Raw genomic sequence first — 226311 nt, 5'->3', positions numbered from 1 at the left:
ACCTGCCACCCGGGGGGGCGCCGCCATATGTTCCCCCACAAAAAAGCCCCGGGAATGGCCGATTCCCGGGGCTTTTTTGTGGAGTGCTGCGAAACAGAGCTTTCCCTCCGCGTGGTCATGGCTCGTCAACATTTGGCCAGGCACAGGGGACGCTGTGCCCTGGGTCGTCGCCACCGGCTTGAGGTGGCGTATCGATCAGTGTGCTGCACAGCGCAGGGCACACAGCAGGCCGGTTTCAGAACTTGGTCTGCAGCCCCATCCGCAGCGTACGTCCGGGTGCGGGCATGAAGCTCTGCGCCAAGGGGTCCAGGTAATAGCGATCGGTGAGGTTTTGCAGCGAAAGGTTGAACTGGGTGTGCTCCTGCAATTTGTAGTTGAGGAACAGGTCCACCAGCGCCACTTCGCGATAGTTCACCTGCGGCGTGGTAGCACCGGTCTGCCAGGGCTTGTCGACGGTGACAGTGGGACCGGAGGTGTAGGTGATACGTGTACCGAGGGTCAGGCTCTGGTCGAAAAAGCGCAGGCCCGTGGTCAGGTTTCCGGCAAACCGCGGCGGGTTCTGGGTGTTGGTGTAAGAGCCCATGAAACTGCCCGGGGTGCAGTCCGGAGTGCCGCTCAAGTCCTTGTACGGATTGCTGGCAGCCCTCAGCGTCGCGGCAAACGCTGCGTCACAGGTTTCGGTCTTCAGGTAGTAGGTGGACGACAAGTCGGCAAACATCCGTCCGGCGTCATAACGGGTTTGCAGCTCCAGGCCGCTGGTCTTGTAGCTGTCGGTGTTGCTGAAGCGCATCAGGCCCCACAGGCCCGGGGTCGGGTCGTAGTAGCGGGTGATGTAGTTCTTGATGGTGTTGTTGAAGTAGGCCACCTTGAGCGCCGCGGTGTCGTTATCCAGCAGCAGGCCCTTTTGCAGGGTGCTGGCACCGATTTCCCAGTTGCTCGAACGCTCGGGCTTCAAACCCTTGCCCGGGGTGGTCTGCTGCACACCGTGGCCGGTTTCGAACAGCGAGGGCATGCGAAAGCCTCGGGTGTAGGAGGCGTAGAGGAAGGTGTCGGGCAATACCTCGAGATTGATGCCGAAGGCCGGGGCAAAAGCGCCTCCGCTGTTGCTCTCCTTGCCGGAATAGTCAAAGCCGGTGACCACCCTGCCGAATTGCGGAGAGTCAACGTCGGTACTGGTCGCGCCGTATTGGTCATAGGGCGTGCCCTCGAACGGGTAGTTGGTGTTGGTGAAGACAATACCGTTGTTCAACCGAGGGTCGGTGGCGTCGGTGTACAGCCCGTTCTGGTCCGGAAACCACATCAGGTATCCATAGTCCCCCGGCTTCGACACTGTCACGTAGCGGTGTTCTCGCTCCTCTCGCCGCGCCGTTGCGTGGGCCACCTGGTCCTTGCTGCGAAAGTGGGTATACCGGCCACCGCCCCATAGCGTCAGGCTGTCCACCGGCTGGTATTCCAGCTTGCCGTTGAAGCTGAACTCCTGCCGCGAGCCCTCCCGCAGGCTGCGGTTGGCGTTGATGTCGTCCTGGGTGGTAACCACTCCTTTTTGCGGGCGCAACTCCTCCAACTGGAAGGAGCCGCCCAGGTCCAGCTTCAGGTCGCCGTAATCGGTCTCGAACCGCGAGGTATTGGCCAGGCCGCCCCCGGTGCGGCGGTTGGCCTGTCGGCTCCAGGAGCGGTCCGTGCGGTAGGCCTGGGAGGCCGGTGCCGACCAGGCGGACAGCTGGCTGGTTTGTGCATCGGTCAGCCACAGGTCGGCGGTCAGGTCCACCAGCGGGTTGCCCGCCGGCAGGTAGTTGTAGCGTGCGGTGTAGGTATCGATCTTGGTGTGGCCCAGGGGGTACTGATAGATGCCTCCGGTGCCGAAACGGAAGATGTCCGAGGGCATGATCTCGCCAATACGTCCGTCATAACGGCGATAGCCCAAGTCGAAGGTGTGGCCGTCCGCCGGACGCAGGGTGGTCTTGAGCAGGAACGAGTCGGTCTCCGACGACGAGTTCAACACCTCCTCACCGGCGTTGTAGGTGGTGGCCACACTGGTCTCTTCATCGCCCCAACGGTCATAGGTGCGGTAGCGGTCCTGGCCCTTCTTGCCGGAAAAGTAGTTGCCCTGGTTGCGGTGGGCATAGGCTGCCACCACGTCGAACAGCTCATGGGAATAGGCAAACGCGGCACTGCCGGCCTCCGCCTCCGAGCCAAACAGGCCGCCACGGCTCTGGTGCGGTTCGGAGTACAGGTCCTCGGTCCTGGAGTGCGGGTCACGCGAGGCGGGTGCGACCCCGTTGTTCCACAGATCGCCCTTCAAGCGCAGGCCAATGTTCTGACCGTCCTTCAGGATGTCCTCGACACCGATGGTGCGCATCTTCACCGTGCCGCCAATGGCACTGGAGGTCAGGCTTGGGCCCTTGTCGATGACGATGTCGCTGATCATGTCCGGATCGACGTAGCTGCGTTGCTGAGTGCCCGCATAACCGCGATACACATCCAGCGCCTGCTGCGAACCATCCACCGTCACCGCCACTCGGCTCTGGCCCTGGATACCGCGGATGTTGACGTCCAGGCCCCCGCCATTACGGCTGTCACCCACCTGGACCCCGGGCTGGCCTTTCAATACGTCGCCGACCGAGACCACGCCAAAGCGCTGCATGTCTTCGCCGGAGATGTACACCGACGAGCGCGGCGCCCGATATACGTCTTCCTGCTCGAGGTTTTCGCCCTTGACCTTCTGGATTGGCAAAGCCACCGCTTCCAGCCCCTGGCGCAATAGATAGCTGCCGTCTGCCTGGCGCTGAAAGGTCAGCCCGGTTCCCAGCAGCAGCCGCGCCAGACCGGCTTCCGGGCTGAAGTCGCCATGCAATCCCTGGCTGCTCTTGCCCGCCGTGAGGCTTGCATTGCCCGCCATGCTGATTCCGGCCAGGACGCCAAAACGCGACAGCGTCTGGTCCAGCGGTCCGGCATCGATGCTGAAGTGCTGCGCCGCCGCAGCGGCGAACACCGACAGGCCGCACAGAGGCTGCAGACTCAGGAAAATCAGGCCAAGGGTGCGGGCGCGCAAGGCGCGGGCAGGGTCAATCATGCAAGGCTCCTAGAGGTCGAGGCCCGTCTCTTGCGGCGGGCTGTTCCTGTAGGCCAATCGAGTGTTGAAAAACTATCGCGCACAGAAGAAAAAAATTTCAGGCCGGCACCACAGTCACCCAGTAACGGGTTCGCCGCTCGATACGCACGGGTAGCGTACGGGCCACCAAGGCCAGGGCGGCATCGGTATCGTCCAACTGGAAGCTGCCCGTCAGGCGCAACGCAGCAACCTGCTCACTGCAATGCAGAACGCCGGGGCGATAGCGTGACAGCTCGGCGAGCAAGGCATCCAGGCGCATGCGCTCCGCAGGCAGGATGCCGCGCAGCCAGGCCTGGGCCATGAACCGGTCGACACGGCTTGCCTGACCGATACCTCGCCCATCCACCCGGACCTGCCAACCGGCCTCCAGCGGCAAGGAGGCCTGGCCGTATCGTGAATGCAGTTGCACCAGCCCCTCCAGTACCGTGACCCGGGTACCCTGCCGATCATGGCGCAGCAGCAGATGAGCACCACGACTGTGCAACACCGCATCAGCAGTGAGCACCTGCAGCCCCCTGGACTCGGTTGCAGCCTCCAGGGCCAGTTCCCCCTCGACCAACTGCAGGTTGCGCGAATCCGCGGTCAGATCCAGGTTCACCGCACTGGCGGTGTTCAGCCACAGCGAGCTGCCATCGGCCAGGGTCCACTGGCGACGCTCGCCAGTACCGGTACGGTAGGTCGCCAGGGCCGAACGCACGAAGGCGGAGCCAGCGCCCTGCCAGGAAATACCCCCCAGCAGGCCGAGAGCGCACAGGCACTTGAGCACATGGCGACGACGCTGCTGATTCGGCCCGGCAGCCTCCAGCGCCCTGCGGGCCGTCACGTCGGCCAGCAGGTGGGCGCCGGGCTGCTGCAACAGCGGCAAGCTGAGCACCCGTTGCCAGGCCTGTTCGTTGGTGGCGCTCGCCTGGCGCCAGGTCTGCAGCGCCTGGTGGTCGGCTGCACTCATGATTCCCGACTGCAAGCGCACCATCCAGTCGATGGCCGCGTCCCGCACCCGTGGGTCGACAGCGGCGCTGTTCATTCAAAACGGCTTGCGTAGCAGACGCTGAAGGCCTTGCCCATCGCCCGCTGCACCTGGGCCACGCTCAAGTTCAGTTGCGCAGCGATCTGCGGATAGGTCAAACCATCGAGCTGGGACAGGAAGAAAATCTGCCGCACCTGCACCGAAAGCCCCACCAGCAGCGAGTCGAGCTGCAACAGGGTTTCGATCATCAAGTGCCGCTCTTCCGGCGAGGGCTCCACGGCCTCGGACCGCGCGGCCAGCGCTTCGAGATAGGCCCGCTCGATTTCCTGGCGCCGCCAGCGGTTGATCAGCAAGCCATTGGCAATGGTGGCGAGGAACGCCATGGGCTGGCGCAATTCCCGTACATCCTGGTTGGAGCGCAACACGCGGATAAAAGTGTCGTGAGCCAAATCCTCGGCATCGGCACTGTGCCCGAGCCGCCGATGCAACCAGCCCCGCAGCCAGCCGTGATGATTCGCATACAACTGTTCGACGGGCGAGACGAGGCTGTCTTGATACATAGTGGCTTCAACTAATGAGAATGATTGCTTTTCGCATATTACTAGCGGTGTCCAGGGCTTGTACAGCGTTACCCACGCCCCGGTTCATCGTTGCAGCGAAACCCAAGGCACTCGCCTGAAGCGCGCCCGAGCGGTAGCGGGCGCAGGTTCTGAAGGCCACGGCACACCCGGCCCGGCATGCAAGTGACCGGGAGGCGGAGAAATCGAGGAAGGGGCGACACTGGAAATCTGCGTACGGACATTGCGTGCGACGCAAAACAAAAAACCCCTGAAACCAGAGGTTTCAGGGGTTTTCATAGGTATGGCGGAGAGATAGGGATTCGAACCCTAGGTACCGGTGAAGGTACAACGGATTTCGAATCCGTCCCATTCGGCCACTCTGGCATCTCTCCAACGGCGCGCATCATAACAGCACATTGACTTGAAGCGAAGCCCCAAAGCGAAATTTTTCCGTGCTATCAGATGCTTGCGTCGATTACAGCGGTACGCCGAGGCGCTGGGCAACTTCTTCGTAGGCTTCGATCACATCACCGAGGCCCTGACGGAAGCGGTCCTTGTCCATCTTCTTCATGGTGGCCTTGTCCCACAGACGGCAGCCGTCCGGGCTGAACTCGTCGCCCAGGACGATGGAGCCGTCGCTGAACACGCCAAATTCAAGCTTGAAGTCCACCAGCAGCAGGCCGGCGTCGTCGAACAGCTGGCTCAGGACTTCGTTGACCTTGAGCGACAGTTCTTTCATCCGCACCAGTTGCTCGGCAGTGCCCCAGCCGAATGCCACGACGTGGGATTCGTTGATGAACGGGTCGCCCTTGGCGTCGTCCTTGAGGAACAGTTCGAAGGTGTAGGGGTTGAGCTTCATGCCCTCTTCCACACCCAGGCGCTTGACCAGGCTGCCGGCTGCGTAGTTGCGCACCACGCACTCCACTGGAATCATGTCGAGCTTCTTCACCAGGCACTCGTTGTCGCCCAGCAGCTTGTCGAACTGAGTCGGCACGCCGGCAGCTTCGAGCTTCTGCATGATGAAGGCGTTGAACTTGTTGTTCACCATGCCCTTGCGATCGAGCTGTTCGATGCGCTTGCCGTCGAACGCCGAAGTGTCGTTGCGAAACAGCAGGATCAAGCGGTCAGCGTCGTCGGTCTTGTAAACCGACTTGGCTTTGCCGCGGTAGAGTTCTTCACGTTTTTCCATGATGGGCTCCGCTTGCTAAGTAGATGGGCTAGGCGATGTGGCGCCAGTCGAGCCCTGAATCTTGATCGGCCAGTTGCAGCCAGTCCGGGTCGCACCCGAGGGTGTCGACAAAACATTGCCGGGCCAGCTGCGGCAGGTTGTTCTTGCTGCTCAGATGAGCCAGGACCAGATGCTGCAGGTCCTGCCATCCCAATTCGGCCACCAGGCGCGCGGCCTGGTGGTTGTTCAAATGTCCTTCGTCGCCGCCTACCCGCTGCTTGAGAAAGTACGGGTAATAACCACGGGCCAGCAGGTCCCGGCAATGGTTGGCCTCGATCATCAGGGCATCCAGCCCGCGATAACCTTCCAGCACGCCTGCACAATAGGAGCCAAGGTCGGTCAACAGGCCGAAACGCCGCTGGCCGTCACTGAAAACGAACTGCGTCGGTTCCTGGGCATCATGAGCCACGGCAATCACGTCGATGCGCAAGGCACCGACCTGCAACGACTCGCCACCCCTGACGAATCCCGCCACCTCCACCGGCTTGCGCATCCCGCGCAAAGTGCCCTGGCTGAGGTAGACCGGTAGATTGTAGCGCCGAGACAGCAAACCCACGCCATGCACGTGGTCGGCATGTTCGTGGGTCACCAGGATGGCGCTCAACTGCGCGGGATCGACTCCCAGGCGCAGCAGGCGCCGCTCGGTTTCCCGCAGGGAGAAACCACAATCCACCAGGATGCAGGTGTCAGCACTGGCGATCAGCGTGCCATTCCCTTGGCTACCACTGCCGAGAACGGCAAAACGCATTCGATCAGCCCAGGTTGTCCTGAATCACGCCCAACACTTTGCGCGCTACCTCGGCAGGCGCGACGGTGTTGATGTTCTTCTCGACGGTGACCTGTACGTTCTCACCCACCTTGCTCAGGCGCACCTGATAGCGCTCGGCACGGGCTTCGATCTCTTCCTTGGCCGGCTTGCTGCCGAACAACTTGCCGAAGAAGCCTGGCTCGTCGTTCTTCTTCTCGGCTTTTTCCGCCAGGTTGATGTAGTACAGGCCCAGGCTGCGGTTGATGTCCTCAACCCGCCATTCGCCCTGCTCCAGGGCACGGCCCACGCTGGACCAGGCACGATCAAGGTCCGCGCCCAGGTTCAGCACCGGGTTGCCGCTGCCGTCTTCGCTGAGGCTGACCCGGCTCGGGGTATCGAAATCACGCGCTGCCAGCAGCGACACCGAACCGCCCTTCTCGGAGATACGGCTCATGCTCGCCAGCATGTCGTCCACCAGCGATGCGTCCAGGCCGACATTGACCGAACGGTTGGTGAAGTCCACATCCGCGGTGCTGCCGGCAGGACGCTCGGCGCTGACCACGTAGATTTCACTGGTATTGCGCTGTACACCCGGCTCGATGCGTACCCGCACGCGGGTTTCGCTGTCGGCGGCAACACCGGCACTGCTCAGGCGCCTGGCCACCGCTGTGGAAAGCTCATCGGAACGCTGCCAGGTGGTGGTGAACTCACCGGTTTGCGGACGCTGCTGATCCAGGTGGAAGCCGTTGTCCTGGAAGAACTGTACCGCCACAGGCCAGACTTCCGCTGGCGGACGCTGGGCCATGATCCAGCGGGAATCGCCACTCTTCTGCAGGCTGTAGTCGCTGGCATCGGCAATCGCCGACAGCGGCTGCGGACGAGGCACTTCGTACTCGCCCTTGACGCTGTCGTCGGCCACGTTGCGCGGAATCGGCAGCAGGGGGTCCAGACGCTTGGCGGTCTGTACATCCGGCGGCAATTGCATGGGTGCTGTTTGTTGCGCTTGCAGGTAATCGCTACCCCGGTCACGGAAGTAGCCTTCCGGGCCCCAGATCCAACCGCAGCCACTGGTGCTGGAGATAATCAAGGCAAGTGCGGAAAGTCCGGCCATTCGCTTCATGCGTTGTACTTCCTCAATTAAACCAAGACGCCGGACTGGCGCATGGCCTGCCGCAGCGGTTCGTGACAGGCGGCACTGAGCCAGGTGAGCGGCAGACGGATACCGTCCGGCATCAAACCCATTTCATGCAGGGCCCATTTCACGGGAATAGGGTTGGATTCGATGAACAAGGTCTTGTTCAGCGGCATCAGGCTTTCGTGGATCTCCCGAGCCTTGGCGGCGTCGCCGGCCATGGCCGCGGCGCACATCTGGCTCATGGCCCGCGGTGCGACGTTGGCGGTGACCGAGATATTGCCCTTGCCGCCCAGCAGGATCAGCTCGACTGCGGTGGCGTCATCGCCGGAATACACCAGGAAATCGCTGGGCACGCCGGCGAGGATGGCCTTGGCGCGGGCCAGGTCGCCAGTGGCTTCCTTGATCCCGATGATGTTCTTCACGCTGGACAGGCGGATCACGGTCTCGGCCTGCATGTCGCAAGCGGTGCGGCCCGGAACGTTGTAGAGGATCTGCGGAATGTCCACGGCCTCGGCAATGGCGCGGAAATGCTGGTACAGGCCTTCCTGGGTCGGCTTGTTGTAGTACGGCGTCACCAGCAGGCAGGCATCGGCGCCGGCGATCTTCGCATTGGTGGTCAGTTCGATCGCTTCACGCGTCGAGTTGGCGCCGGTACCGGCAATCACCGGAATGCGCCCTGCAACCTGGGTCACCACCCGACGAATCACTTCGATGTGTTCGTTGACATCCAGGGTCGCCGACTCACCTGTGGTGCCGACCGCCACGATGGCGTTGGTGCCCTCTTGCAGGTGGAAGTCCACCAGTTTGCTCAGGCTGTCCCAGTCGAGATTTCCCTGTGCATCCATGGGTGTGACCAGTGCCACCATACTGCCCGCAATCATGCAACCGCTCCTGCCGGAAAAAGAGAGCGGTAATGGTACTGGCGCCAAGTTCCTTGCACAAGCAAAGTCCCGCGCCGTGAGCATTCCCCTGAGCGATGGTTTTCGCTACCCTTCAGGCTTTGATCGCTACTGATAAGCGTGTGAACCGGGTTATTGCCTGCCTGTTGGATCTCCAAAGCCCCATTCCTGCGTCGCCAGCCTGTGCTCCGGAAGTTTCGGCGCCTGTGGCCGGCTTGCGGTTCAAGGCCATGGAGAGATGATCGACGCGCATACCCGGCTCTGGCTTGTGAAAAGTAACGACCGCTCATCGCTTTAGGAATGCTGCATGTCCACCCCCACAGTTCGCGAACAATTCCTTGTCATCAGTGCCCTCGGCGCCAACCCCATGGAGCTGACCAACGTCCTGTGCCGCGCCAGCCATGAAAACCGCTGTGCCGTGGTGACCTCGCGCCTGACTCGGCATGGCGAGTGCAGCGCCCTGGTCCTGGAGATTTCCGGCAGTTGGGACGCCCTGGCACGCCTGGAAGGCAGCCTGCCGTCCCTGGCCAAGAAGCACGGGTTCACGGTCAACGTGGTCCGCAGTGCCGCCCTGGAGAGCCGTCCCCAGGCCCTGCCCTATGTTGCCTACGTCAGCGCCGCCTATCGCTCGGATATCGTCAATGAGCTGTGCCAGTTCTTCATCGACCATCAGGTCGAGCTGGAAAACCTCACCTGCGATACCTATCAGGCACCACAAACCGGCGGCACCATGCTCAACGCCACCTTCACCGTGACCCTGCCCGCCGGCACCCAGATCAGCTGGCTGCGCGACCAGTTCCTGGACTTTGCCGACGCCATGAACCTCGATGCGCTGATCGAACCCTGGCGCCCACAGAACCCTATGTAAGGAAGCCCCATGGCCGTTGCTATCGATCAACCTATTGCCGATTTCCAGGCACCTGCCACCAGCGGGAAGACCGTCAGCCTGTCCGACCTCAAGGGCAAGCAAGTGGTGATCTACTTCTACCCCAAGGACAGCACCCCGGGCTGCACCACCGAAGGCCAGGGTTTTCGTGACCAGTACGCGGCCTTCCAGGCTGCCAACACCGAGATCTTCGGCGTTTCCCGCGACAGCCTGAAGTCCCACGAGAACTTCAAGTGCAAGCAGGAATTCCCCTTCGAGCTGATCAGCGACAAGGACGAAGCCGTCTGCCAGCTGTTCGACGTGATCAAGCTGAAGAAGCTCTACGGCAAGGAATACCTGGGTGTGGACCGCAGCACCTTCCTGATCGACAAGGACGGTGTACTGCGCCAGGAATGGCGTGGAGTGAAGGTTCCGGGCCACGTCGACGCCGTACTGGCCGCAGCCCAGGCCCTGAACAAGGCCTGAAATGACCGGGGCGGCTGAATCAGCCGCCCCGCGTATCTAGAGTAGAGGTGCCACCACCGGGTCCTTCCTGGGCCAGGCATCCAGCACCGCCTTGAACAGGGTAGCCAGGGGAATCGCAAAGAATATCCCCCAGAAGCCCCACAGCCCGCCAAACAGCAGCACCGCACAGATGATCGCCACCGGGTGCAGGTTCACCGCACCGGAGAACAACAACGGCACCAGCACGTTGCCATCCAGGGTCTGGATGATCCCGTAGACCGCCATCAGGTAGATGAACTGGTCGCTCCAACCCCACTGGAACAGAGCAATCAGCGCCACCGGCACCGTTACCACCACCGCGCCGACATAGGGCACCACCACCGAAATCCCCACCAGCAACGCCAGCAAGGCCGCGTAGTTCAAGCCCAGAGCAACGAAGGCGATGTAGGTAACCCCGCCACAGATGACGATCTCGATGACCTTGCCGCGGATGTAATTGGCGATCTGCCGGTTCATCTCATGGGCGACCCGAGTAATCAGCGTACGCTCGCGTGGCAGATAGCCGATGACCCAGCGGCTGATCATGGCTCGGTCCTTGAGGAAGAAGAACACCAGGATCGGTACCAGCACCAGGTAGATCATGATGTTCACCAGCAACGGCAGGCTGGAGAGGGAGAAGGTCAGAGCCCATTGCCCGAACTTGCCGATTTCGCCGCGAGCCACTTCGATGGCCTGCAAGACCTGCTCGTCGGACACCAGGTGTGGATAGCGCTCGGGCAACAGCAGCAGCAACGATTGCCATTTGGCGAGCATGCCCGGCAATTCGTTGAACAGCGTGATCAACTGATGCCAGAGCAACGGCACCACCACCAGGATGAACACCAGCAACAGCCCCATGAACAGGGCAAACACCAGCCCTACCGCCGCCCCTCCGGGCAGGCGCAGGCGCTCCAGGCTGACCACCAGCCCCTGCATCAGGTAAGCCAGAACCATGCCCGCGAGCACCGGAGCGAGCATGCCGCCCAAGGTCAGTACGGCGGTGAAGGCCAGGAACAGCAAGACCGCCAGCACCACCGCCTCCTCATCCGAGAAGTAACGTTGTATCCAGTCGCGTAGCACTTTGAACATCAATGATCCTTAAGATGGGGAGCCAGCAGGGCTGCCGATGTCAGGCCTTTTTCAACCAGTAACGATAAACCCCGGCCTCGTCCTCTTCACGCAGCAGGGTATGACCGGCCAACCGGGCGAAAGTGCGAAAGTCGCGCTGGGAACCGGCATCGGTGGCAGTGACCTTGAGTACCGCGCCACTGGCCAGGCGATTGAGTTCCATCTTGGCCTTGAGCAGCGGCAGCGGGCAGTTTAGGCCGCTGGCGTCCAGCTCGGCATCATGGGCGACAACATCGGTCATTGGGTGACTCCGATCATCAATTCAAGGCGTCTAGAATACCCTGCAAGCCAGGACCGCCGGCAATAAAGAAGCTCGGCACCAGAGCACTGCTGCGCCCTGCCGAAGCCACAATCAGGTAGACGCCGGAATTTACTCAAAAGCACTTTTTATCCTTAGAGTTTTCACTGGCTTTATCTGGTCCCCGGCCAGGTGTCCAGCTACAGTAGAGCCTTTGTCGATTAAGGCTATGTGCATGAATTTATTGCGCCCGACCCTGCTGACGCTCGCTTGCCTGCTCGCCTCACCGGGCTTCGCCGACGACTTGCCGTCACTCGGTGATGCCAGTTCAGCCATCGTCTCTCCTCAACAGGAATACCAACTGGGCCGTGCCTGGCTGGCGCTGCTGCGCAGCCAGGTCTCGCAGCTCAATGACCCGCAACTCAAGGACTACGTCGAAACCAGCGTCTACAAACTGGTGGAGACCAGCCAGGTCAATGACCGGCGCCTGGAGTTCATCCTGATCAACAGTCCGCAACTCAACGCCTTCGCGGCCCCGGGTGGGATCATCGGGGTCAACGGCGGGCTGTTCCTCAATGCCCAGACTGAGGGCGAATATGCCTCGGTGCTGGCCCACGAACTGGCGCACTTGTCCCAGCGCCACTTTGCTCGCGGTGTCGAAGCCCAGCAGCGGATGCAGGTGCCCATGATGGCAGCACTGCTGGCCGGGATCGTGATCGCTGCTGCCGGCGCCGGTGATGCAGGCATCGCCACCATTGCCGGCACCCAGGCGGCGGCCATCCAGGAACAGCGGCGTTTCTCCCGCCAGAACGAGCAGGAAGCCGACCGCATCGGCATCCTCAACCTGGAGAAAGCTGGCTACGATCCGCGCTCGATGCCCACCATGTTCGAACGTTTGGGACGCCAATACCGCTTCGATGCCAAGCCACCGGAATTCCTCCTGACTCACCCGGTTACCGAGTCACGGATCGCCGACACCCGCAACCGTGCGGAGCAGGCCAAGATTGGCGGCATCGAAGACAGCCTGCGCTATCAACTGATCCGCGCTCGCGTGCAACTGACCTACGAAGATTCTCCAGGCCTGGCCGCCAAGCGCTTTCGCGCGCAGCTCGATGAAAACCCGAAGAACGACATTGCCCGCTACGGCCTGGCCATCGCTCAGATCAAGGGCAGCCAATGGAACGAGGCCCGAGAGAACCTCAAGCCTCTACTGGCCAAATCCCCCAACGAGATCACCTACAACCTGGCCCAGATCGAACTGGACATGGCCAACAGCCGCCTGCCGGACGCTCAAACCCGAGTCGACAGGATGCTCAGCCTGTACCCGGCCAACTACCCCTTGAATCAGATCCGGGTTGACCTGCTGCTCAAGCAGAACCGCCCGGCAGATGCGGAAAAGGCCCTGGAAGGCCTGCTGAAAAGTCGCCCCGATGATCCGGACGTCTGGTACCTGGTAGCGGAAACCCGCGGCCTGTCGGGCAACATCATCGGCCTGCATCAGGCTCGCGCCGAATACTTCGCCCTGGTGGGCGACTACCGCCAGGCGATCCAGCAACTGGACTTCGCCAAGCGGCGGGCCGGCAGCAACTTCCCCCTGTCGTCTCGGATCGATGCTCGCCAGCGCGAGATGATGGATCAGGAGCAGATGGTCAAGGACATGATGCGGTGAAGTGATGTCGAGCCCACAAAAAAGCCCGCCTCTCACGAGGCGGGCTTTTTCATTGGGGCGAACCTTTCGCCTGGCGGATTACTCCGCCAGCTTGAAGGTGATGAAGCTGGCTCGGCCCTGACGCAGGACGCGCATGGACACCGAACGGTTCTTCGGCAGCGCTTTGGCGATTTCGGTAAATTCCTTCGCCGAGGTGATCGCCTGGTTGTTCAGGTGGGTGATCACGTCGCCCGGCTGCAAGCCGATCAATGCCGCAGGACCGTCCTGGACTTCCTTGATGACCACGCCGCCCTTGAGGTCGAAAGACTTCTTCTGCTCGTCGGTGAGTTCAACCACAGCTACGCCAAGGCGATTGCTGCTGCGCTCGACGCCGGACTTGGGCAGCATGCTCAGGTCCTTGTCTTCTTCGGGGATCGCACCGACAGTCAGCTCGACATTCTTGTGCTTGCCGTCGCGGATCACCTCCAGGTTGGCCTTGGCACCGGCCTTGAGTGCCCCTACCAGATGCGGCAGGTCTGCCGACATGACGATAGGCTGGCCGTTGAGGCTGAGAATCACGTCCCCCACTTGCAGGCCGCCCTTGGCTGCCGGGCCGTCATCCTGGATCTGCGCCACCAGCGCACCCGCCGGTTTTTCCAGGCCGAAGGATTCAGCCAGGTCCTTGTTGACCTCCTGAATCACCACACCCAGCCAGCCACGGCTGACCTTGCCGCCGGTCTTGAGCTGGTTGGAAACATCCATGGCCACATCGATCGGGATCGCGAAGGACACCCCCATGAAGCCACCGGAACGGGTGTAGATCTGGGAGTTGATCCCCACCACTTCACCTGCCAGGTTGAACAGCGGACCTCCGGAGTTGCCCGGGTTGATCGGCACGTCGGTCTGGATGAACGGCACATAGTTTTCGTTCGGCAGGCTGCGACCGATGGCGCTGACGATACCCTGGGTCACTGTGTGGTCGAAGCCAAACGGCGAACCGATTGCCACCACCCATTGGCCGGCCTTGAGGTCCTGGGACTTGCCCAGTTTCAGCACCGGCAGGTCTTTTCCGTCGATCTTCAACAGCGCCACGTCGGAACGAGAGTCGGTGCCGATCAGCTTGGCCTTCAATTCGCTGCGATCAGCCAGACGCACGAGAATTTCGTCGGCATCGGCAATCACGTGGTTGTTGGTCAGGATGTAGCCATCCGGGGAGATGATGAATCCCGAACCCAAGGATTGCGCTTCACGTTGGCGATCGCCGCGCGGAGAACGCTGCTGTGGCATACCGCGCTCAAAAAACTCCCGCAACATTGGCGGCAGGCCTTCGAGATCAGGCATCTGCGCCGAATTGGAAACCCGGCGATCAGGCAGTTTCTGGGTGGTACTGATGTTCACCACTGCAGGCGAGGCCTGCTCGACCAGTTGCGTGAAATCAGGCAACTCGGCTGCCTGGGCAGACACGGCCTGACCCAGCACCAGCACGGTGGCAAGAATGGTGAAGTAAGACTTCAAGCGTGGTATCGACATACGGCTCCCGTTACGACGAGCGTGATTAAGCGATATGGAGCAAGGGGCACCACCCAGACAGGGGCGGTACTTTTGCGCCAGGAACGACAAATAAGGCCAGAACCAAGGGGTTCTGACCTATAAAAAAACTTTGGGGATTTTGCAAATGAAATTGCTCACCAAACATTTCATCTTCTCAATTGTGGAGCAGCCATGACTGACCTCTTACACAACCCATGAAGCCTCATTGCTTGGCGTTGGCATCGGAACGCATCGACAGGGCAATACGCTCAGCAGTGCCAATGGGAATTTCCCCGACCACGGTGACCATCATCTCGCCATCAGGCGTGGTCAAGCGGCGCGACACGGCAACGGTTGGCCCGAGCTGAGTCCGGGTATCGGTGACTGTCGCGCCATTGAGCGGTTCGAGGAACACCGAGAAACGCGCCAGCCCATCGTCGTACAGCAGACTGTTGACCAGAGTCTTGGTTTCCGGGTCTTTGCGTGCGCTGCTGCTGGTCAACTCGAAGCCCGGGGGCAACCAGTCGGAGTGCCAGCTCTGCGCAGTCTTGACCGCCGAGGCCTTATCACTGTCCAGGGTGACCGGCTTGCAGTCGGCACTGGGGCGCAACTCGGCGTCCTCAGGCACATCCGCGGTGTCCAGGCGAGTGAACTGGAAGCGCTCCAGCAACTGCCCCTTGTCGTTCAACAGCAAGGACTTGAGCGGCAGGCCGGTTTCCCGGTCCAAGTGCAATTCAAAACCGTAGCGATGCTGGTCGCGGGGCGTGACCGAAACGATTACCGCCTGGCGGCCGGCCACGCGCGACTTGCCGATAACGGCAAGGTCGTACCAGTTCTTGAGTTTTTGCGGGTCCAACGAACGCGCCGCAGAGTCGGGAGTGTCCCCCAAGCCTGCCACCAGCATGCCGCTGACGCATTGGGTACGACCATCGACACGCACTACTTCCTGAGCGGAGCCATCGAGCTGGACCAACCGCTCGCGGACCTTGCCATCCTGGACTCGGTGCCAGATGTTGTGGGTAGAAAAACTACCGTTACGCTCGTAAACGAAGGTGCCCTGAAAGCTTTGCTGCTGTTCCGCTTGCCCAAGACGCTGCAACCAGTCCTGGGCTTCGTCGGCATGGGCTGGAACCACAAACCAGCCACTGAGCAGAAGCGTTAGTAGAGGTATGGCGCGCATGATCCTCCTTAGCGGTTTTCCAGGCTTGCCGCACGGGCATAAGGCAGAGCGCTTTCAGTGCCTTTGAGTGCAGCCTGCTGGGCATGCTGGCGCAGATAGCTCGGCAGACGCTGGTCATGCCAGCCTGGCTGCCCTTGCAGTACGCCATTGGCCATGGGGCCGGTGGCTTCCGAGCTTTCATTGTAGCCGGCCAATACAGCTGGGCCTTTCACTTGTGGGGTAGCCAGGGTTGGCTGACCGGCCTGCTGGGCCAGTTCGACACCGGCGATTTCGTCCTGGTTGTACAGGCGAACACCGGCCAGCACCGCAACGGTCACCGAGGCAGCGACCGCCAGACGACCCAGGCTGCGCCATGGTCCGCGGGAGGCCTTGGCCGGCACGGCTTCATCAGCCAGAGCTGCAGAAACGGCAGCGGCAATGTCCAGACGTGGAAGCAGCAAGTCCTTGTGCATGGCTGCCCGGGCGATTTGATAACGGGCCCAGGTCTCACGGGTTTCCACTTCGTCGATGGCATTCAATACCCGACGCAATTCCAGTTCGTCCGCTTCGTTATCCATCACCGCGGACAGCGATTCCTGCAGGGCTTCACGACTCATGGCGGTTCCTCTCTTGGCTGTCGCCGCTGTCTCAGGTTTCCTGCAACAACGGCTGCAGGGCTTTATCGATGGCCTCCCGAGCGCGGAAAATCCGGGAGCGCACGGTACCCACCGGACACTGCATGACGCTGGCAATGTCCTCGTAACTCAGACCATCGAATTCACGTAAAGTTAAAGCTGTACGCAAATCTTCCGGCAGTTGCTGGATGGTTCGATGGACGGTGCCTTCGATCTCATCCCGCAGCAATGCACGTTCCGGTGATTCGAGATCCTTCAGGCCATGATCGCCGTCATAGAACTCTGCATCCTCGGAACTGACATCACTATCCGGCGGCCTACGGCCGCGTGAAACCAGATAGTTTTTCGCCGTGTTGATGGCGATACGGTACAGCCACGTATAAAACGCGCTGTCACCACGAAAGTTTCCTAGTGCACGGTAAGCCTTGATAAAGGCTTCTTGTGCGACATCCTGGGCTTCATGGGTGTCGTGCACGAAACGCACGATCAACCCGAGAATTTTGTGCTGGTATTTCAGCACGAGCAGATCGAACGCTCGCTTGTCGCCACGCTGAACGCGCTCGACCAGCTGCTGATCCTCTTCCTGGGTTAGCATGAACTCTCCTCGATAAGCTCGGAGGAGGCTTGCATCACTAATCGATCAGGCTTGCAAACATAGACTCGGGCTTTTCGCAAAAGTTCTCCCCCTCCAAGCAAGTTTCCTGCGGGCTCTGATCCGGCACGCACGAAAAACGCAGCGCGGGCAAAGCCGGCTGCGCGAATAATCCTGTCGCCGCTTCCTGTCACAAGGAACACATCGCAAACCTTGGATAGAACCGACGCTGTCCCTTCTTTCAGGCAACCTTCTATTGAGCTTTGGGCCTCTGCAAAAGTTCCCAATCTTTATAGCTGTGCAGAACGAAGATTGTGTAACGATAAAGAGAAAAACAGCCCTGTTCCCTGGATCAGCACTCGCCAATAGCCGATTCGGGCAATAGCTGGTCCGCATATCAGGCTGATCGAGTGCAACGCTTTTGCTCAGCAAAGTCGCACAATGCCGTGAAGGCGCGACTATTGTGCCGATCCCCCCCTCTATATACTAGTGGGCTGTGTGGCTGCTTTGACTTGCCGATTCAGGCGTCTTGCGCCAACCCCGTCCTGGGTCGCTTTGAGCGGAATCCTTCAAATGAGCCAACAGTTTCAACACGATGTCCTGGTGATTGGCAGCGGTGCCGCCGGCTTGAGCCTGGCCCTGACCCTGCCCAGCCACCTGCGTATTGCCGTCCTGAGCAAAGGCGACCTCGCCAATGGCTCGACCTACCGGGCCCAGGGCGGAGTCGCTGCTGTACTGGATGATACCGACACTGTCGAATCCCACGTCGATGACACCCTCAATGCCGGCGGCGGCCTGTGCCATGAAGATGCCGTGCGCTTCACTGTCGAGCACAGCCGGGAGGCCATCCAGTGGCTGATCGACCAGGGCGTGCCCTTTACCCGCGACGACGATGCCGGCAGCGACGACAACGGCTTCGAGTTCCACCTGACCCGTGAAGGCGGCCACAGCCACCGGCGAATCATCCATGCCGCTGATGCCACCGGCGCCGCCATTTTCAAGACCTTGCTCGCTCAAGCCAGGCAACATCCCAATATCGAGTTGCTGGAACAACGGGTCGCCGTCGATCTGATCACCGAGAAGCGCCTGGGACTGGAAGGCGACCGCTGCCTGGGCGCCTACGTGCTCAACCGCGGCACCGGCGAAGTCGATACCTTCGGCGCGCGCTTCGTGATCCTCGCCTCCGGCGGCGCGGCCAAGGTCTACCTCTATACCAGCAACCCCGACAGCGCCTGCGGCGATGGCATCGCCATGGCATGGCGTTCGGGCTGCCGGGTGGCCAACCTGGAATTCAACCAGTTTCACCCCACCTGCCTGTATCACCCCCTGGCCAAGAGCTTCCTGATCACCGAGGCCCTGCGCGGAGAAGGCGCCCACCTGAAGCTGCCCAATGGCGAGCGCTTCATGCCACGCTTCGACCCTCGCGCCGAACTGGCCCCTCGGGATATCGTGGCCAGGGCCATAGACCACGAGATGAAGCGCCTGGGCATCGATTGCGTCTACCTGGACATCAGCCACAAGCCCGAAGCCTTCATCAAGACTCACTTCCCGACCGTCTATGAACGCTGCCTGGAATTCTCCATCGACATCACCAAGCAGCCCATCCCGGTAGTGCCGGCAGCTCACTACACCTGTGGCGGAGTGATGGTCGACCAACAGGGCCGCACCGACGTCCCCGGCCTGTACGCCATCGGTGAAACCAGCTTCACCGGCCTGCACGGGGCCAATCGCATGGCCAGCAACTCGCTGCTGGAGTGTTTCGTGTACGCTCGCTCGGCAGCGGCCGACATTCTTCGACAACTGCCCCAGGTATCGATCCCCATCGCCCTGCCCGCCTGGGATGCCAGCCAGGTCACCGACTCCGATGAAGACGTGATCATTGCGCACAACTGGGACGAATTGCGGCGATTCATGTGGGACTACGTGGGCATCGTGCGCACCAACAAGCGCCTGCAACGAGCCCAGCACCGGGTGCGCCTGCTACTGGACGAGATCGACGAGTTCTACAGTAACTACAAGGTCAGCCGGGACCTGATCGAACTGCGCAACCTGGCCCAGGTCGCCGAACTGATGATCCTCTCGGCCATGGAACGCAAGGAAAGCCGCGGCCTGCACTACACCCTCGACTACCCGCATCAGTTGCTCGAAGCCCGGGACACTATCCTTCAGCCACCCACCTACGCCGGCTGAACTTGAGGCGCACCCGCAGGCGCCGATGCTCGTCGGCCGCCTGCGCATCCCGCGGCACGCAGAGGGAACGGACCCAGCGCTCACCCGCCAGGCGATAGCGCAGGACCACAATCAACGGCAGCGCCAGGCTGTCGGGCCGCAGTTGCACCGCCTGCCAGCCCTGGGCCGGGTTCCACAATTGCCAGCCATCCGCCGAATACCGCAAACGAGTGAACGCCCGGGGATGGGTCAGCAGAACCTGGCGGGGCAGCACCCAACCAGCGTGAGCCAAGCACAGAAAAATCCCCAGGACCTTGGCGAAAAGAGGGATTTCCAACAGGGAAACGGCGCCCAGGGCGAATGCCTGAGCCAGGAGGTAGGCCGCCAGCAATTGCCGTGAAGCACGCCAGCGGCACTCGAACAGCCTACTTGGGTTGGACACGGTCCAGAATCATGCGAACCATGCGTTGCAGTTCAGGGTCCTCGGATTCATTGCGCTCCATGAACCATCCGAACATGTCCTGATCCTCGCACTCCAGCAGCTTGCGATAGCACTCGCGATCAGTCTCGTTGAGATGGGCGTACACCTCTCGGACGAACGGTACCAGCAAGACGTCCAGCTCAAGCATGCCGCGACGGCTGTGCCAGTAGAGGCGATTCAGTTCAACATCTTCAACCATGGGGCCCTCCTCAAATAGAGCGCAAGTATACAGCCCGGGGGGCACGAGAACAGTCGGCTTTGGTCGGCCCCGCCCCACCTTTGTGAACTATCCATTTCAGGGGCGCCCCCTTATGATGTGCCTCAGACTTTTTACCCTGCGATGAACCATGGCTGACTCCGCTTTTTTCTGCCCCCTGTCCCACGAAGGCGTACTCGCCGTCCGCGGCCCTGATGCCAGCAAGTTCCTTCAGGGCCAGTTGACCTGCAACCTCAATTACCTCAGCGACACGCAATCCAGCCTGGGGGCCCGCTGCAACCAGAAAGGCCGCATGCAATCGAGCTTCCGCATTGTTCTGGACGGCGACGGCTGCCTGCTGGCCATGGCCAGCGAACTGATCGAGACGCAACTGGCGGACCTGAAGAAGTACGCGGTGTTTTCCAAGGCCAAGCTCAGCGACGAAAGCCCCCAATGGGCCCGCTTCGGCCTCACCAACGGGCAGGCCGTGCTGGACGCCCTGGGCCTTGGATTGCCCGAGGAAGACGGCGCCGTGGTCCGCGCCGCCGGCTTGATTGCCGTACGCGTCTCCAACGAGCGCGCTGAGCTCTGGGTCCCGGCAGACCGGGCCGACAGCCTGCGCCAGCAACTGGCCGCGCAACTGCCCCAAGGCGATCTGAACCAATGGCTGCTGGGCCAGATCCGCGCGGGCCTGGGCCAGGTCATGCCGCAGACCCGCGAACTGTTCATCCCGCAAATGCTCAACCTGCAGGCCGTGGGCGGCGTCAGCTTCAAGAAAGGCTGCTACACCGGCCAGGAAATCGTCGCGCGCATGCAGTACCTGGGCAAACTCAAGCGCCGCCTGTACCGCCTGGCCTTGCCTGCGGGCGAACTGCCGGCCCCCGGCACCCCGCTGTTTTCTCCGACCCACAACAGCGGCATTGGCGAAGTGGTGCTGGCTGCCCAAGCACCGCAACAGATCGAACTGCTGGCCGTGCTCCAGGCCGAGGCCGTGGAAGGCGGCAACCTGCACCTTGGTGCACTTGAAGGGCCCGGCCTGCAATTGCTGGACCTGCCGTACCAACTGGACCGCGACCGCGAGATCCAGCGCTGATCACTGGCTCATTTTTGCCACACCCTAGAGAACTGAAATGACTGAGCTGGCGGAAAAGGTCCAACGGGATTTGGTGGAGGCCATCGACAACGATGACCTGGTCCTGCCGACCCTACCGGAGGTGGCCATGCAGATTCGCCAGGCCGCCGAAGACCCGGAAATCAGCGTCAGCACCCTGAGCAAAGTGATCGGCCGCGACACCGCACTCTCGGCGCGGTTGATCAAGGTGGTCAACAGCCCGTTGCTGCGGGCCGCCCAGGAAGTCACCGACCTGCACACCGCCATCACTCGCCTGGGGGTCAACTACAGCAGCAACCTGGCCATCGGCCTGGTGATGGAGCAGATCTTCAACGCCCGCTCCGAGGTGGTGGAGCAGAAGATGCGCGACGTCTGGCGCCATAGCCTGGAGGTGGCCGGGGTCAGCTATGCCCTGTGCCGCAGCTACACCCAGCTCAAGCCTGACCAGGCAGCGCTTGGCGGCCTGGTGCACCAGATTGGCGTGCTGCCGATCCTTACCTACGCCGAAGACCACTATGAACTGCTCTCCGACCCGGTCAGCCTCAATCATGTGATCGAGCGGATCCACCCCTTGCTGGGTGACAAGCTGTTGCGGGTCTGGGAATTCCCCGAGCAACTGGTGGAGATTCCCGGGCAGTACCTGAACTTCAACCGTCAGTGCACAGCCATCGACTACGTCGACCTGGTCCAGGTGGCGACCCTGTATTGCCACAAAGACACCGAGCATCCACTGTCGCGAATCGACGCCTTCAGCGTACCGGCCTTCAAGAAACTGGGGATCGATCCGGACAACCAGGCCATGTGCGGCGATCTCCTGGAATCGCGCTCAATGCTCTATTGATGCCCTAGTCGGCGATAAAACTCACCCGCACCTTCAATCCCGACGGCTCGCCGTCATGCAGACTGATCGGCGCCAGGTGTGCACGACAGATCTCGCCGACAATCGCCAAGCCCAGCCCCGATCCCGCGACCTGCTGGTTGCGTCGGTAAAAACGCTCGAACACTCGGTCGCGATCCTCCAGGGGAATCCCCGGCCCGTCATCCTCGACTTCCAGCACTCCCGGGGGTGAAACCCGCAGCACGACGTTGCCGCCCGGCGGTGTATGGGCCAGGGCGTTGTCCACCAGGTTGCTCAGCAACTCGTTGAGCAGGGTCGGCTCACCCTTGAGCCACACCGGCTCGTCAGCCTCCAGAGCCAGGGCCACGCCCCGGGCATGGGCCAGGGGCGCCATGGCCATGCCCAGCTCGCGGGCCAGTTGACTGAGGTCGAGCAACTGCGCACCGCCCTCGGCAATGGCTCGGGCACCGTTTTCCACCCGCGCCAGAGACAGCAACTGATTGGCCAGGTGAGTCAGGCGGTCGGTGCCCTGGGCCGCGCTCTCCAGGGTCGAGCGCCAGGTCTCGGGCTCGCTCGAGCGCAGCCCCAGTTCCAGGCGTGCCTTGAGTGCCGCCAGGGGCGTGCGCAACTCATGGGCCGCATCGGCAATGAATTGCGCCTGGCGCTCGAACTGCCCTCGCAGCCGCTCGGTGAAATGATTCAGGGCCCGCACCAGCGGCCACAACTCCCGCTGCACTGAAACCAGTGGCAGGGCCCGCAGGTCATCGGGCTGACGCTCTTCCACCGCGCCGCGCAATCGTTCCAGGGGACGCAAGGCGGCGCTCACCGCGAACCACACCAAGAGCAAGGCACCGATCGCCAGCATGCCCAGGCGCAGCAAGGTATCGGCCATCAGGCTGCGGGCCATGGCAACCCGTGCTTCGTCGGTCTCGGCCACGCGGATTTCCGCCATGCCGTTCATGTTCGGCTCGCTGACCGCCTTGAGCAGGCTCACCACCCGCACGTTCTGGCCCTGGTAGGTGGCGTCGTAGAAGCGCGCCAGCGCCGGATAGTCATCGGTGCGGGGGGTACCGGGCGGCGGCCCCGGCAGGTTCTCGTAACCGGAGATCAGGTGCTGGTGAATGTCGTTGACCTGGTAGTAGATGCGCCCGGCACTGTCGTAGGCGAAGGTATCCAGGGCCACGTAGGGCACATTGGCGCTGAGGCTGCCGTCGCGCTGGGACAGGCCGGCGGCGATGGTCCGCGCCGAGGCCAGCAGGGTCCGGTCGTAGGCGGTATCGGCGGCCTCCCGGCCATTCCAGTAGGCACTCAAGCCGCTGGCCAGCATCAGCACCACCAGCAACAGCGCCAGGTTCCACAGCAACCGCCAACGCAGGCTGCTGGGCTTATGCATCGCGGCTTTCCAGCAGGTAGCCCAGGCCACGGAAGGTGACGATGACCACCGCGTGGCCATCGAGCTTCTTGCGCAGGCGGTGCACGTAGATCTCGATAGCGTCCGGGCTGGCCTCCTCGTCCAGACCGAAGACCTGAGAGGCCAGTTGCTCCTTGCTCATGACCCGCCCCGGGCGGGCGATCAGCGCTTCGAGCACCGCCTGCTCGCGGGAAGTCAGGGTCAGCAATTCCTCACCCAGGGTGAAGCGCCGGGTGTCCAGGTCATAGGCCAGCACCCCGCAGCGCTGCTGACGCTCGCCCCCCAGCACGCTGCGGCGCAGCAGGGCCTTGACCCGGGCTTCCAGCTCGGTGAGTTCGAAAGGCTTGGCCAGATAATCGTCGGCCCCCAGGTTGAGCCCATGGACCCGGTCCTTCACATCGCTGCGGGCCGTGAGCATCAATACCGGCAGGTTCTTGCCCCGGGCCCGCAACCGCGCCAGCACCTCGAAACCGTCCATGCGCGGCAGGCCCACATCGAGGATCACCACCGCGTACTCCTCGCTGCCCAGGGCCAGGTCGGCGGCCACGCCATCGTGCAGCACATCCACGGTCAGGCCGGTACTCTTGAGCGCCTGGGCGACACTTTCGGCCAGTTGCAGATGGTCTTCAACGAGCAGGACTCGCATGGATGATTACCTCGTTCCGGGGGCTATCGGTACCACTCTTTGGCGCGGAGTGTACCGCCGCAACCGCCGCTGTGAAGCCCGAAAACCGTGAAAGTGCGCTGAAAGGTTAGCGAAAGGTTGGCGCATTACAGTCCTGTCACGGACAGTCCCGACTGCCCGGGCCTTGATGGCCGCCGAGCCGCAAAACGCCTCGAAGCGTTTTCGTCAAAATAAGAACAATAACGGAGTACACCAGGATGCCGTCCTCGCACCCTCAGGCTGCCCAGCCTGCGCGTTTTTCCCGTCTGACCCCCAGCGCCCTTGCCGGTGCCGCCGCCCTCGCCGGCTTCTCGCCGTTCAGCCAGGCCGCCTTCTTCGAAGACAGCAGCGCCACCTTCGAAACCCGCAACATGTACTTCAACCGCGACTTTCGCGACGGCACCAGTGCCCAGCAATCCAAGCGCGACGAGTGGGCCCAGGGCTTCATGCTCAACCTGCAGTCGGGTTACACCGAAGGCACCGTGGGCTTCGGCCTGGATGCCCTGGGCATGCTTGGGGTCAAGCTCGATTCCAGCCCCGACCGCACCGGCACCGGCCTGCTGCCGACCCACGATGACGGACGCGCGGCCAACCAGTACTCCAAGCTCGGCTTGACCGGCAAGGTGAAGATCTCCGCCACCGAACTGAAGATCGGCAGCCTGATTCCCGAGTTGCCGATCCTCAAGCCCAATGACGGGCGCATCCTGCCGCAAACCTTCGAAGGTGGCCTGCTGACCTCCAGGGAGATCAAGAACCTGACCTTCACCGGCGGCCGCCTGGACAAGGCCAAGGACCGCGACGACAGCAATTACGAAGACATCCGCCTCAACAACAAGAACAGCCGCTTCGCCGGCACCGTGGCCGGCAAGCACTTCAACTTCGGCGGCCTGGACTACAAGTTCACCGACAAGATCACCGGCAGCTACCACTTCGCCCAGCTGGACGATGTCTACAGCCAGCACTTCCTCGGCCTGGTGGCCTCGCGCCCCATGGGCCCTGGCACCTTCGCCACCGACCTGCGCCTGGCCATCAGCGACGACCAGGGCCAGGCCCGGGGCGGCAAGATCGACAACAAGTCCCTCAATGGCCTGGTGAGCTACGCCCTGAACGGGCATAAACTCAGCGCGGGCTACCAACACATGTCCGGCGACAGCGCCTTCCCCTATGTCGATGGCAGCGATCCGTACCTGGTGAACTTCGTACAGATCAACGACTTCGCCGGCGCCGAGGAGCGTTCCTGGCAGGCCCGCTACGACTATGACTTCGCCAAGCTGGGGGTGCCTGGCCTGAGCTTCATGACCCGCTACCTCAGCGGTGACAACATCGCCCTGAAGAACGGCGACACCGGCAAGGAATGGGAGCGCAACACCGAGATCAAGTACGTGGTGCAAAGCGGCACTTTCAAGGATGTCGCCGTGCGCCTGCGCAACGCCACCTACCGTTCCAACTATTCGGCTCGTGATGCGGATGAAGTGCGCTTGCTGGTGAGCTACAGCGTGGCCCTGTGGTAAGCCCCCTGTATCTCGCTGCGTCGTAGGCGCTGGCTTGCCAGCGAATAGGCCCACAGTCCTGCACAAGGCTCATGGGCCCCTTCGCCAGCCAGCCGGCGCCTACGAAAAAAAGGGTCGGGGATGACCCGGACATACCGATAACAACTCCTGTGGAGACAATCATGGACCTTTCATTGCGTAAACTCGCCCTCGCCGCCGGCTGCATGCTGTTCGCCGGCCAATTGCTGGCGGCATCCGCCGAGCCCAAGCGTCCGGAATGCATCGCCCCGGCCTCCCCCGGCGGCGGCTTCGACCTGACCTGCAAGCTGGCGCAGAGCGCCCTGGTCAACGAGAAGATCCTGACCAAGCCAATGCGCGTGACCTACATGCCCGGGGGCGTTGGAGCCGTGGCCTACAACGCGGTGGTGGCCCAGCGCCCGGCCGATGCCGGAACCCTGGTGGCCTGGTCCAGTGGCTCGCTGCTGAACCTGGCCCAAGGCAAGTTCGGCCGTTTCGATGAAAGCGCGGTGCGCTGGCTGGCGGCAGTGGGCACCAGCTATGGCGCCATCGCGGTGAAAAGCGATTCGCCCTACAAGACCCTCGACGACCTGGTCCAGGCCCTGAAGAAAGACCCGAGCAAAGTGGTGATCGGCTCTGGCGGTACCGTAGGTAGCCAGGACTGGATGCAGACCGCACTGATCGCCAAGGCCGCCGGGATCAACCCGCGGGACCTGCGCTATGTCGCCCTGGAAGGCGGCGGCGAAATCGCCACCGCACTGCTGGGTGGGCATATCCAGGTCGGCAGTACCGACATCTCCGACTCCATGCCGCACATCCAGGCCGGTGACATGCGCCTGCTGGCGGTGTTCTCCGAACAGCGCCTGGACGAGCCGGAAATGAAGGACATCCCCACCGCCAAGGAGCAGGGCTACGACATCGTCTGGCCGGTGGTGCGCGGTTTCTACCTGGGGCCAAAGGTCAGCGACGCGGAATACGCCTGGTGGAAGGACGCCTTCGACAAGCTGCTGGCCTCCGAAGAGTTCGCCAAGCTGCGTGACCAGCGCGAGCTGTTCCCCTTCGCCATGACCGGTCCCGAACTGGACACCTACGTGAAGAAACAGGTGGCCGACTACAAGACCCTGGCCAAAGAGTTCGGCCTGATCCAGTGACCGCTTCGTACTGAGTGCCCGGCCCCCGCGCATCGCGGGCCGGGCTCAGGAGTTTGCCATGCTCATCCAACGCATTTTTGCTTCGGTGCTGTTACTGGCCTGTGTCGGCCTGGCCTTGATGGCCTGGCCGTACCAGGCGGCCTTTTCCTATGAACCCGTGGGCCCCCGGGCCTTCCCGCTGCTGATGCTCGGGCTGATGGGGCTGGCCCTGCTGTACATGGTCTTTCGCCCCGCGCCAATCAAGCACAGCGACGACGAACCGCCCCTGGACCGCGAGACCCTGACCAAGATCACGATCTGCGTGGCCCTGCTCCTGCTGTTCGCCGGGACCTTCGAGCCCTTGGGGTTCATCCTCGCCAGCATCCTCATCGGCGTGCCGATGGCACGGCTCTACGGCGGCCGCTGGCTGCCCAGCCTGGTGATCATCAGCCTGCTCAGTGTCGGCCTCTACTGGTTGTTCGACCGGGTCATGGACGTGCCACTGCCCCTCGGCCTGCTCGACGTTCTGGAGAATTGATATGGATACCCTCAGCTATCTGGGCCAGGGCTTCGGCGTCGCGCTGACCCCGTACAACCTGGTCACCGCCCTGTCCGGCACCCTGATCGGCACCGTGGTCGGCCTGCTCCCGGGCCTGGGCCCGATCAACGGCGTGGCGCTGCTGATCCCCATTGCCTTCGCCCTCGGACTGCCACCGGAATCGGCGCTGATCCTGCTGGCGGCGGTGTACCTGGGCTGTGAATACGGCGGCCGGATCAGCTCGATCCTGCTGAACATTCCCGGCGAAGCCTCCACCGTGATGACCACCCTCGACGGCTACCCGATGGCGCGCAAGGGCCTGGCCGGCGTGGCCTTGTCGCTGTCGGCCTGGAGCTCGTTCATCGGTGCCTTCATCGCCACCTGCGGCATGGTGCTGTTCGCCCCGCTGCTGGCCAAGTGGGCGATCGCCTTCGGCCCGGCGGAATACTTCGTGCTGATGGTGTTCGCCATCGTCTGCCTCGGCGGCATGGCCGGCGATCGGCCACTGAAGACCTTCATTGCCGCCTTGATCGGCCTGTTCCTGTCGGCGGTGGGCATCGACGCCAACAGCGGTGTGTACCGCTTCACCGGGGACAATATCCACCTCACCGACGGCATCCAGTTCGTGGTGCTGGTGCTGGGCCTGTTCTCCATCAGCGAGATCCTCCTGCTGCTGGAGAAGACCCATCGCGGCCAGGAAGCGGTGAAGGCCACCGGGCGCATGATGTTCAACTTCAAGGAAGCGGCCTCGGTGTTCGTGGTGAACATCCGTTGCGGCCTGCTGGGCTTCATCATGGGCGTGCTGCCCGGAGCCGGCGCAACCCTGGCCAGCGCCGTGGCCTACATGACCGAGAAACGCATCGCCGGCGCCAACGGCACTTTCGGCCAGGGCGACAAGCGCGGCCTGGCGGCACCGGAGACCGCCATCGGGGCCTCGGCCTGCGGAGCCCTGGTGCCGATGCTGACCCTGGGCGTGCCCGGTTCCGGCACCACCGCGGTGATGATCGGCGCCCTGTCGCTGTACAACATCACCCCCGGCCCGCTGCTGTTCCAGCAACAGCCGGATATCGTCTGGGGCCTGATCGCTTCGCTGTTCATCGCCAACATCATGCTGGTGATCCTCAACATCCCGATGATCCGCATCTTCACCCGCATCCTCGCGGTGCCCAACTGGGCCCTGGTGCCGGTGATCGCCATCATCACCGGGATCGGTGTCTATGCGGTGCACGCCACCACCTTCGACCTGTTCCTGATGGTCGGCATCGGCATCTTCGGCTACATCCTGCGCAAGCTCGACTTCCCGCTGTCGCCGGTGCTGCTGGGCTTCATCCTCGGCGGCCTGATGGAGCAGAACCTGCGCCGGGCGCTGTCGATCTCCAATGGAGCCATGGAAATCCTCTGGTCGAGCCCGATCACGGTCGGGGTCTGGGTGCTGACGGCCATCATGCTGCTCATGCCGCTGCTGCGCATCTGGCGCAAACGCTCCGCCCAGCAACGTGCCGTGGCCGATGTCTGAAGCCAGTTTCAGGCACTGGTGGGGTACGCCCCTGGTGGGACTGGCTGGCGGTTACCTCGCCAGCCAGGTCGGCTGGCCGCTGCCGTGGATGGTCGGCTCATTGCTGGCGATCATCCTGGTGCGCTGCCTGACGCCCTGGCAACTGGCGGAAATCCCCGGCGGGCGCAAATGCGGGCAATGGGTGGTGGGCATCGGCATCGGCCTGCACTTCACGCCGGTGGTGATGGAACAGGTGCTGAGCCACTTCGGCCTGATCTTCTTCGGCGCCCTGGTCACCAGCCTGTCCAGCGTGGTCGGGGTCTGGCTGCTGCGGCGCACCGGCGAGGACCGGGCCACGGCGTTCTTCTCCAGCATGCCCGGGGGCTCGGGGGAGATGGTCAACCTCGGCGCGCGCAATGGTGCGGTGCTCAGCCGCGTAGCGGCCGGGCAGAGCCTGCGAGTGCTGACGGTGGTGCTCTGTGTGCCGGCGGCGTTCAAGTACCTGCTGGGAGAAGGCACGCCCGCACTGCATGCCAGCTCGGTCGACTGGCGGTGGCTGGTCCTGTTGTTTCCGGCGGGCGCCCTGCTGGCCTGGCTCTGGCAGCGGTTGCGCCAACCCAACCCCTGGCTGTTCGGCCCCTTGCTGCTCAGCGCTACGGTGAGCATCGCCTGGGACCTGCACATCGGCCTCCCCGACGGCGCCAGCCAGGTGGGCCAATGGTTGATCGGTAGCGGCCTGGGCTGTCACTTCAACCGGCAGTTCTTTCGCCGGGCGCCGTCGTTCATGGGCCGGACCTTGGTCGGCACCGCCCTGACCATGCTGATCGCCGGCCTCGCAGCACTGGGCCTGAGTGTGTTGACCCACCTGGATCTACGTTCGCTGACATTGGGCATGATGCCAGGCGGTATCGCGGAAATGAGCCTGACGGCCGAGACCCTGCAACTGTCGGTGCCGCTGGTGACGGCGATGCAGGTGATGCGGTTGCTGTTCGTGCTGTTTCTCGCGGAGCCGTTGTTTCGGCATTGGAACAGGGACTGAGAACCTTGTTCGCCGACAAGCCGGCTCCTACAGGGGCTTAAAGAGCCGGCTTGCCGGCGAAAGGGCCTCGATCAAACCGGAGGCAGGCGCCACTCGATCGGTGTTTCGCCGTTCTGTTCGAGGAATTTGTTGGTGCGGCTGAAATGCCCGCAGCCAAGGAAGCCTCGGTAAGCGGACAACGGCGAAGGATGGACCGAGGTCAGTACCAGGTGCTTGGTGGCGTCGATCAGCTTCTGCTTGCCCTGGGCATGGGCGCCCCACAACAGGAACACCAGGTGCGGTTGGTGCTCGCTGACCACCTCGATGATCCGGTCAGTGAAAAACTGCCAGCCCTTGCCCGCATGGGAGGCGGCGTTGGCCCGCTCCACGGTCATGGTGGTGTTGAGCATCAGCACGCCCTGCTCGGCCCAGCTTTGCAGGTAGCCGTGGTTGGGAATGTCGATGTTCAGGTCGCGCTTGAGCTCTTTATAGATGTTCACCAGCGAGGGTGGCGCAGGTACGCCCGGCTGCACCGAGAAGCACAGCCCATGGGCCTGGCCCGGCCCGTGGTACGGGTCCTGGCCGAGAATCACCACCTTGACCTTATCCAGCGGCGTGGAGTTCAGGGCGTTGAAAATCATCGGGCCCGGCGGATAGATTTCCTTGCCGGCGGCATGTTCCTGGCGCAGGAACTCCCGCAGTTCGGACATGTAAGGCTGCTCGAATTCGGCACGCAGCGCCTCCTTCCAGCTCGGTTCGAGTTTGATACGATCGTCAGCAGTCATGGCCATGCCCGTGAAAAAACAATGGCCGCACCCTAGGAAAGCCGACTTCGCTTGTCAATTGATCTGACACATAACCGGCACTTTCCCTCACAGCGATCATACTGATCGCTCCTATTTTCCATCGAGGTCACGATGAACCTGCACGTCGAAGAACTCACCGGCACCGATGGCGCACGCATCGCCATCGCAACCCTGGACGCGGAAAAGTCCCTGAACGCCCTGTCGCTGCCGATGATCCAGTCATTGGCTGAGCACCTCGACACCTGGGCCAAGGACCCGCAAGTGGTCTGCGTGCTGTTGCGCGGCAACGGCGCCAAGGCTTTCTGTGCCGGTGGCGAGGTGCGCAGCCTGGCCCAGGCCTGCCTGGCCCACCCCGGTGAGGTGCCGCCCCTGGCCGGGCAATTCTTCGCCGCGGAATACCGTCTCGACTATCGCCTGCACACCTACCCCAAGCCGCTGATCTGCTGGGGCCATGGTTATGTGCTGGGCGGCGGCATGGGCCTGCTGCAAGGCGCTGGGATTCGTATCGTCACCCCCAGCAGCCGCCTGGCGATGCCGGAAATCAGCATCGGCCTGTATCCCGATGTGGGCGCCAGTTGGTTCCTCTCGCGAATGCCCGGCAAGCTCGGGCTGTTTCTCGGCCTGACCGGCGCCCAGATGAATGGCCGCGATGCCCTGGACCTGAACCTCGCCGACCGTTTTCTGCTGGACGACCAGCAAGAGGCACTGATCGAGGGCCTGCTGCAACTGAACTGGCAGGAGCAGACCCCGCGGCAACTCAATAGCCTGCTCAAGGCCTTGCAACAGGAAGCCCTGGGCCAGATGCCCGAAGCCCAGTGGCTGCCACGCCGGCAGCAGATTGACCAATGGCTGGATGTCAGCGACGTGGCCTGTGCCTGGCGGGCCATCAGCCAGCTGCAGAACCACGGTGACCCGCTCTACAGCCGCGCAGCCAAGACCCTTGCCGAAGGCTGCCCGCTGACCGCGCACCTGGTCTGGGAACAGATTCGCCGTGCCCGCCACCTGTCCCTGGCCGAAGTGTTCCAGATGGAATACACCTTGAGCCTGAACTGCTGCCGGTATCCGGAGTTTGCGGAGGGGGTGCGTGCACGCCTGATCGACAAGGATCATCAGCCACACTGGCACTGGTCGGACATCAACAACGTTCCCGAGGCAGTGGTGGAGGCACACTTCCACAAAGCCTGGGAAGGCCGCCATCCGCTGGCGGACCTGAGCGATTATTGAAAGCACTGCTGCGGAGCCTGTACTGAAGGCTCCGCACGGAGCACAAGCGTCCCCCGCCTGCTGATGCCGCCCGGCCCGCTTGCCGTGGCGGCAACCAGCGCTCAAGCCTCGGTATCAATGGCCACGACCGCCCCGACCATGATCACCCCGGCCACGGTCGCCACGGTCATGATTGTCTCGGCCACCGTGACCGCCCCAGTCCCGATTGCCGCCATTGCTGTTCCAACTGTGTCGGTTCTGGTTTCCCCATCCCTGGTTCGGATAAGGCCGGTACACCGCACGTGGTGCCTGATAGTAGCGTGGCGCCGGTTGGTAATAACGCGGGGCCGGGGCGTAGTAGCGCGGCGGGTAGTAGTTGCGGCCCGTGGAGTAATAGGAAGACCCGCCGCCGTAGTAATAGGTCGGCGCAGGCGCGCTATAGACCTCTGAGCTGTAGTAGCCGGAACCTCCACCGTAATAGGGAGCACAGGCAGAAAGACTCAGACCCAGTAATGCAATCAGTAGAAGTCGGCGATACATGGCGGCCTCCTGGACCGCGAAGAAGCCACACCAGCGACGCTGGCAGGCGGCAATCAGCAATGGCTGACTGACGCAACATCTGACCGCGAAAACCCCGTCGGGTGCGATTTTAGCAACACATTGATACAAGTCCCGCGGCAACCATTCGCGGCGGTTTTCCAGCGTCACAAAAAAGCGGCGCCTGCTGCCAGAACGCCGCTGCTTGCAATGACACTCGACCTCTAGCCCCCTGCCCCCCCCTGGGACCCAGGCCTGTTGCATGGCTCTTGTCGTCGACTAGTGGTGCCAGCGCCGGTAGCCACCGTAATAGCGCGGACCGTAGCCGCCGTAATGGTACGGACGGTAATAGTGGGGGCCGTACCAGCCTCGATAATAAGGCCCGCCCCCGTAGTAGTAAGGACCCGGCACCGCGTACACATCGCTGCGGTAATAACCCGGACCGACGTAATAGGGCACACAGGCAGACAGACTCAACCCAAGCACGACACCGAACAGGATTCGACGGAACATGGCCGCCTCCCGGGCCGCATGCAAGCCGCGCCAGCGAAGCTGGGCAGCGTCAGCCGATACGGCGATGACTGACATCACATCAGACTGCAAAAAGCCCCTGCGGTGCGTCGCGCAACGCCACACCTCCTACCCGCCCGACCGGTGGCATCTGCAGCACCGCCACTGGACGACAAGCGCCTTGCAGCAATACCGGGAGACAGCCCCATAGGCATTTCTCGAGCCCATCATTGGTGTCAATCCCGAGACAATTTCATGCCGTGATCAGCAAGTTATTTTCCAGCGCTGCCACTAGAATGCGTCATTGGGCCACTATCACGGAATCACCATGCTGCTTCGTTCTCCCCTGTATTCACAACGATCCCTGGTGCTGGTCCTGATCGCTCTGCTGGGCAGTGGTTTTCTCGCCACCTCGCTGCTCAGCTACTACGCCTCGCGGGACTCGATTCGCGACAGCATCGTCAACACCGAACTGCCGCTGACCTCCGACACGGTGTACTCGGAAATCCAGAAGGACCTGGTACGACCGGTCCTCATCTCATCGATGATGGCCCGCGACACCTTCATGCGTGACTGGGTGGTGGCCGGCGAACGCGACCCCAGCCAGATGACCCGCTACCTCAACGAGGTCATGACCCACTACGCCGCCTACACCGCGTTCTTTGTCTCCAACACCAGCCTCACCTACTACCAGGCCAAGGGCGTGCTGAAGAAGGTCAAGGTCGATGAGCCGCGGGACGCCTGGTACTTTCGCGTGCGCGACATGGCCACGCCCTACGAGATCAACGTCGACCCGGACCTGGCCAACCAGGACAAGCTGACCTTCTTCATCAACTACAAGGTCTACGACTATCAGGACCGCTTCATCGGTGCGGCCGGGGTCGGCTTGACCGTGGACGCGGTGATCAAGCTGATCGACAAGTACCAGCAGCGCTACCAGCGCAGTGTGTACTTCGTCGACACCTTCGGCCGCATCGTCCTTACCGGGGCCGACGGCGGGCCCCAGGGTGCTCGCAGCGGCCAGTCCCTGCACGACCTCGACAGCCTGAAGGAACTCATGGCCCAACTGCCCAAGCCCCATAGCGGCAGCTATGAATACTCGGTCCAGGGCCAGGGGCACTTTCTCAACGTGCGCTTCATTCCGGAACTGAACTGGTACCTGTTCGTCGACAAGCGAGAAGACGGCGCCCTGAACAGCATTCGCCAGTCGTTGTACCTGAACCTGCTGATCTGCCTGGTGATCACCGCCATTGTCCTGATCCTGCTCAGCGCCGTGGTGCGCCGCTACCAGCGCAGGATCGAGTCCCAGGCCACCCTCGACAGCCTGACCCGGCTGCCCAACCGCCGCGGTTTCGACCTGCTGGCAGCCCAGGCCCTGTTGGAGGCACGGCGCGACTTCACGCCCCTCTGCGCCTTGCTGCTGGACCTGGATCATTTCAAGCGCCTCAACGACACCTACGGCCACCTGGCCGGGGACCAGGTGCTCAGTGGTTTCGCCCGGGACCTGCAGGACTGCCTGCGTCAGTCCGACATCGTCTGCCGCTGGGGCGGCGAGGAGTTCATCGTCCTGCTCAAGGACACCAAAGGCAGCATCGCCCTGGAGATCGCCGAGAAAATCCGTCTGCTCACCGAGCAGCAGCGCTACTACTATGAAGGGCAACCCTTGCAACTGACCGTCAGCATCGGCTTGACCGCTCTGCAATCGGAAGACACCCTGCACAGCCTGCTGTCCCGTGCCGACCATGCGATGTACCGTGCCAAGCAGGGTGGACGTAATCGAACCTGCGTGGAAATGCCTCACTCCAGCCATGAATGAACCTGAACTCTGCCCGGCCTGCGGTGCCCGCAACGACTGCACCCTGGCCGACCCGCGCACGGCGGACCAAGCCTGCTGGTGCTACAGCGTGAGCATCGATCCGGCCATCATCGAAGCCTTGCCGCCACAACTGCGCAACCGCTCCTGCCTGTGCCCCCGTTGCGCTGGGGTCGATGCGCAGTTGCGCGCCGGCACCTTGCCGCGCTCCTGAATCACCTCACCATGCCCCCAGCCGCCGATCACCATGCGCATTGACCGCTTCCTCAGCAACCTGCCCCGTTTCAACCGTCAGCAGGTGCGCCTGTTGCTGGTGCAACGCCGCATCCGCATCGACGGCCAGCCGGTGGCCGATCCCAAGGCCGAAGTCCGCGAGTTCAGTCGCGTAGAGCTGGATGAGGAAGTGCTCCAGGCCGGCAAACCGGCGCGCTATTTCATGCTGCACAAGCCCATGGGCTGCGTCAGCGCCACCCGCGACCCCGAGCACAGAACCGTGCTGGATCTGCTCCACGAGCCGGACCCGCAAGAGCTGCACATCGCCGGGCGCCTGGACTACAACACCACCGGGCTGATGCTGATCACCAACGACGGCAGCTGGTCGCGGCGCCTGACCCAACCCCAGACCAAACTGCCCAAGCTGTACTACGTGGAGACCGAACAGGAGATTGGCCCGGAATACATCGAGACCTTTGCCCAGGGTCTGTATTTCGCCTTCGAGGACCTCACCACCCTGCCCGCGGACCTGCAGATCCTCGGCCCCCGCAGTGCCAGACTGAGCATCGTCGAAGGCCGCTACCATCAGGTCAAGCGCATGTTCGGTCACTTCAACAACAAGGTCGTGCGCCTGCACCGGGAACGCATGGGCCCGCTGACCCTGGACGAACGCCTCGCACCGGGCGAATACCGGGCCCTGAGCGGTGATGAAATCCGCCTGATCTGACGACCCGGCCCCGGTGCATGACCGCTGGGCAGAAGCTGTCGAACAATTTGTCCAATGCACTTGCAGGTTCACCGATGCCCTGCTTGAATCAGTCCGTCGGCCGAATTGTGACCGATCAGTCACCACCACACATCTAAGAAACCTTTTGCCGGCCTGAGCCCTGCCTGCTCTGCATTCCCCCGGTAAACCGCCCGCCTATAACAACACCCGTCGATCTGCCTTACCGGATCGACATGGGCTCCGATTCCAGGCGTATGCCTACCTGTCACATTGCCCGCGCACACTCGAGTTGCGCGCATACCCGCTTGCCAGGAGTCTTATGACATGAGGCCAGAAATCGCTGTGCTGGATATACAAGGTCAGTATCGGGTTTACACGGAGTTCTATCGCGCAGAAGCCGCAGACAAGACCATCATTCTGGTCAACGGCTCGATGGCCACCACTGCGTCTTTTGCCCAGACCGTGAAAAACCTTCACCCGCAGTTCAACGTGGTGCTCTACGACCAGCCGTACGCCGGCCGGTCCAAGATCCACAACAAGCACGAACGGATGCTCACCAAGGAAGTCGAGGGGCAGATCCTGCTGGAGCTGATCGAACACTTCTGCGCCGAGCATGTGCTGTCGTTCTCCTGGGGCGGTGCCGCCACCTTGCAGGCCCTGGCCCAGCGCCCGCGGCGTATCGAGAAGGCGGTGATCAGCTCATTCTCGCCGGTGATCAACGAACCGATGCGCGACTACCTGGAGCGTGGCGTCGATTACCTGGGCAACCTCGACCGCCACCGGGTCGGGCACCTGGTCAACGACACCATCGGCAAGCACCTGCCGTCGCTGTTCAAGCGCTTCAACTATCGCCACGTCAGCAGCCTGGCCGAGCATGAATACGGGCAGATGCACTTCCACATCAGCCATGTGCTCAACAGCGACCGCCAGTGCTACCTCAAGGCGGCGAAGAACATCCAGGTCCCGGTGCTGTTCGTCAACGGCGAATGGGACGAATATACCTCGGCCAACGACGCTCGGTTGTTCGCCAACCATGTGCCGCATTCCAGCTTCAGCACCATTCGGGCCACCGGTCACTTTCTCGACATGGAACACAAGGCAGCCTGCCGCGACAGCCGCCAGGCACTGCTGGAGTTCCTCAGGCCGGGTCAGCACGACGGTCGTTTGCGTCCCCACCAGCCTCAGGATCAGCATGCACTGGCCATCTGAAATAGCGTTAGCGCAGACCGTCAGCCAGCCTTGAAAGCCTACGGTTTTCTGGCTGTTTGACGGATCTGCAACGCCCCAGAGAAACGCGCAAGCACAAGTCAGATAAAGAAAAACTTCAAATCCCTGGCCATATCTGGTACAAAGTCAGCCGTTCGAGCGGGTGTCGTATAATGGCATTACTCCAGCTTCCCAAGCTGATAACGAGGGTTCGATTCCCTTCACCCGCTCCACTTCCCCAATCTGCGGTTTGCGCAGATATCTGTAGAAGCTTCTCAAGTCGTTCATTCAAACGATCTTCTCTCCCCCAGCAGCAAACCTAGCGAATCCAGCCCACGCCTCATGCAGATGATCGGGGTGCCGCTGTTTCAGCATCGACCTTTGCCAAGGGCGCATCAGCCAGGCGCCTGGCACAGCCGATCAGGATTGGCCAAGAAAGCGGTATAGCCATCCGCAACGACGCAGGTTCGACCCGTCTCATGGGACCAAAGCACCACGACCGGCTCACCGGCGTCGCCCAGTACCGCGTAGTCGAAGCAGTAATAGTCGCCCGTACCGAATTGAGCGAACGGCAGCAGGCTGGAGAAGTCGAGGGCAATACCGCAGAAGCTGTCTTGCCAGGCCTGCCAGCCCTGCTGGAAATGCCGGACTATCGACTCCCAGGTCTTGCGGGGATCACGCGCGTCAAAGACAGGAAACACTTCCAGGCCGCCCAGCGCCCTGCCGTTGTGCTCCAGCAGCCAGTTCACAAACGACCTGGGCAAGGTTCGCCCCAATGCCGTCTCGGCAGCATGAATGGCCTCTATTGTCGTGCCTATCACTCTCGCTTTGCCCACGATACCTCGCTTAGGGTACAGACCCGGGTTCGGGGAATTCGGTTGGCCCCTACAGGCGATCACCCACCGGTATCGGTGGGGTTGGTGTCGATGACGACGCTGATCGTTTGAGGCGTGGCGCACGATAATGCATAACCCACACTGAGTGAAAATCCGCCGTGACAGGGTCAGAGGAAAATCCTCAGCCACGTCTTTTGCATCCTCCGCCCGAGACCACGGCTGCACACGAGTCTGAAGGAAACGCTACATGACCCAGAACATTTACGACGATCCAACCTTTTTTCAGGGCTACAGCCAGATGGGCCGCTCTCTCGGCGGCCTCGATGCGGCACCGGAATGGCCGGCCCTGCAGGCCCTGCTGCCTGCCATGAACGGTCTCAAGGTGGTGGACCTGGGCTGTGGCTACGGCTGGTTCAGCCGCTGGGCCAGCGAACAGGGAGCCCAGCAGATACTGGGCCTGGACGTTTCGCAAAAGATGCTGGCGAACGCCCGCGCCAGCACCTCGGCCTCCAACATCGATTATCAGCGGGCCGACCTGGAACACCTGAGCCTGCCCACCTGCAGCTTCGACCTGGCCTACAGTTCCCTGGCCCTGCATTACATCAAGGACTTGCGCGGGTTGTTCAGCCAACTCCATGCCGCCCTGGTACCCGGGGCGCGCCTGGTGTTCTCCATCGAGCACCCGATCTTCATGGCTCCGCGCAACCCGGGTTGGCGGGTGGATGACCAGGGCCGCAAGTCCTGGCCGCTGGACAGCTACCAGCAGGAAGGCGAGCGCGTGACCCATTGGCTGGCGGAAGGCGTGATCAAGCAGCACCGGACCCTGGGCACCCTGCTCAACACTCTGATCGACACAGGGTTCAGCATTCGTCATGTCGAAGAGTGGGGCCCCACGGCGCAGCAGGTGCTCGATCAACCGGCGCTGGAAGAAGAGCGGGAACGGCCAATGCTGCTGCTGGTGGCTGCCCAACGTTGAGGCAGCCATCGCTCGTTGCCGGCTTCTAGCCACCCCCCTGCAACGGAAAGCGCCCGGCCCCGCTGCGAGCGAGGAATTTTTCCTGAGCCATGGGCCGGGCCAGGTAATAGCCCTGGGCTTCGTCGCAGCCAAAGGCCCGCAGCATCTGCAGGCATTTGAAACTCTCGATGCCTTCGGCCACGGTGCGATAGCCCAGCTCCCTGGCCAGGGCGATGACCGAGCGGGTGATCTTCTGGTGCTGGGCGCTGCTCTCGAGGTCGGTGACCATTGATTTGTCGAGCTTCACCACATTGGCTGGAATCTGGTGCAGGTAGGCGAAGTTGCTGTAGCCGGTGCCGAAATCATCGATGGCCACGTCCATGCCCAACGCCCGGATCTTGCTCAACTGATCCAGCACCCGGGGGTTGGAGCGCAGCCAGGCGCCTTCGGTGATTTCCACCTCGAGGCGCTGGGGGGCAATGCCGTGACGCCGGCAGGCATCCCTGAGCACATCAGCGATGTCCTGGTCCTCGAAATCCTGGGGCGAGAGGTTGATCGACAGGCGCTGCACATTGCCAGAGTCCCAGGTGTGCAACTTGTGCAGCACTGCGTTAATCACCCAGTGGGTCACCCGGTGGATCAGGGCATTGCGCTCCATGACTGGAATGAACTCCGCCGGGGAAATCGGCCCCAGCCACGGATGGTCCCAGCGGATCAGGGCCTCGGCGCTGACCTGGGCGCCGTCGGGCAAGGCGAAGCGCGGCTGGAACATTAGGTAGACCTGCCCGCTGTCGAGGGCTTCGCTGATGTCCGAAGCCAGGTTGAAGGCACGCCGATAGGCCTGGTCCCGCACCACGTCATAGGGCGCCCAGGTACTGCGATTCAGGGTCGCCAGTTCCAGGGCGAACATGGCCTTGCGCAGCACGTCCGGCACCGCGTCGCGGTCCGTGGAAAACTCCACCGTCCCCGCGCAGACCCCGGGGATCATCGGCAGCTCGAGCCCCGGCGGCTGGCGCCGCAATCGCCGCACCAGGCCCTCGAGAAAACGCTCGATCCCGGGGCCGACCGGCAGCAGGAAACCGAAGCGCTTGACCGTGACGTGATACACCCGCACATGCCGTCCCAGGTAGGTCAGCAGTTGCTGGGCGAGAAAACGCACAATGATTTCGAACGGCGCCATGCCCATCGCCAGGGTCAGCTCATGGGCCACGGTCATGTCCACCGCATCCACCAGCACCAGCACGCGGCTTTCTCCGGGATGCTGTTCCGCCAGGTCGTACAGATCGCTCTGGAATTGTTCACGGTTGGGCAAGCCACTGACCGGGTCGCGACGGGTGAGGCGCTGGCGCTGCTCTATCTGCTCCATCACCAGCGAGGCCAGGTCACGCAAATGCTGGCGCTCGGCGGCGTTCAGGCATTGCGGCTGCTTGTCGATCACACACAGGCTGCCGATGGCGTGACCGGTGGAGGTGATCAGCGGTGCGCCGGCATAGAAGCCGATCCCCGGCTCCTCGGTGACCAGCGGGTTGGCGTGGAAACGCACATCCTGGCGGGCATCGCTTACCTCGAAGACCTCATCGGACTTGACCGTGTAGGCGCAAAAGGACTGATCGATGGGAGTCTGTTCGGCAACGAAGCCGACCCGCGACTTGAACCACTGTCGGTCGCGATCCACCAGGGTGATCAGCGCCGTGGGCACCTTGAAGTATTCCGCGGCCAGACGGCAGATACGATCAAAGCGTTCGCACCGGGCCGTGTCCAGCAACTCCAATGCATACAGGGCAGCCAGGCGCTGCTCTTCGGCCAACGCCTTATCGGGCATACCGCGCCTCGGACAGGATCAACACAATCATCAGAAAACCTATCTCAACATCGCAGAGGGAAAACGCCACTGGGGAAATGGGTCGAGTCCAAAATAGTGGCATTACGACATCCGTCGACAGCATGACGCAGAGACTAGTGCTTGCCAATTCCATCCGTCGGACGAACGGTCGACGGCAAGGTCGGGAAGGGCCCGTTGAAACAACTGATCTAGAGCGTTGGACATCGAACACCAAGAGGCCTGGGAGCCGGCCTGCGCCCGGTTCATCTCGCGCAAACGGGTGGGATACCCACGTCAACCAGGGCAGCACTCATGGCCCCCTGGCCAACAATCTGGCCAGCCTCGGACAGGGGTTGCTGGCCTACGCCGAAGCCATGGGCGAACACTGGCAGGACAGCCTCGTGGTGGTGGTTTCGGAGTTCGGACGGACCTTTCGCGAGAATGGTGCCAAGGGCACCGATCACGGCCATGGCACGGTGTACTGGGTGCTGGGTGGCGGGGTTCGCGGCGGGCGGATCGCCGGGGAACAGGTGGCTGTCAACGCCCAGAGCCTGCTGCAAAATCGCGACTATCCGGTGCTCAACAACTACCGAGATCTGCTCGGAGGCCTGCTGGGCCATGCCTGGGGGCTTTCCAGCGCTCAATTGCAGAGCGTATTCCCCGGCGCCCGGCCTGTAACCCTGGGACTGGTCTGAAAGGCCTGCCGAGAATCACCCGACAAAAAAAGAGCGATCCTTGGGATCGCTCTGCTGGTTAAACCGAATGGACCGGATCGGACTTCAACGTCGGGTACGAATCCGGTGAGCCACTTTTGCCCCCTTGTCAGCGCCCAGCTCCTGCTTGGCGTGCAGACGTTTTAACAGCTCGAGACTGTCGGGTTGCTGAACCTGCAATCAACAATCCAGGATCACGGGCCACGCTGAAGCCGTCACCGCTCACGACGCTGACATGCATGAGCGACAGACAACGCCAGGGTGATCATCGGCTAACACAAGGCCTCTACGAGCCTCGACAGCCCGGTCGCCCTCTGGCGTGAAGCTCAAACGCGCTCGGCTCTTTGGTACTCGTCCCATGGCAACAACAACGCCAACCTTCTAGGGTCCTTCTCACATTCTCCATACGGCGCGGCCCGGACATTGCAACCCGGGCCCCAAGTCCCTTGCGCCCAGTCCAGGCTCGGGGGTGTTATGGTGGTCGGCTGCCCTGCGTGCCAGGGCTCATTGAAGGAGAGATACGCCAAACGCCTGGTCGTGAAACGTGAGGAGGTCACTGAATAGATATGTGTAACGCCAAAGATATTTATACCGCGGGTTGGATTCTGGTGGTCATGTCCGGACTGGTGTCCCTGGTGATCCAGGTCTACCTGGGCTATTTCAGGATCGACGACATGGTCAAGCACCTGGCTCGCTGCCGCGTCATCTCGATTCGCATGCCCCTGCTGGGCAAGGACCCCCTCAGCCGCCTGTTCATGCTGGTGTGCATCGGCGGCCTGTTCGCCATGCCCCACCTGTTTCTGCGCAACGGTGGCATGGACGTGCGCGACTACAAGAACTTCCCCCTGGGCTTGAAGTGGCTGATCAACCTGTTCCAGCTGTCGGCCCTGGCGGCCGGCATCGCCTTCCTGGTGCTGTGGTGGGTCAGCCGCCACCTCTGAGCCAATGGCTGAAACCACAGGGGTGCCGATCAAGGCGCCCCTGTCCTGGCCAATGCAAGCGCCGGCCAGCACTCAGACCGCAGCGCGGCGCTGAAGAAAATCTTCACGGGTCATGTCGAAGAAGCGGCAAGGCAAGCCTTCGAAATCGGCATCGTGACTGAAACGAAAACCGATCTTGCGCGCCACCGCCAAGGAGGCGCCATTATCGACATGGGCATCGGCAACTATCCGTTCCACCCCCGGATCGGCAAACGCATGCTCGACGATCCGTCGCGCCGCCTCCGAGGCAAATCCTCGCCCCCAGGCCTGCCGCACCAGGCGCCAGCCCATCTCCAGCTCGGGCCCAACGGCATCGAAGGGAATGAACGACACCCAGCCCAGCAATTCATCCGGAGCGTCCTTGGCGAAGATCGCCCAGTAACCGCAACGCTCACCAAAATCCTCGGTCATGCGCGAGTGCAAAAAATCCCGGTGCCAGGTCCCGCCGTCCCAGGTTCCCGGGATGAAACGGTTGACTTCAGGGTCCTGGTCCATGCTCAGGCAGGCCTGGAAATGTTCCAGGGTGCGTGGACGCAACAACAGGTTGGAGGTTTCAAAATGCAGGTTCATCCCTGATCTCCTGGTGGTGGGTCGCCCATCAGAACGCAACGCAAAATAAAAGCAAAGCATCCAGCGCAAGATTCTGCAGCCGGTCCAACTCCCCAGGGCCAATGAGGCAAGGGCCGGCCCCCGATGCAGATTCACACATACACTTTTCGACACGATTGTTCAGAAGTATCTGATTGAATGATATGAATTCGCACATGAGAATCGCTTCCAAATAAAACGGAGGCTTTATCCCAATGTCCAGTCCTGCCCGCCCACAACCATGGAAGTTGTGGTCCACCTCCCTCGGTCTCATGGCCCTCAGCGAAGCCAGCCTGGGAGCCACGCTTGAAGAGACCCAGCGTCAATCCAACGCCGAAGCGCTGAACCTCGGCACCACCCACGTCCAGGGCGAGCACAAGCCCGGCTACAAGCGCGAGACATCCGACTCGGTGAAGTTCACCGCGCCCCTGCGCGAGACACCCAAGTCGGTGACCATCATCACCGAATCGCTGATGCAGGAACGCGCAGTCTCGACCCTGGCCGACGCCCTGCGGACCACGCCGGGCATCACCTTCGGTGCCGGCGAAGGCGGCACGCCGCTGGGTGACCGTCCGTTCATCCGTGGTTTCGAGGCCAGCACCGACATCATGATCGACGGCATCCGCGACGTCGGCCGCATGACCCACGAAGCCTTCAACGTCGAACAGATCGAGATCGTCAAAGGCCCGGGCTCGGCCTATTCGGGACGGGGCTCGACCGGCGGCAGCATCAACCTGATCAGCAAGGTGCCCCAGCAGGAAACCTTCGCAGCCGGCAGCCTGAGCCTGGGCACCGACCAGCTGCGCCGCACCACCATTGACCTCAACCAGTACCTGCCCGAGCAGAACATGGCCCTGCGCCTGAACGCCATGAAGCATGAGGCCGATACCCCCGGGCGCGACGATGTCGAAGTCAGTCGCTGGGGCCTGGCGCCAAGTTTTTCCTTCGGCCTGAACACCGATACCCGCGGTACCCTCAGCTACTACCACATGCAAAGCGACGACATTCCCGACCAGGGGCACCCGGTCTCGGAAATCACCGGCAAACCAGTCAAGGTCGACCGCGACAACTTCTACGGTTTTGCCAAGCGTGACTTCCGCAAGACCTCGGCTGATCTTGCGACCCTGCAACTGGAGCACGACTTCAGTGAACACCTGACTCTGCGCAACACCACGCGCCAGGGCCGCAGCATGCAGGACTACATCATGAGCCGGCCGACGCTTGGCTCCGCGCAGAACGAACTCACGGGTGTCGTACTGCGTGGCCCGGCCCGTGGGCGCAACGTGGTCAACACCTCGACCATCAACCAGACCGATATCTTCGGCAAGTTCGATACCGGCTCCATCGGCCACAGCTACAGCGCCGGGGTCGAGTTCTCCCGCGAACGGATCGATGTCAAGAATCGCTACTCACCCAAAGGCAGTGACCCGGGCAGCCTGGAAAACCCCAACCCAAAGGATCCCTACGCGCCTGTGGCACGGGGTAATGGCAACCACAGCGTCACCAAGCACAACAACCGTGCTCTCTACGTCATGGACACCCTGGCCCTGCACGAGCAATGGGACCTGAACCTGGGGGCACGCTTTGACAACTATCACGTGCGCGACAATACACAGAGCAACCGCAGCAACATCTGGACCTACCAGAGCGGCATCGTCTTCAAGCCCCTGCCCTACGGCAGCATCTACCTGTCCTACGGCACCTCGTTCAACCCTTCGGGGGAAACCGCCGGGCAATCGGGCGGTGCCGACGGCGCCGCAGGCGGACGGCTGAGCAACCTGGACCCGGAAAAGAGCCGCAGCATCGAGCTGGGCACCAAGTGGGACCTGCTCAACGAACGCCTGGCCCTGACCGCCGCGGTGTTCAAGACCGAGAAGACCAACGCCCGGACCTACGACCCGATCAGCAATGAGGTCACCCTGGACGGCGACGTTGAGGTGAAAGGTTTTGAAGTGGGCGCCACCGGCCACCTCACCGACCAGTGGGAAGTGATGGCCGGCTACACCTACCTGGATGCCAAGACGGTCAAGTACGCCTCCGGCAAAGACACCAACTACGATGGCAACCGTGCCAAGTTCATCGCCCCCAACAGCGGCTCGGTGTGGACCACCTACGCGCTCACCGACCGCTGGAAGATCGGCGGCGGCGCCAACTATGTGGACAAGCGCTACACCAACGATGAAAACACCAAGAGCCTCGATTCCTACTGGCGCTACGACGCCATGGTCGCCTATCGGGTGAACAAGAACCTGGACCTGCAGCTCAACGTGCTCAACCTCACCGACGAGACCTACTACGACGCCTCCCACGTCGGGATGTTTGCCACCGTCGCCCCGGGACGTTCCGCGGAGCTGGCGGCCAACGTTCGCTTCTGACGCTTTCGCCGGCAAGCCGGCTCCTACCCCATCCGTAGGAGCCGACTTGCCGGCGAACAGGCCCTAGAGCAGCCCGCGAATCTCTTCCAGCAATGCTCGGGGAATCTGCACCCCGTGCTCCAGGCTCCGGGCCCTGGCTTCAAAACGCCGCTGAGACGGCAACCGCGCCCCTTGCCGGGCAATCCCCGCGAACAATCCTTCCGCCCGCTCCAGCCCCGCCTGATAGTCCGCCCCCAAAAACACCTTGGGATCAAAGGCCAGCACCAGCTCGCCGTGACAGGGCGTGGCGCCTACCCCCTCGTCGAACGCCATGGACTCGGCACTGGTCAGATCGCCGATCAGGGCCCCGGCCAGCAGTTCGATCATCGCCGCCAGGGCCGAGCCCTTGTGCCCGCCAAAGGTCTGCATGGCCCCCTCCAGCGCGGCCTTGGCGTCGGTGGTCGGCTGTCCCTCGGCATCGATGGCCCAGTGGCTGGGAATGGGTTTGCCCTGGCGGGCATGCAGCTCGATATCACCGCGGGCAATGGCGCTGGTGGCGAAATCAAAGACAAAGGGATTGCCCCCCGGGCGTGGCCAGGCGAAGGCCAGGGGGTTGGTGCCGAACACCGGGTGACGGCCACCGGCCGGGGCCACCCAACTGTGGCTGGGGTTCATCGCCAGGCCCACCAGCCCGGTGGCGGCAATCGCCTCGACCTCGGGCCACAGGGCGGAAAAATGAAAGCAGCGCTTGATCACCATGGCGGCGATGCCCTGGCTGCGGGCCTTTTCGGCCAGCAGCGGCAAACCGCTATGAAAACCCAGCAGGGAATAGCCGTAATGGGCATCCACCTCCAGCACCCCCGGGGAGATATGGCGCAGGCTGGGCTCGGCCCGAGGGTCGATCTTGCCTTCGCGCACCGAGCGTACGCAGCCCAGCAGGCGATACACGCCATGGGAGTGGCATTCGTCACGCTGCCCCTGGGTGATGACCTCGGCGATTGCCCGGCTGTGGGCCTCGGACAGCCCGTGCCGGCTCAGTACCTGGAAGGACAGGGCCTGGACTTCGTCCAGTGACAGGGTGATGGAGTCAGACATGGTGGAACCTCTATGGCAGGTGGGTGAACGCTCCTGTGGGAGAGTTTTCGGAGGGAAAAAGCGCCTGCCGTGCCAACCAGAACACTGCACCAGCAGGCCATCGCAGAGGGCATACCGGCGCCTCGCGCAAGCACTCGCGCCGACCGGCATCGCCCTCTCGACGAGGCACGCTCAGCCGCCCGGCTGCTGGCCATTGATCGACTGCGGCACCCGCAGCGGATTGCGCTCGTGCAGCTCCAGGGGCAGCAGTGCCTCGGGCAGGTCCTGGTAAGACACCGGACGCAGAAAGCGCTGGATCGCCAGGCTGCCCACCGAGGTGCTGCGGCTGTCGGAGGTGGCGGGAAACGGGCCGCCATGGACCATGGCATGGGCCACCTCGACGCCGGTGCCAAAGCCGTTGACCAGCAAGCGCCCGGCCTTCTGCTCCAGAAGCGGCAGCAACGCCCGGGCCTGGGGGTGGTCGCCGTCATCCAGGTGCAAGGCAATGGTCAGTTGGCCCTCCAGGCCCAGCAGCACCTGCTGCAAGCTTGCAGGGTTCGCACAACGAACGATCAGCGAAGCGGGGCCAAAGACCTCCTCACGCAGCTCCGGCGAGCCCAAGAAGGCTTCGGCCGAGGTGGCGAACAAGGCCGCACAGGCCTGGTTGCCCTGCCCCGCCAGCCCTCGGGCCAGGGTCTGCACCTGGGCATGCTCGGCAAGCGCGGCAACGCCCTGGCAGTAACTGTGGTGAATGCCCGGCGTGAGCATGGTCTGCGCCGACACCTGGCCCAGGGCCGAGGCGGCGGCCGCTTCAAAGCGCTGCAGAGCCGGCCCTTCCACCGCCAGGAGCAACCCCGGATTGGTGCAAAACTGGCCGGCCCCCTGGGTCAGGGAAGTGACGAACGCCGCGGCGATCGACTCCGCTCGCGACTCCAGCGCATGGGGCAGTAACAGCACGGGGTTGATCGAACTCATCTCGGCGTACACCGGGATCGGTTCCGCGCGAGCAGCGGCGATCTGCATCAGCGCGACCCCGCCAGTGCGCGATCCGGTGAAGCCCACGGCCTTGATTCGCGGGTCGGCCACCAGTCCCTGGCCGATACTGCGGGCACTGTCGAACAGCAGTGAAAACACCCCCTCCGGCAACCCGTGGCTTTGCGCGGCGGCTACGATCGCCTGCCCCACCAGCTCCGAGGTGCCGGGGTGCGCTGAATGAGCCTTGACGATCACCGGGCACCCCGCCGCCAGGGCCGAGGCGGTGTCGCCGCCGGCCACGGAAAACGCCAGGGGGAAGTTCGAGGCACCAAACACCGCCACCGGCCCCAGGCCGATCTGGCGCAGGCGCAGGTCGACCCTGGGCAGAGGCTCGCGCGCCGGTTGCGCAGGATCGATCCGCACCCCGAGAAAACCACCCTCGCGGACCACCGCCGCAAACAATCGCAACTGGCCGACGGTACGCCCGCGCTCGCCCTCCAGGCGGGCCCGGGGCAAGCCGGTCTCCAGTTGGCAGCGCTCGATCAGCGCCTCACCGAGGGCCAGGATATTGCTCGCGATACTTTCCAGAAACGCCGCTCGCAGCGCCAGTGTGCTCTGGCGATAGGGCTCGAACGCGGCCTGCGCCAGGGCGCAGGCACGGGCAAGATCCGCCTCGCTGGCACCGCCGAACAGCGGTGGCAGCTCCTCGCCGCTGGCAGCCGCCAGCGCCTGGAACGAACCCCGTTGCCCCAAGGTGGCGCTGTGGCCGATCAACATCTGTCCAGTAACAGCCATGGATAACCTCGTCTGCTTGAAAGTGGCCGGATTCATTCCGGCTCATCGCCGTCCAGTACCAGCTTGGCGCTCGGTACTCCGGTGTTGGCGCCCCAGTAGTAGATGCACAGGGCCATGAGGGTGACGGTCAGGGTGTCGTAGGGGTGCGCCAGGGTGCCGATGCCGCCGAAGCTGCCCAGGTAGGAAATGAGGATGGTCAGGGCGTAGAAAGCAATCAGCCACAGCGACGAATGCACCTGCTCCCCCAGGCTCAGGTGCTCGGTGGGCACCAGGCGCCGACACAGCAGGTAGATCACGAACATCAGGATCTGCAGCCCCAGCAGCCAGGACACCGTGCCCCAACCGGACCAGTAGACGATCAGCGCAGCGATCACGAAGGACACCGGTCCCAGCACGGCAAAGCCCCGCACCCGAAACGGTCGCGCCAGTTGGGGTGCGCTCTTGCGCAAGGCCGCAACGCTGACCGGGGCTATCGCGTAGCTCAGCACCAGGGCCGCCGAAACCACATTGATCAGCGCCTCCCAGGACGGGAACGGCAGGGTCCAGAACACCGACAGGCCGAACGTCAGCCACAGCGCCGGACGTGGAATGCCGGACTGCTCGTCGATGCGGGTGAAGACCTTGAAGAAGGTCCCGGTGCGGGCCCAGCCATAGATCACCCGCGGCGTGGCGTTCATGTAGATGTTGCCGCAGCCGCTGGGGGAGATCACTGCGTCGGCCACCACCAGGTAGGCCAGCCAGCCGACCCCGAGGGTCAGGGCGATGTCGCGGTAAGGCAGGGAGAATTCCTTGCTGATGCCGCTCCAGCCGTTGGCCAGCATCTCTGTGGGAATACTGCCCAGGAACGCCAGTTGCAACAGGCCGTAGATCAGGGTCGAGAGCAGCACCGAGAGGATCAGGGCGATGGGAATGGTGCGCTGCGGGTTGCGCACTTCACTGGCCACGGAAATGATCGGCGTCAGCCCCAGGTAGGCAAAGATGATGCCCCCGGCCGAGACCGCCATCTCGATCCCCGACAACCCGAACGGGGCAAAGCCCTGGACGTGGAAGTTGTCCGGCTTGAAGAAGGTGAACAGCACCCCGATCACCAGCAGCGGCACGATGAACTTGAACAGGCTGATGAAGTTGTTGGATTTGGCGAAGGTCTTGACGCTGTAGTAGTTGAGCCAGAAAAACAGGCACAGCAGCGCGAACTGCAACAGCCAGCCGATGATCGTCGGATTGCTCGAACCTTCATGGGTCAGCAGCGGAAACCAGGCCGCAGCGTATTGCCGGGCCGCCACCACCTCAATCGCCACCAGGCTGGAAAAGGCGATCAGGGTGATGAACCCCATCAGGTAGCCCAGCAATGGCCCGTGGGAGAACACCGGGTAGCGCACCACGCCACCGGCTCGGGGCAGCGCCGCTCCCAGTTCGCAATAGACAATGCCCAGCAGCAGCACGGCAAAACCGCCCAGCAGCCAGGAGAAGATGCCCGCCGGCCCGGCAATCGCCGAGACGTGGCTGGCAGCGAACAGCCAGCCGGAACCGAAGATCGCACCCAGACCGATGAAGGTCAGGTCCACCAGAGAGAGTTGTTGCTTGAACTTGCCTTTGCCTGACATGGGGCTGCGCCTTTTTTGGGGTTATTGGTATAGGCAGATCTAATGTCACGTCGGCGAGAGCGTCCGACGCTTGCAGCACCGTACCGGGTCGCTGCGCTGCGGTTTCCCGCCAATGGGCGCCCATTGCCCTGGGCGCCCGGCATCACCTCAGGGGCCGGTGTGGGGCAAACTCGGACCAGTGGCCAATACCGAGGCAGGGCGCCTGGACGGCGCCCACAGCATGTGGGTGATCTGCGGGCCGATGGCGAAATCGGCGTTGAACCGGGTGTTCACCGCAGCAAACACAGCGCGCCATGGAATGGCTTTGCGACTCATGGTCTGGTCCTTATTGGAAGTCGGCCGGGCCGACACAGGGTGGAAGCCAAAACCAGAGTCGCTTTTTATCCCCGTCGCAGCTTGAGGCTTTTCCCTCCCGATACAGACGAAATCGGCACACTCGCCGCTGTTTCCTGTGGCGGGAAAACCAGCTGAACTGCCATGGACGCCAGGCTTTCTTGGGGAAATGGGGCGGTGGATTTTGCCTAACGCCTGAAGCGCCTGCGATTCCCGCGGCGCCTGTATTCGCTGGAGTTCCTGGACCGCGCTGAAGCTCTGTACTGTGCTGATTTCGTCACCCGCGACAACGAAAACCCACAAGCACCAGCGCCGCCGCCAAGGCCACTCTGTAGCTCCCTCTGCGCAGGTGCTGCCATGAAAAAAATAACCGTGATCGACTCCCACACCGGCGGTGAGCCCACCCGCCTGGTCATCGACGGCTTCCCCGACCTGGGCCAGGGTTCCATGGCCGAGCGCCTGCAACGGCTAAGCCGCCAGCACGACCACTGGCGCCGCGCCTGCGTCCTCGAACCCCGGGGCAGCGATGTACTGGTGGGAGCACTGCTCTGCGAACCCCAGGCCAGCGACGCCTGTGCCGGGGTGATCTTCTTCAACAACAGCGGCTACCTGGGCATGTGCGGCCACGGCACCATCGGCCTGGTGCGCTCGCTGTACCATCTGGGGCGCATCGACTGCGGCACGCACCGCATCGAGACCCCGGTAGGCACGGTGGAGGCCACCCTGCACGACGACCTGTCAGTGAGCGTGCGCAACGTTCCCGCCTACCGCTACCGCGCCCAGGTAGCCCTGCAAGTGCCCGGCCATGGCACGGTGCATGGCGATATCGCCTGGGGCGGCAACTGGTTCTTCCTGATCAGCGATCACCGCCAGCGCCTCGCCCCGGACAATGTCGAAGCCCTGACCCAGTACACCTGGAGCGTGCGTGAGGCCTTGGAAGCTGCCGGCATCACCGGTGCCGAAGGCGGAGTCATCGACCATATCGAGCTATTTGCCGACGATCCCCACGCCGACAGCCGCAACTTCGTTCTCTGCCCCGGCAAGGCCTACGACCGCTCGCCCTGCGGCACCGGCACCAGCGCCAAACTGGCCTGCCTGGCGGCAGACGGCAAGCTCGCCCCGGGCCAGGTCTGGCGTCAGGCCAGTGTCATCGGCAGCCAATTCAGCGCCCACTACGAACTGGCTGGCGAGCAGGTCATTCCCACCTTGCGCGGTAGTGCCTATATCAGCGCCGAAGCCACCCTGCTGCTGGATCACAGCGACCCGTTCGCCTGGGGCATCGGCTCGTGAGCCCACGGGTCAAGCGCACGCGGGCTGTCACCGAGCTCTTCGCGGCGCCGGCATCGAGCCGGCTGACGGCGCCACGGCCCGTGGCCCCAGGGCAGGCCCCAAGGCATTGACGAACCACCGACGCCGGGCTGGCAAACCAACCCGGCGAAGTGCAACCATCACCGCTGCAACCCTCGGCTTTATCGACACCGACTCATCCCAAGCCCCCAGAACAAGAGGCGACCATGATCGATAGCGCACAACTTCACCAGTTGCCCCGGGCCATCGCCGCCCACTCCCCCCGGGACCTCAACAGCCTGTTGGCCAACATGGCCCCGATCACCCCGCTGCTGGACTGCATTCCCAGCGCCGTGTTCTTCATCAAGGACCTGCAGGCGCGCTACCTGGTCGCCAACCTGACCCTGGCCCAGCGCTGCGGTTTCAAGAGCATCCGGCCACTGCTGGGCAAGACTTCCGCGGAAGTCTTTCCGGCGGTGCTCGGCCCGGTCTACACCGAGCAGGACCAGCGCGTGCTGCACCAGGGCATCACCATCAAGGGACAACTGGAACTGCACCTGTACGGCAGCCGTGAAGCCGGCTGGTGCCTGACCCACAAACTGCCCCTGTACGGACGTGACGGGCAGATCATCGGCATGGCCGGAATCTCCCTGGACCTGCAAGCGGCGCGCGACACCCACCCGGCCTATGAGCGCCTGGCCGCAGTGGACCGGCACATCCGCGAACACTACAGCGAAGCCATCCGCCTGGAAGACCTGACCCGCATCGCCCGCCTGTCGATTGCCCAGCTGGAGCGCTACTGCAAGCGCATCTTCCACCTGACGCCACGGCAGATGATTCACAAGGCTCGCCTGGAGCATGCTTCGCGACTGCTGCTCACCGACGAGCCGATCACCGAGGTCGCCCTGCAGTGCGGCTACACCGACCACAGCGCCTTCAGCCGGCAGTTCAAGGCCTTGACCGGGCTCAGCCCGCGACAGTTCCGGCAGAACGCCACGCGTTAGGCTGGGCTCATTCCTGGCAGAAAGTGCGGTAATCGAACAGCGGAGTGAAACCGGCCTTGCGGTAGATCGACAGGCCATCGAGGGACGCTTCGAGCACACAGAGTTGCGCGCCCTGGGCCTGGGCGAACCTGAGCACCGAATGAATCAATGCGGTGGCGCAACCACGTCCCTGGTACGCCTTCAACGTGCCGATGTCATCCAGACGAGCGACCCCGGGCCCCAGGGACAGCGTCAGCGCGCTCACCGGACGCTGCTCCAGGTACAGGGTGAAATGGCGCAACGCCCTGCCGGCCTGCAGTGCCGCCCGATGCCGGGCCAGGTATTGCTCGATCCCCGACTCGCCCGACTCGAACGCGCTGTCCACCGGCAGCCCCCAATCCTCCAGATGGGCATCGGTGCAACGGATATCCGCCCACTCGGCGGGCGTCTCCCGAGCGACATAGGCGGCCAGGTCCAGGACCATGCAGGTGGTCTTGTCCGCCGGCTGCAGGTGCTGCTGTTGCAACGGCTCGCTGAGCCGTTGCACCTGCGCTTCGGGCACCACCACACAAAACGGCATGCCGGTGCGCTGCAGGAAGGCCACCCCTGCGGCCAGTTGCTCAGTTCCGTCCGTTTCCTGGTTGTTCATCATCAACAGGTTCAGGCTGCTGGCCTCGACCCCGGTGCAATAGGCGCTCAAGCCGTTGCCAAAACGGCGATAGAACTGGGAAATGGAAACGAAGAAATAGTCTTCCGCCTGGTGATACAGGTCGATGACCGAAGCCCGGACCGGATCCGTCATGTGCTGCCTCCTTGAGCCACGCGACGCCCCACGCGGCGCCTGATCCGGGCCACGTTAAGCCCACAGCCCCAGGGGCTCCAGCACAATCGTGTTTTATTCTGCGAAGGAATGTTTTCAGGTGTAAGCACCGACAAAAAAACAATTCCGCCGAGCCGCCGTTGTCTGACCTTCAGATCCCCCCAACAAGGAACACGGCCATGAAGTTCTCGAAAATCTCGCAAGCGCTGTCGATGTGGGCCGGTAGCCCGAAAACCTTCCTGGGGGCCCTGCTGTTGATCCTGATCTGGGGGCTGAGTGGCCCGGTCTTTCATTTCAACGATACCTGGCAGCTGATCATCAACACCTCCACCACCATCATCACCTTCCTCATGGTGTTCCTGATCCAGAACACCCAGAACCGCGACAACGACATCCTCCACCTGAAGATCGACGAGCTGCTGCGGGCCACCAAGGAGGCCCACAACGCCATGCTCAGCCTGGACGGGCTGGACCTCAAGCAACTGGAAAAGCTGCGGGGCGAATACCGCGAAATCGGCAAAGGCCACAATAGCGACCTTGCCGGATCGACACCGGACGATCAGCAGAAAACCGACTTCAGCCAGTGCTGAGCAAGCGGCCTATCCATCCAGGCGATCGGAACGACCACCGGCCTGCAGGGCCTTGGCCATCTGCAGGTGGTTTTCCAGCTTGGGCAAGGTCTACTCGGCGAACGCCTTGAGCTCCGGCACTTCGCTGGTTTCAGCCTGCTGGCGGATCTGCTGGATGGCCGCCTCGGTGGCCTTGACCTGACTGGCGGCATAGGCGCGGTCAAAATCCTCGCCTTCGGCCACCTTCGGCATCAGCCGCTTGGCCTGGTCCATGACCTGCTCCCGAGGCGCCACTGGCAAGTCCAGTTGCTTGGCGATCTTCGCCAGGTGCTGGTTGGCAGTGGTGCGGTCGTTGATCACCTGGATGGTGTATTCCTTCACCGCCTTGGACGAGGTCTGCTGGTGCGCCTGGCGGCTGGCCTCGATATCGGCCATGCCCTGGGCCGAGGCGTCGTCGATAAAGGCCGCGGGAGACTGGGCCAGGGCGCTGGTAGCACAAAGCCCCAGCAGCAGAGCGAGGCCGGCGCGGCGCATGACAGTGGCCATGGGGTTCATGGTGGGGTTCTCCTGTTGCAGATAAATTCACCGGGAGCCGAAGCCCCCCGTCTGCATAGGGAAAAGCCTGCGCCGCAAAGGTTTAGAAAAACCTTCCCCGAACGACGAACGGCCGCAGGCAACAGGCCCGAAAACCTCCTCCGACAAGGGCCCCTCAGCGCCCCTGGTACCGCGACGGCTCAAGCGTTGGTGCGGCTTTTGTGCTCGCGCTTGGCGGCGTACATCGCCTCGTCGGCATGCTTGAACAGTTGCTGCTCCTCCACGCCATGTTCGGGGTACAGGCCGATGCCGATGCTCGGCAGCGTGCACAGGGAGTGGCCATCCAGGCGCAGCGGCTCGCTCAGTGTGCGACGGATTTTCTCCGCCACCCGCTGGGCGTCCTCACAGTGCTGCACGTTCTCCAGGAGGATCACGAATTCGTCACCACCGATGCGCGCCACGGTATCGCTCTCCCGCACGCAGCTCTTGAGGCGGTTGGCCACGGCCTGCAACAGCATGTCGCCCACCGCGTGCCCGCAGGAGTCATTGACCTCCTTGAACTTGTCCAGGTCGACATACAGCAGGGCCATGCGCCCGGACTCGCGGCGGGCCCGGGCCAGGGCCGACTTCAGGCGCTCACGCAGCAGCTCGCGGTTGGGCAGATGGGTCAGCTGGTCGTATTCGGCCATGTAGTGCAAGCGCGCGTGCAACTGCTTGCGCTCGATCGCGGTGGCCAGTTGCGCGCTGACGTACTGCAGCAGTTCCTGGTCCTGCTCGCTGTAGCCCGGCGCCCCCGGTGCGCTCTTGACCATCAGCACGCCGATGGTGCCCTTCTGCGAATTCAACGGCACCCCAAGCCAGCAGCGTGGTCCCTGGATCGCCGCGAACTCGCGCCAGATGGCCTGGTTCAGCGGGCATTCCGGGGCCAGCAGCAGGGGCTGGCCCCTACGCTGGACCTCGGCGCAGAAGCGCTCGATCAAGGTCCCCGGCAGTTCCGGGCTGCCCTCGCAGTCATCGACGTGATAGGGAAAGCTCAGGCTGGCGGCCCGCTCGTCATACAGGGCCAGGGAAAAATTCAGCGCCGGCAGCCATTCGCCGATGATCCGATGCACATGCCTGAACAGGACCAGCAGGTCTTCGGTGGCATGGGCCGCCTCGGAAATCGCGTACAGCGCCGCCTGCCGGGATTCCGCCTGCTTGCGCTCGGTGATGTCCCGGGCCACGGCGATGCGCAGTTGGTCCACTTCCGACCAGCGCGCCGACCAGAGAATGTGCGCCACCCGCCCGTCCTTGCGCAGGTAGCGGTTCTCGAAGTTCGGCTTGGGCACGCCGCCCATGATTTCCCGGGCGGCCTGCAGGGTGCGCTCGCGGTCGGCCGGGTGCACCAGCTCGATCATTGGACGGCCGATCAGTTCATCGGCGGTGTAGCCGAAGACCCGCTCGCAGGCGGCGCTGACAAACACGAAGCGACCGTCGATATCCACCGCGCAGACGGCATCCAGGAGCAGGTCGATGAAACTGGCCAGAGGTGCGGAGTTGTTGGTTGCCATCAGAGAAAGCTACTGCCCATGAAGAATGCACTGAGTACCCATCCCTTGCCCCCGGTCGGCGCGTGTGACCCGCCGACTGCACACCGTCGCAACCCGCGAGGCGTGTTACTCCTTGCTGCCGATCAAGCCGGGCACCGAATGCCACAGGGCGTTGAGCGCAAAACCGATGAACATCACCCCGCATACCCGGGTGATCGCCAGCTCGTGACGCTGGTACCAGCCGCGCACCTGACGGGCGCCGACGATGCCGATGAGAATAGCGTATGCACCGAGGCCGCCGAGGAAACTCAAGGCGATCAGCCCGGGGAGCATCGACCAGCTGAGCAGCTCGGCACGGCTGGACAGCAACGCAGTGAACGTTGCCACCGCCACCGGATAGGCCTTGGGGTTGGTCAGGCCGAAGAGGATCCCGTGCCAGAACGGGTTGCGCGCTGGCCCCTGGGGCGCATCGCCGCTGCTGCGACGGCTGCGGATCGCCCGCAGGCCCAGCCAGAACAGGTACAGGCCACTGAGCAGGCCGAGGATGTTGAAGGCTTCGCTGCCGATGACCCGGGCGCCGACAATCGCGATCAGCGCCGTGCTGCACCAGACCACATCCCCCAGCAGGTGCCCGCAGAGGAAGCCGGCACCGGCCTGCCGGCCACGGGCTGCGCCAATGCCGAATACCGCCAGCACCCCGGGCCCGGGGGTGATCGCATAAATGAAACCCGAGGCGATAACGGCCAGCAACAGCGATGAGGTCATCAGGCAACTCCAGAACGATGCGCCGCACGGGGGCGTCAGGCGCAGGGGGAATGAGCGGATTCTGCACGATCCGCCCCGCTGTCCACCAGCCACTTTCGTCCGCGCAAAGTACTCGCCTGCCGGCTCAATCGTCCGTATGGAAGCGCATTCCCGGGTAGGGTTGCTGGCGACAGGCCAGCAAACGCGAGGCCAAGTCGCCGACATGGGCTTCAAGTTGATGCCCGTCGGGGTCGAGAAAATAAAACGACGCGCCCTCGCTGCGGTTGTCCCGCCACTCCTTGACCCCTGCTCCACGCAGGCGCTGGACGAAGGGGAGGAAATCCGCGGCCTTGAGGCTGAAGGCGTAGTGGGTGTAATCGGCGGCGTCCCGGCTGGCGCGTTGCACGTCCAGCGACAGGCACAGCCACAGCCCCGGCAGCGACAGGTAGGCGCCACTGTCCCAGGTGGCCTCAAGGCGCAACTGCAACAGTGAGTGGTAGAACCCCAGGCTGCGAGGCAGATCGCTGACTGCCAGGGTCAGGTGATTGAGCCCCTTGAGCATGGATCACACTCCTTTCAAGGTTTTCGGCAAAGGGTAGTGCTGGCCGTGGTAGTGCAAGGTGGCACGGCTGTGCTTGGGCAGCAGGTCGCGACGCTGGCAACCGGCCGGCCCCTTGAGATGTCGTGCTCACACTCGGCCAGCGCCGTCGTCGCCACATCCAGCAAGGCGCACTGCAACCGCCCACGGGTCGATTGCTCAAGCAGGTTGATCAAGCTTCCTTATCGATCGCCGGTATCAGATGCCACTGAAGCCATTGGGCAAAACGTAGCGTTGGCCATCGTAATGCAGGGTGCTGACCACCGGTTTGGCGGTCTCGCGGGTGGACTGGCACTCTTCCCCGACTTTTTTGCTCTGGGTACTGACGCTGACCGAACGCACAATCAGGTCGGCAAAGCCGTGGCTACGGGTCTTGGCGATATCCAGGGTGCGCGTGGTTTCGGTGCCCTCGCCGGCGCACTGGCCATCCCATTCGCCGTTGTAGGAACGGGCCACGAACTTCTCCAGCACCGGGCGCAGAGTGCTGCCCTCGCGCACGTAGAGGCTGAGCCAGGTCTGATTGAAGGGGTTGACGCGGGAAGAACCCTCGAACGCGGCCCGGACCCCGAACGCTCGAACCTGAGGCGTCAGTTGGAAGCGCCCGGTATCGAGCTTCAGGCTCTCCAGGCGAAAGGCGTCGGAGACAAAGGCCGCGGGCTGTACATAGCTGGCCAGGGCCTGCCCGCTGCTGCGGTCCAGCACTGTCAGTTGCAGGTTGTAGGTGCCGTCATCGCTGCCGGTGTCGCTGGGGTCCGGGACTTTTTCGGACAGCAGATTGATGCTCTGCTCGGCAAAGGCCGGCCAGTCCTTGCACAGGGAAAAGCCCGGGACTTCGGCATTGCGTGGCGGCGGCAGGCACTGGGCGGCGGCGGATGAGGCACCGGCCAGCAGGGCCAGGCTGCCCAGAAGTGGGATCAGGGAAGAGCAACGGATCATTCACGACTCCTTGTGACAGACGGATAGAGCGCCATTTCAGATCGCACTATCCTCTGCAGCGCGAGCGCTTTCAACGCTGGGAGCACGCGCTCGGGGGTGGCCTTACCTGGTGACAACGCCAGCCCTGGCCCATCGCCGGGGCCGGCGAGGGCACCGAGAATGCGCATTGAATGGCTGCCTGGCGCCCTGAACAACCTGGACGCACAGGCGCGCCATAACGCTTCGCCAGCGAGCCGCCCCTTGGCTTAGAACGCGTTGCGAAAAATCTCCTCGATCTGCCGCTGCTCCGCCGGACGCGGATTGGTCAGGCCACAGGCATCTTTCAGGGCGTTGGCCGCCAGCACGGGAATGTCCTGCAACTTGGCGCCCAATTCACGCAAACCGGCGGGAATGTCCACATCACGAGCCAGGGTGCGAATCGCCGCGATTGCCGCCTGGGCACCCTCTTCCGGACTGAAGCCGCGAATGTCCGCGCCCATGGCATGGGCCACATCGGTCAGGCGTTCGGCACAGACACTGGCGTTGAAACTCTGCACATGGGGCAGCAGCACCGCGTTGCACACCCCATGGGGCAGGTCATAGAAACCGCCCAGCTGGTGGGCCATGGCATGCACAAAACCCAGGGACGCGTTGTTGAAGGCCATGCCGGCGAGGAACTGCGCATAGGCCATGTTCTCCCGCGCCAGCAGGTCGCTGCCATCGTGCACGGCCTGGCGCAGGTTGTGGCTGATCATGGTGATGGCTTTCAGCGCGCAGGCATCGGTGATCGGATTGGCAGCGGTGGAAACGTAGGCCTCCACTGCGTGGGTCAGGGCATCCATGCCGGTGGCGGCAGTCAGGCCCTTGGGCATCGCCACCATCAGCGCCGGGTCGTTGACCGACAGCAACGGCGTGACGTTGCGATCGACGATGGCCATTTTCACGTGGCGCGATTCGTCGGTGATGATGCAGAAACGGGTCATCTCGCTGGCGGTGCCGGCGGTGGTGTTGATGGCGATCAGTGGCAGTTGCGGCTTGCTCGACTGGTCGACACCTTCATAGTCGCGGATCTGCCCGCCGTTGGTGGCGCACAGGGCGATGCCCTTGGCGCAGTCATGGGGCGAACCGCCGCCCAGGGAGATCACGAAATCGCACTTGGCTTCTTGCAACTGCGCCAGCCCCTGTTCGACGTTGGCGATGCTCGGGTTGGGCTTGGCGCCATCGAAGATCACCGAGTCGATGTCCTGCATGGCCAGCTTCTCGGCAATCATGCTGGCAACCCCAGCCTTGGCCAGGCCGACGTCGGTGACGATCAACGCCTTGCGAAAGCCATAGTTGCGAATGGCACTCATGGCCTCGTCCAGGCAATCGATGCCCATGATGTTGACGGCTGGAATAAAGAAAGTGCTGCTCATGAGGAAATCTCCAGGCGAATGCCCGATGTGGATATCGATTCAGGCTTTGCCCGACAGGATCGACCGATCGGTCACGGGCGTTGTTGATCTGGCTCAAGGGTCCGTCGTGATAAAGTCGGCGCCCTGAATACCTTCTGCCTTGAGACCGATGACCGCGATGATGGATTTCCAGGAATTTGACGCCGAACTTGAAGACTGGAACGCCCTGCGCGAAAGCACTCCGTTCAGTGGCCTGCTGATCGGCAACGGCGCCAGCCGCGCCGTGTGGGAAGACTTTGCCTACGACTCGCTGTTCGAAAACGCCCGCACCGTGGAAGAAAAACCCCTGGGGCAATCCGAACTCAGCGTGTTCGACGCCCTGCAGACCCGCAGCTTCGAACAGGTGCTGGGGGCCCTGAAGACCACCAGCCGGGTCAACAAGGCCCTGGCCGTCAGCTCGGCGGCACCGCGCAACCGCTACTACGCGATCAAGGAAGCCCTGATCAATACCGTGCATGCCGTGCACATCCCCTGGCGCCTGGTGCAACCGGCCAGCCTGGCGGCGATCAACCAGGAGCTGCGCCGCTACCCCACGGTGTTCACCAGCAACTACGACCTGCTCAACTACTGGGCAGTGCAGCATCAGCCCGAAGGGCTCAGCGACCTGTTCCATGGCGCCGACCCGGCCTTCGAACTGGGCGCCGCCAGCAGCGGGCAGACGCGCATCCTCTACCTGCACGGCGGCCTGCACCTGGTGCGCAACCTGGACGGCAGTGCGCGCAAGCTGACCTCCACCGAAGGCACCCTGCTGGGCAGCTTTGCCATCAACAACACCCTCAAGACCCTGGACGACGTGCCGCTGTTCATCAACGAAGGGCCGCTGGCGGACAAGCTCAAGACCCTGCGCAGCTCGGACTATCTATCGTTCTGCTACCAGCAGTTGCAGGATCATCGCGGCGCCCTGTGCATCTTCGGCCACAACCTCGGCCCCCAGGATGAGCACCTGGTGCAGGCCATCCGCCAATCCGCCGCAGGCACCCTGGCGATCTCCATCTACCCGCGCAGCGCGGCCTTCATCCAGCACCAGAAGCGCCACTACAGCAAACTGTTCGAAGGCCTGGGGCTGACCCTGCGCTTCTTCGATGCCAGGAGCCACGCCCTGGGCAACCCGTCGCTGGCGGTGCCGGTGGAGCGCTGAGCCCCGGCCCTTCCAAACGGCGACTGCAACGACAAACATCGTTGCGCCAGTCGCCTGCCGGCCCTTCGGCGCGGCTCACCGTCAGCGGCTACAGGCTGGGCTGCGTGCCTAGCCGCCGGAATCATTCCTCGCTGCTGTGCACCACCACCAGCAACTGCGCCTGCTCGTCCCCCAGGGAACGGATGCGATGGGGCTTCTGGGCGTTGAAGTGCAGCGCGTCGCCACGGTTGAGAATCACCCGCTCGTTCATGAAGTCCACTTCCACCTGGCCTTCATGGACAAACAGGAACTCCTCCCCCAGGTGCTCCTTGAAGGTCTTGTCGCTGAATTCCCGGGCCGGGTAGATGATGAACGGCAACAGGTTGCGCTCGCTGACCTGATGGGCCAGCACCGCGTAGCCCGGGGCCTGGCCGTCGGCCGCCAGCGACTGGCGCTCGTCATGGCGCACCAGGCTGTAGCTGTCGAGGCTGATGCTGTCCTCGGCGAACAATTCCTCGACCTTGACGTTCAGCGCCTTGGCCAGTTTCAGCGCCGCGGCAATCGACGGCGTGTTCAAGCCGCGCTCGACTTTCGACAGGTAGCTCTTGGTCATCCCGGATTTTTCGGCCAGGGCCTCCAGGGTCACGCCCAGTTTTTTTCTCAGTAATTTCAAACGGATAGACATGCGCAGCGATTAATCCATCAAGGAAACAACGATTGGTGCCTGCCAATGACACAAAGTGTCATATAGCCTCTTAAGTGTCATTAGCGCTCACCCAACAACCTTGCAAGCAGCGGGTGAGCTGCAGATCCGACGTCCATCGCACCCCAGTCAAAGGACCCCGATATGGCCAAGACATTAGCATTGCCCAAAGACCAACTGGTCAAGCAAGCCCTGACCCAGATGCAAAATACCCTGGCGGATAATACGTGGACCGACCGGCAAAAGCTGGCCCTCACCTGCCGCATTCTGTTCGAGAACGGTCATGACTCCGGCCTCGCCGGGCAGATCACCGCCCGCGGCCCGCAACCCGGCACCTACTACACCCAGCAACTGGGCCTGGGCTTCGATGAAATCAGCGCCAGCAACCTGCTGCTGGTCAACGAAGACCTGGAAGTCCTGGAAGGCCACGGCATGCCCAACCCGGCAAACCGCTTCCACAGCTGGGTGTACCGCGCTCGCCCGGACGTGAACTGCATCATCCACACTCACCCGACCCACGTCGCCGCCCTGTCGATGCTCGAAGTGCCGCTCGAGGTCTCGCACATGGACCTCTGCCCGCTGTACGAGGACTGCGCCTTCCTCGAGCCCTGGCCGGGGGTGCCGGTGGGCAACGAGGAGGGTGAAACCATCTCCGCCGCCCTGGGGGACAAGCGCGCGATCCTGCTTTCCCACCACGGCCAGCTGTCCACCGGCGCAAGCATCGAGGAAGCCTGCGTGATCGCTCAACTGATCGAGCGTGCGGCCAAGCTGCAACTGCTGGCCATGGCCGCCGGCACCATCAAGCCGATCCGCCCTGAACTGGGCCGTGAAGCCCACGACTGGATCTCCAAGCCCAAGCGCCACGGCGCCGCCTTCAACTACTACGCTCGGCAAAACCTGAAAAAACACGCCGACTGCCTGAACTGATCCACCCCCTTATGCCTTGCAGGAGTTGCACCATGTCCACATCCAAGATCCACGGCATCATCGGCTACACCGTCACCCCGTTCAGCGCCCAGGGCGAAGGCCTCGACCTGGACGCCCTCGGGCACTCCATCGACCGCATGATCGACGCCGGGGTACACGCCATCGCCCCCCTGGGCAGCACCGGCGAAGGCGCCTACCTGAGCGACGCCGAGTGGGACCAGGTCGCTGAATTCAGCATCCGCCGGGTGGCCAAGCGCGTGCCGACCATCGTCAGCGTTTCCGACCTGACCACCGCCAAGGCCATCCGCCGTGCGCGTTTCGCCGAAGCCAAGGGCGCCGACGTGGTGATGGTGCTGCCGGCCTCCTACTGGAAGCTCAGCGAAGCCGAGATCCTCGCTCACTACCAGGCCATCGGCGCCAGCATCGGCGTGCCGATCATGCTCTACAACAACCCGGCCACTAGTGGCACCGACATGTCGGTGGAGCTGATCCTGAAGATCTTCCACGCCGTGGAAAACGTCACCCTGGTCAAGGAAAGCACCGGCGACATCCAGCGCATGCACAAGCTGCAACTGCTGGGCGAAGGCCAGGTGCCGTTCTACAACGGCTGCAACCCCCTGGCCCTGGAAGCCTTCGCTGCCGGTGCCAGCGGCTGGTGCACCGCGGCGGCGAACCTGATCCCGCAGCTCAATCTCGACCTTTATCAGGCCGTGCTGAGCAACGACCTGGATCGCGCCCGGGCGCTGTTCTACCGCCAGTTGCCGCTGCTGGACTTCATCCTCAAGGGCGGTTTGCCGGCCACGGTCAAGGCCGGGCTGGAACTGACCGGGCTGCCCACCGGCGAGCCGCGCAAGCCGGTGTTCCCGCTGAACGAGGGCGGTCGCCAACAGTTGCAGACGCTGCTGCAGACCCTGGGTTGATTTCCTGAAAAAAAAGCCCGGACGGCTGACGCCGTCCGGGCTTTGGCATGGGCCGCATTCAAGCGTGGCTCAGTGACTGTTCAGCGCCACCGGGGCCTGGGCCTTGAACTGCGGGTCCTGCAGCATCTGCGCAATGAAGTCGTCGGTGATGCGCCGCACATGCTGGTATTGGCCACCATCGGGGTTGGCCCAGCCGCGCCAGGAACGGGTCTGATTGCTGACCCGATACCTGGCCACTTCCTGGTCACCGCGGCTGACATGGAACAGCACCTGGCTGTCCCAAGTGGCCCGGCCCGGCACGATAAACAAGGTCATCGCACTGAGCAGCCCCATGGGAATGTTCTGCCAGCCAAAGTAATCACTGCTGGCCATCACGATCACGTTGTAGCCATCGGCACTGAACCCCGGCTGTACTTGCTCGAAGGTGCCGCGACGACGCAGTTCGTCACGGATCAGGCCGGCAGGGATGGCCCCCATCACACTGACGTTGATCGCCGGCAAGCGCTGCTGGTAATCCACCTCGGCCGGCTTGAGACTGTGGCTGGTCTGGCAACCGCCAAGCCCCAGCATCAGCACCATCAACAACCACAACTGATTGCGCATTACAGATCTCCCGACAGCATGGCCTTGAGCATCGACGCCTTGGGCCCCTGCTCCTCGACGATCAACGACGTGACCTGCTCCATCTTCTGCAGATCGACCCGTTGCAGGCTCGGCACCTGCGGGTATTTGGCGCGCACCAGAGCGGCGTCGCGCTCCAAGTGGTCGCTGTGCAGAAACACGCACTTGGCTCCCGACGCCGACAGGCAGCCGGCGCGGAAATCACCCAGGTAATAGGCCTTGCCGGCTTCCAGTTCCAAGGGGATGGAGAAGTCTTCGCGGCTCCAGGCGGTGGCGTTGCCGCGGTCGAAGTGCAGGTTGTAGATCTCGTAGCGCCCGGGTTTGAGCGGCATCACGAACAGGCTGCCGATGCCGTGCCAGGTCTCGCGCACATCCCGTGGCGTGCGGCCGTAGACCTGGTTGTACAAGCGCGCCGAGGCGAACCCGTCACCGCCCCGCGGGCGAATCAGCAGCATCTGTTCGTGGGCGGTGTGCACTGCCTTCGGCCAGATGCCGACCACCCCCACCACATAGGCCACCCCCGACTGCGAGTCGGGGCGCATGCTCTCGGCAACTTTCGTGGAAGGCAGGCTGTAGCAACCGCTCAACGCCAGCAACGCGGCGAGTAATACGAGAGGGCGAATCATGAGGTCGCAGATCCCTTGGACAATGATCGATAGCGTCAACCCGCGCGCCAGGCCGGCCGAGCGCCCGATGACGGGCGCGGAGGATAATGCAAACGATGGCATTTCGCCATAATTCAGTCGCCAATCGGCTGGCGGCCTCCCAGATCACAATACGCGTCCCTCGCTCGGCCTCCGGGGCGAACGCCTGGTGCTTGTGCAACACCCACTGCATGCACAAAGCCCGAACGCTGGTCCGGGCTTTGTGCTGTCGAGGGTGTGTCGAGCCGCGCCTAAACGGCAGTCAGGTCCTTGATGTTGTGGCTCGGGCCGTTGGCCTTGACGCTGGCGATGCCTTTCTCCCGGGCCGCGTCGGACGAGTAGGTTTCACTGCTGCCGATGATCTGGTGATTGGCCGCCTTGAGGTTGAAATAGGGTTTGCCATCCTTGGCGCTCTTGCGCTCGTAGCGCTCCTCCAGTGGGCTGTTGGCCTGCACCGAGGCGATGCCGTTCTCGGCCGCGGCGCGAGTGGTGTACAGCTCGCTGGTGAGAATGGTCTCGGCATTGGCTGCCTTGAGCACGAAACGAAACTGCTCGTTGCTGCTTTTCTTCAACTCATACCATCCGGACATCATGCTGCTCCTGGTCTTGATCGATGGGCGTTGCGCCTTGAGAGTAAAGACCCTTTCGGCCATTCAGCCATTGCCCTGGTGGCTGAAAAAACGGTTCTCCACCCGGGCCAGCCCCAGATGTTCCCGCAGGCTGCGTCCCGTATAGCGCTGGCGAAACAGGCCCCGGCGTTGCAGCTCGGGGGTGATCAAATGGACAAAATCGTCGATGGCCCCCGGTAAATGGGTGAACAGCACATTGAAGCCATCGGCAGCGTATTCCTCGTACCAGGTGGCCATCTCATCGACGATCTGCCCCGGGGTCCCCACCATGACCTTGTGCCCACTGGCGGACAGGCTGCGCAGCAACTGCGCCAGGGTCGGCCGTTCCCGGCGGATCAGGTCCACCACCAGTTGCCGGCGGCTCTTGTGCCGATCGGTGGGAGCCACGTCCTCCAGCAGCGGCACCTGGGCCTGCAGGGGCCAGGCGCACAGGTCGATGTCCAGGTCCAGCAGATAGGACAGCGCCTTGAGCTGTGCCTGCGGGTCCTGCAGCTCCTGCAGCTGCTGGTACTTTTCCTGCGCCTCGTTGAAGGTCCGGCCTACGGTCGGGGCGATGCCGGGGAAGATTTTCAACTGCCCGGCATGGCGCCCATAAGCGGGAAGTCGTTCCTTGAGTTCGGCATAGAACTGCCTGGCCTGTGGCAGCTCGGTCTGGGCGGTGAACACCAGTTCGGCGCAGCGTGCCGCCAGTTCGCAGCCCGGCCCCGATGAGCCGGCCTGGGCAATCAGCGGCCAGCCCTGCAGCGGCCGCGGCGCATTCAACGGGCCCTGCACCTGGAAATGCCGGCCTCGGTGCTCAAGCAGGTGCATCCTTTGCGGGTCGAGCCAATGGCCGCTGGCCTTGTCCCGGGGGAAGGCATCGTCGGCCCAGCTGTCCCACAGGCCGCTGACCACATCGAAAAACTCCTCGGCACGGGCATAGCGCTCGGCATGGCTTGGCGGCTCGGGGTAATTGAAGTTCTCGCCGCCGATCAGCCCCGTGACCAGGTTCCAGCCGGCACGCCCCTGGCTCAGGTGATCCAGGGAAGCGAACTTGCGCGCCAGGTTGTAGGGCTCGTTGAAGGAGGTGCTGGCGGTGGCGATCAGGCCGATATGCCGAGTCACCACCGCCAGGGCCGGCAACAGGGTCAGCGGATCCCAGCGCAAGCTGTAGGAACTGTGGGCCAGGACCCGTGGATCGAGGTCGCCCACCGCCACGTTGTCATTGAGAAACAGCGCATCGAAGCAGCCGCGCTCCAGGGTTTGCGCGTAATGCCGGTAGCGCTGGAAATTCAGCGAGGCATCGGCATCCGCCTGGGGATGGCGCCAACTGCCGCCATGGGCGCCAGAGCCGGAGAGAAAGGCCCCCAGCCCCATCTGCCCGCCGCGCTCAGCCACGGCTGGCGCCCTCCTCGGCCGTCGGCAGCGGCACCGGGGCCGTGCGCAGCAACAGGCTGACGGCCGCCCAGGCCAACAGCATCGCCAGCGCCAGGAACCCCATCACTGCGCGATAACCGTTGAGAAAGGCCTGCTGGGCATCATCCGGCGGCGTCGCGGAAAAATGGTGGAACAAGCCCACCCCCAGCGCCAGCCCGATGCCGCCGCCGACGTTATGCAGGGTCATCAGCGAGCCCATGGCCACCGAGCCCACGTCCTGGGGCACCGAGGAGATCCCCAGCACCGTCGATGGCCCGAGAATGCTCGCCCAGCCCAGGCCCATGACGACAAAGGCGCCCAGCAGGTAAGGCAACGAGGTCTGGCGATCGAAACCGGCCTGCAACAACGCCGACAGCACAAACAGCAGCAGCCCGGTCTTGATCAGCAGCGCCGGGCCCTTGCGGTCCACCAGGCGCCCCACCAGCGGCGACAGCAGCGCCACCCCCAGGGTGGTGGGCAACAGCAACAGGCCGCTGGCCTGCAGGCTTTCACCACGGATCTGCGCCAGGTACAGCGGCATGACGAAAAACGCCACGCAGTAGAACAGCGCCAAGCCGAAGCTGGCCGTCACGGCGGCGACAAAACGTCGGTTGGCGAACAGCTTGAGGTCGATGATCGGCGCCGCGACCCGTTGCTCCACCAGCAGGAACGCCCCCAGGGCCAGCACTGCCACGGCGACCAGGCCCAGGGTCAGGTTCGAGCCCCAGCCCCACACGCCGCCCTGGACGATCACCAGCACCAGGCTTGGCAAGCCGATCAGCAACAGCAGCGCGCCCCAGCCGTCGAGCCGCGCACCGGCTTCGCCCGCCCGCGATTCCTTCACGCTGAAGCTGCAGATAGCCAGGCTCAACAGTACGAATGGCACGTTGATGAGGAAGATCCACTGCCAGCCGAACGCACTGGTAATCAGCCCGCCCAACACCGGGCCGACCGCCAGCCCCACGCCGTTGACCCCGAACAGCACGCCGAAGGCCCGGCCCTGTTCGGCAGTGTCGAAGGTACTGGAGACAATCGCTCCCGAGGCGGTGTAGAGCACCGCACAGGCCAGGCCCTGGAGCACCCGGGCACCGATCAGGGTGTCGATCTGCCCCGCCAGCCCGGCTGCCAGGGAAGCCAGGCCGAACACCGCCAGGCCAATGAACAGCACCCGCTTGCGTCCGTGCAGGTCCGCCAGGCGCCCCACCAGCACCATGAAGCTCGACAGCGCCAGGATGAAGCCGTTGATCACCCATTGCAGGGCGTCCACCGAGGCCCCGAGGTCGGCCTGCAGGGCCGGTAACGCGGTGTTGACGATGGTGAAATCCACACAGCCGAGAAAACTGGCGATGCTCACACCGAGCAATGCCCACCATTTGCGTTGCTGTTGCGCAAAAACGCTCATGGAAACTCCTTGTCAGTCATAGAAAAACCGTTATCCGCAGGAGCCCTGGCGCACAGGCCCTTGGGCTCTGTAGCGCGCCAACGGACGCTTTCGCTGGCAAGCCAGCTCCTACGGAGGTCAGCGAAAACAACAGGTCTGGGCGGGTCAGATGGCGATGGCGCCGCTGGTCCAGTTGGGGTGAATGGCGCCGGGCAAGGTGAAGGGAATCGGAATCCCGCGCTTCTTGAACTTCAGCGGCAGCCAGCGCACCCGGTCCGGGCTGTGGGGCTCGATCAAAAGCTCGCGGCTGGTGGCCATGGCCGTGGTCATCTGCTGCGGGTAGAGCACGTAGTGGTAACCCTCGTCGGCCCACAGCGGCAGGATGATCGGGATCTCTTCGAGGATGTATTCCCGGCACTGGGCCGCCGCCCGCTCGATGTCCGCGTGTTCGTCACGCAGGCGCAGGCGCTCGGTGAACACGCCGATGGTGCTGTCGATGGCGTCGCGCAGTTCCTCGCGCTGCTGGTAGACCTGGTTCAGTTGCTGGCGCAGTTCGGCATAGCGATCACTGGCCAGCTCCTGGTTCCAACGGGTGATGTGATACGGCACCCGCAGGCCGTCGAGAATGTCCTGGTTGCGCGCCAGCCAGGCATCGCCCTCGCGGATCGACGCCGACAGCGCCTCCCCCGGGGATTTGCCGTGCTTGTTGTGGCGTTGCAGGGTGTCGGCCACCACCACCTTGACGTGGCTGAAGCCCGACTGGTTGATCAGGTGGATGGTGGACCGCAGTTTCTGGTCCTCGTGGTATTCCTGGCCGACGCTGACCGCCAGTACCACCCGCTTGCCGTCGAATTCGTGCTCCTCGCCGCCCTTGTTGAAGTAGGCCTTGAGGTTGATTTCCTGCACCTTGCTCATGAGTTCAGCTCCAGTAGGCCAAAGGCTGGTGTTCGCCGTAGTAACCGATAAAGACCCCGAGGGTGACCCGGGTGCTGCTGGCCGAAGGGCGCACGGCGTGGATCAGCCGCGGGTTGAGCAGGATCAGGTCGCCGGGCTCGGGCTTGACCACGAAATCCGGCGGCGGCAGCAGGTGGCGTTCGATGCCGTAGGCCCGCTCGCCCTTCAGGCGGTTGTACTCCTGCTCGTCCGGCTCGATGCCCCAGATCTCCAGCTCGCCACCGTCCTCGGGGATCTCCAGGTAGATGTTGGTGGACAGCTGGGTCAGCAGCTGCGGGCTGTGGCCCTCGGGGGCATTGCGTTCAAGCTTGTCGGTGTGGGGCGTGAGATCGACCCCCGAACCCTGGAAGCGGGCGATGCCGACGAAGCACTTCTGCCCGTCCACCTGCAACAGGTGCGCGCCCTGGGGCCAGACTTCGTCCAGCAGCAGGCGCAGCTCGTCGATGGGCGAGGCCAGGGGCCGGAATAGATTGCGGATCTTGCGGATGTTGGGCAGGGCCAGGGCGTGATACTCGGCCCGGCTCTGCTCGTCCTGGATCTCGATGTAGGCCTTGCCGACCCGGACGAACTCCTGCTGCTGGCTGAAGGCACTGCGCAGCTCCTGCTGGTACAGATGATCCCGCGCCACCTGCAAGGTATCCGGCGGGCAGAAACCTTTGAGCTGAACGCCGTAAGAGCGTTTTTCCACAACATCGAGAATGTGCCGCGCTTCAAGTTTGTCGGCGGTAGTGACTGTGAACATGCAAGCTCCCTTAATTCCCTGGAAGTAGCGACGAAGTACAACACCGGTAGAACGTAATAATTTGTTTCAGGGCCACCTTAGGCAGTTGCGAAGGCCTTGTGAAATACCCTTTATCTCTAATATCCAAACTTAAAAATGTATCGAAAATCAGGCAAATAGCCGCCTTCACAGGCACTTTAAAGAGACTGCGGAAAGATTATGAAATTTGCTGATAGTTAACTTAAGCGATGAACATCTTTGCTGTTTTTTATTTAACGACTCCCGAGGTTAATTAATAAAACTGCCACGCAGTCATTCAACTTCATTGAATTGACCATCCATATAAGCCGCCGCATCGAAAGACGTCTGGATGATGCCCTCCTCGCGATAGAGATCGGCGGTGTGCTGCACGTCTTCCACCACGGTCGGGCCCACGGCGATGCGCCGGGGCAGCGAGTAGCGATTGGAACGTTCATGTACCTCCACCGGCAGGCCGCTGTAGCTGGCCTGGATCTGCGAAAACTCGCTCTGGTGCTGGTTGGCCCAGGCATAGGCACGATCCAGGCGCCGCAGGAAGTCGGCGATCTGCTGCGGCTTGTCGCGGATCGCCTGGTCGTTGGCCACCAGCAGCATGTGCCCGGCGAACAGACCTTCGCCACTGACCAGCACCCGGCTGCCGCCCTCCATCTGCACCATGCTGGTGTAGGGATCCCAGGTGGACCAGGCGTCGGCCTGGCCGTTGCTCAACAGGCTGCGGGACTCGGCCGGCTGGAGAAAGATGAACTGCGCGTCGCTGCCGTGCAGGCCCACCGAACGCAGGGCAGCCAGGGCCAGGAAATGGCCGATGGAACCGCGGGTGGTAGTGATGCGCCGGCCCTTGAGGTCGGCGGCCTGCTCCAGCGGCGAATCCTCCTTGACCAGGATCGCCACCGCGGTCGGCGTGACCTTGAGCTTGATCACCCCCACGGTCTTGAGCGGCGCCCCGGCCGCGGCGGCGAACACAAAGGGCGCATCCCCCAGGCTGCCGATGTCCACCGCCCCGGCGGCCAGTGCCTCGGCGGTGGGCGCTGCGGCAGCGAAGGAAGCGAACTCGATGGGGTACGGCACCTGCTCCAGCTCCCCCGCCGCCTGCAGCAGAATCTTCAGCGACTGCTTCTGGCTGGACACTCGCAACGCCGGCTGCGCCAGCGCACTGCCCAGCCACAAACACAACACCACTCCCTGTAGGAACCGGCTTGCCGGCGAATGGCCCCTGAATCCTGTACTGGTCATGCGGCCGCCTTCGCTGGCAAGCCAGCTCCTACGAGATGGATATCGGTCATGCCTAGAACGCCAGGCTGAAACAGCGGCTGTAGGAGCCAGCTTGCTGGCGAATGGTCCTGGAACCCTGCACCACTCATGCGGCCGCCTTCGCTGGCAAGCCAGCTCCTACGAGATCGATACCGGTCATGCCTAGAACGCCAGGCTGACACAGCGGCTGTAGGAGCCAGCTTGCTGGCGAATGGCCCTGAAACCCTGCACCACTCATGCGGCCGCCTTCGCTGGCAAGCCAGCTCCTACGAGATAGATATCGCTCATGCCTAGAACGCCAGGCTGACACAGCGACTGTAGGAGCCAGCTTGCTGGCGAATGGTCCTGGAACCCTGCACCACTCATGCGGCCGCCTTCGCTGGCAAGCCAGCTCCTACGAGATAGATATCGGTCATGCCTAGAACGCCAGGCTGACGCGGCTGTAGTAATAACCACCGCCCAATCCGTAGGGCGAGAACATGCCGTACTCGTACGTACCCGCCCAGGCCTTGAGGCCGATCTTGTCCGGGTACACGTCGAACAGGTTGTTGGCGCCCACCGCGACGGTGAGGTTCTGGGTCACGTCGTAGGCCACGTCCAGGTCGGTGATCCACTTGGCGCTGTAGGTGCGGTCGTTGGCCGGGATGTTCGAGCCTTCGGTGTACTCGCCAAAGCGGGTCAGTTGCAGGTTGGTGGTCCAGTCGCCGACCTTGTAGTTGCTGGAGAGGATCCACTTGTCCTTGGGCGTGGATCGGGTCAGGTCGATCTGCTGCTGGCGGTCGAACAGCACATAACCCGCCCCCAGGCGCGACAGGGCCGCCGGGGTGTCCGCCAGGTCGCGGATGGTGGTCTTGTTGTGGTTGTAGGCGACACTCCATTTCGCCGTGCCGTACTCGCCGAACGACTGGCGGTAGTCCGCCACCAGGTCCACGCCCTTGGTCCGGGTGTCCGCGGCGTTGGTGTAGTACTGCCCGGCAAGGTTGGGCGACAGGCCGTTCTCCACCAGGATCTGCGACACCGCCGGGCCCTTGAGGATGCCGGTCTGGAGAATGCGCTTGTCGATGTCGATCAGGTAGAAGTCGGCGGTCAGGCGCAGCCGCTCGGTGGGCTCGGCGGTGAAGCCCAGGCTGTAGTTGCGCGAGGTTTCCGGCTCCAGGTCCTTGGCGCCCAGGGCCACCGCTTCCGGCGAGTTGGGGCGCATCTGCTTGGTGCGCACCGAGCTGGTGGTGCCACCGGCGCCGAATTCGGTGACAGTGCTGGTGGTGGAAAACACGCTCTGGGCCAGGGACGGTGCACGGAAGCCGTTGCTCACCGCCGCCCGCACCGCGTACCCGGGGAGGAACTCGTAACGGGTGGTGAGCTTGCCGCTGGTGGTGTCGCCCACCCCGAGGTTGTACTTCTCGTAGCGTGCCGCCGCGCCGACGTACCAGTTGGGGGTGATGTTCAGGCCCAGGTCGATATAGGCCGCCTCGCTGTGGCGCTTGAGGCTGTAGGCATCTTCCGGGGTGGTGCCGTTGACCGAGAACAGCCCCGGGTCCGGCACCACTCCGGCGAACGGCCCGGTGGCCGGGACATAGCTGCCCTGGCCGTAGGAGTTGGCTTCGCCCTCTTCCAGGGCGTATTTCTCCCAGCGATATTCCACGCCGAAGGAGGTTTCCAGCGGGCTGCTCCAGCCGATGTCCAGGGCCCGGGAAAAATCCAGGTTGTTGGTCCACTGGTCGAACACCAGGTTGCCCAGGTGGAAGTCGTGCTGGCTGTAGGGGCCGTTGGAGATGTTCAGGTTGTTGGCCGTATCGAGCACACCGCGATCCTTGCCGTAGGTGCTCGACAGGTCCCAGTCCCAGCCACCGAGCAGGCCCTTGGCGCCGCCGGCAACCTGGAAGTCGGTCTCGCGGATTTCCCGCCGCGCCTGGCCACCGTTGGGGTACGGCGCATTGGGCACCCCCGCCAGGCTGGTGATGTCGGTGGGCTTGCGATGCCCCAGGTCCTTGTTGCTGTTGCGGTAGCTCAAGGTCGAAAACGAATACAGCTTGAGGTCGTCGTCCAGGGGCAGCTCGGCGTTGTAGGCCAGGCTGGTGGTGCGGTCACGGCCCAGGCCGTACTCGGTGCCCCAGCCCTGGCGATTGCTTTCCCGAGGGTCCGGCGAGCCGTCGGCCTGCTTGAAGTACAGCTGGCCGCTGGCGGCGCTGGAGCGCTCGTAAGGCTCCTGCAGCTTGGCGTCCCAGGACAGGTTGATGAAGCCGCCGTTCTCTCCCAGCTTGTTGCCCCAGTTGAAGGCTTCGTGGCCGGTGGTGCCGTCGCCGTCGTAGTACTGGCCCAGGGTGGTGTCGGAGGTCAGGCCTTCGGCGTTGCGCTTGAGGATGATGTTGATCACCCCGGCGATGGCGTCCGAGCCGTACTGCGCCGCCGCGCCATCGCGCAGCACTTCGATGCGCTCGATGGCCGCCGTGGGAATCAGGTCCAGGTCCACCGGCACCGAGGCGTTGCCGACCCGCGCGCCATTGTTGATCAGCGCCGAGTTGTGCCGGCGCTTGCCATTGATCAGCACCAGCACCTGGTCGCCACCCAGGCCGCGCATGCTCACCCCGCGCACCAGAAACGCGGTGCCGCCACCGTTGATGGTGGGCACGTTGAACGACGGCAGCAGCCGGCCGAGCATTTCTTTCAGGCCATTCTGGCCGATGCTGCGCAGCTGTTCGCTGTCGATCACATCGATCGGCGCCGGGCTGTCGGTGACGGTGCGTTGCTGGCTGCCGCGCACGCCAGTGACCACCACGGTGCCCAGGGTCTCGTCGGCGGCCAGCAGCTCCACAGGCGCCGCCAGGCCCAGCAGGCCAAGGCTCACGGGGGCGGCGCTGAGGACGATATTACGCAAGGAAATACTCATGACTTCAGATCCTTTTGAAGGGGGCTCAGCGCGCTCGGGCAGCAACGGTTTCAACTTCGATCAGGGCGCCGGGCAGTACCAGCCCCGCCACCTGCACCGTGGTCCGGGCCGGCTTCAGCGGCTGTTGCTGGGTGCCGAAGAACTCGCGGAAAGCCACCTGCAGGCCGTCGAAATCCAGCTTGCCGCCCAGGGCCGGGTCCCCCACCAGGTAGATCCGCAGTTGCACCACATCCCCCAGCCCCAGGCCCTGGCTGGCGAGAATCGTCTCGATCTTGCGCAACACCACCCGGGCCTGCGCCTCGGTGTTGCCCACGGCGTGGATCTGCTCCTTGGGCGCCTTGGGGTCCTGCGGGTCCGGCAGCAAGCCGGAGAGGTAAGTCACCTCGCTGTTGGCGGGCAGGGTCACCGATTGCAGGATCGGTGAATTGGGATAGCTGGACGGCACGCGCTGGATTCCTGCGGCCCAGCTGCTGCTGGCGGCCATCAGCAGCCCCAGCCCCACGGCGGTGTGTTTTATCGACATGCAAAGACGCTCCAAGGTGATGAATGCCAGCCTCGGAGGTCCGCTACCCGGCAGGGTGATTGTTCTGTAGTAGACGCTTCGCGCTTGGCCCCCGCTGCGACGCTGCGCAGAAACAGGCTCGGCGTTCTCAGGCCGTTTGCTGCAACGACGAGCCTTGCGCCCGCTGGAAAAGCTGCCGCACCACGCGCCGCGCCGCACCGGCCGCGGCTTCCTGCCAGATGCCCACGCCACTGTGGGCCAGGCCGTCGCTGGTCAGGTAGACCCGGCCCTGGGGCGGGTTGAGCAGGCTGTAGTCCGGCTCGGCCACTTCGTGGCTGATCCAGGGACCGAAGTTGTAAGGGATCCGGCTCCAGGCAATCACCAACGGCTTGCGCAGTTCATGGCTGTGGCCAGGGTGCAGCAGCTCCACCGCCTGACGGGAAATCTCGATCTGCTGGGCCAGGCTCTTCTCAGCGAACCGACGCGCGGTTTCACCGTTGTTGTAAGCCGCCACCAACACCCCTTCGGCCTGGTTGAAGCCCCCGCTGGGGTACCACAACCCGGAAGCCTCCTGGTTGATGAAGGACAGCCCGCCATAGATCTGGTACTGGCTCTCCCAGAAGCGCCGGGACTGCCAGGCCACCTTGTTGGCATAGCCGAACTGCACCGCGCCGATGGCCTGGCGCACCGGGGCGCTGAAATTGTTGTCGACCCTGGCCAGCAGCGGCAGAGGCAGGCTGCTGATCACATAGTCGGCCTTCAGACGCTGGGTGCGGCCGCTGCGCCGGTCCAGGTACACCACCTCGGCATGCTCGGCATGATTGTTGATCGAACGCACTTCGCTGTGCAGCCGCAACTGCCCTTGCAGACGCCGGGCAAAAGCCTGGGGGATGCGGTCCATGCCGCCCACCGGCTGGAACATGGTGGGTGAGAACTCCGGGTATTCGTCGATCATCAGCGCCGTGGTCAGCGCCGGGTTGAGCAGGGTCTGCAACGGCAGCGGCTCGTTCTTCTGCGCCAACTGGTCACCGGCCCCGGGCCAGACCTTGTAGCCGGAACGGGCCGAGCCCAGGTACTCCAGCTTGTCCGAGAGATCGCCCCAGGTTTTCAGGAAACTCAACAGGTTGCTGCGATCGGCTGGGGTCAGCTCCTGGTCCAGGGCATGACGATTGACCGCCTTGGCCAGCAGCTCGGAAAAATGTCCGCGGCTGTCGTTGACCGCCTGGCGAATCTGCAGCGCCGGCTGGTTCAGGTCCGGGCGCACCAGGGCATTGCGACTGGTGTTGACCAGTACCTCCAGCTCCACCCCCAACTCGCGGCAGTAGCCGAGCATCAACTGATGGTGGCTGGGCAGGCGGCCAGCCCCGGCGTTGAGGTAGAACCCCTGGTCGAACTCGACGACCTGCGCACTGCCGTCGCTGTACTCCACCCGGTCACCGCGGCGCAGCGTCCAGTTGCGCCCGCCCACCCGGTCCCGGGCTTCCAGCAGGGTGACCTTGAACCCGGCCTTGTGCAGCTCGTAGGCGCTCACCAGGCCACCGATCCCGGCACCGATCACCACCACATGGGCGCCCTTGCCCACTGCCGCAGTGGGCAGCGCGGCATAGTTTTCCTCGAAGGCTTCAGCCGTAGGCGCAGCACCGAACAGCCCCATGACCGCACTCGCCGCCTGAACGCCGCCGACCGCAGCAATACGGGCGATCAATTGTCTTCTGGTCAGTGGCATACAAGCACTCCCTGCGACGGATGGATAGTGCGTTCGGTTATAGCCCGTCGACTTATGCAGTCACTTGGGTCTATGGAAGCCATCCTAGGGGCGCTTATTTAATAAGAGAAATACATTTTAAGCATATGCAAATATTACTTTGTTTCATATTCAAGCCAAAAGATTCTGCGCTCCACGCATAGCCTGCTTGCCTCCCTACTGCCCCGGGGAAGCCGGCTCCCCAGCACCGCGCGCAGCTCAGCGCGCCTTCGCAGGCACACCGGCGCCTACGGCCTGGGCGGCATCGAGAACCCGCAACAGATTGCCGCCCCAGATCTTCTCCAGGTCCGCTTCGCTATAGCCCGCCGCCAGCAGTCGTTCGGTGATCCGCGGCAATTGCGTCACGTCCTCCAGCCCCTGCACGCCACCGCCGCCGTCCCAATCGGCACCGATGCCCACATGCTCGGGGCCGACCACGTCGAGGATGTGCAGCAGGTGGCGCATGTAGTCGTCCAGGTTGGCGCGGGGCTGCGGGTAGCGGGCCTCGACCTGGCGAATGCGCTCGGCCAGGTCTGCCACCTGTGCCGGGCTCAGGCTGGCGGCCAGGCGAAACTCGCGGTACAGCGGGCCCAGGGCCTTGTCCCGCTCGGGGTTGGGCACAAGGTTGATCAGGTCGCTGGGAAAGCTGTTGACCTGCACCACCCCGCCCCTGGCCGCCAGTTGCCGCAGGCGCCGGTCATCCAGGTTGCGCGGGTGGGCGGTGATGGCCCGGCTGCTGGAATGGGAGGCAATGATCGGCGCCCTGGACAGGGCCAGTACCTGGTCGAACACCGGGTCCGAGGCGTGGGACACATCCAGCAGGATGCCCAGGCGGTTGGCCTCGGCCACCAGCTCCCGCCCCGCCGGGCTCAGCCCTCGCCATTGCGGCAGGGCGCTGGCCGAGTCGGCGAAGTCGTTGTTGGCCGAGTGCACCAGGCCGAGCATGCGCAGCCCCTGGCGATAGTAGGTGTGCAAGCGCCCGGGGTCAGCGGCCAGGGGCTGGGCATTTTCCATGCTGATGAACACCGCCCGCTGGCCACGGCCGACGATGGCCGGTACATCGCCAGCCGTCAGGGCCAGGGCGAAGTCATCGGGGTGGGCGGCGATCAGGTCGTGGATCCGCGCCAGCACCGCCAGCCCATGTTCGCTGGCCAGGGTCCGGCCTTCGGCGGTGAGCGGCCCCTGGGGGGTGAAAATGGCCCAGAAACCGCCATCCAGGCCGCCCTCTTTCATCCGTGGCAGATCGACCTGGGACAGGTCGTCCTGGTAGCGATGGCGCTGGGTGATGTCCCAACCGGGGCGGGCCAGTTGCATGGGGGTATCGAGGTGGCTGTCGAGCACCGTAAGGCGCTGGTGCAAGGCTTGGGCGGGGCTGTCGGCCAAGGCCCAGGGGCTGGCTAGCGCCAGGCACAGCAAGGTTCGGGTAAACATGGGGCCTCCTGGCCAATGAAAGAAATCTCCCCTCCGGATGGTAGGAGCTGGCTTGCCAGCGAAGGCGTCCTCTGGGGCAGTGCATGGCTTGAGGGCCTATTCGCCGGCAAGCCGGCTCCTACATGGGGTGTCAGGTGTTCTGTAGGAGCTGGCTTGCCAGCGAAGGCGTTCTTCGGGGCAGTGCATGGCTTGAGGGCCCTTTCGCCGGCAAGCCGGCTCCTACACAGTCAGGTCCAGTGGAAGCTGCGGTCCCATAGGCCGGATACGTCCAGTTGCTGGGGCAGCACGCCTGCCTCGAAGAACAGGTCGGCCACGTCCTGCTGGGATTTCACCGCTGCGTCGTCCACCGGTTGCAACAGGCGCGGGCCGCTCTGGGCCCGGTACTGGGCCAGGAATACTTCCCGGGGCATGCCGAGGATCTGCGCGCTCTTGGTCGCCCACTCCTCGGGGTGGCTGGCGATCCATTGCCAGGAGCGGTACTCGCGCAGGATGTAGTCGGTGATCGCCGCATGCTTGAAGGGGTCGGCAATGCTCTGCTGGTTGGCGGCGATCACATAGTTGCCGGAAAGGTAACCCTGGCCGGTCTTCAGTACCCGGGCGCCGGCCCGCAGCTCGGCCAGCTGGATGAAGTAGCCGAAGCTGACCCAGGCATCCAGGGCACCATTCTGGAAGGCCGCGAACCCGTCCTGGGGAGTCAGTGCCATGGGCAGGATGTCATCGAAGCCCAGCCCCTGCTCCTTCAGGGCCTTGAGCAAAAAGTAATGGGAACTGGTGGAGCGGATATAGCCGATGCGCTTGCCCTTGAGCTCGGCCACCGATTGCACCGTGGAGCCCTTGGGCACGATGAAGGCCTGGTTGTTGACGTCGCCGGTGAGCACCGCGATCAGCTTCACCGGGGCGTGGTTCTTGATCCCGAAGATCGGCGGGATCTCGCTCATCGGTGAAATATCCAGGGTGCCACTGACCAGGGCTTCGAAGCTCAGGTTGCCACCGGTGAACTCGGCGTACTTGACCTTGTAGGGGGGCGCCTCGATGCCGGCCTCGGCAAAGAAGCTCGGCGCCGCGCCCTTGTAGGTGGCGACATTCAGGGTCACCCCGGCCAGCTCCGAGGCGGCCCCCAGGCCCAGGCGCGGCAAAGCGCCGGCGAGACCGGCCAGGGCCGAAAGTTGCAGAAAGCGACGACGTTGCATGAGGGCTGTCCTTAGTCGAGAAAATCCGCTTCTTCGCGCACGATCCGTTCGCGGTAGGGCTGGAAACTGAACCAGCCACCGAACTCGGTCCCCACCTGGCGGGCGGTATGGCGCGCCACTTCGTGGGGAATCGGGCGCGGGGTGCCGGCAGCTTCCGCCAGCAGTTGGGCCTGGGCGGCGTTGTCCATGGCGATAAAGCGCCAGGCCGCGGCCTCGACGGTTTCCCCCACGGTGAGCAGGCCATGGTTCTGCAGGATCAGGGCCTTGTGGCCCTGGAGCGCTGCGGCGATCCGCGCGCCTTCGCTGGCCTCCAGCACCACCCCGGAGAAGTTGTCGAACAGCCCATGGCGCTCATAGAAAGCGCAGGCGTCCTGGGTCAGCGGGTCCAGCAGCCGGCCCAGGCTCGACCACGCCTTGCCGTACAGCGAATGGGCATGGGCCGCAGCCACCACCTGCGGATGGGCTTCATGAAGTGCCGCGTGAATGGCGAAGGCCGCCAGGTTCAAGGCGCCCTCGCCTTCGACAATGGCGCCTTCGGGGTCCACCAGCAGCAGGTCGCTAACCCGCACATGGCCGAAATACACCCCCACCGGATTGACCCAGAAGTGATCCGCGCGCCCTGGGTCGCGCACGGTGATATGCCCCGCCCCGCCCATGTCGAAACCCAGCCGGGCGAATACCCGGAAGGCCGCGGCCAGGCTTCGTTTGCGCTCAAGGCGCTCCAGCTCGACCGTGGCTTGCCGGGGCGGATGCTCCCAGCGGTGAACCGTGTGGCCATCGCGGCGCAGGTCATACACCGCTGGGCGAAAATGTGCCGTCATGGCGGCTCTCCTTCAGGTTGTTGAGGGGCTAATAACCACGCTCGACCTGCACCGGGTTTTCCAGGGGCAGGCCGTCGCGCCAACGCTGGATATTGCGTCCCAGCAAGCGGGCGAGGTTCAGGTAGACCCCGGGTGAGTTGGCCGAGGTGTGGGGCGACAGGCGAATGCGCGGGTGGCGGTAGAAAGGATGGCCCTCGGGCAGCGGCTCGGGGTCGGCCACATCCAGGCTGGCCAGGCCAATGCGCCCGCTGTCCAGGGCCTGCAACAACGCGGGCTGATCGATCAGCGCACCGCGGGCGATATTGATCAGGTGCAGCCCCGGCTTGGCCGCAGCCAGTACCTGGGCATCGATGACCTGGCGGGTCTGCTCGGTCAACGGCACCGCCAGCAACAGGTGATCGGCCCGGGCAAACAGTTCATGCAGGTCGGCGACCGGCTCCACTCCAGGCACCGCCAACGGCTGCGCCGAGCGCCGCAGGGCCAGCACCTGCATGCCCAGGGCCTGGGCCTTGGGCGCCAGTTCCCGGGCGATGCTGCCAAAGCCGAACAGCCCCAGGGTGCTGCCGGCCACCGCCGCCAGCGGTCGCTGGCGCCAGTGTTCAGGGGTATCGATCCAGACCTGAGGCAACGCCTTGGCAGCGGCGAAAATCGCCGCCAGGGCGAATTCGGCAATGCTCTCGGCGGTGCTGCCGCGGGCGCTGGCCACCGGCATTGCGTGCCACAGCCAGGAAGGAAAGTAGTCCAGGCCCGAGGTCGCCAGTTGCACGAAGCCCAGGCCGAAGGGCCAGCCCGCTGGCGCTTGGGAGGCATCGCGAAACTCGGCGTGGGGCGCAGCCAGCAGGACCTGGATGTCCCGCGGCAGGTCCCGAGGCAAGCCCCGGGGCAGGCTCAGCACTTCGACCCCGGGCAGCCACTCGCGCAACTGCCGGTTGAACCCTTCGTCGAGCTGGCTGGCGATCCGGGTCATGCCTGGGCTCCGCGGCTGGGCAAGGCAAAGGCGGCTCGGCCGACAGCGCCGAGGATCGCATCGTTCTGCGGCGTGTGAATGCGGCTGCACAGCACATCGCGGTAATGCCGTTCGATGGGGTTGCCCCGGGCCAGCCCGGGATTGCCGATGGCCTCGATGCCCAGCTCCACCGCGCTGATGGCATGGCTGGTCACCAGGAACTTGATCTGGGTAGCCTCGCCGGGGGCGATCCGCCCTTCGGCGGCGGCATCCAGCAACAGTCGATTGTTCAGCAGCAAGGCGTCGATGCGCCCGAGCAATTCCTGAAAGCGCGGCAGGCTCGACAGCGGCGCGCCGAGGTTGGCCGGGGTGCGCTGGGCCAGCCAGCCCAGTAGCCAGTCGCGGGCCGCGCGGGCCACGCCGTCGTAGATCGCCGAGAGCAGCACCGCCAGCCAGAGCACGCCCTTGCTGTCCAGCTCGGAAGGCCGGGGCACATTGGCCGGCTGGATGTCCACCGCCTGCTCCAGGGGCACGAACACCTCGTCGAAGACCACGTCATGGCTGCCGGTGGCGCGCATGCCCAGGTGGTCCCAGGTTTCCTCGACGACGATGCCCGGGCTGTCGCGGTGGACCAGCCAGGTGCCGACCTGCGGCTGCGGCTCATCACTGCGGGCCCAGACCGAGAGCCACGTCAGCCCGGGAATCCCGGTGGAGTAGATCTTGCGCCCACTGAGCAGCCAGCCGCCCTCGACCCGCCGCGCAACAGTCGCCGGCAAGCCGCCCCGGGCCGGGGTGCCGAGGTCCGGCTCGACCCGCAGGGCATTGATCAAGGCGCCCTCTTCTACGGCCTCCCGGGCCACTCGCTGGCGCAGGTGCAGCGGCCAGGCGGTGTTCTGCTGCAGCCGCGTGTGCTGCAGGTACTGCATCACCAGCACCAAGGCGGTAGAGGGTTCGCCCCGAGCCACCGCGCCTACCACCCGGCGCGCCTGGGCCAGGGTCGCCTCGCTGCCACCCAGGGCCCGGGGGACGGTCAGGGCCAACAGGCCATGCTGGTGCAGGCGCTGCAGGTTGGCGTGGGGAAACTCGCTGTGGCGGTCGTAGTGGGCCGCAGTGGCGGCGAACTCTTCGCTCAGTTGCTGCAACAGATCGGCAAAGTCCGAGGAGTCCAGGTCAAGGCCGGGACGGGATACAGAAGGAGGCACGGTGGAGAGGCTCATCGGCTGGCAGTCCTGCTCAAGGGATGGGAGACACTGGCGGCCGGTTCGGCCTCGGTTTCGACCCCCAGCAGGTGCAGCAACCGCGCTCGCAGTGGCTGGAACCCCAGGGTCGTCACCTGGCGCGCACGCGGCAGGCGGATCGGCAGTTGTTCGGCGATTCGCCCGTTGGCCAGCACCAGCACCCGGTCGGCCAGCAACAGTGCCTCGTCGACATCGTGGGTCACCAGCAGCACCGCCGGGGTGTGCCGCTGCCACAGGCGGATGATCAACTGGTGCATGCGGATCCGCGTCAGGGCATCGAGGGCGGCGAAGGGTTCATCCAGCAGCAACAGTTGCGGTTCGCGCACCAGGGCCCGGGCCAGGGCCACGCGCTGGGCCTCGCCACCGGACAAGGTGCCGGGCCAGGCCGCCAATCGATGGCCAAGCCCCACTTCTTCCAGCGCCGCCAGGGACCGCTCGCGCACCCCCTCCCCGCGCACGCCGAGGGCGACGTTGCGCCATACGCGCTTCCAGGGCATCAGCCGCGGCTCCTGGAACACGGCCGCCAAGGCGCGGGGCACCTGCAACTGCCCTTCGTCCACCGGTTCGAGCCCGGCCAGGGCCCTGAGCAAGGTGGTCTTGCCCGAGCCGCTGCTGCCCAGCAAGGCAACGAATTCCCCCGGGGCGATCTCCAGGTCCAGGCCATCGAGCACCGCCTGGCCGGCAAAGCGCCGGGTGATCCGGCGGGCTTCCACGGCAGCGCGCAAGCGGCCCGACACGGGCAATGACAGGGTCATGGTTCAGCTCCTGATAAAGGTCGGCCGCCAGGCCAGGGCGAAACGTTCAAGGCCCCGTACCAGGGCGTCGATGCCCAGGCCGAGCACGCTGTAGACCAGCAGGCAGATGACGATCACGTCGGTGCGCATGAAGTCCCGGGCATCGTTGACCAGGTAGCCGATGCCGGCGCTGGCGTTGATCTGCTCGACCACCACCAGCCCCAGCCAACTGATGCCGAAGGCGTAGCGCAGGCCGACGAAGAATCCCGGCATCGCTCCGGGCAGGACCACATGGACGATCAGTTCCCAGCGCCTTAGCCCCAGCAGGGTCGCGGCCTCCAGCAACTTGGGATCGATGCTGCGGATCGCCGCAAACAGGGTCAGGTAGATCGGGAACGTGGTGCCCAGGGCAATCAGGGCGATCTTCGGCGTCTCACCGACACCGAACCACAGGATGAACAACGGCACGATGGCCAGGAACGGCAGGGTGCGCAGCATCTGCATGGGCGAGTCGATGGCCAGCTCGCCCCGTCGCGACAGGCCTGCCACCAGGGCCAGGAGCGTGCCGACGCCAACACCGATGGCCAGGCCACTGAGGGCACGCTTGAGGGACACCCACAGATGCCCGCCCAGTTCACCGCTGCCGAGCATCTGCCACAGGGTGCCGCCGATGGTGCTGGGGGCAGCGATGATCCGGGCCGGCAGCAGCCCGCTGCGCGACGCCAGCTCCCACAGCAGCAGGAGCAGCAGCGGACTGAGCAGGCGCAGCAACAGGTTGCCGAGGAGCTTGGCGCCAGGGCGCTGGGTCCAGCGCGCAGGCAAGGTGATCGGGGCTTGCGCAGGCATTTCAACATCCCTATTTCAGCGCGTTCGAGCCCCATGCTAACTACATAAAAAACGTCCGTGAAATTCGTTTTGGTTCTAACTTAATATACAAAAAATGCATTCAATAACCACAAAGACATGCAAATCAATAATGCATAGCTACTGACCTGGGGCCTACGGAACGGCCTTGCCGACCCGGGCAGCGACCATCTCGCCGAACATGCCCACCGGTTGTTGCAGGTTGCCCAGAAAGCGCGGGTGAATCAGCCACAGGTCGATCACCGGCTTGAAGTCGCTGACCGGTACGATCTCCAGCTTGTCCCGATGGCTGCTGTTTTCCAGCAGCGGCAGCGGCACCAGGCCGTAGCCCAGGCCATTGGCGATCAGCCCCAATTGCAGCTCGGTGCCGAAGGTTTCCAGGTTGATCTGCAACGACAGGCCCTGGGCACTCAAGGCCCGTTGCAGGCCGGCGCGGAAACCGCAACCGTCGGGATTGAGCACCCAGCCGCGCTGGTAACAGTCGGCCAGCTTGCAACTGCGCTTGCGCACCTCGCCCCTGGCGGCGACCACCACCAGCTGCATGCTGCCCAGGGAATGCCCCACCACGCCTTCGGGGAACACCTTGCCGGCAGGAAACAGCGCGGCCACCACATCCAGCTCGCCGTTCTCGACCTTGCTCAGCAGGTGGCTGCCCCAGCCGGTAGCGACCGAGGTCTGCAACTGCGGATACAGCGCCTTGAGCTGGCTCAGGGCATCCAGCAGCACCACGTCGCCGATGGTCTGGGGCACGCCAATGCGCAAGGCGCCACTGGGGGCGCCGTCATTGGCCACCAGTTCATTCAGGGCATCGATGCTGCGCAGCACTTCCAGGCACTGGCCATAGACCCGCAAGCCCATGCTGGTGGGCTTGAGGGGCTTGGTGTTGCGGTCGAGCAACTCGACCCCCAGGGCTTCCTCGAAATTCTGCACCCGGCGAGTAATCGCCGGCTGGGTCAGTTGCAGGGCATCGGCCGCCTGGCTGATGGTCTGGCAGCGGATCACCGCCACGAATGCGTTCAGATCATCTATCTTCATTCTTTTTTCGCATAATAAATGACTGGAAAAATGTCCGAGAAGAATAATACCTTTTAGCTCGCCGGTGTAGTTCACGTCAGTTGTCCTGTGTCCACGGAGGGAGCCCATGCCCCACAACGCCTCAATCGTTTCCATCGAGTCCCCCAACTTCGCTCGCTTGCGGGACTTCATCGCAGCCCTGGCCGAATTGCTCGACAGCGATCCCGATGAACAGCATGTACTGGAACAAGGCGCCTCGCTGCTGAAGGGGCTGGTGGGCCAGGACGACTGGCTGCCCGATGCTTTCGCCCAGCCGGACCCGCAGCATTACCAGCAGTTTCTGCTGCACGCCGATTCGCGCCAGCGCTTCTCCATCGTCAGTTTTGTCTGGGGCCCCGGGCAGCGCACGCCGATCCACGACCATCGGGTCTGGGGACTGATCGGCATGCTGCGCGGCGCCGAGGATTCCCAGGGCTTCGAGCGCCTGGCCGATGGCCGCCTGCAACCTGCCGGCGCCCCGGTGCGCCTGATCCCCGGGCAGGTGGAAGCGGTGTCGCCGCGCCTGGGCGACATCCATCAGGTCAGCAACGTCCATGCCGACCGGGTGTCCATCAGCATCCATGTCTACGGCGCCAACATCGGCGCGGTGCGCCGCGCCGTGTACGACCCGCAAGGCCATGAAAAAGCCTTTGTCTCCGGTTACTCCAACCGCCTGCTGCCAAACCTCTGGGACTTGTCGAAGGAGCCCCTGCAATGACCGATTTCCCTACCCGCAGCCCGGCGCAGATTCGCCAGGCCCTGCTGGCCCGACAGGAGCTGGCACTGCTCGACGTGCGCGAAGAGGCCCCCTTCGCCGAGGCCCATCCACTGTTCGCGGTGAATATCCCGCTGTCGAAACTGGAACTGGAGGTGTACGCACGCATCCCCCGGCGCGACACCCCGATCACCCTCTATGACCAGGGCGAAGGGCTGGCCTTGCGCGCCGCAAGACGCCTGGTGCAACTGGGCTACAGCGATGTCGCCCTGCTCCTGGGGGGCCTGGACGGCTGGCGCGCCGCCGGCGGCGAACTGTTCAAGGACGTCAACGTGCCCAGCAAGGCCTTCGGCGAACTGGTGGAGTCTGAGCGCCACACGCCCTCCCTGGCCGCCGAGGAGCTGCAGGCCCTGCTCGATCAACAGGCAGACCTGGTGGTGCTCGATGCCCGGCGCTTCGACGAATACCAGACCATGAGCATCCCCGGCAGCACCAGCGTGCCCGGCGCCGAACTGGTGCTGCGGGTGCGCGAACTGGCGCCCAACCCGCAGACCCGGGTGGTGGTCAACTGTGCCGGGCGCACCCGCAGCATCATCGGCACCCAGTCCCTGGTGAACGCCGGCATCCCCAACCCGGTGGCGGCCCTGCGCAACGGCACCATTGGCTGGACCCTGGCCGGGCAGAAGCTGGAGCACGGCCAGAGCCGGCGCTTCCAGGCGGTGCAAGGAAGCCGGCGGGCAGAAGCCCAGGCCGCGGCCCGGGCCGTGGCCGACCGTGCCGACGTGGCCCATATCGACCTGGCCCAATGGCGCCGCTGGCAGGCCGATGCCTCCCGCACCAGCTACCTGTTCGACGTGCGCACCCCGGAGGAATTCGCCGCCGGCCACCTGCCCGGCGCCCGCTCCACCCCCGGCGGCCAACTGGTGCAGGAAACCGACCACTTCGCCAGCGTGCGCGGGGCGCGCCTGGTGCTGGTGGACGATGATGGCGTGCGGGCCAACATGAGCGCGTCCTGGCTGGCGCAGATGGGCTGGCAGGTGGCGGTGCTCGATGGCCTGCGCGACAGCGACTTCAGCGTGCGCGGCCCGTGGCAGGCCCCCTTGCCGGACAGTGCAGCGGTCGAAGAGATCAGCTCGCGGACCCTGGCCGCCTGGTTGCAGGAACCCGGCACCCTGGTGCTGGACTTCACCGCCAGCGCCAACTACGTGCAACGCCACATCCCCGGGGCCTGGTGGGTACTGCCCAGCCAGTTGCAGGAATCCCTGGCCCAGTTGCCACAGCCGGAGCGCTATGTCCTGACCTGCGGCAGCAGCCTGCTGGCGCGCTTCGTGGTGCCGCAGCTGCAAGCCCTGACCCAGCGCCCGGTGTTCCTCCTCAGCGGAGGCACCGCGGCCTGGATCGACGCCGGCCTGCCCGTGGAGGAAAGCCGGCAGCAACTGGCCTCGCCGCGGATCGACCGCTACCGGCGGCCCTATGAGGGCACCGACAACCCGAAAGAGGCCATGCAAGGCTACCTGGACTGGGAGTTCGGCCTGGTGGAACAACTGGGCCGCGACGCCAGCCACGGCTTCTTCGTGATCTGAAGTCCCACGGCCACACGGGCGCTGGCACAGACCGGCCAGCGCCCTTGGGCCAGCCCGTGCCGGCAGGCAACCTGCCGGTGCGATCGCCATTAAATGGCCACTAATCGCCTCAAGTGACAAATAGCAATAATTCTCGATATCATTCGCGACCCTTGTGCTCACCGCGTCGTCAAGAAGGATATCCATGTCTCGCTCCAAGCCCGACTCCCCGTCGGCGGACTCAGTTCGCGGGTTCTATGCGGACATCCTGCATTTCCTGCGTAAACGCACGGACAACGCCAGCGACGCGGCGGACATGACCCAGGACGTGTTCACCCAATGGCTCGATTACCGTGACCGGGCCCAGGTCGAACAACCCCGCGCCTTCCTGTTCCAGATGGCCCGCAACCTGCTGCGTGACCATTGGCGACGCCAGCAAGTGCGCTCCCGGGTTCATCACGAAGCGCCCCCCGAGGAAACCTTCGACAGCGAGCCCCTGGCCGACGAACAGCACGAACCACTCCCCGCCGCCCAGCGCCTGCAACGCCTGGAGCAATTGAAAGAAGTGCTCGCACAACTCTCGCCGCGCCGCCGCGAAGCCCTTATGCTGCACCGCTTCGAAGGGCTGAGTCAGGTGCAGATCGCCGAGCGCATGGGCATCTCCGTGAGCATGGTGGAGAAACACATCGCCTTTGCCCTGTTGCACTGCAAGCAGCACCTACAACGAGAAAACGGCAAGGAGCAGCCTGAATGACCCGCTTTACCGGCACCCACGACGACCTCGACAGCGAGCAGATCGATGCCCAGGCCGCCAGTTGGTTCGCCCGTAACCGCAATGATCCGGACCGCGCCGCCCGCAAGGCCTTCGACACCTGGGTGAGCGAACCGGCCCATGCCCGGGCCTATGCCGAGTTCGAGCAATTGTGGGTCGACCTGGCGCAGTTGCAGCAACTCAGCCGCCCGGTGCCGCTGGCCCGGCGCAAACCTGCGCCCTGGCGCCCGGCCCTGGCAACCGCCGCCGCGGTCTTGTGTGCAGTGCTGGCTTTCAACCTGGGGACGCCCCAGGGGCCTTACGTCCAACAAGTCGCGGCCCAGGAACAAGGGGCAAGGGCTTTCAAGTTGCCCGACGGCAGCACCTTGTACGTGAACGCCAATACCCAGGTGAACGTCGACTTCAGCGCACAGCAGCGCGATATCTACCTGCTCCAGGGCCAGCTGTACCTGGAAGTGGCCGCCGACAAGGAGCGCCCGCTGTGGGTCCACAGCGGCGCGGCCAAGGTGCGGGTGGTGGGCACGGCCTTCGACGTGCGCCGTGGCCAGCGCCAGCTGGTGGTCAGCGTCGCCCACGGCCAGGTGGCCTTCAGCCCGGACGGGCAACCGGGGGCACTGACCCTGCTGGGTGCTCGGCAACGGGCCACCTATGACCTGGAAAAAGGCACCCTGCGCCAGCAGCCCCTGGACAGCGACCAGGTCGCCGACTGGCGCAGCGGCCACCTGGCCTTTCGCAACCGCGACCTGGCCAGCCTGGTGGACGAGTTGAACCTCTACCGTCGCCAGCCGGTGCAATTGGCCGAGGGGGCCCTGGGGGCCTACAAGGTCTCGGGCAACCTCGACGTCAACGATCCGGATGCCCTGATCAAGGCCCTGCCCGCCCTGATCCCGGTGAAGACCCTGGCGTTGGCCAACGGGCAGATCAAGATTGAGGCCCGCTGAACAACTCATATGCGAATATTTTTCATTCGCATATGAGGTTTTTTTCTACTGCCGCGTCTTCCTCCTGTCTGCGTTATGTCCGCAGCGCATTTCTGGCCTTTAAGCCGCTCTGGGGGAAGTCATGTTTCGCGCGTCCTTGCATGTTCAGTTTGTCCGTACCCGCCCGACCCTGCTCGCCGCTTGCCTGGCGTTCAGCCTGCAGGCCCACGCTGCCGGTTCCATTCATTTCCAGTTGCCGGCACAACCGCTGGCGGCCTCGCTGAGCCAGATCGCCCAGCAGGCGAAGATCCAGCTGCTGTTCGACGAACAGTTGCTGCGCAACGTCAAGGCCCCGGCCCTGCAAGGCGACTACAGCCCGGAAGAGGCGATTCGTGTACTGCTGCAGGGCGGCCTGTTCAACCTGGTCAAGGTCGACAACACCTACATCGTACGGCCCGCTGAAACCAACCTCAGCAGCGGCTCGGCCCTGCAACTGGGAGCCATGAGCGTGATCGGCAACGGCACCGAGGTGGACTCCGCCAGCGTTGGCCGCTCGACCCTGAACCAGGAGCAGATCGACCGCCACCAGGCCACCAACGTTGCCAGCCTGATCGACACCCTGCCCGGCGTGAGCCTGGGAGGCTCGCTCAAACCCGGCGGCCAGACCATCAACATCTGGGGCCTGGGGGATGCCGAAGACGTGCCACTGAGCGTGGATGGCGCCACCAAGAGCGGCTTCGAACGCTACCAGCAGGGTTCGATCTTCATCGAGCCGGAAATGATCCGGCGCATCGAAGTGGAAAAGGGCCCGCACTCCCCCGAGACCGGCAATGGCGGCTTTGGCGGCACCGTGCACATGGAGACCAAGGATGCCCCGGACCTGTTGCAGGACGGCCGCAACACCGGTGCCATGCTCAAGTACGGCTACAGCAGCAACAGCCATGAACAGGCCTACACCGGCGCGGTGTACGGGCGCACCGACGACCATCGCTTCGACGCCCTGGCCTACTGGACCAAGCGCGACGGCGACGACATGAAGCTGGCCAGCGCCCAACCCGACCCAAAGAACGACTACCCGATCAACCCCAAGCGCCTGCCCAACACCGCCCAGGACCTGGAAGGCGAGCTGTTCAAACTGAACATGCAACTGACCGACGAGCATCGCCTGGGCTTCAGCTACATGCGCTCCAACAGCAATATCTGGGCGCCCTTCTCGGCCAAGAGCTACCCGACACCACCGAAACAGAGCGACATCAACAAGTACGGTTATGAAGGCGCCACCCAGCGCTTCCTGGCCCAGCGCAACACCATCGATACCACTTGGCTGACCAAGTACCAGTACACCCCGGTGGACAATCCGTGGATCGACTTCGAGGTCCAGTACTCCGACTCCGTCACCGACCAGACCGACGAACGCGGCGAGAACTCCTTCATCCAGCCGGCCTCCGGTGGACGCAAGATCACCGTGGGCTACGAGGACCGGATCCTCGCCCTGAAGAACACCAGCCGCTTCACCACCGGCCCGCTGGAACACGCCCTGACCAATGGCATCCAGATCCGCAAGCACACTCGTGAAGTGGACATGTGGATGCCGGGCAAGACCTACGGCACGGCCAAGTACAACTACGGTTACTACCAGCCGGGTTTCATGCCCCATGGCAAGGTCGATAACAATGCCTTCTACATCCAGGACGCCATCACCCTGGGCAACTTCACCCTGACCCCGTCCCTGCGCTATGACCATGTGCGCAACCGTGGCGAGAAAAACGACGCGCCGATCTACAACAGCCCAAACCCGGTGGTCGGTCATGACTATGGTGACAAGACCTACACCGGCTGGTCGCCACGGCTGTCGGCCTTCTGGACAGTGACCCCGCAGTTCGCCCTGTTCGCCGACTACAGCAAGACCTGGCGCGCACCGGTGATCGACGAGCAATACGAAGTCCAGTCGGCGGGCACCACCCGCTCCGCTACCAGCCGCGACCTGGACCCCGAGCGCATCACCGCACTGCGGGCCGGTAACATCACCAGCTTCTCCGACGTCCTGACCCGGTCCGACAGCGTGCAGATCCGCACCACGGTGTTCCGCAACCAGATCAAGGACGAAATCATGAAGAACCTGGGGATCGGCTGCCCCGAGCAACTCACCAGCGGCAAGAGCATCGGCCAGGTGTGCAACCAGCCGACCATCGGGGTCTATCGCAACATCGGCGACCTGACCATCAAGGGCTTCGAAGTCGAGAGTTTCTACGACTCGACCTACCTGTTCGGCTCGCTGTCCTACTCCTGGATCACCGGCAAGCATGAGGGTGCCTACACCAACCCATGGGGGCCGAACGTCTGGGCCCGGGACATCCCGCCACGCAAGTGGGTCGCCACCCTGGGGGTGAAGATTCCACAGTGGGACGCGCAAGTGGGCTGGCAGGGTCAGTGGGTCCGCCAGACCGACCGGGTGCCCAGCGATATCTACGCGGGAGGCCCGGCCAGTGCCCTGGGCGACTCCTACTGGGACCAGTACGAGAACGATCGCTACAACGTGCACGGCCTGTTCGCCAACTGGAAACCCCAGCAGGCCTACCTCAAGGGCACCGAAGTCAACTTCACCCTGGATAACATGTTCAACCGTGACTACCGTCCGCCGCTGAGCGGCGAGAACGCCTCGAGCCTGGGACGCAACGCCAAGATCAGCGTGACCCGCTTCTTCTGACGGCACCTGGCTGCGGTGCATCGGACGCACCGCAGCAAGCCAGCCGTTGGCCATTACGGTTGTATTGCAAGCCTTTAACCAAGCCCTCCCACCCGCGCCTGCCGGGCCAAGATCGACTCCCCCCTGAAAACCGCTGAAATGCCTTTGGGCGCTTTCAGTCGACTTCCTATTGTTTCGGTACGAAAACTGTCGTACAAGCAGGCAGGCATCATGGACAGAGGCTTCAGGAAGGTCAGGCGGGACCTGATCAATGCACTACGGAACGGCAACTATCTGCATGCCGCACGCGGCTCGATCGAGGTCAAGAACCTGCTGGCCACCGGCGAGGTCTCGGCCGGCCAACTGGTCGAGGTCATCGGCGCCTGCAAGGGCACCGACCACCAGTGCAGTGCCCACCACAGCGCCCCGGGCCTGGCCGTCCATGTGCTGAAGAAGGCGGGCTGGTACATCAAGTTCTACTTTATCGAGCCAGATGCCTAGTTCATCAGCGTTCACCGATGAGGGCAACCCATGAAACTCTATCTGCAGGGCGACCGGGGCAAGGCGCTTTGTGAGCATTGCCAGCAGGTCGTGGGCATTACCTACAGCCGCCGCGACGTGCCTTTCAGCGACGGCAACGGCCAGGCCCGGGAGATCCTGGTGGGGGTCTGCGACCTGTGCGCCACGGTGGTGGCCATCCCGCCCCAGTCGACGCCGGCGATCAAGGAAGCGCGCCGCCAACAACTGACCTCCATCGAGGCACGGCTACCGGCGGTCTACCTCGACGTGCTGGATGCCGCGATGCACTCGGTGGCCGAGGACGCCGGGGTGCAGATGCGCAAACTGTTCTTCAGCTACTACTTCAGCGTCCCCGCCGGGCCTTGCCTGGAGCGGGTGCACCACGGCTTTGCCGCGTACCTGGCGGAGCAGGCCGAGGCCCGCCAGTTGCCTGCCGTGCATGCAATGAAACGCCTGTCGCTGAAGGTCAACCACTATGTCGCCGAGGATTTCGCCCGCCTGCTGGAGGCAACCCGGATGACCCAGACCGAACTGCTGAAATCGCTGATCGCGCAGATTCGCCTGGATGTGCTGGAGGGCGGCAACCCGGCAGTGATCGCCGACCTGCGCCAACTGGCGCGCCTGGGGCTCTAGCCTTTGCCCCGGCCGGCCACCCGGCCCGCCCGCAGGAAATCCCCCCAGCGCCGCACCAGGTAGTTGTGCTCGTCCATCACCGAGTTCCACACCGCGATATGCCCCATGCGTTGCGGGTAGGAACCGCCATCGCGGGTTTCGCCGATGTCGATCAGCGGCTGGCCATCGCTGCCGGGCAACTCCTCACGCGCAGGCAAGCCGGCGTACCAGTAATCCCATTCGGCGCTGCTCAGGTGATCGCGGCTGCGGGCCGGGTTGCCGATGTAATAGCCCTGGCGGGCCATCACCGCACCGGGCCAGCCCGACAGCCACCAGTTGAGATAGGCATAGGCCGCATCCAGCACGGCGCCCTTGGCGTGACGTGACAGCGACAGGCCGCCGAACCAGGCGCGATAACCCTCGCGAGGCACCGCCAGGCGGTATTTGACCCCGGCCCGATGCAGGCGCATCAGGGTCGGCGACCACAAACTCTGGATATCGATGCGCGGGCTGAGCATCAACTGCGCGGCCTCTTCGTCGTCCGACCAGAAGGCCGCGAAATGCCCTTCGCGCTGCTTGCGCACCAGGATGTCGGCCAACTGGTCGATCTCTTCGATGCTCAGGTTGCCGATGTCGTTGAACGAAGCCAGGCCACAGCCCTGGATCGCCAAGGCTGCATCCAGGGCGCCGATGGCCGCGTCGCTTTGCAAGGCGATGCGCCCGCTCCAGGCCGGCTCCAGCAACCAGCCCCAGCTTTCGTTGGCACTGGAGAAACCCGCCGGCAGGCGCTCCGGACGGTAGGCGAAGCTGTCGGCGTTATGGGTCAGCGGCAGCATGCTGATGCGTTCGCTGACGGTGCTGCCCAGGCTGCCGTCGTGCTGCACATAAAGGCGCTCGCTGGGCACGCTGCCGCTGCCCAGGCGATCGCCCGGGGACAGGCGCCCACGCTTGGGCAGGTCGTTGATCTCGTGCCACAGGGCAATGCGCCGGGTGTCGATGGGCTGGATCGCCTGGGCCGGCCAGACGAAGTCGACGTTGTGGAACCACTGGTCATAGAGGTCGTAGCTGTCCGGGCGCATCACCGCGATGCGCTGGGCCTGCTCCACATCGTGCACCTGGTAGACCAGGCGAATGCCCAGGTCCTGTTCCGCACGCAGCCGCAGGGATTCCAGCAAGGTCACCGAGGTGCCCAGTACCCGCAGGGTGACCGGTTGCGTCGCCGCCATCAGGCACACTCCCCGGCAGCCGGGGCGAAGCTGCGGGCGAACACCTCGAACGAGCGTTGCAACAGTGCCGGCTCCAGCCCCCGCAGGATAAACACCAGCCGCGAGCGCCGATCTTCGCCGGGCCAACGGGGCAGGTGCACGGGAGCATGCAGGCAATGCTGCACACCATGAATGACGATGGGGGCCTGGCTGGCGTCGACGTTGAGCAATCCTTTCACCCGCAGAATTCGTTCGCCGTGGCATCTTAGCAGCATCGACAACCAGACCCCGAACCCCACCCAGTCCAGCGGCCGCTCGAACTCCAGGCAGCACACCTGGGCCGCGCCATGCTGCGCCACGCCGGCCGTTACCGGGCGCCACAACTGCCAGCGCGCCACTTCCTGCTCCGCCGTCGCGCCGCGCACGCCCTCCCCCAACAGCAACTGATCGCCGCTGTGGATGTCTGTGCTGAGCAGCAACGGCGCTCCCGGGTTGAGGCGCTGCACATGCTCGCGCAAGGTGGCCAGGCGGGTTTCGTCGACACAGTCGGTCTTGCTCAGCAGCAAACGGTCCGCTGCGGCAACCTGGGCCAGCCACTCCGGGTGGATGCGCTCCTGCAGCGCCGCGTGACAGGCATCCACCAAAGTCACCAGCAGGCCGATGTGCACTCGCCCGCGCAACTGCGGATCATTGTTCAGGGTCGCCAGGATCGGTGCCGGGTCCGCAAGCCCGGTGGTCTCCAGCAGGATCCGGCGAAAGGCCGGGATCTCGCCCCGGGCGCGCCGCGCCAGCAGCCCCAACAGCGCCTCCTTCAGCTCGCCGCGAATCGAGCAGCAGACGCAGCCGCTGGGCAGCAGCACGGTGTCCGGTGCCACTTCTTCCACCAACAGGTGATCGATGCCGACGTCGCCGAACTCGTTGATCAGCAGCGCCGTGTCCCCCAGGCTTTCGCCCTGCAGCAGGCGGTTGAGCAAGGTGGTCTTGCCGCTGCCGAGAAAGCCGCTGATGACGTTCAGGGCAATGCTCATGGTTGCACCTCCAGCAAGCTCAAGGCTGTTGCTCCAGATGGTTGAGCAGCAGCGGGTCCAGAGGATCCAGCGGGCGCCCGAGCATCGACTCCGCCAGGGCCCAGAGTTGCTCCAGGCCGCTGGCCAGCTCCTGGCGCCCGGTGGCTCCCAGCAGCAGATAGGCCGAACCCTGGAAGTCTTCGACCTTGAGCCGCAACGGCGCCAGTACCCGGTTGATCGCGGCGATCCGGCGCAAGCGCTCGCGGCGCCGGGGCAGCCCGTCCCCCAGCGGATCGCTCCAGTGCACGTCTTCGCCCAGCAGCCCGCATAACCCGCACATGCTCAACCCTCCTTCATGGCATGACATCCCCGGAGTTCGGCCCCAGGGTCTGGCCGACGAACAGGTTGCCCCCCGGCTCGCTGGCCAGCAGCACCGCGCTGGGCGCCACCTCATCCGCCAGGCCGAAACGGCCCAGGGGCAGCTCGGCGGCCTTGGCGGTTTTCCAGGCGCTGCTGATGCCCGACACCAGCGGCGTCTCGATCGGCCCCGGGGCGATGGCGTTGACCAGCACATTGTCCTTGGCCACTTCCAGGGCCAGGGACTTGGTGAAGCCAATGACCCCGGCCTTGGCCGCGGCGTAGTGAGTCAGCTCGGCGCCGCCCTTGATCCCCAGTTGCGAGGCGACGTTGATGATCCGCCCCCAGCGCTGCGCCAGCATATGGGGCAAGGCCCGCTGGCTGGCGACGAAGACGCTGGTGAGGTCGACCCGCAGCATGTCGTTCCACATCTCGATGGAGAGGTCGACGCAGCGCGCCTGGGTCAGCATGCCGGCGTTGTTGACCAGGATATCGATGCCGCCGAACTGCTCGACACAGGCATCGACCCCGGCCCGGGCGCCTTCGACGCTGCCGACATCGGCCACGCATTCGAAGACTTCAGCGCCCAGTTCGCGGCAGGCTTGGGCACTCTCGGCCAGGCGCGCCGGGTCACGGTCGGCCAGCAGCAGGCGGGCGCCGGCCGTAGCGTAGGCCCGGGCGATAGCGGCGCCGATGCCGCTGCCAGCGCCGGTGATCACGGCGCGGCGGTTGTGCAGGTGTTGCATGGGACTCTCTCCTGAAAAGGTCTGCGGTTCGCTGGCCAGCCGGTTCCTGCGCAGGTGCTGCCCTGCATGCAGGAGCCGGCTGGCTGGCGAAGCCCTTCAATCCGGCCAGCGCACCGTCAGGCCGCCATCGATGACGATGCTCTGCCCGGTCAGGTAGCTGGACTCGTCACTGGTGAGAAAACGCACCAGGGACGCCACTTCATCGGCCCGCCCGACCCGCCCCAGGGGAATCGCCCGAGCGGCCTTGGCCAAGCCTTCCGGGCCCAGGGAGTTCTGGCTGTCGAGGGACTGCGGGGTTTCGATCAGCCCCGGGATCACCGCGTTGCAGCGAATGCCCTTGGCCGCCAGTTCCACCGCCAGCGAACGGCACAACCCCGGCACCCCGGCCTTGGCTGCCGCGTAGTGAGCGTGGTCCTGCCAGCCGTAGACGCCACCGGCAATCGAGGAAATCGCCACCAGGGCACCGCCCTCGCCCATGTGTTTGACCGCCGCGCGGAAGGTGCGCATGACGCCGGTCAGGTCCACATCGAGCATGGCGTTCCAGGCCGCGTCGGTCATCTCCAGCAAGGGTGCACGGCGCAGCAGGCCGGCATTGGCCACGGCGTAATCGAGGCGGCCAAAGTGCGCCACGGCCTGTTCCGCCAGGGCGTCCACCGAGGCGCTGTCGGTCACGTCCAGGGGCAGCATCAGGCAGTGCCCGCCCGCCTCGGCCACGAGGTCGCGGGTGGTTTGCGGGTCATGGGGGTCGGCGGGGAAATACCCGCCCACCACCGCCACACCGGCCCGTGCATAGGCCACGGCCAGGGCCTGGCCGATGCCGCTGGCGGCACCGGTGATCAAGGCGACTTTCGAAGTCATGGGTCACTTTCCTTATTGAACGGATTCAGGACGCACATGGCGCGCGGCGAACATCAGCGCACCGGAGAGGAAGCAAGGCAGCGCACCGAAATACAGCGCCGAGGTCTGCCAGTCGCCGCCGGCCGACAGCACCTGGGTGGCGCCGAAGCCCGCCACCACTGCGCCGATCGGGCCCATGGCGTGGATGATCGCGCCACCGGTGGCACGGATGCTGGTGGGGAAGCTTTCACTGATGAAGAACAGCGCCGCCGAGTACGGGCCGATCAGGAAGAACAGCCCCAGGCTGTAGAGGCCCACCACCATCGGCATGTTGCTCGGGCCGTAGAGCATGCCGGCGAACGACAGGCCGCCGAGCATCCAGCCCAGGCCGATGACGTTGCGCCGGCCGATCTTGTCGCCCATCCAGCCATGGCTCAGGTAGCCGCAGTAGCCCACCAGGTTGGACAGCACCAGGATGATCAGCGAGTTCTCGAAGGAGATGTGATGCACGCTGACGATCACCGACGTGCCAAGCACGCTGAACACCTGGATCGCCGCCCAGTTGAGCAGGATCGCCGCACCGATCACCAGGGTCGCGCGCCGTGCCGGGCCACGAAAGGCCGCAGCCAGGCCGGCCTCGCTGTGCTCGTCATAGTCCACGCCATAGGTCAGCGCCACCGCCTGGGCCTCGCTCACCGAACCGCTGTTGCGCAGCTGGTTGATGCGCTGGTGGATCTGGAACTGCGGGCTTTCCTTGAGCTTGCGCGCCATCACCGCAATGACGATGGCCGGGATCGCGGCGAAGATGAAGCAGCCCTGCCAGCCGATGATCGGCAGCAGCACCGCGGTGAGCCCGGCGGCGATCAGCGCGCCCACCGGCCAACCGCCCTGCACCAGGCTGTAGATGAAGCCCCGGCGCTTGGCCAGCTTCGGGTCGTCGGATGCCGCGTACAACTCGCTGAGGTAGGTGGCGTTCACCGTTTCCTCGGCATAGCCCAGGCCGCCCAGGGAACGGATCAGGATCAGCGGGGACTTGCCCCAGGCGCCGCCTATGGCGGTCAGCGCCGAGCAGATGGCCGAGCCACTGACGGTGAAGATGATGCCCATGCGCCGGCCCAGCTTGTCCACCAGCGGGCCGATGGCCAGGGCCACCACGGCGGTGCCCACCGCCACCCAGGTGGCGATCTGTGCCTGCTCCACCTCACCCCAGCCGAAGTGGCGGCCGATTTCCGGCAACAGGGTGCCGAACAGAATGAAGTCGTACACCGCGAAGACCCAGGCGAAGAACGCGATCCAGGTGGCGAAGCGCACTTGGGCCGGGGTCAGTTGCTGGGGTTTCCAGCCAGTCAGGTCGAGCTTGTTATAGATAGACATCGATCACGCCTCGATGAAGTCGCCGGGATCAGCGGTTGCGGGGATTGCGGCGGATAAAGTCGTCGGCGATCTCGTCGAAAGTGACGAAGCGCACGCCGGCATGGCTCTGGATGTGTTCGATCAGGCGTTCGAGCATCAGCAGCACTTGCGGGCGGCCGGAGACGTCGGGGTGGATGGTCATGGTGAACACCGCGTGCTCGTGTTCGCGGTAGACCCAGTCGAACTGGTCGCGCCACATTTCCTCCAGGTGCCGCGGGTTGACGAAACCGTGGCTGTTGGGCGCCTTCTTGATGAACATCATGGGCGGCAGGTCGTCCAGGTACCAGTTGGCCGGGATCTCCACCAGGTCGGTTTCCTGGCCGCGCACCAGGGGTTTCATCCAGGTGTCGGGGTGCTGGCTGTAGTCGATCTTGGTCCAGCTGTCGCCGACCCGCACGTAGTAGGGATGGAAGTCGTTGTGCATCAGGCTGTGGTCGTACTTGATGCCCTTTTTCAGCAGCAGCTCGTTGGTCACCTTGCTGAACTCCCACCAGGGCGCGACATAGCCGGTGGGGCGTTTGCCGGTGACCTGGGTGATCAGCTCGATGGACTTGTCGAGGACGATCTCTTCCTGCTCCGGGGTCATGGCAATGGGGTTTTCATGGCTGTAACCGTGCACGCCAATCTCATGACCGGCCTCGGCAACCGCCTTCATCTGCTCGGGAAAGGTCTCCATGGAGTGGCCGGGAATGAACCAGGTGGTGCGCAGGCCGTAGCGCTCGAACAGCTTGAGCAGGCGCGGCGCACCGACCTCCCCGGCAAACAGCCCGCGGGAGATATCGTCCGGGGAATCCTCGCCGCCATAGGAGCCGAGCCAGCCGGCCACTGCGTCCACATCGACACCAAATGCACAGAGAATTTCTTTAGCCATGAGCGGCCTCCAGGGTTTGCTGGTTGTTGGAAAAGGGTTGGCGGGAACTCAGCGACGCAGCAGCGCTTCCACCGCCAGGGCCGTGGCCAGCAGTTGTGCGTCCTCGCCCTGGGGCAGGCTCAGCAGCATGCTGCTAGGCAGGCCCTGGGCGTCGCAGCCACTGGGCAGGGCCACGCCGGGCATATCGAGAAAGCTGCCGGGCATGGTCAGGCGCAAGGTCGCCAGGTTGGTGCGGGCAAACAGCTCGTCATCGGCCTCCAGGGGCGCCAGGGGCGGTGCCACGTGGGCCACGGTCGGGGTGATCAGCACCGCGCCGTCCAGCTCGTCGCGCAGTTGCTGCTGCAACTGGCGCCGGGCCTGATAAAGCCGCAGCAACTGGCTGGCGGGCATCTGCCGGGCGCTTTCCAGGCGGCGGCGGACCCGCGGATCGAGCTGCTCGGCGTATTCGCTGTCGAGCAGCGGCTGATGCAGGGCGAAGGCCTCGGCGGCGCCGAGCCAGCCCTGCTCCTGAATCAGTTGCAGGGTGGCCTGCAGGCTGTGCAGCGGGCGCAGGTCCACCTGTGCTCCGGCCTGTTGCAAGCGTTCGATGGCGTCCAGCAGATTGGCCCTGACCGCAGGTTCGGTGCGGCTGTCGTCCAGCACCTGCTGATCGACCCAGAAACGCTGCCCGGCCAGCGTGCGCGGCACCGGCAGCGGCCGTGGGTCAGCACCGCGCAGCAGTTCATCGATGGCCCAGGCATCGCGCACGCTACGGGTCAGCGGGCCAAGGCTGTCGAGACTCTCGGCCAGGGGAAAGACCCCCTCACGGTTGTAGCGCTGGCAACTGGCGCGATAGCCCACCAGGCCGTTGAAGGCCGCGGGAATGCGGATCGAACCGGCGGTGTCGGTGCCCATGGCAATGGGTACGATGCCGGCGGCCACGGCCACCGCCGAACCTGCCGAGGAGCCTCCGGGAATCCGTGGCTGACCATCGCTGTGGGGGTTGATCGGGGTGCCGAAGTGCGGGTTCAGGCCCAGCCCGGAGTAGGCGAACTCACTGAGGTTGGTCTTGCCCAGGCTGACCAGCCCAGCCCGGCACAGACGGCCGACGCTGGGAGCGTCCGCCAGGGCCGGCGAAGCGTCGCGACGCACCTGGGCTGCCGCGGTGGTAATGCTCCCGGCCACATCGAACAGGTCCTTCCAGGCCAGGGGCACGCCATCGAGCAGGCTCAGGGGCTGCCCATCACGCCAACGGGCAGCGGCCGCCTCGGCTTCACGCCGGGCCCGGGACGGGCACAGGGAAATGAACACAGAGGATGAACCCTCGGCCAACTCCAGGGCCTGCTCCAGCGCCTGAACCGGATCGTTGCGACCTTGGGCGAAGGCTTCGGCCAGGGCCGTGGCATCGTTCAGTGATTGAGGGTTCATGGCACACTCCGCAGCAACAGATAAAATGTACTAAATATTAAAATGTACATTTTTATCAGAGCAGGTTTCGTGCCACCTCAGCGCAACGGCGTGGTCAGCCGGCCGCCTGAAAACCCTCGAATCGCCCAACAATAGCGAAGCAGAGTGGGTTGATGGTCGAAGAAGGCCAGCCAGTACCAGAGAAAAAGCGTAGGCAAAGGGCAGCGAGTGAAATAATGTATCTTTTATTAAAAAGTACATTTTAGTGCAGAAAGGTAACAATCCCACGGAGATGGCCCCAGGACAGGGCAGCAAAACGTGGCACTCAGTGACACTGGGCAACTGTGAGAGAATCCCCGGCCGTCACCGGAACACCAGCAGACCCTAGAGGAACCGATGAAAGCAGTGTCAGCAGAGGACCCGCGCACCGCATCGCGCTACGCCATGATTCGTCAGGTATTGCGTGACGCCATCCTCCAGGGCACCGCCCTGCAGGGCCTCGTGCTGCTGGAAGCGCCCCTGGCGGAACTGTTCGGCACCAGCCGGGTGCCGGTGCGCAAGGCTCTGGACCTGCTGCACGGCGAAGGCCTGATCTGTCGCTTCGATGGCCGCGGCTACCTGATCAACCCCCAGGGCCTGGAGATCGACCCCCTGCGCTTGCCCCTGAGCCACGCCCACCTGGGCCTGGCCAGTGACGAAGAGCTGGTGGACACCCGGCCCCTGGGGGAACGGATCTACGAGGAAATCGGCAGCGCCCTGTCCACCTGCATCGCCTTCGGCCATTTCCGCCTCGACGAACAGGCCGCCGCCGAACACTACGGTGTCAGCCGCGCGGTGGTGCGCGAAGCCCTGATGCGCCTGCGCGACCGCGGGCTGGTGGAAAAGGAACCTTATTCACAATGGCTGGCCGGCCCCCTGACCGCCCGCGAAGTCACCGAAGACTACGAACTGCGCGCCTGCCTGGAGCCCGAGGCCCTGCGCCAGAGCGCACCGGGCCTGAGCCGCGAACAGCTGGAGCAGATGCTGCAACGGGTGACCCAGGCACAACAGGCCGAGCATTGCGGCCTGGAAGACCTCGAACGCCTGGAAGAAGACCTGCACCAGCACTGCCTGGGCGGCCTGCAGAATCGCAAGATGGCGGCGCTGATCCGCCAGGCCCAGAGCCCGATGATCATCAACCGGATCTTCTACCGCCTGCTGGGCATCGGTGCCGACCCGGCGATGCTCGCCGAACACCGGCTGATCCTCGAATTGCTGCTGCATGGCGCCTTCGACGCCGCCGCCCTGAACCTCAGGGAACACCTGCAACGGGCTCGCCAGCGCATGCTGCAACGCTTGAAAGTGTTGTCGGTGCTGCCCGAGCAGGAACTGCCAGGGTTCCTCAGCAAAATCAGCTGACGTCCTGAGCGGCGGTGGCATCGGGTGCCCGCCGCGCAAAAGTGAGCGCGTGATCCGTGGCCAGGGAGCTTGTCACTGATCGGCATTCAGCGCTCCTGCCTTTCGCCCTCCTGGCCGTGCGCCGCCTTCGACAGCGACTACAGCGCGTTACGCCGCACCAGACTGAGGTCGGGAGCTGCATTGCGCCGCTGACTCAGGTAGCGGGTGCAACTGACCCGCAGGAAGGAGGCGAAATTCACCACCTCGCCGCGATAGTCCATGACCTCTTCATAGAGCTTGGCGATCAGTTGGTTGGTGGTCATGCCGTCCACCTCGGCGATCTCGCTGAGGATGTCCCAGAACTGGTTTTCCAGGCGCAGGGTGGTGACCACGCCACAGATGCGCAGCGAGCGCGAACGCGACTCGTAGAGAATCGGGTCGGCCTTGACGTACAACTCGCACATGAGGTGATCCTCGTTTACAACGTGATCCGGGTGCCCAGCAGCCCGAGGAAACCCGCCAGCCAGCTAGGGTGCGCCGGCCAGGCCGGGGCAGTGGCCAGATTGCCTTGAACATGGCCTTGGGTCACGGGGATATCGATATAGGTGCCGCCCGCCAGCCGCACTTCCGGGGCACAGGCCGGGTAGGCGCTGCATTCGCGGCCTTCCAGAATCCCCGCCGCCGCCAGCAGTTGCGCGCCATGACACACCGCCGCAATCGGCTTGCCGGCCTGATCGAATTCCTTGACCAGTTGCAGGACCTTTTCGTTCAGGCGCAGGTATTCCGGGGCACGGCCACCGGGGATCAGCAGCGCGTCGTAATCGCTGGATTTCACCTGGGCAAAATCGAAGTTCAGGGCAAACAGATGGCCCGGCTTTTCGCTGTAGGTCTGGTCGCCCTCGAAGTCGTGGATCGCCGTGCGCACGGTCTGCCCGGCCGTCTTGTCGGGGCACACCGCATGCACCTGGTGACCGACCATCAGCAAGGCCTGGAACGGCACCATCACTTCGTAGTCTTCGACGTAATCGCCAACCAGCATGAGGATCTTTTTCGCAGCCATGGAGTGGACTCCTTTCAGGGAAAGACGTGGGCACAAGGAGTATTCAAGGTAGTCCCAATCCACCGGGCCGGGTAATAACGGGGTACTACAGCTGCAAGCTGCAAGCGGCAAGCTTCAAGTGGGTACGCTGATTCTTGCCGCTTGTGGCTTGCAGCTTGCCGCTGCTCCTCTCCAACTGTACGGACAACTCTGCACCCAGCTGTAGCAGCAGGGTCACGCGGCTTTATGGCTAGATGCAGGCACCTGTGTCCCTGTACGAATTCTGGTAACCCTTATGTCTTCCCGCGAAAACACCGGCATGGCCCTGGGCCTGCTGGGTGTCGTCATCTTCAGCCTGACCCTGCCCTTCACCCGTATCGTGGTGGTAGAAATCCATCCGTTGCTCAACGGTTTGGGCCGGGCGTTGTTCGCGGCGATTCCAGCGGCCCTGCTGTTGCTCTGGCGCCGGGAACCCTGGCCAACCTGGAAGCAGGTCAAGGGCCTGAGCCTGGTGATCCTCGGGGTCATTCTCGGGTTCCCGGTGCTCTCGGCCTGGGCCATGCAAACCCTGCCCGCCTCCCATGGCGCCCTGGTCAATGGCCTGCAGCCGCTGTGCGTGGCGCTGTACGCAGCCTGGCTGTCCCATGAGCGTCCCTCAAAGGCCTTCTGGGCCTGCGCCGCCCTGGGCAGCGCCCTGGTGCTGGGCTATGCGCTGATCAGTGGCGCCGGGAGCATCCAGGCCGGTGACGTGCTGATGCTCGGGGCGATTGCCGTGGGGGGCCTGGGTTATGCCGAAGGCGGCCGGCTGGCCAGGGAGATGGGCGGCTGGCAGGTGATCTGCTGGGCGCTGGTGCTGTCCACGCCGTTGCTGATCGGGCCCGTGTGGTACCTGGCGGCGCAGCATCAGGGGGCGATTTCCGGCAAGACCTGGTGGGCCTTTGGCTACGTGGCGCTGTTCTCGCAGTTCCTCGGCTTCTTCGCCTGGTACGCCGGGCTGGCCATGGGCGGCATTGCCCGGGTCAGCCAGGTGCAACTGCTGCAGATCTTCTTCACCATCGCCTTTTCCGCGCTGTTCTTCGGTGAACAGGTGGAACCCGTCACCTGGGTGTTCGCGGTGGGGGTGATCCTGACCGTGATGCTTGGGCGCAAGACCGCGGTGCAACCAGCGGCCCCGGCGCCAAAGGCTCAGCTCAGGTAGCCATCGGCCTTGAGCAGGGTTTCCAGGCAGTGCTCGCTGATCTGGTAGAAGGCCTTGAGTTCTTCGATCTTCGCCAGCAGTGGGGCCGCGTCCTGGGGCTCGGCGCGTTTGACCGCGAGGATCATCTTGTTCTTGTTGGTGTGTTCCAGGGAGATGAACTCGAAGACCTTGGTTTCATAACCGCAGGCTTCGAGGAACAGCGCCCGCAGGCTGTCGGTGACCATCTCCGCCTGCTGCCCCAGGTGCAGGCCGTATTGCAGCATCGGCTTGAGCAGCGCCGGGCTCTGGATCTGCAGGCGGATCTGCTTGTGGCAGCACGGCGAGCACATGATGATCGACGCGCCGGAGCGGATGCCGGTGTGGATCGCATAGTCGGTGGCGATATCGCAGGCATGCAGGGCGATCATCACTTCCAACTGGCTGGGGGCCACGCTACGCACGTCGCCGCACTTGAACACCAGGCCCGGGTGATCGAGGCGCGCCGCTGCGGCATTGCACAGGGTCACCATGTCTTCGCGCAGCTCCACGCCCGTCACCTGCCCCTGCGCCTGCAGGGTGTTGCACAGGTAGTCGTGGATGGCGAAGGTCAGGTAGCCCTTGCCGGAGCCGAAGTCGGCGACCCGCACCGGCTGGTCGAGCTTGATCGGCGAGCTGCTCAAGGCATGGCTGAAGACTTCGATGAACTTGTTGATCTGCTTCCACTTGCGCGACATCGCCGGAATCAGCTCGTGCTGCTTGTTGGTCACCCCGAGATCAGCGAGGAACGGCCGGCTCAGATCGAGGAAGCGGTTCTTCTCGCGATTGTGCTCGGCGGACGGCACCTCGCGCTGCTGTTGCGGTTTGCCCTTGAACAGCGAGCTCTTGCCCTTCTTGCTGTACTCCAACTGCACTTCATCGCTCAGGGTCAGCAGGTGGGCGTTCTTGAACGACGCCGGCAACAGCTCGGCAATCAGCGCCACGCCCTCGGCCAGGGGGAAGTTCTTGGTGATGTCCCGGGTCTTGTAGCGGTAGACCAGGGACAGGCACGGCTGCTCCTTGACCGTCAGTTGCTTGATGATCAGGCGTTGCAGGTCCGCCTCCGGCCCCACATGCTTGGCCAGTACCAGCTTGATAAAGGCGTTCTGCGTGAGGCTGGTGTCGAGCAATTGCAGGAACTGAGCGTGATGATCCGGCGCGGAGCGCGCGGAAGGTGCGGTAACAGACATGGGGGCAGGAGCCTCGGGCGATGCGCGGTGTCGATCAGGGAATGGCGGCTATTTTAGGGAGCAAGCCCCGTCGGGGCACGCAGTTATTCACCCGACGGTAAAAAATCGTCGCCCGAAGGCGGTGCAAGGCTCAGAGACCATGCGCCGGCAAGCCGTCTCCTACAAGAACCACACCGATATCGCGCCAGCCGTAGGAGCTGGCTTGCCAGCGAAAGCGTCCTCAAGGACGGTGCAAAACTCGGGGGCCTCTTCGCCGGCAAGCCGGCTCCTACAAGAACCACACCGATATCGCGCCAACCGTAGGAGCTGGCTTGCCAGCGAAGGCGTCCTCAAGGGCGGTGCAAGACTCGGGGGCCTCTTCGCCGGCAAGCCGGCTCCTACAGGAACAACAGCGATATCGCGCCAGCCGTAGGAGCTGGCTTGCCAGCGAAGGCGTCCTCAAGGGCGGTGCAAGACTGGGGGGCCTCTTCGCCGGCAAGCCGGCTCCTACATGAACAACACCGATATCGCGCCAGCCGTAGGAGCTGGCTTGCCAGCGAAGGCGTCCTCAAGGGCGGTGCAAGACTTGGGGGCCTCTTCGCCGGCGAGCCGGCTCCTACGGCGGGAGGTCAGTTGAGCACCACCAGGCGGTTGGGCAGCTCGTTGCGCACCTGGGTCAGGGGCACGTGGGTCTTGAGCAGCTCGCCGCTGGCAGCGATGCAGTCGAGAAAACCCTGCAAGGTCTGGCCCTGCTTCACCTGCTGGGTGAAGGCCTGGACGATGGCGCCCCATTCACGGTCGTCGAGGCGCTTGGAGATGCCCTCGTCCACCAGGATCTCCACATAGCGCTCAGCCTCGCTGACGAAGATCAGCACCCCGGTGCCACCCACGGTGTGGTGCAGGTTCTGCTCGAGAAACTGGCGCCGGGCCAGGTTCGAGGCGCGCCAGTGGCGCACCGACCGCGGGATCAGCCGGGTGGTGATGCGCGGCAGGCGGAACACCAGGCACAGGACGATGAAGGTCGCCCATTGCGCCAGCAGCAACAGGTGCATGTTCAGCCAGCCGGTGGCGTAGTGCACCAGCCCCGGCACCACCAGGGCCAGCAGGCTGGCCCAGAGCAGCGGGATATAGGCGTAGTCGTCGGCCCGGGCCGCCAGCACCGTCACCAGTTCGGCGTCGGTCTGCTGCTCGACCCGGGCAATGGCTTCGGCCACCTGCCGTTGTTCGTACTCACTCAGTAATGCCATGTCGTTGGATATCCGCTTTTTATTTTCAGTTACCAGCCGCCGGACGAACCGCCGCCGCCGAAGCTGCCACCACCGCCGCTGAAGCCGCCACCACCGGACCCGCCACCAAATCCGCCGCCGAAGCCACCGCCGCCACGCCCGCCGGTGGTCGTGATCAAACCGAGCGCCTGCGCCACCACGACCACCAGGATGAACAGCAGCACCAGGAAAATGAACAGCAACGGATGCCGCTGGACAAAATCGTCCTGGCCGCTGCTCTCGCCGCTACCGTACACCGTGGCCGGCTCATCCAGGGGCGTGCCGCCGAGCACCAGGAGCATGGCCGAGACCCCGTCGCTGATGCCCTTGCTGAACTGCCCGGTCTTGAACGCCGGGGTGATCACCTGGTTGATGATCACCGAGGCCTGGGCGTCGGTCAGGCGGTCTTCCAGGCCATAGCCGACTTCGATGCGCAGCTTGCGCTCGTCCCGGGCGACGATCAGCAGCGCGCCGTTGTTCTTGTCCTTCTGGCCAATGCCCCAGTGCCGCCCCAGCTGGTAGCCGAAGTCCTCGATGCTGGCGCCTTGCAGGTCCGGCAGGGTGACCACCACCAACTGCTCGCCGGTGGTCTGTTCGTGGGCTTGCAGTTCCTGGGTCAACTGAGCCCGGGTAGCCGGCTCGATCAGCTGCGCCTCGTCCACCACCCGCCCGCTCAGGGCCGGAAACTTCAGCTCGGCCTGAGCCGAGACCGCAAAGACCCAGAGCAACAGCACCAGGCCGATTTTATAAAGTCGCATCAGCACCTCGTCCTTAATGATTGTCCGTGTGCACTACCAACTGCCGGACGCCCCGCCACCGCCAAAACTGCCGCCACCGCCACTGAAACTGCCCGAGTCCGAACTGGAGCTGGAACTGGAACTGGAGCTGTCGGAGTCGAACCAGTTGAATGAACTGCTGCTCGAACCCGAGTCGCGCTCGGCCCTGGGCTCGCGCCTGGGCGAGTCGTCGCTGGCATAGGGCCGGCCGTTGCCTGCCGAATCACCACCGTCGCGCCAGGAGACGAAGAACCCGGCCAGCGGCAAGCCGACGAACACCGAATAGAACACCACCTTGAACCACAACATCCAGTCGATCTGCTGGAACCAGTTTTTCTCCACCGAACGATGCACCAGGATCCGGCTGCTGTCGGGCTCCAGCAGGCGCACGATGGAGGTGGTCCCGGCAATGATCCCGGAGGAGTACAGGTCATCCTTGAAGTACGGGATGATCGAATCGTCGATGATGAAGTGGGCCCAGATGTCGTTGATCCGCCCTTCCAGGCCGTAACCCACTTCGATCCGCACCTTGCGCTCGTCCTTGGCCACCAGCAGCAGGACACCGTTGTTCTTGTCCTTCTGGCCGATGCCCCAGTGCCGCCCCAGTTGCAGGCCGAACTCCTCGATACTGTAGCCGCCCAGGCTCGGCACCGTGACCACCACCACCTGATCGGTGGTGCTCTGCTCGAGGCGCTCGAGCATTTGCGTCAGGTAGACCTGCGCCGAAGGCGTGAGCAACTGCGCGGTGTCCACCACGCGCCCGGTCAACTTGGGGAACAGGCTTTCGATCGGGGCTGTCGCCGGACTGGCCGCCCGCGGTTCGGCCTGGCTCGACGCCAGCCCTTCCGTGGGCGTTGCAACGGCAGGCTGCGCCATCAGGGCGCCGCCGCTCACCAGCCACAGCGACAGCAGCGCACCTCGCAGTGCGCGCTGTACGCCGCGCATCAGAATTTGACTTGCGGGGCTTTGTCCGCGTCGGGGCTGGTGGCCTCGAACGACTCACGCACCGGCAGATCGCTGTACATCAGGCTATGCCACAGGCGACCGGGGAAGGTACGGATCTCGGTGTTGTACTTCTGCACCGCCAGGATGAAGTCGCGGCGGGCCACGGCGATGCGGTTCTCGGTGCCTTCAAGCTGGGACTGCAGGGCCAGGAAGTTCTGGTTGGCCTTGAGGTCCGGGTAGCGCTCGGACACTACCATCAGGCGGCTCAGGGCACCGCTCAACTGGTCCTGGGCCTGCTGGAACTGCTTGAGTTTTTCCGGGTTGTCCAGGGTGTTGGCGTCCACCTGGATCGAAGTGGCCTTGGCCCGGGCCTCGATCACCGCGGTGAGGGTTTCTTCCTCGTGCTTGGCATAGCCCTTGACGGTCTCCACCAGGTTGGGGATCAGGTCGGCGCGGCGCTGGTACTGGTTCTGCACCTGGCCCCAGTCGGCCTTGACCTGCTCGTCGAGGGTCGGAATGTTGTTGATGCCGCAGCCGCTGAGCAGGCTGGTGAGCAGCAACAGCGCGGCGACGGGCCAGCTCGAACGCAGGCGTTGAGTGATGTTCATGGGTGGGGCTCCTTGCACAACCTGATTGAAATGAAGCTTTTGCCCGGTTTCACACATCCTGTGGGCAAAAACTGCCTGCGCCACTGGAATGCATCGGGCTGATGGGCTAAAAGATGCCCAGCGCGAAAAAGAGTTCAGAAATAAGGCGGTGTGAAAACGTCGCGAGTGAAGGCAAAAACAGGCGGGAACGATCGGGGTCGCGTCCGACTGTAGTAGCCTGCATGAGCATTCCGAGCCTGTTTTTAACCCCGTATTGCCGAACGCAGCAGTTTTCACACGGCCTGAAGTGTGCGGGAATTATCTGAACAACAATAGTCGCCCCTTAAATTTTGGCTGCCGGGTGCGCGTTCAAAAGCATCTGACTTGAGCCCTTGAGAACAATATTCATGAAGAAGCTGTGTTTGCTGGGCCTGCTGGTCAGCCTGGCCAGTCACCCGGTGTTGGCCGAATCTGCCCCGGTCCCCCTGGAAAACAAAGAAGCCTTTATCAGCGACCTGCTCAAACGGATGACCCTGGAAGAGAAGATCGGCCAGTTGCGCCTGATCAGCATCGGCCCGGAAATGCCCCGCGAGCTGATCCGCAAGGAAATTGCCGCGGGCAATATCGGCGGCACTTTCAACTCCATCACCCGCCCGGAAAACCGGCCGATGCAGGACGCGGCCATGCGCAGCCGGCTGAAGATCCCGATGTTCTTCGCCTATGACGTGATCCACGGCCACCGGACCATCTTCCCCATCAGCCTGGCCCTGGCTTCCAGCTGGGACATGGAGGCCATCGGCCGCTCCGGGCGCATCGCCGCCAAGGAAGCCAGCGCCGACAGCCTGGACATCACCTTCGCGCCCATGGTCGACATCTCCCGGGATCCGCGCTGGGGCCGTACCTCCGAAGGCTTCGGCGAAGACACCTACCTGGTCTCGCGCATTGCCAAGGTCATGGTCAAGGCCTACCAGGGCCAGAGCCCGGCCCTGCCGGACAGCATCATGGCCAGCGTCAAGCACTTCGCCCTGTACGGCGCGGTGGAAGGCGGTCGCGACTACAACATCGTCGACATGAGCCCGGTGAAGATGTACCAGGACTACCTGCCGCCCTACCGCGCGGCCATCGACGCCGGTGCCGGCGGGGTGATGGTGGCCCTGAACTCGATCAACGGCGTGCCCGCCACCTCCAACACCTGGCTGATGAACGACCTGCTGCGCAAGGAGTGGGGCTTCAAGGGCCTGGCGGTGAGCGACCACGGGGCGATCATCGAGCTGATCCGCCACGGTGTCGCCAAGGACGGTCGCGAAGCGGCCAAGCTGGCGATCAAGGCCGGCATCGACATGAGCATGAACGACTCGCTGTACGGCAAGGAGCTGCCAGGGCTGCTCAAGTCCGGGGAGATCGAACAGAAGGACATCGACAACGCGGTGCGTGAAGTGCTGGCCGCCAAGTACGACATGGGCCTGTTCAAGGACCCGTACGTGCGCATCGGCAAGGCCGAGGACGACCCCGCCGAGACCAACGCCGAAAGCCGCCTGCACCGCAGCGACGCCCGGGACATCGCCCGGCGCAGCCTGGTGCTGCTGAAGAACCGGAACCAGACCCTGCCGCTGCAGAAGACCGCGAAGATCGCCGTGGTCGGCCCCCTGGCCAAGGCGCCGATCGACATGATGGGCAGCTGGGCCGCCGCCGGGGTGCCGGCGCAATCGGTGACCCTCTACGACGGCATGCGCAATGTGCTGGGCGACAAGGCGCAACTGACCTATGCCCGGGGTTCCAACATCACCGCTGACAAGCAGGTGGTCGACTACCTGAACTTCCTCAACTTCGATGCTCCGGAAGTGGTGGACGACCCGCGCCCGGCGCAGCAGATGATCGATGAAGCAGTGAAGGCGGCGAAAAATTCCGACGTGATCGTTGCCGCCGTGGGCGAATCCCGAGGCATGTCCCACGAATCCTCGAGCCGCACCGACCTGCACATTCCGGCCAGCCAGCGCGAGCTGATCAAGGCCCTCAAGGCCACCGGCAAGCCCCTGGTGCTGGTGCTGATGAATGGCCGTCCGCTGTCGCTGCTGGAGGAAAACCAGCAGGCCGACGCGATCCTCGAAACCTGGTTCAGCGGCACCGAAGGCGGCAACGCCATCGCCGACGTGCTGTTCGGCGACTACAACCCGTCGGGCAAGCTGCCGATCACCTTCCCCCGTTCCGTCGGGCAGATCCCCACCTACTACAACCACCTGACCATCGGCCGGCCATTCACTCCGGGCAAGCCAGGCAACTACACCTCGCAGTACTTCGACGACACCACCGGCCCGCTGTTTCCGTTCGGCTACGGCTTGAGCTACACCACGTTCAGCCTGTCGGACATGGCCCTGTCTTCCACCACCCTGAACAAGAGCGGCACCCTCGACGCCAGCGTGACCGTGAAGAACACCGGCCAGCGTGATGGCGAAACCGTGGTCCAGCTGTATATCCAGGACGTGGCCGGCTCGATGATCCGCCCGATCAAGGAATTGAAGAACTTCCAGAAAGTCATGCTCAAGGCTGGTGAAGAGAAAGCCATTCACTTCACCATCAGCGAAGACGACCTGAAGTTCTACAACGCACAGCTCAAGTACGCCGCGGAACCGGGCGACTTCAATGTGCAGATCGGCCTGGATTCCCAGGACGTCAAGCAACAGAGCTTCGAACTGCTCTGATCCCCTGCCACCGGCCGGCGCCCGACGGGCGCCGGCTGGCTCCTAGCTTTTGGCTACCGCGCGGACTCGCGTCGCGTAGCGACGATCGACTTCATTGCCGAGCGCTTCAGCAGACGCGCAACCTGAGCGCACGATGCCACCCGACCGTGGGCCCACGCCTCTACGTCAACGACAAAAAACTGACAGGGTAGCCCTGTGGGCCCTAGCCGCGCCGGTCCAGCAGGTTGACCACCAGCCGATCGATCCAGCCCCAGACCCGCTGCTTGACCCGTCGCCACAGGGGACGATTGCGCCAGGCTGCAAGGTTGACCTCTTCGCTCTGGGCGAAATCGTTCTCGAAGCTTGCGACCACTGCACGGGTCAGTTGCGGGTCCAGGGCTTCCAGGTTGGCCTCCAGGTTGAAGCGCAGGTTCCAGTGGTCGAAGTTGCAGGAGCCGACGCTCACCCAGTCGTCCACCAGGGCCATCTTCAGGTGCAGGAAGCACGGCTGGTATTCGAAGATCCGTACCCCGGCCTTGAGCAGGCGCGGGTAGTAGCGATGCCCGGCATAGCGCACCGCCGGGTGATCGGTGCGCGGCCCGGTCAGCAGCAGGCGCACATCGAGGCCGCGCGCGGCGGCCTTGCGCAACGAGCGACGCACCGACCAGGTCGGCAGGAAATACGGAGTGGCCAGCCAGACGCGCCGCTGGCCGCTGTGCAAGGCGCGGATCAACGAGTGCAGGATGTCCCGATGCTGGCGGGCGTCGGCATAGGCCACCCGCCCCAGGCCCTCGCCGGTTTCTGGCAGGCGCGGCAGTCGCGGCAGGCCGAAATCGGCACCGGGTTTCCAGGCGCCACGATGCAGGTTGGCGCTCCATTGGCGATCGAACAACCGCTGCCAGTCGCCGACCAGCGGCCCGGCGATCTCCACCATCACCTCATGCCAGTCGCAGCTGTTGTCCTGGGGCCGCCAGAACTCATCGGTGACCCCGGTGCCACCAACTACCGCCAGGGCCTGGTCCACCAGCAGCAGTTTGCGATGGTCGCGGTACAGGTTGAGAAAGCCCTGGCGCCATTTCAGGCGGTTATAGAAGCGCAACTCCACCCCGGCATCCGTCAGGCTGCGGCGCAGCGCCTGGGTGAAGGCCAGGCTGCCGTAGTCGTCGAACAGGCACCGCACCCGGACCCCGCGCTCGGCAGCCTGCACCAGTGCCTGGACCATGGCTGCGGCGCAGGTGCCGGCCTCCACCAGGTACAGCTCAAGCTCGACCTGCTGCCGGGCACGGGCGATGGCCACCAGCATCCGCGGAAAGAATTCGGGGCCGTCGATCAACAGCTCGAAGCGGTTGCCTTCGCGCCAGGGGAATACCGCTCCGCGCATGTCAGCGCGCCGTGAAGATCAGCACCGCACCCACCGGTACCGAGAAACTGATGGCCGACAGGCCCGCGACCTTGCGCAGGCTGTCGAGGCCGGGGGCCAGGTTGAAGTCTTCGGCGTTGAGTACCAGAGGTTCCAGGGTCACCACCTGGAAGCGTCGTTCATCCAGGCGGGTGGCCAGCAATTCGGCGTTGTAGGTGTGTTCCTGGCCATGCAGCGAGACCGTGACCGGCAGCAGCAATTCGATCTGCGCCCCGGGGGCCAGATCGTTGATCGGGCGCAGGTTGATCTTCGCGGTGATCAGGGCGTCGGGAAACTGCTGGACCTGGAACAGCTCCTGGCGCATGCGCTCGTCACGCAGGGGAATGCCACTGCTGACCGAGTCCATTTCGATCTGCAATTGGGCCTGGCCCTTGCCATCGACCTTGCCGTGCAGCACCAGGAAACGCTGGACCTCGGAGATATTGGCGTTCTTGGTGGTGACGAAGGATATCCGGGACGACTCGTTGTCCAGGTACCAGTTGGCCTGGGCCGGCAGGGCCAGTGCCCCGAGCAGGCTGAGAAGAAGGCGGATCGGCGTACGCATGCAAGCTCCCTAGAACAGAAGGCGCCACCTTAACCGGCCACCCGAGGGCTGGCAAACTTCGCGGTGGGCGGCGCTATAGAGCTAGAAGCGGTAGGTATAGTTCAGGTAGAAGCGTTCGGCGTTGTGGCTGAAGATGCCCGCCGGCCCTCGGGAGAGGCTCTGACGCTGGACACCGTCAGGCTCGCCCTGGGTGCGAAAGCGCGCGTGCAGCCAAGTCAGGTCCAGGCCCTTGAGCGCCCCGTCGAACTGATACCGCAGCACGCTCTGGAATTCGCGCCGGGAAAACCCCTCGTAGCCCCGGGCCTGGCTGGAGAAGGCGTAATGCAGGTCGAGCTTGAGCTGCGGCACGCCGAAATCGGCGAAGTCCATGCCTCCCAGCAGCTTGAACATCGCCTCGTTCTCCAGCCCGAAGTAGTAGAACAGCTTGCCGCTGCTGTTCCAGGTGCCCGTGTCCTGGGCGAAGAAGGTGCGGTCGTAGTCGTCACCCCAGACCCTGTTCCAGGTCAGCCCGGTGTAGTAGCGGCTGAACCGGTACTTGAACGACAGGTCCAGGTGCCGAGCATCGTGGACAGACTCCGCCTCGTACAACCCGCGCACGCCAGCATATTCGAACAGCTTGCCAGCATCCTGCTGGCGTCCCCAAACGGCGTGGAGATCGATACCGCGCCCGGGAGCCAGTTCGAAACTGCGGGCCAGCCTGACCGAGGAGCTGCGTAGGTAGTCCCGGGCCACCCCGTGCTCCAGTTGCAGGTTGCTGCCATCGGGCAATACATAGCCCAGGGCATACAAGCGCAAATCGTCGATTTTCTGCCCACGGTAATTGCGTAGGTCCTGGCTCCAGCCCGATTCGTTGCGCGGGCTGAAGCCATCGATACGGCTCAGGTTGAGGGTCAGGGCACCGCGCGTGTAACCCAGGTCCTGGCCCAGGGTGGCGGCCGGCAGGATGCGCGAGTAGCGGTCGTCGCGGTACAGCTCGTATTGCCGGCTCCTTTTCCCCAGGCCGGCGCTCAGGGCACCGTCCTCATCGACCCAGCGCCCGCGCAGGTACAGCTCCAGGGGCTTGGCGATACCATGGGGTTGCTGCACGCTGCGATCGGCCCGCAGGTTGCTGATGCTGTTGGCGTCACGCCCCACGTGCAGGGCATCTGCCAGGCCGTAGCTGTAGTCAATGCCCAGTACCTCACGGTACCAGCCGGAACTGAAGCTGAACTGGGTGGCCTGCACCCATTCATCCCGGGTCGGGCCGATCCCTCCGGCGTCGTTTTCCTTCCAGTAGGACTGGCTGTAGCGCAAGGACGTGCGGCTGTCCTCGAGAAAACCCTGGGCCCCTGCCCCAGCGCACAACAGACAGCACAGCAAGCCGGTCACACAACCTTGTTCAGCCCCCATGGGATCACCTGTTTTTATTATTGGAATGGGTGTCATGGCCGCCGGTGGCGGTCCAGGTCTCATTCTCGGAGCCGTGGGGCAAAGGGCAACGGCTATAGGTTCCGCAGGATGGAACCGGGCGCAGCACCGCGGCTTGCAGCGCGCAAGGCGATCTGCGCCAACCATGGGGAATGACTCAGGCGAGGGTTTTCTGCAGGTGTTCGATGGTGTCGGCCAAAAGCCCCAGGTGGCGATTGCGCACCTGTTCGACGCAGCCCAGGTCCATTGGCCAGTGCAGGGCGATGCTGCCGATCACCCGGCCTTCGGCCTGCAGCGGCAAGGCCACGGCTCGAATCAGGAATGGCAGGCGCACCGGGTATTCCCAATGGCCTTCGGTGCGCTGGCCAAATCCCAGGTGCAGGGACTGGGCGCAGGCCTGCTGCCGGTCTTCGCTGGGCACCTGTTCACGTTGCGCCAGACGCTCTATCTCCGCACTGGGCAGTGCGCCCAGGCAGGCCTTGCCCATGGCGGAATGAAACAGGCTGGCGTGCTGCCCGACAATCCGGCTGTTGCTCGGGTAGCGCTTGCGCAGCACTGCGGGCACCGCGCTTTCCAGGACCTCCAGGCAATCGCCGTCGAAACTCGACAGGTCGCTGACCAGCCCGGTACGTGCACTCAATTCCAGCAGCCAGGGCACCGCCTGCTCCACCAACTGGCGCTTGAAACGCTGCCGGCTGTCACCGAACAGGCTCCTGGCGCTCAAGCGGTAGCGTCGATCACTCAGGCCGCGGTAGATCCAGCCCTGCTCCTGCAGAGTCAGGAGCATGCGCGACACCGTGGCCTTGGCCAGGCCGGTCAGGTAGTGCAGCTCTTCCAGGCCCAGGGCCTGGTGCTGGCCGAGCAACTCGACAATGGCCAGGGCGCGCTCCACTGAGCGTACGCTGCCGGTTTCTACCTTGCTGGCCATGGTCCGAACTCCCTGACTGAGGATGGCTAAAGGTTTTACCCAGCAAGATGCGGGCCCCCGGACCTTGGCGGCGACACCTGCTTGGTTACCGCAGGTTGCCTGGCGGCCGCTGCCGCACCCACTGCGTCAATTGTTCATGGGCATAAGCCAGTTGCAGCACGGCGTGGTCGGCCTGGGCCGGGCCGATGATCTGCAGGCCCATGGGCAATCCGGCCAGATTGAACCCCACCGGAATGCTGATGGTGGGCAGCCCGGCCAGGGTTGGACCGATCACCACTTCCATCCAACGGTGATAAGTGTCCATTTCCTGCCCATCGATCTGCCTCGGCCAAGCTTGCCGTGCATCGAAAGGGAACACCTGGGCGGTGGGCAGCAACAGGAAGTCGTAGCGTTCGAACAACCGCAGCAGGGCGCGATACCAGTCGCTGCGACTCTGGGAGGCGCGATAGACATCCGCTGCACTCAGGTTCGCCGCGCCCTCCAATTCCCAACGCGCCTCGGGCTTGAGCCAGCGGCGTTTGTCCGGATCGCCATGCAGCCCTCCCAGGGAGCCCTGGACCAGCCAATGCCGATGCACCAGCCAGCAGTCCCACAGCTCGGCCAGGGAGAATTCCGGCTGGCAGTGCTCCACCTCGCAGCCCAGGTGGGTGAAATCGCCCAGGGCCTTTTCGCACAACCCCAGCACCCCCTGCTCCATGGCCAGGTAGCCGTTGTAGTCCCCCAGCCAGCCCAGGCGCAGGCCGCGCACATCCCGTTGCAGGGGCGCATTGAGCAGCGCCGGATCCTCCTTGAGGGACAGCGGCGCCCGCGGATCGTAGCCGGCCTGGGTGCTCAACAGCCGTGCCACATCGGCCACGGTGCGGCCCATCGGCCCCTCGGTGGCCAGTTGCTGCACGAACAGCTCCGGAGTCGGGCCGAACGGCACGCGGCCCAGGGAGGGGCGCATGCCGAACACATTGTTGAACGCCGCCGGGTTGCGCAACGAGCCCATCATGTCGCTGCCATCGGCCACCGGCAGCATGCGCAGCGCCAGGGCCACCGCTGCCCCGCCGCTGCTGCCGCCGGCGCTCAGGCTGTGGTCATAGGCATTGCCGGTGGTACCGAACAACTGGTTGTAGGTATGGGAACCCAGGCCGAACTCCGGCACGTTGCTCTTGCCGATGATGATCGCGCCACTGGCCCGCACTCGCGCCACGCTGATGGCGTCCACCTGGGGCACCTGCTCGGCGAACAGCGGCGAGCCCATGCTGGTGGTCAGCCCGGCAGTGGCCGCCAGGTCCTTGATCGCCTGGGGCATGCCATGCATCCAGCCCAGCGATTGCCCCTGCTCCAGTTGCCGGTCACGCTCGTCGGCCTGGGCCAGCAGCGCCTCGGGCTCGCACAGGGACACCAGGGCATTGACGGGCGGGTTGCAACGCTCGATCTGCGCCAGGTAGGCGTGCATCACTTCGCGACAGGACAGCTCGCGGGCATGGATCGCCCGGGACAGGTCCAGGGCGTCCAGCTCGACGATGGCGTCGGTCGGTGGATTGTGCTCGCTCAAGATTCGCCTCCCAGGGTCAGGGCATCGGGTTTGTCGTCTCTGACTGCGTCATACATGCAATAGGTACCCAGCAGGCTGAGGACCGAGGTCAGCAAGACGTAGAAAGCGGGAGCCACCGGGGTGGCCATGACCTTGCTCAGCCAGGTCACAATCAGTGGCGCGAAGCCACCGAACAGCATCACTGTGACGTTATACGCCACCGATACCCCCGTGGAACGTACCTCGATGGGAAACTGCTCGGCCAGGGCCGTGGGGCCAGGTCCGAAGAAACCACCGATGGCCCCGCAGAGCAGTATCTGCATCACCAGCAGGCGCTCGATGGACGGCGCTTCGGCAACCCATACATACAAGGGGTAGACCATGACGAAGAACGCCAGGGTGAAGGCCATCAGTACCGGGCGCCGGCCAACGCGGTCGGACAGGGCCCCGGCAAAGGGAATCACCAGGGTCATCAGGGCCACGGCGAACATCTGCACCAGCAGTACCTGGTCCAGGGGCAGGCCGAGGTTGGTATGGGCGAAGGTCGGCATGTTCACCAGCACCACATAGAAGGACACCGTGCCACCGCAGCACATGCCCATGGACACCAGGATCGCCCGGCGATGGGCCACCACCACCTGCCACAGCCCGGGGCCCTTGCCGCGGACCTGCTTGCGTGCCTCGACAAAGGCTTGCGGCTCCTGCATGTACTTGCGGATCCACAACCCCACCGGCCCGATCAGCAGGCCGATCACGAAGGGCAGGCGCCAGCCCCAGAGGTCCAGGGTCTGCGGCGAGAAGAAATGCGTCACCGCCGCCACCATCGCCGCGCCGCTGAACACCGCCAGGCACTGCCCCACCAACTGCCAGGAGCCGTACAGGCCTTTTCTGTGGGGGGGTGCACTCTCCACCAGGTAGGCGGTGGCACTGGCGTACTCACCGCCGGTGGCAAAGCCCTGGAGCATGCGCGCCACCACGATCAGCAACGGTGCGCCCAGGCCGATGGCGGCGTAGGTGGGCGCAAAGACGATCATGGCGATCGACAGGGTCATCAGCTGGATGATCACCAGCATCGCCGCCTTGCGCCCCTTGCGGTCGGAATACACCCCCAGCAGCACGCCCCCCACCGGGCGCATGAAAAAGCCCACGCCGAAGGTGGCCAGGGCCATCAGCAGCGACGTGTATTGGTCTTCTGCGGGGAAAAAGTGCCGCGCAATGAAACTCGCAAGAAAGCCATAGACGATGAAGTCATACCATTCCAGGGCATTGCCGACCACGGCGGCAACCACTTGCCGGGTCTTGGAAACAGAGGGTGTCGAAGCGCTCATGGGAGGTTCCTTGGGTACTTTTGAGCCTTCTGGCGGGCTCGGAAAAGTGCCGGGCGTGGACCACGCCCGGCACGCGCGCAACACAGGAACAGAAAGGCTCAGGACGGTTTGAGCCAGCTTTCCGCCAAGGCGCCCCAATACGCCGCGCCGGTGAGCAGGATGTCGTCGTTGAAGTCGTAACCCGGGTTGTGCACCATCGGCTGGGCCACGCCATTGCCGATGAACAGGTAGCTGCCGGGACAACGCTGGAGCATCCAGCCGAAGTCTTCGCTGCCCATCAGTTTCGGCGTGTTGCCGTCGACCGCGTCGGCCCCCACCAGCTCGACGCCGATGCGCCGGGCAAACTCGGTTTCTTCCGCGCTGTTGACCAGCACCGGGTAGGCCGGGCGATGCTCGATGCTGACGGTGCAACCAAAGCTGTCGGCCTGAGTCCGGATGATTGCCTTGACCCGCTCCAGCATCAGCTCGCGTACCGGCGCATTGAGGGCCCGCAGGCTCAGGCGCAACAACGCCTGCTGGGGAATCACGTTGGCGGCCTCGCCGGCCTGCAGCGCCCCAACCGTGACCACCGCGGACTCCTGAGCATCGATATTGCGCGCCACTACCGTCTGCAGCGCCATGACCATGCTCGCTGCGGCCACCAGCGGGTCCACCGCCAGGTGCGGCATGGAGCCGTGGCCACCGACGCCTTCGACGACGACGTTGAGCAAATCCTGGGAGGCCATCATCGGCCCCTGGCGAAACCCCAGGTGTCCGGCGGGCAGGCCCGGCATGTTGTGCAGGCCGAACAGCGCATCGCAGGGGAAGCGCTCCAGCAGGCCATCGGCGAGCATCGCCTCGGCGCCGCCCTGGCCCTCTTCGGCAGGCTGGAAGATCAGGTTCAGGGTGCCGTCGAACCGCCGGGTGGCGGCCAGGTAGCGGGCGGCGCCCAAAAGAATGGTGGTATGGCCGTCATGCCCGCAGGCGTGCATGCAACCGCTGTAGCGGCTGCTGTAGGGCACCCCGGTGTTCTCGATGATCGGCAAGGCGTCCATGTCTGCCCGCAGGCCCAGGGTGCGCGAACCGCTGCCGTTGCGCAGCACGCCCACGACGCCCGTCCGGCCGACGCCGGTGTGCACCTCATACCCCCACTCTTCAAGGCAGCGGGCTACCAGCGCCGCCGTGCGGTTCTCCTCGAAGCCCAGCTCCGGGTGGGCATGAATATCCTGGCGGATGGCCCGCAAGTCGCTGGCAACATCACTGAGCCAGGCAAGGATGTGCGGGTGTCGGGTCATGGCGTATCTCCTCTGGGCCGGGTGTGTCCCGTTCTTTTTGTCGGAGCGTTGCACGAGGTGCCAAGGCAGGCTCGAAGCTCGACTTCAGATAACCGCGAGCCGGAGCACAGGACAATCAAATGTGGTTCCACTGGATGGAACAGAAAAATGCCGTGGACCGCGCAACCGGGCTCAGGGCTCGAGGCGACAGCCTTCCCGAGGCCCCAGCCAGAGCGCGCTGTGGGTGCGTCCCAGAGCGCTGGCGGTGACGCGTCGGGACTGCGGGTCATCGACAAAATCGCTGATGGGCAGGTACTGGCGTACATAGCCACGGCAGGAGTCGGCAGGTTGTTGCATGACGTAACGGCAGGAGCAGTATTCCTTGGCGGTGTAGGCACCGAGGATGTCCGGGAAAGCCTGCAGGGCCAGCCGTTGCTGCCAGCCCCAGCCCAGCAGCAGGACCAGGGCCACCAGCAGCAGGCTGAGCAGCGGACGGCGACGGATGAAGGGGCGGCGCGTCATGGTGACCCCGGCACGGCAAACGTGGCGATGACTCGCTTGAGCAGTTCATTGTGCTGGTAACTGCCGTCACGATCGTCGCCGTAGCGCACGATCACCAGGCGCTCCGAGGGCAGCACATACAGCGCCTGTCCCCAGTGCCCGAGGGCCGCGTAGCTATCCTCCGGCGCATCGGGCCAGGGGCGGGGCGCACCGTCCACCGAGCGATTGAGCCACCAGTGCCCCCCCGCTACCGCCACATCCTGATTGGCCCGGTAGCCGGCGAACGGCGTACGACTGAACTCGACCCAGGCCTTGGGCAGCAACTGCCGGTCGCGCCAGCGGCCCTCACGCTGCATCAGCAGGCCGACCCGCGCCAGGTCGCGAGCCGTCAGGTAAAGGTAGGAGGAGGCGACGAACGTGCCGGCAGCATCCCGCTCCCACACCGCCTGGGTGATGCCCAAAGGGTCGAACAGGGCCTGCCAGGGATAGTCCGGATACTTTTCGGCGCCGACCATGCCCCGCAGGCTCGCCGCCAGCAGGTTGCTATCGCCGCTGGAGTAGCGGAAGTCCTGGCCTGGTGGGCTGGAAGCAGCGCGCTGCGCGGTGAAGGCCGCCATGTCCCGATGACCGCGGGTGTAGAGCATGGCCACCACCGAGGAATTGAGCGGCGCGTATTCGTAGTCTTCCTGCCAGTCCAGCCCCGAGGCCCAGTGCAGCAAGTGCTCCAGGGTGATAGCCGGATGCTGCTGCAGCGCCGGGTAATACTTCGCCGCCGGGTCCTGGAGCTGGAAGCGGCCTTCACCGAAGGCAACGCCCAACACCACCGCCAACAGACTTTTGCTGGCAGACCAGATGAGATGAGGGGTCTGTGGTCCGGTGGCGCCGGCATAACGTTCGTAAAGCACCTGGCCATCGCGGATCACCAGCAAGGCGTCAGTGCGAATGCCTTCGTGGGACTGGTCGTCCCTGGGCACGAAGGCGTAGTCCTCCAGAGCCTTGAGCGCCGGGCTATCGACGGCCGGACCCCGACTCCATTGTTGCGCCGGCCACTCCTCGGCCCGGGCCGGCATGCAGAGACATGCAAGCAACGCCAGCAGGATCGGACCTTTGACCATGGATGAGCCTCGAATGACGTCAGTGGCCGAGCCTAGTTGAGGCGGATGACAGTTTCACTGCAAGGGCCCTCGCTTGTTGGCGCTGGCTGGCGTAAGGGGCATCAAGCCTTGTGCAAAATCTTCAGGCCTCTTCGCCGGCAAGCCGGCTCCTACCGCAGCCCAGCATCCCGCCTCGTAGGAGCTGGCTTGCCAGCGAAGGCGTCATCAAGCCTTGTGCAAAATCTTCAGGCCTCTTCGCCGGCAAGCCGGCTCCTACAGCAGCCCGGCATCCCGCCTCGTAGGAGCTGGCTTGCCAGCGAAGGCGTCATCGAGCCTTGTGCAGAACCTTCAGACCCCTTCGCCGGCAAGCCGGCTCCTACAACAGCCCGCGGCATCCAGCCTCGTAGGAGCTGGCTTGCCAGCGAAGGCGTCATCGAGCCTTGTGCAAAAACTTCGGGCCTCTTCGCCGGCAAGCCGGCTCCTACAACAGCCCGCGGCATCCTACCTCGTAGGAGCTGGCTTGCCAGCGAAGGCGTCATCGAGCCTTGTGCAAAAACTTCGGGCCTCTTCGCCGGCAAGCCGGCTCCTACAACAGCCCGGCATCCCGCCTCGTAGGAGCTGGCTTGCCAGCGAAGGGGTCATCGAGCCTTGTGCAGAACCTTCAGACCCCTTCGCCGGCAAGCCGGATCTTACGCAAGGGGGCGCCGTTCCTGAAACGAGGCCAGGGCTTTAGCCAGGCGTTGCTCCCGGGCGCTGGCGGCCAGGTCCAGCAGGGCCTGGTCCCGGGTCCATTGGCTGCGCCAAGGCTCAGGGCCGTTGGCGAACGCGGCGTCGATGTCAGGTCGCAATGCCTGGAACTGCATGAACAAGCCGCCCAATAAAATGTGCCCGCTACTCAAGCAGGGGTTTTGCCGACTGACTTCGGCGCAGCCCGCAAGCAATCCCAGCAACTGCAGTTGCAGGGGCTGCGGCCAGCCGCTGTCCTGCCCCACGCCATACAGCCAGGCGAGCATGGCACTCAGGACATAGATGTCCTCCAGGCTGCGGAAGGGTTTGACGTAGGCATCCCAGCCATCGCCTGCCAGCAATTCGCAAGCCGCGTTGTCGAGCAGCAGACAGCCGTGGCTGATCTCCGGCATCAGGGCGATGGCGGGCAGGGTCTGGACCTTGACCCCGGGCTCGCCGGCGTAGACCACGGTCAGGCGCAGGGCCGGTTTTTCTCCCGGGGCCTCGCTGCGGGCCGCCACCAGCAACCAGTCGGCGGCATCGCCGGCGGTGACGAAGTCCTTGCGTCCGTTCAGGCGCAGGTCCTCCAGGCGAGTCTGCATGTCTGCCGGGCGCAGGCTGCGACTTTCAGTCGCGCACAAAGCACCCAGGCTCGGCGGTGCACTGGGCCACAACATGCGCAATGCAGCCTGGTAGCCCACCAGGAACGCCAGCCCCGGGGTGGCCATCAGCCGCCCGCCAAGCACCGCCAGTTCGAAGGGCGTGACATTGCCCAGATGCGCCAGCAATGCCCCGTAGCCCTCGGCCAGGTCGGGGTTTGCGGGCAATCGTTGACGGCTGTCGAGCAGGGCTTGCCAGGGCATTCGAAGGTCCTCAGGGGCTGTCATATAAGCATCACCAAAGCTTCATGGCGATGACACCGGGGCTACATAGCCTGACTTTGCACAACAAAGTCGATTGGCTGCAACCCAAGGCGGGTCGGTAGCCCGCACGGAGATTCACGATGACTCAGATCGCCCGCATCAGCGACACCGGCACTGAACGCCGCCTGCAAGCCGAACGCCTGATCGGCGCCCAGGCCCTGGAGGAAGCCCAAGCCCTGCGTTTCAACGTATTCAGCGGCGAGTTCAACGCCAAGCTCAAGGGCGCGGAGCTGGGTCTGGACATGGATGACTATGACGTTCACTGCAGCCACATCGGCGTGCGCGACCTGAACACCGGGCGCCTGGTGGCCACCACTCGCCTGCTGGACCACCAGGCCGCCAGCAGCCTGGGGCGTTTCTACAGCGAAGAGGAATTCAGCCTGCACGGCCTGGTGCACCTCAAGGGCCCGATCCTGGAGATCGGCCGCACCTGCGTCGACCCGGCCTATCGCAACGGCGGCACCATCGCCGTGCTCTGGGGCGAACTGGCGGAAGTGCTCAACCAGGGCGGCTACAGCTACCTGATGGGCTGCGCCAGCATCCCCATGCAGGACGGCGGCGTGCAGGCCCACGCGATCATGCAACGCCTGCGCGAGCGCTACCTGTGCACCGAACACCTGCGGGCCGAACCGAAGAACCCGCTGCCCAACCTGGACATGCCGTCCAATGTCATCGCCGAGATGCCTCCCCTGCTCAAGGCCTACATGCGCCTGGGGGCGAAGATCTGCGGCGAACCCTGCTGGGACCAGGACTTCCAGGTGGCCGACGTGTTCATCCTGCTCAAGCGTGACGAGCTGTGCCCGCGCTACGCCCGGCACTTCAAGGCGGCGGTCTGATGCGCCGGCTGCGGGTCTACGGGCGCATCGCCCGGGTACTGCTGGTGGTGGCCCTGGGCCTGAGCATGGCCAGTATCTTTGGCCTGCTGGAACGCCTGGGCATCGCCAACTCGATGGTGCGGCGCCAGCGCTGGTCGCGCTTCTTCATGGCGCGCCTGGCCAATGCCCTGCCATTCCGGGTCACGGTGCACGGCGAGCTGCCGCGCCAGCCAATGCTCTGGGTCAGCAACCATGTGTCCTGGACCGACATCCCACTGCTGGGCATGCTCACCCCGCTGTCGTTCCTGTCCAAGGCTGAAGTGCGTACCTGGCCGGTGGCCGGCTGGCTGGCGGCCAAGGCCGGTAGCCTGTTCATCCGTCGCGGCGCCGGCGACAGCCAGCTGATCCGCAAACAGATGACCCGGCACCTGCAGGAACAGCACCCACTGCTGCTGTTCCCCGAAGGCACCACCACCGATGGCCACAGCCTGCGCACCTTCCACGGACGCCTGCTGGCCAGCGCCATCGATGCCGAAGTGGCCCTGCAGCCGGTGGCGATCCGTTACTTGCGCGACGGTCAGGTCGACACTCTGGCCCCCTTCATTGGCGACGATGACCTGCTCTCCCACCTGATGCGGCTGTTCGCCAACGATCAGGGCCGGGTGGAAATCCATCTGCTCAAGCCCATTGCCTGCCAGGGCCAGGAGCGTGCGGCGCTGGCCTTCCAGGCCCAGCAAGCCGTGCAGAAGGCCCTGTTCGGCGATGTTGCACAGCCTGCCGAACCACGCCGCAGCGGTGAACTGGTCGCCGCCTGAGCACCTCCCGCAGGAACCGGCTTGCCGGCGAAGAGGCCCTTGAGACAGGCATCGCCGACGAGGACGCCTTCGCTGGCAAACCAGCTCCTACAAGGCGTCATCCGGTTGGGTGCGTTCTGCGGCGAAGCTCTGCAGTTGCGGGTAGAAGGCTCGGAAATCTTCGCTCAAGGGCTGATACAGCCGCTCCAGCTCGATCATCGCGGCGGTCAGTTCCTCGGGCCGCGACAGGCGCCGGGCGATGCCGCGCAATACCTGCTCCAGCACCTCGAAATCCCGGTAGGAACCCAGCCAGTCATCGGCGGCCATATAGGGCGCAATCTGCGCCAGGCGCCCCGGCAGCTGCGGCTCGGCCGCCAGCACCCGGTACACGTCGGCGGTAAACTGCTGCAGGGGACGATCGGCATACTGGGCCCAGTCCCGGGCCAGGCAGTGGTCAAAGAACACGTCGATGACGATGCCCGCGTAACGTCGCCGGGTCAGGGAGAACCGGGACAACGCGGCGCTCACCAGCGGATGGCTGTCGGTGTAGGTATCGATGCGCCGGTGCAGCTGGATCGCCGCCTCGACTTCGGGGGCAAACTGCCCTTGCAGGCGACCTTTGACGAAGTCGCCATACAAGCTGCCGAGTAATTGACCCGGGCGCTGGCCGCCAAGGTGCAGATGTGCGAGATAATTCATCGGCGCAGTTTAGCACCGCGCTCAACATATCGTTATAACCCGATATTCCGATAAGTAATGAGTTAAGATCAAAATCATATTGGTATATCGCGAAATAACGATTTAAATTTCGCCTCATCGCGATACAACGTTTTACGGAAACCGAGCACCGCCATGTCCCTCGACCTCGACGAAATAATAAAAGCCCTGGCTCATCCGGTACGCAGAGAAATCCTGCACTGGCTGAAAGACCCGACTGTCGAATTTCCCGATCAGGCTCACAGCAATGAGCACGGTGTCTGCGCCGGGCAGATCGATCAACGCTGCGGCTTGTCGCAGTCGACCGTCTCCGCCCACCTTGCCACCCTGCAACGTGCAGGCCTGATCAGCAGCCGCAAAGTCGGCCAATGGCATTTTTTCAAACGCAACGAGGAAACCATTCAGCAGTTCCTCGTGCAAATGAGCCAACAGCTCTGATCTGACAAGGACCCGACAATGCCCCTTTCACTCATCATCCTGGCCCTGAGCGCCTTCGCCATCGGCACCACCGAGTTCGTCATCATGGGCCTGTTGCCCGATGTGGCGGCGGACCTCGGGGTATCGATTCCCGGCGCCGGCTGGCTGGTCACCGGCTATGCCCTGGGGGTCGCCATCGGCGCGCCGTTCATGGCCCTGGCCACTGCCCGCCTGCCACGCAAGGCGGCCCTGGTGGCGCTGATGGGAATTTTCATTGTCGGCAACCTGCTGTGTGCACTGGCCAGTGACTACAACGTGCTGATGTTCGCACGGGTGATCACCGCGCTGTGCCACGGTGCCTTCTTCGGTATCGGATCGGTGGTCGCCGCGGGCCTGGTGCCCGCCAACAAGCGCGCTTCGGCCGTGGCATTGATGTTCACCGGCCTGACCCTGGCCAATGTGCTCGGCGTGCCCCTGGGCACCGCCCTGGGCCAGGAAGCCGGCTGGCGCTCGACCTTCTGGGCGGTGACGCTCATCGGGGTGATCGCACTGATCGGCCTGGTGCGTTTCCTGCCGGCCAAGCGTGACGAGGAAAAACTCGACATGCGCTCGGAGCTCGCAGCCCTCAAGGGCGCCGGGATCTGGTTGTCCCTGAGCATGACCGCGCTGTTCGCCGCCTCGATGTTCACCCTCTTCACTTACGTTGCACCGCTGCTCGGTGATGTCACCGGGGTTTCGCCCAAGGGCGTGACCTGGACCCTGCTGTTGATCGGCCTGGGCCTGACCCTGGGCAACATCCTCGGCGGCAAGCTGGCGGACAAGCGCCTGGGTGCCACCCTGATCGGCGTGTTCGCGGCCATGGCCGTGGTTTCCACGGTGCTGACCTGGACCAGCGTCGCGCTGATCCCCACGGAGATCACCCTGTTCCTCTGGGCCACTGCTTCCTTCGCGGCGGTGCCGGCCCTGCAGGTTAATGTGGTGACCTTCGGCAAGGCCGCGCCGAACCTGGTTTCGACCCTGAATATCGGCGCCTTCAACATCGGCAACGCCCTCGGCGCCTGGGTCGGCGGCAGCGTCATTGCCCATGGCTTCGGCCTGACCAGCGTGCCACTGGCGGCTGCGGCCCTGGCGATCCTCGCCCTGCTGGTGACCCTGATCACTTTCCGCCAGGGCGGCAATGCCGAGCTGGCTACTGCGACCCACTGATCCGTTCCTCCTTTATAGAAGGCTGCATTCCATGACGACTCTTTTCGATCCGATCAAACTTGGCGACCTCGAACTGGCCAACCGCATCATCATGGCCCCGCTGACCCGCTGCCGCGCCGATGCCGGTCGCGTGCCCAACGCACTGATGGCCGAGTACTACGTGCAACGCGCCTCAGCCGGCCTGATCCTCAGCGAAGCCACGTCGGTAACGCCCATGGGCGTGGGCTACCCGGACACGCCCGGCATCTGGTCCAACGACCAGGTGCGTGGCTGGGCCAACGTGACCAAGGCCGTGCACGGCGCCGGCGGCAAGATCTTCCTGCAACTGTGGCACGTCGGGCGAATCTCCCACCCGTCGTACCTCGACGGTGATACCCCGGTAGCGCCCAGCGCCATCCAGCCCAAGGGCCATGTCAGCCTGGTGCGCCCAATGGCCGACTACCCCACTCCGCGGGCCCTGGAGACTGCCGAGATCGCCGATATCGTCGATGCCTATCGGGTCGGTGCGGAAAACGCCAAGGCCGCCGGTTTCGACGGTGTGGAAATCCACGGTGCCAACGGCTACCTGCTGGACCAGTTCCTGCAGAGCAGCACCAACCAGCGCACCGACCAGTACGGTGGCTCTCTGGAGAACCGTGCCCGCCTGCTGCTGGAAGTCACCGACGCGGCCATCGAGATCTGGGGCGCCGGCCGGGTTGGCGTGCACCTGGCGCCACGGGCCGACTCCCACGACATGGGCGATGACAACCTGGCGGAAACCTTCACCTACGTGGCCCGTGAACTGGGCAAGCGCGGCATCGCGTTTATCTGCTCCCGGGAAAAGGAAGGCGCCGACAGCCTGGGCCCACAACTGAAAGCGGCCTTCGGCGGCCCCTACATCGCCAACGAGCGTTTCACCAAGGACAGCGCCAATGCCTGGCTGGCCAGCGGCAAGGCCGACGCGGTGGCGTTCGGCGTGCCCTTCATCGCCAACCCGGACCTGCCGGCCCGCCTCAAGGCCGGCGCTGCGCTGAACGATGCACATCCGGAAACCTTCTACGCCAAGGGCCCGGTCGGCTACATCGACTACCCGACGCTGTAAGCCTGCACCTGCAAGCCAAACGCCTCGGCTCACTTGAGCCGGGGCTTTTTTATGGCCTTTTTTGAGGGGGTCTTCTTGCCTGCGCCAGCGATATGCCGCCGGCCATGCCTGGAATCCTGCAGCCCACGTCAGATTGCTGGCGAACAGCCGGATCAGCGCTTGCGCTGGGCCCACGCCACCGCCAGCCCACTGAAGCAGATCACCGCGATACCGACAAGGCCGTAGCTGTCGGGGGTGTGGTCGAAAATAAGGTAGCCGTACATCCCGGCAAACAGGATCTGCCCATAGCTGAAGGGCGCCAGCATTGCCGGCGCGGCGTGGCGAAAAGCCTGGGTCAACAGCATGTGGCCCAGCATGCCGCAGGTGCCCAGGCCAATCATGAACAGGCCGTGAACCAGGGTCGGCGTGCTCCAGAAGAACGGCAGCAACGCACTCATGATCAAGCTGTTGAAGATCCCGGTGAGGAAGTTGCTGGTGGTCGGGCTGTCGACGCCACTGAGTTTGCGCGTGAGCAACTGATAGAAGCCAAAACACAATGCAGAGCCCAGTGGCAGCAAGATCGCCGGCGTGAACAACGCGCCACCGGGACGCACCACGATCAGCACCCCGGCAAACCCCGCCAGCACCGCCAGCCACTGCGCGCGACTGACCCGCTCGCCCAAGAGCGGCACGGACAGGGCCGTGACCAGCAAGGGGGCCAGGAAATTGACGGCGGTGGCTTCTGCCAGGGGGATATAGCGCAGGCCGGTGGTGAACAACAGGCTGGTGCCGATCAGGCACAGGGCGCGGAGCAATTGCAGGCCGGGACGCTTGGTCCGCACCACCGCGGAGAAACCGCTGCGGGGCACGAACACCACCAGCATCAACAGGGTATGCACCACATACCGGGCCCATACAACCATGACAATCGGATAAAACGCCGACAGATACTTGGACAGCGTGTCGTGGCTGGCGAAGAGCAGAACCGCCAGGCAGATCAAGGCGATGCCCTTGATCGGTTGCTCGGCGCCATTGAACGGTGAGGGGCTCACACTCATTCACACACTCGACACAAATTCCCTACAAAATACGTAGCTCGCTACCTATCAAGATAGAACCAGCCCGTATATAAAAGCACCCCGTCGTAATCAGGCGATCAACGGAGGGATCCCGGTTCGCCTTAAATGTTGACATAAGTTGACTCAATTACGCATGTTGTCTTAATGACGAAGGCTGGGACTCAGGCGCAGCATGTCCAGCCCGATATCGATCCAGCGCTCTGCCTCGGTATTCAGAGCGAAGCTATCGGGCGCCAGCAGCCATTGGTAGAGCATGCCGTCGATAAAGGCATGCAGACTGATGGCCGCCCGGGCGGTGTCGAGGTTTGCCGGTAGCTGCCCACGATTCACTGCATTGCGCAGCCCCAACTCGATATGCACGTTGCAATCCAGGCTGGCCACGCGACGCTGACGACGCAGGTCGCACATTTCATCGGTGAATTCGCACTTATGAAACAGAATCTCATTAATGCGCCGGGTCTTCGGATCCAGCGCAACTTGATGGAACAAATGAATGAGCAGTTTGCGCATCCAGCCCAATGGGTCCATCTCATCTACATTTTCACTGGCCTTGGCCATCTCGTCCAAAGGCTCGCGCAAGCTGTCGAGCATGGCTTGCACCAGATCAGCCTTGTTACTGAAGTGCCAATAGATAGCACCCCGTGTGACCCCCGCCAGCGCCGCAATGTCGGCCAGGGTGGTACGCGCCACACCCCGCTCGTAAAAGGCCTTTTCGGCCGCCTCGAGAATCTGGCTGCGGGTTTCTTGAGCTTCCTCTTTGGTACGACGGACCATGGCAGTAAAACCTCGATCAGGATCTTTCAGCGATGCGTGAAGACCTTCTGAATAAATATGGAACGGCATCTCAAGTGCCGTTTGCCCAGCCTACAATTCAACACCTACAGGGGCTTCTGTAACCGGATGGGTACGCCGCCAGGGTATTTACAAACAACCATGAACGTAAGTATATTCCTTAGCAAGCTACTTATCCACTCAGCCGACTCTTTTTACCCTTCCACTTTTCTTGTGCGCATCACGCGTGCCTGACCCGAGGATCTACATGCAATTCAAGCCAGCTGTTACCGCTCTGGTCACTGCCGTCGCCCTGGCATCGCTGCTCAGCGGATGTAAAAAGGAAGAGGCGGCGCCAGCCCCTCAAGCCCCTCAGGTCGGCGTCGTCACCCTGCAACCACAAGCCTTTACCTTGACTTCCGAACTCCCGGGCCGGACCACCGCGTTCCGCATCGCCGAAGTTCGCCCTCAGGTAAACGGGATCATTCTCAAGCGCCTGTTCAAGGAAGGTGGAGACGTCAAGGAAGGCCAGCAGCTGTATCAGATCGATCCGTCGGTCTATGCCGCCACGCTCAAGAGTGCCGAGGCCAACCTGCAATCGACCAAGTCGATTTCCGATCGCTACAAGCAATTGGTCAATGAGCAGGCCGTGAGCCGTCAGGAATACGACACCGCAGTCGCCAATCGCCTGCAGTCGGAAGCCTCCCTGCAAACCGCCCAGATCAACCTGCGCTACACCAAGGTGCTGTCGCCACTGACCGGCCGTATCGGCCGTTCCTCGGTGACCGAAGGTGCCCTGGTCAGCAACGGCCAGGCCGATGCCATGGCGGTGATCCAGCAGTTGGATCCGATCTACGTCGACGTCACCCAATCCTCGGTAGAACTGCTGGAACTGCGCCGCGAGCTGGAAAGCGGCCGCCTGCAGAAAGTTGGCGACAACGCCGCCAAGGTCAAGCTGACCCTGGAAGACGGCAGCCAGTACAAGCTCGACGGCAAGTTGGAGTTCTCCGAAGTTTCGGTGGATGAAACCACCGGCTCGGTGACCCTGCGCGCGGTGTTCCCGAACCCTGAGCACACCCTGCTGCCGGGCATGTTCGTGCACGCCCAGCTGCAAGCCGGTGTCAACAGCGCGGCGATCCTGGCTCCGCAGCAAGGCGTGACCCGTGACCTCAAGGGCACGCCAACCGCCCTGGTAGTCGGCCCGGACAACAAGGTCGAACTGCGCCAGCTCAAGGCCAGCCGTACCGTGGGTACCCAGTGGCTGGTGGAAGACGGCCTCAAGGCCGGCGACCGCCTGATCACCGAAGGCCTGCAGTTCGTCAAGCCTGGCGTTGAAGTCAAGGCTACCGAAGCCACCAATGTTTCAGCGAAGAACCCGGCCCCTGCACAGGCAACTGACAAAGCTGCAGGCGGCAAAGGGGAGTAAACCATGTCGAAATTTTTTATCGACCGTCCGATCTTCGCCTGGGTAATCGCCCTGGTGATCATGTTGGTCGGGGCTCTATCGATCCTCAAATTGCCGATCAACCAATACCCGAGCATCGCTCCACCGGCGATCGCGATCTCCGTGACCTACCCCGGCGCCTCTGCACAGACCGTGCAGGACACCGTGGTCCAGGTGATCGAGCAGCAACTCAACGGTATCGACAACCTGCGTTACGTGTCCTCGGAAAGTAACTCCGACGGCAGCATGACCATCACCGCGACCTTCGAGCAAGGCACCAACTCGGACACCGCGCAGGTTCAGGTCCAGAACAAGCTCAACCTGGCCACCCCGCTGCTGCCCCAAGAAGTGCAGCAACAGGGTATCCGCGTGACCAAGGCGGTGAAGAACTTCCTGTTGGTGATCGGCGTGGTTTCCGAGGACGGCAGCATGTCCAAGGACGACCTGTCGAACTACATCGTGTCGAACATGCAGGACCCGATCTCGCGGACCGCGGGCGTGGGTGACTTCCAGGTGTTCGGTGCCCAGTACGCCATGCGGATCTGGCTCGACCCGGCCAAGCTGAACAACTTCAACCTGACCCCGGTGGACGTGAAGACCGCGGTCGCCGCGCAGAACGTCCAGGTGTCGTCCGGCCAACTGGGCGGCTTGCCTGCCGTGGCCGGCCAGCAGCTCAACGCCACCATCATCGGCAAGACCCGCCTGCAGACTGCCGAGCAGTTCAAGGCAATCTTGCTGAAGGTCAACAAGGACGGCTCCCAGGTGCGTCTGGGCGATGTCGCTGACGTGGCCCTGGGTGGTGAGAACTACGCCATCAGCGCCCAGTTCAACGGCAGCCCGGCTTCCGGTCTGGCAGTGAAACTGGCCAACGGCGCCAACGCCCTGGACACCGCCAAGGCTCTGCGCAACACCATCAAGGACCTGGAACCCTTCTTCCCGCAAGGCATGAAGGTGGTATTCCCGTACGACACCACGCCGGTGGTGACCGAATCGATCAAGGGTGTGGTTGAAACCCTGGTCGAAGCGATCGTCCTGGTGTTCCTGGTGATGTTCCTGTTCCTGCAGAACTTCCGCGCCACGGTGATCACCACCATGACGGTGCCGGTGGTACTGCTGGGGACCTTCGGCATCCTCGCGGCGGCCGGCTTCAGTATCAACACCCTGACCATGTTCGGCATGGTACTGGCCATCGGCTTGCTGGTGGACGACGCCATCGTTGTGGTGGAGAACGTCGAACGGGTGATGCACGAGGAAGGATTGTCACCCAAGGAAGCAACGAAAAAATCCATGGGCCAGATCCAGGGAGCCCTGGTGGGTATCGCCCTGGTGCTGTCCGCAGTACTGCTGCCGATGGCATTCTTCAGCGGCTCTACCGGGGTGATCTACAAGCAGTTCTCGATCACCGTGGTTTCCGCCATGGCCCTGTCGGTACTGGTGGCCCTGATCTTCACCCCGGCCCTGTGCGCCACCATGCTCAAGGCTGTACCACAAGGCGAGCACGCCACCGAGAAGCGCGGCTTCTTCGGCTGGTTCAACCGCACCTTCGACCGCAGCGTGAAGAGCTACGAGCGCGGCGTCGGCAACATGCTGCGCCACAAGGTTCCGTACCTGCTGGCCTATGTGCTGATCGTCATCGGCATGATCTGGCTGTTCACCCGCATCCCGACGGCGTTCCTGCCGGAAGAAGACCAGGGTGTACTGTTCGCCCAGGTACAGACTCCAGCCGGCTCCAGTGCCGAACGCACCCAGGTGGTGGTAGACGAGATGCGCGCCTACCTGCTGGACAAGGAAAAGGACACCGTGGCTTCGGTGTTCACCGTGAACGGCTTCAACTTCGCCGGTCGCGGCCAGAGCTCGGGTATGGCCTTCATCATGCTCAAGCCTTGGGGCGAGCGTTCCGCGGAAAACAGCGTGTTCAACCTGGCGGCCCGTGCCCAGCAACACTTCTTCAGCTTCCGTGATGCGATGGTGTTCGCCTTCGCCCCTCCGGCCGTACTGGAGTTGGGTAACGCCACCGGTTTCGACGTGTTCCTCCAGGACCGTGCCGGTATCGGCCACGAGAAACTGATGGCTGCGCGCAACCAGTTCCTCGGCATGGCGGCCCAGAGCAAGGTGCTGTCCCAGGTCCGCCCCAACGGCCTGAACGATGAACCGCAGTACCAGTTGGAAATCGATGACGAGAAGGCCAGCGCCCTGGGCGTGACCCTGACCGACATCAACAACACCCTGTCGATTGCCCTGGGCAGTAGCTACGTCAACGACTTCATCGACCGTGGCCGGGTGAAGAAGGTCTACATCCAGGGTCAGAACAACTCGCGGATGAGCCCGGAAGACCTGAAGAAGTGGTACGTGCGCAACAGTGCCGGGACCATGGTGCCGTTCTCCTCCTTCGCCAAGGGCGAGTGGATCTACGGTTCACCGAAGCTGGCCCGTTACAACGGCGTGGAAGCCATGGAAGTCCTCGGTGCCCCGGCCCCTGGCTACAGTACCGGTGAGGCCATGGCCGAAGTCGAAGCGCTTGCCGCGAAGCTGCCGGCGGGTGTCGGTATCTCCTGGACCGGCCTGTCCTACGAGGAACGTCTGTCGGGCTCCCAGGCACCTGCGCTGTACGCCTTGTCCCTGCTGATGGTGTTCCTGTGTCTGGCGGCGCTGTATGAAAGCTGGTCGATTCCGATCGCGGTGATGCTGGTGGTTCCGCTGGGGATCATCGGTGCACTGATGGCCACCAGCCTGCGCGGCCTGTCCAACGACGTGTACTTCCAGGTGGGGCTGTTGGTGACCATCGGCCTGGCGGCGAAAAACGCCATCCTGATCGTCGAGTTCGCCAAGGAACTGCACGAGCAGGGCCGCAGCCTGGTGGACGCTGCGGTGGAAGCCTGCCGCATGCGTCTGCGGCCGATCATCATGACTTCCCTGGCCTTCGTCCTCGGGGTCGTGCCACTGGCCGTCTCCAGCGGCGCCGGTTCGGGCAGCCAGCATGCGATCGGTACCGGGGTGATCGGCGGTATGCTCACCGCAACCATCCTGGCGATCTTCTGGGTACCGCTGTTCTTCGTCACCGTGTCTTCCATGGGCCGCAGGAAAGCGGACCAATCAGAAACTACTGCTACTTCTAATGAGGCTGGCCAATGAGCAAGTCGCTACTCTCCCTGGCAATCACCGCCATCGCGCTAAGTGGTTGCTCGCTGATACCGGATTATCAGCGCCCGGAAGCGCCGGTGGCGGCGCAATTCCCCCAAGGCCCTGCCTACTCGCCAAAGGAGGCCGCCAACGTGGCGGCCGCCGAACAGGGCTGGCGGCAGTTCTTCCATGACCCGGCACTGCAGCAGCTGATCCAGACCGCTCTGGAAAACAACCGCGACCTCAAGGTAGCGGCGCTGAACATCGACGCCTATGCGGCGCAGTACCAGATCCAGCGGGCGGACCTGTTCCCGGCGGTATCGGCCAATGGCAGCGGCAGCCGCCAGCGTACTCCGGCACGCATGTCGCAGACCGGCGAAGCCGGGATCACCAGCCAGTACTCGGCCACCGTGGGCGTCAGCGCCTATGAGCTGGACCTGTTCGGTCGCGTACGCAGCTTGAGCGAGCAGGCCTTGCAGACCTACTTCTCCAGCGAAGAAGCCCGTCGCAGCACCCAGATCAGCCTGGTGGCCAGCGTGGCCAACGCCTACATGACCTGGCAGGCCGACAAGGAACTGCTGAAACTGACCCAGGACACCCTCGGTGCCTACGAGGAAAGCTACCGGCTGACCTCGCGCAGCAACGAAGTCGGCGTGGCTTCGGCCCTGGACCTGAGCCAATCGCGGACCTCGGTGGAAAACGCCCGGGTGCAACTGGCGCGCTACACCCGCCAGGTGGCCCAGGACGAGAACAGCCTGACCCTGCTACTGGGCACGGCGATCCCGGCCAACCTGCCAACCGCCCAGCCCCTGGCGGCCGACCTGCTGAGCGACCTGCCAGCAGGCCTGCCGTCGGAGCTGCTGCAACGGCGTCCGGACATCCTCGAAGCCGAGTACAAGCTCAAAGCGGCGAATGCCAACATCGGCGCGGCGCGCGCGGCGTTCTTCCCGAGCATCAGCCTGACCGCCAATGCCGGGACCTTGAGTCCCGACCTGTCGGGCCTGTTCAAGGGTGGATCGGGCACCTGGCTGTTCCAGCCGCAGATCAACCTGCCGATCTTCAACGCCGGCAGCCTGCGCGCCAGCCTGGACTACTCGAAGATCCAGAAAGACATCAGCGTCGCGCAGTACGAGAAGTCCATCCAGACCGCCTTCCAGGAAGTCTCCGATGGCTTGGCGGCACGCCAGACCTACAACCAGCAGTTGCAGGCCCAGCGTGACTTCGTCAACGCCAACCAGGACTACTACCGTCTGGCCGAGCGGCGCTATCGCATCGGGGTCGACAGCAACCTGACCTTCCTCGACGCCCAGCGCTCGCTGTTCAGTGCCCAGCAGGCGCTGATCACCGATCGCCTGTCGCAGCTCACCAGCGACGTCAATCTGTACAAGGCGCTCGGCGGTGGCTGGAGCGAACAGACCGCGAAGAACGAACCGCAGTCTGAAAAGGCACCTGCGCTGCACCTGTTCTGAAGCACCACCCGGCTGCATGAAAAACCCACCTGACGGTGGGTTTTTTTATATGGACTGCCTCGAACATTTGTGTTCGATGATCGCCCAGAAAGCGCTTTGTCCAATTGATTGCCCCCGACCCACGACGCACCATTCCCGGCACCCGGACATACCCATAACAATAGGTTCGATGCCATGCCTCCACGCCCTGCCCGCTCCGGCTGATCCTTCACCGCTACGCCCCTCGTTTTCCTGAAACCTGTCCGCCTGATCGTTCCGGCGGCAATGGCTGGCTGCACCCCTAACAATTAGAGAGACCGACACATGAAGCCAATCACCGCGCCTCAGCTCCTTCTGCCCAGCCTTCTGGCCTTGTCGGTGAGTGCCGTCGCCCTACCGGCAATGGCCGAGGAGTCGGGCTTTTTCGAAGACGCCCAGGCCAACCTCAACCTGCGCAACTTCTACATCAACCGCAATTTCACCAACCCGACCAAAGCCCAGGACAAGGCAGAAGAATGGACCCAGAGCTTCATCCTCGACGCCCGGTCCGGCTTCACCCAGGGCACCGTGGGTTTCGGCCTGGACGTGCTGGGGCTGTACTCGCTGAAACTCGATGGCGGACGGGGCACCGGCGGCAGCCAGTTGCTGCCCCTGGATCACGATGGCCGCCCGGCGGACAACTTCGGGCGCCTGGGCGTGGCCTTCAAGGCCCGGCTGTCGCAAACCGAGGTCAAGGTCGGGGAATGGATGCCGGTGCTGCCGATCCTGCGCTCGGATGACGGCCGCTCGCTGCCGCAAACCTTTCGCGGGGGCCAGATCACCTCCAGGGAAATCGCCGGCCTGACGCTCTACGGCGGCCAGTTCCGCGCCAACAGCCCGCGCGACGACAGCAGCATGAGCGACATGAGCATGTTCGGCAAAGCGGCCTTCACCTCCGATCGCTTCAACTTCCAGGGCGCGGAATACAGCTTCAACGACAAGCGCACCCAGATCGGCCTGTGGAACGCCGAACTCAAGGACATCTACAGCCAGCAGTTCGTCAACCTGATCCACAGCCAGCCCCTGGGCGACTGGACCCTGGGCGCCAACCTGGGCTTCTTCTACGGCAAGGAAGATGGCAGCGCCCGGGCCGGCGACCTGGAAAACCGCACCTGGTCCGGGCTGTTCTCGGCCAAGTACGGCGGTCACACCTTCTATGTCGGCCTGCAGAAGCTCACGGGCGACAGCGCCTGGATGCGGGTCAATGGCACCAGCGGCGGCACCCTGGCCAACGACAGCTTCAACGCCAGCTACGACAACGCCCAGGAAAAATCCTGGCAGTTGCGCCACGACTACAACTTTGTCGCCCTGGGAGTACCGGGCCTGACCCTGATGAACCGCTACATCAGCGGCAGCAACGTACACACCGCCACCGTCAGCGACGGCAAGGAGTGGGGTCGGGAAAGCGAATTGGCGTACACCGTGCAGAGCGGCACACTGAAGAACCTCAACCTGAAATGGCGCAACTCGACGATGCGCCGGGACTTCAGCAACAACGAATTCGACGAGAACCGCCTGATCGTCAGCTATCCCCTCAACCTGCTGTGACCTCCCCCCACTGACGGGCCCCGTCGTCGTAGGAGCGAGCTTGCTCGCGAACCTGGGCGACGCGGCCCAACTGGCGGGCCGCCTTCGCCGGCAAGCCGGCTCCTACAACCGCGAAATGCACCACCCCGCTTTTGTAGGAGCGAGCTTGCTCGCGAACCGGGGCGACGCGATCCAGCTGGCGGGCCCCTTCGCCGGCAAGCCGGCTCCTACAACTGCGAAATGCACCCGACCCGCTTTTGTAGGAGCGAGCTTGCTCGCGAACCTGGGCGACGCGGCCCAACTGGCGGGCCCCTTCGCCGGCAAGCCGGCTCCTACAACCGCGAAATGCACCCAACCCGCTTTTGTAGGAGCGAGCTTGCTCGCGAACCGGGGCGACGCGATCCAGCTGGCGGGCCGCCTTCGCCGGCAAGCCGGCTCCTACAAGCGCGACTCGGTGCCCAGTTCGTCCCACACCGATTCGGCCAGGTGGAAGGTCGCATTGGCCGCCGGGATGCCGCAGTAGATCGCGCTCTGCATGATCACTTCCTTGATCTCGCCGCGGCTCACGCCGTTGTTCGCCGCGGCCCGCAGGTGCAGCTTGAGCTCTTCGTTGCGGTTCATGCCGATCAGCATGGCAATGGTGATCAGGCTGCGGGTGTGCCGCGGCAGGCCCGGACGGGTCCAGATATCACCCCAGGCATGGCGGGTGATCATTTCCTGGAACTCCGAGTTGAACTCGGTCAGGGCATTCAGGCTGCGATCGACATGGGCATCGCCCAATACCGCGCGGCGGACCTGCATGCCTTCGTCATAACGTTGTTTCTCGTCCACAAGGGGCTCCTAGAATCGGTACTCAGGCCAGCAGGAATTCCACGACCCGGTCGCTGAACGCGTCGCCGGCCTGGACGTTGGACAGGTGCGCAGCATAGAACTCGGCGTATTCGGCGCCGCTCACGTGCTGCTGGATAAAATGCCCGCCAGCGGGGGGCGTCACTGCGTCTTCGCTGCCGGCAATCACCAGGGTCGGCACCTTGATCGCCGCCAATTGCTCACGGAAATCCGCGTCCCGCACGGCGGCGCAGTTGGCCGCATAGCCTTGGGGCGAGGTCGCCGCAAGCATGTCGGTAATCAACTTGGCCTGGTCCGGATGGGCTTCGGCGAAGTCCGGGGTGAACCAGCGGGCGATGGAGGCATCCCGCAGCGCTACCATGGCCGCCTGGCCATCACGCAGCACGGTCTCGATCCGCGGGTTCCAGACCGAGGGCTCGCCAATCTTCGCCGCGGTGTTGCACACCACCAGCTTGTGCAGGCGCTCGCCGGCATTGATCCCCAGCCACTGGCCGATCAGGCCGCCCATGGACAGGCCGCAGAAATGCGCACGCTGGATATCCAGGGCGTCCAGCAGCGCCAGCACATCCTGGCCCAGTTGCTGGATGCTGTAGGGCCCTTCGGTCACCAGCGAAAGACCATGGCCACGGGTGTCCATGCGCAGCACCCGGAAATGCCGGGTGAATGCCGCCATCTGCTTGTCCCACATGTGCAGGTCGGTGCCCAGGGAGTTGGACAGCACCAGCACCGGCGCGCCTTCTGGCCCTTCGAGTTGATAGTGCAGATCGCCCTCGGCGAGTTTCACGAATCCCACAGCAGTCTCCTTCAGGCCTTCAAGGCAAAATGTTCAGCCACGGCGCGCTCGACCCAGGCCTGCGCCTGGCCCAGGTAGTGCGCCGGGTCCAATAGACGATCCAGTTCCGCCGCCGAGAGTTCGGCGCAGACCTGGGCATCGTCCCCCAGTACCGCCCGCAGGTGGCGTTGCTCGGCCACCGCGCGTTTACAGCATTGCTCCAACAGATGATGGGCGGTTTCCCGGCCCAGGCGCTGGGCCAGGGCGATGCTCACCGCCTCGGCCAGCACCAGGCCCTGGGTCAGGTCGAGGTTGCGGGCCATGCGCGCGCTGTCGACTTCCAGGCCCTCGACCACCAGCAGAGCTTGTTGCAGAGCGCCGGACACCAGGCAGCAGATCTCCGGCAAGGTTTCCCATTCGGCATGCCACAGGCCGAGGCTGCGCTCGTGCTCCTGGGGCATGGCGCTGAACATCGTGGCCAGCAGGCCGGGCACCCGGGTCGCGGCGCTGATCAGCACTGCCGCGCCCACCGGATTGCGCTTGTGGGGCATGGTGGACGAACCGCCCTTGCCCGGTGCCGAAGGCTCGAAGACTTCCGCCGCTTCGGTCTGCATCAACAGGCTGATATCCCGCCCCAGCTTGCCCAGGCTGCCAGCCAGCAAGCCCAGTACCGAAGCGAATTCCACCAGGCGGTCGCGCTGGGTGTGCCAGGGTTGTTCCGGCAGGCGCAACTGCAATTCATCCGCCAAGGCCCGGGCCACCGGCAGCGCCTGTTCGCCCAAGGCCGCCAGGGTCCCGGAGGCACCGCCGAACTGCAGCACCAGCAGGCGCGGCTTGAGTTGCTGCAGCCGTTCGCGGCTGCGGGTCACCGCCCCCAGCCAGCCGGCGATCTTCATGCCCAGGGTCACCGGCGTGGCATGCTGCAGCCAGGTACGACCGGCCAGAGGCGTGGCCCCATAGCGCTGGGCCTGCTCCGCCAGGATGCTGCCCAGGCGCTCTAGGTCCTGCTCCAGCAAATGCACGGCGCGGCGCAGTTGCAGCACCAGGCCGCTGTCCATCACGTCCTGGCTGGTGGCTCCCAGGTGTACATAGCGCTCGGCTTCGCCAGCGCTCCGGGCGATCTGCTTGCCCAGGGCCTTGACCAGGGGAATCGCCGAATTGCCGGCCGTGGCAATCGCTTCGCCCAGGGCCTGGAAGTCATAGAGTTCGGCGCGGCAGGCCGCCTCGATGGGGGCAACCGCTGCGCTGGGAATCAACCCGGTCCGCGCCTCGGCCCGGGCCAGGGCGGCCTCGAAGTCGAGCATCGCCTGGACCCGCCCCTGGTCGCAGAACACGCTGCGCATTTCCCGGGCAGTGAAGTAGGCATCGAACAATTGATTGCTCGCAGGTAGGGTCATAAACAGTCCTTGCTGCACCTGCGCCCGGGGCGGGCGCAGGTGCATGGGTCAAAGGTCGTGGTGCAGATACGCCGCCTGTTTCGGCAGGCGCAGGCTGAACAGGAAGGCAATCGCCATCATCGCCGTGACGTACCAGTAGAAGGTGTTTTCCATGCCCATGTTCTTGAAGTTCAGGGCCACCCATTCCGCGGAACCACCGAAGATCGCATTGGCCACCGCATAAGCCAAGCCCACCCCCAGCGCGCGCACTTGCGGCGGGAACATCTCGGCCTTCACCAGGCCGCTGATGGAGGTGTAGAAACTGACGATGGCCAGGGCCAGGGTGATCAGCACGAAGGCCAGGAACGGACTGGTGACGGTCTTCAGGGTCATCAGGATCGGTACGGTGAACAGGGTCCCCAGAGCGCCGAACCAGAGCATGGAATTGCGCCGGCCGATACGGTCGGCAAGCATGCCGAACAGCGGCTGCATGCACATGTAGAGGAACAAGGCGCCGGTCATGATGTAGCTGGCAGTCTTGGCGTGCATGCCTGCGGTGTTCACCAGGTACTTCTGCATGTAGGTGGTGAAGGTGTAGAAAATCAGCGAGCCGCCGGCGGTGTAGCCCAGCACCGTGATAAAGGCTGCCGAGTGATTCTTGAACAGCGCGGCGATACTGCCGGCGTCCTTGTCCTCGCGCATTTCCTTGCTGGTGGTCTCCTTCAGCGAGCGCCGCAGCAGCAGCGAGATCACCGCCGCGATGGCGCCGATCACGAACGGAATGCGCCAGCCCCAGGCCTTGAGTTCTCCCTCATCGAGGAACTGCTGGAGGATCACCACCACCGACACTGCCAGCAGTTGCCCGCCGATCAGGGTCACGTACTGGAAGGAGGCAAAAAAACCACGCTGGCCCTTGAGCGCCACTTCACTCATGTAGGTCGCGGTGGTGCCGTACTCCCCGCCCACCGACAGGCCCTGGAACAGCCGCGCCACCAACAGCAGGAACGGCGCCCAGGCACCGATGCTGGCGTAGGTCGGCAAAAAGGCAATGACCAGGGAGCCGGCGCACATCATCAGCACCGAGATCATCATCGAGTTCTTGCGCCCGTGGCGGTCAGCGACCCGGCCGAACAGCCAGCCACCGATGGGGCGCATCAGGAACCCCGCGGCGAACACCCCGGCGGTGTTGAGCAACTGCACCGTGGGATCGTCGGAGGGGAAGAAGGCCGGAGCGAAGTAGATGGCGCAAAAGGCATAGACGTAGAAGTCGAACCATTCCACCAGGTTGCCGGAGGAGGCACCGACTATGGCAAAGATCCTTTTGCTGCGCTCCTCTCCGGTGTAGTGACTTGTTGTGGTTGTCATGGTTTTTCACTCGTGGGGGACAGTGTGAGTCTAGACACACTTGGCAACATTCCCGTTCCCTGCCGCCGCCGTCGAGGGGACGGCGGCGCCCCAGGTCAGTAGTCGAAGAACACGGTTTCGGCGTCAGTACCCTGGAGGATCACGTTCCACTGGTACTGACCGTCGGCGCCGGTCTTGGCCAGCAAGGTGCTGCGGCGCTCCACGGGCACGCAGGCCAGCAGCGGGTCGGCGGCATTGGCCGGTTCGCCGTCGAAGTAGATCCGGGTCAGCAGGTGCTTGACCAGGCCACGAGCGAACACCAGCACCACCAGGTGCGGCGCCTGGGTCGTGCCCTGGAGCCCCGGCACCGTGCCAGGCTTGATGGTGGTGAAGCGAAAACGCCCTTCCCCATCCACCGGCACCCGGCCAAACCCCTGGAAATTCGGATCCAGGGCCTTGTCCTGGTCATCCTCGGGGTGCAGGTATTTGCCCGCGGCGTTGGCTTGCCAGACTTCGAGCATCGCGTCGTTGACGAAGTTGCCGTTGCCGTCCACCACTTGCCCGGTGATCGCCACCCGCTGGCCGAGGGTCTCGGCGTTGGTCAGGTCTTCGCGGTTCAGCCAGGTCAGGCCGATGTGGTAGTAAGGGCCGACGGTGTGAGACGTGGTTGCAGTCAGGGTCATGTCATTTCTCCATCGGCGTGGCATCGCGGCCGCGCAAAACGATGTCCCAACGGTAACCGAGGGCATAGGAAGGAATGGTTTTCTCCAGATCGAAACGGGCGATCAGGCGTTCCTTGGCGCTCGTGTCCGGCACGCAGTTGTAGATCGGGTCATGGGCCAGCAGCGGGTCCCCGGGGAAATACATCTGGGTCACCAGGCGCGTGAGCACGCTGGGGCCGAACAGCGAAAAGTGGATATGCGCCGGGCGCCAGGCATTGTGGTGGTTACCCCAGGGGTAGGCACCGGGCTTGATGGTCTGGAACTGATACCAGCCGTCGGCGTCGGTGACGGTGCGCCCGGTGCCGGTGAAGTTCGGGTCCAGGGGCGCGTCGTGCAGGTCGCGATCATGGTTGTAGCGCCCGGCGGCGTTGGCCTGCCAGATCTCCACCAGGATCCCCGGCACCGGCAGGCCATTCTCGTCCAGCACCCGACCGTGGATGATGATGCGCTCGCCCTGGGGCTGGCCCTCGTGCTGGGCGGTCAGGTCATTGTCCCGCTCCTGCAGGTACTCGGCGCCGATGGTCGGCCCGGTGATTTCCGACAGCGAATGGGGCAGGAACACCAGCGGCTTGGACGGCGACCGGGTGTTGGTCGACTGGTAGGCCGGGTGCAGGTAATCAGGTTGGGTCCCGGCTTGCGGGCGCCGGTAACCGGGCTTGTCACTCATGGTCATGGTTCTTCTCTTATAGATAGGCAGGCGTCAGACCCGCTCGATCGCCAGCGCCAGCCCCTGGCCGACACCTACGCACATGGTGGCCAGGCCTGTCTTGCCGCCGGTTTTTTCCAGCTGATGCAAGGCGGTGAGTACCAGCCGTGCACCACTCATGCCCAGTGGGTGCCCCAGGGCAATGGCGCCACCGTTGGGGTTGACCTGTGGTGCGTCGTCCGCCAGCCCCAGTTCCCGCAGGACCGCCAGGCCCTGGCTGGCAAAGGCTTCGTTGAGTTCGATCACGTCGAAATCAGCGACCGCCATCCCCAGGCGCTCCACCAGCTTGCGCACCGCCGGCACCGGGCCGATGCCCATGACCCGAGGCGCAACCCCGGCACTGGCCATGCCCAGAACCCGGGCACGCGGAGTCAGCCCGTGTTTCTCGACGGCTTCGGTCGACGCCAGGATCAGCGCCGCAGCACCGTCATTGACCCCCGAAGCATTGCCGGCGGTCACGGTCTTGTCCGGGCCGTTGACCGGCTTGAGCCGCCCCAGGGCTTCCAGGGTGGTGTCGGCGCGTGGGTGTTCGTCCTGCTCGACGACGCTTTCGCCCTTCTTGTGGGCGATGCGCACCGCGACGATTTCCTCGGCAAAGAAACCGGCGGCCTGAGCCGCGGCGGTACGCTGCTGGCTGCGCAGGGCAAAGGCGTCCTGGTCGGCCCGGGACACCTGGTAGTCGTCCGCCACGTTGTCGGCGGTCTGCGGCATGGCATCCACACCGTACTGGGCTTTCATCAACGGGTTGATGAAACGCCAGCCGATGGTGGTGTCTTCCAGCTTCATGTTGCGCGAGAAGGCGCTGTCGGCCTTGCCCATGACAAAGGGCGCGCGGGACATGGACTCGACGCCACCGGCAATCGCCAGCTCCATTTCGCCACTGGCAATGGCGCGGAACGCGGTGCCAATGGCGTCCATGCCCGAGGCACAGAGGCGGTTGAGGGTGACCCCGGGCACGCTGTCCGGCAAGCCGGCCAGCAGCAGCGCCATGCGCGCCACGTTGCGGTTGTCCTCACCGGCCTGGTTGGCGCAGCCGAGGAACACCTCGTCCACGGCATTCCAGTCCACCGTCGGGTTGCGCTCCATCAGCGCCTTGATCGGCACCGCCGCCAGGTCATCGGCGCGCACCGCCGACAGGCCGCCACCAAAGCGGCCAATGGGGGTACGAATGGCATCACAGATGAATACGTCGCGCATCAGGCTTCTCCGGGGGCTTGGCCATGGGCCGCGGCAGTGCGCGCTTCCAGGTCACGCAGGGCTGTCAGTTCGACTTCGGTAGGCGCGGCCGTCTCGGCCACTTGCTCGGCGAAACGGATGGCCCAGCCGGTGGCGGCCACCACCTGCTCGCGGGTCACGCCCGGGTGCAGGGAAGTGACGACGAATTCGTGGGTACCGGCTTCCGGCTCCATGATGCACAGGTCGGTGATGATGCCTACCGGCCCGGCCCCTGGCAGGCCCAGGCGCTTGCGCGAATCGCCGCCCTCGCCGTGGCCGACCGAGGTCACGAAATCCAGCTTGTCGACAAAGGAGCGCGAGGACTGCTTGAGGATGATCAGTACGCTTTTCGCCGAACCGGCGATTTCCGGAGCGCCGCCCGCACCCGGCAGGCGCACTTTCGGCTGGTGATAATCGCCCACGACGGTGGTGTTGATGTTGCCGAAGCGGTCGACCTGGGCCGCGCCGAGGAAGCCCACGTCGATGCGCCCGCCTTGCAGCCAGTAGCGGAAGATTTCCCCGGTGGGGACCACGGTGTCGGCAGTTTCTGCCAGCTCGCCATCACCAATCGACAGGGGCAGCACACTGGGCTTGGCGCCGATCGGACCGGATTCGTAGATCAGCACCACGTCCGGCGACGAGGTCAGGCGCGCCAGGTTGGCGGCCTTGGACGGCAAGCCGATGCCGACAAAGCACACCGAGCCGTTCTGCAGACGACGGGCCGCGGCCACGGTCATCATTTCATTGGTGGAGTAGGTCATTGCTTGGCCTCCGAAGCAGCGGCCAGCTTGGCCTGGAATTCACTGAAATCGGCACTGCCATGGATGTATTCGTTGATCCAGGCGGTAAAGGTCTCACGATCACGGGCGATCGGGTCCCAAGCCTGGTAGAAGCGATTGTCGCGCTCGGAATAACCATGGGCGTAGGACGGATGGGCCCCACCAGGGACGTGGCAGACCGCGCTCAGCGCCCAGGTCGGCAGCACGCAGGCGTTCATCGGGGCCTGCAGGTCATCGACGATTTCCTCGACGGTGACGATGCAACGCTTGGCGGCCAGGGCGGCTTCCTTCTGCACGCCGAGAATGCCCCACAGCAGCACGTTGCCCTTGCGGTCGGCTTTCTGCGCGTGGATCACCGTGACATCGGGCCGTACCGAGGGCACCGCCGCCAGCACTTCGCCCGTGAAGGGACAGGTCACGGTCTTGATCAGCGGGTTGACCTTGGGCAAGTCGGAGCCGGCGTAAGCCCGCAACACCGCAAAGGGCAGCCCCGAGGCGCCGGCGACATAGGCGTTGGCCAGGTCGGCGTGGCTGTGTTCTTCGATCTCCAGCGGCTGTGGCCATTGCTTTTCCACGGCGTCCCGCAGGCGATGCAGGGAACCCACCCCCGGGTTGCCACCCCAGGAGAAAATCAGCTTGCGAGCACAACCGGCTCCGATCAACTGGTCGTAGATCAGGTCAGGCGTCATCCGCACCAGGGTCAGGTCTTTTTTGCCCTGGCGAATGATTTCATGACCTGCGGCCGTAGGAATAAGGTGGGTAAAGCCTTCGAGCGCGACGGTATCGCCGTCGTTGATGAACTGCTTCACCGCGTCGTGCAGCGAAAGGATTGCAGCCATGGGTGGGGTCTCCCGGTTGTTATTCAGCGACTGGAGAAAAGGCGCTCTGGGCGCGCCGCAGTGACTGAAGATTAAGCCGCTGCCCCACCCCAAACAATCCGATAATCGACTCAGCGTTCGATTATCGAACGGATTGTTGCGAGGCTATCGATCCTCCTCAGCCCGCCGAAACGCCCCCCTGGGCTGCATGCGACCGCAGGTGCGACGCGGGCAAAGGGCTCGGCCTCCGGACGGACGCTGCCGCACACTGCGGCAACGGCTGACGGCGCGCCCTTGCCTTTCATCCAGGAACGCGCCGGGGGAATCAGGTCGCGTCGGCATGGCTGACCATGCCCTTGATCACCACGGCCGTGGTGGCCAGGGCCGCCGGAATCACCAGGGCCGTCAACACTTGCTCGAAGTTCCAGCCCAACCCCAACAGGGTGGCGCCCATCCAGGCCCCGAGAATGGCGCCGAAGCGACCAATGCCGAGCATCCAGGAGACTCCGGTGGCGCGACCCTGAGTCGGGTAGAAACGCGCCGCAAGGGAAGGCATCGCCGATTGCGCGCCGTTGACACACATGCCGGCGATCAGCACCAGGGTCGCCAGAAGGGTGATATTGCCCAGGCTCTGGCCGACGGCGTAGGCGAAGACCCCGGCCAGCAGGTAGAAACAGCCGATGACCTTGTGCGGATTGAAGCGGTCCATGGCCCAGCCCACGGCCACGGCGCTGAGCACCCCGCCAAACTGGAACAGGGCGCCGATAAACGCCGCTTGCTCCATGCTCGCGCCGCTGTCGCGCATCAGGGTCGGTAGCCAGCTGGTCAGCAGGTAGACGATCACCAGGCCCATGAAATAGGTGAGCCACAACAGCAAGGTGCCGACACTGTAGGTACCGGAGAAGATCACCGCGAACACGTTGCGCGCCTTCACGGTCTGCTGTTCCGGCACGCTGAAGCTGCCGGCCTCGCGGACTATGGCCGGGGCGATTGGCGCCAGGGCCTTGCGCACCTTGTCAGTGCCGCGATTGCGCACCACCAGGTAACGCGCCGACTCTGGCAGCCAGACCATCAGCACCACCACCAGGAGCAGCGGCAGGATGCCGCCGATCAGCAGCAGGCTGTGCCAGCCGAAGGTCGGGATCAGCTTGGCGGAAATGAAGCCGCCGCCGGCCATGCCCAGGTTGAAGCCACAGAACATGCTGGTGACCAGCAACGACTTGTGGCGCTCCGGGGTGTATTCCGAGAGCAGCGTGGTGGCGTTGGGCATGCCCGCCCCCAGGCCAAGGCCGGTGAGGAAACGCAGGACCAGCAACTGGTCGACATTGGTGCTGTAGGCCGAGGCCAGACTGAAGGCACCAAACAGCAGCACCGCCCCCACCAGCACTACTTTGCGTCCGAAACGGTCGGCCAGGGGCCCGGAGCCCAGGGCGCCGAAGACCATGCCGATCAAGGCGGCGCTCATTACCGGGCCGAGGCTGGCCCGGTCAATCCCCCAGTCCTGGGACAGTGCCGGGGCAATGAAGCCCATCGCGGCAGTGTCCAGGCCATCGAGGAAGACAATCAGGAAACACAGGATCACCACTCGCCACTGGTAAGGCGACAGGGGCTGGGCATTGATAAAGGACTGCACATCGAGGCAGTTCCCTACAGCGGATTGGGGTTGGTTCATGGTTGTTATTTCCACGCTAAAACGCAGGCGAGCACATGCCGCCAGGGCTGATCAGGTCACTTGGGAAAAGCGCTTGGAATCAGGCGATTCGAGCGGGACGGCAGGAACGGTCGCGGCAACGACGCAGGGAAAGCGTGCTCATGTGGGTTGGCCTCTTCTTTATTATTGGGCGGGCCATCGACTGCAGGCAGGTCATGCCTGCTTGCCGCCGATGACGCTGCCGCGACATTAATGAGCCAGGGGAAACAGCGTCAATTCACGAAAGGCGTATCTGTGCGTTTATCGAACAGCTTAGGCAAACAGCTGGGCGCTGAGGTCGCGGCTGGCACTGAGCAGGCCAGGCAAGAAACGCTGCTCAAGCTCGGCGCGGCTGACCCGTCCCGCATGGGTGCTGACGTTGAGCGCCGCCAGCACTTGGCCCGAGGCGTCGTACACCGGCACGGCAATGGAGCGCAGCCCCTGCTCCAGCTCTTGATCGACGATGCACCAGCCCTGCTGACGCACTTGCTGCAGGCATTCCAGCAACGCCTCCGGGGTATGCAGGGTACGGCTGGTCTTGGCCTGCAGATCGGCATGCTCGAGGTATTCGTGCAGCGAGGAATCATCCAGAGCCGCGAGCAGGATCCGTCCCATGGAGGTGCAATAGGCCGGCAACCGCCCGCCGACCGAGAGGTCGACGGAGATCAGCCGCTGGGTAGTGGCCGAACGGGCGATGTAGAGAATGTCGTCGCCTTCCAGGGTGGCCATGTTGCAGGCCTCATGCAGTTGCTCGCTCATGCGATCCAGGTAGGGCTGGGCAGACACCGCCAGGGGGGTCGAGGACAGGTAGGCGTGGCCCAGGGTCAGCACCTTGGGCAGCAGCGAGTAGGTACGCCCGTCGGTGGTGGCATATCCCAGCTTGATCAGGGTGTGCAGGCAACGGCGCACTGCTGCCCGAGGGATTTCCGTACGGTGGCTGATCTGGGCAATGGTCAGGTGCCGCTTGCGCTCCTGGAACGCCTGCACCACCGCCAGCCCCCGGGCCAGAGAGGTCATGAAATCCGGGTCACCGGTCAACGCCTGAATCCTCTTTGCCGCCGAAGCCACGATGGGCGGGGCCACTGAGGTAAAGGAATTACGCATCTGATCGTTCATTTCAGGCTCTCTGCGACGAAATTCTTCTGTATTACAAGCCGTATTGGAGAGACAGCACAAGCTGAGGCCTGCAACATTGGGCGATTATCGAACCGTCGACCGATAATCGCAATCTGCTGCCTGGCCTTCCTGAGCAACGAGCGGGTTCATTTATTACAAGAATCCACAGTAATAGTCCGCCCGCTGACACTGTTCTCGAGCGGTGTTCTTCAACCCGCCACTTGTATTAAGAAGGAAGTCGCCCCATATAGACTTCAACCAATGGACTAGCAAGACACCCCGCCTCCTGTAGGAAGTGATTAGAACTTGCGTGTCACGAAACGCTCACAATAAAGTTGGCTGTTTTAAACTTTTCGGCCATACAGTTATTTTTCGCCGAAGCTATACTGCTCGAGTGTGGAGTGCGGGACTCAATTCCGCTTCCAGCTCATCCAGATGACCTGAGGCTGTAATCGATCATCTGCCGCAAGCGCTTGACCGCAAACCAGATTGGGCCAACCCGCTTGCAACAAACAACGCTGTTGCTACGACAGGCGTTTTCATCCGGTGACGTGGCCGCATGCACTAAACGGCAGGCTTGAATGGATCGGAGTCGGCGCCATAACAGGCAACGGACCGATTGTTTAGAGTTGCCCACAGGCAATGCGTTGCATCGGAATGGACCTTTACTCAATTAGGTAACACTGTGACGAAAGACGAACTGCGCGCGGAACTTGAGCGCCAGGAGCAACGTTACAAGGAAGTTTACGGCGGCGAAATCACCCGTTATGCCGCCCAACCGGAGCCTGAGCGCAAACCTTGGCGCAAGCGCGCGAGCATTAGCGATCAGGCCTTTAGCCAAGAACTGCAAAAGATGGAAAAAGAGCTCAAGCCCGAACTGCCATGATGCTGTCGGCCTGACTCCTCCAGGGCTTGCCCGCTTGTCCGCGCGAATACCCCAGCGGCCAGGCAGACCATTGATGTTCGCTACCCCGAACCCATTACCGCCTTGCCCATCCGCAGCGAGGAAGGTGGCCGGCAGGCCCTTTCGTTGAAATTTCATACAGGCGTTTTAACCCTCGCGAACTGAGGGCCAACCCGCTGCCTAGCACGCTTTAGCCCAGCAAACTCAATGACTTGCCGCTGCTGGGGAGAATTGGCGAAAACTCTGCTCCCGGTCAGTTTTTTCGTTGAAGAATGTTACCGGCGAGCACCTTGTGCATTGATTAGCGGGGTTTTCTGGCATAATCGCGCCCCCTTATGACCGGGTCAGAAAACCTTCATGATCGATTTATTCAGCGGACTGGATGCTTGGGTGCTTGTGAGCCTCTTGCTCGCCCTGGCTTTTGTCCTCGCCTACGAGTTCATCAACGGCTTTCATGACACCGCCAATGCGGTTGCCACTGTCATCTACACCAAGGCCATGCCGCCGCACCTGGCCGTGTTCTTTTCCGGTGTGTTCAATTTCCTCGGCGTGCTGCTGGGCGGGGTTGGCGTGGCCTATGCCATCGTCCACCTGCTGCCGGTCGAGCTGCTGATCAACGTCAACACCGGCCACGGCCTGGCCATGGTCTTCTCGTTGCTGGCCGCGGCCATCACCTGGAACCTGGGCACCTGGTACTTCGGCATTCCCGCCTCCAGCTCCCACACCCTGATCGGCTCGATCCTCGGCGTCGGCCTGGCCAATGCCCTGCTCAGCGACATTCCCCTGAGCGATGGCGTGAACTGGCAGAAGGCAGTCGATATCGGTGCCTCCCTGGTGTTCTCGCCGATGGCGGGCTTCATTATTGCAGCGCTGGTATTGATCGGCCTGAAATGGTGGCGGCCGATCTCGAAGATGCACAAGACCCCGGAACAGCGCCGCAAGGTCGATGACAAGAAGCACCCACCGTTCTGGAACCGCCTGGTACTGGTGATCTCGGCCATGGCCGTGAGCTTCGTGCACGGTTCCAACGACGGCCAGAAAGGTATCGGCCTGATCATGCTGGTACTGATCGGTATCGTGCCTGCCCAGTTCGTGATGGACCTCAACAGCACCACCTACCAGATCGAGCGAACCCGCGACGCGACCCTGCACCTGAGCCAGTTCTACGAGCGCAACCACGAGTCCCTGGGCGAATTCCTGGCCCTGGGCAAAAGCGTGAAGGACGACCTGCCGGGCAAGTTCCGCTGCAACCCGCAGCAAACCGAACCGACCATCGCCGCTCTCCTGAGCAGCCTCAAGGGCGTTTCCGACTATCACTCGCTGTCGGCGGAAAGCCGTATCGAAGTACGTCGCTACCTGCTCTGCCTGGACGACACGGCGAAGAAGGTCGGCAAGCTGCCAAGCATCTCTGCCCGTGAAAAGGCCGACCTGGACAAGCTGCGCAAGGACCTGACCGCTACCACCGAATACGCACCGTTCTGGGTCATCCTGGCCGTCGCCCTGGCCCTCGGCCTGGGCACCATGATCGGCTGGAAACGCGTGGTACTGACCATCGGCGAGAAGATCGGCAAGCAGGGCATGACCTACGCCCAGGGCATGTCGGCACAGATCACCGCCGCCGGCCTGATCGGCCTGGCGAACATCTTCAGCCTGCCGGTCTCCACCACCCACGTGCTCTCCTCCGGCGTGGCCGGGACCATGGTCGCCAACAAGAGCGGCCTGCAAGGCGGCACAGTGCGCACCATCCTCCTGGCCTGGGTCCTGACCCTGCCGGCAACGGTGGCCCTGTCGGCCGGCCTGTTCTGGCTGGCGTCCAAGGCCCTGGGTACCTGATACCCCGTCCGCCAATAAAAAAGGTGCGCCCCACAGGACGCACCTTTTTTTATGCCTTGAACTTTCTGGCAGGCAAAAAAAAGGGCAACCGAAGTTGCCCAAAATGCCTTGCGTGCTCGTTGCCCTGGAAAGACTTAAGGCTTCTTGCGCTTATTCGCGTCTTTCCAGATGAAGAATCCAAACCCTGCGAAAAACAGAACCATGAGGCCGACAGTCAGCACTCCGGCGATCACCACATTGTCGAAAAACATGACTGGCCTCCTGCTCTTGCCCTGTTGCGATGGGGCTAAGTTAACCAAAGAGGCGGCGGGGAAAATTGACCGGGGTCAATGTCGCCCATGACTGGGCGCGAGGAAGGGGGAATAACTGACCTGCATCAACAGAAAGCGCCCAGTTCAGCGCTTTTTCGGTTTGTTTTTCGGCTTTTTCTTGGCTTTGCCCAAAGGCATGGCTTGTTCGAATGCCTGGCGCACTTCGTTCAGGCGCTTGTCGTTGAGGTCATGCACGCGCTTGGCACGCTCGGCGTTCAGGTCGATCAGCTTGTCGTCTTGATTCATGGCTTGCTTGCATCACTCGAAGTCAATATCGGCCGCACGGCTTGGAACCCAGGGCGGCCCTGGCGAATGTGCCAATAATGCGACGTGGCGCCGCACCTGACCAGTGATCAGACCGACGCTACGGCAATAAAGTCGCTGCCGGGAAGACTTTTTATCCGCACAATGGCCGCCCCACCCACAGGAAACCGCATGTGGAAACGCCCAAGCACCTGCCCCCGCTGCTGGCCCTGCGCGCCTTCGAGGCCGTGGCCCGGCACCTGAGTTTCAGCCTGGCGGCCCAGGAACTGTGCGTCTCCGGCCTGAGCGAAGAGCAGGTGTCCAAAGCCAGAGCGCGGTCAGCCATCAGGTGCAGAAACTCGAACAGCACCTGGGCCAGCCGTTGTTTGTCAGACGCACCCGAGCCAACGCCCTGCTGGAGTTCGAAAGCCTCGGCATTGCCGCCATAACCCAAAGGATCGGCATGCTGAGCGACAGGCTACGCCGGGAACTGCAGCGTTTGCCCGGCCTGCAACTACAGGGCCTGGGCAGTCCAGGGCAACAATCGGGCTTGATCGCCTTCACCCTCGAAGGCTGGGACGGGCAGGCACTGAAGGAAGAACTGGCGCGCCGGGGCATCAATATCGGCGCCAATGGTGTCAATGGTGTCAATTACACACCGCTGGACATGCAGGCCCGGAGCCTGGGCAGCGTCGCCCGGATTGCCTTGAGTTATTTCAATACACAAGAGGAAATCGAGTGCCTGTTGCAGGCCCTCGCGGAACTGGCGGGAAACACGCGCTCCTAGACCTCGACGTCCACCCACAGGCCCTGGCGCGGAGCGTCCTCGATCAACGGCACCACCGGCACGGTGTTGTCGGCGTTCAATTCGTCACCGGGCACTGCCAGATGCTCTTCGGGGTCGTCCTCGGCCTCGCGCTCGCGGCGCTGCTTCTGTTGCTGGCGGCGTTGCTCCTCGCGCAGCAGCAGGGCGGACTCCTCGGGGTCGCGCTTCTGCAGGTCGATGGTGCTTTCGTTGGAGCTTTCCTGCACCGGTACCACAGGCGGGATGTCCGGTCGCTGGCGGACCGGGTCCTGCTGGGCGGTGATCGGCACGGCACTCAAGGGGAGCATGGGTGGCAGCATATTATTGGTCTCCTGTCGGCAGGCTGTCGGCTGCGGCATGGGCGACTTGAGCCATCGGTCGCAAAACTGTGACCCAGTCGTCAGCCGATCGTGCCCTTGAACCTGACGAACGTCGCGGTACGCTACCTTTTCATCCAGGCGTTTTTATCAGAGTTCTTTGGACTAGAAGCGTCGTTCCGTTAAGATAGTCGGCTTTTTCAAAGCGGGAGTCAGGCAGCATGGCGCAGCAGTATCAACCGGGGCAACGCTGGATCAGTGACAGCGAAGCCGAGCTAGGTCTAGGCACCGTTCTGGCACAGGACGGCCGCTTGCTGACCGTGCTCTATCCGGCCACTGGCGACACTCGCCAGTATGCGCTACGGAATGCGCCCCTCACTCGCGTGAGGTTTTCTCCGGGTGACAGCATCACTCATTTCGAAGGTTGGAAAATGACCGTACAGGAAGTCGACGACATCGACGGCCTGCTGGTCTACCACGGCCTCAATGGGCAGAACGAAGCCGTTACCCTGCCGGAAACCCAACTGTCGAACTTCATCCAGTTCCGCCTGGCCAGCGACCGTCTGTTCGCCGGCCAGATCGACCCACTGGCCTGGTTCTCCCTGCGCTACCACACCCTGGAACACACCAGCCGCCAGCTGCAGTCCTCGCTCTGGGGCCTGGGCGGCGTACGCGCCCAGCCTATCGCCCACCAGTTGCACATTGCCCGTGAAGTCGCTGATCGCATCGCGCCACGGGTCCTGCTGGCGGACGAAGTAGGCCTGGGCAAGACCATCGAAGCCGGCCTGGTGATCCATCGCCAGCTGCTCTCGGGTCGCGCCAGCCGGGTGCTGATCCTGGTTCCGGAAAACCTCCAGCACCAGTGGCTGGTGGAAATGCGCCGGCGCTTCAACCTGCAAGTGGCGCTGTTCGATGAAGAACGCTTTATCGAAAGCGATGCCAGCAACCCGTTCGAAGACACCCAACTGGCCCTGGTGGCCCTGGAGTGGCTGGTGGACGACGAGAAGGCCCAGGACGCGCTGTTTGCCGCCGGCTGGGACCTGATGGTGGTCGACGAAGCCCACCACCTGGTGTGGCACGAAGACCAGGTCAGCCCGGAATATGCCCTGGTGGAACAGCTGGCCGAAACCATTCCCGGCGTACTGCTGCTGACCGCGACCCCGGAACAACTGGGTCAGGACAGCCACTTCGCCCGTCTGCGCCTGCTGGACCCGAACCGCTTCCACGACCTCGCGGCCTTCCGCGCCGAGAGCGACAACTACCGCCCGGTGGCTGAAGCCGTGCAGGAGCTGCTGGATAAAGGCCGCCTGTCCCCAGCAGCCCACAAGACCATCCACGGTTTCCTCGGCAACGAAGGCGAAGCCCTGCTAGCCGCGGTCAACGACGGCGACACTGAAGCCAGCGCACGCCTGGTGCGTGAACTGCTGGACCGCCACGGCACCGGCCGCGTGCTGTTTCGCAACACCCGCGCCGCGGTGCAGGGTTTCCCCGAGCGCAAGCTGCACGCCTACCCGCTGCCGTGCCCGGACGAGTACCTGGAGCTGCCCCTGGGCGAACACGCCGAGCTGTACCCGGAAGTCAGCTTCCAGGCGCTGCCCGAGGCCAGCGACGAAGATCAGCGCTGGTGGAAATTCGACCCACGGGTCGAGTGGCTGATCGACCAGTTGAAGATGCTCAAGCGCACCAAGGTGCTGGTGATCTGCGCCCACGCGGAAACCGCCATGGACCTGGAAGACGCCCTGCGCGTGCGCTCCGGGATCCCGGCCACGGTGTTCCACGAAGGCATGAACATCCTCGAGCGCGACCGCGCCGCGGCCTACTTCGCCGACGAGGAATTCGGCGCCCAGGTGCTGATCTGCTCGGAAATCGGCAGTGAAGGCCGCAACTTCCAGTTCGCCCACCACCTGGTGCTGTTCGACCTGCCGTCGCACCCGGACCTGCTGGAGCAGCGCATCGGCCGTCTCGACCGGATCGGCCAGAAGCACGTGATCGAGCTGCATGTGCCGTACCTGGAAACCAGCCCGCAAGAGCGGCTGTTCCAGTGGTACCACGAAGCGCTGAACGCCTTCCTCAACACCTGCCCCACCGGCAACGCCCTGCAGCACCAGTTCGGCCCACGCCTGCTGCCGCTGCTGGAAAACGCCGACGACGGCGAGTGGCAAGCCCTGATCGACGAAGCCCGCAGCGAACGCGAGCGCCTGGAAGCCGAGCTGCACACCGGCCGCGACCGCTTGCTGGAGCTCAACTCCGGGGGTGCCGGCGAAGGCGAAGCCCTGGTGGAAGCGATCCTCGAGCAGGACGACCAGTTCGCCCTGCCGATCTACATGGAAACCCTGTTCGACGCCTTCGGCATCGACAGCGAGGACCATTCGGAAAACGCCCTGATCCTCAAGCCCAGCGAGAAGATGCTCGACGCCAGCTTCCCCCTGGGCGACGACGAAGGCGTGACCATCACCTACGATCGCAACCAGGCGCTGTCTCGCGAAGACATGCAGTTCATCACCTGGGAGCACCCGATGGTGCAAGGCGGCATGGACCTGGTGCTGTCCGGTTCCATGGGCAACACCGCCGTGGCGCTGATCAAGAACAAGGCGCTCAAACCCGGCACCGTGCTCCTGGAGCTGCTGTACGTGAGTGAGGTGGTCGCCCCGCGCTCGCTGCAACTGGGCCGCTACCTGCCGCCGGCTGCCCTGCGCGGCCTGCTGGACGCCAATGGCAATGACCTGTCGGCACGGGTGGCCTTCGAAACCCTGAATGACCAACTCGAAAGCGTGCCCAAGGCCAGCGCCAACAAGTTCATCCAGGCCCAGCGCGACCAGTTGGCGCCGAAGATCAACGCCGGCGAAGCCAAGATCGCGCCACGTCATGCCGAGCGCGTGGCTGAAGCGCAACGCCGACTGGCGGCCGACACCGACGAAGAGCTGGCGCGCCTGAGCGCATTGCAGGCCGTCAACCCGACAGTCCGTGACAGCGAGCTGGTGGCCCTGCGTCAGCAACGGGAACAGGGTCTGGCGCTGCTGGAAAAAGCCGCCTTGCGCCTGGAAGCGATCCGGGTGCTGGTGGCGGGCTGATCGCCCGGCTTCAAGCGCTGAAAAAGGCCCGCATTGTGCGGGCCTTTTTTATTGCCTGGTGGTCCTTTTCAACAGGCGCTTGCGCTGCCCCTCGGCAGCCTCTCGAGGGCAATCGCTAGAGGCTCACGGCCGGGGTCAGGGGCGCCGTCGGGGCCAGCCCGTCCTTCATGCGCTGGGCGTCACGGACAAAACACCGGGCGGCCTGGAACAGGAACAGCAGGGTCATGAACAACGCCACCGGAATCAGGTACATGGCGTCATGCAGGCCCACGGCCTTGAACTCCTCGGTCATCACCTCGGCCCCCGCGGCATACATCGCCGAGTGGGCGAAATGGTCGGACAGCGCCCCCACCACCACCGGCCCCAGGCCGCCCCCCAGCAGATACAGGCCGGCAAAGAACAGGGCCATTGCCGTGGCTCGCAGGCGTGGTTCGACCACATCCTGCAGCGCGGTGTAGACACAGGTGTAGAAGTTGTAGGCAAACAGCCAGCCGATACTGAACACCGTGACAAACACGCCGATCTCGACCCGCCCGGCATGCAGGGCCCAGCCGGTGGCCAGGGTCGAGATGATCAGGCTGCACGCCGCAAACAGCAGGCGGCCGTTGGCCACGCGCTGGTGGATCTTGTCGGCGATCCAGCCTCCCAGGGTCAGGCCAATCAGCCCGGTCACCCCGACGATCACTCCCGTGGCCATCGCGGCTTCCTGCAGGGGCATGCGGAAGTAGCGCTGGAGCATCGGCACCAGGAACGAGTTGCAAGCATAGGTGGCGAAGTTGAAGGTCAGGCCGGCCAGGGTCAGCCAGAGAAAGGTCGGGATCGCCAGCACCCGGCGAATCGGCCGGTCCACCGGCACTTGGGCCACCTTCACCGCTTCAGCAGCGCCACGCTTGGGCTCCTTGATGAAGAACATGAACACCGCCAGCACCAGCCCTGGCACCGCAGCGATGAAGAACGGCGCGCGCCAGCTGTCAAAGGCCTTGACCATGGCACCGATGGTGAAGAATGCCAGCACCAGCCCCAAGGGCAGGCCCAGCATGAAGATGCCCATGGCCCGGGCCCGACGGTGGGCGGGAAACAGGTCGCCGATCAACGAATTGGCCGCTGGCGCGTAGCTGGCCTCGCCAATGCCGACGCCCATGCGCACCAGCAGAAAGCTCCAGAAGCTGCCGACCATGCCATTCACTGCAGTGAGCCCGCTCCACACCGCCAGGCCCCAGCCCATCAGCTTGCTGCGCGAGCCGGTGTCGGCCATGCGCCCCAGGGGCAAGCCGGCGATGGCGTAGACCAGGGTGAAGGCGGTGCCGATGATCCCCAGCTGGAAATCGCTCAGGTGCCATTCCATGCGGATCGGCTCAATGATGATGGCGGGAATGGTGCGATCGAAGAAGTTGAACAGGTTTGCCAAAAACAACAGGAACAGAATGCGCCAGGCATTTGCCGCTTGAGTCGAATTATCCATGGGTCGATCTCTTTTATTGTTATTCGGCCAGACGCGAGCGAGCCTGGAAGCTGCAATCTAGTCAGCCCCACCCTGGCTGTCTGTGATTATTCGCCAGCCTGATACCAAGCCATCGCAACCCGGTTCCACCAAGCGGCGTTCGCGCCCGTGCAACAGCCCGCGAAAAATCTGCCAAGACTCCCGGTACCCGGGGCTTTCCCAGTCTTTTCAAGGGCTTGGCACGGGCTGAAAAAATACCTCGCGCCCCCCCTTCCCAAGGCCGATGCGAAGCCTAGAATAGCCGCCTTGCCTGCCCCCCCCACATCCCTCCCTTCCCCCTTTGAATACGCCCATGTCCGAAGCCAGTCCGTGTCTGAATTGCGGTGCCTGCTGTTCATACTTTCGTGTGTCTTTTTTCTGGGGCGAATGCGCCTCTTCCGGCGGGACCGTCCCTGACGAACTGGTGCAGAGCATCAGTCCGAGCCGGGTGGCCATGCTCGGCACCGACTGTAAATCCCCACGCTGCATCGCCCTCGAGGGCGAAGTCGGCCAGGGCGTGAGCTGCTCGATCTATGAACAACGCTCCAGCCCATGCCGGGAGTTCGAGGCCTCCTGGGTCGACGGCCAGCACAACAGCGACTGCGATGCCGCCCGCGCCGCCTTCGGCCTGGCCCCTCTGGAGCCCGCAGACTGCGAACCCTGGTACGAGGAGAGCGCTTAGCACCATTGGCGATAGGGCCCATAAGCAAATCATTAGAGCCTGTTTGCCACCGCCCATTGCAGCCACCGGGTGCCTTCTATACTCCAAGCACTCGTTGGCGCGCGACCGCCGACATCCGATGACTCAGAGATGGGCATGCTATGGATTGGCTGGGTCTGCATTTCATTACCGAGCTCCCAGACAGCGGGCAGCTGGTTGTCCACTACACCCACAACCCGGTTCTGGTGCTGCTGGCCTACCTGGTGGCCTGCGCCGCCAGCTTCGCCACCCTGGATATGGCCGAGCGTGTCAGCCACGTCGAGCAGCCGGCCAGCCAGCGCCTGTGGCGCTGGGTCGGCGCCTGTTGCCTGGCCGGCGGCATCTGGAGCATGCATTTCATCGCCATGCTGGCCTTCGAAGCTCCCCTGGCAATCCACCACCAGCTGCCACTGACCCTGCTGTCCCTGCTGATCGCCCTGATCGCCGCCTGGCTGGCGATGAATACCCTGAGCCATGCCCGACTGCCGCTCTGGCGCTATGGCGTGGCCTCGGTGTGGATCGGCCTGGGCATCAGTTGCATGCACTACGTGGGCATGGCAGCCATGCACTCCCATGCCGAGGTGTACTACCAGCCGCTGCTCATGGGCCTGTCACTGCTGGTGGCGATCGCCTGTAGCCTGGCTGCGCTGCTACTGTCCCGGCACTTTCGCGATGGCAGCGGGATGTTCCACCAATTGCTCAAGTACGCCAGCAGCCTGGTGCTGGGGGCGGCCATCGTGCTGATGCACTTTACCGGCATCTGGGCCATGACCCTGGTGCTGCCCGCCGGCACCCTGCCCGTTCCCACGGCGCAGAGCGATCACCTGCAACTGGGCCTGACCCTCAGCGTGATTGCCCTGTTGATCATCGGCAGTGGCATCAGCGCAGCCCTGGCGGACAAGAAGCTGCAGCACAAGGAGCGCGACCTGCGCCGAGTCAATGCCCTGCTTTCGCAACTGGACCAGGCCCGGGTCTCGCTGCAGCAGGTGGCCCATTACGACGCCCTGACCAACCTGATCAACCGTCGTGGCTTCAATCAGTTGTTCGCGGAAAAACTGCTGGAGAAAACCACCTTCGGCGGCAGCCTGGCGGTGATGTTCCTCGACATCGACCATTTCAAGCGGATCAACGACAGCCTCGGCCACGATGCCGGCGACGAACTGCTCAAGGTCATTGCCGGGCATATCAAGAACTCCACCCGCAGCCACGAAGACGTGGTGGCACGGCTGGGCGGCGATGAGTTCTGCATCCTCATCAACCTCCACGACCGCGATGAAGCCCGGCACTTGGCCGAGCGCATCATGCAAAAGATGAAGGAGCCGATCGAGTTGGGGGGGCGGCGCATGGTGATGACCACCAGCATCGGCATCAGCGTCTTCCCCGATGATGGCAAGACCTGTGAAGAGCTGTTGAAGAACGCCGACCTGGCGCTCTACCAATCCAAGGATGCCGGGCGCAACAACCTGCATTTCTTCAGTTCCAGCCTCAAGACCCGGGCCACCCTGGAGCTGCAGCTGGAAGAAGAACTGCGCAATGCCCTGCGCGATGACCAGGGGTTGCTGCTGCACTACCAGCCGATCTACGACCTCAAGCGCGCCAGAGTCACCAAGCTTGAAGCCCTGGTCCGCTGGCAGCATCCGCAACACGGGCTGCTGACCCCGGATCGCTTCATCAGCATTGCCGAAGCCAATGGGCTGATCGCCGAACTGGACAACTGGGTGCTGCGCAAGGCCTGCGCCGACCTGGCCTACCTGTCGCGCAATGGCAATGGCGAGTTGAAGATCGCGGTCAATTGCTCGGCCTTGAACCTGACCCGCGAAGCACTGGCCGAAGAGATCGAAAGCGCCCTGACCACGGCTAAGGTCGCCCCGCAACAACTGGAGCTGGAGGTCACGGAAAATGCCCTGATGGGCAATATCGCCAGCACCCTGGCGCTGCTCAAGCAGATCCGCGGCCTGGGCGTGTCATTGTCGATCGACGACTTCGGCACCGGCTATTCATCCCTGGCCTACCTCAAGCGCCTGCCGCTGAACACCCTGAAGATCGATCGCTCGTTCATCCAGGACATCCCCAAGTCAACCCAGGACATGGAGATCGTCCAGGCGATCATCGTCATGGCCCACACCCTGCACCTGCAGGTGGTGACCGAAGGAGTCGAGACCCTGGAACAGCAGCAGTTTCTCGAGCACTATGGCTGCGACTACCTGCAGGGCTACCTGCTCAGCCGCCCGGTACCGCTGCAGGAAGTGTGCGGGGTGCTGGACGAACTCGACCGGCGCCACACCTCGGCGGCGCTCAATCCTCGGACGCCGGCTCCCGATAGAGGCGAACCAGGGTCGCTGGATCTTGCTCCAGATAGCCTTGCCCACCATGCAGACGCATCAACTGTGCAGCTAACCCGCTGATCGGCGTTGCCGAACCCTGCTCCCGAGAAAACTTCACCGCGCCATCCAGGTCCTTGAGCAAAGTCCGCACGTGCCACTTCACCGGTTCGAACTGGCTTTGAGCCATTTGCGGAGCCAGGATCTGCAGCGGCTTGGAGTCGGCAAAGCCGCCGGCCAGAGCCTCGGCGATCAGCCTGGCATCCACCCCCGAGCGCTCGGCCAGGGCCACCACTTCCGCGATCACCAGGGCATTGCAGGCGACGATCATCTGGTTGCAGGCCTTGGTCACCTGCCCGGCGCCCACCGCCCCCATGTGCGTGACCCGCTGCCCCAGGGCCAGCAGCACCGGGCGAACCCGCTCGATGTCCGCGGCTTCTCCACCGGCCATGATCGCCAGGCTGCCGGCCTCGGCGCCCGGAGTCCCTCCGGAAACCGGAGCGTCGACCCAGGCCATGCCGGTTTCGCGGGCCAGGTCGGCGGCCATCTCCCGGGTGGCCGTGGGTTCCAGGCTGGACAGGTCCAGCAGCAACTGCCCGCCCCGGGCGCCCTGGGCGATACCCTCGACGCCAAACACCACCTCGCGCACCACCTCGGTATTGGCCAGGCACAGCAGCACCAGGTCGGCCTGTTCGCAGAGCTGCGCCGGTGTGGCGACTTGTCGCGCCCCGGCGGCCACCAGGGGCGCGCATTTATCCGGGTTGCGGTTCCACACCGTCAGCGGATAGCCCGCCGCCAGCAGGCGCCGGCACATCGGCAGTCCCATCAGGCCGATTCCGGCAAAGCCGAGTGAAGGTAACGCTGACATCATATTGCCCTCATTTGATTAAAGATCATCGAATACTGGCCGATTCATCATGATTCAGGAAAGGATTCCCCCGAGCGACGCTCAGGCAAAGACCCTGAGGCCCTGGGCATAATTCGCGCTCTACACAGCGGCGAGGTCCCATTCCGTGATGGTTCGCAGGCACCTTGTCCGCGAGCCAACCTGACCAGGCATATGGCGCACAATGACTTCTAAAAACAATCCTGCCAACGCAGTCTCCGAGATGACGCTGACCTCCCCGATCCCAAGCCCCTCGGAAACGAAGCCATTGTCCAGTTCACGCCCCCTGTCGACCCAGCAGTACCTGTACTTCACCGAAACCAACACCGACCGCATCCTCGACAACCTCGACGGCCTGCGTGACACGGTATTCCCGCGCCCGGTGCACCTGGAAGGCGAGCCGGAAAACCGTCGTGACCAGGAATTCCCATCGGTGTGCCTGATCGGTCTTGGCCGCTGCGGCTCCAACATCGCCCTGGATGTAGCGGAGCTGGTGTACAACGCCCGCAAGTTCTACCTCAACGAATTCAACACCGAAGACAAATCCTACGAAAGCGCTGGCTACAGCCCCGGCCAGTGGATCCGCCAGAACCTGCGCCTGGGCCAGAACAAGGCCAGCAAGCCGGTATTCCTGGTGGAACCGTTGGTGATGCTGGGCGACCTGGACAAGGACATCGCCGGGCGCATCCGCTTCTCGCGCAAGGGCGAGAAAAGCGGCTTCATCCGCGACTACAGCAAGATGAAGATCATGGACCTTTCGGAAGTCCACGCCGGTGGCGCCGGTAACGCGCCGATCCTCGGCCAGTACCTGGCCAAGATCATCCTCAACAAGGACACCCAGCGTTTCTCCAGCCCCGACTGGAAGATGATCCACTCCTACCTGATCGATTCCTGCGGGATCAAGGCCAACCAGTCGCGCCTGTACTTCTCGATCTTCAGCGCCGGTGGCGGTACCGGTTCGGGCATGGCCTCGGAGTTCGGCCTGGCCCAGCAGTACTCGTACATGAACAAGACCTTCGACACCAAGCCGATGGACGAGCACGACGGCAAGAGCGGGCATTCCTTCGTCTTCGAGCCGATCTTCACCAGCGGCATCTGCGTACTGCCGAACATCTCCGACCACCGCAGCGAAATGTCCGAGGCGCTGCACATCAACGCCGGCCGCCTGCTGTGCAAATACCTCTCGGAAGAGTGGGACTTCTCCTACAACTTCGATAACGAAGACAGCAGCGAAGCCAGCGTCATGGGCCGTATTCGCCCCTGGAACGCGATGATGCTGATCTCCAACGACATCATGCGCTACGCCGAAGAAAGCGATGACGGCAACATCCAGAACATCGACGTCAACGCCATGGAGAAGCACGCCAACCAGTACATCTCCCAGCAGATCTTCAACATCCTCACCGCCCAGGCAGTGACCACCGACTACGATCAGAACTACTTCCGGCGTGCCGGCATCGACATCGGCGAAACCATCCGCCTGGATGCCAACGACCTGTTCATGAGCCTGGCCGGCCCGGTGGCGATCGCCTATGCCGAATCCGTGGTGCCGGAACAGCCGGTGCCTACCGGCGACAAGTTCAAGGTGTTCGAGAAAGAGCCCCAGCGCCTGAACATCGACGACCTGTTCTTCCGCTCCATCGACCTGCCGCACTTCAACAAGGTGACCCAGGCGATCGAGGGCATCAGCCTGCTACCGATCGAGTCCAAGCGCTATCGCGCGGCCCTGGAGCAGTACAAGGCCTCGGGTTATGACGCAGCGGCGCTGCACGACCTGCACTTCTTCAAGAACTGCTCGTCGGTGGTGTCGATCGTGTCCCTGCCCAAGGACTACAAGCTCTCCTACATGGACCTGAACCGGCTCAAGACCCACCTCAACAGCCTGTTCCCCAACACCACCCTCAAGCGCTATGCGTTGGTGATCGGCGCCTCGGCCAACCTCTCGCTGACCACCCTGATCGCCAAGAGCCCGTGCCTGTCGGATGACTTCCTGACCCTGATCGTGGCCTTCATCAAGCGTTGCTTTGCGCGCAATCCGTACCGCTTCGACGACACCCTGGACAACTCGGTGCTCGACTTCATCGTCAGCGACCAGTTCGACGAAGACCGCATCGACGATCTGCTCAACGAGTTCGAGAACCCGGCGAAGATCCTCGACACCAACTGGTATGCGATCAAGCCGATGTACGAGAAGAAGTACCGCGAGCTGATCAACGACAAGGACAAGTTCGTCTCGATCAACGACATCCGCCTGTCCCGCGATTGCGTGAAGAAGGCCATCAAGTACCTGCGGGAGATCTACCGTCACCGCATCGGCAAGACCCGGGTCATCTCCCTCAACAACCACACCGGCAAGACCGCCTATTAAGAAGAACTTCGCCGGCGAGCCGGCTCCTACGCAGCAAGGAGTTTCCCTGTGCCGTTGTAGGAGCCGGCTTGCCGGCGAATAGGCGTTTTTCTCACATCGCGAAACAATTAAGCAGCTCGTCGGCTGCACTTGAAACTGTTCCCCTTCCGTGAACGTCACCTTGCCGGAAAAACCCTGTGGGGCGTTTCTCTACGGCAAGATGCCATCATGCTGTTCACGGTTACTCGGCTACACACTTTTGTCCGACAAAAACCTGCACATTAGTGGTGCACGCCTTCAGCTCGACGCCCTCTCCTGGAACAGGATCCAGGGCGAAACCACCACCGCCCACAGCTGCGGATCACGCTCGAACAGGTCGGACGCCCGCGGCGCAGACAGTTTTTCAACCTTCCCTTCGGCCAGCCAGGCCGCCACTTTCTCGGCCTCGTTTTGCGCCACGGCCTGGGCCGCATCGATCAGATCCAGCTCGGCGTCGACCCACAATAGGGCACCCCTGGCAAAGAACGGCTCCAGTTCCTTCCAACTGATAGATGCGGTTTCACCAAGCAGCTTGGCATAGAGGGTGCTAGGTTCTTGAGTCATGGGACTGTCCAGAAAAGAAATCGGCGCAATCATAACGTCGGTGGTCTGGCAGAAAAACCCAGTAGCAAATGCAGCACCGATCGAGAAGCTCAGAAGCGTCAGGGAATGACATCGAACCGGGCGCAAGGCACGCCGCAAATCTGTCTTTTTCTTTCAATTAAGCGACACCCCGCGTTTTTGCCCCCAGCAGCCAGCTTTTCAAGCGAACAACCGGCGCTCTACACTGTACCGGTACAGTTGCCAGGGGCATTTCCGACGGATATCCAAGAGTTATCTGATTCGGTTCTGCGCCCAAGGCCGCCGGAACTATAAAAATTACAACAGTAAGAGTGGAGCACTATGAATAAGGCTACTAAGCAGATTTCCAAACTGTTTGCCGCTATGGTCCTGGCCGGTGTTGCCAGCCATTCGTTCGCAGCTGACACCATCAAGATCGGTATCGCCGGCCCCAAGACCGGCCCGGTAGCCCAATACGGCGACATGCAGTTCAGTGGCGCAAAAATGGCCATCGAGCAGATCAACGCCAAGGGCGGCGTCAACGGCAAGAAGCTCGAAGCCGTTGAATACGATGACGCCTGCGATCCCAAGCAAGCCGTGGCAGTGGCCAACAAAGTGGTCAACGACGGTGTCAAGTTCGTGGTCGGCCACCTGTGCTCCAGCTCCACTCAACCCGCTTCCGACATCTACGAAGACGAAGGCGTGATCATGATCACCCCGGCCGCCACCAGCCCGGACATCACCGCCCGTGGCTACAAGATGGTGTTCCGCACCATCGGCCTGGACAGCGCCCAGGGCCCTGCCGCCGGTAACTACATCGCCGACCACGTGAAGCCAAAAGTGGTGGCCGTGCTCCACGACAAGCAGCAGTACGGTGAAGGCATCGCCACCGCCGTGAAACAGACCCTGGAGAAGAAAGGCACCAAGGTTGCCGTGTTCGAAGGCATCAACGCCGGCGACAAGGACTTCTCCTCGCTGATCGCCAAGCTCAAGCAAGCCAACGTCGACTTCGTCTACTACGGCGGCTACCACCCGGAGCTGGGCCTGATCCTGCGCCAATCCCAGGAAAAAGGCCTGAAGGCCAAGTTCATGGGGCCGGAAGGCGTGGGTAACGACTCCATTTCGCAGATCGCCAAGGACGCTTCCGAAGGCCTGCTGGTGACCCTGCCGAAATCCTTCGACCAGGACCCGGCCAACGTCGCCCTGGCTGATGCGTTCAAGGCCAAGAAAGAAGACCCGAGCGGTCCGTTCGTATTCCCGTCCTACTCCGCCGTTGAAGTCATCGCCGGCGCCATCACCAACGCCAAGAGCGAAGACGCCGCCAAGGTGGCAGAAGCCATCCACACCGGCACCTTCAAGACCCCCACCGGCGACCTGAGCTTCGACGCCAAGGGCGACTTGAAAGACTTCAAGTTCGTGGTCTACGAGTGGCACTTCGGTAAGCCTAAAACCGAAGTTTCTCCTCAGTAAGGCGCGCCCTGACTGACTGCCAATAAAGCCCACGGCTCGCCGTGGGCTTTGTTTTACGAATGTATGGGCCGTGCTTCCGTGATCCGGAAGCCTCCCCACCTGAAAATCTCAAAACCGTCATCAGCGGTTCGCTGGCAAAACCCAGCCCGAAGTGGGTGCAGATCCACGGGGTCTGGGCGGGAAAATGACTCCACCAGTGAAATGCGTATCAGGTTTTTAGGAGCGTTGTAATGCCTGACATCTATCACTTTTTCCAACAGCTGGTTAACGGTCTCACCGTTGGCAGCACGTATGCCCTGATCGCCATCGGCTATACGATGGTCTACGGCATCATTGGAATGATCAACTTCGCCCACGGCGAGGTGTACATGATCGGCTCCTATGTGGCGTTCATCGCCATCGCCGGGCTGGCCATGATGGGACTCGACAGCGTGCCGCTGTTGATGACCGCTGCCTTCATCGCGAGCATCGTCGTCACCAGTGCCTACGGCTACAGTATCGAACGGATCGCCTACCGCCCCTTGCGTGGCAGTAACCGCCTGATCCCGCTGATCTCTGCCATCGGCATGTCGATTTTCCTGCAGAACACGGTTCTGTTGGCGCAAGACTCCAAGGACAAATCCATCCCCAACCTGATCCCGGGCAACTTCTCCATCGGGCCAGGCGGCGCACATGAAGTGCTGATTTCCTACATGCAGATCGTGGTATTCGTGGTGACCCTGGTCGCCATGCTCGGCCTGACGCTGTTCATCTCCCGCTCTCGCCTGGGTCGCGCCTGCCGCGCCTGTGCCGAGGACATCAAGATGGCCAACCTCCTGGGGATCAATACCAACAACATCATCGCCCTGACCTTCGTGATCGGCGCTGCATTGGCGGCCATCGCCGCCGTGCTGCTGAGCATGCAATACGGTGTGATCAACCCCAACGCCGGTTTCCTGGTGGGCCTCAAGGCCTTCACCGCAGCGGTCTTGGGCGGCATCGGCAGTATCCCGGGCGCGATGCTCGGCGGGCTGGTGCTGGGGGTGGCCGAAGCCTTTGGTGCCGACGTGTTCGGCGACCAGTACAAGGACGTCGTGGCGTTCGGCCTGTTGGTTCTGGTGCTGTTGTTCCGTCCGACCGGCATTCTGGGCCGTCCGGAGGTTGAGAAAGTATGACTAGGAATCTTAAATCGGCGCTGTTCAGCGCCCTGTTGGTCTGGGCCGTCGCCTACCCGGTGCTGGGCCTGAAACTGACCATCGTCGGCATCAACCTGGAAGTCCACAACACCAGCCCGGCGATCCTTGCCACCATCGCGGTGTGTTCGGTGCTGATGTTCCTGCGGGTGCTGTTCCACAGCCAGCTCAGCGCGGCCTGGAAGTCCTCGCCGAACATGCCGCTGATCCCGGCCAAGGCCAGCAATTTCCTGACCCTGCCGCGCACCCAGCGCTGGATCATCCTGGCACTGATCGTCGGTGCCCTGGTCTGGCCGTTCTTCGGCTCCCGCGGCGCGGTGGACATTGCCACGCTGATCCTGATCTACGTGATGCTCGGCCTGGGCCTGAACATCGTCGTCGGCCTGGCCGGGTTGCTGGACCTGGGCTACGTGGGTTTCTACGCCGTTGGCGCCTACAGCTACGCGCTGCTGTCGCACTACTTCGGCCTGAGCTTCTGGATCTGCCTGCCGATCGCCGGGATGATGGCGGCCACCTTCGGCTTCCTGCTGGGCTTCCCGGTGCTGCGCCTGCGGGGTGACTACCTGGCAATCGTGACCCTGGGCTTTGGCGAGATCATCCGTCTGCTGCTGCGCAACATGACCGATCTCACCGGCGGCCCCAACGGCATCAGCAACATCGAGAAGCCGACCTTCTTCGGCCTGACCTTCGAACGCAAGGCCGCCGAGGGCATGCAGACCTTCCACGAGTTCTTCGGCCTGCAGTACAACTCGATCAACAAGGTGATCTTCCTCTACCTGGTGGCCCTGCTGCTGGCGCTGGCGGCGCTGTTCGTCATCAACCGCCTGCTGCGCATGCCCATTGGTCGTGCCTGGGAAGCCTTGCGCGAAGACGAGATCGCCTGCCGTGCCCTGGGCCTGAACCCCACCGTGATCAAGCTCTCGGCCTTTACCCTGGGCGCCGCGTTCGCCGGTTTTGCCGGCAGCTTCTTCGCCGCGCGCCAAGGCCTGGTGACCCCGGAGTCGTTCACTTTCATCGAGTCGGCGATCATCCTCGCCATCGTCGTACTGGGTGGCATGGGCTCGCAACTGGGGGTGATCCTGGCGGCGATCGTGATGATTCTCTTGCCTGAACTGATGCGTGAATTCAGCGAATACCGGATGTTGATGTTCGGCGCCATGATGGTGCTGATGATGATCTGGCGTCCCCAGGGTCTGCTGCCCATGCAACGTCCTCACATGGAGCTGCGCAAATGAGCCGCGAGATCCTCAAAGTAACCGGCCTGTCCATGCGTTTCGGTGGCCTGCTGGCGGTCAATGGCGTGGCCCTGACCGTCAAGGAAAAACAAGTGGTGGCCTTGATCGGTCCGAACGGCGCCGGCAAGACCACGGTGTTCAACTGCCTGACCGGCTTCTACCAGCCCAGCGCCGGCAGCATCGTCCTCGATGGCGAAGCGATCGAAGGCCTGCCCGGCCACAAGATCGCCCGCAAGGGCGTGGTGCGGACCTTCCAGAACGTGCGGCTGTTCAAGGACATGACGGCGCTCGAGAACCTGTTGATCGCCCAGCACCGTCACTTGAACACCAACTTCCTCTCCGGCCTGTTCAAGACCCCGGCGTTTCGCAAGAGCGAGCACGACGCCATGGAGTACGCCGGCTACTGGCTGGACAAGGTCAACCTGCGGGAATTTGCCAACCGCCCCGCCGGGACCCTGGCCTACGGCCAGCAACGACGCTTGGAAATCGCCCGCTGCATGATGACCCGCCCGCGGATCCTCATGCTCGACGAGCCGGCCGCCGGCCTCAACCCCAAGGAAACCGAGGACCTGAAGGCGCTGATCAGCATGTTGCGTGAAGAGCACAACGTCACCGTGCTGCTGATCGAGCACGACATGAAGCTGGTCATGAGCATTTCCGACCATATCGTCGTGATCAACCAGGGCACCCCCCTGGCCGACGGTACGCCGGAACAGATCCGCGACAATCCCGAAGTGATCAAAGCCTACCTGGGGGAAGCGTAAATGCTGCAGTTCGAAAACGTTTCCACCTACTACGGCAAGATCCAGGCGCTGCACAGCGTCAACGTAGAGATCCGCCAGGGCGAGATCGTCACCCTGATCGGCGCCAACGGTGCCGGCAAATCCACCCTGCTGATGACCCTCTGCGGTTCGCCACAGGCCCACAGCGGCAGCATCCGTTACCTGGGTGAAGAGCTGGTGGGGCAAAGCTCGGCGCAGATCATGCGCAAGAGCATTGCCGTGGTACCGGAAGGCCGCCGGGTGTTTGCCCGCCTGACCGTGGAAGAGAACCTCGCCATGGGCGGTTTCTTCACCGACAAGGGCGACTACCAGGAGCAGATGGACAAGGTCCTGGAGCTGTTCCCACGGCTCAAGGAACGCTTCACCCAGCGTGGCGGCACCATGTCCGGCGGTGAACAGCAGATGCTCGCCATCGGCCGTGCGCTGATGAGCAAGCCCAAGCTGTTGCTGCTGGACGAACCATCCCTGGGCCTGGCACCGATCATCATCCAGCAGATCTTCGACATCATCGAACAGCTGCGCCGTGATGGCGTGACGGTGTTCCTGGTGGAGCAGAACGCCAACCAGGCGCTGAAGATCGCCGACCGCGCCTACGTGCTGGAAAACGGCCGGGTGGTGATGCAAGGCACTGGCGAGGCCCTGCTGACCGATCCGAAAGTGCGCGAAGCCTATCTGGGCGGTTAAGCCCTCGCGTCAGCAAAGACGGCCCTTCGGGGCCGTTTTTTTGCCTGCAATCTGGCGCCCTGCGCCCGCGACGAAAAAAAATCGCGGCGGGCTGTAACGTATCCCGGGCTGCCGTCTCTAGAGGGGTAAGCAAGCACACATGCTTCCTTACCCACCCCAACTCTGGAGAAACACCATGACCACAAGTTCCCGCACCCTGTCCGCCACCGCCCTGGTTCTGGCCCTGGGTTCCGCCATAAGCCTTGCCGCCGTCGCCACCACGGCCCACGCCGCCGACGACATGGAGAAATGCTTCGGCGTGGCCATGAAAGGCAAGAACGACTGCGCCGCAGGCGCCGGCACCACCTGCGCCGGGACCTCCAAGGTCAACGACCAGGCCAATGCCTGGAAGCTGGTGCCCAAGGGCACCTGCGACAAGACCGCCAGCAGCACCTCGCCCACAGGTTTCGGCCAGCTCGAAGCCTTCAAAGCCAAGTCCTGATCCCACGCCTGCCTGAGTGTCGATGATGAACACCGCACCGCTTGCTCTCCCCCGCCACGACATTCAGGCCCCTGCCCCGGGCCTGCCGGCCCGCGCCGGCCTGGGGCTCAAGACCGAACACTTCAGGGAGGTGCTCGAACAGCAGCCCGACATCGGTTTTTTCGAGGTTCATGCCGAGAACTACATGGTGGCGGGCGGGCCATTCCATCACTACCTGGGGCTGATCCGCGAACGCTATCCGCTGTCGCTGCACGGCGTCGGCCTGTCCATCGGCGGCGAGGGTCCCCTGGACTGCGCCCATCTGGACCGGCTCGCGGCCTTGATCGAACGCTATCAACCCCAATCCTTTTCCGAACACCTGGCCTGGTCCAGCCACGGCCCGGTGTTCCTCAACGACCTGCTGCCCCTGGCCTACGATGGGCCGACCCTGCAACGGGTCTGCGAGCATATCGACCAGGTGCAGAACCACCTGGGTCGCCACCTGCTGCTGGAGAATCCGGCCACCTACCTGCAGTTCCAGCGCTCGACCCTGGACGAGACCGAGTTCCTCGCCGAGGTGATCAAGCGCAGCGGCTGCGGCCTGCTGTTGGACGTCAACAACGTCTATGTCTCTTGCATCAACCACCAGCGCGATCCCCTGGCCTACCTGCGGGCACTGCCCCTGCACAGGGTCGGGGAAATCCACCTCGCCGGCTTTGCCGAAGACCAGGACAGCCTTGGCGACCGCCTGCTGATCGATGATCACGGCGCTCCCGTGGACCGCGCCGTGTGGACCCTGTACCAGCAGGTACTGGCGGCTATCGGGCCGATGGCCACCCTGATCGAGCGGGACAACCGGATACCGCCTTTTGCCGTGCTCCAGGCCGAGGCCGGCCAGGCAGAGGCGTTGCTGCACAGCGCCAAGGTGCGGCCATGAGCACCCAGGCAGCGTTCGCCAAGGCCCTGCTGAGCGCCGATCCGGACTGCCCGCCGGGGCTGTGCAGCCGCAACGGTGCCGACCCGGCCAGCCGCTTCGCGGTCTATCGCAATAACGTCCAAGGCTCCTTGATCAATGCCCTGGCCGAATCCTATCCGGTGGTGGCGCAACTGGTGGGCGCCGACTTCTTCAGGGTCATGGCCCGCACCTATGTGCAGGATTTCGCCCCCTGCAGCCCCCTGCTCAACGACTACGGCCAGGACTTCGGCGACTTTATCCAGGGTTTCACGCCGGTGGCCGGCCTGCCCTACCTGGCCGATACCGCACGCCTGGAACGCTTGCGAATCGAGGCCTATCACGCCGCCGACGCCCAGCCCCTGGAGCCGGCGCGCCTGCTGACAGCCATGAGCCAACCGGACAGCCTCGGCCAGGCTCGCCTGCTGCTGCACCCGTCGCTGCGCACCCTGCACTCAGGCTACGCCGTCGTGAACCTGTGGGCAGCCCACCAGAGCGACCGGGCCTGGCCTGCCTTTGAACTGCAGCAGGAGCAATACGTCCTGGTGCTGCGCAACGGCCTGGAAGTCGAAGTGATCGCCGTGGACGCCGGCTGCCTGAGCTTCATCAACAGCTTGCGCAACCAATGGCCGCTGGAGATGGCCGCCGCCTATGCCATGGACGCTCAAGCCGATTTTGACCTGGGCCAGTGCCTGGGCCTGCTGCTGCGCCACGGCGCCCTTATCAATCTGCAACCTCACAAGAAGGCCTGACCATGAACACCCAGACCCACACGCCCATTGCCGCACTGGTGAACCGGATCATCCAGGGGTTTGAACGCATTCCCTACAGCCTGATCGCCTTTGTCGCGCGCTTTTCCATCGCCGCGGTGTTCTGGAAATCCGGCCAGACCAAGGTCGAGGGGCTGGCCATCGACCTGGTGTCCGGGACCTTCGAACTGGGCTGGCCACACCTGGCGGACTCGACCATCCCCTTGTTCCAGAGCGAGTACCACGTGCCCCTGCTGAGCCCGGAGCTGGCGGCGCACCTGGCAGCGTTTGCCGAACACTTCTTCCCGGTACTGATCCTGGTGGGCCTGGCGAGCCGATTCTCGGCCCTGGCGTTGCTGGGAATGACCCTGACCATCCAGCTCTTCGTCTACCCGGACGCCTATCCGACCCACGGCACCTGGGCTGCGATCCTCCTGTTGCTGATGGCTCGTGGCCCGGGCGTATGCTCCCTCGACCACCTGATCGCCCGTCACTTTCAGTGCATCAAGTAGCCGCCAGCCCAGGCTCGACAGGCAGCGTTGCACCCGGCAAATCAGCGGCCACTACGAGCACCGCACTTGATCCTCCAGCCGCTGCCAGAGGCCCTGGCAGCGGCGCCAGGCCTGCGGCCGCGTTCGGGGCAAAAGCTACAGGCGATCCAGGGCCTCGCCGCTGCGGCGGAACCAGTCCATCAAGTAGTCGGCCAGCACCTGGGTCCGCTTGGGCAAACCGCCCTGGTAAGGGTGCACCAGGTACATCGGCATACTGCGGGTCTGGTAGTCCCGCAGCAGCCAACGCAAGCGCCCGTCCGCCAGCTCGTCGTGCAGCACATAGGACGGCAGCCGGGCAATGCCCGCCCCCACCAGCGCCGCCTTCTTCAACAGGTTGTAGTGATTGCTGGCGAAAGGTCCGCCAACCCGCACCCGCAGCAATTCATGGCGCTGGTGATAGAGCCATTCTTCACGACCGCTGTAGTGGCTGTTGAGCAGGCAGCGATGCTCCGCCAACTCTCGCGGTGTCTGTGGTTCGCCGAATTGCTCCAGATAGGCCGGGCTGGCACAGGTCATTTCATGCCAGGCCAGCAGCGGCCGGGCCACCAGGCGCTGGTCGTTGGCGACGTCCGAACGCACCGCCAGATCAAATCCCTCCCGGGCCAGGTCGCGGTAGCCGTTGCTCAGGTCGAGTTCGATCTGCACCTCGGGGTAATGCCGGGAGAACTCCAGCAGCAGGCCATCGAAGAAGGTTTCCCCAAGGGACACCGGCACCGTCAGCCGCACCGGCCCGGCCATGTCGTCCTTGAGCCGCGCCAGGGCCTGGTGCGCCCGCTCCACCTGGGCCACCAGGGCCTGGGCCTGGGGCAGCAGCGCCGCGCCGGCCGCGGTCAGGTCCAGGCGGCGGGTGGTGCGCTGCAGCAGCACCACGGCGAACCTCGCCTCCAGGGCGCTGATGCGCTTGGACAACTGCCCCTTGCTGCACCCCAGTTGCTGGGCCGCCAGGGTGAAACTGCCGGCCTCCACCAGCACCGCAAATGCCGCCAGGTCATCCATCTCGCTCATGGATTGTTTCCATTTGAAAACCAAAGGTTGCCTATTAGCGCGTTAATCCATGGAAAAAACCACTCTAGACTGCAACCTCACCCCCCTTTTCGAGGAACAGCCCATGAAGATTCTCTTGATCGGTGCCAACGGCACCATTGGCTCGGCGGTTGCGCGAGAGCTGGAACAACGCCACGAAGTGGTGCACATCGGCCGTACCAGCGGCGATTTCCAGGTGGATATCAGCGACAGCCAATCGATCCGTGCCCTGTTCGAAAAGACCGGGCGCTTCGATGCACTGGTGTGCGCCGCCGGCAACGTGACCTTCGCGCCGCTGGCAGAGATGACTGCTGAGCACTTCGCCCTGGGCCTGCAGGACAAACTGATGGGGCAGGTCAACCTGCTGCTGATCGGCCGCGAGTACGCCAACGATGGCGCCTCCTTCACCTTCACCACCGGCGTGCTGAGCCACGACCCGATCCGCAGCGGCGCCTCCGCCGCCCTGGTCAATGGTGCCATCGACAGCTTCGTGCGGGCCGCCGCCATCGAGTTGCCGCGGGGCCTGCGGGTCAACTCGGTGAGCCCCAACGTACTGCTGGAAGCCATGGGCAGCTACGCCCCGTACTTCCGCGGCTTCAAGCCGGTAGCGGCCGCCGATGTGGCCCTGGCCTATGCCAAGAGCGTGGAAGGCCTGCAGACCGGCCAGACCTACCACGTCGGCTGAGCCGGCCTGTGTAGGAGTTGGCTCGCCAGCGAAGAGGCCGTTGCGAACCACACAAGGCTCCTGGGCCTCTTCGCCGGCAAGCCGGCTCCTACGGTTGAGGGAGCGGCTCCGTGCAATCCGGGGTTGTGGTGACCGGGCGGGCTGCGTAACGTGTCGGCTTCCGCTTGGAGGCCCAATGATGCGCACCGCCCGTTCACTGCTTTGTTTCGCCCTTTTGCCGCTGTTTGCCGGCTGCCAGATGTTGCCGATGTTCAACTCACAACCCGAGGCGCCATCCATGGCCGGGCTGACCCGGATGCAAGGTGAACTCAGCGCGGCAGACGGCAAGTTGCTGTTCAAACCCTGCACCGAAGATCGCCGTTATGTGGTCCGCGACGGCGGCGACACCAGCGTGCTGCAAGAGGCCGCTACCCTGGCGGAGAAACAGGGCAAGCTGTTCGCCGACCTGCGAGGCAAGTTTTCCGCCAGCGGCAGCAGCGACGGCCAGTTGGACCTGCGCCAGCTGTATCGCATCGAGCGCTCCGGCAGTGCCTGCAACGACCCGAATTTCCAGCGCCTGATCCTGCGGGCCGGCAGCAAGAACCCGGCGTGGAACGTCGATGTCAGCGCCAAGGGCATGATGATCGAGCGTGCCGGCCAGCCAACCCTGGCCCTGCCCTACCTGGAAGAACAACTGGGCGACGGCCGTTTCAACCTCACCAGCGAAGCCAATCACCAGCGCGTTGAGCTGTGGGTGGCCCCGCAACGCTGCGTCGACCCCGTCACCGGCAGCGTCCAGCACCTCACCGCCGAGCTGCGGGTCGATGGCCAGGTACAGCGCGGCTGCGGCTATTTCGGCGGCTCGCGCAACGACTGATTCGACAAGCAACCGTTTTAGCCTGACGGTCAGGGTAGATTGCGGCTTATAATCGCCGGTTTGTGCAAAGCAAGCCGGCGCACTGTTGCGCACCGCCTACCCGGACCCTGTCATGTTACGAATCACCGAACTCAAGTTGCCGATCGACCATCCCGATGCAGACCTGCGCACCGCCATCGTGCAGCGCCTGGGGATCGCCAGCGATGACCTGCTCGACTTCACCCTGTTCAAGCGCAGCTACGATGCGCGCAAGAAGTCTTCCGAGCTGCTGTTCATCTACACCATCGACCTCAGCGTGCGCGACGAAGCCGCGCTGCTGCTCAAGTTCGCCGATGACCGTAACGTCAACCCGGCACCGGATGTCAGCTACAAGGTAGTGGGCCAGGCCCCGGCCGACCTGGACCAGCGCCCGATCGTGGTGGGTTTCGGCCCCTGCGGGATCTTCGCCGGGCTGCTGTTGGCGCAGATGGGCTTCAAGCCGATCATCCTCGAGCGCGGCAAGGAAGTGCGCGAGCGCACCAAGGACACGTGGGGCCTGTGGCGCAAGAGCGTGCTCAACCCCGAATCCAACGTGCAATTCGGCGAGGGCGGCGCCGGGACCTTCTCCGATGGCAAGCTCTACAGCCAGATCAAGGACCCGCAGCACCACGGCCGCAAGGTCCTCCACGAGTTCGTCAAGGCCGGCGCGCCGGACGAGATCCTCTACGTCAGCAAACCCCATATCGGCACCTTCCGCCTCACCGGCGTGGTGGAGAACATGCGCCAGCAGATCATCGCCCTGGGCGGTGAAGTCCGTTTCGAACAGCGGGTCACCGACTTGCTGATCGACGGCGAGCAACTGCAGGGCGTGGAACTGGCCAGTGGCGAACAACTGCATTCGCGGCACGTGATCCTGGCCCTGGGCCACAGCGCCCGAGACACCTTCCGCATGCTCCACAGCCGTGGCGTGTTCATGGAGGCCAAGCCGTTCTCAGTGGGTTTTCGCATCGAACACCCGCAATCGCTGATCGACAGCGCACGCCTGGGCAAGTACGCCGGCCACCCGAAACTCGGTGCCGCCGACTACAAGCTGGTGCACCACGCCAAGAACGGTCGTTCGGTCTACAGCTTCTGCATGTGCCCGGGAGGCACCGTGGTAGCGGCCACTTCCGAGCCGAACCGGGTGGTCACCAACGGCATGAGCCAGTACTCGCGCAACGAGCGCAACGCCAACTCCGGCATCGTGGTGGGGATCACCCCCGAGGTGGATTACCCGGGCGGCCCGCTGGCCGGCATCGAGCTGCAGGAGCGCCTGGAATCCCACGCCTTTGTCCTCGGCGGCAGCAACTACCAGGCGCCGGCGCAGTTGGTGGGCGACTTCATCGCCGGCAAGCCGACCACGGCCCTGGGCAATGTCGAGCCGTCCTACAAGCCTGGGGTGAGCCTGGGAGACCTGGCACTGGCCTTGCCGGACTTCGCCATCGAGGCCATCCGCGAAGCCCTGCCGGCCTTCGAGCGCCAGCTCAAGGGGTATTCGCTGCACGATGCGGTGCTGACCGGCATCGAGACCCGCACCTCTTCGCCTTTGCGTATCACCCGTGACGGGACGATGCAGAGCTTGAACGTGAAGGGTTTGTACCCGGCCGGTGAAGGCGCAGGTTATGCCGGTGGGATTCTCTCCGCCGGGGTCGACGGGATTCGCATCGCCGAAGCCGTGGCCCGCAACATTCTCGGGCTTCAGGCCTGAGTTTCGCCGGCAAGCCGGCTCCTACCACTACCGTAGGAGCTGGCTTGCCAGCGAAAGCGTCTTCCAGCACGACTTGGGGCTCAAGGGCCTCTTCGCCGGCAAGCCGGCTCCTACGACAAATTCAGATGCCGGCGCGCAATACGCTGGCGGGTAGCGCCTCGCCACGTTCGGCGCTGGCTGCAACAGTGTCGATCAAGGCGCTCAACTCATACCCCTGCTCCGCCAGCCACTGCTCATCGTAGTAGGTGGTCGCATAGCGCTCGCCCCCATCACAGAGAATCGCCACGATCGAGCCTGACTCGCCGGCAGCAACCATCTGCTGCGCCGCCAGCAGGGCGCCGATCAGGTTAGTCCCGCTGGAACCGCCGACCCGCCGCCCCAGGCGCTGCGCCAGGTAGTGCATGGCCGCCAGGGACAGGGCATCCGGCACCTTGACCATGGCGTCGATCACCCGGGGCAGGAACGAAGCCTCGACCCGCGGCCGGCCAATGCCTTCGATCCGCGAACCACAATCCAGACGCAGGCTGGCGTCGCCACTCTGGTAGTAGTCGAAGAACACCGAGCGCTCGGCGTCGGCACACAGCACCCGGGTGCAGTGCTGGCGATAACGCACGTAGCGGCCCAGGGTCGCGGTGGTGCCTCCGGTCCCCGGGCTGGAGATCAGCCAGCTGGGCTCCGGGTAACGCTCGAAACGCAGCTGCTGGAAGATCGACTCGGCGATGTTGTTGTTGGCCCGCCAGTCGGTGGCGCGCTCGGCGTAGGTGAACTGGTCCATGAAGTGCCCGCCGCTCTCGCGGGCCAGGCGCTCGGATTCGGCATAGATCTGCGTCGGGTCCTGCACCAGATGGCTCTTGCCGCCATAGAAGGCGATCTGGGCGATCTTTTCCTGGGAGGTGGTGGCAGGCATCACGGCAATGAACGGCAACCCCAGGAGACGGGCGAAATAGGCTTCGGAGATCGCCGTGGAGCCACTGGAGGCTTCGATCACCGGCGCCCCGGGCTTGAGCCAGCCATTGCACAACGCATACAGGAACAGCGAACGGGCCAGGCGGTGCTTGAGGCTGCCGGTGGGGTGGCTGGACTCATCCTTGAAGTACAGTTCGACACCCGGCAGGCCCGGAAGCGGCAGAGGGATCAGGTGGGTGTCGGCGCTGCGCTGGAAGTCGGCTTCGATGATTCGGATGGCCTCGCGGGCCCACTGGCGATTGTCGCTCATGTTCTATTCTCGTCGGATCGAACGCCATACCGGCGCAAGAAGATGAAATGCACCCAGCATAGGTGATCCAGGTCCGGGACAGGCGGCCGTTTTTCCCAGGAGAAAAACCCTCCGGGAGCCGCTGCGGACGGACATCTTAGGAAATATCTATGCCACCTGACAGGTACAGCTGGGAAGCAATTGGAAACACAACTGCAAGGAGGCATTTTCAGCAGGCCGCTTGCCCCCTGCATATAACAAAAAAGAATATAACTTTTGTTTTAACAACTAACTGTACAGGTTAGGGTGTGCCACCTTTTTCAGTTTTAGATGGAGAGCGACCTTGCCTCTGCGTAGCACTTTCACTCGTTTCTTTGCCATGGAAGCTGCCAGCGGTCTGTTATTGATTGCTGCCGCCATCCTGGCCCTGATCATCAACAACTCACCGCTGTCCTGGTTGTACAACGGCCTGCTGGAAACCCCGGTCGCAGTCCAGGTCGGCGCCCTGCAGATCGCCAAGCCACTGCTGCTGTGGATCAACGATGGCCTGATGGCCCTGTTCTTCCTGCTGATCGGCCTTGAGGTCAAGCGCGAAGTCCTGGATGGCCAATTGTCCAAGCCCTCGCAGATCGTCCTGCCCGGCGCCGCGGCGATTGGCGGCATGCTGGTGCCGGCGCTGATCTACTGGTTCCTCAATCGGGACAACCCGCCGGCACTCAACGGCTGGGCGATTCCCACCGCCACCGACATCGCATTCGCCCTCGGGGTACTGGCACTGCTGGGCAAGCGGGTACCGACCTCGCTGAAGCTGTTCCTCATGACCCTGGCGATCATCGATGACCTGGGGGCGATCGTGATCATCGCAATCTTCTACTCCGGCGCGCTGTCGACCCTGTCGCTGATGCTGGCTGCCGCCTGTATCGCCGCCCTGGTGGCGATGAACCGGATGGGGGTGGTGAAGCTGGGGCCCTACATGATCATCGGTCTGATTCTCTGGGTCTGCGTGCTCAAGAGCGGGGTCCATGCAACCCTGGCCGGTGTCACCCTGGCCTTCTGCATCCCCCTGCGCACCCGCAATGCCGAGCCCTCACCGGCATTGGCGCTGGAACACGCGCTGCACCCCTGGGTTTCCTTCGGCATCCTGCCCTTGTTCGCCTTCGCCAACGCTGGCTTGTCCCTGAGCGGCGTGACCATCGAGAGCTTTACCCACTTCGTACCAATGGGCATCGCCATCGGCCTGCTGCTGGGCAAGACCATCGGCGTATTCGGGCTGACCTGGCTGGCGGTCAAGACCGGCATCGCCGCGTTGCCTGCTGGGGCCAACTGGGGCCAGGTACTGGGCGTGGCGATTTTGTGCGGCATCGGCTTCACCATGAGCCTGTTCGTCGGCTCCCTGGCCTTCGAGCCTGGTAGCAGCGAATACGCCGGCATGGACCGCATGGGCATTCTGACAGGCTCGCTGTTCGCAGCCCTGATCGGCTACGCCGTCACCGCCGCCGCCAGCCGCAGGAACAAGCCCCTGGCTTCCTGAATCCCAGGGCTCCTGCAAGCTTGAAAAACAAAACCCCGACCAGTTGCCTGGCCGGGGTTTTGTTTGTGCGGGTATCGGTTAACGGGTAACGCGGCTGGTGCCGTTGACACTCATGATGCGCACGCGGTCGCCAACACGGAACACTTCGTTCTCCTGCACTTGTTGCACATAGGCACGCATGCTGCCGTCATCTTCACGGACGGTGATTTCCACGCCCTGGGTACGGGTCAGGCCTTCTTCAGTGGCCGAACCCAGCAAGCCGCCGGCGACTGCGCCGATGACTGCAGTCACGATGCTGCCACGGCCGCCACCGATGGCGCTGCCGCCAACACCGCCGATCACAGCACCCGCAGCACCGCCGATTGGGGTCTTGGTGCCTTCGATTTTCACCGGACGCAGGGACTCGATGGTACCCATGCGCACGGTTTGCACACGACGCGCTTCATCACGGGAGTAAGAGTCACCGGTCAGGTTAGAGGCACAGCCGCCGAGCAACATCGCCATCGTGGTAAAAGACGCAACCAGCAAAACAGACTTACGCATAGGATCAACTCCAAAGGACAGACAGTTATTAGACTCCGCGGCTTGACACCTGTCACGGCGTCGCCCGGATAAAATTGCTTTCATTCAGCCTGAGTACAGACTGCGCAAACGCTAAACCTTCTCAATACGGTAACGCCGACATCCACTACAGCGCTACCGAATAAAGGATTTCCATGGATTACTTCATCATCATCGTCACCACCCTCGCCGGCCTGTATTTCCACTGGTGGCTCTACGTGCGCATCAAACGCTGGGTGGATCGTGACCTGGCACTGTCCCTGGCCGGAGGCGATGAGCAGAAGAAGCAATTCATGCTGCAGCAACTGGCCGAGGCCCAGCGCCAGAAAGTAAAACGCCGGGACCTGCCGCAATGGCTCGAAGCCGCTGCGGCCGGTTACCCCGGCGCGTGATCCGCAGTGTTCAAGGAGCCAGGCGTTCGCGGCCCCACTGGCCCGCCTGCAAGCGATAGTTCAAACGATCGTGCAGCCGACTGGTACGCCCCTGCCAGAACTCGATGCGCTCCGGCAACAGGCGATACCCGCCCCAGTGCTCCGGGCAATCGGGCTGACTGTCGCTGAAACGAGCCTCGGTGACCTTGAGCAGTTCCTGCAACTCGGCGCGATCGGCAATCACCCGGCTCTGCGGTGAAGCCCAGGCGCCCAGCCGACTGCCCAGGGGACGCACCTGGTAATAGGCATCGGACTCCTCGGGAGTGACCTTGACCACCCGTCCCTCGATCCGCACCTGGCGTTCGAGGGTCGGCCAGAAGAAGGTCATGGCAGCAAAGGGCCGCGCGGCCAGTTGCTGGCCCTTGGCACTCTCGTAGTTGGTGAAGAACGTAAAGCCCTGCTCATCCAGGCCCTTGAGCAGCAGGATGCGGCAATGGGGCCGACCGTCGGTATCGACCGTCGCCAGGGTCATGGCATTGGCCTCCACCGGCGGCTGCTCGGTTTTCAGCGCATCGGCAAACCACTGGTGAAACAGCGCAAAGGGCTCGTCCGGGGCCTGAGCCTCGGACAAACCATCACGGGTGTAGTCGCGGCGCATATCAGCCAGAGACTGAGTCATGCCTGCTTCCTTTTACTGGAGAATCAGTTCTTGGCCTGAGCGGTGGCGGTCGCATTCTTCGAGGCTGCCGCTTTCTTCACTGGAGCCTTCTTGGCTGCTGGCTTCTTGGCCACGGTGGTTTTCTTGGCGGGAGCCGCCGCCTTCTTGGATTTCGCCGCAGGCACGATCGGAGCCACATCCTGCACAGCAACCATTTCATTTTCGGCCGGGGTCGGCTGGTTGTACTTGCTCAGCAGGCCCAGCATGGTGCTGCGCTGGGTCAGCATGATTTCCACACGGCGGTTCAGCGAACGGCCCTGTGGGCTGTCATTGGCGGCGCGAGGCATGACCGAGCCCATGCCACGGAGCATCAGGCGGTCCTGCTTCAGGCCGCTGAGGCTGAAGATGGCGGCAACGGACTGGGCGCGATCGCGGCTCAGCTTCTGGTTGGCCAGGGTCGGCCCGGTGGCATCGGCGTGGCCGAGGATCAATACCGCAGTCTTGGAGTCACCCTCGACCGCCTTGGCCACGCGAGTGAACGGGCCCAGGGTCACCGGCAGCAGCATGGCCGGGCGGTCCGGGTTGAAGGATGCGTCCACCAGTGCGGTGACCACCAGCACGTTTTCACGACGTTCCACTTGCAGCTTGCTGTCCTTCACCGCTTCACGCAGGCGCGGCTCGTAGTCGTCCAGCCAGGCCTGGGTGATCTTCGGGTCGGGCATCGGGATGTCCGCGACGTTGACCTTGCTCAGGGCTTTGGGCTGGCTCTTGGGGAACGGCCACCACCAGTTGGTTTCGGAGTCGGCGGCCTTGGCCACTGCTGCAGCCGGCGCTGGAACGGGTTCGGCCTTCTTGGCTTCGGCCACCGGCTGGTCGGCGGAATCCTTGGAGGAGAATGGCCACCACCAGTTGCTGCTCTCGGCCTTGGCGGCAGGTGCCGCGGGCGCTGCCGCTACAGGGGCTGGATCTGCTGGCGCCGCAGCGACTGCAGCGGGCTTGGCGGCAGCAGCCTTGGCAGCCGGCGCGGCCGACTTGGAGGCGGCGGCGGTTTTACCGGCAGCGGCCGCAGGAGCAGCGGACTTGGCGGCAACCGCAGGTTTGCTTGCCGGAGCCGCCGGAGTGGCGTCGACGGTGGCCGATTTTTCAGGCGCCTGCACAGCCTCCTTGCTGCTGGCCTTATCGGATCCGAACGACCACCAGTGGCCGCCATCCGCTTCATTTTGTGGGGTTTGTGCACAACCGGTGACGGTCAGGCAAATGGCCAAGGCTAAAGACTTGTTCGACGACATGGGATATCCACAAAATGAGATAAAAAGAACGGTTTAAATAACCGCTACAAACAGACGCTTGGAAATTATAAAAGCCACAGGGTTCCATCCCGCAGCTTTCCAAGCATGTTTAAGCAAAAAAAGTTCTTAACAGCAACCTTTTTACAGACAATCCGACAAAACCCGCACCAACTTCTGCGCTCGAGGATCCATCAAAACGTAGGGTCCCAGGGTATTGGTCACAAAACCGAAGGCCACATCATGTTCCGGATCAGCAAAACCAATGGAGCCCCCTGCTCCCGGATGGCCGAACGCCCGTGCGCCCAAACCATAGGTGGCATTGGCCACTTGGGGCTGATCGAGCATGCAGCCCAGGCCGAAACGGGTCTGGGTCAATAGCGTCTTGTCCATGCCCAGGCTGTGTTCACGGGTCAGCTCTTCAAGCATATCGGCCTCCAGCAGGCTGCCATCGAGCAGGCCAGTATAGAACCCGGCCAGGCTGCGGGCGTTGCCGTGGCCATTGGCCGCAGGCTGCTGCATGCGCCGCCACTCGGGTTTATTGGTGCTGGTCATGATAGACGGTGGATTGGTGAAGGCCCGGGTCGTCATGGCGGTGGGCTCGCGCATGGTCACTTGCAACAGGCGCTGGGCGGCAGCGTCGCCGACATTGCCCTTGCCCCGAGCGATATGCGCCACCCGGTGGAATTCCTCGTCGGCCAGGCCGACATGGAAATCCAGGCCCAAGGGCCTCGCCACGCGGGCCACGATGGACTCTCCAGGCCCGCGACCATCGGCTCGCCGGATCAACTCCCCCACCAGCCAGCCATATGTGATGGCGGCGTAGCCGTGCCCTTCACCGGGCGTCCACCAGGGCTGCTCTGCGGCCAGGGCGTCGACCATGGTCTGCCAGTCATAGAGGGCTTCTGGCGCTAGCAGCTCGCGCAATGCCGGCAATCCGGCCTGATGGCAGAGCAGCTGTCGCAGGGTGATCGCGCCCTTGCCTGCCGCCGCGAACTCCGGCCAGTAGTCGGCCACCGGCGCATCCAGCTTGAGCTTGCCTTCGGCAACCAACTGCAGCGCTGTAACCGCGGTGAAGGTCTTGGTGCAGGAGAACAGGTTGGCGATGGTGTCGCTGTGCCAAGCCTCGGCGCCGTCCTTGTCGGCGGTGCCAGCCCAGAGATCGATGACGGTTTCCCCGCCGATCTGGATGCACAACGCCGCGCCGCGCTCCTGGGGATCCTCGAAAAGCGCCGCAAAAGCCTCGCGCAGCGCTTCGAATTTAAGCTCGTAATGACCCTGAATCTGCACCCGTGAATTCCCCCCGGAACAATGCTCGACAACGTGGCGCGCATTGTTCCAGCCCTGAGGGCTTTTGGGAACCGCCAGCGAGCCGCCGGCGACCAGCGTCTGCATGGGTCAGAGCGCTGCCAGGCTCGCCCCGGCGAGCCGTGACAGGCGCTGGGCCCGGGGATCCATCAGGCTGAAGCCGCCCATGGTGTTGGTAACGAAGCCAAAGCCCAGATCGCGCTCCGGGTCAGCGAAGCCCACTGACCCGCCCAGCCCCAGGTGCCCGAAGGCCTGCGGCCCCAGGCCAAAGGTGGCATTGGCCTGATCCGCCTGGTCGAGCATGCAGCCCAGGCCGAAACGTGTCGGCGTGCGCAATGACCGGTCCCAACCGGCGCTGTGGGGCCGAGTGAACGCTTCTCGCAGCGGCGCGCCCAACAACTGGTCTCCCAGCAATGCGCTGTAGAAGCACGCCAGGCTATGGGCGTTGCCATGCCCGTTGAGCCCCGGATGCTGCATGCGCCACCAGCGCGGCTGGTGGGTCAGGTGCGGCGACACCGCGGGGTTGGAAAAGGCCAGGGTGGCCACGTTATCCGGCTCGTTGCGCACCACCCACCACAAGTCCTGGGCCGCCTTGTCGCCGACCCAACCCTCCCCGCGGGCCAGAAAGGCAAGGCGCTGGAAGTCCCGTTCGGCAACCCCCACATGACAATCAAGGCCCAGCGGCCGACAGATTTCATCGGCGATGTAATCACCGGGCGCACGTCCGTCGACGCGCCGTATCAGCTCCCCGAGCACCCAGCCATAGATCATCGGGGCATAGCTCAAGGTGCTGCCAGGGGCCCACCAGAGTGGCTCGGCGGCAACGCACTCGATCATGAAATCCCAGTCGTAGAGCGTGGCGTGCGGCAGTGGCTGGCGCAGTGCCGGCAACCCGGAAACATGGCAAAGCACCTGGCGCAAGGTCACCTGTTGCTTGCCCGATGCCGCAAACTCGGGCCAGTAGTCGGCAACGGGCCGGTCCAACTGCAACAGGCCGCGCTCCACCAGTTGCAGCAGCGCAACGGCAGCGAACGGCTTGGTGCAGGAATACAGATTGACCAGGGTGTCCTTGCACCAGGGCAGGCTGCGCTGCTGATCGCGGGTGCCGGCCCAAAGGTCTACCAGGGTCTGGCCCCCGACCTGGACACAGACCGCAGCGCCGCGCTCGCTGGGGTCGTCAAACAGCTCGGCGAAAGCCTGATAGACCGCATCCAACTCGGATACGCAATAACCGTGGATGTCCATGAGTCGATTCCCTTCAACAATGAAACTCCTGTGAAGGGCGGATTATTTTGGCCAGCGCTTTACCAGCCATAGACCTGGGTCAAGGTCCGACCGGCCAACGCACGACGACCAGCCGAACGGTCAAGCCGGCTACAAACGACAAGCTACAGCGCACCGCACTCACTTGAAGCTCGTGGCTTGCCGCTCGAAGCGGCCCCTCCCCCGACTCAGTGTCCTTTGCCGGAGTGGCCACCGGCGTGCCCCTCCTGGCCCTTGCCGGCGTGATCCTTGCCGCCATCTTCGGGAGCATGTTCGGCCGCAGCCGCCTGTTGCGCCTGGGCATGGGCCTTCGCCACCACCTTGCCCAGTTGCTCAAGGGCCAGCAGGTTGCTCTTGCGCACGCTGTCGACAAAGCCCTGGAACGGCACATCAGTGATGCCCACCAGGCCGAAATGGCCGTTTTCACCGTCCAGCAGGCGCCCGGTCACCGGCTGGTCGAGGTACTGGAACCAGTGCACCCCGACAATCGACGGCTCGCTCACGGCCTGCTTGAGGAAGTTGGCATAGGCCGGGCCGCGGTCTTCTTCCCGGGCCAGCTCGGTGACACCACCCCAGAACGGGCCGCGGTCCCGCGAACCGAAGTTGAACTCGGTCACCAGCACCGGCTTGTCGAGGCTGCGCAGTTGCGCGAAGTCCTGAGCATCCTGGGGCTTGAGGCTGTACATGTTGAAGCTCAGCACATCGCAGTACTGGGCGCAGGAGGCCACCGCCTCGGGGTTGCTGACAGCAAAGCGGCCTCCCAGCAGCAGGTGGTTGGGCGCGTGCCATTTCAGCGAGTCAGAGATGGTCTTGAAATAGGTGTCGGCAAAGACCTTCTGGAAATACTTGAAGTCCGCTTCGATCTCCGGGTGCTCAGGGTTTGGCAGCGGTGCCTCGAAACCCGGGTCTTCCATCAGTTCCCAGGCCGGCAAGTCGATGCCCCAGGCTTTCGACAGCCCGGCCTGGTTGCGGTACTTGTCGCGCAGTTGCTTGAGGAAGGCGCGTTTGGCCGGGACGTCGGTAGTCAGGCGCAAGGTGCCGTAAGCCAGGGCATAGCGGGACTTGGGATCGTCACCTGGGCCAGCCCAGGCCAGCTCGTTGTCGGCAAAGTAGCCGATCAGCCAGGGATCGTCCCGATGATCGCGAGCCGCGATGGCCACGGCGCGCTCGGTGGCCATGGCAAAGCGTGGATCGAATGGATCGGGCATGCCGCCCCACCAATCGCTGCCGGTGCTGATGCTGGCGTAATCACCAACGATCGACAGCGGCAAGGTATAGGGCACCCGATCGGCAAGGCCCAGGGCCGGCGCACTCCAGTTGCCGATGGTGTTGAAACCCCAGGCCTGCAGCCGGTCCAGAGTATGACCGACCCAGCGTTTCTCTTCGAAACCCGGCGTGGCGCAAGGGACTGCGCCTGTCTCAGGGGCAACCGCTTGGGCCTCATTGCTCGCCGCCACAATCGCCGCCTCACGACTGACGGTGCAAGGCGCCCCATAGGTGCGCTGCAGGTTGGCCCGGTAGAAGTCGTACCAGCGACCGGCATTGTAGCCGCGCCCCTGGTCCGCACCATTGCCACCACGGTTGTCGCCTTCGCCGTAGTAGGCAGACAGGGGCTCACCCTCCTTGGGCAGGGCAGCGAACATCCACTCGCGGCCGGCGACATAGGTCTGGTTGTTGTCCGGAGCTAGTGTGTTGACCCCCAGGGAATAGAACGGGTGCCCTTGCGGCGTCACCAGGAACCAGCGGCCATCGCGCTTTTGCGTACGGAAGAAGCCGCTGGCCTTGAAGCCTGGCCCGTCGCTCCAGCCACCGAACGTGTCCAGGGCCATTTTTTCGCGCTCGCCCAACCAGCCCTTGAGCTGTTGCTGCTCCCGGGCATCGGCTGCCTTGAGCTGCTCATCCGTGCTGATTTTTTCCGGCCAGCGGGCCCGGGTCGACTGACCATAACCATCCACCACCGAACCGTAGACCGCCTTGACCACACCCTCGCCATCCTGCACGCCAAAACGCTCAAGCAGAATGCTCTGGGTGGCCTTGGGGCTGTCCATCGACAAGGTCACCGACACCACCTGGCTGCGATCCAGCTGCCCTTCGCTGCTGGCCAGCAGAATGCGCTGGCCGTCCACGGTCATCGGCATCGGCGGTCCGGCCTTCATGCCCTGGCTCAACGGGCTGCTGGCCACCAGCGGCACCAACAGGGTCTGCGCCGGGCCGGCCGGCAGGTCGACCCGGCTGACCAGGGTCTTGCCATCGTTGCTTTGCAGGGTGACGTAGAGGGTCAGGGCCCAGTTCATCGCGCTCTGGATGCGCAAGGTCATCATTCCCGACTGCGACCAGTCCCAGGCACCGCTCTGGGGAGTCAGGATCAGGCTCGGCCTGGCCACCGGGTTGAAGGTGATTCGCCGCAGCACTTCGCCTTCGGCCGTTTGTTCCGCGTTGGACTGAGGCAGGCTGGCATCTTGTGTCGCGACCTGAACCACCGCGGCCGGCCGGACAAAGTTGAACAGCGTCTGTTGTCCGGCAGGCGCCGCCAAGGCGGGAGCTGCGCACAACAGGGCAAGTACAGCGGGCAAAGAGCGGCGAATCATATGAACCTGGTTCTCCCTAGGGACCGAAAAACGGCCGGTACTGAAGCAGTGACATGAGATAAACAGCACAGCCCGCCAATCTGCGGGCCGTACTCAGGATATTTCTCGACGAAACGGCGGCAAGGCGTTGAGGATCGCCTTGCCGTAGCGCTGGGTGACCAGGCGCCGGTCCAGCAAGGTGATGGTGCCGCGGTCCTGTTCGGTACGCAGCAGGCGACCACAGGCCTGGACCAGCTTGAGGGACGCGTCCGGCACCGAGATTTCCATGAACGGATTGCCGCCCCGGGCCTCGATCCACTCAGCCAGCGCCGCTTCCACCGGATCGTCCGGCACCGAGAACGGGATCTTGGCAATCACCACGTGCTCGCAATAGGCGCCGGGCAAGTCCACCCCTTCGGCGAAGCTCGCCAGGCCGAACAGCACGCTGGAATCGCCACCGTCGACCCGGGCCTTGTGCTTGTTGAGGGTTTCCTGCTTGGACAGGTTGCCCTGAATGAACACCTGCTTGCGCCAGTCGCGGTCCAGGCCGTCGAACACGTCCTGCATCTGTTTGCGCGAGGAGAACAGCACCAGGGTGCCGCGGGAACCTTCCACCAGCTCCGGCAGGTCGCGGATGATCGCCGCGGTGTGTGCCGGCGCATCCCGCGGGTCGGCGCGCAGGTCAGGGACCCGCAGCACGCCGGCATCGGCGTGATGGAAAGGACTGGGCACCACCGCGGTCACGGCCTTCTTGGGCAGGCCGGCGCGCATGCGGAAGCGGTCGAAGGTGCCCAGGGCGGTCAGGGTCGCCGAGGTCACCAGCGCGCCGTAGGCCACATTCCACAGATTGCGTCGGAGCATTTCCGCCGCCAGGATCGGGCTGGCATTGACCTCGATGTCGAACAGCGAACCGCTTTCGGCCAGGGTCAGCCAGCGGGCCATGGGCGGATTGTCTTCCGGGTCTTCGATGGTGAAGGCGGTCCACAGCTCCCAGTTGCCCGAGGCCCGGGCCAGCAGGCTGCCGAACAGCGGGTACCACTCTTCGGCCTGGTTGCTGGCGATGCCGATGTTGACCTCGCCGTCCATGCCCTCCTTGAGCAGTTCGGTGAGGCGGGTGAACAGGTCGGTGAGGCGCGAGAAGCCTTTTTTCAGCTCGATGCCCATTTCCCGCATATGGTCGGGGATCAGCCCACCCACAAAGCGATGGCGCGGGCGCTCGCGGCCTTCCATGTCTTCGCCGGTCTTGAAGTCGGCCAACTGCTCACAGGCGGTGAACATGAACTGCTGCTGGGTCTTGATCTCCCGCGCCAGCTCCGGCACCTGTTCGATCAGGCGTCCCAGGTCCCCCGGCAGCGGATGCTGGGCCAGGAGCTTGGTGAGGTTCTTGGCGGTCTGCTCCAGCCAGTCGGCGGTGGAACGCAGGCGGGTGTAATGGGCGAAGTGGCCGATGGCCTTGTCCGGCAGGTGATGGCCTTCGTCGAACACGTAAAGGGTGTCGCGGGGGTCCGGCAGCACCGCACCGCCGCCCAGGGCCAGGTCGGCCAGGACCATGTCGTGGTTGGTGACGATCACGTCGACCTTGCCCATGCCCTCCCGGGCCTTGTAGAAGGCGCACTGGCCAAAATTCGGGCAATGGCGGTTGGTGCACTGGCTGTGGTCGGTGGTCAGGCGTGCCCAGTCGGCATCTTCCAGGGCCGTGGGCCAGCTGTCGCGGTCGCCGTCCCATTTATTGCCGGCGAGCTTCTCGATCATGCTGGTGAACAGCTTCTGGCTGGCTTCATCCACTTCGATCTTGAAGCCTTCTTCCTCGAACAGCTGGGCCGTGGCGGTCTGGGCATGGCCTTCCTGGAGCAGCATGTCGAGCTTGGACAGGCACATGTAGCGCCCCCGGCCCTTGGCCAGGGAAAAGCTGAAGTTCAGCCCGCTGTTGCGCATCAGGTCGGGCAGGTCCTTGTAGACGATCTGCTCCTGCAGGGCCACGGTGGCGGTGGCGATCACCAGGCGCTTGCCGGCGGCCTTGGCCGTGGGAATCGCCGCCAGGCTGTAGGCCACGGTCTTGCCGGTACCGGTGCCCGCTTCCACCGCGACCACCGCCGGGTCGCCACTGCGCCGGCCTTCGTCGTCGGTGTCGATGTCACCCAGGACCTTGGCCACTTCGGCGATCATCAGGCGCTGGCCATATCGCGGCTTGAGGCTCTTGGCTTCGAGAAAACGCGAATAGGCGCCCTGGATCGTGGTTTTGAGTTCGTTGCTGATCATGGTTTTCGGGCGCACAAAACGCTGGATAAATTTTCAGTGGTTCGAATCGGCCGCTATCATACCCCGCTAATTCATCCCGCGCAGAACGGAGTACCCGAATGACCCCTTTCGCCCTTGCCTACACCCTGCATGTACTGGCCGCCCTGGTCTGGGTCGGCGGCATGTTTTTCGCCTGGATGGTCCTGCGCCCGGCGGCCATGGTGGCCCTAGAGGGGCCTGCACGGCTGAAGCTGTGGACAGAAGTGTTTCCGCGTTTTTTCGTCTGGGTCTGGGCCGCGGTGGTGCTCTTGCCGATCAGCGGTATCGGCCTGCTGCACCTGCGCTTCAGTGGCTTCGAAACGGCGCCACGCTATGTCCAGGTGATGATCGGGGTGTACCTGGTGATGACCGCCCTGTTCATTCGCATCCAGGCCCTGCAGCTGCCCGAATTGCGCAAGGCGGTGGCGGCTGAGGACTGGCCGGCCGGTGCAGCCGCGCTGGGCAGGATCCGCCGCCTGGTGGGGATCAACCTGATCATCGGCCTGCTGCTGGTGGCCCTGGCCTCGGCCCGGCCGATCTTCTGAACGCAACCGCCCGCCAATCAGGCGGGCGGCTGGTGACGGGGTACAGGCAGGCTGTTACAGACGCTGCACGGTCAGCGAACCGGCCTCTCCTGCCGGCCCAGGCTGGCCTTGAGTACCGGGGCGCCCACTCTTGCCACCATCGGTGCGATAGACCAGGCAGCCCTTGGACTTGCCGCCCGCCCCCGGTTTGCCACCGGCTCCTGCCAGGCCGCCGGCGCCCCCCTCGACCCAGACCTTGATCTGTTCACCGGGAAAGTCCCGGGGCAGTTCCACTCGTACCTGGGCCCCCGCAGCGCCCGGGCGACCGTCACCGCCGTTGTCGCCATCGGCACCGCGCCCGGCCTGGCCCCAGGTGCATCCCGGTTCCTGGCCATTGGCCCCGTCAAGACCCACATAGCCCGGCGCGCCTGCGCCACCACGGGCATCCACCGACAACTCCTGGGCCTGCAGCGATTCGATGCGCAGGTTCAGGTTGCGTCCAGGCTTGGCAGCCTTGAGGTAAGTGCCCGGCGCCCCCCGGGCAGTGATCTGGCTGCCCGCGCCCAGTTGGGCATGGCGAACGATCAGTTGCAGGCTCTGCTCGGTCGGCACGATGGCGATCCGCGCTTCACGCCCCAGGTTCAGGTCATCGACCTTGAGCTCGGTGACATTGGCCGGAATCAGCAAGGTGCCGTAGTCGGCGACTTCCAGGCGCTCCAGTTGCAGGGTGCTGGCGGTATTGGGCAAGCGCATCAGGGAGTTGGTCTCAACCTTGACCACCTGGGCCATGGCCAGGGGGCTGCAGAACAGGGCCAACAGGCAGAGTTTACGCATGATCGGCCTCGACGACGGCAGGAGCGGGAAGGGTCTGCAGGTGAAAGATCCCCACCAGCAGGATTTGCAACCGATCACGCCAGGGATGCGCACGGCCCTTGAGGCTGCCATTGAACAGCAACAGTTCCAGCAGATGGGTCAACAGCAACAGGCTGCCCGCCAGATTGACCAGCACATGCAACGGGTTGATCAATGGCATCGCCAGGTTGATCAGCACTACCAGCCAGAACAACCCGGTGAAGAATTTCCCCAGCCCCCATAAGACCCTCATACGCTCCCCTCGTGAATTATTCTTTGCGCGCACAGTAACGATTTATCCCGAGGATAAGCCAGAGGGGGGGATGAAAATTCTTCGCCAGGCGTCTGTTTAGCCGCCGGATCGACGAGGATCGCCGACCCGGGGCTCTCACCTCAGCGCTGCAGATGCAACTCCACTCGACGGTTCTGCGCCCGTCCCTGCTCGCTGTCGTTGTCCGCCACTGGCTGGCTCTCTCCCAGGCCCTGGCTGCTGACCTTGTTCGGCGCCAGCCCCTGGCTCAGGAGAAAGTCGGCAACGCTGCGGGCACGGCGCTCCGAGAGTTTCTGGTTGTAGGCGTCGGAACCCTGGCTGTCGGTATGCCCTATGACCTTGATACTCACCACCTCAGCGCTGCCCAGCTTGCTCATCAGCCCTTGCAACTGATCACGCGCCTCGCTTGTCAGCTGGGCCGAGTCGAAGGCAAACAACACCTTGCCCTGGTCACTGAGGGTGATCACTTCAGCGGGCGGCGCCTCGGGCTCTGGTGCCTTGACCGCCGGCGGGTACTGCGGCAACGGGCAACCACGATCGTCCACCGGGGTATTGGCCGGGGTATCCGGGCAGTGATCACGCCGATCGAACACGCCATCGCCGTCCTCGTCACCGTCCTGGGCGTAGCAGATCAGGCCGCCGCCGATCAGCCCCAGGGCGGCTCCCCCTGCGGCCCAGCCACCGCTCTCGATTGCCCCCAGGCCACCGCCGGCCAAGCCGCCGATCAGGCTGCACAGAGGCCAGGTTCGTTGGTTGAGGGGGGCAGTACCATCACTGTGGGTCGCGCAGCCCGTCAACAGACTGCCCAGCAGCAGGACCGGCAACACGGCCCGAGGAAGGATGCTCATCATGAATGCTCCTGTGTGACCGGCCAGACCGGTCACACAGGAGTAAAGACTGCCATGCACAGCTGCACAAGCCGCGCCGGCAAAGGGCTTCAGCGGTTGATCTGGATTTCCGTGCGACGGTTCATTGCCCGGCCTTCGGCGGTCTTGTTATCCGCCACCGGATGGCTTTCACCCGCACCGGAGACCGATACGAAGCTGCTGCGAGGGATACCGTTGGCGATCAGGTATTCCACCACCGAATGAGCACGTTTATCCGAGAGCTTCTGGTTGTAGGCATCACTGCCGACGCTGTCGGTGTAGCCGGTCACTCGCAGTTGCGCGCTCGGTGCTTCCTGTTTCAGGCGAGTCACGATGGTGTTGAGCTTGGTCCTGTCGGCGTCGGTCAACTTGGCCGAGTCGAAGTGGAAGTGCACATCGCGGATGACGATGGTTTCTTCCTTGACCACCACCACCTCTTCCACCACCGGTGGCGGTGGAGGGCAGCCATTGGCATCGACCTGTACGCCTTTGGGCGTATGGGGGCACTTGTCACGGCTGTCCGGCACGCCATCACCGTCCTCGTCGCCATCACCTTTTACCCAGCAATAGGCTCCGGCCAGGCCACCGACCAGCAACGCGCCGCCGCCAGCCCATGAGGAGCTTTCGGTGGCGCCCAGCGCCGCGCCCGTGACGCCGCCCACTGCGGCGCAGATCGGCCAGTCGGTTTTCTGCAAACCTGCACAACCCGTCAACACACTGGTTAACAGAACCAGGGGTACTGCCGTCCGAATGATGCTCATCTGATTTCTCCTGAGGGATCGGCTCGAGGCCGATTCACGGAGTAAAGACCGCACCTTTCATCTGCGCCAGCACCCGGCTATCACCGGTTTGGTCCCGTAAACACGGGAGGTTCGTCGATTTAGTGGTGAACCGCTCTAGGCCCGCAGATGCCGGCACGCTAGTCTTTAACACTCTGATCGAGGAGCCAAGATGAGCGCCGACCTTTCTACCCGCACACCCCAGCAGGCTCTGGCAGCCCTGCTGGATCGCTACGCACCGCAACGGCTGCTGCTGATCGGGGCCAGCGACTTCCCCGCGCTGGCCGCTTTCAAGCAGGCCCACCCCGGTACCCAGGTGGCCCAGGCAGAGCCCGGCCCGCTGCCCGCCGCACTGGCCGCGCAGCGTTTCGACCTGGCCCTGGTGGTGGATTGCCTGGAGCACCTGCCCAAGCGCGATGGCCTGAACCTGCTGGGGGGGATCCGCAACCTCAATGCCAGCCGGATCGCGGTGCTCGCCGACCTGTCCGCCTGCGGCTGGCAGGAGACCGACTTCTTTTCCCTGGCCCTGCAGGCCAGCGAGCACTTCCAGCGCGAAGAACAGGTGCTGACCCTGTTTACCTACGATCTGCTTGAATACAAACAAGTGCCCGACTGGCTCAACGCTCGTTTCTGGGCAAACCCGGAAAATTTTGGAAAGTACTGGTGGTAACCCAATGAGTGCCTCGATTTGTCCCTGTGGCAGCGGTAACCTGCTGGACGCCTGCTGCGGCCATTACCATGCCGGCCATCCCGCGCCCTGCGCCGAAGCCCTGATGCGCTCGCGCTACAGCGCCTATGTGCTGGGGCAGGTGGATTACCTGCTGGCCACCACGCTGCCCACCCAGCAAACCGGCCTGGATCGCCAGTCCATCAGTGACTGGAGTGCGCAAAGCACCTGGCTGGGGCTGCAGGTGGAAAGCTCGGAAGTCTTCGGCGGCCAGCCCGAGCATGCCTTCGTCACCTTCACCGCACGCTGGCATGACAGCCAGGGCGAACACAGCCACCGGGAGCGCTCGTCGTTCGTGCAGAATCAGGGGCGCTGGTATTTCATCGACCCCACGGTGCCGGTGAAGGCTGGCCGCAATGACGCCTGCCCCTGTGGCAGCGGGCACAAGTTCAAGAAGTGCTGCGCCAGCTATTTCACCCGCTGAGCCTTCGCTGGCTACGCTCTCCCCACGCCCAGGACGGGCAACGGGGCTTCAAAGGGACACTTGCAATGATCGGTGAGCTGCGCGCGTTACGGACAATCTGCCTGCTTGGGGTACTGGGCCTGTCGGGCTGCGTGTCCTGGTTCACCGACGAGGAAGCAGACCCCACGGTGCACCTGGTCAAGGTCGAGGTGGTCAAGGCCAACCTGCTGGAGCAACGCTTCACCCTGCACCTGCGCGTGGACAATCCCAACGACAGCGACCTGACGGTGCGCCGCCTGACCTACCGCGTCTACCTGGAGCGTTTTCTGCTCAGTGAAGGCGAACATGAACACTGGTTCACCGTCACGCCCCACAGCAGCCGCTTCTTCAAGGTGCCGGTGCGCACCAACCTCTGGCCCCAGATCCGCGACGTGGTGAAACTGCTACGCAACCCGCAGCGCCCGATCCCCTATCGCCTGGAAGGCGAGCTGGAAATCGGATTATTCATCGGCCGGGACGTGCACCTGAAGCGCAATGGCGTGATAATTCCCGGCGATTTTATTCCGGAGTAACCAGCAATGACCCAACAACCTCATGTCCATGGCCCTGACTGCAATCACGATCATGACCACCACGATCATGACCATGGCCATGTTCACGGCCCGCACTGCAACCACGCCCACCAGGAGCCGGTGCGCAACGCCCTTAAGGACGTCGGCCGCAATGACCCCTGCCCATGCGGCAGCAGCAAGAAGTTCAAGAAGTGCCACGGCGCTTGATCTGACAGCGCAAGCACGCTTGCCTGCGTGAATCCGCCGGCAAGCTGGGCCCGGCCTGGCTGTTTCTACAGCAGCTGCGCCAGGGTCAGCACGGTGGCGTACTCGCCATCCAGGTTGGCCAGCGACATGGCGTGCACCTCTTCGGCGGTACGAGCCCGGCCGGCAAAGTCGAGTTTGTCGAAGGTGTAGCAGGCGTCGGCCACCACCCACACGGCAAAACCCAGGTTACCGGCGCTACGCGCCGTCGACTCCACCGAGTTGTGGGTGGCCACGCCGACGATCACCAGTTGCTCGATCCCCGCCTCTCGCAGGTCCGCCTCCAGGGTATTGGCGCAAAAAGCGTCCGGCACCTGCTTCTGGATCAGCCATTCCCCCGGCCGGGGCGCAAAGCACGGTTGGAACTCGACGCCGGACTGCCCAGGCCAGAACACCGAATCCGTCGAGCGCGACAGGTGCTGCACATGGATCACCGGCCAGTTTCGGGCGCGCCAATACGCCAGCAATTCAAGCATCCGCTCCTCTGCCTGGGGGTTGTTGCGCGGGCCAAGCCGGGGATGGAGGATGCCTTGTTGCTGATCGATGAGCATCAATGCCGTGCTGGCGGGGATGGGCATGAAAAACTCTCTGTCGAGCCGTGATTGAATTGCTCCCACTTCAGCATCACCTCCTGTTGCCGGCAAGCCAAAGAATGCACACCGGGCGATCTAATGCCGAAGTTTGCTGTCGCTTAATACAGACGCATCTCACTTGGAGCACTGCATGATCGACCTGTACTACTGGACCACCCCCAACGGCCACAAGATCTCCCTGTTCCTGGAAGAGGCCGGCCTGCCCTACACCCTGTACCCGGTCAATATTGGCCTGGGCGAACAATTCAAGCCCGAGTTCCTGAAGATCGCCCCCAATAACCGCATCCCGGCCATCGTCGACCATGAGCCGGCGGATGGCGGGGCGCCGCTGTCGCTGTTCGAGTCCGGAGCCATTCTGCTGTACCTCGCGGAAAAGACCGGAAGGTTCCTGCCCCAGGACCTGCGAGGCCGCCAGGAAGCCCTGCAATGGTTGTTCTGGCAAATGGGCGGGCTGGGGCCGATGGCCGGACAGAACCATCACTTCAGCCAGTCCGCCCCGGAAAAGATCCCCTACGCCATCAAGCGCTACGTGGATGAAACCGCGCGCCTGTACGGCGTGCTGGACCGGCGCCTGGCAGACCGGGACTTCGTCGCCGGCCACGAATACAGCATTGCCGACATGGCGATCTATCCGTGGATTGCGTCGTACAAGAAGCAGAGCCAGAAGCTCGAGGACTTTCCGCACCTGCAGCGCTGGTTCAACAGCATCCGGGCCCGGCCGGCTACCGAGCGCGCATACGCTTTGGTGGAACAAGTGAATCCCGCGCCATAGCCTCCCCGCGCAGTCGATTCTTGTAGGCGCTGGCTTGCCAGCGAAAGCGGCCACGAGGGCGATTCAGGGACCGAAGGCCTCTTCGCCGGCAAGCCGGCTTCTACGGGTTTTCGCAGGTCGCGGGGTCCCGGCGATGACTATTTATCGCGCGCTCGAGAAATACCTCCTGCCCGCGCTTGCGTGGCACTCGCCTGCTCACTAACGTAGCGCCTTTATCGACGCTACCCCCCGCAGGAGCTTTGCCATGGCCTCGCCAGCCCTCTCACATTTTCTTCCCCGGTTCGGCGTTGCTGCGGCAGTGGCCGGCGCTCTCAGCCTGGCCGGATGCCAGTCCTGGAACACTCAGAACACCCTGCCGCCCACCTCTGGCGTACAACCGCTCAAGGGGCTGGCGCAGAACGTTTCCGTACGACGCAATGCTGTCGGTGTACCGCTGATCGAAAGCAACAGCTTCCACGATGCGCTGTTCACCCTCGGCTACGTGCACGCCAGCGACCGCATCGGCGAGATGGTCACCCTGCGTCTGTTGGCCCAGGGCCGGCTGGCGGAGATGTCCGGCGCCGAGGTGCTGGACGTCGACCGGCTGATGCGCGCGGTGAACCTGAAGAAAAGCGCCGACGAGCTGTACAAGGCCTCGTCGCCACGCATCAAGCGTTTCTTCGAGGTCTATGCCCGGGGGGTCAACGCCTACCTGTTCCGCTATCGCGACAAACTGCCGCCGGATCTGGCGTCGAAGGGCTACACCCCCGAATACTGGAAGGCCGAGGATTCGGCGCTGATCTTCTGCCTGCTGAATTTCGGCCAGTCCGCCAACCTGCTGGAAGAGATCAATGCGCTGGTCCTCACGCAAAAAGTCGGCAGCGACACGCTGCCCTGGCTGACGCCGAGCTACCCCGATGAACCCCTGCCCATGGCCGAGGTCGACAAGCTCAAGGGGCTGGCCGTGCAGGTGCCCGGCCTGGCCGAGCTGAGCCTTGCCGCCAGGCAGATGTCGGCCCTCAACACCCTGGGGGCCACCGGGGGCAGCAACCTGGCGGTGGCCCCGCAGCGCGCCCGCAGCGGTCGCAGCCTGCTGGCCAGCGACAGCCAGATCAGCGCCTGGTACTACGTGCAGCTCCGCGCCCCGAAGTATCAGGTGGCGGGCGCCTCGATTGCTGGCTTGCCGGCCATTCTGCAAGGGTTCAACGGCAAGCTGGCCTGGAGCATGAGCTCAGCGATGGGCGACAACCAGGACCTGTTCCTGGAGAAACTCAAGCGCCAGGGCAATGCCCTGTATTACCTGAACAACGGCAAATGGCAGCCGACCATCGTTCGCAACGAAACCTACTTCGTCAAAGGCCAGCGGCCAATTCGCGAAGCAGTGTACGAAACCCGCCACGGCCCACTGCTCAACAGCTCGCTGGGGATTGGCGCCAACACCCCGCTGGCCAATGGCTACGGCCTGGCGCTGCAGGTGCCGGAGCTCAAGGACGACAAGAGCCTGGATGCGTTCTTCGACCTGTCCCGGGCGCAGAATGCGGAAAAAGCCTCCGACGCCAGCCGCGAGATCCGCGCCATTGCCCTGAACATGGTCTATGCCGACGCCAGCAACATTGGCTGGCAGGTCACCGGGCGCTTCCCCAACCGCCGCGAAGGCCAGGGCCTGCTGCCGTCTCCCGGCTGGGACGGGCGCTATGACTGGGACGGCTACGCCGACCCGATGCTCCATCCCTATGACCAGGACCCGGCGCAAGGCTGGATCGCCACTGCCAATCAACGGGTGATCTCCCGCGGCTACGGCATGCAACTGTCCAACTCCTGGGAGGCTCCCGAGCGGGCCGAGCGCATCGGCCAATTGCTGTCTGCCGGCAAACAGGACAACCGCAGCCTGATTGCCCTGCAATACGACCAGAGCACCCTGTTCGCCGCCAAGTTGAAGCAGATGTTCGAGGCACCGGGCATGGCCCAGCCGCTGAAAAACGCCATCCAGGCCCTGCCCGAGGCTGACCGGGCCAAGGCCCGCGAAGCCTACAGCCGGCTGATGGCCTTCGACGGCAAGCTCAGTGCAGGCTCCGCCGACGCCGCGCTCTACGAATTGTTCCTCCAGGAAAGCGCCAAGCAGATCTTCCTCAGTCGACTCGGCCCGGAGTCCGCTATCGCCTGGCAAGCCCTGGTCGCCAACGCCGGCCTGTCCTACTCGGCCCAGGCCGACCATCTTCTGGGGCGAGAGGACAGCCCGTTCTGGGGCGACTCGCGTGCCGGACAGAAAGCAGACAAACCGACGGTCATTGCCCACAGCCTGGCGGCGGCCGTCAGCGCCGGCGAGCAACTGATGGGCGGCGACCGCAAGGCCTGGCAGTGGGGCAAGCTGCACAGCTATCGCTGGAGCAACAGCAACGGCCAGGCGATTCGCGGGCCATTGCAGGCGGGGGGCGACCACAACACCATCAACAGCGCCGGATATCACTGGGGCCAGGACTTTGCCATCAGCCACACCCCGACTCTGCGCTTTATCGTCGACTTCGCACTGAGCGAGCCGCTGATGGGCCTCAACAGCAGTGGCCAATCCAGCAACCCGGTGAGCCCGAACTACGCCAACGGCATCGACGGCTGGCTCAAGGCCCAGTACCTGAGCTTCCCGATGCAGCCGCAGAACTTCGAACGCAGCTACGGCAAGACCCGCCTGACCTTGGTCCCCGGCAAGTAATCCAGCTGCTCCAACCCGCTGGCGCACCTTGCGCCAGCGGGCTTGCCCGACAACGATCGGCCCTCACCCCAGCCTCCAGCGATCCACCCGGCGAACATCCGCTCGGCACCGGCCGCATGGCCCCTCCCAGACATCACGCACTCTCTTGGCGCCAGGCCAGCAGCACGCCCCATTTCAGTGCTCGGCACGCTTGGCCCGAAGACTATCAACAGCTTTTAAAACACTTGTTCGGGACTCTGGTTCGGAAATTGCTACTTTCATTAAGTCTTATGCGTTCCAGTAACAGTACTCACGCGCCACAAGCGCTCATATTGGTTCTTAGGGATTGAATAATGAAAAAAGCATTGCTGACCCTTTCTGCATTGGCGCTGTGCATGGCCGCCGGCTCCGCCCTGGCCAAGGAATACAAGGAGCTGCGCTTCGGCGTCGACCCGTCCTATGCCCCCTTCGAATCCAAGGCCGCCGATGGCAGCCTGGTGGGCTTCGACATCGACCTGGGCAACGCCATCTGCGCCGAGCTGAAGGTCAAGTGCAAGTGGGTCGAAAGTGACTTCGACGGCATGATCCCGGGCCTCAAGGCCAATAAATTCGACGGTGTGATCTCCTCCATGACCGTCACTCCGGCCCGGGAAAAGGTCATCGACTTTTCCAGCGAGCTGTTCTCCGGCCCTACCGCACTGGTGTTCAAGAAAGGCTCGGGCCTGAGCGCAGACAGCGCATCGCTCAAGGGCAAGACCGTCGGCTATGAGCAGGGCACTATCCAGGAAGCCTATGCCAAGGCCGTACTGGACAAGGCCGGGGTGAAGACCCAGGCCTATCAGAACCAGGACCAGGTCTACGCCGACCTGACTTCCGGGCGCCTGGATGCCTCGATCCAGGACATGTTGCAGGCCGAACTGGGCTTCCTCAAGTCGCTTCAGGGCGCTGACTACGAGGTCAGCAAGCCGGTGGACGATCCCCTGCTGCCGGCCAAGACCGCCGTCGGTATCTCGAAAGGTAACAAAGAGCTGAAAGCGCTTCTGGATAAAGGTATCAAAGCGTTACACGATGATGGCACCTACGCCACCATCCAGAAAAAACACTTCGGTGACCTGAACCTCTACAGCGGTAAATAACCTGCCGGCGCCCATCCTCGATGGGCGCCTTTTTTATCGCCACGGGTCACTGATCGATGCTCGAAGAACTTCTAAAAAACCTGGGGCTTTCCGCCTTCAGCCTCAAGGGTTTCGGCCCTCTGCTGCTGGAAGGTACCTGGATGACCATCAAGTTGTCGGTGTTGTCGCTCTTGGTCAGCGTTCTGCTCGGCCTGCTGGGCGCCAGCGCCAAACTCTCCAGCTTCAAACTGCTGCGCATTCCTGCCCAGCTCTATACCACCCTGATCCGCGGCGTGCCGGACCTGGTCCTGATGCTGCTGATCTTCTACAGCCTGCAGACCTGGCTGACCTCCTTCACGGATTTCATGGAGTGGGAATACATCGAGATCAACCCCTTCAGCGCCGGAGTCATCACCCTAGGCTTCATTTATGGCGCCTACTTTACCGAGACCTTTCGCGGGGCGATCCTTGCAGTGCCTCGGGGCCAGGTAGAAGCCGCGACCGCCTACGGCCTGAAGCGCGGCCAGCGCTTTCGCTTCGTGGTGTTCCCACAGATGATGCGCTTCGCCCTGCCGGGCATCGGCAACAACTGGATGGTGATGCTCAAGGCCACCGCCCTGGTGTCGATCATCGGCCTGGCCGACCTGGTCAAGGCCGCCCAGGACGCCGGCAAGAGCACCTACCAGCTGTTCTATTTCCTGGTCCTGGCGGCATTGATCTATTTGCTGATCACCAGTGCTTCCAACTTCGTGCTGCGCCGGCTTGAACGCCGCTATGCGGCCGGTGCCCGGGAGGCCGTGCGATGATCGAACTCCTGCAGGAATACTGGCGGCCGTTCCTCTACAGCGACGGCTACCACATGACCGGGCTGGCCATGACTATGTGGTTGCTCAGCGCATCAATCTGTATCGGTTTTGTGGTGTCGATCCCGCTGTCCATTGCCCGGGTTTCGCCCAAGCGCTACATCCGCTGGCCAGTGCAGTTCTACACCTACCTGTTTCGCGGCACGCCGCTCTACATCCAGTTGCTGATCTGCTACACCGGGATCTACAGCATCGCCGCGATTCGTGCGCAGCCGGTGCTCGATGCGTTCTTTCGCGATGCGATGAACTGCACCATCCTGGCCTTCGCCCTCAATACCTGCGCCTACACCACAGAAATTTTCGCCGGGGCGATCCGCAGCATGGCCCACGGCGAAGTCGAGGCGGCCAAGGCCTACGGCCTCAGTGGCTGGAAACTGTATGCCTACGTGATCATGCCCTCGGCCCTGCGCCGCTCGCTGCCCTACTACAGCAACGAGGTGATCCTGATGCTGCACTCCACCACGGTGGCGTTCACCGCGACCATTCCCGACATCCTGAAAATCGCCCGGGACGCCAACTCGGCGACCTTCCTGACGTTTCAGTCATTCGGCATCGCCGCGATCATCTACCTGTGCGTGACCTTCACCCTGGTGGGCCTGTTCCGCCTCGCCGAACGCCGCTGGCTGGCCTTCCTCGGGCCAACCCACTAGGACTTGCAACAGGAAAACATGCAATGCGCCACGAGATCCACGACCTGATCGCCCCATTGCCGGGCACCGCGCGACAGGTCCACAGCTTTCATTTCGGCCCTGCCCAGGCCCCGGGCAAGGTCTATATCCAGGCCTCCCTGCACGCCGACGAACTGCCCGGTATGCTGGTGGCCTGGCACCTCAAGCAACGCCTGGCGGAGCTGGAAGCCGCCGGCCGCCTGCGCCACGAAATCGTGCTGGTGCCGGTGGCCAATCCGGTTGGCCTGGAACAGGTATTGATGGACGTACCGCTGGGGCGCTACGAGCTGGAGAGCGGACAGAACTTCAACCGCTGGTTCGTCGACCTCAGCGAGGAAGTCGGCAACCTCGTCGAAGAGCAGCTCAATGACGATGCGCAACACAACCTCGACCTGATCCGCCGGCACCTGGCCGCAGCCCTGAGCCGCCAGCGACCGACCACACAACTGCAATCCCTGCGCCTAACCCTGCAACGGCTGGCCTGTGATGCCGACATGGTGCTGGACCTGCATTGCGACTTCGAAGCCGTGGCACACCTCTACACCACCCCCGAGGCCTGGCCCCGGGTCGAGCCGCTGGCGCGCTACATCGGTGCCGAAGCCTGCCTGCTGGCCACCGACTCCGGCGGCCAGTCATTCGACGAATGCTTCACTCTGCTGTGGTGGCAACTGCAGCAACGCTTCGGCGCACGCTTCGCCATCCCCTCGGGAAGCTTTGCCGTGACCGTCGAACTGCGGGGGCAGGGTGACGTCAATCATGGCCTGGCCAGCCTGGACTGCCAGGCCCTGGTGGACTACCTGATCCATTTCGGCGCTATCGAAGGCCTGCCACCGGCGCTGCCCGAACTGCCTTTCCCGGCCACGCCCCTGGCCGGGGTCGAGCCGGTAGCGGCGCCGGTGGGCGGGCTGCTGGTGTTCAGCGCGCTGCCGGGGGAATACCTGCAGGCCGGGCAGTTGGTGGCCGAAATCATCGATCCGGTCAGCGATCGGGTCACCCCTGTCCATTGCAACAACCCCGGACTGCTGTACGCCCGCTCGCTGAAGCGCATGGCCACCGCCGGCATGATCATCGCCCATGTCGCCGGCCGCGAAGCCTATCGCAGCGGCTATCTACTTTCGCCTTGAGGATGCACGCTCCATGTACAAACTGACTGTTGAAGGCCTGCACAAATGCTACGGCGACAACGAAGTGCTCAAAGGCGTCTCCCTCAAGGCCAGGACCGGCGACGTGATCAGCCTGATCGGCGCCAGTGGTTCGGGAAAAAGCACCTTCCTGCGCTGCATCAACTTCCTTGAAACCCCGGACGACGGGGCCATGAGCCTGGATGGCCAGCCGATCCGCATGGTCAGTGATCGCCACGGCATGCACGTGGCCGATCCGGCGGAGCTGCAACGGATCCGCACTCGCCTGGCCATGGTGTTCCAGCATTTCAACCTGTGGAGCCACATGACGGTGCTGGAAAACATCACCATGGCCCCGCGCCGGGTGCTGGGGGTCAGCACCAAGGACGCCGAGGAGCGTGCCCGGCGCTACCTGGACAAGGTCGGCCTGCCGGCCCGGGTCGCCACCCAGTACCCGGCCTTCCTCTCCGGCGGCCAGCAGCAACGGGTGGCTATCGCCCGTGCCCTGGCCATGGAGCCGGAAGTCATGCTGTTCGACGAGCCGACCTCGGCCCTGGACCCAGAACTGGTGGGCGAAGTGCTCAAGGTGATCCAGGGGCTGGCGGAGGAAGGACGGACCATGATCATGGTCACCCACGAAATGAGCTTTGCGCGCAAGGTGTCGAGCCAGGTGCTGTTCCTGCACAAGGGCCTGGTGGAGGAAGAAGGGCCTCCCGAAGAGGTGCTGGGCAATCCGAAGAGCGAACGCCTGCAGCAATTTCTCAGTGGCAACCTGAAATAGCCGGCAGTCAGGTCAGATGTCCCCGTCCGCCCGTCCTTGCGGCGGTCGGGACCATGGACCGGCGCCTGTCGCCTCAGGCGACAGGCGCGGGCGGCGGCTCATCCGGCAAGGTAGGCTCGCCAGGCTCGGTGGGTTCAAGGGGTTGCGGAGAGTCGGGGTCAGGCTGACCGGGAATACCGCCCGCCATGCTGACGGGAGGATGCGCCAGCAGGGTCCAGGCCAACAAGCCGACCTGATTGGGTTCCAACCTGGCCAAGGCGGCGCTGATTCGCGGATCTATCTTCATGGGGCACTCCTGAGCTGTGCCCGACACGCCTTGCGCGTGCCGGCAGTACCCTCAATAGAGTGCCTGCCCGCTCAGGAATTCCCGCTGTTCGTCAGACAGACGAACTCAGGTGCGTGGCAAGGTCACGCCACGCTGGCCCTGGTATTTGCCACCACGGTCCTTATAGGACACTTCGCACTCTTCGTCAGACTCCAGGAACAGCATCTGCGCCACGCCTTCGTTGGCGTAGATCTTCGCCGGCAGGGTCGTGGTGTTGGAGAACTCCAGGGTCACGTGCCCTTCCCACTCCGGCTCCAGCGGGGTCACGTTGACGATGATGCCGCAACGGGCATAGGTGCTCTTGCCCAGGCAGATGGTCAGCACGTTGCGCGGAATGCGGAAGTACTCGACGGTGCGGGCCAGGGCAAAGGAGTTCGGTGGGATGATGCAGACATCGCTCTTGATGTCGACGAAGCTCTTCTCATCGAAGTTCTTCGGGTCAACGGTTGCCGAGTTGATGTTGGTGAACACCTTGAACTCGTCGGCGCAACGCACGTCGTAGCCATAGCTCGACACCCCGAAGGAGATCAGCCGATCCTGGCCTTCGCCACGCATCTGGCGCTCGACGAAGGGCTCGATCATGCCGTGCTCTTGCGCCATGCGGCGAATCCACTTGTCCGATTTGATGCTCATGGCGGGTGTCCTGAAATAACGAGGTGAAAAAATTCGGTCCGGCATCTTACCGGGGCGCGTGGCCGGGTTCAAAGTCTGGGGCGTTTTTCTCGCCTCGCCCCGTGTTTTTCAAGGGCTGGGCGACCGGTAGCTCGCCGTCAGTCACGAAAACTGAGAAACCTTCGCACTGACCATTGGCACGTTCAGGAAAAAGGGTTAAGGTGGCGCCACTGTGCTGCTTGTGTCACTGAGAATCTCTACACGATGTTGAATTTCGATCCAACCATCTCCAAGAATTTTTCCTGCTCTTTGCACTCAGTCTCGGCCAGGGCTTTTCCTGAGTCGCAGTTAACTTTGTCCAAGGAGATACACCATGTCTAATCGCCAAACCGGTACCGTTAAGTGGTTCAACGATGAAAAAGGCTTCGGCTTCATCACTCCACAATCCGGTGACGACCTGTTCGTACACTTCAAAGCTATCCAATCCGACGGCTTCAAAAGCCTGAAAGAAGGCCAACAGGTTTCTTTCATCGCTACCCGCGGTCAGAAAGGCATGCAAGCTGAAGAAGTACAAGTTATCTAACTTGTACTGATCCAGTAAAAAAGCCCCGCCCTCAACAGCGGGGCTTTTTTGTGCCCGTCAGTTTTGTCGGCGCCCTCGCTTGCGGCAAAGGCGCCCCGGCTTACCAGGTCACGCCAAAGCCCACGGTGTAGCGGGTCTTGTCCAGATCACTGTCCTTGGTGCCACGGATCAGGTCCTTTTCTGCCTTGAGGTTCAGCGACGCCCAGTCGGTGACCTTGTAGCGCAGCCCCATCTCGGCATCCAGTGCATAGTCAGCCACACCCGACAGCGGCCGCCCCACTTCGCCATTGGTGAAGAACTCCACCCGCTTGCCGATCAAGTAGCGGTTGTAGTCCCACTTCATGGCCAGAGAGTAGAAGTTGTCCTTGCCGCCATCGGCATACTCGTAGTCCGTGCGGTTGAGCAGCGAGCCCAGGGAGAACGCACCCAGCTCATCGTCCCAGAACTGGTAGCCCGGACCGGTACCCACCACCCGCTGCCGCGCCAGGTCCTCGACCTTGTCGCGCTTGTAGGTCAGGCGCCCTTCCCAGTACCACTTATCGGTGATGAACCGGTCCAGGGCGTATTCCGCGCTCCAGTTGTCGGTGGTCACCTGGTGATCCTGGAACTCGCGGTTGTACTCGCCCTGAGCGTTATGACGCCAGGCGCCATGGCGTGCCGACGTCTTGAAGTCGATGTCGTAGTCATCGGTATTCTTCTCGGCACGCTTGTAGTCCATGGCCACGTCGACATTGCCCTTCCAGAGCATGTCCTCCACCAATGGCTTGGGCTTCATGATCTGCTGGATACTCGCCAGCTCGACCGTCTTGGGCGCCTCGCCATTGGCCAGGATGACCTTGCCGTCCTCGGAGGCCTGCAGCGATTTGGCCTTTTCCCCGGAATAGGCATCCTGCTTGACCAGCAGTTCCTGATCGCTCTCCAACGTCTTGACCTGCTTCCAATCAATGGAAATGGCACCGCCATAATCAGTCTGGATCAACAGCTTGCCGCCATCGAAGACCTTGATCTTGCCACTCAGGCGATCACCGTTCTTCAACCAGACGGTATCGGCCAGCACAGGCATGGAGGTGCTGAGCACCGCGAAACACAGCAACGTTCTTGGCAACATAAGTAGATACAGGACTCGATCTTGCGAAAAAAAACGGCATTATTCCTGTTGAACAAGCCTTAGTCAGGACTGACCCGGGTATTGCGAGTGAGTTCAATACGCATCCACCCGTTATCTGCACTACCGACCAGCGTCCTCCTTTCCTGCTATCTGGAACCGCGAATGTGACCGAACACGGCGAAGATCCGCAAAGCCCCGCACAGATCCGACGTACGGCGCTGTACCTGACCCTGGCCCAGGTCCCCGAAGGCAAGGTCGTGAGCTATGGCCAACTGGCGCAAATGGCCGGCCTGGGGCGGGCTGCCCGCTGGGTCGGGCGCACCCTCAGCCAATTGCCCGCCGACTCGCGCCTGCCCTGGCACCGGGTTCTGGGGGCTGGTGGCCGCATCAGCCTGCCGGCCGGCAGCCCCTCGGGCGACGAACAGCGTGCCAGACTGCGCGGCGAAGGTGTCTCTATCCTGAACAATCGCGTGGATATTCAGCGCCATGGCTGGCGTCCGGTAGAGCACAGCGGTTAGAGTGCGCGCTTTGTTTCCGTCATCTGAGGCAGACTTCAGCCCATGCCCCGTAAAACCTGGCGCGCCGCACTTGCCGCCTATGCCAGCCCCTCGACGCTCGTGCTGTTGCTGCTTGGTTTCGCCGCCGGCATGCCCTACATGCTGGTGTTCTCGACTCTTTCGGTGTGGTTGCGCGAGGCCGGTGTAGCCCGTGAAACCATCGGTTATGCCAGCCTGATCGGCCTGGCGTATGCCTTCAAGTGGGTGTGGTCCCCCCTGCTCGACCAATGGCGCCTGCCCCTGCTGGGCAAGCTCGGTCGACGCCGCTCCTGGCTGGTGCTGGCGCAAACCCTGGTGATTCTCGGCCTGATCGGCATGGGGTTCTGCGACCCGCAAAAGCATCTTTCCTGGCTGATAGCCATTGCCGTGGTCGTGGCCTTTGCCTCGGCCACCCAGGACATCGCCATCGACGCCTACCGCCTGGAAATCGCCGATGACAGCCGCCAGGCTGCGCTGGCCGCCAGCTATATGTCCGGCTACCGAATCGCGGTGCTCCTGGCCACCGCTGGCGCCCTGTTCTTCGCCGAAGGTTTCGGCTCTACCGGCTTCAGCTACAAGCATTCGGCCTGGACCGGCACCTACGTGCTGTTCGGCGTGCTGATGATTCCGGCGCTGGTCACCACCCTGCTGATGCGCGAACCACCGGTGCCATTGCGCACCCAGCTGTCTGCGGGACGCTACAGCTTCGCCCACCAGTTGATCTCGGTCTTCGTGCTGATCGTGCTGCTGGTTTCCGTACCTGCCACCTTCACCCAGCTGTACAACACCGACTTCGCCAGCGTGATCTTCGACGGCATGAGCCCGCTGGACCTGCTGCTGGAGGACCGGGCCTTCCTGCGGGCAATCCTCTACATCACCCTCAGCACCCTGTGCCTGTCAGCCATGGGCCGCCGGGGCCTGGCGCCGGTGCTTACGCCGGTCAACGACTTCATCCTGCGTTACCGCTGGCAGGCTTTCCTGCTGCTGGGACTGATTGCCACCTACCGCATGTCGGACACGGTCATGGGCGTGATGGCCAACGTGTTCTACATCGACCAGGGCTTCACCAAGGACCAGATTGCCGGGGTCAGCAAGATCTTCGGCCTGATCATGACCCTGCTGGGTGCGGGCATGGGCGGCCTGTTGATCGTGCGCTTCGGCATCCTGCCGATCCTGTTCATCGGCGGCGCCGCGTCCGCCGGGACCAACCTGCTGTTCCTGATGCTGGCCGACATGGGGCCGAACCTGGAAATGCTGATTGTCACCATTTCCCTGGACAACTTCAGTTCGGGCATGGCGACCTCGGCCTTCGTCGCCTACCTCTCAAGCCTGACCAACCTCAAGTTCTCCGCCACGCAATATGCGCTGCTCAGCTCCATCATGCTGTTGCTGCCACGACTGATCGGTGGCTATTCCGGCGTCATGGTGGAAAAGTTCGGCTACCACAACTTTTTCCTCATCACCGCGATACTCGGCGTGCCTACGTTGATCCTGATCGCCGTGCACTGGTTCCAGGAGAGCCGCCGCGCCGGCCCCAAACCCGAGCCCGAGGCAACGGCCAACGGCACCGCCGCAAGCGAAGAATCCTAATCAATCCCGGGGGTTGCGGGCTTTTCGGCCCCCCCCCCGAGGCCTCCGAGCACAATCCTGTACGCCAGCGGAACTCGCCCGTACAATGCTCCGTCATTTCTAGTCTTCAGCAACCGACAACGGCCTACCATGCGCACCAGTCAATTTTTGCTCGCCACACAGAAAGAAACGCCTTCCGATGCGGTCGTGATCAGCCATCAGTTGATGCTGCGCGCCGGCATGATCCGCAAACTGGCCTCGGGCCTGTACACCTGGCTCCCGATGGGCCTGCGGGTAATGCGCAAGGTCGAAACCATCGTTCGTGAAGAAATGAACGCTGCCGGTTCGCTTGAAGTGTTGATGCCGAGCACCCAGCCGGCCGAGCTGTGGCAGGAGTCGGGGCGCTGGGAAGAGTACGGCCCGGAACTGCTGCGCTTCAAGGATCGCCACGGCCGCGACTTCTGCGCCGGCCCGACCCACGAAGAAGTGATCACCGACCTGATGCGCAACGAGTTGAGCAGCTACAAGCAGTTGCCGATCAACCTGTACCAGATCCAGACCAAATTCCGTGATGAGATCCGCCCACGCTTCGGCTTGATGCGCGGCCGCGAATTCATCATGAAGGATGCCTACTCCTTCCACACCGACCAGGCATCCTTGCAGGTCACCTACGACCGCATGCACCAGGCCTACTGCAACGTCTTCACGCGCCTGGGCCTGAAGTTCCGCCCGGTAGAGGCTGACAACGGCTCGATCGGCGGCGCCGGCTCCCACGAGTTCCACGTACTGGCCGAGTCCGGCGAAGACGATATCGTCTTCAGCAACGGCTCCGACTACGCGGCAAATATCGAGAAGGCCGAGGCTGTGCCGCGTGAGGCGTCTCGCCCGGCGGCCACCGAGGCCATGCGCCTGGTCGACACCCCCGATGCGAAAACCATCGCCCAGTTGGTCGAAGGCTACAACCTGCCTATCGAGAAAACCGTCAAGACCCTGGTGGTGCACGCCGAGGAAGCCGGCAAGCTGATCGCCCTGATCATCCGCGGCGACCACGAGTTGAACGAAATCAAGGCGGCCAACCAGCCAGGCGTTGCCAGCCCACTGGTGATGGCGTCCGAAGCCGAGCTGCGCGACGCCATCGGCGCCGGTGCCGGCTCCCTGGGCCCGGTGAACCTGCCGCTGCCGATCATCATCGACCGTTCGGTGGAGCTGATGAGCGACTTCGGCGTTGGCGCCAACATCGACGACAAGCACTATTTCGGCGTCAACTGGGAGCGCGACCTGCCGGTTCCAAGCGTGGCCGACCTGCGCAACGTCGTTGCCGGCGATCCAAGCCCTGATGGCAAGGGCACCCTGGAAATCAAGCGCGGCATCGAAGTCGGGCACATCTTCCAGCTGGGCAACAAGTACAGCAAGGCGATGAAGTGCGAAGTGCTGGGCGAGAACGGCAAGCCGGTCACCCTGGAAATGGGCTGCTACGGCATTGGCGTATCCCGCGTGGTGGCCGCCGCCATCGAGCAGAACAACGACCAGAACGGCATCATCTGGAGCGATACCCTGGCGCCGTTCCAGATCGCCCTGGTACCGCTGCGCTACGAAACCGAGCAGGTCCGTGAAGCCACCGACACGCTGTACGCGCAGCTCACCGCCGCCGGTTTCGAGGTACTGCTGGACGACCGCGACAAGAAAACCAGCCCGGGCATCAAGTTCGCGGACATGGAGCTGATCGGCATTCCTCACCGGATCGTGGTCAGTGACCGCGGTCTCGCCGAAGGCAACCTGGAATACAAGAGCCGTACCGAAGCCGAGGCGCAAGCATTGCCCGTGGCCGACGTGCTGTCCTTCCTCCAAGCCCGTATTCGTCGCTGAAACCAGATAGAGAAGTCATGTTCAAGCGAAACACCTTAAGCCTCGGTGGCGCCGCCTTGTGCGGTGCCCTGCTGGTCAGCGGCTGCGCCAATCAGATGTCGCAACGCAGCGAGCACGAGGAACGGGTCGAGCGCAAACTGCTCGACCACAGCCTGCAGATCGATGTCGGTGAGCCTAAGGTGCTTGAGCTGCCGCAACGTCGGGTACGCATCCATGAGCAGAAGACCTTCGAAGTCACCGAGTTCGAGGTCACTCGCCACTACGATCGCTACACCCCCTATCAGCCCTGGCGGGAGATCTACGAGATCCCGCTAGGTGCAGTGGCCCTGGTGGCCGGTGTGGGCGCCAACGTGGTCAATGTCTTTGCCCTGGGCAACCTGCCAGACAGCGTGACCAAGGACTGGATCAGCTACGGCGTATCCGGGATCAACCCGTTCATGAACATGCCCTCCCACGGTCGCGCCCAGCAGAACCTGGCGGCCATTGGCGAAGTCCAGCGCGACAAGCGCCTGGAGTATTCGAGCCTGCCCTGGAGCGAGCGCCCGGTGCAGGTCAAGGCCGGCAAGGAAACCTACGAGTTGAGCACTGACCGCAATGGCGTGCTGCGCTTGAACCTGCTGGACAACCCGTTCTCCGAGCAGGACCTGAAGCACATCGGCAAACTGCAGATCAGCGTCGAGGACGCCCAGGACGAAGTGCACTCGGACTCGTCCCTGAGCATCAGCAGCAACTTGCGCAGCAAGCTGCTGGAAGCCCACGCACTGATCTACGACGACCTTGAAGATGATGAGGTGAGCCAATGGGTGCACCGGGTCAAGCGCCTGTCGGAACTGGGCCTGGAAGAAGAAGCCAGCGAGCTGGAGCAAAGCTTGATCGAGCTGACCCGCAACGATCCGGAGCTGCAGAACGAATTTCTCAAGTCCCTGGCCAAGAATGCCGGTCGACTGGTAGCCGATCCCGGCAACCATTGACCCTCTCCTGCCAGCGGTGGCGGCGCTACGCTTGCAAGGTAGCGTCCGGAATCGCTGACATCCGAGGCTAGATCCCCCTGAACAGCTCCAGCTGTTCGTGAGCACCGCGCAAATCCTGCAGGCGCACACCAATTCCCAGCAGCCGCACCGGCTTGCCGCCGCGCTTGAAGGCCTGGGTCAGCAATTGTCGGTAACTGTCCAGGTCCCGCCCCGCCCCTGCCTGCTCCAGAGTGGTCTGGGTAAAGTCGTGAAACTTCACTTTGACGAACGGTTTGCCTGGCCGGTAACTGCTGTCGATGCGGGCAATGCGCCCCGCCAGCGTCTCCATCAGTTCCGGGAGTTTTTGCAGGCAGCTGTCCAGATCCGGCAGATCCGCGTCATAGGTGTTCTCCACGCTGATGGATTGCCGGCGACTGTCATTCTGCACCGGGCGCTCGTCGATCCCCCGGGCCAGGCTCCACAAGCGCTCGCCGAAACTGCCGAATTCGCGCACCAAGGCCAGCTTGGTCCAGTCGCGCAGTTGCAAGCAGTCAACGATGCCCAGGCGCGCCAGCTTGTCCGCGGTGACCTTGCCAACGCCGTGCAGCTTGTTCACCGGCAACTCGGAAACAAAGTCCTCCACCTGATCCGGGGTGATCACGAACAGCCCATTGGGCTTTTTCCAGTCGCTGGCAATCTTCGCCAGGAACTTGTTCGGCGCCACCCCCGCCGACACGGTGATATGCAACTGATTGGAGACCCGCCGCCGAATGTCCTGGGCGATGCGCGTGGCACTGCCGGCGAAACTGGGGCTGTCGGAGACATCCAGGTAAGCCTCGTCCAGTGACAGTGGCTCGATCAGGTCCGTGTAGTCGCGAAAGATCGTGTGAATCTCTTTCGAGGCCTCGCGATAGGCATCCATGCGCGGCTTGACGATCACCAGGTCCGGGCACAGGGTCAAGGCGTGCCGCGATGACATGGCTGAACGCACCCCATAAGCCCGCGCCTCATAGTTGCAGGTGGCGATCACCCCGCGCCGGTCCGCGGAGCCGCCCACCGCCAGAGGCTTGCTGGCCAGTTGCGGATCGTCGCGCATCTCGATGGCTGCATAGAAGCAATCACAGTCAATGTGGATGATTTTGCGCTGCATCATATAAAGGCAGAGATCACAGAAGGCAGAGGCTGGAATGAAGGCAGGCAGCAAGTATCTACCGATACCTGTATATAGCACCAGTGCCTTGCATCAAGCGGCTGATGCCCAGCAGTGATGAACGAATTTATTTTTTCAATGGGCAAGGCACCCTCAATAGAGCTGCAGGCCCCGTTCTAGCGGGGCCAAGGCCACTTCAAAAGGCCATATCAAGACGCTAAGCGATTGAACAGGAAGCATTTTTTAAAATTTAATGATTGACACAAACTGATCACCCTGTAGAATTCGGCCACACAGACGCGGGATGGAGCAGTCTGGTAGCTCGTCGGGCTCATAACCCGAAGGTCGTCGGTTCAAATCCGGCTCCCGCAACCAAACATCAAAAAAGGCTACTCGAAAGAGTGGCCTTTTTTGTGCGCGGGTGTTTTGTCCTACCCTCACGCTCTGTAAAACTCCTTGCAGGTCCATGACTTAAGGTGGCCAGCCAGGTTTTCGACGTTAATTTGACCTCTGGGACCATTAACGGTTGACACTCGGTCGTTCATCTGTAGAATGCCGCCACACAGACGCGGGATGGAGCAGTCTGGTAGCTCGTCGGGCTCATAACCCGAAGGTCGTCGGTTCAAATCCGGCTCCCGCAACCAAACATCAAAAAAGGCTACTCGAAAGAGTGGCCTTTTTTGTATCTGTCGAAAAAGTCCTTTGGCAACAATGATCTGGCAATGTGTTGCGAACCTTTAGCAGCGCGTCGACTCTTCACCATGCAAGCTATGCTCTGTCTCGGGGCAACCACCTTGCGTTGATCGCGCAAGCTCGCCGGGCCACGGTGAGACGCGTTAATATTTGAAATTATTTTTTCTACAGGGATTGGTAACTTGGCTGGATACCCCCATCCTGTCGCGCACAATCCACGAGGTGATTGATGCGCGCCAACATGTCTGATTCACAAGACGCCGATACCGCTACCACCACTCAACCCATTACAGTCACTCGCTTGCGCTGGCTGGACCTGTTGAGCAAATACCGCCAGCCACTGGGCCTGGCCGTGACCCTGCTGCTGTTCGCCATCGCCCTGATCGCTTGCCGCCATCTGCTCAGCGAGCTGGACTTCTACGCACTGCACGACTCGATCCTCGAAGTGCCCAAACCGGCCCTGCTCGGTGCCTTGGGCGCGACCATCGTCGGCTTCATCATCCTGCTGGGCTACGAGTGGTCGGCCAGCCGCTACGCCGGAGTCAACCTGCCCGGCCGCGCCCTGGCCCTGGGCGGCTTCACCGCCTTCGCCATTGGCAACGCCATCGGCCTGTCGCTGCTGTCCGGTGGCTCGGTGCGCTACCGACTGTATGCCCGCCACGGGTTGGGGGCCGCCGATGTGGCCCATATGACCCTGTTCGCCAGCCTGTCCCTGGGCTGCGCCCTGCCCCCGCTGGCAGCCCTGGCCACCCTGAGCAACCTGCCTGCTGCCTCGGCGGCCCTGCGCCTGCCGGAAAGCCTGCTGGCGGGTATCGCCCTGGCCATCCTGCTGCTGGGAGCGGTACTGGCCATCGGCATCTATCGCCGTCGCCTGCCGGAACAGCCTCTGCGCGACAACCTGCTGGTACGGGTTGGCCGCCGCACCCTGCGCCTGCCCGGGCGTCGCCTGACCTTCCTGCAACTGATCATCACCGCCCTGGATGTCGCCGCAGCCGCCACCGTGCTCTACCTGCTGCTGCCCGAAGCGCCGCCGTTCGGCGCCTTCCTGCTGGTGTACCTGCTGGCCCTGGCCGCCGGTGTACTGAGCCACGTACCCGGTGGCGTCGGGGTGTTCGAAGCGATCCTGCTGGCAGCCTTCGCCGACAAGCTCGGCGCTGCGCCCCTGGCCGCTGCCCTATTGCTGTATCGCCTGATCTACGTGGTGCTGCCGATGCTGGTGGCCTGCGTCCTGCTGCTGATCAACGAAGCCCAGCGCCTGTTCCAGACCCGGCAATCGCTTCGGGTGGCTTCCGGCCTGGCGGCGCCGATCCTCGCGGTGCTGGTGTTCCTCTCTGGCGTGGTGCTGCTGTTTTCCGGCGCCACCCCGGAAATCGACACCCGTCTGCAACACATCGGTTTCCTGATTCCCCATCGCCTGGTGGACGCCTCGCACTTCGGCGCCAGCCTGATCGGCGTGCTCTGCCTGCTGCTGGCCCAGGGCCTGCGCCGACGCCTGTCAGCGGCCTGGATGCTCACCACCATCCTCTTGCTGGTAGGTGCCCTGCTCTCCCTGCTCAAGGGTTTCGACTGGGAAGAAGCCTGCCTGATGACCCTCACCGCCAGCCTGCTGGCCGTGTTCCGTCGTTCGTTCTACCGCCCCAGCCGCCTCACCGAACTGCCGTTCTCGCCGCTGTACCTGGTGGCCAGCGTCTGCGTGCTCGGCGCTTCCATCTGGCTGCTGCTGTTCGCCTATCAGGACGTGCCCTACAGCCATCAGCTGTGGTGGCAGTTCACCCTGGACGCCGATGCGCCCCGTGGCCTGCGCTCCTTGCTGGGCGCCGCGGTGCTGCTGCTGGTGGTGTCCCTGACCTGGCTGCTGCGTACCGCGCGCCCGGTGATCCACCTGCCCACCAGCGAAGAACTGGATAAGGCGGCGAAGATCCTCATGGCCTCGTCCCAGCCCGATGGCGGCCTGGCCCTGACCGGTGACAAGGCGCTGCTGTTCCACCCCAACGACGATGCCTTCCTCATGTACGCCCGCCGTGGCCGCAGCCTGGTGGCGCTGTACGACCCCATCGGCCCGACCCAGCAGCGCGCGGAAATGATCTGGCAGTTCCGCGACCTGTGCGACGTGCATCACGCACGCCCGGTGTTCTACCAGGTACGGGCGGAGAACCTGCCCTACTACATGGACATCGGCCTGACCGCGATCAAGCTCGGCGAGGAAGCCCGGGTCGACTTGCAGCGCTTTGATCTGGAAGCCAAGGGCAAGGAGATGAAGGACCTGCGCTACACCTGGAACCGCGGCACCCGCGACGGCCTGTCGCTGGAGATCCACGAGCCCGGACAAGCGCCGATGGACGAGCTGAAAGTGATCTCCGACGCCTGGCTGACCGGCAAGAATGTCCGGGAAAAAGGCTTCTCCCTCGGCCGCTTCAGCGACGAGTACCTCAAGCACTTTCGCATTGCCATCATCCGTTTTGAAGGACGCCCGGTGGCCTTCGCCAACCTGCTCGAGACCTACAGCCACGACCTGGCCAGCCTCGACCTGATGCGTGCGCACCCGGACGCTCCGAAGCTGACCATGGAATTCATGATGGTCGGCCTGATCCAGCATTATAAAAATCATGGATATGCCCGCTTCAGCCTGGGGATGGTGCCGTTGTCCGGCCTGCAACCACGGCGTGGCGCCCCCCTGACCCAGCGCCTGGGCTCGATGGTGTTCCGCCGCGGCGAACAGCTGTACAACTTCCAGGGCCTGCGCCGCTTCAAAGACAAGTTCCAGCCTGACTGGGAACCTCGTTACATGGCCGTGCCGGCAGGGCTGGACCCGCTGGTCGCATTGGCCGACACTGCCGCCCTGATTGCAGGCGGCTTGACTGGACTGGTGAAACGCTAATGATTCAACGCTCTTGGCGGTACCTGCTGGCGACCCTGGTGGTGCTGGCTCTGATTGCAGGTGGCGGCTACTGGTGGTGGAACCGCCCCGCCCCCGAACCGACCCTGGAACAACTGACCCAGGCCGACGGCTCGACCCTGACCCGCGTGACCCCTGGCACCCAGGCCAAGGCCCGGGTGGTGGTGGCGGTGCTACCTGACGCGACCCTGACCGACAAGCAACTGCTGGCCCTGAGCCGCAGCGGTGCGGCGCAGATCGTCCAGGTAGTGCTGCCCAAGGACGACTGCAAGCTGCAGGAACAAGCCCTGCAAAGCGCCCTGCCACAACTGGCCGGCCCGGCCACCCTGGTCAGCGGCATCGGCCCGGGCGCAGCCCTGGCCTGGCGCTGGATCGCCGGTCAGAACGACGACAAGGCCCAGGCCGTGTCGGTGGGCTTCACCATCAACCCGGCTCCGGGCTGCACCGATCCACTGCCCAAGACCCTGGCCCACGGCCACTGGCTGGTGGCCTGGAACGACAACCCGGATGACGAAAGCGCCGGCTTCGTGCGTGACACGCCCAACGCCACCACCAGCATCAGCGACTATGACATCCACCTGCCCCAGGTGCTGAACAACGAACTGCGCAAGCTGCTGGTGGGTTCGGACAACGGCGGCCTGAGCATCCCCGTGGTGGAAGTCCCGGCCGGCCAGGCCAAGGACACCGTGACGCTGTTCCTCTCCGGTGACGGCGGCTGGCGCGACCTGGACCGCGACGTGGCCGGCGAGATGGCCAAGATCGGCTACCCGGTGGTGGGCATCGACACCCTGCGCTACTACTGGCAGCACAAGACTCCGGAACAGAGCGCCATCGACCTCACCGAACTGATGCAGCACTACCGGCAGAAGTGGGGCACCAAGCGCTTTGTGCTGACCGGTTACTCCTTTGGCGCCGACGTCCTGCCAGCGATCTACAACCGCCTGCCGGAAGCCGAGCAACAGCGCATCGACGCCATTATCCTGCTGGCCTTCGCCCGCACCGGCAGCTTCGAGATCGAAGTCGAAGGCTGGCTGGGCAACGCCGGCAAGGAAGCCGCCACCGGCCCGGAAATGGCCAAGCTGCCAGCGGCCAAAGTGGTGTGCATCTATGGTGTGGAAGAGGTCGACGAGAGTGGTTGCACCGACAAGACCGCCGTCGGTGAAGCCATGAAACTGCCTGGAGGCCATCACTTCGATGAGAACTACCCGGCACTGGCCAAGCGCCTGGTGGATGCCATCGAGAAGCGCCAGGTCAAGGATCAGGCCAGCGCTCAAGAGTGAGCTGAACCTCGCCCCATCAAAGCCCCCGCAGCCTCAGGTTGCGGGGGCTTTTTAGTTCGACGCGCCAAGTTGCCTCGCTGAAGGCGGCCCAATAGCGGATGTCTCCCGCACAGGTTGTAGGCAAACTCCGAAAGTTGCGTAAGGGGGCGTTTTGGGCACTTTGCCGCCTTGCTGGCCTGCGCTTCGACGGGATAGGCTCCGGGTGTCTCTGATTCTTTAGCGACCGGGCTTGGAAACCCGAAGAGTTAAGCACAACAGCACCCCATCACGACTGCAGCGGCTTACCGCTGCAGCCCTCTGTTATGGCAGCTGTGCGTGGGACGCCTTTGGGCGTGCCGGTTCTTGACTCCCGGTTTTCCAACTCACGCATAGCTGCCACCCATTCGCTTGGAAACGAACGTGGCAACTTCTTTGAGTCAAGGGGTATGGCCATGAGCCAAAATAGTCCGCCTGCACCTCGTGAACTGAAAACAAACCGCCTCGCCCCTTTCATCTAGCGTTCCGACCTGCCGCCGTTCTTGATCTGCCCCGGCCTCCCCATTGGCAGACGCCCCGGCCCAAGCTTCCGACCTGCGGTCCCTGGCCAAGGCCTTTGCCGAGGACGCCGCCTACAGCAGGAACAGCAACCGTCACGCCTGAGCGGCGCACTACCTGACCGCCATGGGCAAGACGGTGGTGGACGATGTGCTGCAGGCGCTCGCGGCGTAAAGACCAAGGGCGATCTCGGGGCCGGTGGGCTCAGGGAGAAACCGTCCTGTCATCAGCATCGATATTGACGGCCAGGCCGTTATCGCGAGCAAGCTCGCTCCTACAGGGCCGAGAAATGAAAAAGCCCCCGCTGCGGCCAGGCAACGGGGGCTTTTGTTGGCTCGGGGTTACATCTCGACCTGGGTGCCCAGTTCGATCACCCGGTTCACCGGCAGCTTGAAGAAGCGCAGGTTGCCGTTGGCGTTCTTCAACATGAAGGCGAACAGCGCTTCGCGCCAGCGGGCCATGCCTTCGAGCTTGGAGGCGATCACCGTCTCGCGGCTGAGGAAGTAGGTGGTGCGCATCGGGCTGAAGTCCAGTTCATCCAGGTGGCACAGCTTCAGGGCTTCCGGCACGTCCGGCTCGTCGGTGAAGCCGAAGTGCAGGATCACCCGGAAGAAACCTTCGCCATAGGAATCCACCTCGAAGCGCCGCTGGGCGGGCACCCGGGGAATGTCTTCGTAGACCACGGTCAACAGCACCACTTGCTCATGCAGCACCTGGTTGTGCAGCAGGTTGTGCAACAGCGCGTGGGGCACGGCGTCTGGGCGCGCGGTGAGGAACACCGCGGTGCCCTGGACCCGATGCGGCGGCTGCACGCGGATGCTGCCGATGAAGATCGGCAGTGGCAGGCCGCCTTCGTCCAGGCGATCCACCAGCAGCTCCTTGCCGCGTTTCCAGGTGGTCATGAGGATGAACAGCACGATCCCCGCCAGCACCGGGAAGGCACCGCCCTGGACGATCTTCGGCACGTTGGCGGCGAAGAACAGCCCGTCCACCAACAGGAAGCCCACCAGCACTGGCACCGCCAGCACGGGCGGCCATTTCCACAGCAGCAGCATCACCGCGGCCACCAGGATGCTGGTGATCAGCATGGTGCCGGTCACCGCCACGCCGTAGGCCGAGGCCAGGGCGCCGGAGGACTCGAAGCCCAGCACCAGCAGGATCACCCCCACCATCAGCGACCAGTTCACTGCGCCGATATAGATCTGGCCCTGCTCGGCGCTGGAGGTGTGCTGAATGTGCATGCGCGGGATGTAGCCCAGCTGGATCGCCTGGCGGGTCAGGGAGAAGGCCCCGGAAATCACTGCCTGGGAAGCAATCACCGTGGCCAGGGTCGCCAGCACCACCAGTGGGATCAGGGCCCAGCCCGGCGCCAGCAGGTAGAACGGGTTGCGCGCCGCCTCGGGGTTCTCCAGCAGCAGCGCGCCCTGGCCAAAGTAGTTCAGCACCAGGGCCGGCAGCACCAGGGCGAACCAGGCACGGGCAATCGGCTTGCGGCCGAAGTGGCCCATGTCGGCGTACAGGGCCTCGGCACCGGTCAGTGCCAGCACCACGGCGCCGAGAATCGCCACGCCCATGCCCGGATGGACAATGAAGAAGCGCACGCCCCACACCGGGTTCAGCGCTTGCAGCACTTCCGGGTGCTGGAGAATGCCGTTGACTCCCAAGCCTCCCAACACCAGGAACCAGGCCACCATCACCGGGCCGAACAGCTTGCCGATGCGATCAGTGCCGTGTTTCTGGATCAGGAACAGCGCTACCAGCACCACCAGCGCCAGGGGCACCACCCAGTGCTCCAGGCCGCTGAACGCCAGCTCCAGCCCTTCCACCGCTGACAGGACCGAGATCGCCGGGGTGATCATGCTGTCGCCATAGAACAGCGACGCGCCGATCAGCCCCAGGATCACCAGCACCGAGCGCAATCTCAGGTAGGAAGCCGATGCACGCCGGGCCAACGCCGTCAGGGCCATGATCCCGCCCTCGCCCTGGTTGTCGGCCCGCAGGATGAACAGCACGTACTTGATCGAGACGACCCAGATCAAGGACCAGAAAATCAGCGCCAGGATGCCGAACACCCCATCGTGATTGACCTGGACGCCGTAACTACCGGAAAACACCTCTTTAAGGGTGTAGAGCGGACTGGTGCCGATATCGCCGTACACCACCCCCACCGCCGCCACCAACATCCCCAGAGGCTTAGCCCCGGAGTGCTCGCCACTCACCGCCTGACCGCTTGCCTGACCCATCAATGACTCCTACTACCAAGACCGGGGCTTCTTATATAGAAAGCGCAAGGTTATACAAGGGCTATTCTTTAAACTTGTGCAGTTTTCCAGGTAACTTGCAGGTTTTTATTACCACTTGCGGCCTAACTAACGCCGTATGAAAACCACCGGGTATAACGGAAGGAAGCATAGTCCAGCGCTCGTCGTATTTCCCCTGCATAAAGCTGGTCAAGCGCCTCGACCATCGCTAGAATTGCGCACTTTTTGATCAGAGGCGCAGCCAGCGCCCAAGCGTCGCACTTGCCCCCCAAGTGATTCGACACCCCATACCGAGGTTAGACATGTCCACCCCCTCCGCGCCGGCCAACCCGAAAGTCGGTTTCGTATCCCTGGGTTGCCCAAAAGCTCTGGTCGACTCCGAGCGCATCCTTACTCAACTGCGCATGGAAGGCTATGACGTCGTGTCCACCTACCAGGACGCCGATGTCGTGGTGGTCAACACCTGCGGCTTCATCGACTCGGCCAAGGCCGAATCCCTGGAAGTGATCGGCGAAGCCATCAAGGAAAACGGCAAGGTCATCGTCACCGGCTGCATGGGCGTGGAAGAAGGCAATATCCGTGACGTGCACCCTAGCGTGCTGGCAGTGACTGGCCCGCAGCAGTACGAGCAAGTGGTCAGTGCGGTGCACGAAGTGGTGCCGCCGAAACAGGACCACAACCCGCTGATCGACCTGGTGCCACCCCAAGGCATCAAGCTGACCCCGCGGCATTACGCCTACCTGAAGATTTCCGAAGGCTGCAACCACAGCTGCAGCTTCTGCATCATCCCGTCGATGCGCGGCAAGCTGGTCAGCCGCCCGGTGGGCGATGTACTCGACGAGGCCCAGCGCCTGGTCAAGTCCGGGGTCAAGGAACTGCTGGTGATTTCCCAGGACACCAGCGCCTATGGCGTGGACGTGAAATACCGCACCGGCTTCTGGAACGGCGCGCCGGTGAAGACCCGCATGACCGAACTCTGCGAAGCCCTGAGCACCCTGGGCGTGTGGGTCCGTCTGCACTATGTGTACCCGTACCCGCACGTGGACGAGTTGATCCCGCTGATGGCCGCCGGCAAGATCCTGCCGTACCTGGACATCCCGTTCCAGCACGCCAGCCCGAAAGTGCTGAAGTCGATGAAACGCCCGGCCTTCGAAGACAAGACCCTGGCGCGGATCAAGAACTGGCGCGAAATCTGCCCCGAGCTGATCATCCGTTCGACCTTCATCGTCGGCTTCCCCGGCGAAACCGAGGAAGACTTCCAGTACCTGTTGAACTGGCTGACCGAAGCCCAGCTGGACCGCGTCGGTTGCTTCCAGTACTCGCCGGTGGAAGGCGCTCCGGCCAACGACCTGGACCTGGAAGTGGTCCCGGACGAGGTCAAGCAGGACCGTTGGGAGCGCTTCATGGCGCACCAGCAGGAAATCAGCTCGGCACGCCTGCAACAGCGCATCGGCAAGGAAATCGAAGTGCTGATCGACGAAGTCGACGAAAACGGCGCGGTCGGCCGCTGCTTCTTCGACGCCCCGGAAATCGACGGTAACGTGTTCATCGATGGCGCCGGCGACCTCAAGCCGGGCGACAAGGTCTGGTGCCGGGTGACCGACGCCGATGAATACGACCTCTGGGCCGAAACCCTGTAAGGCGTAAAAAACTGCCAAGCCCCGCTCTCGCCACGAGATGCGGGGCTTTTTTCGGTCTATCGTTTGCTTCTGGCGGGCCTGCAATCACTGCAGCCGATCACACAAGAGACAGGCGCATGCGCCAACATCCGGTCATCCATACCCCCAAGCTCAGCGACTACCCGGAACTGACCCAGGTCTGGGAGGCCTCGGTACGCGCCACCCACGACTTTCTCCCGGACAGCTACATCGAACTGCTCAGAAAGCTGGTGCTGAGCCGCTACCTGGACGCGGTGATGCTGATCTGTACGAGGGACCCACGCCAGCGCATCACCGGTTTTGCCGGGGTCGCAGCGGGCAAGGTCGAAATGCTGTTCATCGACCCGGCCCACCGTGGCCAGGGCCTGGGCCGGCAACTGCTGCATTACGCGGTAGAGCACCTGAATGCCCAGCAACTGGACGTCAATGAACAGAACCCGCAAGCCCTGGGGTTCTACTTCAAGCAGGGCTTCGAGGTCATCGGTCGCTCCGAACAGGACGGCATGGGCCAGCCCTACCCGCTGCTGCACATGCGCCTGAAGCAACCCTTGCTGCAGGCCCGGCGCGGCTAATAGCCACAGCCGGAAAATCGATGGGCGATTAACCGGCGCCGGGCAGGTACAATGGCTGCCCCCTTTTGTTACGGCCCCTGTCATGACCGACCCGATTCGTCTCTCCAAACGCCTCATCGAACTGGTTGGCTGCTCCCGCCGGGAGGCCGAGCTGTTCATCGAGGGCGGCTGGGTCACCGTAGACGGCGAAGTCATCGACGAACCGCAGTTCAAGGTCGGCACGCAAACCGTCGCCCTCGACCCCGAGGCCAAGGCCACCGCGCCAGAGCCGGTGACCATCCTGCTCAACGTGCCCGCCGGCCAGGACCTGGACAGCGCCCTGCAGTCCATCGGCGCCGACAGCCTGTCCGAGGAGCATCGCTATGGCAAACGTCCATTGCGCGGGCATTTCCTGCGCCTGACCGCCAGCGCTGACCTGCAGCCCAACGCCAGCGGCCTGCTGGTGTTCACCCAGGACTGGAAGGTGCTGCGCAAGCTGACCGCCGACGCTGCCAAGATCGAGCAGGAATATGTGGTCGAGGTCGAGGGCGAGATGATCGACCACGGCCTCAACCGCCTGAACCACGGCCTGACCTACAAAGGCCGCGAGCTGCCGCCGGTGAAAGCCAGCTGGCAGAACGAAAACCGTCTTCGCTTCGCCATGAAGAACCCGCAGCCGGGCGTGATTGCGCTGTTTTGCCAGGCCGTCGGCCTCAAGGTCGTCGCCATCCGCCGTATCCGCATCGGCGGCGTGTCCATCGGCAAGGTGCCGCTGGGCCAATGGCGCTACCTGTCGGCCAAGGAAAAGTTCTAAGCCCCATTTCGGCGCCGTGCCCTCTGTGCGGCGCCAACACGCATTGATCAGGACACTAGACATGATTCATAACGATGTACTGCGCAGCGTGCGCTACATGCTCGACATCAGCGACAAGAAAGTCGTCGAAATCATCCAGCTCACCGGTTTCAAGGTCAGCCTGAACGACGTCGTCAGCTACCTGAAGAAGGATGAGGAAGAAGGTTTCGTGCACTGCCCAGACGAAGTCATGGCGCACTTCCTCGATGGCCTGGTGATCTTCAAGCGCGGCAAGGACGACAGCCGTCCACCACTGCCGATCGAACTGCCGGTGACCAACAACATCATCCTGAAGAAGCTGCGGGTGGCCTTCGAACTGAAGGAAGATGACATGCACGCGGTGCTCAAGGCAGCCGACTTTCCGGTGTCCAAGCCTGAGTTGAGCGCGTTGTTCCGCAAGTTCGGCCATACCAACTACCGCCCATGCGGCGACCAACTGCTGCGCAACTTCCTCAAGGGCCTGACCCTGCGTGTCAGAGCTTAAGACAGCCGCATGCTTCAAGCTGCAAGTTCAAGGCTTGTAGCTTGCGGCTTGCAGCTCAAAGCTTGAGGCTTGCCAAATGACCTACAGCGTTTCCCCCATCGGCTTCGTGCGCTCCTGCTTCAAGGAAAAGTTCGCCATCCCGCGCCAGCCACAACTGGCGCCAGCCGCCCGCGGCGTCCTGGAACTGGTGGCGCCCTTCGATCAGGGCGATGCAGTGCAGGGGCTGGAGCAGGTCAGCCATGTCTGGCTGCTGTTCCTGTTTCACCAGGCCCTGGAAGACAAGCCGCGACTCAAGGTGCGCCCGCCGCGCCTGGGAGGCAACAAGTCCATGGGGGTGTTTGCCACCCGGGCCACCCACCGGCCCAATGGCATCGGCCAGTCGGTGGTCAAGCTGGACAAGGTCGCGGCCAACCGCCTGTGGATCTCCGGCATCGACCTGCTGGATGGCACGCCAATTCTCGACATCAAGCCCTATGTGCCCTACGCGGACATCATCTCCACGGCGAGCAATGAGATCGCCAGCGCCGCGCCACAGATTATTCCGGTGCAGTGGCAGGACATTGCCCTGCAACAGGCTCAGATCCACGCTCAGCGCCTTCAGGAGCCATTGGTGGAGCTGATCGAGCAATGCCTGGCCCAGGATCCGCGCCCGGCCTACCAGGTGCCCACTGCCGAGCGGGAGTACGGTGCCCAGTTCTGGGACCTGGACGTGCGCTGGCATTACCCCGAGCCAGGGCTGATCCGGGTACTGGAAGTGGTCCCCGCAGGCTGAATCCCGGAAACGAAAAAGCCCGCGCTGCCTGGAAAGGCAACGCGGGCTTTTCTGTGTCTGCTAGCCGCCCAGGCAGCGCGAATGCGTTGCCCGGGCGCTCTTCGCGAGCAAGCTCGCGCCTACTTTTCGACGAACGCGCGCTCGATCAGGTAGTCGCCCGGCTCGCGCATGCGCGGCGAAACGGTCAGGCCGAAGCTGTTGAGCACTTCGCTGGTTTCATCGAGCATGCTCGGGCTGCCGCACAGCATGGCGCGGTCGTCCTGCGGGTTGATCGGCGGCAGGCCGATGTCGCTGAACAGCTTGCCGCTGCGCATCAGGTCAGTCAGGCGGCCTTCGTTCTCGAACGGCTCGCGGGTCACGGTGGGGTAGTAGATCAACTTCTCACGCAGGGCTTCACCGAAGAACTCGTTCTGCGGCAGGTGCTCGGTGATGAATTCGCGGTAGGCGACTTCGTTGACGTAGCGTACGCCGTGGCACAGGATCACTTTTTCGAAACGCTCGTAGGTTTCCGGATCCTGGATCACGCTCATGAACGGCGCCAGGCCGGTGCCGGTGCTGAGCAGGTACAAATGTTTGCCCGGCTTCAAGTCATCCAGTACCAGGGTACCGGTTGGCTTCTTGCTGATGATGATCTCGTCGCCTTCCTTCAAATGTTGCAGCTGGGAAGTCAACGGACCGTCTGGAACCTTGATGCTGAAGAATTCGAGATGCTCTTCCCAGTTCGGGCTGGCAATGGAGTAAGCACGCATAAGCGGACGGCCATTGGGCTGTTGCAGGCCGATCATCACGAACTGACCGTTCTCGAAGCGCAGACCCGGATCGCGGGTGCACTTGAAGCTGAACAGAGTGTCATTCCAGTGATGAACACTGAGGACACGCTCGTGGTTCATGTTGCTCATGTACGGGGGCTCCTAGAAATTGCCTGCGCTGACCATGAGCGCAATTGCACAGCATTCTAATGGCGGCGACAATATCTGTTAACTGGATTATTAAGATAAGGGTTATCGGTTATATCGATATGCGATTTACTCTCCGTCAACTGCAAGTCTTCGTCGCCGTCGCCCAGCAAGAGAGCGTTTCTCGTGCTGCCGGGCTGCTGGCCCTTTCCCAATCGGCGGCCAGCACCTCGATCACCGAGCTCGAGCGCCAATCCAGTTGCCAACTGTTCGACCGCGCCGGCAAGCGCCTGAGCCTCAACGCCCTGGGCAAGCAACTGCTGCCCCAGGCGGTGGCCCTGCTGGACCAGGCCAAGGAAATCGAGGACCTGCTCAATGGCAAGTCGGGATTCGGCTCCCTCTCGGTCGGCGCCACCCTGACCATCGGCAACTACCTGGCAACCCTGCTGATCGGCAGCTTCATGCAACAGCACCCGGAAAGTCAGGTGAAGCTCCATGTGCAGAACACTGCGCATATCGTGCAACAGGTCGCCCATTACGAAATTGATCTGGGTCTAATTGAAGGTGACTGCAGCCACCCGGATATCGAAGTGCAGTCCTGGGTCGAGGATGAACTGGTGGTGTTCTGCGCGCCCCAGCACCCCTTGGCCAAACGCGGCCAGGCCACCATGGAGGAGTTGACCCATGAAGCCTGGATTCTTCGCGAACAGGGCTCCGGAACCCGCATGACCTTCGACCAGGCCATGCGTCATCACCGCAGCGCGCTGAACATTCGTCTGGAACTGGAACACACCGAAGCCATCAAGCGCGCGGTGGAATCGGGATTGGGGATTGGCTGCATATCGAGGCTGGCGCTGCGGGACGCATTTCGTCGCGGCAGCCTGGTGCCGGTGGAGACGCCGGGCCTGGACCTGGCCCGGCAGTTCTACTTCATCTGGCACAAGCAGAAGTACCAGACCTCGGCCATGCGTGAATTTCTCGAGCTGTGCCGCGCCTTTACCGCCGGGGTGCAACGCAGCGACGAAATCGTCCTGCCGAGCATTCCCTAGCTCAGAGCAGGATCACCGCCCAGACAATGGTGATCATGCTCAAGGCGACAAACTGCGCGGCGCTGCCCATGTCCTTGGCGTTTTTCGACAAGGGATGGCGATCCAGGGAAATCCGGTCGATGGCCGCTTCCACTGCCGAATTGAGCAACTCGACAATCAGCGCCAGCAAGCACACGGCAATCAGCAGCGCCCGCTCGACCCGGCTGACATTGAGCAAAAAGCTCAGGGGAATCAGGATCACGTTGAGCAACACCAGCTGACGAAATGCCGCCTCGCCAGTGAACGCCGCGCGCAAGCCATCGAACGAATAGCCGGCGGCGTTAAGGATACGTTTAAGACCGGTTTGACCTTTGAAAGGCGACATAAGCTGGGCAACTGCAGAAAAAGGAGTGGGGAAGCTAGTTCAACAAAAGTCAAAAAAGCGTGAACAAACAGCCGATCAATGGCTGGAAATTGACTCAAGTTGTTGCAGCAGCAGCGCCGCCTGAGTGCGGGTACGCACTCCCAACTTGCGGAAGATCGCCGTCACATGCGCCTTGATCGTCGCTTCCGAGACACTCAACTCATAGGCGATCTGCTTGTTCAACAAGCCCTCGCAGACCATGGTCAAGACTCGGAACTGCTGGGGTGTCAGGCTGGCCAATCCTTCGCTGGCAGCCTTGACCTCGGCCGAGACACTGACCTCCTCAAAAGCCTGTGGCGGCCACCAGACATCGCCGTCGAGCACACTGCGCACGGCCTGCTGAATGACCTCCAGAGAACTGGACTTGGGAATGAAGCCACTGGCCCCGAACTCACGGGAGCGCACCATGACGCTCGCCTCTTCCTGCGCCGACACCATCACCACCGGAATTTGCGGGTACTGCC

At 63.5% G+C, this 226311-nt stretch carries 210 protein-coding genes, 4 tRNA genes and 3 pseudogenes (1 of these 217 only partly in view); 95 read left to right on the top strand and 122 right to left on the bottom strand.

Annotated features, from left to right (window positions below; translation table 11 throughout):
• Positions 1 to 235: 235 nt before the first annotated feature.
• From U873_RS0108935 to dapA, 8 genes are all read right to left on the bottom strand, one after another.
• Positions 236 to 3073 carry a TonB-dependent receptor gene (locus tag U873_RS0108935; RefSeq protein WP_025127919.1) on the bottom strand — a complete coding sequence of 946 codons (2838 nt, stop codon included), beginning with the start codon at positions 3071 to 3073 and terminating at the stop codon, positions 236 to 238.
• Between the two features lie 97 nt (positions 3074 to 3170).
• Complete coding sequence (locus U873_RS0108930) at positions 3171 to 4136, bottom strand: FecR domain-containing protein (protein WP_025127918.1); 966 nt, start codon at positions 4134 to 4136, stop codon at positions 3171 to 3173.
• Positions 4133 to 4639: a sigma-70 family RNA polymerase sigma factor gene (locus U873_RS0108925; RefSeq protein ID WP_025127917.1), complete on the bottom strand. Its 507-nt coding sequence runs from the start codon at positions 4637 to 4639 to the stop codon at positions 4133 to 4135. The genes U873_RS0108930 and U873_RS0108925 overlap by 4 nt, the downstream gene beginning before the upstream one ends.
• 302 nt (positions 4640 to 4941) lie before the next feature.
• A tRNA-Ser gene (locus U873_RS0108920) sits at positions 4942 to 5031 on the bottom strand.
• Positions 5032 to 5114: 83 nt separating this feature from the next.
• Complete coding sequence (purC, locus tag U873_RS0108915) at positions 5115 to 5828, bottom strand: phosphoribosylaminoimidazolesuccinocarboxamide synthase (protein WP_025127916.1); 714 nt, start codon at positions 5826 to 5828, stop codon at positions 5115 to 5117.
• 28 nt (positions 5829 to 5856) lie between these two features.
• Positions 5857 to 6615, bottom strand: a complete 759-nt coding sequence (locus U873_RS0108910) for an MBL fold metallo-hydrolase (protein WP_025127915.1) — start codon at positions 6613 to 6615, stop codon at positions 5857 to 5859.
• 4 nt (positions 6616 to 6619) lie between these two features.
• The gene (bamC, locus tag U873_RS0108905) at positions 6620 to 7735 is read right to left on the bottom strand and encodes an outer membrane protein assembly factor BamC (RefSeq protein WP_025127914.1); all 1116 of its coding nucleotides are present in this window, start codon (positions 7733 to 7735) and stop codon (positions 6620 to 6622) included.
• Positions 7736 to 7752: 17 nt separating this feature from the next.
• A complete protein-coding gene (gene dapA, locus U873_RS0108900) occupies positions 7753 to 8631 on the bottom strand; it encodes a 4-hydroxy-tetrahydrodipicolinate synthase (protein WP_025127913.1) in 879 nt (292 codons plus the stop codon).
• 325 nt (positions 8632 to 8956) lie between these two features.
• Between dapA and U873_RS0108895 the strand changes: the two genes are divergently transcribed.
• Both U873_RS0108895 and U873_RS0108890 read left to right on the top strand, forming a co-directional pair.
• On the top strand, positions 8957 to 9517 hold the full coding sequence (locus U873_RS0108895) for a glycine cleavage system protein R (protein ID WP_025127912.1): 561 nt from the start codon (positions 8957 to 8959) through the stop codon (positions 9515 to 9517).
• 9 nt (positions 9518 to 9526) lie between these two features.
• The gene (locus U873_RS0108890; RefSeq protein ID WP_025127911.1) at positions 9527 to 10000 is read left to right on the top strand and encodes a peroxiredoxin; all 474 of its coding nucleotides are present in this window, start codon (positions 9527 to 9529) and stop codon (positions 9998 to 10000) included.
• A gap of 36 nt (positions 10001 to 10036) precedes the next feature.
• Here the strand turns inward: U873_RS0108890 and U873_RS0108885 are convergent, their stop codons facing one another.
• Together U873_RS0108885 and U873_RS0108880 are read right to left on the bottom strand one after the other, a co-directional pair.
• Positions 10037 to 11107: an AI-2E family transporter gene (locus tag U873_RS0108885; RefSeq protein WP_025127910.1), complete on the bottom strand. Its 1071-nt coding sequence runs from the start codon at positions 11105 to 11107 to the stop codon at positions 10037 to 10039.
• A 40-nt stretch (positions 11108 to 11147) separates the two neighbouring features.
• Positions 11148 to 11387 (bottom strand): sulfurtransferase TusA family protein, encoded by a 240-nt coding sequence (locus tag U873_RS0108880; RefSeq protein WP_025127909.1) that lies wholly within the window; start codon positions 11385 to 11387, stop codon positions 11148 to 11150.
• A gap of 232 nt (positions 11388 to 11619) precedes the next feature.
• On the opposite strand from U873_RS0108880, the gene U873_RS0108875 reads away from it, so the two are divergent.
• Entirely contained in the window at positions 11620 to 13053 is a 1434-nt protein-coding gene (locus U873_RS0108875) for a M48 family metalloprotease (protein WP_025127908.1), read from the top strand.
• A 78-nt stretch (positions 13054 to 13131) separates the two neighbouring features.
• Here U873_RS0108875 and U873_RS0108870 read toward each other — a convergent pair whose 3' ends face one another.
• From U873_RS0108870 to rpoE, 4 genes are all read right to left on the bottom strand, one after another.
• Positions 13132 to 14562 carry a DegQ family serine endoprotease gene (locus tag U873_RS0108870; RefSeq protein ID WP_025127907.1) on the bottom strand — a complete coding sequence of 477 codons (1431 nt, stop codon included), beginning with the start codon at positions 14560 to 14562 and terminating at the stop codon, positions 13132 to 13134.
• A gap of 223 nt (positions 14563 to 14785) precedes the next feature.
• Positions 14786 to 15742 (bottom strand): MucB/RseB C-terminal domain-containing protein, encoded by a 957-nt coding sequence (locus tag U873_RS0108865; RefSeq protein ID WP_025127906.1) that lies wholly within the window; start codon positions 15740 to 15742, stop codon positions 14786 to 14788.
• An 8-nt stretch (positions 15743 to 15750) separates the two neighbouring features.
• Positions 15751 to 16338, bottom strand: coding sequence for a sigma-E factor negative regulatory protein (locus tag U873_RS0108860; protein ID WP_025127905.1), 588 nt, complete (start codon positions 16336 to 16338; stop codon positions 15751 to 15753).
• 31 nt (positions 16339 to 16369) lie between these two features.
• Positions 16370 to 16951 carry an RNA polymerase sigma factor RpoE gene (gene rpoE, locus U873_RS0108855; protein WP_007930230.1) on the bottom strand — a complete coding sequence of 194 codons (582 nt, stop codon included), beginning with the start codon at positions 16949 to 16951 and terminating at the stop codon, positions 16370 to 16372.
• A 570-nt stretch (positions 16952 to 17521) separates the two neighbouring features.
• Between rpoE and nadB the strand changes: the two genes are divergently transcribed.
• Entirely contained in the window at positions 17522 to 19138 is a 1617-nt protein-coding gene (gene nadB, locus U873_RS0108850) for an L-aspartate oxidase (RefSeq protein WP_025127904.1), read from the top strand.
• Here nadB and U873_RS0108845 read toward each other — a convergent pair.
• Both U873_RS0108845 and U873_RS0108840 read right to left on the bottom strand, forming a co-directional pair.
• Entirely contained in the window at positions 19107 to 19559 is a 453-nt protein-coding gene (locus U873_RS0108845) for a protein YgfX (protein WP_025127903.1), read from the bottom strand. The genes nadB and U873_RS0108845 overlap by 32 nt on opposite strands.
• Complete coding sequence (locus tag U873_RS0108840) at positions 19543 to 19797, bottom strand: succinate dehydrogenase assembly factor 2 (RefSeq protein ID WP_025127902.1); 255 nt, start codon at positions 19795 to 19797, stop codon at positions 19543 to 19545. Before U873_RS0108840 ends, U873_RS0108845 begins: the two co-directional genes overlap by 17 nt.
• Before the next feature lie 148 nt (positions 19798 to 19945).
• Between U873_RS0108840 and U873_RS0108835 the strand changes: the two genes are divergently transcribed.
• Both U873_RS0108835 and U873_RS0108830 read left to right on the top strand, forming a co-directional pair.
• Positions 19946 to 20887: a folate-binding protein YgfZ gene (locus U873_RS0108835; RefSeq protein ID WP_025127901.1), complete on the top strand. Its 942-nt coding sequence runs from the start codon at positions 19946 to 19948 to the stop codon at positions 20885 to 20887.
• A 37-nt stretch (positions 20888 to 20924) separates the two neighbouring features.
• On the top strand, positions 20925 to 21746 hold the full coding sequence (locus tag U873_RS0108830; protein ID WP_025127900.1) for an HDOD domain-containing protein: 822 nt from the start codon (positions 20925 to 20927) through the stop codon (positions 21744 to 21746).
• A 4-nt stretch (positions 21747 to 21750) separates the two neighbouring features.
• Here the strand turns inward: U873_RS0108830 and U873_RS0108825 are convergent, their stop codons facing one another.
• Positions 21751 to 23136: a sensor histidine kinase gene (locus U873_RS0108825; RefSeq protein WP_025127899.1), complete on the bottom strand. Its 1386-nt coding sequence runs from the start codon at positions 23134 to 23136 to the stop codon at positions 21751 to 21753.
• The gene (locus U873_RS0108820) at positions 23129 to 23800 is read right to left on the bottom strand and encodes a response regulator (RefSeq protein WP_025127898.1); all 672 of its coding nucleotides are present in this window, start codon (positions 23798 to 23800) and stop codon (positions 23129 to 23131) included. Before U873_RS0108820 ends, U873_RS0108825 begins: the two co-directional genes overlap by 8 nt.
• Positions 23801 to 24036: 236 nt before the next feature.
• Here U873_RS0108820 and U873_RS0108815 point away from each other — a divergent pair, with 236 nt between their 5' ends.
• The 5 genes from U873_RS0108815 to U873_RS0108795 all read left to right on the top strand — a co-directional run bounded on the left by U873_RS0108815 (position 24037) and on the right by U873_RS0108795 (position 29528).
• Positions 24037 to 25329, top strand: coding sequence for an OprD family porin (locus U873_RS0108815; protein ID WP_025127897.1), 1293 nt, complete (start codon positions 24037 to 24039; stop codon positions 25327 to 25329).
• A 161-nt stretch (positions 25330 to 25490) separates the two neighbouring features.
• Positions 25491 to 26477, top strand: coding sequence for a tripartite tricarboxylate transporter substrate binding protein (locus U873_RS0108810; protein WP_025127896.1), 987 nt, complete (start codon positions 25491 to 25493; stop codon positions 26475 to 26477).
• Positions 26478 to 26535: 58 nt separating this feature from the next.
• The gene (locus U873_RS0108805; protein ID WP_025127895.1) at positions 26536 to 26994 is read left to right on the top strand and encodes a tripartite tricarboxylate transporter TctB family protein; all 459 of its coding nucleotides are present in this window, start codon (positions 26536 to 26538) and stop codon (positions 26992 to 26994) included.
• 1 nt (position 26995) lies between these two features.
• The gene (locus U873_RS0108800; RefSeq protein WP_025127894.1) at positions 26996 to 28510 is read left to right on the top strand and encodes a tripartite tricarboxylate transporter permease; all 1515 of its coding nucleotides are present in this window, start codon (positions 26996 to 26998) and stop codon (positions 28508 to 28510) included.
• Positions 28503 to 29528 carry an AbrB family transcriptional regulator gene (locus tag U873_RS0108795; protein WP_025127893.1) on the top strand — a complete coding sequence of 342 codons (1026 nt, stop codon included), beginning with the start codon at positions 28503 to 28505 and terminating at the stop codon, positions 29526 to 29528. Before U873_RS0108800 ends, U873_RS0108795 begins: the two co-directional genes overlap by 8 nt.
• A 71-nt stretch (positions 29529 to 29599) precedes the next feature.
• On the opposite strand, the gene ung is transcribed toward U873_RS0108795, so the two are convergent.
• Entirely contained in the window at positions 29600 to 30292 is a 693-nt protein-coding gene (gene ung / locus U873_RS0108790; protein WP_025127892.1) for a uracil-DNA glycosylase, read from the bottom strand.
• A 132-nt stretch (positions 30293 to 30424) separates the two neighbouring features.
• Between ung and U873_RS0108785 the strand changes: the two genes are divergently transcribed.
• Positions 30425 to 31537, top strand: a complete 1113-nt coding sequence (locus tag U873_RS0108785; RefSeq protein ID WP_025127891.1) for an enoyl-CoA hydratase/isomerase family protein — start codon at positions 30425 to 30427, stop codon at positions 31535 to 31537.
• Positions 31538 to 31651: 114 nt separating this feature from the next.
• Here U873_RS0108785 and U873_RS35080 read toward each other — a convergent pair whose 3' ends face one another.
• Positions 31652 to 32056 carry a hypothetical protein gene (locus tag U873_RS35080; protein WP_081818621.1) on the bottom strand — a complete coding sequence of 135 codons (405 nt, stop codon included), beginning with the start codon at positions 32054 to 32056 and terminating at the stop codon, positions 31652 to 31654.
• A 276-nt stretch (positions 32057 to 32332) separates the two neighbouring features.
• On the bottom strand, positions 32333 to 32566 hold the full coding sequence (locus tag U873_RS35075) for a hypothetical protein (RefSeq protein WP_081818623.1): 234 nt from the start codon (positions 32564 to 32566) through the stop codon (positions 32333 to 32335).
• A 325-nt stretch (positions 32567 to 32891) separates the two neighbouring features.
• Between U873_RS35075 and U873_RS0108775 the strand changes: the two genes are divergently transcribed.
• The 5 genes from U873_RS0108775 to U873_RS0108755 all read left to right on the top strand — a co-directional run bounded on the left by U873_RS0108775 (position 32892) and on the right by U873_RS0108755 (position 36755).
• A complete protein-coding gene (locus U873_RS0108775) occupies positions 32892 to 34379 on the top strand; it encodes a sensor domain-containing diguanylate cyclase (RefSeq protein WP_025127890.1) in 1488 nt (495 codons plus the stop codon).
• Entirely contained in the window at positions 34372 to 34590 is a 219-nt protein-coding gene (locus U873_RS0108770; RefSeq protein WP_025127889.1) for a cysteine-rich CWC family protein, read from the top strand. The genes U873_RS0108775 and U873_RS0108770 overlap by 8 nt, the downstream gene beginning before the upstream one ends.
• Before the next feature lie 33 nt (positions 34591 to 34623).
• The gene (locus U873_RS0108765) at positions 34624 to 35316 is read left to right on the top strand and encodes a pseudouridine synthase (protein ID WP_025127888.1); all 693 of its coding nucleotides are present in this window, start codon (positions 34624 to 34626) and stop codon (positions 35314 to 35316) included.
• A 324-nt stretch (positions 35317 to 35640) separates the two neighbouring features.
• Positions 35641 to 36525 (top strand): alpha/beta fold hydrolase, encoded by an 885-nt coding sequence (locus tag U873_RS0108760; protein WP_025127887.1) that lies wholly within the window; start codon positions 35641 to 35643, stop codon positions 36523 to 36525.
• 156 nt (positions 36526 to 36681) lie between these two features.
• Positions 36682 to 36755 (top strand) — tRNA-Gly (locus tag U873_RS0108755).
• A 162-nt stretch (positions 36756 to 36917) separates the two neighbouring features.
• Here the strand turns inward: U873_RS0108755 and U873_RS0108750 are convergent.
• Positions 36918 to 37343, bottom strand: a complete 426-nt coding sequence (locus tag U873_RS0108750; RefSeq protein ID WP_256244315.1) for an SMI1/KNR4 family protein — start codon at positions 37341 to 37343, stop codon at positions 36918 to 36920.
• Positions 37344 to 37605: 262 nt separating this feature from the next.
• On the opposite strand from U873_RS0108750, the gene U873_RS0108745 reads away from it, so the two are divergent.
• Positions 37606 to 38334: a class I SAM-dependent methyltransferase gene (locus tag U873_RS0108745; RefSeq protein WP_025127885.1), complete on the top strand. Its 729-nt coding sequence runs from the start codon at positions 37606 to 37608 to the stop codon at positions 38332 to 38334.
• Between the two features lie 25 nt (positions 38335 to 38359).
• On the opposite strand, the gene U873_RS0108740 is transcribed toward U873_RS0108745, so the two are convergent.
• The gene (locus U873_RS0108740; protein ID WP_025127884.1) at positions 38360 to 40135 is read right to left on the bottom strand and encodes a sensor domain-containing phosphodiesterase; all 1776 of its coding nucleotides are present in this window, start codon (positions 40133 to 40135) and stop codon (positions 38360 to 38362) included.
• On the opposite strand from U873_RS0108740, the gene U873_RS0108735 reads away from it, so the two are divergent.
• Positions 40084 to 40830 (top strand): DUF1501 domain-containing protein, encoded by a 747-nt coding sequence (locus U873_RS0108735; protein WP_371261287.1) that lies wholly within the window; start codon positions 40084 to 40086, stop codon positions 40828 to 40830. The two genes, U873_RS0108740 and U873_RS0108735, sit on opposite strands and share 52 nt — an antisense overlap.
• Before the next feature lie 584 nt (positions 40831 to 41414).
• On the top strand, positions 41415 to 41789 hold the full coding sequence (locus U873_RS0108730; protein WP_025127882.1) for a hypothetical protein: 375 nt from the start codon (positions 41415 to 41417) through the stop codon (positions 41787 to 41789).
• Positions 41790 to 41861: 72 nt separating this feature from the next.
• On the opposite strand, the gene U873_RS0108725 is transcribed toward U873_RS0108730, so the two are convergent.
• A complete protein-coding gene (locus U873_RS0108725) occupies positions 41862 to 42398 on the bottom strand; it encodes a GNAT family N-acetyltransferase (RefSeq protein ID WP_025127881.1) in 537 nt (178 codons plus the stop codon).
• A gap of 233 nt (positions 42399 to 42631) precedes the next feature.
• Between U873_RS0108725 and U873_RS0108720 the strand changes: the two genes are divergently transcribed.
• On the top strand, positions 42632 to 44791 hold the full coding sequence (locus tag U873_RS0108720) for a TonB-dependent siderophore receptor (RefSeq protein ID WP_025127880.1): 2160 nt from the start codon (positions 42632 to 42634) through the stop codon (positions 44789 to 44791).
• 63 nt (positions 44792 to 44854) lie between these two features.
• Here the strand turns inward: U873_RS0108720 and U873_RS0108715 are convergent, their stop codons facing one another.
• From U873_RS0108715 to U873_RS36615, 4 genes are all read right to left on the bottom strand, one after another.
• Positions 44855 to 45865 (bottom strand): Ldh family oxidoreductase, encoded by a 1011-nt coding sequence (locus U873_RS0108715; protein WP_025127879.1) that lies wholly within the window; start codon positions 45863 to 45865, stop codon positions 44855 to 44857.
• A gap of 171 nt (positions 45866 to 46036) precedes the next feature.
• Positions 46037 to 47614, bottom strand: coding sequence for an aldehyde dehydrogenase (NADP(+)) (locus U873_RS0108710; RefSeq protein ID WP_025127878.1), 1578 nt, complete (start codon positions 47612 to 47614; stop codon positions 46037 to 46039).
• Between the two features lie 32 nt (positions 47615 to 47646).
• On the bottom strand, positions 47647 to 49218 hold the full coding sequence (locus U873_RS0108705) for an APC family permease (RefSeq protein ID WP_025127877.1): 1572 nt from the start codon (positions 49216 to 49218) through the stop codon (positions 47647 to 47649).
• Positions 49219 to 49365: 147 nt separating this feature from the next.
• A complete protein-coding gene (locus U873_RS36615) occupies positions 49366 to 49533 on the bottom strand; it encodes a hypothetical protein (protein ID WP_157838070.1) in 168 nt (55 codons plus the stop codon).
• Between the two features lie 375 nt (positions 49534 to 49908).
• On the opposite strand from U873_RS36615, the gene U873_RS0108695 reads away from it, so the two are divergent.
• Complete coding sequence (locus tag U873_RS0108695; RefSeq protein ID WP_025127876.1) at positions 49909 to 50841, top strand: 4-hydroxyproline epimerase; 933 nt, start codon at positions 49909 to 49911, stop codon at positions 50839 to 50841.
• 224 nt (positions 50842 to 51065) lie between these two features.
• On the top strand, positions 51066 to 51842 hold the full coding sequence (locus tag U873_RS0108690) for an AraC family transcriptional regulator (RefSeq protein WP_025127875.1): 777 nt from the start codon (positions 51066 to 51068) through the stop codon (positions 51840 to 51842).
• Positions 51843 to 51849: 7 nt separating this feature from the next.
• On the opposite strand, the gene U873_RS0108685 is transcribed toward U873_RS0108690, so the two are convergent.
• Complete coding sequence (locus tag U873_RS0108685) at positions 51850 to 52623, bottom strand: GNAT family N-acetyltransferase (RefSeq protein WP_025127874.1); 774 nt, start codon at positions 52621 to 52623, stop codon at positions 51850 to 51852.
• 197 nt (positions 52624 to 52820) lie between these two features.
• On the opposite strand from U873_RS0108685, the gene U873_RS0108680 reads away from it, so the two are divergent.
• The gene (locus tag U873_RS0108680) at positions 52821 to 53231 is read left to right on the top strand and encodes a low affinity iron permease family protein (RefSeq protein WP_025127873.1); all 411 of its coding nucleotides are present in this window, start codon (positions 52821 to 52823) and stop codon (positions 53229 to 53231) included.
• 93 nt (positions 53232 to 53324) lie between these two features.
• On the opposite strand, the pseudogene U873_RS34285 reads toward U873_RS0108680, so the two are convergent.
• The 6 genes and pseudogenes from U873_RS34285 to yiaY all read right to left on the bottom strand — a co-directional run.
• Positions 53325 to 53765 (bottom strand): annotated as a pseudogene (locus tag U873_RS34285) (DUF4142 domain-containing protein); the annotation flags it as partial.
• A 179-nt stretch (positions 53766 to 53944) separates the two neighbouring features.
• Positions 53945 to 55294 carry a sensor domain-containing diguanylate cyclase gene (locus U873_RS0108670; RefSeq protein ID WP_025127872.1) on the bottom strand — a complete coding sequence of 450 codons (1350 nt, stop codon included), beginning with the start codon at positions 55292 to 55294 and terminating at the stop codon, positions 53945 to 53947.
• Between the two features lie 105 nt (positions 55295 to 55399).
• Positions 55400 to 56038, bottom strand: coding sequence for a LysE family translocator (locus tag U873_RS0108665; protein WP_025127871.1), 639 nt, complete (start codon positions 56036 to 56038; stop codon positions 55400 to 55402).
• Positions 56039 to 56162: 124 nt separating this feature from the next.
• The gene (gene fos / locus U873_RS0108660; RefSeq protein ID WP_025127870.1) at positions 56163 to 56579 is read right to left on the bottom strand and encodes a fosfomycin resistance glutathione transferase; all 417 of its coding nucleotides are present in this window, start codon (positions 56577 to 56579) and stop codon (positions 56163 to 56165) included.
• Positions 56580 to 56813: 234 nt separating this feature from the next.
• Positions 56814 to 57551 carry a hypothetical protein gene (locus U873_RS0108655; RefSeq protein WP_025127869.1) on the bottom strand — a complete coding sequence of 246 codons (738 nt, stop codon included), beginning with the start codon at positions 57549 to 57551 and terminating at the stop codon, positions 56814 to 56816.
• Between the two features lie 245 nt (positions 57552 to 57796).
• Positions 57797 to 58945 carry an L-threonine dehydrogenase gene (gene yiaY, locus U873_RS0108650; protein WP_025127868.1) on the bottom strand — a complete coding sequence of 383 codons (1149 nt, stop codon included), beginning with the start codon at positions 58943 to 58945 and terminating at the stop codon, positions 57797 to 57799.
• Positions 58946 to 59102: 157 nt separating this feature from the next.
• Here yiaY and U873_RS0108645 point away from each other — a divergent pair, with 157 nt between their 5' ends.
• Positions 59103 to 60122 (top strand): DUF4917 family protein, encoded by a 1020-nt coding sequence (locus U873_RS0108645; protein ID WP_025127867.1) that lies wholly within the window; start codon positions 59103 to 59105, stop codon positions 60120 to 60122.
• A gap of 121 nt (positions 60123 to 60243) precedes the next feature.
• On the opposite strand, the gene U873_RS0108640 is transcribed toward U873_RS0108645, so the two are convergent.
• On the bottom strand, positions 60244 to 60786 hold the full coding sequence (locus U873_RS0108640) for a helix-turn-helix domain-containing protein (protein ID WP_025127866.1): 543 nt from the start codon (positions 60784 to 60786) through the stop codon (positions 60244 to 60246).
• A gap of 162 nt (positions 60787 to 60948) precedes the next feature.
• Between U873_RS0108640 and U873_RS0108635 the strand changes: the two genes are divergently transcribed.
• Positions 60949 to 61731, top strand: a complete 783-nt coding sequence (locus U873_RS0108635) for an aldolase (protein WP_025127865.1) — start codon at positions 60949 to 60951, stop codon at positions 61729 to 61731.
• A 32-nt stretch (positions 61732 to 61763) separates the two neighbouring features.
• Positions 61764 to 62651, top strand: a complete 888-nt coding sequence (locus U873_RS0108630; protein WP_025127864.1) for a dihydrodipicolinate synthase family protein — start codon at positions 61764 to 61766, stop codon at positions 62649 to 62651.
• Between the two features lie 69 nt (positions 62652 to 62720).
• Here U873_RS0108630 and U873_RS0108625 read toward each other — a convergent pair whose 3' ends face one another.
• The 19 genes and pseudogenes from U873_RS0108625 to U873_RS0108535 form a co-directional block, all read right to left on the bottom strand.
• Positions 62721 to 63254, bottom strand: a complete 534-nt coding sequence (locus tag U873_RS0108625; RefSeq protein WP_025127863.1) for a hypothetical protein — start codon at positions 63252 to 63254, stop codon at positions 62721 to 62723.
• Entirely contained in the window at positions 63254 to 63898 is a 645-nt protein-coding gene (locus U873_RS0108620; RefSeq protein WP_025127862.1) for a hypothetical protein, read from the bottom strand. Before U873_RS0108620 ends, U873_RS0108625 begins: the two co-directional genes overlap by 1 nt.
• A gap of 269 nt (positions 63899 to 64167) precedes the next feature.
• Positions 64168 to 64506, bottom strand: a complete 339-nt coding sequence (locus U873_RS0108615; protein WP_025127861.1) for a YegP family protein — start codon at positions 64504 to 64506, stop codon at positions 64168 to 64170.
• A 63-nt stretch (positions 64507 to 64569) separates the two neighbouring features.
• A complete protein-coding gene (locus tag U873_RS0108610; protein ID WP_029978249.1) occupies positions 64570 to 65901 on the bottom strand; it encodes an LLM class flavin-dependent oxidoreductase in 1332 nt (443 codons plus the stop codon).
• Positions 65902 to 65914: 13 nt separating this feature from the next.
• Positions 65915 to 67342 carry an MFS transporter gene (locus U873_RS0108605; protein WP_025127859.1) on the bottom strand — a complete coding sequence of 476 codons (1428 nt, stop codon included), beginning with the start codon at positions 67340 to 67342 and terminating at the stop codon, positions 65915 to 65917.
• Between the two features lie 144 nt (positions 67343 to 67486).
• Complete coding sequence (locus U873_RS0108600; protein ID WP_025127858.1) at positions 67487 to 68236, bottom strand: tRNA-dependent cyclodipeptide synthase; 750 nt, start codon at positions 68234 to 68236, stop codon at positions 67487 to 67489.
• 4 nt (positions 68237 to 68240) lie between these two features.
• Positions 68241 to 69017, bottom strand: a complete 777-nt coding sequence (locus U873_RS0108595) for a 2OG-Fe(II) oxygenase (RefSeq protein WP_011059730.1) — start codon at positions 69015 to 69017, stop codon at positions 68241 to 68243.
• Between the two features lie 291 nt (positions 69018 to 69308).
• A pseudogene (locus U873_RS0108590) lies at positions 69309 to 70396 on the bottom strand (aliphatic sulfonate ABC transporter substrate-binding protein).
• Positions 70397 to 70704: 308 nt separating this feature from the next.
• Complete coding sequence (locus U873_RS0108585; RefSeq protein ID WP_025127857.1) at positions 70705 to 73173, bottom strand: TonB-dependent siderophore receptor; 2469 nt, start codon at positions 73171 to 73173, stop codon at positions 70705 to 70707.
• 25 nt (positions 73174 to 73198) lie between these two features.
• Positions 73199 to 73696 carry a RidA family protein gene (locus tag U873_RS0108580; RefSeq protein ID WP_025127856.1) on the bottom strand — a complete coding sequence of 166 codons (498 nt, stop codon included), beginning with the start codon at positions 73694 to 73696 and terminating at the stop codon, positions 73199 to 73201.
• 127 nt (positions 73697 to 73823) lie between these two features.
• Entirely contained in the window at positions 73824 to 75401 is a 1578-nt protein-coding gene (locus tag U873_RS0108575; protein ID WP_025127855.1) for an FAD-dependent oxidoreductase, read from the bottom strand.
• 237 nt (positions 75402 to 75638) lie between these two features.
• The gene (locus U873_RS0108570) at positions 75639 to 76850 is read right to left on the bottom strand and encodes a dipeptidase (RefSeq protein ID WP_025127854.1); all 1212 of its coding nucleotides are present in this window, start codon (positions 76848 to 76850) and stop codon (positions 75639 to 75641) included.
• Between the two features lie 227 nt (positions 76851 to 77077).
• Positions 77078 to 78040: an ABC transporter substrate-binding protein gene (locus U873_RS0108565; RefSeq protein WP_025127853.1), complete on the bottom strand. Its 963-nt coding sequence runs from the start codon at positions 78038 to 78040 to the stop codon at positions 77078 to 77080.
• Positions 78041 to 78051: 11 nt separating this feature from the next.
• Positions 78052 to 78861, bottom strand: a complete 810-nt coding sequence (locus tag U873_RS0108560; protein ID WP_025127852.1) for a class II aldolase/adducin family protein — start codon at positions 78859 to 78861, stop codon at positions 78052 to 78054.
• A 28-nt stretch (positions 78862 to 78889) separates the two neighbouring features.
• A complete protein-coding gene (locus U873_RS0108555; RefSeq protein WP_025127851.1) occupies positions 78890 to 79828 on the bottom strand; it encodes a D-isomer specific 2-hydroxyacid dehydrogenase family protein in 939 nt (312 codons plus the stop codon).
• Positions 79825 to 81024 carry an acyl-CoA dehydrogenase family protein gene (locus tag U873_RS0108550; protein ID WP_025127850.1) on the bottom strand — a complete coding sequence of 400 codons (1200 nt, stop codon included), beginning with the start codon at positions 81022 to 81024 and terminating at the stop codon, positions 79825 to 79827. The genes U873_RS0108555 and U873_RS0108550 overlap by 4 nt, the downstream gene beginning before the upstream one ends.
• Positions 81021 to 81800: an ABC transporter ATP-binding protein gene (locus tag U873_RS0108545; RefSeq protein ID WP_025127849.1), complete on the bottom strand. Its 780-nt coding sequence runs from the start codon at positions 81798 to 81800 to the stop codon at positions 81021 to 81023. The genes U873_RS0108550 and U873_RS0108545 overlap by 4 nt, the downstream gene beginning before the upstream one ends.
• 3 nt (positions 81801 to 81803) lie before the next feature.
• A complete protein-coding gene (locus tag U873_RS0108540; RefSeq protein WP_025127848.1) occupies positions 81804 to 82625 on the bottom strand; it encodes an ABC transporter permease in 822 nt (273 codons plus the stop codon).
• A 153-nt stretch (positions 82626 to 82778) separates the two neighbouring features.
• Positions 82779 to 83678 (bottom strand): LysR family transcriptional regulator, encoded by a 900-nt coding sequence (locus tag U873_RS0108535; protein ID WP_025127847.1) that lies wholly within the window; start codon positions 83676 to 83678, stop codon positions 82779 to 82781.
• A 106-nt stretch (positions 83679 to 83784) separates the two neighbouring features.
• On the opposite strand from U873_RS0108535, the gene U873_RS0108530 reads away from it, so the two are divergent.
• The 7 genes from U873_RS0108530 (at position 83785) to U873_RS0108500 (ending at position 91503) form a co-directional block, all read left to right on the top strand.
• Positions 83785 to 84414 (top strand): cysteine dioxygenase, encoded by a 630-nt coding sequence (locus U873_RS0108530; RefSeq protein ID WP_025127846.1) that lies wholly within the window; start codon positions 83785 to 83787, stop codon positions 84412 to 84414.
• Positions 84411 to 85994, top strand: coding sequence for a rhodanese-related sulfurtransferase (locus U873_RS0108525; protein WP_025127845.1), 1584 nt, complete (start codon positions 84411 to 84413; stop codon positions 85992 to 85994). Before U873_RS0108530 ends, U873_RS0108525 begins: the two co-directional genes overlap by 4 nt.
• Before the next feature lie 184 nt (positions 85995 to 86178).
• Entirely contained in the window at positions 86179 to 86727 is a 549-nt protein-coding gene (locus tag U873_RS0108520) for an RNA polymerase sigma factor (RefSeq protein ID WP_025127844.1), read from the top strand.
• Complete coding sequence (locus U873_RS0108515) at positions 86724 to 87686, top strand: FecR domain-containing protein (protein WP_025127843.1); 963 nt, start codon at positions 86724 to 86726, stop codon at positions 87684 to 87686. Before U873_RS0108520 ends, U873_RS0108515 begins: the two co-directional genes overlap by 4 nt.
• 121 nt (positions 87687 to 87807) lie before the next feature.
• A complete protein-coding gene (locus U873_RS0108510) occupies positions 87808 to 90372 on the top strand; it encodes a TonB-dependent receptor (RefSeq protein WP_025127842.1) in 2565 nt (854 codons plus the stop codon).
• A 210-nt stretch (positions 90373 to 90582) separates the two neighbouring features.
• Entirely contained in the window at positions 90583 to 90852 is a 270-nt protein-coding gene (locus U873_RS34280; RefSeq protein WP_029978243.1) for a hypothetical protein, read from the top strand.
• Positions 90853 to 90882: 30 nt separating this feature from the next.
• Positions 90883 to 91503 (top strand): hypothetical protein, encoded by a 621-nt coding sequence (locus tag U873_RS0108500; protein WP_025127841.1) that lies wholly within the window; start codon positions 90883 to 90885, stop codon positions 91501 to 91503.
• Here the strand turns inward: U873_RS0108500 and U873_RS0108495 are convergent.
• The 8 genes from U873_RS0108495 to U873_RS0108460 form a co-directional block, all read right to left on the bottom strand.
• The gene (locus U873_RS0108495) at positions 91500 to 92708 is read right to left on the bottom strand and encodes a PotD/PotF family extracellular solute-binding protein (RefSeq protein ID WP_025127840.1); all 1209 of its coding nucleotides are present in this window, start codon (positions 92706 to 92708) and stop codon (positions 91500 to 91502) included. The genes U873_RS0108500 and U873_RS0108495 overlap by 4 nt on opposite strands.
• Positions 92708 to 93715 carry a GTP-binding protein gene (locus U873_RS0108490; RefSeq protein WP_025127839.1) on the bottom strand — a complete coding sequence of 336 codons (1008 nt, stop codon included), beginning with the start codon at positions 93713 to 93715 and terminating at the stop codon, positions 92708 to 92710. Before U873_RS0108490 ends, U873_RS0108495 begins: the two co-directional genes overlap by 1 nt.
• A 19-nt stretch (positions 93716 to 93734) precedes the next feature.
• Entirely contained in the window at positions 93735 to 94034 is a 300-nt protein-coding gene (locus U873_RS0108485; protein ID WP_025127838.1) for a hypothetical protein, read from the bottom strand.
• 13 nt (positions 94035 to 94047) lie between these two features.
• Positions 94048 to 94797, bottom strand: a complete 750-nt coding sequence (locus U873_RS0108480; protein WP_025127837.1) for an SDR family NAD(P)-dependent oxidoreductase — start codon at positions 94795 to 94797, stop codon at positions 94048 to 94050.
• Between the two features lie 96 nt (positions 94798 to 94893).
• Positions 94894 to 95655, bottom strand: coding sequence for an SDR family NAD(P)-dependent oxidoreductase (locus U873_RS0108475; RefSeq protein WP_025127836.1), 762 nt, complete (start codon positions 95653 to 95655; stop codon positions 94894 to 94896).
• A gap of 12 nt (positions 95656 to 95667) precedes the next feature.
• Entirely contained in the window at positions 95668 to 97008 is a 1341-nt protein-coding gene (locus tag U873_RS0108470; protein ID WP_025127835.1) for an MFS transporter, read from the bottom strand.
• 28 nt (positions 97009 to 97036) lie between these two features.
• Positions 97037 to 97918 carry a polysaccharide deacetylase gene (locus tag U873_RS0108465; RefSeq protein WP_025127834.1) on the bottom strand — a complete coding sequence of 294 codons (882 nt, stop codon included), beginning with the start codon at positions 97916 to 97918 and terminating at the stop codon, positions 97037 to 97039.
• A 48-nt stretch (positions 97919 to 97966) separates the two neighbouring features.
• Positions 97967 to 99325, bottom strand: a complete 1359-nt coding sequence (locus U873_RS0108460) for an amidase (RefSeq protein WP_025127833.1) — start codon at positions 99323 to 99325, stop codon at positions 97967 to 97969.
• Between the two features lie 375 nt (positions 99326 to 99700).
• On the opposite strand from U873_RS0108460, the gene U873_RS0108455 reads away from it, so the two are divergent.
• A complete protein-coding gene (locus tag U873_RS0108455) occupies positions 99701 to 100702 on the top strand; it encodes a GntR family transcriptional regulator (RefSeq protein ID WP_025127832.1) in 1002 nt (333 codons plus the stop codon).
• Between the two features lie 137 nt (positions 100703 to 100839).
• On the opposite strand, the gene U873_RS0108450 is transcribed toward U873_RS0108455, so the two are convergent.
• Positions 100840 to 101145, bottom strand: a complete 306-nt coding sequence (locus tag U873_RS0108450; protein ID WP_025127831.1) for a ribbon-helix-helix domain-containing protein — start codon at positions 101143 to 101145, stop codon at positions 100840 to 100842.
• A 14-nt stretch (positions 101146 to 101159) separates the two neighbouring features.
• On the bottom strand, positions 101160 to 101741 hold the full coding sequence (locus U873_RS0108445; protein ID WP_025127830.1) for a DJ-1/PfpI family protein: 582 nt from the start codon (positions 101739 to 101741) through the stop codon (positions 101160 to 101162).
• Positions 101742 to 102015: 274 nt separating this feature from the next.
• Here U873_RS0108445 and U873_RS0108435 point away from each other — a divergent pair, with 274 nt between their 5' ends.
• Positions 102016 to 102918: a DMT family transporter gene (locus U873_RS0108435; protein WP_025127829.1), complete on the top strand. Its 903-nt coding sequence runs from the start codon at positions 102016 to 102018 to the stop codon at positions 102916 to 102918.
• Here the strand turns inward: U873_RS0108435 and U873_RS0108430 are convergent.
• The 5 genes from U873_RS0108430 to U873_RS0108410 all read right to left on the bottom strand — a co-directional run bounded on the left by U873_RS0108430 (position 102906) and on the right by U873_RS0108410 (position 107696).
• The gene (locus U873_RS0108430) at positions 102906 to 104123 is read right to left on the bottom strand and encodes an SAM-dependent methyltransferase (RefSeq protein WP_025127828.1); all 1218 of its coding nucleotides are present in this window, start codon (positions 104121 to 104123) and stop codon (positions 102906 to 102908) included. The two genes, U873_RS0108435 and U873_RS0108430, sit on opposite strands and share 13 nt — an antisense overlap.
• Positions 104124 to 104731: 608 nt before the next feature.
• The gene (locus U873_RS0108425) at positions 104732 to 105349 is read right to left on the bottom strand and encodes a TPM domain-containing protein (protein ID WP_025127827.1); all 618 of its coding nucleotides are present in this window, start codon (positions 105347 to 105349) and stop codon (positions 104732 to 104734) included.
• Between the two features lie 29 nt (positions 105350 to 105378).
• Positions 105379 to 106125 (bottom strand): YgcG family protein, encoded by a 747-nt coding sequence (locus tag U873_RS0108420; RefSeq protein WP_025127826.1) that lies wholly within the window; start codon positions 106123 to 106125, stop codon positions 105379 to 105381.
• Positions 106126 to 106158: 33 nt separating this feature from the next.
• Positions 106159 to 107088, bottom strand: a complete 930-nt coding sequence (locus U873_RS37400; protein ID WP_025127825.1) for a YgcG family protein — start codon at positions 107086 to 107088, stop codon at positions 106159 to 106161.
• Positions 107088 to 107696: a LemA family protein gene (locus U873_RS0108410; RefSeq protein WP_025127824.1), complete on the bottom strand. Its 609-nt coding sequence runs from the start codon at positions 107694 to 107696 to the stop codon at positions 107088 to 107090. Before U873_RS0108410 ends, U873_RS37400 begins: the two co-directional genes overlap by 1 nt.
• A gap of 386 nt (positions 107697 to 108082) precedes the next feature.
• Here U873_RS0108410 and bglX point away from each other — a divergent pair, with 386 nt between their 5' ends.
• Positions 108083 to 110374, top strand: a complete 2292-nt coding sequence (bglX, locus tag U873_RS0108405) for a beta-glucosidase BglX (RefSeq protein ID WP_025127823.1) — start codon at positions 108083 to 108085, stop codon at positions 110372 to 110374.
• A gap of 202 nt (positions 110375 to 110576) precedes the next feature.
• Here bglX and U873_RS0108400 read toward each other — a convergent pair whose 3' ends face one another.
• From U873_RS0108400 to U873_RS0108355, 10 genes are all read right to left on the bottom strand, one after another.
• On the bottom strand, positions 110577 to 111734 hold the full coding sequence (locus U873_RS0108400) for a phosphatidylserine/phosphatidylglycerophosphate/cardiolipin synthase family protein (RefSeq protein WP_025127822.1): 1158 nt from the start codon (positions 111732 to 111734) through the stop codon (positions 110577 to 110579).
• A gap of 1 nt (position 111735) precedes the next feature.
• On the bottom strand, positions 111736 to 112317 hold the full coding sequence (locus U873_RS0108395; RefSeq protein WP_025127821.1) for a YceI family protein: 582 nt from the start codon (positions 112315 to 112317) through the stop codon (positions 111736 to 111738).
• A gap of 81 nt (positions 112318 to 112398) precedes the next feature.
• The gene (locus tag U873_RS0108390; RefSeq protein WP_025127820.1) at positions 112399 to 113706 is read right to left on the bottom strand and encodes an OprD family outer membrane porin; all 1308 of its coding nucleotides are present in this window, start codon (positions 113704 to 113706) and stop codon (positions 112399 to 112401) included.
• Between the two features lie 175 nt (positions 113707 to 113881).
• Positions 113882 to 114652 carry an IclR family transcriptional regulator gene (locus U873_RS0108385; protein ID WP_025127819.1) on the bottom strand — a complete coding sequence of 257 codons (771 nt, stop codon included), beginning with the start codon at positions 114650 to 114652 and terminating at the stop codon, positions 113882 to 113884.
• Between the two features lie 85 nt (positions 114653 to 114737).
• A complete protein-coding gene (locus U873_RS0108380) occupies positions 114738 to 116195 on the bottom strand; it encodes an amidase (RefSeq protein ID WP_115658591.1) in 1458 nt (485 codons plus the stop codon).
• Complete coding sequence (locus U873_RS0108375; RefSeq protein WP_025127817.1) at positions 116192 to 117502, bottom strand: MFS transporter; 1311 nt, start codon at positions 117500 to 117502, stop codon at positions 116192 to 116194. The genes U873_RS0108380 and U873_RS0108375 overlap by 4 nt, the downstream gene beginning before the upstream one ends.
• 98 nt (positions 117503 to 117600) lie before the next feature.
• A complete protein-coding gene (locus U873_RS0108370; protein ID WP_025127816.1) occupies positions 117601 to 118776 on the bottom strand; it encodes a M20 aminoacylase family protein in 1176 nt (391 codons plus the stop codon).
• Between the two features lie 171 nt (positions 118777 to 118947).
• Complete coding sequence (locus U873_RS0108365) at positions 118948 to 119277, bottom strand: hypothetical protein (RefSeq protein WP_025127815.1); 330 nt, start codon at positions 119275 to 119277, stop codon at positions 118948 to 118950.
• Entirely contained in the window at positions 119274 to 120371 is a 1098-nt protein-coding gene (locus U873_RS0108360; protein WP_025127814.1) for a serine hydrolase, read from the bottom strand. Before U873_RS0108360 ends, U873_RS0108365 begins: the two co-directional genes overlap by 4 nt.
• A gap of 668 nt (positions 120372 to 121039) precedes the next feature.
• Entirely contained in the window at positions 121040 to 121939 is a 900-nt protein-coding gene (locus U873_RS0108355; protein WP_025127813.1) for an acyl-CoA dehydrogenase family protein, read from the bottom strand.
• 140 nt (positions 121940 to 122079) lie between these two features.
• On the opposite strand from U873_RS0108355, the gene olsB reads away from it, so the two are divergent.
• Complete coding sequence (gene olsB, locus U873_RS0108350) at positions 122080 to 122835, top strand: L-ornithine N(alpha)-acyltransferase (protein ID WP_025127812.1); 756 nt, start codon at positions 122080 to 122082, stop codon at positions 122833 to 122835.
• Positions 122835 to 123629 carry a lysophospholipid acyltransferase family protein gene (locus tag U873_RS0108345; protein ID WP_025127811.1) on the top strand — a complete coding sequence of 265 codons (795 nt, stop codon included), beginning with the start codon at positions 122835 to 122837 and terminating at the stop codon, positions 123627 to 123629. Before olsB ends, U873_RS0108345 begins: the two co-directional genes overlap by 1 nt.
• Before the next feature lie 87 nt (positions 123630 to 123716).
• Here U873_RS0108345 and U873_RS0108340 read toward each other — a convergent pair whose 3' ends face one another.
• Positions 123717 to 124307: an ACP phosphodiesterase gene (locus U873_RS0108340; protein ID WP_025127810.1), complete on the bottom strand. Its 591-nt coding sequence runs from the start codon at positions 124305 to 124307 to the stop codon at positions 123717 to 123719.
• A gap of 153 nt (positions 124308 to 124460) precedes the next feature.
• Here U873_RS0108340 and U873_RS0108335 point away from each other — a divergent pair, with 153 nt between their 5' ends.
• Genes U873_RS0108335 through U873_RS0108325 form a run of 3 tightly spaced genes read left to right on the top strand, consistent with a single transcriptional unit; the run spans position 124461 to position 127029 of the window.
• Positions 124461 to 124763 carry a helix-turn-helix transcriptional regulator gene (locus U873_RS0108335; protein ID WP_025127809.1) on the top strand — a complete coding sequence of 101 codons (303 nt, stop codon included), beginning with the start codon at positions 124461 to 124463 and terminating at the stop codon, positions 124761 to 124763.
• Positions 124764 to 124781: 18 nt separating this feature from the next.
• Positions 124782 to 125948, top strand: a complete 1167-nt coding sequence (locus tag U873_RS0108330) for an MFS transporter (RefSeq protein WP_025127808.1) — start codon at positions 124782 to 124784, stop codon at positions 125946 to 125948.
• 31 nt (positions 125949 to 125979) lie between these two features.
• Positions 125980 to 127029, top strand: a complete 1050-nt coding sequence (locus tag U873_RS0108325) for an alkene reductase (RefSeq protein WP_025127807.1) — start codon at positions 125980 to 125982, stop codon at positions 127027 to 127029.
• 152 nt (positions 127030 to 127181) lie between these two features.
• Here U873_RS0108325 and U873_RS0108320 read toward each other — a convergent pair whose 3' ends face one another.
• Both U873_RS0108320 and emhR read right to left on the bottom strand, forming a co-directional pair.
• On the bottom strand, positions 127182 to 128066 hold the full coding sequence (locus U873_RS0108320) for a DMT family transporter (protein WP_025127806.1): 885 nt from the start codon (positions 128064 to 128066) through the stop codon (positions 127182 to 127184).
• A 162-nt stretch (positions 128067 to 128228) separates the two neighbouring features.
• Entirely contained in the window at positions 128229 to 128861 is a 633-nt protein-coding gene (emhR, locus tag U873_RS0108315) for an efflux system transcriptional repressor EmhR (protein ID WP_025127805.1), read from the bottom strand.
• 265 nt (positions 128862 to 129126) lie between these two features.
• On the opposite strand from emhR, the gene emhA reads away from it, so the two are divergent.
• From emhA to U873_RS0108295, 4 genes are all read left to right on the top strand, one after another.
• On the top strand, positions 129127 to 130284 hold the full coding sequence (gene emhA / locus U873_RS0108310) for an efflux RND transporter periplasmic adaptor subunit EmhA (protein WP_025127804.1): 1158 nt from the start codon (positions 129127 to 129129) through the stop codon (positions 130282 to 130284).
• Positions 130285 to 130287: 3 nt separating this feature from the next.
• On the top strand, positions 130288 to 133434 hold the full coding sequence (gene emhB, locus U873_RS0108305; RefSeq protein ID WP_025127803.1) for an efflux RND transporter permease subunit EmhB: 3147 nt from the start codon (positions 130288 to 130290) through the stop codon (positions 133432 to 133434).
• Positions 133431 to 134891 (top strand): AdeC/AdeK/OprM family multidrug efflux complex outer membrane factor, encoded by a 1461-nt coding sequence (locus U873_RS0108300; protein ID WP_025127802.1) that lies wholly within the window; start codon positions 133431 to 133433, stop codon positions 134889 to 134891. The genes emhB and U873_RS0108300 overlap by 4 nt, the downstream gene beginning before the upstream one ends.
• Positions 134892 to 135194: 303 nt before the next feature.
• Positions 135195 to 136457 carry an OprD family porin gene (locus U873_RS0108295; protein ID WP_025127801.1) on the top strand — a complete coding sequence of 421 codons (1263 nt, stop codon included), beginning with the start codon at positions 135195 to 135197 and terminating at the stop codon, positions 136455 to 136457.
• 417 nt (positions 136458 to 136874) lie between these two features.
• Here U873_RS0108295 and pcaC read toward each other — a convergent pair whose 3' ends face one another.
• The 11 genes from pcaC to pcaR all read right to left on the bottom strand — a co-directional run bounded on the left by pcaC (position 136875) and on the right by pcaR (position 147823).
• The gene (gene pcaC, locus U873_RS0108285; RefSeq protein ID WP_025127799.1) at positions 136875 to 137267 is read right to left on the bottom strand and encodes a 4-carboxymuconolactone decarboxylase; all 393 of its coding nucleotides are present in this window, start codon (positions 137265 to 137267) and stop codon (positions 136875 to 136877) included.
• 22 nt (positions 137268 to 137289) lie between these two features.
• Positions 137290 to 138078, bottom strand: coding sequence for a 3-oxoadipate enol-lactonase (pcaD, locus tag U873_RS0108280; protein WP_025127798.1), 789 nt, complete (start codon positions 138076 to 138078; stop codon positions 137290 to 137292).
• An 11-nt stretch (positions 138079 to 138089) separates the two neighbouring features.
• Complete coding sequence (locus U873_RS0108275; RefSeq protein ID WP_025127797.1) at positions 138090 to 139454, bottom strand: 3-carboxy-cis,cis-muconate cycloisomerase; 1365 nt, start codon at positions 139452 to 139454, stop codon at positions 138090 to 138092.
• A gap of 48 nt (positions 139455 to 139502) precedes the next feature.
• Positions 139503 to 140798 carry an MFS family transporter gene (locus tag U873_RS0108270; protein ID WP_025127796.1) on the bottom strand — a complete coding sequence of 432 codons (1296 nt, stop codon included), beginning with the start codon at positions 140796 to 140798 and terminating at the stop codon, positions 139503 to 139505.
• Positions 140799 to 140893: 95 nt separating this feature from the next.
• Complete coding sequence (gene pcaG, locus U873_RS0108265; protein ID WP_025127795.1) at positions 140894 to 141460, bottom strand: protocatechuate 3,4-dioxygenase subunit alpha; 567 nt, start codon at positions 141458 to 141460, stop codon at positions 140894 to 140896.
• Position 141461: 1 nt separating this feature from the next.
• Positions 141462 to 142166 carry a protocatechuate 3,4-dioxygenase subunit beta gene (gene pcaH / locus U873_RS0108260; protein WP_025127794.1) on the bottom strand — a complete coding sequence of 235 codons (705 nt, stop codon included), beginning with the start codon at positions 142164 to 142166 and terminating at the stop codon, positions 141462 to 141464.
• Positions 142167 to 142199: 33 nt separating this feature from the next.
• Entirely contained in the window at positions 142200 to 143405 is a 1206-nt protein-coding gene (gene pcaF, locus U873_RS0108255; RefSeq protein WP_177330255.1) for a 3-oxoadipyl-CoA thiolase, read from the bottom strand.
• Positions 143402 to 144181 carry a CoA-transferase subunit beta gene (locus U873_RS0108250; RefSeq protein ID WP_025127792.1) on the bottom strand — a complete coding sequence of 260 codons (780 nt, stop codon included), beginning with the start codon at positions 144179 to 144181 and terminating at the stop codon, positions 143402 to 143404. The genes pcaF and U873_RS0108250 overlap by 4 nt, the downstream gene beginning before the upstream one ends.
• Positions 144178 to 145038 (bottom strand): CoA transferase subunit A, encoded by an 861-nt coding sequence (locus U873_RS0108245; protein WP_025127791.1) that lies wholly within the window; start codon positions 145036 to 145038, stop codon positions 144178 to 144180. The genes U873_RS0108250 and U873_RS0108245 overlap by 4 nt, the downstream gene beginning before the upstream one ends.
• Positions 145039 to 145342: 304 nt before the next feature.
• Entirely contained in the window at positions 145343 to 146689 is a 1347-nt protein-coding gene (locus U873_RS0108240; RefSeq protein ID WP_025127790.1) for an MFS transporter, read from the bottom strand.
• Between the two features lie 291 nt (positions 146690 to 146980).
• The gene (gene pcaR / locus U873_RS0108235) at positions 146981 to 147823 is read right to left on the bottom strand and encodes a pca regulon transcriptional regulator PcaR (RefSeq protein ID WP_016962563.1); all 843 of its coding nucleotides are present in this window, start codon (positions 147821 to 147823) and stop codon (positions 146981 to 146983) included.
• Positions 147824 to 148508: 685 nt separating this feature from the next.
• Between pcaR and U873_RS0108230 the strand changes: the two genes are divergently transcribed.
• Together U873_RS0108230 and U873_RS0108225 are read left to right on the top strand one after the other, a co-directional pair.
• Positions 148509 to 148709, top strand: coding sequence for a hypothetical protein (locus tag U873_RS0108230; protein WP_025127789.1), 201 nt, complete (start codon positions 148509 to 148511; stop codon positions 148707 to 148709).
• Between the two features lie 375 nt (positions 148710 to 149084).
• Entirely contained in the window at positions 149085 to 150560 is a 1476-nt protein-coding gene (locus tag U873_RS0108225) for an inorganic phosphate transporter (RefSeq protein ID WP_025127788.1), read from the top strand.
• Positions 150561 to 150694: 134 nt separating this feature from the next.
• On the opposite strand, the gene ccoM is transcribed toward U873_RS0108225, so the two are convergent.
• Both ccoM and U873_RS36910 read right to left on the bottom strand, forming a co-directional pair.
• On the bottom strand, positions 150695 to 150811 hold the full coding sequence (gene ccoM / locus U873_RS37395) for a cytochrome c oxidase subunit CcoM (RefSeq protein ID WP_015634423.1): 117 nt from the start codon (positions 150809 to 150811) through the stop codon (positions 150695 to 150697).
• A 144-nt stretch (positions 150812 to 150955) separates the two neighbouring features.
• The gene (locus U873_RS36910) at positions 150956 to 151117 is read right to left on the bottom strand and encodes a hypothetical protein (protein WP_177330251.1); all 162 of its coding nucleotides are present in this window, start codon (positions 151115 to 151117) and stop codon (positions 150956 to 150958) included.
• Between the two features lie 191 nt (positions 151118 to 151308).
• Here U873_RS36910 and U873_RS37505 point away from each other — a divergent pair.
• Positions 151309 to 151901, top strand: a pseudogene (locus tag U873_RS37505) (aminotransferase class V-fold PLP-dependent enzyme).
• On the opposite strand, the gene U873_RS0108205 reads toward U873_RS37505, so the two are convergent.
• Positions 151898 to 152239, bottom strand: a complete 342-nt coding sequence (locus tag U873_RS0108205) for a hypothetical protein (RefSeq protein WP_025127786.1) — start codon at positions 152237 to 152239, stop codon at positions 151898 to 151900. The pseudogene U873_RS37505 and the gene U873_RS0108205 sit on opposite strands and share 4 nt — an antisense overlap.
• Positions 152240 to 152457: 218 nt before the next feature.
• On the opposite strand from U873_RS0108205, the gene rapA reads away from it, so the two are divergent.
• Positions 152458 to 155307: an RNA polymerase-associated protein RapA gene (rapA, locus tag U873_RS0108200; RefSeq protein ID WP_025127785.1), complete on the top strand. Its 2850-nt coding sequence runs from the start codon at positions 152458 to 152460 to the stop codon at positions 155305 to 155307.
• Positions 155308 to 155422: 115 nt separating this feature from the next.
• Here the strand turns inward: rapA and U873_RS0108195 are convergent, their stop codons facing one another.
• Entirely contained in the window at positions 155423 to 156769 is a 1347-nt protein-coding gene (locus U873_RS0108195; RefSeq protein WP_025127784.1) for an MFS transporter, read from the bottom strand.
• Positions 156770 to 157100: 331 nt separating this feature from the next.
• Between U873_RS0108195 and U873_RS0108190 the strand changes: the two genes are divergently transcribed.
• Both U873_RS0108190 and U873_RS0108185 read left to right on the top strand, forming a co-directional pair.
• Complete coding sequence (locus tag U873_RS0108190) at positions 157101 to 157469, top strand: YkgJ family cysteine cluster protein (protein WP_025127783.1); 369 nt, start codon at positions 157101 to 157103, stop codon at positions 157467 to 157469.
• A gap of 140 nt (positions 157470 to 157609) precedes the next feature.
• The gene (locus U873_RS0108185; protein ID WP_025127782.1) at positions 157610 to 159892 is read left to right on the top strand and encodes a bifunctional diguanylate cyclase/phosphodiesterase; all 2283 of its coding nucleotides are present in this window, start codon (positions 157610 to 157612) and stop codon (positions 159890 to 159892) included.
• Here U873_RS0108185 and U873_RS0108180 read toward each other — a convergent pair.
• On the bottom strand, positions 159783 to 160679 hold the full coding sequence (locus U873_RS0108180) for an NAD(P)-dependent oxidoreductase (RefSeq protein WP_043274495.1): 897 nt from the start codon (positions 160677 to 160679) through the stop codon (positions 159783 to 159785). The two genes, U873_RS0108185 and U873_RS0108180, sit on opposite strands and share 110 nt — an antisense overlap.
• A 199-nt stretch (positions 160680 to 160878) precedes the next feature.
• Between U873_RS0108180 and U873_RS0108175 the strand changes: the two genes are divergently transcribed.
• The gene (locus U873_RS0108175) at positions 160879 to 163062 is read left to right on the top strand and encodes a hypothetical protein (protein ID WP_025127780.1); all 2184 of its coding nucleotides are present in this window, start codon (positions 160879 to 160881) and stop codon (positions 163060 to 163062) included.
• A gap of 276 nt (positions 163063 to 163338) precedes the next feature.
• On the opposite strand, the gene U873_RS0108170 is transcribed toward U873_RS0108175, so the two are convergent.
• Positions 163339 to 163644: a DUF2288 domain-containing protein gene (locus U873_RS0108170; protein WP_025127779.1), complete on the bottom strand. Its 306-nt coding sequence runs from the start codon at positions 163642 to 163644 to the stop codon at positions 163339 to 163341.
• 339 nt (positions 163645 to 163983) lie between these two features.
• Between U873_RS0108170 and U873_RS0108165 the strand changes: the two genes are divergently transcribed.
• From U873_RS0108165 to U873_RS0108125, 9 genes are all read left to right on the top strand, one after another.
• Positions 163984 to 165111 carry a branched-chain amino acid ABC transporter substrate-binding protein gene (locus U873_RS0108165; RefSeq protein WP_025127778.1) on the top strand — a complete coding sequence of 376 codons (1128 nt, stop codon included), beginning with the start codon at positions 163984 to 163986 and terminating at the stop codon, positions 165109 to 165111.
• A 230-nt stretch (positions 165112 to 165341) separates the two neighbouring features.
• On the top strand, positions 165342 to 166265 hold the full coding sequence (livH, locus tag U873_RS0108160; protein WP_025127777.1) for a high-affinity branched-chain amino acid ABC transporter permease LivH: 924 nt from the start codon (positions 165342 to 165344) through the stop codon (positions 166263 to 166265).
• Complete coding sequence (locus tag U873_RS0108155; RefSeq protein WP_025127776.1) at positions 166262 to 167518, top strand: high-affinity branched-chain amino acid ABC transporter permease LivM; 1257 nt, start codon at positions 166262 to 166264, stop codon at positions 167516 to 167518. The genes livH and U873_RS0108155 overlap by 4 nt, the downstream gene beginning before the upstream one ends.
• Positions 167515 to 168282, top strand: a complete 768-nt coding sequence (gene livG, locus U873_RS0108150; protein ID WP_025127775.1) for a high-affinity branched-chain amino acid ABC transporter ATP-binding protein LivG — start codon at positions 167515 to 167517, stop codon at positions 168280 to 168282. The genes U873_RS0108155 and livG overlap by 4 nt, the downstream gene beginning before the upstream one ends.
• Entirely contained in the window at positions 168283 to 168984 is a 702-nt protein-coding gene (locus tag U873_RS0108145) for an ABC transporter ATP-binding protein (RefSeq protein ID WP_025127774.1), read from the top strand.
• Between the two features lie 175 nt (positions 168985 to 169159).
• Positions 169160 to 169465, top strand: coding sequence for a DUF2282 domain-containing protein (locus tag U873_RS0108140; protein WP_025127773.1), 306 nt, complete (start codon positions 169160 to 169162; stop codon positions 169463 to 169465).
• Positions 169466 to 169490: 25 nt separating this feature from the next.
• On the top strand, positions 169491 to 170381 hold the full coding sequence (locus tag U873_RS0108135; RefSeq protein ID WP_025127772.1) for a DUF692 domain-containing protein: 891 nt from the start codon (positions 169491 to 169493) through the stop codon (positions 170379 to 170381).
• Positions 170378 to 171148 carry a DNA-binding domain-containing protein gene (locus U873_RS0108130; RefSeq protein WP_025127771.1) on the top strand — a complete coding sequence of 257 codons (771 nt, stop codon included), beginning with the start codon at positions 170378 to 170380 and terminating at the stop codon, positions 171146 to 171148. Before U873_RS0108135 ends, U873_RS0108130 begins: the two co-directional genes overlap by 4 nt.
• A 2-nt stretch (positions 171149 to 171150) precedes the next feature.
• Entirely contained in the window at positions 171151 to 171657 is a 507-nt protein-coding gene (locus U873_RS0108125) for a DoxX family protein (RefSeq protein ID WP_025127770.1), read from the top strand.
• A 135-nt stretch (positions 171658 to 171792) separates the two neighbouring features.
• Here U873_RS0108125 and U873_RS0108120 read toward each other — a convergent pair whose 3' ends face one another.
• Positions 171793 to 172701 (bottom strand): LysR family transcriptional regulator, encoded by a 909-nt coding sequence (locus U873_RS0108120; protein ID WP_025127769.1) that lies wholly within the window; start codon positions 172699 to 172701, stop codon positions 171793 to 171795.
• A 103-nt stretch (positions 172702 to 172804) separates the two neighbouring features.
• On the opposite strand from U873_RS0108120, the gene U873_RS0108115 reads away from it, so the two are divergent.
• From U873_RS0108115 to U873_RS0108105, 3 genes are all read left to right on the top strand, one after another.
• Positions 172805 to 173404 carry a short chain dehydrogenase gene (locus tag U873_RS0108115; RefSeq protein ID WP_025127768.1) on the top strand — a complete coding sequence of 200 codons (600 nt, stop codon included), beginning with the start codon at positions 172805 to 172807 and terminating at the stop codon, positions 173402 to 173404.
• A gap of 178 nt (positions 173405 to 173582) precedes the next feature.
• Positions 173583 to 174260: a COG3650 family protein gene (locus U873_RS0108110; protein ID WP_025127767.1), complete on the top strand. Its 678-nt coding sequence runs from the start codon at positions 173583 to 173585 to the stop codon at positions 174258 to 174260.
• Positions 174261 to 174372: 112 nt separating this feature from the next.
• On the top strand, positions 174373 to 175986 hold the full coding sequence (locus U873_RS0108105) for an NAD(P)/FAD-dependent oxidoreductase (protein ID WP_025127766.1): 1614 nt from the start codon (positions 174373 to 174375) through the stop codon (positions 175984 to 175986).
• Positions 175987 to 176107: 121 nt separating this feature from the next.
• On the opposite strand, the gene U873_RS0108100 is transcribed toward U873_RS0108105, so the two are convergent.
• Positions 176108 to 177202, bottom strand: a complete 1095-nt coding sequence (locus U873_RS0108100) for a PLP-dependent cysteine synthase family protein (RefSeq protein WP_025127765.1) — start codon at positions 177200 to 177202, stop codon at positions 176108 to 176110.
• Positions 177203 to 177524: 322 nt separating this feature from the next.
• Between U873_RS0108100 and nhaA the strand changes: the two genes are divergently transcribed.
• Complete coding sequence (nhaA, locus tag U873_RS0108095) at positions 177525 to 178712, top strand: Na+/H+ antiporter NhaA (protein WP_025127764.1); 1188 nt, start codon at positions 177525 to 177527, stop codon at positions 178710 to 178712.
• Positions 178713 to 178790: 78 nt separating this feature from the next.
• On the opposite strand, the gene U873_RS0108090 is transcribed toward nhaA, so the two are convergent.
• On the bottom strand, positions 178791 to 179255 hold the full coding sequence (locus tag U873_RS0108090) for a glycine zipper 2TM domain-containing protein (protein WP_025127763.1): 465 nt from the start codon (positions 179253 to 179255) through the stop codon (positions 178791 to 178793).
• Positions 179256 to 179428: 173 nt separating this feature from the next.
• On the opposite strand from U873_RS0108090, the gene U873_RS0108085 reads away from it, so the two are divergent.
• On the top strand, positions 179429 to 179665 hold the full coding sequence (locus tag U873_RS0108085; RefSeq protein WP_025127762.1) for a hypothetical protein: 237 nt from the start codon (positions 179429 to 179431) through the stop codon (positions 179663 to 179665).
• 10 nt (positions 179666 to 179675) lie between these two features.
• Here the strand turns inward: U873_RS0108085 and pdxH are convergent, their stop codons facing one another.
• The 6 genes from pdxH to dinG form a co-directional block, all read right to left on the bottom strand.
• Positions 179676 to 180323, bottom strand: coding sequence for a pyridoxamine 5'-phosphate oxidase (gene pdxH / locus U873_RS0108080; protein WP_025127761.1), 648 nt, complete (start codon positions 180321 to 180323; stop codon positions 179676 to 179678).
• A 23-nt stretch (positions 180324 to 180346) separates the two neighbouring features.
• Complete coding sequence (locus U873_RS0108075) at positions 180347 to 181591, bottom strand: OmpA family protein (RefSeq protein WP_025127760.1); 1245 nt, start codon at positions 181589 to 181591, stop codon at positions 180347 to 180349.
• Positions 181592 to 181732: 141 nt separating this feature from the next.
• The gene (locus tag U873_RS0108070; protein WP_025127759.1) at positions 181733 to 182878 is read right to left on the bottom strand and encodes an EstA family serine hydrolase; all 1146 of its coding nucleotides are present in this window, start codon (positions 182876 to 182878) and stop codon (positions 181733 to 181735) included.
• 108 nt (positions 182879 to 182986) lie between these two features.
• The gene (locus U873_RS0108065) at positions 182987 to 184141 is read right to left on the bottom strand and encodes an EstA family serine hydrolase (RefSeq protein ID WP_025127758.1); all 1155 of its coding nucleotides are present in this window, start codon (positions 184139 to 184141) and stop codon (positions 182987 to 182989) included.
• A gap of 206 nt (positions 184142 to 184347) precedes the next feature.
• Positions 184348 to 186747: a beta-galactosidase gene (locus U873_RS0108060; protein WP_025127757.1), complete on the bottom strand. Its 2400-nt coding sequence runs from the start codon at positions 186745 to 186747 to the stop codon at positions 184348 to 184350.
• A gap of 93 nt (positions 186748 to 186840) precedes the next feature.
• The gene (gene dinG, locus U873_RS0108055; protein WP_025127756.1) at positions 186841 to 188985 is read right to left on the bottom strand and encodes an ATP-dependent DNA helicase DinG; all 2145 of its coding nucleotides are present in this window, start codon (positions 188983 to 188985) and stop codon (positions 186841 to 186843) included.
• A 98-nt stretch (positions 188986 to 189083) separates the two neighbouring features.
• Between dinG and U873_RS0108050 the strand changes: the two genes are divergently transcribed.
• Positions 189084 to 189548, top strand: a complete 465-nt coding sequence (locus tag U873_RS0108050; protein ID WP_025127755.1) for a CopD family protein — start codon at positions 189084 to 189086, stop codon at positions 189546 to 189548.
• A gap of 54 nt (positions 189549 to 189602) precedes the next feature.
• Here U873_RS0108050 and U873_RS0108045 read toward each other — a convergent pair whose 3' ends face one another.
• From U873_RS0108045 to U873_RS37390, 4 genes are all read right to left on the bottom strand, one after another.
• Entirely contained in the window at positions 189603 to 190361 is a 759-nt protein-coding gene (locus tag U873_RS0108045) for a hypothetical protein (RefSeq protein WP_025127754.1), read from the bottom strand.
• Positions 190354 to 190632: a DUF1145 domain-containing protein gene (locus U873_RS0108040; RefSeq protein WP_025127753.1), complete on the bottom strand. Its 279-nt coding sequence runs from the start codon at positions 190630 to 190632 to the stop codon at positions 190354 to 190356. The genes U873_RS0108045 and U873_RS0108040 overlap by 8 nt, the downstream gene beginning before the upstream one ends.
• 140 nt (positions 190633 to 190772) lie before the next feature.
• Positions 190773 to 191498 (bottom strand): OmpA family protein, encoded by a 726-nt coding sequence (locus U873_RS0108035; RefSeq protein ID WP_025127752.1) that lies wholly within the window; start codon positions 191496 to 191498, stop codon positions 190773 to 190775.
• Positions 191499 to 191587: 89 nt separating this feature from the next.
• Entirely contained in the window at positions 191588 to 192277 is a 690-nt protein-coding gene (locus U873_RS37390; RefSeq protein ID WP_025127751.1) for an OmpA family protein, read from the bottom strand.
• A 190-nt stretch (positions 192278 to 192467) separates the two neighbouring features.
• Here U873_RS37390 and U873_RS0108025 point away from each other — a divergent pair, with 190 nt between their 5' ends.
• The 4 genes from U873_RS0108025 to U873_RS0108010 all read left to right on the top strand — a co-directional run bounded on the left by U873_RS0108025 (position 192468) and on the right by U873_RS0108010 (position 194204).
• On the top strand, positions 192468 to 192965 hold the full coding sequence (locus U873_RS0108025) for a DUF6231 family protein (RefSeq protein ID WP_025127750.1): 498 nt from the start codon (positions 192468 to 192470) through the stop codon (positions 192963 to 192965).
• 4 nt (positions 192966 to 192969) lie between these two features.
• Positions 192970 to 193446: a YchJ family protein gene (locus U873_RS0108020; protein ID WP_025127749.1), complete on the top strand. Its 477-nt coding sequence runs from the start codon at positions 192970 to 192972 to the stop codon at positions 193444 to 193446.
• Positions 193447 to 193511: 65 nt separating this feature from the next.
• Positions 193512 to 193997 carry an LEA type 2 family protein gene (locus tag U873_RS0108015; protein ID WP_025127748.1) on the top strand — a complete coding sequence of 162 codons (486 nt, stop codon included), beginning with the start codon at positions 193512 to 193514 and terminating at the stop codon, positions 193995 to 193997.
• 6 nt (positions 193998 to 194003) lie between these two features.
• Complete coding sequence (locus U873_RS0108010; protein WP_007923047.1) at positions 194004 to 194204, top strand: SEC-C metal-binding domain-containing protein; 201 nt, start codon at positions 194004 to 194006, stop codon at positions 194202 to 194204.
• 65 nt (positions 194205 to 194269) lie between these two features.
• On the opposite strand, the gene U873_RS0108005 is transcribed toward U873_RS0108010, so the two are convergent.
• Positions 194270 to 194818, bottom strand: a complete 549-nt coding sequence (locus U873_RS0108005; protein ID WP_025127747.1) for a cysteine hydrolase family protein — start codon at positions 194816 to 194818, stop codon at positions 194270 to 194272.
• Between the two features lie 145 nt (positions 194819 to 194963).
• On the opposite strand from U873_RS0108005, the gene U873_RS0108000 reads away from it, so the two are divergent.
• The 7 genes from U873_RS0108000 to U873_RS0107970 all read left to right on the top strand — a co-directional run bounded on the left by U873_RS0108000 (position 194964) and on the right by U873_RS0107970 (position 202818).
• On the top strand, positions 194964 to 195605 hold the full coding sequence (locus U873_RS0108000; RefSeq protein ID WP_025127746.1) for a glutathione binding-like protein: 642 nt from the start codon (positions 194964 to 194966) through the stop codon (positions 195603 to 195605).
• A gap of 244 nt (positions 195606 to 195849) precedes the next feature.
• The gene (locus U873_RS0107995) at positions 195850 to 198291 is read left to right on the top strand and encodes a penicillin acylase family protein (RefSeq protein ID WP_025127745.1); all 2442 of its coding nucleotides are present in this window, start codon (positions 195850 to 195852) and stop codon (positions 198289 to 198291) included.
• 332 nt (positions 198292 to 198623) lie between these two features.
• On the top strand, positions 198624 to 199406 hold the full coding sequence (locus U873_RS0107990; RefSeq protein WP_025127744.1) for a transporter substrate-binding domain-containing protein: 783 nt from the start codon (positions 198624 to 198626) through the stop codon (positions 199404 to 199406).
• 56 nt (positions 199407 to 199462) lie between these two features.
• Complete coding sequence (locus tag U873_RS0107985; protein ID WP_025127743.1) at positions 199463 to 200191, top strand: ABC transporter permease; 729 nt, start codon at positions 199463 to 199465, stop codon at positions 200189 to 200191.
• Positions 200188 to 200898, top strand: a complete 711-nt coding sequence (locus U873_RS0107980; protein WP_025127742.1) for an ABC transporter permease — start codon at positions 200188 to 200190, stop codon at positions 200896 to 200898. The genes U873_RS0107985 and U873_RS0107980 overlap by 4 nt, the downstream gene beginning before the upstream one ends.
• A gap of 23 nt (positions 200899 to 200921) precedes the next feature.
• Positions 200922 to 202040 (top strand): succinylglutamate desuccinylase/aspartoacylase family protein, encoded by a 1119-nt coding sequence (locus U873_RS0107975; protein WP_025127741.1) that lies wholly within the window; start codon positions 200922 to 200924, stop codon positions 202038 to 202040.
• Positions 202041 to 202053: 13 nt separating this feature from the next.
• The gene (locus U873_RS0107970) at positions 202054 to 202818 is read left to right on the top strand and encodes an ABC transporter ATP-binding protein (protein WP_025127740.1); all 765 of its coding nucleotides are present in this window, start codon (positions 202054 to 202056) and stop codon (positions 202816 to 202818) included.
• A 73-nt stretch (positions 202819 to 202891) separates the two neighbouring features.
• Here U873_RS0107970 and U873_RS0107965 read toward each other — a convergent pair whose 3' ends face one another.
• A complete protein-coding gene (locus tag U873_RS0107965; RefSeq protein ID WP_025127739.1) occupies positions 202892 to 203104 on the bottom strand; it encodes a hypothetical protein in 213 nt (70 codons plus the stop codon).
• A 105-nt stretch (positions 203105 to 203209) separates the two neighbouring features.
• Complete coding sequence (dcd, locus tag U873_RS0107960; protein WP_011059604.1) at positions 203210 to 203776, bottom strand: dCTP deaminase; 567 nt, start codon at positions 203774 to 203776, stop codon at positions 203210 to 203212.
• 352 nt (positions 203777 to 204128) lie between these two features.
• Between dcd and U873_RS0107955 the strand changes: the two genes are divergently transcribed.
• The gene (locus U873_RS0107955; protein WP_002554837.1) at positions 204129 to 204338 is read left to right on the top strand and encodes a cold-shock protein; all 210 of its coding nucleotides are present in this window, start codon (positions 204129 to 204131) and stop codon (positions 204336 to 204338) included.
• A 100-nt stretch (positions 204339 to 204438) separates the two neighbouring features.
• On the opposite strand, the gene U873_RS0107950 is transcribed toward U873_RS0107955, so the two are convergent.
• Positions 204439 to 205446: a DUF481 domain-containing protein gene (locus U873_RS0107950; protein WP_025127738.1), complete on the bottom strand. Its 1008-nt coding sequence runs from the start codon at positions 205444 to 205446 to the stop codon at positions 204439 to 204441.
• 164 nt (positions 205447 to 205610) lie between these two features.
• Between U873_RS0107950 and U873_RS0107945 the strand changes: the two genes are divergently transcribed.
• The 4 genes from U873_RS0107945 (at position 205611) to U873_RS0107930 (ending at position 210388) form a co-directional block, all read left to right on the top strand.
• Entirely contained in the window at positions 205611 to 205964 is a 354-nt protein-coding gene (locus tag U873_RS0107945) for an MGMT family protein (protein WP_025127737.1), read from the top strand.
• Positions 205965 to 206006: 42 nt separating this feature from the next.
• Positions 206007 to 207572, top strand: coding sequence for an AmpG family muropeptide MFS transporter (locus U873_RS0107940; RefSeq protein ID WP_025127736.1), 1566 nt, complete (start codon positions 206007 to 206009; stop codon positions 207570 to 207572).
• Between the two features lie 129 nt (positions 207573 to 207701).
• Positions 207702 to 209417, top strand: a complete 1716-nt coding sequence (locus tag U873_RS0107935) for a proline--tRNA ligase (RefSeq protein WP_025127735.1) — start codon at positions 207702 to 207704, stop codon at positions 209415 to 209417.
• A gap of 17 nt (positions 209418 to 209434) precedes the next feature.
• On the top strand, positions 209435 to 210388 hold the full coding sequence (locus tag U873_RS0107930; protein WP_025127734.1) for a hypothetical protein: 954 nt from the start codon (positions 209435 to 209437) through the stop codon (positions 210386 to 210388).
• A gap of 67 nt (positions 210389 to 210455) precedes the next feature.
• On the opposite strand, the gene dinB is transcribed toward U873_RS0107930, so the two are convergent.
• The gene (gene dinB, locus U873_RS0107925) at positions 210456 to 211520 is read right to left on the bottom strand and encodes a DNA polymerase IV (protein ID WP_025127733.1); all 1065 of its coding nucleotides are present in this window, start codon (positions 211518 to 211520) and stop codon (positions 210456 to 210458) included.
• A 295-nt stretch (positions 211521 to 211815) separates the two neighbouring features.
• Here dinB and U873_RS0107920 point away from each other — a divergent pair.
• The 5 genes from U873_RS0107920 to U873_RS37500 all read left to right on the top strand — a co-directional run bounded on the left by U873_RS0107920 (position 211816) and on the right by U873_RS37500 (position 217025).
• Positions 211816 to 211892: transfer RNA gene (locus U873_RS0107920), tRNA-Met, on the top strand.
• A 192-nt stretch (positions 211893 to 212084) separates the two neighbouring features.
• Positions 212085 to 212161 (top strand) — tRNA-Met (locus tag U873_RS0107915).
• Between the two features lie 278 nt (positions 212162 to 212439).
• Positions 212440 to 215088 carry a bifunctional lysylphosphatidylglycerol flippase/synthetase MprF gene (gene mprF / locus U873_RS0107910; protein WP_025127732.1) on the top strand — a complete coding sequence of 883 codons (2649 nt, stop codon included), beginning with the start codon at positions 212440 to 212442 and terminating at the stop codon, positions 215086 to 215088.
• Entirely contained in the window at positions 215088 to 216386 is a 1299-nt protein-coding gene (locus U873_RS0107905) for a virulence factor family protein (RefSeq protein ID WP_025127731.1), read from the top strand. The genes mprF and U873_RS0107905 overlap by 1 nt, the downstream gene beginning before the upstream one ends.
• Positions 216387 to 216926: 540 nt before the next feature.
• Positions 216927 to 217025: a hypothetical protein gene (locus U873_RS37500; protein WP_371261286.1), complete on the top strand. Its 99-nt coding sequence runs from the start codon at positions 216927 to 216929 to the stop codon at positions 217023 to 217025.
• A 236-nt stretch (positions 217026 to 217261) separates the two neighbouring features.
• On the opposite strand, the gene U873_RS0107895 is transcribed toward U873_RS37500, so the two are convergent.
• Positions 217262 to 219103: a potassium transporter Kup gene (locus U873_RS0107895; RefSeq protein ID WP_371261291.1), complete on the bottom strand. Its 1842-nt coding sequence runs from the start codon at positions 219101 to 219103 to the stop codon at positions 217262 to 217264.
• A gap of 380 nt (positions 219104 to 219483) precedes the next feature.
• Here U873_RS0107895 and rimO point away from each other — a divergent pair, with 380 nt between their 5' ends.
• The 5 genes from rimO to tsaA all read left to right on the top strand — a co-directional run bounded on the left by rimO (position 219484) and on the right by tsaA (position 223499).
• Positions 219484 to 220821, top strand: a complete 1338-nt coding sequence (gene rimO, locus U873_RS0107890) for a 30S ribosomal protein S12 methylthiotransferase RimO (protein WP_025127729.1) — start codon at positions 219484 to 219486, stop codon at positions 220819 to 220821.
• 116 nt (positions 220822 to 220937) lie between these two features.
• On the top strand, positions 220938 to 221411 hold the full coding sequence (locus tag U873_RS0107885; protein ID WP_025127728.1) for a GNAT family N-acetyltransferase: 474 nt from the start codon (positions 220938 to 220940) through the stop codon (positions 221409 to 221411).
• Between the two features lie 82 nt (positions 221412 to 221493).
• The gene (locus tag U873_RS0107880; protein ID WP_025127727.1) at positions 221494 to 222204 is read left to right on the top strand and encodes an rRNA pseudouridine synthase; all 711 of its coding nucleotides are present in this window, start codon (positions 221494 to 221496) and stop codon (positions 222202 to 222204) included.
• A gap of 61 nt (positions 222205 to 222265) precedes the next feature.
• The gene (locus U873_RS0107875; protein ID WP_025127726.1) at positions 222266 to 222727 is read left to right on the top strand and encodes a DUF1456 family protein; all 462 of its coding nucleotides are present in this window, start codon (positions 222266 to 222268) and stop codon (positions 222725 to 222727) included.
• A 76-nt stretch (positions 222728 to 222803) separates the two neighbouring features.
• Positions 222804 to 223499: a tRNA (N6-threonylcarbamoyladenosine(37)-N6)-methyltransferase TrmO gene (gene tsaA, locus U873_RS0107870; RefSeq protein WP_025127725.1), complete on the top strand. Its 696-nt coding sequence runs from the start codon at positions 222804 to 222806 to the stop codon at positions 223497 to 223499.
• Positions 223500 to 223618: 119 nt separating this feature from the next.
• Here tsaA and fpr read toward each other — a convergent pair whose 3' ends face one another.
• The gene (fpr, locus tag U873_RS0107865) at positions 223619 to 224398 is read right to left on the bottom strand and encodes a ferredoxin-NADP reductase (RefSeq protein ID WP_007923929.1); all 780 of its coding nucleotides are present in this window, start codon (positions 224396 to 224398) and stop codon (positions 223619 to 223621) included.
• 119 nt (positions 224399 to 224517) lie between these two features.
• On the opposite strand from fpr, the gene U873_RS0107860 reads away from it, so the two are divergent.
• The gene (locus tag U873_RS0107860) at positions 224518 to 225444 is read left to right on the top strand and encodes a LysR family transcriptional regulator (protein WP_025127724.1); all 927 of its coding nucleotides are present in this window, start codon (positions 224518 to 224520) and stop codon (positions 225442 to 225444) included.
• A 1-nt stretch (position 225445) separates the two neighbouring features.
• On the opposite strand, the gene U873_RS0107855 is transcribed toward U873_RS0107860, so the two are convergent.
• Positions 225446 to 225808 carry a diacylglycerol kinase gene (locus U873_RS0107855; RefSeq protein ID WP_025127723.1) on the bottom strand — a complete coding sequence of 121 codons (363 nt, stop codon included), beginning with the start codon at positions 225806 to 225808 and terminating at the stop codon, positions 225446 to 225448.
• 75 nt (positions 225809 to 225883) lie between these two features.
• Positions 225884 to 226311: the 3' portion of a response regulator transcription factor ErdR gene (erdR, locus tag U873_RS0107850; RefSeq protein WP_025127722.1), read on the bottom strand. Its footprint extends 223 nt past the window's final position; 428 of the gene's 651 nt are visible here — the last part of the coding sequence; its start codon lies off the right edge, out of view — the gene reads right to left on this strand; the stop codon is at positions 225884 to 225886.

Origin of the sequence: Pseudomonas sp. PH1b (genome assembly GCF_000633395.1) — a bacterium.
GTDB lineage: Bacteria > Pseudomonadota > Gammaproteobacteria > Pseudomonadales > Pseudomonadaceae > Aquipseudomonas.
Note: the sequence above shows the minus strand (reverse complement) of the source record. Positions and strands in the feature narration are given on the sequence as shown.

Excerpts from the sequence above, each read along its gene's own strand:
- U873_RS0108540 (WP_025127848.1), bottom strand. The coding sequence starts at position 82,625 with ATGCCTGCGCAAGCCCCGATCACCTTGCCTGCGCGCTGGACCCAGCGC.
- U873_RS0108190 (WP_025127783.1), top strand. The coding sequence starts at position 157,101 with ATGTCCGAAGCCAGTCCGTGTCTGAATTGCGGTGCCTGCTGTTCATAC.
- U873_RS0108515 (WP_025127843.1), top strand. The coding sequence starts at position 86,724 with ATGACCCGCTTTACCGGCACCCACGACGACCTCGACAGCGAGCAGATC.
- U873_RS0108885 (WP_025127910.1), bottom strand. The coding sequence starts at position 11,107 with ATGTTCAAAGTGCTACGCGACTGGATACAACGTTACTTCTCGGATGAG.
- U873_RS0108910 (WP_025127915.1), bottom strand. The coding sequence starts at position 6,615 with ATGCGTTTTGCCGTTCTCGGCAGTGGTAGCCAAGGGAATGGCACGCTG.
- U873_RS0108385 (WP_025127819.1), bottom strand. The coding sequence starts at position 114,652 with ATGGCCAGCAAGGTAGAAACCGGCAGCGTACGCTCAGTGGAGCGCGCC.
- U873_RS0108270 (WP_025127796.1), bottom strand. The coding sequence starts at position 140,798 with ATGACAACCACAACAAGTCACTACACCGGAGAGGAGCGCAGCAAAAGG.
- bglX (WP_025127823.1), top strand. The coding sequence starts at position 108,083 with ATGAAGAAGCTGTGTTTGCTGGGCCTGCTGGTCAGCCTGGCCAGTCAC.
- U873_RS0108665 (WP_025127871.1), bottom strand. The coding sequence starts at position 56,038 with ATGACCTCATCGCTGTTGCTGGCCGTTATCGCCTCGGGTTTCATTTAT.
- U873_RS0108110 (WP_025127767.1), top strand. The coding sequence starts at position 173,583 with ATGCGCACCGCCCGTTCACTGCTTTGTTTCGCCCTTTTGCCGCTGTTT.
- U873_RS0108015 (WP_025127748.1), top strand. The coding sequence starts at position 193,512 with ATGATCGGTGAGCTGCGCGCGTTACGGACAATCTGCCTGCTTGGGGTA.
- U873_RS0108465 (WP_025127834.1), bottom strand. The coding sequence starts at position 97,918 with ATGGCTAAAGAAATTCTCTGTGCATTTGGTGTCGATGTGGACGCAGTG.
- U873_RS0108625 (WP_025127863.1), bottom strand. The coding sequence starts at position 63,254 with ATGCGCAATCAGTTGTGGTTGTTGATGGTGCTGATGCTGGGGCTTGGC.
- U873_RS0108495 (WP_025127840.1), bottom strand. The coding sequence starts at position 92,708 with ATGGCGGCGACGCAACCGGTCACCCTGCGGGTACTGGGCACCTCGGTG.
- U873_RS0108685 (WP_025127874.1), bottom strand. The coding sequence starts at position 52,623 with ATGACGGATCCGGTCCGGGCTTCGGTCATCGACCTGTATCACCAGGCG.
- emhA (WP_025127804.1), top strand. The coding sequence starts at position 129,127 with ATGCAATTCAAGCCAGCTGTTACCGCTCTGGTCACTGCCGTCGCCCTG.
- U873_RS0107885 (WP_025127728.1), top strand. The coding sequence starts at position 220,938 with ATGCGCCAACATCCGGTCATCCATACCCCCAAGCTCAGCGACTACCCG.
- U873_RS0108435 (WP_025127829.1), top strand. The coding sequence starts at position 102,016 with ATGTCTTCCCGCGAAAACACCGGCATGGCCCTGGGCCTGCTGGGTGTC.
- fpr (WP_007923929.1), bottom strand. The coding sequence starts at position 224,398 with ATGAGCAACATGAACCACGAGCGTGTCCTCAGTGTTCATCACTGGAAT.
- U873_RS0108605 (WP_025127859.1), bottom strand. The coding sequence starts at position 67,342 with ATGAGCGTTTTTGCGCAACAGCAACGCAAATGGTGGGCATTGCTCGGT.
- U873_RS0108610 (WP_029978249.1), bottom strand. The coding sequence starts at position 65,901 with ATGGGGCTGGGGGCCTTTCTCTCCGGCTCTGGCGCCCATGGCGGCAGT.
- U873_RS35075 (WP_081818623.1), bottom strand. The coding sequence starts at position 32,566 with ATGTTCCGTCGAATCCTGTTCGGTGTCGTGCTTGGGTTGAGTCTGTCT.
- U873_RS0108450 (WP_025127831.1), bottom strand. The coding sequence starts at position 101,145 with ATGTGCGAGTTGTACGTCAAGGCCGACCCGATTCTCTACGAGTCGCGT.
- U873_RS0108175 (WP_025127780.1), top strand. The coding sequence starts at position 160,879 with ATGACTTCTAAAAACAATCCTGCCAACGCAGTCTCCGAGATGACGCTG.
- U873_RS0107905 (WP_025127731.1), top strand. The coding sequence starts at position 215,088 with ATGATTCAACGCTCTTGGCGGTACCTGCTGGCGACCCTGGTGGTGCTG.
- U873_RS0108045 (WP_025127754.1), bottom strand. The coding sequence starts at position 190,361 with ATGCGTAAACTCTGCCTGTTGGCCCTGTTCTGCAGCCCCCTGGCCATG.
- U873_RS0108025 (WP_025127750.1), top strand. The coding sequence starts at position 192,468 with ATGAGCGCCGACCTTTCTACCCGCACACCCCAGCAGGCTCTGGCAGCC.
- U873_RS37400 (WP_025127825.1), bottom strand. The coding sequence starts at position 107,088 with ATGCGCGGCGTACAGCGCGCACTGCGAGGTGCGCTGCTGTCGCTGTGG.
- U873_RS0108575 (WP_025127855.1), bottom strand. The coding sequence starts at position 75,401 with ATGCCACTGACCAGAAGACAATTGATCGCCCGTATTGCTGCGGTCGGC.
- U873_RS0108770 (WP_025127889.1), top strand. The coding sequence starts at position 34,372 with ATGAATGAACCTGAACTCTGCCCGGCCTGCGGTGCCCGCAACGACTGC.
- U873_RS0108455 (WP_025127832.1), top strand. The coding sequence starts at position 99,701 with ATGAAAGCAGTGTCAGCAGAGGACCCGCGCACCGCATCGCGCTACGCC.
- U873_RS0108060 (WP_025127757.1), bottom strand. The coding sequence starts at position 186,747 with ATGATTCGCCGCTCTTTGCCCGCTGTACTTGCCCTGTTGTGCGCAGCT.
- U873_RS0108830 (WP_025127900.1), top strand. The coding sequence starts at position 20,925 with ATGACTGAGCTGGCGGAAAAGGTCCAACGGGATTTGGTGGAGGCCATC.
- U873_RS0108165 (WP_025127778.1), top strand. The coding sequence starts at position 163,984 with ATGAATAAGGCTACTAAGCAGATTTCCAAACTGTTTGCCGCTATGGTC.
- U873_RS0108140 (WP_025127773.1), top strand. The coding sequence starts at position 169,160 with ATGACCACAAGTTCCCGCACCCTGTCCGCCACCGCCCTGGTTCTGGCC.
- pdxH (WP_025127761.1), bottom strand. The coding sequence starts at position 180,323 with ATGACTCAGTCTCTGGCTGATATGCGCCGCGACTACACCCGTGATGGT.
- U873_RS0108195 (WP_025127784.1), bottom strand. The coding sequence starts at position 156,769 with ATGGATAATTCGACTCAAGCGGCAAATGCCTGGCGCATTCTGTTCCTG.
- U873_RS0108335 (WP_025127809.1), top strand. The coding sequence starts at position 124,461 with ATGTCCCTCGACCTCGACGAAATAATAAAAGCCCTGGCTCATCCGGTA.
- U873_RS37390 (WP_025127751.1), bottom strand. The coding sequence starts at position 192,277 with ATGAGCATCATTCGGACGGCAGTACCCCTGGTTCTGTTAACCAGTGTG.
- U873_RS0108645 (WP_025127867.1), top strand. The coding sequence starts at position 59,103 with ATGATGGATTTCCAGGAATTTGACGCCGAACTTGAAGACTGGAACGCC.
- U873_RS0108475 (WP_025127836.1), bottom strand. The coding sequence starts at position 95,655 with ATGACTTCGAAAGTCGCCTTGATCACCGGTGCCGCCAGCGGCATCGGC.
- ccoM (WP_015634423.1), bottom strand. The coding sequence starts at position 150,811 with ATGTTTTTCGACAATGTGGTGATCGCCGGAGTGCTGACTGTCGGCCTC.
- U873_RS36615 (WP_157838070.1), bottom strand. The coding sequence starts at position 49,533 with ATGAGTCGCAAAGCCATTCCATGGCGCGCTGTGTTTGCTGCGGTGAAC.
- U873_RS0108870 (WP_025127907.1), bottom strand. The coding sequence starts at position 14,562 with ATGTCGATACCACGCTTGAAGTCTTACTTCACCATTCTTGCCACCGTG.
- rimO (WP_025127729.1), top strand. The coding sequence starts at position 219,484 with ATGTCCACCCCCTCCGCGCCGGCCAACCCGAAAGTCGGTTTCGTATCC.
- U873_RS0108300 (WP_025127802.1), top strand. The coding sequence starts at position 133,431 with ATGAGCAAGTCGCTACTCTCCCTGGCAATCACCGCCATCGCGCTAAGT.
- tsaA (WP_025127725.1), top strand. The coding sequence starts at position 222,804 with ATGACCTACAGCGTTTCCCCCATCGGCTTCGTGCGCTCCTGCTTCAAG.
- U873_RS0108925 (WP_025127917.1), bottom strand. The coding sequence starts at position 4,639 with ATGTATCAAGACAGCCTCGTCTCGCCCGTCGAACAGTTGTATGCGAAT.
- U873_RS0108840 (WP_025127902.1), bottom strand. The coding sequence starts at position 19,797 with ATGGTTGAAGATGTTGAACTGAATCGCCTCTACTGGCACAGCCGTCGC.
- U873_RS0108005 (WP_025127747.1), bottom strand. The coding sequence starts at position 194,818 with ATGCCCATCCCCGCCAGCACGGCATTGATGCTCATCGATCAGCAACAA.
- U873_RS0108225 (WP_025127788.1), top strand. The coding sequence starts at position 149,085 with ATGATCGATTTATTCAGCGGACTGGATGCTTGGGTGCTTGTGAGCCTC.
- U873_RS0108395 (WP_025127821.1), bottom strand. The coding sequence starts at position 112,317 with ATGCGTACGCCGATCCGCCTTCTTCTCAGCCTGCTCGGGGCACTGGCC.
- U873_RS0107985 (WP_025127743.1), top strand. The coding sequence starts at position 199,463 with ATGCTCGAAGAACTTCTAAAAAACCTGGGGCTTTCCGCCTTCAGCCTC.
- U873_RS0108090 (WP_025127763.1), bottom strand. The coding sequence starts at position 179,255 with ATGCGTAAGTCTGTTTTGCTGGTTGCGTCTTTTACCACGATGGCGATG.
- dcd (WP_011059604.1), bottom strand. The coding sequence starts at position 203,776 with ATGAGCATCAAATCGGACAAGTGGATTCGCCGCATGGCGCAAGAGCAC.
- U873_RS0108690 (WP_025127875.1), top strand. The coding sequence starts at position 51,066 with ATGATCGATAGCGCACAACTTCACCAGTTGCCCCGGGCCATCGCCGCC.
- U873_RS0108740 (WP_025127884.1), bottom strand. The coding sequence starts at position 40,135 with ATGCCCGATAAGGCGTTGGCCGAAGAGCAGCGCCTGGCTGCCCTGTAT.
- U873_RS0108580 (WP_025127856.1), bottom strand. The coding sequence starts at position 73,696 with ATGTCGATAAAACACACCGCCGTGGGGCTGGGGCTGCTGATGGCCGCC.
- U873_RS0108050 (WP_025127755.1), top strand. The coding sequence starts at position 189,084 with ATGACCCCTTTCGCCCTTGCCTACACCCTGCATGTACTGGCCGCCCTG.
- U873_RS0108400 (WP_025127822.1), bottom strand. The coding sequence starts at position 111,734 with ATGCGCGGAGCGGTATTCCCCTGGCGCGAAGGCAACCGCTTCGAGCTG.
- U873_RS0108000 (WP_025127746.1), top strand. The coding sequence starts at position 194,964 with ATGATCGACCTGTACTACTGGACCACCCCCAACGGCCACAAGATCTCC.
- U873_RS0108640 (WP_025127866.1), bottom strand. The coding sequence starts at position 60,786 with ATGTCTATCCGTTTGAAATTACTGAGAAAAAAACTGGGCGTGACCCTG.
- purC (WP_025127916.1), bottom strand. The coding sequence starts at position 5,828 with ATGGAAAAACGTGAAGAACTCTACCGCGGCAAAGCCAAGTCGGTTTAC.
- U873_RS0108635 (WP_025127865.1), top strand. The coding sequence starts at position 60,949 with ATGGCCAAGACATTAGCATTGCCCAAAGACCAACTGGTCAAGCAAGCC.
- U873_RS0107940 (WP_025127736.1), top strand. The coding sequence starts at position 206,007 with ATGCCCCGTAAAACCTGGCGCGCCGCACTTGCCGCCTATGCCAGCCCC.
- U873_RS0108785 (WP_025127891.1), top strand. The coding sequence starts at position 30,425 with ATGAACCTGCACGTCGAAGAACTCACCGGCACCGATGGCGCACGCATC.
- U873_RS0108760 (WP_025127887.1), top strand. The coding sequence starts at position 35,641 with ATGAGGCCAGAAATCGCTGTGCTGGATATACAAGGTCAGTATCGGGTT.
- U873_RS0108630 (WP_025127864.1), top strand. The coding sequence starts at position 61,764 with ATGTCCACATCCAAGATCCACGGCATCATCGGCTACACCGTCACCCCG.
- U873_RS0108815 (WP_025127897.1), top strand. The coding sequence starts at position 24,037 with ATGCCGTCCTCGCACCCTCAGGCTGCCCAGCCTGCGCGTTTTTCCCGT.
- U873_RS0107995 (WP_025127745.1), top strand. The coding sequence starts at position 195,850 with ATGGCCTCGCCAGCCCTCTCACATTTTCTTCCCCGGTTCGGCGTTGCT.
- U873_RS0107980 (WP_025127742.1), top strand. The coding sequence starts at position 200,188 with ATGATCGAACTCCTGCAGGAATACTGGCGGCCGTTCCTCTACAGCGAC.
- U873_RS0108795 (WP_025127893.1), top strand. The coding sequence starts at position 28,503 with ATGTCTGAAGCCAGTTTCAGGCACTGGTGGGGTACGCCCCTGGTGGGA.
- U873_RS0108525 (WP_025127845.1), top strand. The coding sequence starts at position 84,411 with ATGACCGATTTCCCTACCCGCAGCCCGGCGCAGATTCGCCAGGCCCTG.
- U873_RS0108295 (WP_025127801.1), top strand. The coding sequence starts at position 135,195 with ATGAAGCCAATCACCGCGCCTCAGCTCCTTCTGCCCAGCCTTCTGGCC.
- U873_RS0108135 (WP_025127772.1), top strand. The coding sequence starts at position 169,491 with ATGAACACCGCACCGCTTGCTCTCCCCCGCCACGACATTCAGGCCCCT.
- U873_RS0108445 (WP_025127830.1), bottom strand. The coding sequence starts at position 101,741 with ATGGCTGCGAAAAAGATCCTCATGCTGGTTGGCGATTACGTCGAAGAC.
- rpoE (WP_007930230.1), bottom strand. The coding sequence starts at position 16,951 with ATGCTAACCCAGGAAGAGGATCAGCAGCTGGTCGAGCGCGTTCAGCGT.
- U873_RS0108880 (WP_025127909.1), bottom strand. The coding sequence starts at position 11,387 with ATGACCGATGTTGTCGCCCATGATGCCGAGCTGGACGCCAGCGGCCTA.
- U873_RS0108130 (WP_025127771.1), top strand. The coding sequence starts at position 170,378 with ATGAGCACCCAGGCAGCGTTCGCCAAGGCCCTGCTGAGCGCCGATCCG.
- U873_RS0108425 (WP_025127827.1), bottom strand. The coding sequence starts at position 105,349 with ATGGCATTACTGAGTGAGTACGAACAACGGCAGGTGGCCGAAGCCATT.
- emhR (WP_025127805.1), bottom strand. The coding sequence starts at position 128,861 with ATGGTCCGTCGTACCAAAGAGGAAGCTCAAGAAACCCGCAGCCAGATT.
- U873_RS0108825 (WP_025127899.1), bottom strand. The coding sequence starts at position 23,136 with ATGCATAAGCCCAGCAGCCTGCGTTGGCGGTTGCTGTGGAACCTGGCG.
- U873_RS0108355 (WP_025127813.1), bottom strand. The coding sequence starts at position 121,939 with ATGCCCTGGCAAGCCCTGCTCGACAGCCGTCAACGATTGCCCGCAAAC.
- U873_RS0108460 (WP_025127833.1), bottom strand. The coding sequence starts at position 99,325 with ATGAACCCTCAATCACTGAACGATGCCACGGCCCTGGCCGAAGCCTTC.
- U873_RS0108430 (WP_025127828.1), bottom strand. The coding sequence starts at position 104,123 with ATGTCTGTTACCGCACCTTCCGCGCGCTCCGCGCCGGATCATCACGCT.
- U873_RS0108020 (WP_025127749.1), top strand. The coding sequence starts at position 192,970 with ATGAGTGCCTCGATTTGTCCCTGTGGCAGCGGTAACCTGCTGGACGCC.
- U873_RS0108035 (WP_025127752.1), bottom strand. The coding sequence starts at position 191,498 with ATGAGCATCCTTCCTCGGGCCGTGTTGCCGGTCCTGCTGCTGGGCAGT.
- U873_RS0108410 (WP_025127824.1), bottom strand. The coding sequence starts at position 107,696 with ATGAACATCACTCAACGCCTGCGTTCGAGCTGGCCCGTCGCCGCGCTG.
- emhB (WP_025127803.1), top strand. The coding sequence starts at position 130,288 with ATGTCGAAATTTTTTATCGACCGTCCGATCTTCGCCTGGGTAATCGCC.
- U873_RS0108735 (WP_371261287.1), top strand. The coding sequence starts at position 40,084 with ATGCATACAGGGCAGCCAGGCGCTGCTCTTCGGCCAACGCCTTATCGG.
- U873_RS0108600 (WP_025127858.1), bottom strand. The coding sequence starts at position 68,236 with ATGAGCAAGGTGCAGGAAATCAACCTCAAGGCCTACTTCAACAAGGGC.
- U873_RS0108245 (WP_025127791.1), bottom strand. The coding sequence starts at position 145,038 with ATGGCTGCAATCCTTTCGCTGCACGACGCGGTGAAGCAGTTCATCAAC.
- U873_RS0107860 (WP_025127724.1), top strand. The coding sequence starts at position 224,518 with ATGCGATTTACTCTCCGTCAACTGCAAGTCTTCGTCGCCGTCGCCCAG.
- U873_RS0108115 (WP_025127768.1), top strand. The coding sequence starts at position 172,805 with ATGAAGATTCTCTTGATCGGTGCCAACGGCACCATTGGCTCGGCGGTT.
- U873_RS0108170 (WP_025127779.1), bottom strand. The coding sequence starts at position 163,644 with ATGACTCAAGAACCTAGCACCCTCTATGCCAAGCTGCTTGGTGAAACC.
- U873_RS0108875 (WP_025127908.1), top strand. The coding sequence starts at position 11,620 with ATGAATTTATTGCGCCCGACCCTGCTGACGCTCGCTTGCCTGCTCGCC.
- U873_RS0108375 (WP_025127817.1), bottom strand. The coding sequence starts at position 117,502 with ATGAGCGCTTCGACACCCTCTGTTTCCAAGACCCGGCAAGTGGTTGCC.
- U873_RS0108010 (WP_007923047.1), top strand. The coding sequence starts at position 194,004 with ATGACCCAACAACCTCATGTCCATGGCCCTGACTGCAATCACGATCAT.
- pcaG (WP_025127795.1), bottom strand. The coding sequence starts at position 141,460 with ATGACCCTGACTGCAACCACGTCTCACACCGTCGGCCCTTACTACCAC.
- U873_RS0107950 (WP_025127738.1), bottom strand. The coding sequence starts at position 205,446 with ATGTTGCCAAGAACGTTGCTGTGTTTCGCGGTGCTCAGCACCTCCATG.
- U873_RS0108620 (WP_025127862.1), bottom strand. The coding sequence starts at position 63,898 with ATGATTCGCCCTCTCGTATTACTCGCCGCGTTGCTGGCGTTGAGCGGT.
- U873_RS0108655 (WP_025127869.1), bottom strand. The coding sequence starts at position 57,551 with ATGATCCGTTGCTCTTCCCTGATCCCACTTCTGGGCAGCCTGGCCCTG.
- U873_RS0108535 (WP_025127847.1), bottom strand. The coding sequence starts at position 83,678 with ATGAAGATAGATGATCTGAACGCATTCGTGGCGGTGATCCGCTGCCAG.
- U873_RS0108370 (WP_025127816.1), bottom strand. The coding sequence starts at position 118,776 with ATGACCCGACACCCGCACATCCTTGCCTGGCTCAGTGATGTTGCCAGC.
- U873_RS0108480 (WP_025127837.1), bottom strand. The coding sequence starts at position 94,797 with ATGCAACACCTGCACAACCGCCGCGCCGTGATCACCGGCGCTGGCAGC.
- U873_RS0108120 (WP_025127769.1), bottom strand. The coding sequence starts at position 172,701 with ATGAGCGAGATGGATGACCTGGCGGCATTTGCGGTGCTGGTGGAGGCC.
- U873_RS0108835 (WP_025127901.1), top strand. The coding sequence starts at position 19,946 with ATGGCTGACTCCGCTTTTTTCTGCCCCCTGTCCCACGAAGGCGTACTC.
- U873_RS0108670 (WP_025127872.1), bottom strand. The coding sequence starts at position 55,294 with ATGGCAACCAACAACTCCGCACCTCTGGCCAGTTTCATCGACCTGCTC.
- U873_RS0107875 (WP_025127726.1), top strand. The coding sequence starts at position 222,266 with ATGATTCATAACGATGTACTGCGCAGCGTGCGCTACATGCTCGACATC.
- U873_RS0108105 (WP_025127766.1), top strand. The coding sequence starts at position 174,373 with ATGTTACGAATCACCGAACTCAAGTTGCCGATCGACCATCCCGATGCA.
- U873_RS0108895 (WP_025127912.1), top strand. The coding sequence starts at position 8,957 with ATGTCCACCCCCACAGTTCGCGAACAATTCCTTGTCATCAGTGCCCTC.
- U873_RS0108710 (WP_025127878.1), bottom strand. The coding sequence starts at position 47,614 with ATGGCTGTTACTGGACAGATGTTGATCGGCCACAGCGCCACCTTGGGG.
- pcaH (WP_025127794.1), bottom strand. The coding sequence starts at position 142,166 with ATGAGTGACAAGCCCGGTTACCGGCGCCCGCAAGCCGGGACCCAACCT.
- U873_RS0107990 (WP_025127744.1), top strand. The coding sequence starts at position 198,624 with ATGAAAAAAGCATTGCTGACCCTTTCTGCATTGGCGCTGTGCATGGCC.
- U873_RS0108765 (WP_025127888.1), top strand. The coding sequence starts at position 34,624 with ATGCGCATTGACCGCTTCCTCAGCAACCTGCCCCGTTTCAACCGTCAG.
- U873_RS0108180 (WP_043274495.1), bottom strand. The coding sequence starts at position 160,679 with ATGATGTCAGCGTTACCTTCACTCGGCTTTGCCGGAATCGGCCTGATG.
- U873_RS0108145 (WP_025127774.1), top strand. The coding sequence starts at position 168,283 with ATGCTGCAGTTCGAAAACGTTTCCACCTACTACGGCAAGATCCAGGCG.
- U873_RS0108250 (WP_025127792.1), bottom strand. The coding sequence starts at position 144,181 with ATGACCTACTCCACCAATGAAATGATGACCGTGGCCGCGGCCCGTCGT.
- U873_RS0107955 (WP_002554837.1), top strand. The coding sequence starts at position 204,129 with ATGTCTAATCGCCAAACCGGTACCGTTAAGTGGTTCAACGATGAAAAA.
- U873_RS0108565 (WP_025127853.1), bottom strand. The coding sequence starts at position 78,040 with ATGCAACGTCGTCGCTTTCTGCAACTTTCGGCCCTGGCCGGTCTCGCC.
- U873_RS0108550 (WP_025127850.1), bottom strand. The coding sequence starts at position 81,024 with ATGAGCCTCTCCACCGTGCCTCCTTCTGTATCCCGTCCCGGCCTTGAC.
- U873_RS0108800 (WP_025127894.1), top strand. The coding sequence starts at position 26,996 with ATGGATACCCTCAGCTATCTGGGCCAGGGCTTCGGCGTCGCGCTGACC.
- U873_RS0108560 (WP_025127852.1), bottom strand. The coding sequence starts at position 78,861 with ATGACGGCACATTTTCGCCCAGCGGTGTATGACCTGCGCCGCGATGGC.
- U873_RS0108345 (WP_025127811.1), top strand. The coding sequence starts at position 122,835 with ATGCGCCGGCTGCGGGTCTACGGGCGCATCGCCCGGGTACTGCTGGTG.
- mprF (WP_025127732.1), top strand. The coding sequence starts at position 212,440 with ATGCGCGCCAACATGTCTGATTCACAAGACGCCGATACCGCTACCACC.
- U873_RS0108865 (WP_025127906.1), bottom strand. The coding sequence starts at position 15,742 with ATGCGCGCCATACCTCTACTAACGCTTCTGCTCAGTGGCTGGTTTGTG.
- U873_RS0108595 (WP_011059730.1), bottom strand. The coding sequence starts at position 69,017 with ATGTTCACAGTCACTACCGCCGACAAACTTGAAGCGCGGCACATTCTC.
- U873_RS34280 (WP_029978243.1), top strand. The coding sequence starts at position 90,583 with ATGGACAGAGGCTTCAGGAAGGTCAGGCGGGACCTGATCAATGCACTA.
- U873_RS0108185 (WP_025127782.1), top strand. The coding sequence starts at position 157,610 with ATGGATTGGCTGGGTCTGCATTTCATTACCGAGCTCCCAGACAGCGGG.
- U873_RS0108320 (WP_025127806.1), bottom strand. The coding sequence starts at position 128,066 with ATGAGTGTGAGCCCCTCACCGTTCAATGGCGCCGAGCAACCGATCAAG.
- U873_RS0107895 (WP_371261291.1), bottom strand. The coding sequence starts at position 219,103 with ATGTTGGTGGCGGCGGTGGGGGTGGTGTACGGCGATATCGGCACCAGT.
- U873_RS0108810 (WP_025127896.1), top strand. The coding sequence starts at position 25,491 with ATGGACCTTTCATTGCGTAAACTCGCCCTCGCCGCCGGCTGCATGCTG.
- U873_RS0108720 (WP_025127880.1), top strand. The coding sequence starts at position 42,632 with ATGTCCAGTCCTGCCCGCCCACAACCATGGAAGTTGTGGTCCACCTCC.
- rapA (WP_025127785.1), top strand. The coding sequence starts at position 152,458 with ATGGCGCAGCAGTATCAACCGGGGCAACGCTGGATCAGTGACAGCGAA.
- yiaY (WP_025127868.1), bottom strand. The coding sequence starts at position 58,945 with ATGAGCAGCACTTTCTTTATTCCAGCCGTCAACATCATGGGCATCGAT.
- U873_RS0107880 (WP_025127727.1), top strand. The coding sequence starts at position 221,494 with ATGACCGACCCGATTCGTCTCTCCAAACGCCTCATCGAACTGGTTGGC.
- U873_RS0107965 (WP_025127739.1), bottom strand. The coding sequence starts at position 203,104 with ATGAAGATAGATCCGCGAATCAGCGCCGCCTTGGCCAGGTTGGAACCC.
- U873_RS0108805 (WP_025127895.1), top strand. The coding sequence starts at position 26,536 with ATGCTCATCCAACGCATTTTTGCTTCGGTGCTGTTACTGGCCTGTGTC.
- livG (WP_025127775.1), top strand. The coding sequence starts at position 167,515 with ATGAGCCGCGAGATCCTCAAAGTAACCGGCCTGTCCATGCGTTTCGGT.
- U873_RS0108340 (WP_025127810.1), bottom strand. The coding sequence starts at position 124,307 with ATGAATTATCTCGCACATCTGCACCTTGGCGGCCAGCGCCCGGGTCAA.
- U873_RS0108240 (WP_025127790.1), bottom strand. The coding sequence starts at position 146,689 with ATGAACCAACCCCAATCCGCTGTAGGGAACTGCCTCGATGTGCAGTCC.
- livH (WP_025127777.1), top strand. The coding sequence starts at position 165,342 with ATGCCTGACATCTATCACTTTTTCCAACAGCTGGTTAACGGTCTCACC.
- olsB (WP_025127812.1), top strand. The coding sequence starts at position 122,080 with ATGACTCAGATCGCCCGCATCAGCGACACCGGCACTGAACGCCGCCTG.
- U873_RS0108890 (WP_025127911.1), top strand. The coding sequence starts at position 9,527 with ATGGCCGTTGCTATCGATCAACCTATTGCCGATTTCCAGGCACCTGCC.
- U873_RS0108155 (WP_025127776.1), top strand. The coding sequence starts at position 166,262 with ATGACTAGGAATCTTAAATCGGCGCTGTTCAGCGCCCTGTTGGTCTGG.
- U873_RS36910 (WP_177330251.1), bottom strand. The coding sequence starts at position 151,117 with ATGAATCAAGACGACAAGCTGATCGACCTGAACGCCGAGCGTGCCAAG.
- U873_RS0108520 (WP_025127844.1), top strand. The coding sequence starts at position 86,179 with ATGTCTCGCTCCAAGCCCGACTCCCCGTCGGCGGACTCAGTTCGCGGG.
- fos (WP_025127870.1), bottom strand. The coding sequence starts at position 56,579 with ATGCTCAAGGGGCTCAATCACCTGACCCTGGCAGTCAGCGATCTGCCT.
- dinG (WP_025127756.1), bottom strand. The coding sequence starts at position 188,985 with ATGATCAGCAACGAACTCAAAACCACGATCCAGGGCGCCTATTCGCGT.
- U873_RS0108615 (WP_025127861.1), bottom strand. The coding sequence starts at position 64,506 with ATGTCCGGATGGTATGAGTTGAAGAAAAGCAGCAACGAGCAGTTTCGT.
- U873_RS0108930 (WP_025127918.1), bottom strand. The coding sequence starts at position 4,136 with ATGAACAGCGCCGCTGTCGACCCACGGGTGCGGGACGCGGCCATCGAC.
- U873_RS0108365 (WP_025127815.1), bottom strand. The coding sequence starts at position 119,277 with ATGACGCGCCGCCCCTTCATCCGTCGCCGTCCGCTGCTCAGCCTGCTG.
- U873_RS0107930 (WP_025127734.1), top strand. The coding sequence starts at position 209,435 with ATGTTCAAGCGAAACACCTTAAGCCTCGGTGGCGCCGCCTTGTGCGGT.
- bamC (WP_025127914.1), bottom strand. The coding sequence starts at position 7,735 with ATGAAGCGAATGGCCGGACTTTCCGCACTTGCCTTGATTATCTCCAGC.
- U873_RS0108065 (WP_025127758.1), bottom strand. The coding sequence starts at position 184,141 with ATGGACATCCACGGTTATTGCGTATCCGAGTTGGATGCGGTCTATCAG.
- U873_RS0108075 (WP_025127760.1), bottom strand. The coding sequence starts at position 181,591 with ATGTCGTCGAACAAGTCTTTAGCCTTGGCCATTTGCCTGACCGTCACC.
- U873_RS0108775 (WP_025127890.1), top strand. The coding sequence starts at position 32,892 with ATGCTGCTTCGTTCTCCCCTGTATTCACAACGATCCCTGGTGCTGGTC.
- U873_RS0108085 (WP_025127762.1), top strand. The coding sequence starts at position 179,429 with ATGGATTACTTCATCATCATCGTCACCACCCTCGCCGGCCTGTATTTC.
- U873_RS0108360 (WP_025127814.1), bottom strand. The coding sequence starts at position 120,371 with ATGGTCAAAGGTCCGATCCTGCTGGCGTTGCTTGCATGTCTCTGCATG.
- U873_RS0108205 (WP_025127786.1), bottom strand. The coding sequence starts at position 152,239 with ATGCTGCCACCCATGCTCCCCTTGAGTGCCGTGCCGATCACCGCCCAG.
- U873_RS0108530 (WP_025127846.1), top strand. The coding sequence starts at position 83,785 with ATGCCCCACAACGCCTCAATCGTTTCCATCGAGTCCCCCAACTTCGCT.
- U873_RS0108725 (WP_025127881.1), bottom strand. The coding sequence starts at position 42,398 with ATGAACCTGCATTTTGAAACCTCCAACCTGTTGTTGCGTCCACGCACC.
- U873_RS0108570 (WP_025127854.1), bottom strand. The coding sequence starts at position 76,850 with ATGTTTACCCGAACCTTGCTGTGCCTGGCGCTAGCCAGCCCCTGGGCC.
- U873_RS0107935 (WP_025127735.1), top strand. The coding sequence starts at position 207,702 with ATGCGCACCAGTCAATTTTTGCTCGCCACACAGAAAGAAACGCCTTCC.
- U873_RS0108330 (WP_025127808.1), top strand. The coding sequence starts at position 124,782 with ATGCCCCTTTCACTCATCATCCTGGCCCTGAGCGCCTTCGCCATCGGC.
- dinB (WP_025127733.1), bottom strand. The coding sequence starts at position 211,520 with ATGATGCAGCGCAAAATCATCCACATTGACTGTGATTGCTTCTATGCA.
- U873_RS0107970 (WP_025127740.1), top strand. The coding sequence starts at position 202,054 with ATGTACAAACTGACTGTTGAAGGCCTGCACAAATGCTACGGCGACAAC.
- U873_RS0108490 (WP_025127839.1), bottom strand. The coding sequence starts at position 93,715 with ATGAGCATTGCCCTGAACGTCATCAGCGGCTTTCTCGGCAGCGGCAAG.
- U873_RS0108745 (WP_025127885.1), top strand. The coding sequence starts at position 37,606 with ATGACCCAGAACATTTACGACGATCCAACCTTTTTTCAGGGCTACAGC.
- U873_RS0108555 (WP_025127851.1), bottom strand. The coding sequence starts at position 79,828 with ATGACCCGGATCGCCAGCCAGCTCGACGAAGGGTTCAACCGGCAGTTG.
- pcaR (WP_016962563.1), bottom strand. The coding sequence starts at position 147,823 with ATGAACGATCAGATGCGTAATTCCTTTACCTCAGTGGCCCCGCCCATC.
- U873_RS0108510 (WP_025127842.1), top strand. The coding sequence starts at position 87,808 with ATGTTTCGCGCGTCCTTGCATGTTCAGTTTGTCCGTACCCGCCCGACC.
- nadB (WP_025127904.1), top strand. The coding sequence starts at position 17,522 with ATGAGCCAACAGTTTCAACACGATGTCCTGGTGATTGGCAGCGGTGCC.
- dapA (WP_025127913.1), bottom strand. The coding sequence starts at position 8,631 with ATGATTGCGGGCAGTATGGTGGCACTGGTCACACCCATGGATGCACAG.
- U873_RS0108100 (WP_025127765.1), bottom strand. The coding sequence starts at position 177,202 with ATGAGCGACAATCGCCAGTGGGCCCGCGAGGCCATCCGAATCATCGAA.
- U873_RS0108125 (WP_025127770.1), top strand. The coding sequence starts at position 171,151 with ATGAACACCCAGACCCACACGCCCATTGCCGCACTGGTGAACCGGATC.
- U873_RS0108860 (WP_025127905.1), bottom strand. The coding sequence starts at position 16,338 with ATGAGTCGTGAAGCCCTGCAGGAATCGCTGTCCGCGGTGATGGATAAC.
- U873_RS0108545 (WP_025127849.1), bottom strand. The coding sequence starts at position 81,800 with ATGACCCTGTCATTGCCCGTGTCGGGCCGCTTGCGCGCTGCCGTGGAA.
- U873_RS0108390 (WP_025127820.1), bottom strand. The coding sequence starts at position 113,706 with ATGGGGGCTGAACAAGGTTGTGTGACCGGCTTGCTGTGCTGTCTGTTG.
- U873_RS0108500 (WP_025127841.1), top strand. The coding sequence starts at position 90,883 with ATGAAACTCTATCTGCAGGGCGACCGGGGCAAGGCGCTTTGTGAGCAT.
- U873_RS0108935 (WP_025127919.1), bottom strand. The coding sequence starts at position 3,073 with ATGATTGACCCTGCCCGCGCCTTGCGCGCCCGCACCCTTGGCCTGATT.
- U873_RS35080 (WP_081818621.1), bottom strand. The coding sequence starts at position 32,056 with ATGTATCGCCGACTTCTACTGATTGCATTACTGGGTCTGAGTCTTTCT.
- U873_RS0108705 (WP_025127877.1), bottom strand. The coding sequence starts at position 49,218 with ATGTCAGGCAAAGGCAAGTTCAAGCAACAACTCTCTCTGGTGGACCTG.
- U873_RS0108695 (WP_025127876.1), top strand. The coding sequence starts at position 49,909 with ATGAAAAAAATAACCGTGATCGACTCCCACACCGGCGGTGAGCCCACC.
- U873_RS0107975 (WP_025127741.1), top strand. The coding sequence starts at position 200,922 with ATGCGCCACGAGATCCACGACCTGATCGCCCCATTGCCGGGCACCGCG.
- ung (WP_025127892.1), bottom strand. The coding sequence starts at position 30,292 with ATGACTGCTGACGATCGTATCAAACTCGAACCGAGCTGGAAGGAGGCG.
- U873_RS0108585 (WP_025127857.1), bottom strand. The coding sequence starts at position 73,173 with ATGAGTATTTCCTTGCGTAATATCGTCCTCAGCGCCGCCCCCGTGAGC.
- U873_RS0108420 (WP_025127826.1), bottom strand. The coding sequence starts at position 106,125 with ATGCGACTTTATAAAATCGGCCTGGTGCTGTTGCTCTGGGTCTTTGCG.
- U873_RS0108680 (WP_025127873.1), top strand. The coding sequence starts at position 52,821 with ATGAAGTTCTCGAAAATCTCGCAAGCGCTGTCGATGTGGGCCGGTAGC.
- U873_RS0107855 (WP_025127723.1), bottom strand. The coding sequence starts at position 225,808 with ATGTCGCCTTTCAAAGGTCAAACCGGTCTTAAACGTATCCTTAACGCC.
- U873_RS0108820 (WP_025127898.1), bottom strand. The coding sequence starts at position 23,800 with ATGCGAGTCCTGCTCGTTGAAGACCATCTGCAACTGGCCGAAAGTGTC.
- U873_RS0108470 (WP_025127835.1), bottom strand. The coding sequence starts at position 97,008 with ATGTCTATCTATAACAAGCTCGACCTGACTGGCTGGAAACCCCAGCAA.
- U873_RS0108485 (WP_025127838.1), bottom strand. The coding sequence starts at position 94,034 with ATGTGCGGGTTATGCGGGCTGCTGGGCGAAGACGTGCACTGGAGCGAT.
- U873_RS0108040 (WP_025127753.1), bottom strand. The coding sequence starts at position 190,632 with ATGAGGGTCTTATGGGGGCTGGGGAAATTCTTCACCGGGTTGTTCTGG.
- U873_RS0108325 (WP_025127807.1), top strand. The coding sequence starts at position 125,980 with ATGACGACTCTTTTCGATCCGATCAAACTTGGCGACCTCGAACTGGCC.
- U873_RS0108730 (WP_025127882.1), top strand. The coding sequence starts at position 41,415 with ATGTGTAACGCCAAAGATATTTATACCGCGGGTTGGATTCTGGTGGTC.
- U873_RS0108715 (WP_025127879.1), bottom strand. The coding sequence starts at position 45,865 with ATGTCTGACTCCATCACCCTGTCACTGGACGAAGTCCAGGCCCTGTCC.
- U873_RS0108275 (WP_025127797.1), bottom strand. The coding sequence starts at position 139,454 with ATGACCCTACCTGCGAGCAATCAATTGTTCGATGCCTACTTCACTGCC.